We start from the raw sequence: 171,770 nt of genomic DNA, 5'->3' as shown, positions 1-171,770 counted from the left end.
GGATGGATCGTGAGCTGATCTCCGAGCACCACGAGGGGATCATCGCCACGACGGGGTGCCCGTCGGGTGAGGTGCAGACGCGGTTGCGGCTGGGGCAGAAGGCCGAGGCGATCCAGGCGGCTTCGGATTACCGGGACATCTTCGGGCCGGAGAACTTCTTCCTGGAGTTGATGGATCACGGGTTGCCGATCGAGCGGTCGGTGCGTGAGGGGTTGCTGGAGATCGGCAGGCAGCTGGGGATCCGGCCGCTGGCGACGAATGATTCGCATTATGTGACGCGGGATCAGGCGGATACGCACAGTGCGTTGTTGTGTGTGCAGGCGGGTAAGACGCTCAATGACCCGAACCGGTTCAAGTTCGATGGTGATGGTTACTACCTGAAGTCCGCGGTGGAGATGCGGGAGTACTGGGACACCGAGGTTCCGGGGGCGGCGGACTCCACGCTGCTGATCGCCGAACGCGTCCAGTCCTACGAGGACGTTTACGCCCACCGCGATCGGATGCCGCGCATCGAGGTGCCGGAGGGGCACGACGAGGCGAGCTGGCTGCACCAGCAGGTGATGGACGGGTTGAAGTGGCGGCTTCCCGGCGGGGTTCCGGCGCCCTACGCCGAACGCGCCGAGTTCGAGATCGGCGTGATCACGCAGAAGGGCTTCCCGGCGTACTTCCTGATCACCGCGGACCTGATGAACCACGCCCGCGAGGTGGGCATCCGCGTCGGGCCGGGTCGTGGTTCCGCGGCCGGGTCGCTGGTGGCCTACGCGCTGGGCATCACGAACCTGGACCCGATCGAGCTGGGGTTGCTGTTCGAGCGGTTCCTCAACCCCGAGCGGGTGTCGATGCCCGACATCGACATGGACTTCGACGACCGCCGCCGCGGGGAGATGATCCGCTACGCCACCGAGAAGTACGGTGCCGACCGGGTGGCCCAGGTGATCACCTTCGGCACCATCAAAACGAAGGCGGCGATCAAGGACGCCGCCCGGGTCCACTTCGGACAAGCCGGTTACGGGATCGCCGACCGGATCTCGAAGGCGCTGCCGCCGCCGGTGGCCGCCAAGGACATCCCGCTCGGCGGCATCGTCGATCCGAAGCACGAGCGCTACGCCGAGGCCGCCGAGGTGCGCGCGCTGGTCGAGACCGACTCCGAGGTCTCCACCATCTTCGAGACCGCCCGCGGCCTCGAAGGGCTGATCCGCAACGCCGGGGTGCACGCCTGCGCGGTGATCATGTCGGCGGAACCGCTGGTCGACACCATTCCGCTCTGGCGGCGCGACGACGGCTCGATCATCACCGGCTGGGACTACCCGTCCTGCGAGGCCATCGGCCTGCTCAAGATGGACTTCCTCGGCCTGCGCAACCTGACCGTCATCGGCGACGCCATCGACAACATCAAGGCCAACCGCGGCGAGGAGATCGATCTCGACACGCTCGCGGTCGACGACCCCGCCACCTACGAACTGCTCGCCCGCGGTGACAGCCTCGGGGTGTTCCAGCTCGACGGCGGTGCCATGCGGGACCTGCTGCGCCGCATGCTGCCCACCGGGTTCGACGACATCATCGCGGTGAACGCGTTGTACCGCCCCGGTCCGATGGCGATGAACACGCACAACAACTACGCCGACCGCAAGAACGCGCGCCAGCGGATCGAGCCGATCCACCCGGAACTGGCCGAACCGCTGCGGGACATCCTCGCCGAAACCCACGGCCTGGTGGTGTACCAGGAGCAGATCATGCAGATCGCCCAGCGGGTGGCCGGGTTCTCCATGGGCCGCGCCGACGTGCTGCGGCGGGCGATGGGCAAGAAGAAAAAAGAGGTGCTGGAGAAGGAGTTCGAGGGTTTCCAGGCCGGAATGCGGGCCAACGGGTTCTCGGATGAAGCGGTTCAGGCGTTGTGGGACACCATTCTGCCGTTCGCCGGATACGCGTTCAACAAGTCACACGCCGCCGGATACGCACTGGTGGGGTATTGGACGGCGTACCTCAAGGCGAACTACCCCGCGGAGTACATGGCCGCGCTGCTCACCTCGGTCGGGGACAACAAGGACAAGTCGGCGGTCTACCTGTCCGAGTGCCGCCGGCTCGGGATCAAGGTGCTGCCGCCGGACGTCAACGAGTCGGCCCAGCGGTTCGCGGCCGTCGGGGACGACATCCGCTTCGGCATGGGCGCGGTCCGCAACGTGGGCGCGAACGTGGTCGAGTCGATCATCAAAACCCGCGAGGAGAAGGGCAAGTACTCCTCCTTCGTCGATTTCCTCGACCGTGCCGAACTGGTGGTGTGCAACAAGCGCGTGCTCGAATCGCTGATCAAGGCGGGTGCGTTCGACTCGCTCGGCTCGACGCGGTTGTCCCTGGTGCAGGTGCACGAGGAGGCCGTGGAAGCGGTGGTGCCGCTCAAACGGCGGGAGGCGATGGGGCAGTTCGACCTGTTCGGCGCGGAAGCCGGGCCGTCGTCGTCACCCTTGGCCCATCTGCGGTTCGGCGAGGAGGAATACCCGCGCAAGCAACTGCTCGCGTACGAACGGGAGATGCTGGGGTTGTACGTTTCGGCCCATCCGCTGGACGGCGCGGAGGGATTGCTGCGCAAGCACGCGAAGAAGCCGATTGGCGCGGTCCTGGCCGACCCGCCGCGTGAAGGCGAGTTGGTCGTGGCCGGGCTGATCACCTCGTTGGAACGGCGGGTCAACAAGAAGGGTGAGCCGTGGGCGATCTGCACGATCGAGGACATCGACGGATCATTGGAAGTGTTGTTCTTCCCCAAGGCGTATGCGTTGTTCTCCGGGGAATTGACCGAGGACGACCCGGTGGTGGTGAGCGGCCGGGTCAACTGGCGGGAGGGGAAGATGTCCGTGTTCGGTTCGGGGGTGCGGTCGCTGGACATTTCGAACCTGGCCGAGGGCACGTCGCTCGTGTTGCGGGCGAGCGCCGAGAAGCTCGACCGCGAGGTGATCGGCGAGTTGAAATCGGCTCTGCTCGCGCACGCGGGTGACACCCCGGTGCGGGTGGAACTGGTGTCCGGGCCACGGGTGCGGCGGTACGCGCTGGACGACTACCCGGTCCGGGTCAGTTCGATGCTGCTCGGGGAACTGAAGGGGATTCCGGGGATTTCCGTCGCGTGAACACCGTGGCGACCACGGCCAGCGCGACGCACAGCCAGCCGAACCAGTCGCCGAATCGCGTGTAGACGGTCGCACCCGGGCCGAGCGGCACGTCGGCGACCACGGTGGTGAAGCCGCCGGGGGCGCCGGTCGGCGCGCTGGCGAGCACGCGGCCGTAACCGTCGTTGAGCAGCTGGGTGGTCTGCCGCCCGCCCCAGGCGATGGCCTGGCCGTTCTCCACGCCGCGCAGCAGTGCGGTCCGGCTGTGCTGCCAGCCGTTCTCGTCCTCGTCGGAAGCGGGAACGGCGAGCAGGCGGGTGCCCGCCTCGGCGTAGTCCTGTGCGGGGTCGCGGAAGTTGACGTCGAGGCAGATCAGCACGCCCGCGCCGGTCGGGGTGGTGACGAGGTCCTGGCCGGCCGGGCTCACGGCGTCGTAGTGCTTGAGGTAGGACCGCGGTTCACCGCCGGACGCCGGGAAGACCAGCGCGTAGTTGTACTTGGTGGTGCCGGACCAGTGTGCGTAGCCGACGACGATCTCGGAACCGCGCCTGGCCGCGAGCGCACGCATGGGCTCGAAGAGACTGGCGGGGCGTGCTTCATCGGAACCGAAGGCGGCCTCCGGGAGGACGATCGTCTTCACGCCGTCCGGCAGGGCTTCGAGCTGGCTGAGGTAGTCGGTGAGCAGGGTCCGGTCCTCGCGCAGGTCGGCGGCCCAGCCCTTCTGGTTGCTCGCCACGAGTGCGATGCGTTGCGTGCTGTGCTCGGGCGCGGCGGCGAGGCGCAGCGCACCGCCGCCGATGGTCACCGCGAGCACCACGGCCGCGAACACGCCCACGCGCACCCTGCCCGCGCCGGTCACCACGGCGGCGAGCGCCGCGGGAACGAGCACCATCACGAATTCGACACCCCAGGCCCCGGTGACCGAGGCGAGTTGCAGCACCACCGGGAAGTCGGCCTGCGTGGTGGCGAGCGTGCCGGTGATGCCCTTGGGATTGCTGATCGACACCACGTGCAGCGCACCCGCCCAGAACGCGGCCGCGCCGGCGACGGCGAGCAGGGGCCGGTGGTGCAGGGCGCGGTAGAGCGCGGTCGACGCCGCGAAGACCAGCCCCAAGCCGAAGGTGACCACCAAACCCCACGGGAGCAGCGGCAGGTCGTGCGAGCCGGCGGACCAGGGCCAGATCGTGGTCCAGCCGAGGAAGCAGGCGGTGAACCCGGCGGCGGCCGCGCCCCAGCCGGAGAGCGCGGGGGCGATCAGGAAGACCGGCAGCGGGGCCAGCCAGGCCAGGAAGGGGACGGGGTCGAGGCCGGTGCCGAAGAAGAAGAGGAGGGCGGAGGCCGCGACGGCGGCGGCCCCGGTCACCCGGCCTCTAGTCGCGGAGTCCATCGAGCACCCTTCTGGTGGTCCGGGCGCACAGCGCGCGGAAGCCGGTTTCGGAGAGGTTCATCCGGCCGCCCAGGTAGAGCTGGACCAGGCCGACGGCGGGCATGGTGAGCGCGAGGGTCACTTCGAGCGGGTCGTCCTGGTCGAGTTCGCCCTCGCTGATGCCCTGCTCGACGGCGGTGAGCACGGCACCGAAGGCGGGCGAAAGGCCGTCGCGGAAGTCCTCCGGGAAGCGCCGGACCGGTTCGCGGCGGTCGGTGATCAGGAACTTGTACAGGTTCGGCTGGCCGAGCGCGAAGTCGAGGAAGTCGTTGAGCAGCAGGTCGATGCGCTGCTCGAAGTCGACGGTCTCGGCGTGCGGGCGCCAGTGCTTGCCCAGGTCCTCGAAGGCCGCGTCGGCCACCGCGCGCAACAGCGCCTCGCGGTTCGGGAAGTGGCGGTAGGTGGCCATCGGGGTCACACCCGCGTCGGCGGCCACCCGGCGCATGGACACCGCCTCGGCTCCCTCGGCCAGGAGGATCGCCAGTGCGGCGGCGGCGATGCGGTCGGCTGCGTTGGGCATGTCTACACCGTACACGGGTCATGTCTACGGTGTATACCTCCGATTCCTTTCCGGCTGTGGTTGGGTCGGAGGGGTATGAACGATGCTGGGTTCGCCCGGGACACCGAGGGGTACCGGCGAGAGCTGCTGGCGCACTGCTACCGCATGCTGGGCTCGGTCGCCGACGCCGAGGACCTGGTGCAGGAGACGTACCTGCGGGCGTGGCGGGCGTACGGCGGGTTCGAGGGCCGCTCGTCGGTGCGGTCGTGGTTGTACCGGATCGCCACCAACGCCTGCCTGTCCGCGCTCGAGCACCGGAGCCGCCGGGTGCTGCCGTCCGGGCTCGGCGCGCCCGCCGGGGACCCGTCGCTGCCGGAGGAGTTCGCACCGGAGGTGACGTGGCTGCAGCCGCTGCCCGACCCGGCCGACGTGGTGTCCTCGCGCGAGGACACCCGGCTGGCGTTGGTGGCCGGGCTGCAGTACCTGCCGCCGCGGCAACGGGCGGTGCTGTTGCTGCGGGACGTGCTGGCGTTCTCGGCGGCGGAAGTGGCCGAATTGCTCGATACGACGGTCGCCGCGGTGAAGAGCGCGTTGCAGCGTGCGCGGGCGACGATGGGCGAGGTGGTGCCGGAGGACGTGGTCGAACCCGCGGAGCCGGCGGTCCGTGCGCTGCTGGAGCGGTACATCCACGCCTTCGAGAACTCGGACGCGGCGGCGTTGGAGGAAATCCTGCGCGCCGACGCGATGCTGGAGGCGACGCCTTCCCGGACCTGGTACTCCGGCAAGGTGAACTGCCTGCCGGTGTTGGTGGGGCGGGTGTTCGGGGAGTGGCGGATGTTCCCGGTGCGGGCGAACGGCCAACCGGCGGCGGTGTCGTACCTGCGGGTGGACGGGGAGTGGCGCCCCTGGGGCGTGGTGGTGCTGGGGGTGGCGGAGGACGGGGTGCACCGGATCAGCGCGTTCGGGGACGCTTCGCTGGTGACGCGGTTCCACGCCGAAGCTCCGGACTGACCGCCGGGCGGTCCCCGGCCGCCCGGGTTACCTTGGCGGTCGGCGAACGGAGGCGGAGATGGTGGACTCCCGCACACCGGCTGACGTGGAACCGATGCTGGCTCAGCCCGGGGAGTTGCCCGACGACTCCCGGTACACCTACGAGTTCAAGTGGGACGGGTACCGCGCCTGCCTCCGGGTGGGGGCCTCGGGGGAGGTCCGGATCGGCAGTCGCAACGGGATCGACGTGACGGCCGAGTACCCCGAACTGGCCGCGGCCATCGGCGACATGCTCGGCGGGCGGGCCGCGGTGCTCGACGGGGAGGTGGTGGCGCTGGACGCCGGGGGCGCGCCCGACTTCACCCTGCTGCAGCACCGGCGGACGCGGCGGCAGCCGATCAGCTTCTTCGTCTTCGACCTGCTGCGGCTGGGTGCCGACGAGCTGCTCGAACGCCCGTACCGCGAACGCCGTGACCTGCTGGAGCAGCTCGAGCCGGGAAATCCCAACGTGATCGCCGTGCCGCCCGCCTACAGCCACGCCGACCTCTCCGCCACCGGGCTCGGTCCACAGGGGTTGCTCGAAGTCGCCCGTCGGTCCCGGTTGGAGGGACTGGTCGCCAAGGTGAGCGAGAGCCGGTACCACCCCGGGCGGCGCAGTCCGGAGTGGATCAAGCACGCGTTGGTCAACACCCAGGAAGTGGTGCTCTGCGGCTGGCGGCCGGGGGCGGGCCGTCGTGCGGGGACGGTGGGGGCGCTGCTGCTCGGGGCGTACGACGACCGGGGTGAGCTCCGGTACCTCGGTGACGTGGGGACCGGGTTCACCCGGCAGGCCCTCGACGAACTCCTCGCCGAACTGCGCGAGCACGAACGCCGCACGAGCCCGTTCGCCGAGCAGGTGCCGCGGGACCGGGCGAAGGGGGCCCGCTGGGTGGAGCCCCGGCTGGTGGGCGAGGTGGTCTACCGGCGCTTCACCGTGGACGGGCGGTTGCGCCACACCGCCTGGCGGGGCCTCCGCCCCGACCGGGAACCGGCCGAGGCGAAGGTACCGGGATCCTCATGACCGGGCGCTGAGCGCGTCGGCGATGGCGGACTGCACCGGGTCCACCGCGGTTTTGCCGTCTTCGACGTCCCACAGCGCGTTCTGCAAGATCCGCGCCATCGACCAGGCGCAGGCTCGCCGCCGGTCCAGGGCCAACGCCTCGGTCAGCTGGTCGAACCGCCGCAGCACCGCACCCGGCACGTCGCCGGTGGCGACCACGTCCTGCCACCGGTTGTCCAGTGCGGGCAGCAGGTCGAAACCGGGGTCGCCGGCCAGCGGTTCCGGGTCGATGGCGAGCCACTCCGCCCGGTCACCGGCGAGCACGTTGTCGTAGTGCAGGTCCCAGTGCAGGAGCTGGTTGCCCGGCTCGCCGAGCACTTCGGCGGTCACGGCGGCGCAGCGCCGGATGAGCTGCTGGTCGGCGGGGTCGTGCAGGGCGGGAAGGGCGGCGGGGGTGTCGTCGAGCATGGCGGCGGCGACGTCGGCCAGCTGCCGCATACCGGGTGGGGCGGGGACGGCGACCAGTTCGGCGAGCAGGCCCGCGAGGATTTCGATGGCGGCGGTGTCGTCGGCGACGGTGGACAGCGGCCGGGTTTCGTCCAAGCGTTCCAGCAGTTGGGTGCTGGTGGCCGGGTCGTACTCCAGCAGGTGCACGATGCCGTGGCCGTTCCACGTCCGCAACGCGAGCGCGGTGCCGGCGTTCTCCTCGGTGGGCGGCTGCAGCTTGAGCGCGGCGCGCGTGCCGTCCGCGCGCACCACCGGCAGCACCAGCGAACCGCAGCCGTGCCAGGTGGGGCCGTCGTGGCGCAGCGACCAGCGGTCCAGGAACTGCGTGACCAGCCGGGGCAGCGCGGCCAGCCAGGCCGGGTGCTCGGTGCCGTGCGACCGGACGAGCTGGGTGGGTACGTCGATCAAGGGGGACTCCTTCGTCGGATCTTCGGGTGCGGTGACGAAGGAGGTGCTGGGGGTGCCCGGCAGCCGGGCGAGCGTCAAAGCATGCTGCCACGCTACCGGAAAACGATCAACTGCCGGGCTCGACCCGGCTGATCAGGCGAACCGCTCGTCGTAGGTGGTTCCGCCGAGGCGCGGGTTCCCGCCCGGCCGGAGCGAGTTGTCGTCGATCACCGCGCCGGAGTAGGGCACGGTTGTCGTCGGCGACCACCTCACGCGGATCTCCCCTGCGCGCCAGGTGTTCCCGTACGAGGTCGGCCATGCCGCGGGATTCGGCCCCACCCAGTTCGACGATCTCGCCGACCGGATCGGCGAGCGCGACGTCGGCCAGCGTGGCCGCCACGTCGTCGGCGGCGACCGGCTGGAACAGCGCCGGGGTCAGCCGGACCTTCGCCCGCAGGTAACCGCTGTCCGGCAGGCGTTCCGCGCCGACCACCGAAAGCGCCACGTGGTGCCGCACGCCCGCGGCGAGCGGGTTGTTGTTGCTCCTGGTGAAGAACTCCAGCACCGCGTGGTCCTCGAACGACGGCGAGTTCGTCACGTCGACGACCACGATCCGCGGAGTCGAACGGGCGCTGCACTGCTGCGTGGTGCTGACCGCCGTCGACCGCCCGGTGCCCGCCGCGCAACCGGCCGAACTGCACGACGTGTCCGCCAGCTACCTGGCCGAACAGTTGCAGGGGCTCTCGCGGGCGGGGCTGCACCGGAAGCCTGCACCAGGCCGTGCGCGAGCAACCGCGCGATGTCCGCCGCCGACCGCGCCTGGCGGGCGGCGCTGCGGGAAGTGACCATCGCCGACCTGGCCGAGCAGGTCGGCGAAGACTACGAATTCGACGCCCTCGGCGGCATCCGCGAGTGGTTGTCCGCGGGTTGGAGCAGGCTGTCCAGTTCGGCGAGCAGCCGCGCCTTCGGCTTCGCGCCGACCATCGACCGCACCGGGACGCCGTCGCGGAACAGGATCAGCGTGGGCAGCGACATCACCTGGTAGTTCCGCATGGCCAGCGGGTTCTCGTCGGTGTTGAGCTTGCGGACGGTGAGCGAACCGGCGCGTTCGGCGGCGATCTCGGCGAGCACCGGCGCGATCATGTGGCACGGCGGGCACCACTGCGCCCAGAAGTCCACCAGCACCGGCCCGTCGTGCTTGAGCACGGCTTCTTCGAAGGTGCCGTCGGTGATCGTCTCGATCATGGTCTTGCCTCCACTCGGCAGGGATCGGGCTGCCGGGCCACCGCCGCGGTCAGCTTGGCCAGCAGGTCCGCCCGCACCGCGTTGAGGCGGTCGAGGCAGGCGTCCACTTCGGCCAGTTTTCGTTCGTAGACCTCGATGGAATCGGCGCACGAGTCGCCGGCCGCGTGCCCGGAACGCAGGCAGTCGACGAACGGCCGGGTGTCGTCCAGGGTGAGCCCGGCCGCCTGCAGCGTCCGGATCTCGCTGACCAGCCGGACGTGTTCCTCGCCGTACTCGCGGTAGCCGTTGGCCGTGCGCGGCGCGTCCAGCAGGCCCTGCGCTTCGTAGAACCGCAGTGCGCGCGTCGTCGTTCCGGCTCGTTTGGCCAGTTCGCCGATTCTCATGCTCCGACGGTAAACGTTGACGCGCACGTCAAGGCAAGATGAGCCGTTCGGTCAGCGTCGCGCCGATGCCGGCGAATTCGGCGACCAGTTCGTCCTCGGTCAGCTCGACCGCGCCGGTCAGCCACCCGTGCAGCACCTCGTGGATGCCGCCGATGAGCAGCAGCGCGGTCGCCTCCACCCGGGCGCGGGCGGGGTTGCCGCTGAGCGCGAGCACCTGGTCGGTGATCACCGCGGCGAAGGTCCGCACCACCTTGGCGCGGTGCTCGCGGAGCAGGTCGGAGGCGAAGCACTCGACGTAGGCGCGGGCCTGCCGGGGGTCGGCGACCATCGCGCCGATCATCGGGCGCAACGCGGTGGCGTACCGGGTGGTCAGGTCGGCGTCTTCGGGCGGCTGGGCCTGGAGCACCTGCTCGCCCACCTGCCCGGCGAGCTGGTCGAACAACGCGATGAGCAGTTCGTCGCGGTTGGCGAAGCTCTCGTAGAAGTACCGCTCGGTCAGCTTGGCGCGGCGGCAGACCGCGGTCATGGTGAACCCGTCGCGCCCGTGCTCGCCGAGCACGTCGAGCGCGGCTTCGAGCAGCTGGCCGCGACGGGTGGCACGCCGGTCCTCGGCGCTGACCCCGCGGAACGGGCGGACGACAGGAGCCATGCCGTCCATCTTGACAGAGCTGCCGGTCAGGTGTGAGCCTCTGTTGACAGGATGCCCTGTCAGCTATGCGGTCGGGAGTGACGATGACGCACCACGAGGTGATGGTCGTCGGCGCCGGGTTCTCCGGCATCGGCGCGGCCATCAAGCTCCGCGAGGCGGGGTTCGAGGACTTCCTGATCGTCGAGGACGGGAACGGGGTCGGCGGGGCCTGGCACTGGAACACCTATCCCGGCGTGGCCGTCGACATCCCGTCGTTCAGCTACCAGTTCTCCTTCTACAAGCGCGACGACTGGTCCCGCGTGTACGCGCCGGGCGACGAGCTGAAGAACTACGCCGAGGCGTGCGTCGACCGCTACGGCCTGCGTGACCGGCTCCGGCTGAACACCCGGATCACCTCCGCCGCCTTCGACGAGGCCGGCGACCGGTGGGAACTCGGCACCTCCGGCGGCGACCGGTTCACCGCGCGGCACGTGGTGGTGGCGACCGGTGTGCTGACCCAGCCGAAATCACCGGACATCGACGGGCTCGGCGACTTCGGCGGCACGCTCGTGCACACCGCGCGCTGGGACCACGACGTGGACCTGCGTGGCAAACGGGTGGCGATCATCGGCACCGGGGCGTCGGCGGTGCAGGTGATCCCGTCGATCGCGGAATCGGTGGCGCACCTGACCGTCTTCCAGCGCACACCGATCTGGTGCCTGCCCAAACCGGACGCCCGGCTGGCCCGCCCGCTGCGGGAAGCGCTGCGCCGGGTGCCCGGCGCGAAACGGCTCACCCGGGTGCTGAGCCAGGCGTACGTGGAGGCCAACTTCCCGGTGGCGGCGCACTTCACCGGGGCGGTCCCGGTGGCGAGCCTCGGCGAGAAGCTGGCGCGGTGGTTCCTGCGCAAGGAGGTCCGCGACCCGGCCGTCCGCGACAAGCTCACCCCGCGGTACGCGCTCGGCTGCAAGCGCCCCAGTTTCTCCAACGAGTACCTGCGCACCTTCAACCGCGACAACGTGCTGCTGGAGACCTCGGGCATCGAACGCGTGACGCCCAAGGGGATCCGCACGGCCGACGGGGTGGAGCACGAGGTCGACGTGCTCATCCTCGCCACCGGGTTCAAGGTGTTCGAATCGGGCAACATGCCGCCGTTCACCACCACCGGGGTCGGCGGCACCGATCTGGAGGAGTGGTGGGACGCCAACCGGTTCCAGGCGTACCAGGGCGTCAGCGTGCCGGGATTCCCGAACCTGTTCATGGTCCTCGGGCCGTACGGCTACAACGGCGCCTCGTACTTCAACCTGATCGAGACGCAGAGCAGGCACATCGTGCGCTGCCTGACCGAGGCGCGGCGGACCGGGGCGACCAGGGTCGAGGTCACGCCGGAGGCGAACCGGGCCTACTTCGAGCGCATGCTCAGCCGGCGCCCGCAGCAGGTGTTCTTCCAGGGCGGGTGCGGGGACGCCAACAGCTACTACTTCGACAAGCACGGCGACGTCCCGTTCCGGCCGTCGCTCACCCTGGAAACCATGTGGACCAGCGCGCGGTTCGACCTCGGGCACTACCGGTTCGCCGGAAAACCGGTGGACGCCACCGCCCGGCGGTCCTAACCTCGCGGCGACCGCTTCCGCCGCGAGGACGAGGAACCCCGTTTTGCCGGAGTTGCCGAGGCAGTTCACCATCCGCGAGAGCCGTCACCGCATCCACAACCCGTTCACCGAGGAGAAGCTGGCCACGCTGGGCCGGGCGCTGCACCTGGCGCCGGGCACGGAGGTGCTCGACCTCGGGTGCGGTTCGGGGGAAATGCTCTGCACGTGGGCGCGTGACCACGGCATCACCGGCACCGGGGTCGACATCAGCTCGGTGTTCATCGCCTCCGCGCGGGCCAGGGCGGTCGAGTTGGCCGTCGCGGACCGGGTGGAGTTCGTGCACGCCGATGCCACCGGGCACGTCGCCCCGGCACCCGTGGACGCCGCGGCCTGCCTCGGTGCCACGTGGATCGGCGGTGACCTGGCCGGCACCGTGGACCTGCTCCGGCGCAGCCTGCGACCGGGTGGTCTGCTCCTGGTCGGTGAGCCGTACTGGCGGCGGGAGCCACCGGACCAATCCACTGTGGAGGCTTGTCACGCACGACGGCGGGAGGATTTCCTGGCGTTGCCGGAACTGCTCGAACGGCTCGGGTCGTTCGGTTGTGACGTGGTGGAAATGGTGCTCGCCGACCAGGACGGCTGGGATCGGTACGTCGCCGCGCAATGGCTGAACACACGGCTCTGGCTGGACGAGAACCCGGATGACGAACTGGCGCCGGAAATGCGTGCGGAACTGATGGACGCACCCGCCGAGCACGTGCGGTACCAACGCGAATTCCTCGGCTGGGGGGTTTTCGCGTTGATGGACCGGTCAACGGCCGCCGAGTGAATTCGCCAGTGCCCTGGCGTCGTCCTGGGTGAAATCGCCGGAGATCTGGATTTCCCCGCCGTGGATCGGGGACTGGATCACCGGTGCCGACAGCACGCCGCCGTTGGCCACCATCGCCACCTGCTGACCGAGCTGCTCCTCGGACAGCTTCCCGAACTCCCCGGCCAGGTCCGGCGGCAGGGACAGGCTGACCACCCAGCCGCCCGCGTTGGTCTCGAACACCGGTTCCACCTTGGTGAACCGGTCGAGCACCAGCACCACCGGGCCCAGTTCGTAGGCCGTGCCCGCCTTGTCGCTCAGCGTGGTGCCGCCGCCGGCGGTGACCACGCGCAGTTCCACCGGGGTGCCCGCGGTGAACACCGGCTCCGGGGCGGCGTCCCCGGAAACCTCGGTGGCGCAGGCGGACAGCACGAGGGCGAGCAGCAGCAGCGGCAGCAGGCGCATGGCTCCGACCCTAGCGGGGCGGTTGCCACCGCGGCGGGCGTTGTTCTAAAGTCGTGCTCGTGACTGCCGGGTCGGCCTTGGGCCACTCACCGATTGGGTTCCCGGCCGAGGCGTGAGCCCTCGGCGGGCGAGAGCCCCGCCTTCTGCGTTCCTCTCTCATTTGTGCTCCGCCCTCCCCGGGCGGCGCTTCGTCCTGCCCGAAAACCCGAGAGGAACTGCATGCCCAACGATTTCAACCTGCCCGTCATCGAGGAGTTCCGCGCCAACGGCGGCCGCGTCGGCGGTTACTTCGAAGGTGCCAGGTTGATCCTGCTGACCACCACCGGTGCGCGGTCCGGCCGCCCGCACACCGTGCCGCTGGCCTACCTGCCCGACGGGGGCAGGCTGCTGGTCATCGGCAGCGCCGGTGGCTCCGACCGGCACCCGGCCTGGTACCACAACCTGCTCGCCGACCCACTGGCCACAGTGGAGGATGGCGTGTTCACCTACCAGGCCGAAGCCACCGTGCTGCAAGGGGAAGAGCGCGACCGGATCTTCGCCCGCGCCGTCGAGGCCGACGAAGGGTGGCGCAACTACCAGTCCATGACCAGCCGCGAGCTGCCCGTGGTCGCGCTGGCGCAAGTGGCCGGCGGACCGCCCAACGCGTCCTCACCGGCCGAGGCGCTGAAACTGGTGCACGACGCGTTCCGGCGCGAGCTTTCGTTGATCCGCAAGGAATTCGCCGATTCCGGAGCTTCGCTGGGGGTGCAGCTCCGGATGAACTGCCTGACCCTGTGCCAGGGGCTGCACAACCACCACACCGGTGAGGACACCGTGTTGTTCCCGCACCTGGCCGGCCGCTACCCGGAACTGGGGCCCACGATCGAGCGGCTGACCGCCGAGCACGAGAAGATCGCGGACCTGGTGGCCCAGCTGCAGGCGGTCATCTCGACCGACGGGGCCGACGCGGTGACCGTGCTGCCGGAAGTCGAACGCCTCACCGGCGAACTGGAACAACACCTGGACTACGAAGAAGCGCAGCTGATCCCCTTGCTCGAGTAGGCGGCTGAGTGAGCACCGTCGATGGGAGCAGGGCGCCGTGGCAGTTGAGACTTGGTTTCCCCGGTTTTGCTCGTCCGGTGTGATGGGTGCTCTCCCACTTCGCCGTTCTTCCGGTGGGATTCCCTGCTCGACTAGGGCGTGTCCGAGGCGCGCCCGGTCGACCCGCGCACCACCAGTTCCGTTTCCAGCACCACCGGCTGCTTCACCGGGCGTCCGGCCAGCAGGTCCAAGGCCATGCGCCCGGCCGCCCGGCCCTTGCCGACCAGGTCCTGGCGCACGGTGGTCAGCGCGGGTGTGGTCCAGCCCGCCTCGGCGGTGTCGTCGAAGCCGACCACCGACAGGTCCTCCGGCACCCGCAGGCCCAGCTCGGCCGCCGCGGTGAGGGTGGCGATGGCCAGTTCGTCGGACATGCAGAGCACGGCCGTCGGGCCGGTTTCGAGCACGGCTCGCGCGCTGACCTGGGCTTCGGCCCGCGAGAGGCCGGAGGTTTCCCAGATCGGCACCGAGCCGGGCTCGATGCCCGCCGCTTCGAGCGTGTCCAGGTAGCCGATCATCCGCTCGCGGTTGTCCCGGAACCGGCTGGTCCGCGCGTCCGCCAGGGACAGCGGCCCGCCCCGCGGCGTGGACAGGCACTGCGCGGACAGGATGCCGAAGCGCCGGTGCCCCAGGTCGAGCAGGTGCCGGGCGGCGGCCGCGGCCCCACCGCGGTCGTCGATGCCCGCCACCGCCGCGCCCGGCACCAGCGGCTGGTCGATCACCACCAGCGGCAGCCGCCGCTGCTTGACCGCCCGCAACGCCGGCGCGCCGTCGGCCAGCGAGTACGCCACCGCGAGATCGGCCTGCGCGCCGAGCACCCGGTCGGCTCGCGGGCCGCCGTCGTCCCCGCCGGGCAGGAGCAGCAGCGCGTAGCCCTCGGTGTCCACTTCGGTGGACAACGCGTCCAGCGTGATCGACAGCGCCGGATCGGAGAAGGCCGCGCGCAACGGGGTGTCCAGCATGAACGCGATCGCCCCGGTCCGGCTGGTGGCCAGGCTGCGGGCCACCGGGTTCGGTCCCGGGTAACCGAGGCGCCGGGCCGTCCGCAACACCTCTTCACGCAGCTCGGCGGAGAGCTGGTCGGGCCGGTTGAACGCGTTGGACACCGTGGCCCTGGACACCCCGACGGCTTCGGCCACGCTGTCGAGCGTCGGTTTCCGGTTCCGGTGGGCAGGCACTCCGGTAGCTTACGGTGACGGCACGGGCGCCGGGTCGCGGTCGAGTTCCGTGTTGATGATGGCCTCCACCAGCACCTCGCCGTCCGGGGTCAGCTCGACGCGCCCGGCCTGCTCGTCCATCCGCAGCAGTCCGCGCTCGGCCAGCGAGGTGAACCGGGCTCGCCACGGCTCGGTGAACAGCGAACTCCCGGGGAAGCGGCGCCGGTGCAGCTCGTCGTCCAGCGGTTGCAAAGTGGACAGTGCCATCTTGATCGCCCGTGCCTCCTGCGCGGCGGGCGAGAAGCCGGTCGCCGAGCCGAGCGGGATGCGGCCCGCCTCCACCGCCTCGGAGTACCGCTTCCAGTGCACGTCGGTGATCGCCTCGGAGGCCCGGCAGCTGGAACTGCCACCCAGCCCGATCGCCACCTCGGCCTCCTGCCGGTCCTGGTCGACCATGATCGACTTCCACTTCTCCGGCCCGAGCCCGTCCCTGGCGAAGTACATCGTCGGGTGCTCGGTGTACCCACCGGCCCGCAGTCCTTCGGTGAGCACCTCGCGCATCTGGTACTGCTCCCCGAGCGGCGGCCACCGGTGCCCGTCGCGGACCAGCCGGTCCCGGAAGTCCGGCAGCTGCCAGGCCGCCGGCTGCACCCCGGCGACCCCGGTGCGGGTGTCGGTGTAGGACTTCAGGTGCAGTTTGGTGCACACCACCGCGGTCGGCTGCTCGGCGAGCACGATGTCGAGGTCCCGCCGCACGCTGTCCACCGTCTGGTCCAGCAGGCCGTACATCAGGTCGATGCTGACCCAGTCGAACCCGGCGCGCTGGGCGTTGCGGATGAACTCCACGCACATCTCGGCGCTGTGCTCGCGGCCGGACTGCCGCAGCACCGGGTCGTCGAACGACTGCACCCCGCTGGAGAGCTTGGTGCACCCCAGTTCGGCGAGCAGTTCGAGCTTGTTCGGGGTGAACGTGCTCGGGTCGCCCTCGAACCGGATGGTGGTGTCCGGGCCGAAGCCGAAGTTCTCCCGGTAGAAGTCGAGCAGCCGCCGGATCGCGTGCTTCGGCAGCAGCGACGGGGTGCCGCCGAAGACGTTGAACTCGCCGACCGGGGCCGTGGCCAGCGACGGCACCTGGTCGAGCCAGAGTTCCGCCTCGCGGATGTTCCAGTCGACCCACTGGCTCGCCTTGGCGTCGGTCACCTCGGGACTGCCCTTGACCAGCACCACCGGGTACTGGCAGAACCGGCAGCGGTAGGCGCAGGTCGGGAGGTAGGACCACAGGTGGATGGGTGCCGAACCCGCGGCCAGCTGCGCCTCCAGGTCGACCAGGAAGGCTTCGGGGGAGTAGTCCGGTTCGTTGCCGGGGAAGACGTGCGCGCCGAACGGGTCCTCGACGACGTACTCCAGCAGGTGCCGGTTCTCCGGGGCGGACAGCGCGCCGAGCACCGACGGGACCGGGGCCGTGGGATCGGTTTCCTCCAGGGACGCCAATGCCTGCTCGTAGTCCATTCAGAACACCCCTCCGTTGCCGAAGTAGTTGTGCGCCTCACCCGATTCGCGGTCCTCGCAGTAGTACTTGACGAACTCGGCGAACCTCGCCGGTGGCACGTCGTCGAAGCACGGCGGCAGTGGTGGCGGGTGACCGATGTCCTCGCCGACGGTGGCGCGCAGGCGGGCGAAGAGCTCGTCGGCGAACTCGAAGTACAGGCGGTAGCACGGGGTCTTGTAGGAGTGGATGGGGGTGAAGTCGGTCACCCGCATCTCCTCCTTGATCTCGGCGATCCGCCTGCCCAGCCGTTCGGCCAGGCCGGGGCCGAAGAACTCGATCACCGCGTCGTCGTCGAGCAGGGACGGGGTGAGCAGCACCGGCAGGATGGTGTTCTTCGGGGTGAAGTCCTTGATGGAGAACTCCCACGCCTGTTGAGCTTCCGCCTCGGTCAGATCGGTTTCCCCGGTCGGCCGCGGGTCCTCGACGCGGATGTCACGCATCACGATGATGCCGTCCGACCCGTAGGCGCGGCCGGTGATCACCTCGTCGATGGCGTGGTCGACCCGGCGCGGGTTGATCTCCACCCGCGACTTCGGCGCGTAGGTGATTTCGTCGCCGGAGCCGCGGACCCTGATGCCGAAGTCCCAGTCGTCGGAGAGGTGGTTGACGAACCGGCCGTGTTGCAGCTGGTAGAAGATCTCGATGCCGCCGACGCGGTCGTAGGCGTCGCGGTCCACGGCGAAGCCCTTGCCGTCCGGGAAGCCGCCGAACAACGCGAAGGTGACCGCGCGGCAGCGCAGCGTCCGGGCGATCGCGTCCCACAGCCGCGGCCGCCCGGCGAAGTGCTCGGGTGCGTAGTAGTAGTCGCAGACGCCGATGGCGGCCTTGCTCTCGTCCATCGCGGCGGCCAGTTCCGCCAGCCAGTCCGGGTCGACGCGGCAGTCGGCGTCCGCGGAGACCAGCAGGAACCGTTCGTCCGAGCCACGGGCTTTGCTGCGCGCGCTGGCGAAGTCCATCCCGGTGCGGCGGGCGCACGACACGCCCTGCTCCGGCTCGGGCACCACGTGCACGGCCAGGTCCGGGTGGGCTTCGGCGAACCGCTGCGCCACGGCCACCGTGTCGTCGGTGGAGTTGTTGTCCACCAGCACGACCTCGTAGGCCGCCCGGTCGATGCCGCGCTGGTGGTAGAGCGAATCCAGCACGGCGGGCAGGTTCGCCGCCTCGTTGAACACCGGTAGCACCACGCTGATCCGGGTGCGCTCGTCCATCGGCGCCAGGAACAGCCGGTCCAGCAGGCGTTCGGCCTGCCCTTCCCCGAAGTGCCGCTGCCCCAGCGCGTAGTTGTGCTCCGCCATCGCCGCCCGTTTCGTCTCGTCGGTGAGCAGTTCCGCCACCTCGTCCACAAAGGACGGGGTGGGCAGGTCGTGCCGGCGCACGTCCAGCACCGGTGCGCGGAAGCCCTTGTCGCCGTACACCGTGTCGTACAGTTCGTACCGGCTGGTCAGGTACGGCACCCCGGAGGCGATGGCCTCGCCGATCGGGTTGCCGTAGCTCTCGTAGTCGTAGGAGGTCAGGAACGAGACCAGCTGGGCGTGGGCCAGCAGGTCGCGCACGGAGTAACCGGGGCGGCCGACTTCGGCGTCGTGCGGGGCGAGCCCGCCGCCGAACACGACGCGGTCGCGCACACCCAGTGCCGTGGCCAGTTCGGTGAGCCTGGTGAATTCCCCGGGGTCTTCGCCCGGCTCACCCGCGACGAACAGGTAGGTGCCCGGCAGCGCGGCGATCAGGTGCAGGTCGCGGTCGATCCGCTTCTGCGGCACGATCCTGGTGAACCGGGCGATCAGCGGCGCCCGCTCGGGAATCCCGTGGTCGGCGCGGAAACCGGCGTTGTGCGGCTCGACCACGGCCCGCCGGTGGGTGAAGGTGTTCGGCAGCACGCTGAGCTGGCGCAGGTGCGGGGCCCAGGCCAGGGTCCGGCGGCGGGCCTGCTCGTGCAGCGCCGCGTAGTGGATGAACGGGCTGTTCACCGGGACCGGCGTGTGCGGATAGGGGAATCGGCCGTACTTGCCGCTGCTCGGCTCACTCTGCCACATCAGATCGTGGTCGCGCCAGAGCACGAAACAACCCAGCCGATGGCGGTTGCCGTATTCCTCGATCGCCTGGTAGAGCGCGCGCGTGTAGATAACGTTCTCCGGCAGCGTGCCATTCTCCACGAGCACGAAAGAAATGCCGAGTTCGGTCCACTTGGCGAGAATTCGGTCACGCAGGGTGGCGGTCACCGAATTCATCACCGACCGTAGCCGCGAGTCGTCGCCGCGGCCGATCACCTCGGTCAGCACCGCGCTGACCAGCTCCGGGGTGTAACCGTCGATCCCTTGCACGGCTTCGATCCGGTCCAGCTGGATCCACTCGGGAAGGAGGTCCGCCTCGTCGGTGTAGGGCCGGAAGAAGGCGTTCTTGTCCGCTTTGATGTCGTAGCCGAGGTCGAGGTGCACCCGAATGCCGCGTTCGTGGAACAATCGCGCGGTCTTGACGAACTCGACGATCAGTCCGGAGATCGGTGCGCCGTCGAACGAAATTCCCCAGAGGGTCGACATGGGATCGCACTCACTCCCTCTGCCAGTGTCGGATTGCGTTAATGTTACGGGCGGATCCGCCGTTCCGCACTAGTGGGAGAGCCCGACTTTGACTTCACCGCGCACCGCGGTCGCCGTGGCCTTCGTGGTCAATGGAGCGCTCTACGGGTCGTGGGCGGCCCGGGTGCCCGCGCTCGCCGACCGGGCCGGGGTGGGCACCGGCGGCCTCGGGCTCGCCCTGCTCGGCCCCAGCGTGGCGATGATCCTGACCGCCTCACCGGCGGCGAAGGCGTGTGCCCGCTGGGGTGCGCGGCCGGTGCTCGCGATCTGCCTGCCGCTGGCCTGCCTGCTGCTGCCGGTGCTCGGCCTCGCCGGTTCGGTGTGGACACTCGGGCTGGCGCTGGCCCTGCTCGGCGGGCTGATGGGCGCGGTGGACGTGGCGATGAACATCGGCGCGGTGGCCGTGATGCGCCGGCTCGACCGGCCGCTGATGCCGGTGTTCCACGCGGGGTTCAGCTTCGGCGGGCTGGCCGGTTCGCTCGGCGCGGCGGGGGCGGCGGCGCTGGCGGTGGTGCCCGGGGTGCAGTTCGGCGTGGTCGGTGCCGTGGGGCTGGTGGCGGTTCTGCTGACTGTGCGTGCGGTCCCCGACGATCGTCCGGCGGCGGGGGAACGGCCGTCCGGTGGTTACCGTCAGGTGATGGCGCGCCCGCGGTTGTGGTTGCTGGCCGGGGTGGCGGTGTGCGCGGCGGTCGCGGAGGGTGCCTGCGCGGAGTGGTCGGCGTTGCTCCTGGTGGACGACCGCGGTTTCGGCGAGGCGGGCGCGGCGGCGGCCTACTCGGTGTTCGCGGTGGCGATCGCGGTGACCCGGCTGACCGGCGAACGGGTGCAGCGGCGCTTCGGCGCGTACCGGCTGCTGGCGGGCAGCGGCTCGCTGGCCGCCGCCGGGGTGTTCCTGGCCGCGGTGGTACCCGCCGACGCGGCTGCCTACCTCGGGTTCGCGCTGGCCGGGGTCGGGCTGGCGTTCTGCTTCCCGCTGGCGATGGACCTGGCGGGCGCGGCGGGGCGGGAGCCGGGGGGTACGGGTGGTGAGCGGGAGCTGGGCTTCGTCACCACGGTCGCCTACGCCGGCCTGCTCGGCGGGCCACCGGTGATCGGCGGGGTGGCGGCGCTGACGCAGCTGACCGCGGCGATGGCGGTGGCGGGGGTGGTCGCGTTGTTGATCGTGCCGACGGCCTGGTGGGCACGTCGTTTGAGCAGTTGACCGGTTTGTGGTGGCCCCCCCGGTTTCGGTCCGGCGGCTTGGGGGCTCGTCGGCGGAGTCCGCGTGAGTGGCCACCCCGGCTTTTCAGTGTGACTACGGCGAGGATGGCTTTGTCAAGGCGGGAAAGATGCCTTGACGAAGCCATCCTCGCCGTGTTTTTGGCTGTGGACCGGGGATGGGGTGGGGCTGGGTGGCTGGGTTCGGGTCCCGGCTTCCTGTTCCGTGCCGATGGGTGGGGGTAGTCGGCTCTGTTCTGTGCTCGTGGGTGGTTGGGTGGCGCGGCTCTGCCTCGTGCTGGCGGTGGGTGGCTGGTTTGTGCTGTGCCCGTGGCTGGTTGGTCGCCGCTCCTGCCCCATGTTGGCGGGTGGGTGCGGCTTCCTGTTCCGCACCGGTGGGTGGTGGTCAGGTGGCCCGGCTCAGGTGGCCCGGCTGCTGTCCCGTGCGGTGGTCAGGAAGGAGTGGCCAGGTGGTCGGCCAGTTGGGTCAGGCCGGTTCCCGACGCACTGCCGCTACGCCGGTTCCTCACTGGTGTTCCAGGGCTCCTCGATCATCGCCGGTGCCCCGGCACCGCTGATCGCCGTCGCGCTGGTCGACGGCCCGGGTGCCGGGGCGGTGGTCGCCTACCTGGTGCTGACCACGCTGATCACCGGGATCGCGGTGCTCAGCAGCCGGGAGACCAAGGGCGTGGAGCTCTAGTTCGTCACCCGCACGTAGTCGACGACGAGTTGTTGCGGGAACTGCGTGTTGCCGTCCGGGGCCCCCGGCCAGTCACCGCCGACGGCGAGGTTCAGGATCATGAAGAACGGGTGGTCGAACACCCAGCGGTTGCCGTTCAGATCGGCGGGCGTGCGGGTCTGGTACACGTTGCCGTCGACGGACCAGGTGATCTTGTCCGGCGCCCAGTCCACGGTGAAGGTGTGGAAGTCGTCGGAGAAGTTGGGGCCGGTGTACACCGCGCCGATGCCGCCCGAGCCCGAGTAACCGGGGCCGTGCAGGGTGCCGTGCACGCTGTTCGGTTCGAAACCGACGTTCTCCATGAAGTCGATCTCCCCGCAGTTCGGCCAGCCGCTGGAACCGATGTCCTCGCCCAGCGCCCAGAACGCCGGCCACATGCCCTGCCCGCGCGGCAGCTTCATGCGGGCTTCGTAACGGCCGTAGGTCTGGGTGAACTTGCCCGCGGTGTTCAACCGCGCGGAGGTGTACTCGCACCGGCCGTACCAGCAGTCGTAGTCGGCCGGGTTCTCCTTCTTGGCGGTGATCACCAGGTTCCCGTTGCCGTCGAGCGCGGCGTTGCCCGTACCGCTGGTGTAGTACTGCAGCTCGTGGTTGTTCCCGCCGTTGTCGCCGGTTTCCAGCTGCCACTTCCCGCCGTCGACGGCGCTTCCGGCCGCCCCGTCGAAATCGTCTTCGAACGTCACGGCGGGCGCGGCGTGGCTCACCGGTACGGCGAGCACGCTCGCGGTGGCCAGCGCGGCGAGTGGGACCAGGAGCCGTCGGACGGCTTTCGACATCTTCGTTGACATCAGCTCTCACCTCGGGTGGGGACGCGGGTGGGGGCCCCGTTTGTTGCTAGCCACAACAAATTAGCTCGCGAGGTCGGTGGAGACAAGGCTTGCGGGTGGAAAATTTCTGTCCTGATTTCGGACAACGTCCTCAGGGCGCGCTCGACCGCATTTCTGCTGGAAACGGCCACGGCTCGGGCCCGCTGCTGTGGATCAGGGTGCCCGGTGACTCCGACCGCGGGATCGGGGGCGGATCAGCTCGGCCGGATTCGACCGACGGCGTCTAACGCAAGTCCGCGGCATCCCAGCCGCGGTCGGTGAGGTCGAGTTCCGCGGTGGCGAGCGCCCGGAAGTAGGCGCTGGGGCCGGGTGCGAGGACCCGGCGCTCGTCCTCGTCCGGTCCCATGATGATGAGCTGGCCGGGGGTGCCGCCGCTGGGCGGCGCGGTGTCCACGGCGATCGCGTTGCCGCCGCCGTCGGCGCCGATCGGCAGCCAGGTCGGGATCCAGTACTCCCCGGCCACCTTCGCCGGTTCCGGCACGGTGACCGCCTCGGCGTGGTCGGCCATGCCGTCCGGGCCTTCCTGCTCGGCCAGTTCGTGCCAGATCCGCCACTGTTCGACGGCCAGTTCGAGCGGGAGGAAGCGGTACCGCGGCAGGACGTAGGCGTGGGTGGAATGCAGCCGTTCGTCCACCTGGCCGTCGGACAACCGGTAGAGCGCCGCCACTTCGTCGGGCAGGACGATCCCGGTTTCCCCGGTCAGCGCGGCGAAGTCCGCTTCGGACGCGCCGGGGCGGAGGGTGGCCCGCACCGCGAACCCGTGTGCCTCCAGCACGTCCAGCCAGCGATGCCAGTCCTCGGTCAGGCTCATCGATTCCCCCGTTTGCGCGTCGGTTCACCCGCACGATACCGTCTTGCTCAGTTGAGCAAGAACTAGCTTAAGTGAGCAAACGATGGCATCCGTGACGGAACGGGCGCGGCGCAGGCAGATCGTCGACGCCGCCGTGGTGGTGATCGCGACCGAGGGCTACGCCAAGGCTTCCTTCGGCCGCATCGCCAAGCAGGCCGGGTTGAGCAGCACCGGCCTGATCTCCTACCACTTCGCGAGCAAACGCGAGTTGATGGACGAAGTGGTGGGCACGGTGCTGGCCGACTTCACCGAGTTCGTGGTGGAACGGATGGCGGACGCCGGCGGGCCCGCCGCCCAGTTGCGCGCGTTCATCGCGGCGAACGCGGAGTTCGCCGGCGAGCGGCGCACGCACCTGGCGGCCATGCTCGAAGTCGCCCGCGCCGAACCGGGTGAGGGCCCGGATCCCGTGCTGGCAGCCGATCTCCGCGCCCTCGCCGACCTGTTGCGCACCGGCCAGCGCCTCGGCGAGTTCCGCGACTTCGACCCGGAGGTGATGGCCATGGCCATCCGTTCGGCCCGCGACGGCCTGCTCCTCAAGCTGCGCACCGACCCCGGCCTGGACCTGGCGGGCTACACCGAGGAGCTGGTCACGTTGTTCGAGCTGGCGACGAGGAAAACGCCATGAGGGCGGCCATCGCGCTCGTCGCGCTGCTCCTGCTGGGCACCGCGTGCGCACCCGAGCCTGCGGACGTCGCGCGCCCGCAGGCGGGTCCGGTGCGCGGGGTGGTCACCGAGCACCAGCGCCAGTTCCTCGGCATCCCCTACGCGGCGAAACCGGTGCGCTGGCAGGCACCGCAGCCCGCCGCGCCGTGGACCGGGACGCGGGACGCCACCGAACCCGGCAGCCTCTGCCCGCAGGAAGGCACCGAATACGCCAGGACCTCCAGCACCGACGAGGACTGCCTGTTCCTCAACGTCACCGCGCCGAGAACCGGGGACGGGAAACCGGTGCTGGTGTGGCTCCACGGAGACGGCGTGGTCGGCGGCGGCAGCCTGTTCGACCCGGCCGCCCTCGTGCGCACCGGCGACGTCGTGGTGGTCACGGTCAACTACCGGCTCGGGGTGTTCGGTGCGTTCGGTTACCCGGGGCTGGCCGGTTCCGGCACCTTCGGCCTGCAGGACCAGCAGGCGGCGTTGCGCTGGGTGCGGGACAACATCGCGGCGTTCGGCGGTGATCCCGGCAACGTCACGCTGTTCGGCGAGTCCTACGGTGCCCAGTCGGTGAGCGCGCACCTGCTGGCGCCCGCGTCGGCCGGGTTGTTCCACAAAGCCGTGTTGCAGAGCCCGATGACGTTGCTGGACATGCCCGCCGGGGCGCTGATGCCCGGCCTGCCCGCCAGTCCGTGGCTGGCCTGGCGCAGCACGGAGGAGGTGACCGGGCTCGGCACCGCGATGGCCGCGCAGCTCGGCTGCCCCGATCCGGCCACCGCCCTGGACTGCCTGCGGGCGTTGCCGGTCGAGCGGTTGTTCCCGTTGATGCGGGTGTTCCAGGCCGTCGCGTACGGCAACGAGGTGCTGCCCGACGCCCCGGACACCGGGTACGAACGGGGAAGGTTCCACCGGGTACCGGTGTTGCTCGGCACCACGCGCGACGAGCACCGCGGCTTCGTCGGCCTGTTCTACGACCTCGCCGGGCAACCGGTGACGGCGGAGCAGTACCCGCGGCTGCTCCGGGAAGCGTTCGGGGACGACGCCGAGCGGATCGCCGCCGAATACCCGTTGAGCGCCCACCCGTCGCCGAGCGTGGCGTGGGCCGACGTGCTCACCGACCGGATGTGGGCCCGCGGCACCAGCCGCCTCGCCGACCTGGTCGCCGCCAGGAATCCGCTGTACACCTATGAATTCGCCGATCGCGGGGCACCGTCGTACCTGCCGTTCCCGGACACCTTCCCGACCGGGGCCTACCACGCGGCCGAAGTGCCGTACCTGTTCCGCGACGCCGGTTTCGACCGGGACGCGAACCCCGCGCAGCGGAACCTGTCCGAGGCGATGATCCGCTATTGGACCGGGTTCGCGAGGACCGGCGCACCCACCGCGGACGGCCTGCCGCCGTGGCCCCGGCGCGAAGTGCTGTCGCTGGCGCCGGACGCCATCCGCCCGGTCGACTTCGCCGCCGAGCACCGGCTGGACTTCTGGGCTTCGCTCGGCTGACTCCCTCACCCGGGCGGGTCCTGCACGCACCGGGCGGCTCCAGCGGTTAGTAATGGACCGTGCAGAATCTTCCCGCGCGACTCCGAGCCCGCCACCGGTGGATCGACCACCTCTTCCGGGCCGTCGACCGGTACATCGGTTACCACGGGTACCACTACGTGGCCTCGATCACCTACTTCAGCGTGCTGTCGGTGGTGCCCATGCTGATGGTGGCGTTCTCGGTGGCCGGGTACGTGCTGGCCGGGCAGCCGCAACTGCTGCAGGAACTGTCCGACGGCATCCTGCGCGCGGTGCCCGGCCCGCTCGGGCAGGGCGTCGGCGACCTGCTCGGCAAGCTGATCGAGCAGCGCACCTCGGTCGGCGTGTTCGGCCTGCTGATCGGGTTGTACTCCGGCTGGAACTGGATCAACTCGCTGCGGGACGCGCTGACCGCGATGTGGGACCAGGACCGCACCGACCCGCCGCTGCTCCAGATGATCGTCAAGGACTTCCTGGCGTTGCTGAGCCTGGTCGCGGCGTTGGTCGTCTCGTTCGCGCTGACCGTCTCCGGTGGGGCGTTCGGCGACTGGCTGCTGCGGCTGACCGGGCTGGACCACACCGGCTGGGCCGCGCCCCTGCTCGGCATCGGCTCGGTGGTGCTGGCGCTGGTCGCCGACGCGCTGGTGTTCCTCTGGGTGCTGGTGCGGTTGCCGCGGCAGCCGGTCGGCACGCGCAGCGCCGTCCGGGGCGCGGTGGCCGCGGCCGTCGGATTCGAGGTGCTCAAGCAGGCCGGTGGCATCTACCTGCGCCTGGTCAGCAGCTCGCCGACCGGTGCCGCGTTCGGCTCGGTCATCGGCGTGCTGGTGTTCATCTCGCTGGTGTCGCGGCTGCTGGTGTTCATCACCGCGTGGACGGCCACCGCCCGGGACGCCCCGGTCACCGTGCGGCCGCCGGAGCCGGTGGTCGTCCGGCCGGTGCTGCCGCCGCGCCGCTCCGCTTCGGCGCTGCCCGCGGCGGCGGGCGTGCTCACCGGGGTGATCGCCACCCTGGGGGTGCAGCGGCACCGGCAGCGCCGTCGTCACCGGCGGCACCTCGGTTAGTATCGCGTCGGTTCCGTTGAGACGCAGCGGCCGAATTTCGGATGGGGTTCCGGGGTTCGCACGTGTCGGCGGGCTCCTGGTGATGGCTGGGAACGGTTGACATGGAAACAGTGGAGCAGTCCTTGAGACACCTCGACGAGGTCACCGGGGCGCTGGAGGACTTGGCCGCCGCGCTGGGCAGCGCGGACGAGATGGGGCCGGTGCTCCAGGCCGTGTGCGAGCAGGTGATCCGGGTGGTGCCGGGGGCGGATGTGGCCAGCATTACCTTGCGCACGCGCAACGGTGGTTACGAAACCGCCGCCGCCACCGATCAGCGGGCCAACGACATCGACGGCAAGCAGTACGAGCAGAACGACGGCCCGTGCCTGCGGGCGATCAGGACCGGCAAGGTGGTCCGCATCGAGGTCGAGACGGCCGTCGAGCTGTGGCCGGAGTTCGCCGAGGTGGCGGAGCAGCTGGGGGTGCACAGCTATCTGGCCTCGCCGCTCACCGTGGACGAGGACTTCGTCGGCGCGATCAACCTCTTCGGCTTCGGCGGGCACGGCTTCCGCGAACTCGACGAGAAGTACCTGGAGCTGTACGCCGTGATGGCGGAGACCACGGTGCGCGGCACCCTCCGCTACCTGCGGGCCCGCGACCACATCACGCAGCTGCGCCGGGCGATGGAGTCGCGGGCGGTGATCGAGCAGGCCAAGGGCATCCTGATGGCGGCCAGGGGGATGACCGCCGAGCAGGCGTTCCAGGAGCTGGTGGACCGCTCCCAGCAGGAGAACGTCAAACTGCACGCCGTGGCGTCGAGGTTCGTCGCCGAGATGTCCTCCGGCTGATCAGGCCGGCGGCAGGTCCTTCGCCAGCCGCACGGTGGTGCCGGTGGGACCGCCCTCGATGCTGACCTTGTCCATCAGCTGCTCCATGATCAGGCGGCCGTGCCCGCGGCTGCCGCGGTCCGGCGGCGGGGGCCGCCAGGTGCCGTGGTCGGAGACCACGATCTCCAGGCGGCTGCCGTCGAGCACGGCCCGCAGGTGCACCCGGCCGTCGCCGGCGTCCCGGTAACCGTGCTCGATGGCGTTGGCGCACGCCTCACCGGCGGCGATCAGCGCGTCCTGCACGAGTTCCTCGGGCAGGCCGCCGCCGGTGAGCCAGGCCCGCAGGGCGTGCCTGGCCGGGGCCAGTGCCGCCGGGTCGGCGGGGAGGGCGTCGGTGTACGCCCGTTCTTCGTCCCGCACAACACCACCTCGGCAGGAAACAAACCACGCTTTTCGCGGTCTGGTAAGGAAATCACTCGAGCGGCCGGTTTCCTGCGAGGCTACGCGCCGGGTCTGTGACCCGCAATCCGAGCTCTTACGGGGTGGCGTTGAGCAGGTCGAGCACGCTGTGCTGGCGGGCGGCGTCGGCCACGTCGAACGGGCCCGCCCAGCGCAGGCCGTAGGTGTTCAGCGCGGTCCGGTTGTGCGCGTACGCCGAGTCGGCCTGCCGCCGCAGGTAGGTCGTGTATGGACGGTCGGGCAGGGCGTTGTTCAGCTTGCCCAGCCCGCGGGTGTAGGCGCCCTTGAAGCTCGGCCCGTCCGCGGCGCAGTTCGCCGGTTCACACGGGTCGCGCAGGATGCCGCCGGGGTTGAGCGTGCCGTCGGTGGTGGAGGCGTTGGCCAGTTGCCGGGCCCTGGCCAGCAGTCCGGGGTCCCCGGTGGCGCGGTTCAGCTCGGTCAACCCGGCCACCAGCACCCCCTGGTTGTAGGACCAGACCGGGTTGCCGTCGTTCACGCACGAGCTGGTCAGCCCGTCGTTGACCAGGTTCGCCGAGTTGATCATGCCGCTGGCGCTGAACCACGCCCAGCCGGCGCTCGCCCGCTGCCGGAACACCGTGTCGCCGGGGATCCGGTTGTGCAGGGCGGCGTTGAGCTGGATGTAGAGCGAGTTGGTGATGGCGTTCTTGACCGGCCGGTCGGTGCGCCACCACACCCCGCCACCGCACACGCCGTCCCAGTAGGCGGCCATGTGCTCGGCGTCGATCCGGGCGGTGTGCAGGTAACGGCTGTCGCCGGTCAGGTCGTAGGCGGCCACCCAGGCCAGGCCCCACCAGCCGGTGTCGTCGAGGTACTCGTTGCGGAACTCACCGTGGTGCGCGGAGCGGTTGCGGTCGTAGGTGTTGGCGATGGCGTACTGGTAGCTGTTCATACCGGAGACGCGGATGCCGTCGATGATGCCGTTCAGCGCGTTCGCCGCGTTCCACCAGCCGGTGGTGCGGAAGAGGCCGGTGCCCTGGTCGTAGAACTGCATCAGCCCGGTGGCCGCGGCGGTGCGGCGGTCCCAGGCGTTCCAGGTGGTGCGGGCCCAGGCGGTGCAGGCGATGGCGCTCTGCCCGGCCGGGCGGCCGCAGGCCCGCAACGCGCCGACGCCCCGGTTGGCCCAGTCGTCGACGTTGTACATCATCGTGCGCCAGCCGCCCGCACCGGCGGGCACGGTGGTGGCGCCGAGCTTGCTGCCCGGCGCCCAGGTGTGCCCGCCGTCGAAGGACCGGTCGAGCCAGACCTCGTCGCCGGTGCTCGCGCCCGAGACCGCGGCCCAGCCCATCGCCGCGCCGTCGTCGAAGAGCAGGGCGTACCGGCGGCCCGCGAGGTCCGCGGTGACCGCCTGCCGCGGTTGCGGGGCGAGTGCCGGGTCGCGTGGCTCGCAGTGCTTGTTGCAGATGGCCGCCGACGGCGCTGACGGTGCTGTCGGCGCGGCCTGCGCGGGGACGGGGATAAGGGTCAGCAGGGCGGCCGCGGACACGACGGCACCCAGCAGTGATCTCGTCATTGAGACCTCCGGGAGGGGGAAAGGGGAGCGATTCGGACGGTAAGTAGGCCGTTACGCCTGGTCAATGGGAATGTCCGGTACTGACCGGCGTTGGAATCGTGGTGACCGTTCCGGACCGTTTTTCGGTGCTCGACCGCTCGCCGCTGCCCCGTGGCTCGACGCACGCCGCGGCGCTGCGGGACACCGTGCGGTTCGCCGTCGAGCTGGAGCGGCTGGGGTACCACCGGTTCTGGGTGTCCGAGCACCACTCGGTGCCGGGGATCGCCGGCTCGGCGCCGACCGTGCTGGCCGCGGCGGTGGCGGCGGCCACCTCCCGCATCCGCGTCGGCACCGGCGGGGTGATGCTGCCGAACCACCAGCCGCTGGTGGTCGCCGAGCAGTTCGGCGTGCTGGAGGCGCTGCACCCCGGCCGGATCGACATGGGGCTCGGCCGTTCGGTGGGCTTCACCGGCGGCATCCGCCGCGCGCTCGGCCACGACAAGGCCGACGCCGACCGGTTCCCCGAGCAACTCGCCGAACTGCTCGGTTACTTCACCGGTGACCAGGAGGCGCACCCGTCGGTGCACGCGCGGCCCGCCGAGGGGTTGCGGGTGTCACCGTTCGTGCTCGCCACCGGCGCCGGCGCCGACCACGCCGCCGACTTCGGCCTGCCGCTGGTCGTCGCCGCGGTCGGCGGGGACGACCGGATGGTGGAGACGATCGCGCGCTACCGTTCGCGCTTCCGCCCGGGCGCCTGGGGATCGGCGCCGTACGTGGTGGTGAGCCGGGCGGTCGCGGTGGCCGAGACCACCGCGCGGGCCCGGGAGCTGCTCGTTTCGGAAGCGTGGTCCAGCGCCTACTCGCGCACGCGTGGTGAGTTCCCGCCGCTGCTGCCGCCCGCGGAGGTGCTCGGTCTCGAAATGACCGGCAGGCAACGCGAATACTTCGAGGAGTCACTGCGCGGCCAGATCTACGGCACCGCCGGCGAGGTGGCGCAGGCACTGGAGAAGCTCGCCCATGCCACCGCGGCGGACGAATTCCTGATCACCACCAGCGGTTTCGACCGCGAGCAGCTGCTGGCCTCCTACCGCGCGCTCGCCTCGCTCTGAGCTCGCCTCCAGCCCCAGCGCGGCAGTTGCGCGGTAGCGGCTGTGCTCGGCCGTCACGCCGTGGCTCGAGCAGCTTGGCCCCGGCCCGGCGAGTACGTACCTTGTGGGGCGTGGGCGTCCGGCGTACCCGGCAACGGCCGCGCCGGCGCCGGGGCAGCCGAATTTGTCCACAATGGACCTTGTGGAGGCGGTAGATGTTGCTCGCCGACGAGCGCGCGCAGGTGTGCGACCACGCGCGGCGGATGACCGCGGACGGACTGGTGGTCGGGACCTCGGGGAACATTTCGGTGCGGGTGGGTGAGCACGCCGCCGTGACCCCGACCGGGGTGGACTACGCCGTGCTGCGGCCGGAGGACGTGCCGGTGGTGGCGCTCGACGGTTCCCCCGTCGACGGCGAGCTGCGGCCGACCAGCGAACTGCCGATGCACCTGGCCGTCTACCGGCGGGCCGAAGACCCGGACGGGGCCCCGATCACCGCGGTCGTGCACACCCACTCGGTGTACGCGACGGCGGTGTCGACGCTGGTCGCCGAGGTGCCGCCGATCCACTACATGCTGGCCGCGATCGGCCCGACCGCGCGGGTGGCCGACTACGCCACCTACGGCACCGAAGCCCTCGCCGAAGCCGTGCTCACCGCCCTGGACGGCCGCCGCGGCTGCCTCCTCGCCAACCACGGCACCCTCACCTACGGTGACGGCCTCCCCGCGGCCTACCACCGGGCCCAGCAACTGGAGTGGTGCTGCCAGGTCTGGCTGCTCGCCCGCGCCGCCGGTTCCCCCTCGATCCTCCCCAAGATCGAAGTGGACCGCGTCCACGACAAGCTCCGGACCTACGGCCAGCGCTGATCAGACCACGCTGAGGCCGCCGTCAGCGGTGATGGTGGAGCCGGTGAGGTAGCTCGAGCGGGACGAAGCCAGGAACAGGACGACCTCGGCGATCTCCCGCGGATCGGCGGTCCGGCGCAGTGGGGCGGCGGCACCGAGGTCCGCGACGGCCTCCCCGTTCTGGGCGAGGACGGCGTCGGTGTGGGTGGGGCCGGGGGAGACGTTGTTCACCCGCACGCCCGAGCCCGAGAACTCGGCCGCCCACGTCCGGGTCAGCGACTCCAGCGCCGCCTTGCTGGCGCTGTACACCGAAGAATTCGGTAGGCCCAGGGTGCCGCCGATGCTGGTGACGTTGACGATGCTGCCGGAACCCTTCGCCAGCATCTTCGGTACCAGTGCGGCGGTGAGGAAGTACGGGGCGCGCACGTTGACGTCGAAGATCGCCTCGAAGTCCGGGAGCCCCTGCTCGACCGTCGGCGCGAAGGGGAAGATGCCGGCGTTGTTGACGAGGACGTCCACCTCGCCGATCTCGGCGGCCAAGCGCCGTACCGAGTCGAAGTCGGTCATGTCGGTGGCGACGAAGGCCGCCCGGCCGCCGTCGGATTCGATTTCGGCGACGGTTCGGGCACCCCGCTCGGGGTTCCGGCCGGTGACGATCACGGTGGCGCCTTCACGGGCGAGCAGCCGGGCGGCCGCCCGGCCGATTCCCGACGTGGCGCCGGTGACAAGAGCCCGCTGGTCCAGGAGTTCCATCTCAACATCCTTCGTTCGATGTTCGTCAACTATCGAATAAGTTAGCAGAACATTCGCCGATCATCGAACGAGTAGGCTGGAGGCATGCGGCACCAGCGTCATCCCGAGGTCGGCGAGCTGAAGCTCACCGAGGTGATGGCCGCGCTCGGTGACCCGCTGCGCGTCGGCCTGGTGCGGCTGCTGTCGGACGGTGCGGAACGCAACTTCGGCGAACTGCGGGCGCCGGTCGCCAAGTCGACGCTCAGCCACCACCTGAAGGTGCTCCGGGCGGCGGGCATCACCTGCAGCCGCGACGAGGGCACCCGCTGCTACGTCCGGCTCCGGCGGGACGACCTCGAAGCCCGGTTCCCGCACCTGCTCGACGCGGTGCTGGCCGCCGCCGCGGACGAGGGCGTCGGCGAGCACGTCGGCCTGAACAGCGCACCCGAGGCGGGCGGCTGCTCCTGAGTCAGGCCGGGAAGCGCCGCCGGTAGGCCGTCGGCGTCAGGCCGGTCCGGCGCCGGAGCTGGGTGCGCAGGTTCGACGCCGTGCCGAGGCCGCTCGCCCGCGCCACCAGTGCCAGCCGCTGTTCCCCGCGTTCGATCAGGCGGCAGGCCAGCGACACCCGTTCCGCGGTCAGCCACGCCAGCGGTGTGGTGCCGAGTTCGGCGCGGAACCACCGGTGCAGCGTCGCCGGGCTGACCGCGGCGAAGGCCGCCAGGTCGCCGATGGTCAGCGGCTGGTCCAGGTGTTCCTGCGCCCAGGCGAGCACCGGCGCCAGCGACGCGCCGGGCACCTCCGGCACCGGGCGTTCGATGAACTGCTGCTGCCCGCCGTCCCGGTGCGCGGCGAACACCAGCCGCCGGCTGACCGCGTTCGCCACCTCGGCGCCGTGGTCCTGCCGGATCACGTACAGGCCCAGGTCCAGCGCGGCGGCGCTCCCGGCCGCGGTGAGCACGTTGCCGTCGTGCACGAAGAGCACGTCCGGCGCGAGGTCGACGGCGGGGAAGCGCGCGGTGAACTCGGCTGCCCAGCGCCAGTGCGTCACCGCACGCCGTCCGTCGAGCACCCCGGCCGCGGCGAGGGTGAACGCGCCGGTGCAGAAGCTCACCAGCCGCGCGCCCCGGTCGTGGGCCCGCCGGATCGCGTCGAGCACGCGCGGGTCGGGCGCGGACTCCGGATCCGGGCGGTTCGGCACGATCACCGTGCCTGCCTCGTCCACGGCGTCGAGCCCGCGGACGCCGGACAGCGTGAAGAACCCCTCGTGCATGCGGATCGACGGCTCGGCCGCGCACAGGGCGAACTCGTACCACGGCCGGTCCAGCTCGGGGCGGCGCAGCCCGAACAGCTCCGTGGCCACCCCCAGCTCGAACGGGTTGGACCCGTGGTCGACGACGGCGACCACCCGATGCGAGGATTCACGCGACATGTGCGATTCCTAGCACTCACACCCGGCCCGCGCCAGCGCCCATGCTGAACGCATGAGCAAGCAAACGATCTCCCTCGACGACGTGCTCGCCGGTTTCGACCAGGCGTGGAGCCCGCGGATCATCGCCTTCGTCAACGACTACGACGTGCGCGTGGCCAAGTTCGCCGGTGAACACGTGTGGCACGTCCACGAGGACACCGACGAGTTCTTCCTGGTGCTCGACGGCGAAATCCGCATCGCCCTCCGGGACGGGGAGGAACGCGAAGTCGTGCTGCCGAAGGGGGCCGCCTTCGTGGTGCCGCGGGGGACCTTCCACAAACCGTCCTCAGTAGACGGTGCTTCGGTGCTGCTGTTCGAGCCGACCGGCACCCTGTCCGTCGGCGACCAGCACGACGCGATCCCCGAGCACGTCGACGAAACCACCGGTCACGTGGTGGCCACCTGAGCGGCGGAACAGGCGCACCGTCCGCGGTGCCACCGTCAGCCAGGCGGTCACCAGTGCCAGGTAACCGGCGACCGCGACCACGGCGAACAAGCCGGAGTGCACCCGGGCGTACAGGGCGCTGGCGCCGGTGACCACGGTGCCGACCGGGAAGGTGAAGCTCCACCAGGTCAACGCGAACGGCAGGCCGCGGCGGGCGGCGCGCAGGGTGACCGCCGCGGCGATGGCCGACCACAGCAGGGCGAAACCGAGCGCCGGCACACCGTAGAGCAGGGCGAAGGCGGTGGCGGCCTGGCCGTACGGGGCGGGCAGCACCGTCGAAGCGGGGTCGGCGAGCAGGTTCGCGGCGGTGATCGACTGGCCCAGCGGGCCCAGCACGATCCACACCGTCGGCACGTTGTCCGACCGCCCCAGCACCAGTTGCTGCCAGATCTGCGGCAGCAGGCACAGGGTGGCGAACAGGCTCACGCCGAACATGGCGTAGCACGCCAGCACCATGGCGAGCCGCAAACCCGGTGGCAGGTGCGGCACCAGCAGCGCGCCACCGGAGGCGGAGACCATCGGCGGCACCACCGGCATCAGCCAGCCGGCGAAGGTCTGCGACGGCCGCACCTGCTGCGTGGTCATCATCTTCACCGGCACCCAGATCGCCGTGCCGAGGCCGAACACCGTGCCGGCCGTCCACAGTGTCCAGTCGACGGCGAGGGCGGCGTCCAGGCCGAGCCAGTCCCTGCCCAGCAGCAGCGCGCCCGAGCCGACGGTGCACAGCGCCATCGGCGGCGCACCCCAGAACTGCGCCATCACCGGGTCGTCGGCGTGGGACCGGCGCAGCCGCACCGCCGCCGTCGCGCTGACCACCACCAGCAGGACCGCGGCCACCGCCCAGACCAGGGTGGCGGCGGTGCGGAAGCCGGGGAACTGCAGGGGCAGGGTGGCCGCGGCGGTGGCCACGATGCCGGTGCCCATGATCGAGGCGAACAGGTTGGGAGCGATTTCGGGAGTGCGGGTCACCGCCCCACCCTCCGGGGTGAACGGGGGTCGGCAGTAGACCCCAAAGCGCTATGGATGCATAAACTCCGCCTATGCCCCTGCCGCCGCGTGTGCGTGATCTGACCAGCTTCGACCTGCTGCTCAGCGTGGCCGAGCTGGGCAGCATCGGCCGGGCCGCGCGGGCGCACGGCATGTCGCAGCCCGCGGCCAGCGTGCGGCTGCGGCAGCTGGAGGCGCACGCCGGTGCGCCGTTGCTGGACCGCGGTGCCCGGGGTGCCCGGTTGACCACCGAGGGGCAGCTGGTCGCCGGCTGGGCCCAGCCGGTGCTCGACGCGGCAGCCGATCTGGCGGCCGGGATCGCCGCGTTGCGCGCCGATCGCGACAGCCACGTCCGGATCGCCGCCAGCCTCACCGTCGCCGAGTACCTGTTGCCGCGCTGGCTGATCGCGCTCAAGGTGGTCGATCCGGGCACCGTGGTCGCGCTGACCTCCGGCAACTCCGCCGACGTCGCCGCGCAGGTGCTCGCGGGCACCGTCGAACTGGGCTTCGTGGAGGGCCCGGGCCTCCCGGAAGGCTTGCAGCACAAGGAAGTCGCGCGTGACGAACTGGTGCTCGTGGTGGCCCCGGGGCATCCGTGGGCGGCCCGGCGCCGCCGCCCGCGGGCGGCCGAGCTGGCGGCGACCCCGCTGGTCAGCCGCGAGCCGGGGTCCGGGACTCGCCAGGCGCTGGAACGGGCTCTGCGGGCACACGCCGTCGGTGCGCTCGCCGAGCCCGTGCTGGAGGTGTCGTCGACCACGGCGATCAAGGCCGCCGCGGTCGGCGGCATCGGGCCCGCCGTGCTCAGCGCGCACGCCGTCGCGCCGGAGCTGGCGGCGGGCACGCTGGTCCGGGTCGCCGTGCCCGGCCTGGACCTCGGCCGGCGCCTGCGGGCTATCTGGCCGACCGGCCGGACCCCGCGAGGCCCGGCTCGCGAGCTGCTCGCGATCGCCCTGCAACCGAGCGGATGACCAGCCAGGCCAGCGCGCCGACCGGGGCGAGCAGGATGGTCAGCACCAGCAGCGGCGCCATCAGCAGCGGGTGCACGCCGACCTCGCGGTTCTCCAGGTACACCCACCGCCCGACGAACAGGTCGAAGGCGATGATGTGCGCCCACACCAGCGTCGCCGCACCCGGCTCGGCCACCAGCTCCTGCAAGCCGGCCAGCGACGGCTGGGCCACCGCGGGCAGCACCTCGGCCAGCCGCGGCACCGCGACCAGCAGGTAGAGCAGGGCCGGTGGGGCGAACACCAGCGGTGAGGCGAGGAGCTTCCGCGTCCAGGTCCAGCCGGGGGCCAGGATCATCAGCGCCCAGAACGGCGCGACCAGGACGAAGGTCAGGTCGAACAAGGTGGGCATCATCGCTGGTGCTCCAGAACTCGCTGGGGGACAAGGGCTTTGCCAGTGGCGAGCGCGGTGGCGAGCACCAGTGCGGCGAACGCGCCGAGGGTGAGCGCGTCCGGTTCGACCAGCGGCTGGCCACGCAGGGCCTGCCAGGTGACCAGGGCGAGCAGGCCGGCGTAGGCACCGGAAGCCACCCAGACCAGCCGCCTGCGGACGTCGGGATCACGCAGCACCGGCACCCGGTTGGCCGCGGCGGTCAGCGCGATCAGCAGCAGCGGCAGCACCTGCAGCGCGTGCATGCCGACGAAGTGCGGGATGCGCAGGTCGCCGCCGGTGGTGCTCCACCCGGTGACCGCCATGCCCGGCCCGCCGTCGGGCACCCCGACCGCGTGCGCGCCGATGGTGTCGGTGATGCCACCGGCCAGCTGGTCCGCCGTCGGCAGCACCATCAGCACACCCAGCGCCAGGCCGATGCCCGAAAGCAGCATGCCGAGCCGGATCGCGGTGGCCGACGCGCGATCGGCGTACTTGCCGGCCAGCAGCACCGCGCCGAGCACGAAGTGCGCCACCAGCAGCACCGAGATGGTGCCGCCCATCAGCTTGAACACCAGCGCGTCGAACTCGGTGGACTGGTTGAAGTGGCTGCGCGTGCCGCGGACGACCTGCCCGACGATCGCCACCATTTCGACCGAGCCCGCCACCACGATCACCGTGCCGGTCCACCAGCCCAGCCGCGGCCAGCGGGTCTGGAAGGTCAGCATCCAGGCCCAGGTCAGCGCGTAGGCGCCGAGCGACACGGCGAACTTGAACGGCTTCAGCCAGATCGGCGCGCCCAGCAGGACGCGGTCGTCGAGCACCAGCCCGGCGGCGGCGAGCACCGCGGTGCCCGCCATGGCCGCGGTGAACAGCACCAGCGGCCGGTGCCACGTCCGCATCGAGCCCACGTCCATCGTTCCTCCCAGTATGGATAGTGGCGCTTTCTACTATCGGATACTGACACTATCCACTCAGTCGAGTGAAAGGCAAGCGGAAATGGATAGCGGTGGTGTCCGTAGGCTGAGACCCGGAACCAGGAGGCGTGAGGCATGCGGGTAGCGGAACTGAGCAGGCGGACCGGGGTCGCCGTGCCGACGATCAAGTACTACCTCCGCGAAGGGCTGCTGCCGCCCGGTGAGCTGACCAGCCCGAACCAGGCCCGGTACGGCGAGGAGCACGTGCGGCGGCTGAAGCTGGTGCGGGCGTTGCTCGAGGTCGGCGGGCTGTCCATCGCCGCGGTTCGCGACGTGCTGGAAACCATGGGCAATCCGGACAAGTCGATGTACAAGGTGCTCGGCACGGTGCAGCGCAACCTGGCCGCCCACCTGCCGTCGGCGGGCGGCCCGGCGCAGGAGGCCGCCTGCCGGATCGCGCACGAGCTGATCGAACGGCGCGACTGGCAGGTCAAACCGGACGCGCCGCCGATGCAGGCGCTGTCCGCGGCGCTGGCCACCCTGCTCGAACTGCACGGCGAGGACCTGTTGCAGCTGCTCGACGCCTACGCCGAGGCTTCCGAGCGCATCGCCGAGGTCGACATCGACTACACCCGGCGCGGCGCCGATCGCGGGGAGGCGGTGGAGCGGATGGTGATCGGCACCGTGGTCGGCGACGCCATCCTGAGCGCCCTGCGGCGGCTGGCGCACGAGAACGAAGCCGCCCGGCGCCTCGGCAGCGGTTAACGTTGGGTACTCGAACGAGTGATGGGGGTGAGCGGCATGGGGCGGCGGAGCAGGGCGGGCGCGCCGGTGGCCGGGCGGTACCCGGTGCGGTTCGGCACCGCGGAGCTGATCCGCGACCTCGACCGCGCGAACGGCTGGCAGCTCAGCGTGGACGGCGTCCCGCAGTCCTATGTGGATCTTGATCGGCCGTCGCACCTGGAGTTCGAGTACGTGCGCCGGATCGGCGACGTGGTCGACTGCCTGCCGGGGCTGGCGCTCGACGTGCTGCACGTCGGCGGCGGCGCGTGCACGCTGCCCCGGTACATCGCCGCCACCCGGCCGGGTTCGCGGCAACTGGTGTTCGAAGCGGACGGTCCGCTGATCGAACTGGTGCGTGCGCAGCTGGACCTGCGGGCGGTGCCGGGGTTGCGGGTGCGCGAGTCCGACGGCCGCGAGGGCCTGGCCACCCGCCGCGAGCGGTCGGCCGACCTGGTGGTGCTGGACGCCTTCGAACGCGCGTCGCTGCCCAGCCGCCTGGCCACCCTCGAGTGCACCGGGGACATCGCGCGGGTGCTGCGGCCGACCGGCACCTACCTGGTCAACATCTCCGACGGCCCGGGGCTGGAGTTCGCGCGGCGGGTGCTCGCGACGGTCACCTCGGTGTTCGAGCACGTCCTGCTGCTGGCCGAACCGGCGATCCTGCGGGGCAGGCGGTTCGGCAACCTGGTGCTGGCGGCGTCGGCGGTGGAACTGCCGTCCGCCGAGGTCGCCCGCCGCGCCGCCGCGGCCGCCTTCCCGGCGCGCTGCCTGACCGGCCACGAGCTGAAATCCCTGCGCGGCAAGGCGGAACCGCTCACCGACGCGGCACCGGTGACCGGTCCGGTGCCGCCCGGCGACGCCTTCGGCCTGGCCGGGCGGCGGTGAACCCGCGATGGGCTCCTACGCCGCGGTGTTCCGGGTCCCCTCCTTCACCGCGATGTGGTTGTCCCAGGTGGTCTCGGTGGCCGGCGACCAGCTCGCCAGGGTGGCGCTCGCGGTGCTGGTCTTCGAGCGCACGCAGTCGGCGGCCTGGACCGCGCTGGCCTGGGCGCTGACCTTCCTGGCGGACCTGCTCGGCGGGCTGTTCCTGGCCGGGCTGGCCGACCGCTACCCGGCCCGCGCGGTGCTGATCGCCGCCGACCTGGTCCGGGCCGCGCTGGTCGCGGTGATGCTGGTGCCCGGCCTGTCGATCTGGGCGCTGTGCGCGGCGGTGTTCGCCGTGCAGCTGCTGTCCGCGCCGTTCTCCGCGGCCAGGGCCTCGCTGCTGGTGCGGTGGTTGCGCCCGCTGGGGCTGCACGACCTCGGGGTGAGCGTGGTGAGCACCACCTTCCAGGTGGCGCTGCTGGTGGGGCTGCCACTGGGCGGTGGCCTGGTGGCGCTGCTCGGGGTGCCCGCGGTGCTGCTGGCCGACGTGGTGACCTTCCTGGTGTCCGCGTTGGTCATCGCCGTCGGGGTGCGGGCCGAGGTGCGGATGGGGCCGGTCGCCGGGATGACCCCGTGGCGGCGGGCGCGGGCGGGCGCGCGGCTGATCGCGCGGCGGCCGAAGCTGCGGACGTTGCTGCTGCTGGCCTGTGTGGCGGGGTTCTACACCGCGCCGGAGGGGCTGGCGATCCCGTACGCCGAGCAGATCGGCGCGGGGGCGGCGGGCGCGGGCTGGCTGCTGGTGGCCAATCCGGCGGGGACCGTGCTGGGCAACCTGGTGCTCGCGCGCTGGGTGCCGGAGCGCTGGCGGCTGCGGTTGCTGGGTCCACTCGCGATCGTCAGCTGCGCGGTGCTGCTGCCCTGCTTCACCGCACCGTCGTTGTGGGTGTCGGTGGCACTGTGGACGCTGTGCGGGGTGGCGTCGGCGCACGACATGGTCACGCAGGCGGCCTTCGTCCGGGAAACCCCGGAGGAACTGCTGGGCCAGGCGTTCGGCCTGGCGGGCGCGGCGCTGCGGGTGGCGCAGGGGCTGGGCATCGTCGCGACCGGTGCGCTGGCCGGGCTGGCCGGTCCGGCCGGGGCCATCGGCCTGACCGCGGCCGTGGGCACGCTGGCCGCCGTGGTGGCGGCGGGGGCGTGGCGCCGGGCCTCGGCATCCCCGTCCGCGGCGGCTGGCTGACCGTCGCGGACGGGGGGCGGCCGTTGCTCGATCACCAGTTGTTCTCCTGCTCGCGCATGGGGAATGTCACCTCTTCTCGTACTGAGCCACGGGTAGGACCGGTTGCTGGGCGGGTCACCAGTTGTTCTCGCGCACGGCTGCTCACCTCCCCGTCGGGCGGATCCCGGCGCCACTCGGCTGTCCGGGTGGTTTCAGCATCCGGTATGAGCGGGCCTGTACACAAACCGTGATCGGTTGGTTACGGTGAAGATATGGGTTCGTTCCGCCGTCCCGCCGGGTGGGCCCTCTGGGCGGCACCACGCCAGGTCGTGGTGTGGGTGCTCGCCGTCGAGGTGGTGGCGCTCGCCGCCACGGCGGGCACCGTAGCGCTGGCCCCGGTGGACGCCGGTGGACTGGCCCGCTTCGCGCTGCTCGCCGCCTGCCTGGTCGGGCACGTCGAGCTGTCCAGGACGATCGAGCGCAAGCGGGAGATCGCCGCCGGCACCGGGCCCTACCTGAGCACCACGAGCGTGTGGAACTTCGCCGGGGTGATCGTGCTGCCCCCCGCGCTGGCGAGCGCGATGGTGCTGCTCGGCTACGGCTACATGTGGTTCCGGGTCTGGTACCGGCGCGGCACCATGCCCCCGCACCGCTGGTGGTACTCGGCGTGCACGGTGCTGCTGGCGAACCAGGCCGCGGTGGTGGTGCTGGCGGTCTCGCCGGGGGCGCCCGAGTCGGCGTGGGCGGTGGCCCTGGTGGTGGTCGCGGGTGCCGTGCGGTGGTTCGTCAACTACGCGTTGATCTGCGTGGTCAAACTGCTGTCCGAGCCGCGGACGCGGGTGCGCGACGTGGTCGGCGGCTTCGGTGAGCAGGTGCTGGAGGTCGGCGCCATGGGCCTCGGCCTGCTGGCCGCGTGCGTGGTGACCACCCCGGCGGTGCTGCTGGTCGGGGTGCCGGCCGTGCTGGTGGTGCTGGGGCGGTCGGCGCAGGTGGCGCGGTTCCGCAAGGCCGCCGAGACCGACGGCAAGACCCAACTGCTGAACGCGACGACGTGGACCGAGTTCGCCACGCACGCCCTGGAGCGCACCGGGCGGCGGCTGGGCACGTTCGGGGTGCTGATGATCGACCTGGACCACTTCAAGCGGATCAACGACGAACACGGCCACGGCGCCGGTGATGTGGTGCTGAAGGCGGTCGCGAAGGCGATCTCGGCGGGTGTGCGCTCGGGTGACCTGGTGGGCCGGTTCGGCGGGGAGGAGTTCGTGGTCGCCCTGCCGGACATCTCCGCACGTGAACTGCTGGCGGTCGGGGAACGGCTGCGGCAGGGCGTGGCGGCCCTCCCGATCCCGACGGGCCACGTCTCCATCTCGATCGGCGCGGCCCTGGCCCCGGACAACGGCCGGACGGTGCAGGACCTGCTGGCCACCGCCGATTCCGCCATGTACGCCGCCAAACACCGAGGCCGGAACCGGGTGCAGCCCGCCGCCGGCCTGCTGCCGTAGTCGCGGGCCCGGCTCCGCTCACGCTCGCGCGCCCCTTTGCTGCCCGCTTGGTCGGCGAAACGCAGGATGGGCGGAATCCAGGTGATCGCTCGCTCGGGCAGGGAAACGTAAGGCGGGGCGGAGACCAAGACGGGGGCAGGACCCCAAGCAGCCCCAGACCTCCCGCGCGCACCTCGAAGCACCCCGCTCGGGCAAACGAACGCAAGACGGGAACAAAGCCCCAGCAGCACCCACACCCCCGCCCCACCCCGGTCTTCGCCGTAGTCACAATGAAGAACCGGGGTGGTGGCCCCCCAACGAATTCACACCAGCCGATACCCCATCCCCCGAACCGTCGCGATCCGGTCCTGCCCCACCTTCCGCCGCACCGTTCGAACGTACACATCCACCACATTGGACCCCGGATCGAAGTCGTACCCCCACACGTGTGACAGGATCTGCTCCCGCGAGAGCACCTGCCCCGGGTGCCGCAGGAACAATTCCAGCAGGGCGAACTCCCGCGCCGTCAAGTCCGTTGTGGACTCCCGGGTCTGCGCCCGCCGCGTTCGCAGGTCCAGCGACAAACCGTTGTGCCGCAACACGGTCAATTCCGGCGCCCCGCCCGCCGGCTTCAACCGCAGCCGGATCCGCGCCAGCAGTTCCTCGAAGCGGAACGGTTTTGCCATGTAGTCATCCGCACCGCCTTCGAGGCCGGCGACGGTGTCCCCGAGCGAACCCCGGGCCGTCAGGATGATCACCGGCGTGTGCGCACCGGCCGCCCGCATGGCCCGCAGCACGTCGAAACCGTCCCGTTTCGGCAGGCCCAGGTCGAGCACCACCAGGTCGAAGTCCTCCGAGACCGCGCTGGTCAGGGCGGCGTCGCCGTCGGTCACCACGGTGGTGGTGAAACCGTTGGCCCGCAGGCCCTTCTCCACGAACGAGGCGATGCGCTGCTCGTCCTCGGCGATCAGGATGCGGCTCACCGCGAACCTCCAGGTAGCTCCAGGCCGAAGGTGGCGCCCTCACCCGGTGGCGAATGCACCAGCACCCGGCCGTGGTGGGCGTCGGCGATGGCTTTCACGATGGCGAGCCCCAGCCCGGCTCCGGTCGGGTCCCGGCTACCCGAGGCACCCCGCGAGAAACGCTCGAAGATCTTCGACGCCTCTTCCGGGGGCACCCCGGCACCGCTGTCGGTCACCCAGAAGGCCACCGTGTCACCGGTCAGCGAGGACCCCAGCCGGATCGCGTCACCGGCCGCGGTGTGCTGCACCGCGTTCTGCGCCAGCTGCAGCACGGCCTGCGTGATCCGCTGCCCGTCCAGCCACGCCTCACCCTCGCCGATCGCCTCCAGCGACCACGCCCGCGGGGCGATCGCACGCACCTTGGCGTCCAGGTCGCTGGTCAGCTCCGGCACCGAGGTCCACGCCGGGCGCAGGAAGTCCGGCTGACCGGCTTTTGCCAGCAGAAGCAGGTCGTCGACGATGCGGGCCATGCGGTCCAGCTCGTCGGTGCACAGGCGGACCACCTCGGCGCGTTCCGCCGGGTCGTCGCCGAGCAGCTCCAGGTGACCGCGCACGATGGTGATCGGCGTGCGCAGCTCGTGCCCGGCGTCGTCGAGGAATTCGCGCCGGGTGCGGAACGCCTGGTCGAGGCGGTCGAGCATGGCGTTGAACTGCTCGGCGAGCGCGGCGATGTCGTCGCGGCCGTCGACCGGGATGCGGTGGGTCAGGTCGTGCTCGGTCAGCCGCGCCGCCGCCAGCCGCACGGTCCGGATCGGCGCCAGGATCTGCCCGGCGGCGAACCACGAGATGCCCGCCCCGAGCACCAGCGCGATGGCGCAGACCCCGATCAGCGACCGCACCGTCGACGCCGCCTCCGGCCGTTCGGCGTCGGTGAAGAACCCGCTGATGAACCAGCCCGCCGGCTGGTCGCCCCGCTCCGGCGGCAGCATCTCCACCCGCGACCAGCGCAGTTCCCCGGCCGACGTGTGCACCGCGCCGGTCGAGTGCTCGGCGGTGATGATCTGGCGCACCACGGTCGGGTCGATGCCCTTGCCGCCGGTGCGCCCCTGCCCGATCAGGTTCGGCAGCTCCGGGGAGCCGACCGCGCCGATCAGCACCTCGGCCGGATCGGTGTACTGGGTCTGCAGGTGCAACCGCAGGATCTGCTCGGGATCGCGCAGCGGCCTGCCGTCGGCGGTGACCGCGTTCGCGGCGAAGGTCCGGAACTCCTCGGAGTCCTGGTCCAGGCTGCGGTTCACCCGGTCGTCGATGGCGTCGTACTCGAACTCGGAGACCAGCAGCACCACCGCGGCCAGCCCGGCCGCCATCACCACCACGAACCAGCCCATGATCCGGACCCGCGCGGGAATGCGGCGCGGATCAGTCGTCGTCATCGTCGGTGTCGTCCAGGTCGCTGTTCAGATCGCTGTTCAGGTCGCTGTTCAGGTCATCGTCGTCCACGGGCGGTGGCGGGGGCAGCCAGGTGTCCGAAGGCGCCGTGCTCGACGGCGGTGCGGACGACGGCGGTGGCGGCGTGAACGTGGCCGACTCGCCGATCCGCACGGTCGCCGGTTCGCGTGGCGGCTCGGGATCGGCGAGCAGCAGCAACGCCACCGCCGCTCCCACCGGCAGGGCGAGCGCGGCGATCAGCGCGAGCAGGCGCGACGCCTTCGTCATGCCTCCACCTTCCGCCTGCCGGGACAACGCCCGATGAAGCGATGATGAGGAACTCTTCATGATCGCGCCAGCCGGGCCAACACCGCAGTCGAGAGGAATCCCGGCCCGCCACCGGGGGCAATGATGCAAGGACCACCACCCCCTGGGAGTAGGCGATGAGAACCGCGCACCGGACCTGTTCCATCTGCGACGCCGTCTGCGGCCTCCGGCTCACGCTGGACGACGACAACCGGGTCACCTCGGTGAAGGGCGATCCGGACGACCCGTTCTCGCAGGGGTACGTCTGCCCCAAGGGGGCCAGCTTCGGCCAGCTCGACGAGGACCCGGACCGCCTGCGCCACCCGATGGTCCGGCGCGGTGACACCTGGCACGAGGTCAGCTGGGACGAGGCGTTCGCCGAGGTGGAGCGCGGGCTGACCGCGGTGGTCGAGCAGCACGGGCGTGAGGCGCTGTCGGTCTACTTCGGCAACCCGACCTTCCACACCATGGCCGGGTTCATGTACCGGGTGCCGCTGACCCAGTCGCTGGGCAGCCGCAACGTCTACTCGGCGGGCACCATCGACCAGATGCCCAAGCACGTGGCCAGCGGGTACCTCTTCGGCGACCCGATGGCGATCGCGGTGCCCGACGTGGACCGCACCGACCACCTGCTGGTGATCGGCGCCAACCCGCTGGAGTCCCACGGTTCGCTCTGCGCCGCCCCCGACTTCCCCCGGCGGCTCAAGGCGCTGCGCCGCCGCGGCGGCAAGATCACCGTGGTCGACCCGCGCCGCACGCGCACCGCGAAGTTCGCCGACGAGCACCTGTTCATCCGTCCCAGCACCGACGCCTTCTTCCTGCTCGGCATCGTCCACACCCTGCTCGCCGAGCAACTGGACACGGTCACCCTGGACGTCAACGGCCTCGACGAGCTGCGCGAGCTGACCGCCGAGTTCACCCCGGCCGCCGTTTCCCCGATCTGCGGCATCCCGGCCGGCGACATCGCGCGGACCGCCCGTGAGCTGGCCGCCGCGCCGACCGCCGCCGTCTACACCCGGATCGGTACCTGCACCTCGGAGTTCGGCACGCTCACCCAGTGGCTCGTCGACGTGGTCAACATCCTGACCGGCAACTTCGACCGCCCCGGCGGGGTGATGTTCACCCGCACCGCCGCGCTGGAGGTCTTCCGCACCGGCCAGGCGTTCCGCACCGGCAACTTCCACAGCCGCGTGCGGAACCTGCCCGAAGCGCTCGGTGAACTGCCGGTGGCCACGCTCGCCGACGAGATCGAGACCCCGGGGGAGGGGCAGGTCAAGGCGCTCATCTCGATCGCGGGCAACCTGGTGCTGTCCGCGCCGAACGGCCCGCGCCTGGACGAGGTGCTGCCGCAGCTGGACTTCATGGTCTGCGTGGACCCGTACCTGAACGAGACCACCAGGCACGCCAACGTGATCCTGCCGCCGCCGCGGATGCTGCAGATGCCGCACTACGACTTCCTGCTGCTCACGGTGACCGTCCGGAACTACACCCGGTTCTCCCCGGCGATCCTGCCGCTGGAGGACGACCAGCTCTCCGAAGCCGAGATCCTGGCGAAGCTGACGCTGATCGTGTCCGGGCAGCCCGCGAGCACACCGGCGTCGGTGCTCGACGAGATGATCGTCGGCCAGCTGACCGGCGGGTCGGAGGAGATGCGGGCGGGGCTCACCGGGGACAGCGGGCCCGAGTTGATGCTGGACGCGATGCTGCAACTCGGGCCGTACGACCTGTCGCTGCGGAAGCTGCGGGAGAACCCGCACGGCATCGACCTCGGGCCGCTGGAGCCGCGGGTCAAGGAGCTGATCTGCACGCCGTCCGGCCGGGTGGAGCTGAGCCCGCCGCCGATCACCGGCGACCTGGCCCGCCTGCGGGCGCGGCTGGCCGAGCCCGCGCCGGAGTTCCTGCTGATCGGCCGCCGCCAGCTGCGGTCGAACAACAGCTGGCTGCACAACGTGCCCGGCCTGCGGGGCGGCAGCAACCAGTGCACGCTGCACGTCAACCCGGCCGACGCCGAGCGGCTCGGCCTCGGCGCGCGGGCGGTGGTCCGCTCGTCCGCCGGTGAACTGGTGGTGCCGGTCGAGCCGAACGACGGGATCATGCCGGGGGTGGTCAGCCTGCCGCACGGCTGGGGGCACACCGGCCGCGGCCAGCGCGTCGCGACCACCGATCCCGGCGTGAACGCGAACGCGCTGACCGACGAGCGGGTGGTGGACGTGCTCTCCGGGAACGCCGTGTTCAACGGCGTCCCGGTGAGCGTCGCCCCGGCGGGTCAGTAGCGGTAGTGGTCGGCCTTGTACGGGCCGGCCACGTCCACGCCGATGTACTCGGCCTGCTTCTTGGTCAGCTCGGTCAGCCGCACGCCGAGCGCGTCGAGGTGCAGGCGGGCGACCTTTTCGTCGAGGTGCTTGGGCAGCCGGTAGACGTCGGTCCGGTACTCACCCGGCTTGGTGAACAGCTCGATCTGCGCGATGGCCTGGTTGCTGAACGAGTTCGACATCACGAAGCTCGGGTGCCCGGTGGCGTTGCCGAGGTTCATCAGGCGGCCCTCGGACAGCACGATGATCGCGTGGCCGTCGGGGAAGATCCACTCGTGCACCTGGGGCTTGATCTCCACCTTGCGGATGCCCGGCACCCTGGCCAGCCCGGCCATGTCGATCTCGTTGTCGAAGTGGCCGACGTTGCCGACGATGGCGTTGTGCTTCATCCGCGCCATGTCGGCGGCCATGATGATGTCGAGGTTGCCGGTGGTGGTGATGAACAGGTCGCCCTTTTCGACCACGTCCTCCAGGCGCACCACCTCCAGCCCCTCCATCGACGCCTGCAGCGCGCAGATCGGGTCGACCTCGGTGACCACCACGCGGGCGCCCTGGCCGCGCAGCGATTCGGCGGCGCCCTTGCCGACGTCGCCGTAACCGCAGATCACCGCGAGCTTGCCGCCGAGCATCACGTCGGTGGCGCGGTTGATGCCGTCGGCCAGCGAATGCCGGATGCCGTACTTGTTGTCGAACTTCGACTTGGTCACCGAATCGTTGACGTTGATCGCCGGGAAGAGCAGTTTGCCCTCTTCGGCGAGCTTGTAGAGCCGCTTCACGCCGTTGGTGGTCTCTTCGGTGACGCCCTTGATCCCATCCGCGATCCGGGTGAACCGCTTCGGGTCGGCGGCCAGGCTTTCACGCAGGGTGCGCAGGATGATCCGGTATTCCTCCGGGTCCTCTTCGGTGGCCTCGGGCACCGCGCCCGCCGCTTCGAACTCCACGCCCTTGTGCACCAGCAGCGTGGCGTCGCCGCCGTCGTCGAGCAGCATGTTCGGCGCGTGGCCGCCGGGGAAGGTGAACAGCTGCTCGGTGCACCACCAGTACTCGTCCAGCGTCTCGCCCTTCCAGGCGAACACCGAGGTGCCGGTGGGCCGCTCCGGTGTGCCGTCCCGGCCGACCACCACCGCGGCGGCGGCCTCGTCCTGGGTGGAGAAGATGTTGCAGGACACCCAGCGGACCTCGGCACCGAGCTCGACCAGCGTCTCGATCAGCACGGCGGTCTGCACGGTCATGTGCAGCGACCCGGCGATCCGGGCGCCCTTCAGCGGCTTCGACTCGGCGTATTCGGCGCGGATCGCCATCAGGCCGGGCATTTCGTGCTCGGCGAGGCGGAGCTGGTGGCGGCCGGATTCGGCCAGCGCCAGGTCCGCCACCGCGAAGTCGAGCCCGTTCACCTGCTGCAGTTTCGCGTTCACGAAAAAAGGCACCTCCTGATTTCGGAGGCGCCCTTGTTCGTCGTCGCGTGGAGCCGAGCGTGGCGGATCCGTGTCGCACGGTCCGTCGCAGCGCCTCTCGGCTCCCGCAGACCAGGGTGGCAGTCCGGCCCGCCGGCTGTCAACGGCGCCGGTAGGCTGGGGTGATGCGCAGGCAGATCCCCGTCGTGCTGGTCGCCGGTTTCCTCGGGGCAGGGAAGACCACCCTGCTCAACCACTTGCTGCACAACAGTTCCGGGGCCCGCATCGGCGTGGTGGTGAACGACTTCGGCAGCATCGGCATCGACGCCATGGCCGTGGCCGGGCAGGTCGATTCGATGGTCTCGCTGAACAACGGCTGCCTGTGCTGCGCGGTGGACGCCAGCGGGCTCGACGGCATGCTGGCCCGGCTGAGCGGGGCCGAGCTGGACGTGATCGTGATCGAGGCGAGCGGGCTGGCCGAGCCGCGCGGGCTGATCCGGCTGCTGCTCTCGAGTGAGCACGAACACATCGAGTACGGCGGGCTGGTCGAAGTGGTGGACGGCGCCGAATTCACCGCCGTGCGCGAGCGCCACCCCGAGCTGGCCGAGCACGTCCGGCTGGCGGACCTGGTGGTGCTCAACAAGGTCGACCGCGCCGCCGAGGGCGTGCGCGAGGTGGTCGGAGAACTGGCGCAGGGCGTTCCGGTGCTGCCGGTGGAACACGGCCGGATCGATCCGGCGCTGTTGTTCGAACTGCCCGAGCGGCGCGAGGAACACGCGCGGCAGCTTTCCTTCCTCGACCTGTCCGAAGAGGACCATTCGCAGCACGCGCACGCCGCATACGACAGCGTCGAATTCGAAACCGAGGTGCCGCTGCACCCGCGCCGGTTCATGGATTTCATGGAGAACCGGCCGGTCGGGATCTACCGCATCAAGGGTGACGTGAACCTCGGCGTTCCCGGCCACGACAAGAAGTACACGCTGCACACCGTGGGCGCGTACCTGCGCCTGCGGCGGTCGGGCTGGGCGGGCGAACAGCCGGTCACCCGGCTGGTGCTGATCGGCGCCGGAATCGACGGGGAACTGATCCGGAAGCAGTTGCGCAATTGCGAAGAACCCGATCCGGCGCAGGTGGATTCGCAGGCCATGCTCACCGTGTTGCGTTTCCTGCCGGAGGAATAGCGGCTTCAGCCGGGCTCGACACGAGATCGAGCGGTTCACGCGATCTTTGTGATCGACGTGCCGCTTGTGAGGCTGGAGAACGAAAGCCCATGTGCCGAATCTACGGTTTTTTCAACGCGAAGGCGACGCCGCACGAGTTGCGCACGGTCGCCGCACTGCAACACCACGGTGGCCCGGACGGGCGCGGCAGCGCGCAGGCCGGTGGCTGGGGCATCGGGAACAACCGCCTGGCCATCGTCGACCTCGACGGGGGCGCGCAGCCGTACGAACTGGACGCGATCAAGGTGGTGTTCAACGGCGAGATCTACAACCACGTGCGGCTGCGGGCCGAACTGACCGCGAAGGGCTACCGGTTCGCCGACCACTGCGACGGCAACGTGCTCCCCGCGCTCTACCACGCCTACGGTGAGGCGTTCGTCGACCACCTCGACGGCATGTACGCGATCGCCGTGATCGACCAGCGCGGTGCGGAACCGCGGCTGCTGCTGGCCACCGACCACATCGGCATGAAACCGCTGTACTACCGGTGGAACGCGGCCGCGCGCTCGCTGCACTTCTCCTCGGAGCTGCCCGCGCTGCTGGGCTTCGGCGAGGTCGCGCCGAGCGAGTGGGACGCCGGGCTGGACGCCTACCTGGCCACCAAGACCCCGTTCGGCGAGCAGACCATGTTCGACGGGGTGAAGGTGGTGCCGCCGTCGACCACGATGGTGTGCACCGAGTACTCCGGGCTCCGGGCGTACCACCGGCAAGCGCCGGTCGCCGAGGTGCTGCCGCCGGACGACGCGGCGGTGGCCGGTGACCTGCAGGAGCGCCTGCGGTACGAGGTCGGGCAGCTGCTCGTCGCGGACGTGCCGGTGGCCACCATCACCTCCGGCGGGCTCGACTCCAGCCTGGTCACCGCGCTGGCCGCCGAGACGGAGGCCGAGCTGCACACCTTCAACATCGCCTACACCGGCGACTGGCCCGCCGACGAGCGGCGGTTCGCCCGCCAGGTGTCCGACCGCTCGGGCACCCGCTACCACCAGGTCGAAATCGATCCGGCGACCTTCCCGGACCTGCTGTCCGAAGTGGTCTGGCACCTCGGCCAGCCCAACGCCGACCCGATCACGCTGAGCACCTACGCGTTGTTCAACGCGGTGCGGGACCACGGGTTCAAGGTGGCGCTGACCGGGGACGCGGCCGACGAGGTGTTCGGCGGGTACTCGCGGATGACCGCGGCGACCCGGGCCTCGCTGGACGGGAAGCCCTGGTACGACCGGTACCTCGACGCGCTGGGTGTGCTCCCGGCGACCGCCCGGCACGAGCTGTACACCGACGACTACCGGGCGCTGCTGGCTTCGGCCGGTCCGGCCATTCCCGCCGGCGCCACGGCGAAGCTGGCCACCGGTGGGGGTTCGGTGCTGTCCCGGATCACCGAGTTCGAGCTGGGGCACCGGCTGCCGGCGTACCACCTGCGACGGGTGGACCACCTGAGCATGTCCGGTTCGGTCGAGGTCCGGCTGCCGTTCTGCCAGCGTTCGGTGCTCTCGCTCGGGCGGGCGTTGTCGGACCGGCAGCGCATCGACGACACCGGTGTCAAGCGGACCCTGTACGCCGCGGCCGCCGGACTCCTGCCGGACGAGGTGCTGAACCGGCCGAAGCAGCCGTTCACCCTGCCGATCACCGCGATGCTCTCACCGGGGTGGCCGTTGTGGGAGTGCGCCAGGGACCTGCTGGCGGCCTCGCGGCTGAAGGCGGCGGGCCAGGTCGACGCGAGCGCGGTCGACCGGCTGTTCGCGCGGCAGGCCACCGAGCCGGAGGACACCACGGCGCTGACCATCTGGGCGCTGGCGGTGCACGAAATCTGGCGGGAGCAGTTCTTCGGCGCGAAGCGGGGCCGCTGATGGCGGGGCTGATCGGGCGGCTGCGCCGGGCGGCGGCGGCCGGCGTGGAGGTGCTGGACGTGATCATCGACCGCGACCCGTCGATCCGGTCGCGGAGCGAGGCGCTGCTGCACCCGACGGTGCTCGCGCTGGCCGGGTACCGGGTGGGGAACCGGCTGTACCGCCGCGAACGGTTCAAGTCGGCGCGCGCGGTGTGCATGCTCACGCGCGTGCTGACCGGCGGCATCGAGATCCACCCCGGCGCACGCATCGGGCGGCGGTTCTTCATCGACCACGGTTGCGGCGTGGTGATCGGGGAAACCGCCGTCATCGGCGACGACGTGTCGTTGTTCCACCAGGTGACGCTGGGTTCGTACGGCTGGTGGCAGGACCGCGAACGGGCGGACGGGCGGCGGCACCCGCGGCTGGGGAACGGCGTCACCGTCGGGGCCAACGCGAGCCTGCTGGGGCCGATCACGGTGGGGGACAACGCGTTGATCGGGGCGCAGTCGCTGGTGCTGCACGACGTCCCCGCCGACGCCCACGTGCGCGCCCCGGCCGGCGACGTCGTCCAGCGCACGGCGAACGTGGTGCGGTTGCCGCGGGCCTCCTGAAACGGTGAAGTGGGGCCTTCCTCGCGTGGGGTGCGAGGAAGGCCCCACTTCGTTGTGCCCGGGGGTGGAGGAGCCGGGGGCCGGCGGAGGTGGTCTCGCCGGCCCCCGGCCCGGGTTCAGCGGACGGCCAGGCCCTCGACCTTGCGCGGGGCGGCCGGGATGTGGAACAGGTCGGCGAACAGCTCCAGCAGGGCCGGGTCCCCGGAGATGCTCAGGATGCCCTGGTCCAGGGCTTCCTGCGGGCTGATCTCCTTGGAGAACACCGGCTTGATCGAGCCGTAGCAGGTGAGGGTGAGGTCCGCGTCGGGGTACGGGCCCTCGCCGACCTTCAGGTCCTCGCCGTCGACCAGCGCGTGCAGCGTCATGTGCGGGCCGTAGTGCAGTTCGTAGCTGACCCGCACGTTCGAGGCCACCTCCGGCCGGAACGTGGTGTACAGCGACAGGATCGCCGAGTCCGTGGTGAACACGTCCTCCTCACCCATGGTGCCGAGGGAACGGGCGCCCCACAGGCCCAGCTGCAGCACGACCGCCTCCAGCTCGGCGCCGTACTCGGTGAGTTCGTAGACCACCGAGGCGTCCAGCTGCGGCAGCACCCGCCGCCGGACCACACCGGCTTCCTCCAGCTCGTTCAGCCGGGCGGAGAGGATGCTGGACGGGATGCGCGGCAACCCGGCGCGCAGGTCGGTGAACCGCTTCGGGCCGAGCAGCAGATCGCGGACCACGAGCATGCCCCAGCGCTCGCCCACCATCTCCATGGCGCGTGCCAAGCCGCAGAACTGTCCGTACTTTCGACTCATCGTAAATCCCCACTCTTCGTCAGGTTGAGACTTCGGTTGGACGGAGATGATCGGGCGGTCGTCACAGCTGCGGTCCAGAGTCTGTCGCCAGGCTCGAATCCCGCTCGACACCCGAACGAACACCTGCACACGGTGCTCGTGGCCGAGTTGACACGGTGCGAAAAAGCTTCACCCGCAACGAAATCTTCTCGGTCAGCGGGTAACCGCGACGCATCAGGAGGGGTCTCCGGCCGAAAGCAGTTCGTGGTGGAGCAACTGCAGTTCGTCACACGGCTCCACGCCCAGTTCGGTGGTCAGCCGGGTGCGCAGCTGCCGGTAGGTGGCCATCGCGTCGGACCGCCTGCCGCTGCGCCCCAGCACCCGCATCAGCTGCCCGTGCAGCCCTTCGTCGAGCGGGTTCGCGGTGACCAGCGACCGCAGCTCACCGACCAGTTCGCGGTGCATGCCCGCCTCGATCTCGGCCTCGATCCGCAGGTGCTGCGCCGCCCGGCGCTGCTCCTGCAGGTCGACCGCGTAGGCGGCGAGCACCGAACCGCAGTTGACGTTGGCCAGCGGTGGTCCGGACCACAGGCCCAGCGCGCTGCGGAACGAGCGGGCGGCGTCGCCGAAGCGCCGCGCGTCCATCTCGTCCCGGCCGCGCCGGCACAGCTGCTGGAACTCGTAGACGTCCACCTGCGCCGGGTCGATGCGGAAGACGTAACCCGGCGGTTTGGTGGCCAGCATGGCTTCGGCGTCCGGCGCCAGCTTGTTCTGCTCGATGCAGCGGCGCACCTGGTAGACGTAGGTCTGCATGGTGGTGCGCACGCTGCGCGGTGGCTTGTTCGCCCAGAGTTCGGCGATGATGGACTCGATCTGCACGACCTTGCCCGGCCGCATCAGCAGCATCGCCATCAGCTGCAGGATCTTCGGCGCCGTCGGCGCGTGGTCGATCCCGTCCTTGAGCACTTCGAGCGGGCCGAGAAGGGTGAACGTCACCGCGCTTTCGGCCGTGCCGCCGGGGCTGCCACTCCCGGCTGGAACTTCGGAAACCAACACGTTCCCTCCCAGTCACTACTCCGACCGACTGCGCGCCAGCGCCTGGTCCTCCGGCGACAGTCGTGCGTTTCTCGAAGATTGACAGAAATGCCCTGGTCAGCGGCAGTGAGGGGGGCACCGATCGTGACGTGAATATGACTGGGGGCCATGTGAAAAACACATGTCGGACCCATGTGGGCGGCACTGGAAGTGCGACCGGCGCACGGCGGAGGATTCTCCCAGCACCCCGGAAACCCTGCAAATCGGAGGAAACCATGGACAAGCAGAACGTGGTCGAGCTGCCCCGCGAGGACAACCTGGTGCTGGTGATCGACCGGTTCGACCAGTGGCACAACCCGGCGGGCATGCCGCGCCGCGGCAGCAACGGCTGCACCTACAGCGTGTCCGTGGCCGACGAGCTGCCGGAAGCCGCCTGACATGGACAGCGGTGCCGCGGCGACGAGAATCCCCGAATTCAAACGCCACCTGCGTGCCGAGGTGAACGAGGGCGAGGGCGCCTACCTGTTCTCCGAGCACGGGGTCACCGCCCTCCGCGGGGCGGCGATCGCCTCGCTCGCGGCACTGCTGGACGGCAAGCGCGACCTGGCCTGCCTGCTCGAAGCCCGCCCCGGCGGGATGAGCTCGGCGCAGGTCGCCAGCCTGATCGAGCAACTGGTCGACGTGGGCCTCGTCCGCCTGCGCGACACCGAAGCGTCCGCTGTGGACGCGGGGGAAGTGGCCTACTGGGACGCGTGCGGCGTGGACTTGGCCGACGCCGCGCGCGCTTCGGTGGCCACCGTGGCACTGGTCGGCACCAAGTCCACTCTGGACCTCGGCCCGGCGCGGCGGGCGCTGGCCGAGACCGGGGTGGAGGTCCACACCGGCCCCAGTGCCGCGGCCGAACTGACCGTGGTGGTCTGCGACGACTACCTCGACCCCGCCCTGGCCGCCGTCGACGCCGCCCAGCGCGCCGCCGGGAAGCCGTGGTTGCTGAGCAAACCGGTCGGCACTCGAGTCTGGCTCGGGCCGTTCTTCAGTCCCGCTGAACCCGGCTGCTGGCACTGCCTGGCGCACCGGCTCTGGGGGCACCGCCACGCCGAAGCGTGCGTGCAGGCCACGCTCGGCAAGCAGGGGCCCGCCGACCGCCCCGCCGCCTCGGTGCGGCCGCTGGCCTCGGCCGCCGCCCACCTGGTGGCGCTGGAGGTGACCAAGTGGCTGGCCGGGCACCGCTACCCCGGGCAGGGTTCGGTGTGGACGTTCGACACCCACGACCTCGAAGGCACCCGCCACGAACTGCGGGCGCGGCCCCAGTGCGCGAACTGCGGGGACGCGGCGCTGGTCACCGCCCGCGCCTGCAAGCCGGTGCGGCTGAACCCGGCGCGCAAGGCGGCCTCGGCCGGCGGCGGGCACCGCACGCTGCTGCCCGCGCAGGTGCTCGACCGCTACCGGCACCTGGTCAGCCCGGTCACCGGGATCATCAAGGAGATCAAGCGGGACCCGGACGCCCCCTCGTTCGTCAACGCCTACCGCTCCGGCGCCAACGTCTTCCGCGGCTCGACCGGGCTCAACACGCTGCGCGCCAACCTGCGCGCGGAGAACGGTGGCAAGGGGCTCACCCCGCTGGACGCCGAGGTGGGCGCGTTGTGCGAGGCCGTCGAGCGGTTCTCCGGCACCTTCCAGGGCGACGAGTTCCGCCTGCGGGCCAGCCTGCGCGCGCTCGGTGAGGTGGCGCTGCACCCCAACGACTGCACGCTGTTCGACGAGCGCCAGTACGCCGCCCGCGAGAGCTGGAACCCGCGGCACTCCCCGTTCAACTACGTCAGCGAGCCGTTCGACGAGGACGCGGTCACCGACTGGACCCCGCTGTGGTCGATCACCGGGCGCAGGCACCGGCTGCTGCCCACGGCGATGCTGTACTACGGCGGCCCGGCGCACCGCTCGCTCGGCGCCGACTCCAACGGCAACGCCGCGGGCAGCAGCCTGGAGGACGCCGTGCTCCAGGGCACGCTGGAACTGGTGGAACGCGACGCGGTGGCGATCTGGTGGTACAACCGCCTGCGCCTGCCCGCGGTCGACCTCGACGCGTTCGGCGAATCGTGGCTCGACGAACTGCGGGGCCAGTACGCGCGCCTCGGCCGCGAGGTGTGGGTGCTGGACGCGACCGCCGACCTCGGCGTGCCGGTGATGGTGGCGGTGTCCCGCCGGGTCGACCGCCCCGGTGAGCGCATCATGCTCGGCCTCGGCGCGCACCTGGACCCGCGGCTGGCGCTGCGGCGGGCGCTGACCGAGCTGAACCAGTTCCTGCCGACGGTGCTCGACGAGCAGATGGGCGAGGGCGACCCGGACGCGGCGGCCTGGGTCAACGAGGCGACCGTGGTCAACCAGCCGTACCTGCTGCCGGACCCGGCGGTCCCGGCCCGCGGCCCGGCCGACTTCGGCTACGTGGCCCGCGACGACGTGCGCGAGGACGTCGACGCCCTGGCCGCGTTGTTCGCCGAGCGGGGCATGGAGATGCTGGTGCTCGACCAGACCCGCCCCGACATCGGGCTGCCGGTGGTGAAGGTGGTGGTCCCGGGCCTGCGGCACTTCTGGGCGCGGTTCGCCCCCGGCCGGCTGTTCGACGTACCGGTTCAGCTGGGCAAGCTTTCCCGCCCGACGCCTTACCACGAGCTCAATCCCATGCCACTCTTCCTCTAGTCGGGGCACACGCACACGCAGGGAGCGGCAGGTGACATCGACATCGGACGAGGTGGGCACGACGATCCGGCTCTGGTCGCTGAGCGAAGACGCCATGGTGGAAGAGGACGGCGACCACGGTTCGGTCAACGTGGTCACCCGCTGGGGCGAACTGAACGTCGAGCACGCGAGCGCCTTCGCCATCGAGTCGCTGCGGCGGATGGAACTGGGGCCGGTCTCACTGCAGAACGTGGTGGCCGCGCGCAAGGCGAGCCCGGTCAGCAGGCTGCACGACCTGGCCGGGCTGGAACGGGTGCTGCACCAGGTCAGCGGCTCGGTGGTGCATTCGCTCGGGCTGCCGGACGGGCGGCGGCCGCTGCTCTCGGCGGTGCCGGTGGTGGCCGCGCCGGAGTTCCACCCGGCGGCCGTGCCCGCGTCGCTGGCGATCCGGCTCTCGCGCTTCGCCGTGCTCCGGCCGCAGGGCGGTGACCTGGTGCTGGAGTCCCCGCGGGCGGACTTCCGGGTGGTGCTGAGCCAGCCGCAGGCGGTGCGGATCGCCTCCGCGCTGGCCGGGCCGGGCACCATCGCCGGACTGGCCGTGGAGACCGGCATCCCCGAGGCGGTGGTCGCCGACGCGGTGGCCTTCCTGGTCGCCGCCGGCGTGGTGCTGGCCGGGGACGAGAAGGACGAGTTCGCCGAGGACGTCGATCCGGACCTGCGTCACTGGTCGCACCACGAGCTGCACTTCCACACGCACAGCCGGACCCGGCAGGCCGGGGACGCCGACGCGCCCGATTCGGTGTACCGGCAGGCCACCGAATCGCAGCCGCCGCTGACCAGGGCGCTGCCCGAGGGCAAGCGGTTCCCGTTGCACCGGCCCGAGCCGGAGGTGCTGGCCGGCACCGATCCGCCGTTGACCGAGCTGCTGGAGACCGACCACGAGTGCCCGCGGTTCTCCGGGACCGCGCTCACCGCGGAGGAACTCGGCGAGCTGCTGTTCCGCAGCGCGCGGGTGCGCGGGGTCGGCCCGGCCCACCCGCCGATGCCCGCCGGGCACGAAGCCTCGCAGCGTCCCTACTTCTCCGTGGCCTGCCTGTACGAACTCGAGCTGTACTTGAGCATCGGCCACTGCACCGGCCTGCCGAGCGGGCTCTACCACTACGACCCCGCCGGCCACGCGCTCACCCAGCTGGGCGACGACGTCGCCGACGTGGGCACCGTGCTCGACCTCGGCAAGGTCGCCGCGGGCAGCCTGCGCCGCCCGGCGGTGATGATCACGCTGACCGCCCGGATGGAGCGGACCTCGTGGGTGCTCGGCGGCGCGGCCTACGCGACCACGCTGATGCACGCCGGTGCCCTGCAGCAGACGCTCTACCTGTGCGCCAAGGCGATGGGCCTGTCCGCGCACGCGGTCCCGGTGGACGCCAGCGACACCGTGGACCGGTTGTTCGGCCTCGACTGGCCAGCCGAGATCGGAGTAGGGGAATGCGTGCTGGACTCCGGTCGCTGACACCACCCCGACCCCTACGTGGTTGCCCGCCGGAAACGCCGCTGGGTAGCCTCGGCAGCGCCTTTCGGCGTCCTGGCCGGCGGTCGTGAGGGGAGTTCCGGTGAGCACTGCGATTGCGGACAGACGACCCGACTTCGACGCGGAACCGCCCGAGGCCACCGGGAGGACCAACTGGGTGCCGGACATCCCGCCCCGGCTGGCCTTCGGCATCCTGGCGCTGGTGATGGCCGGGTTCTCGGTCAACGCCACGCTCGGGGTGATCTTCCGGATCGGCACCTTCTGGGACGTCTTCTTCTGCGTCTTCTGCGTGCTGGCGATGACCGGCCTGCAACTCGGTTACGTTTCCCGGCCCAATGCGGGGAAAACCCGGCGGCGCACCACGCTGGCCCTGCTCGGCCAGGCGTGCCTGGTGGGCGTGCCGATCGTGGAGTTCGGCCCGCGCTGGCACGGGTTCACCGGGGTGTTCCTCGGCAGCGTGCTGTTGCTGCTGCCCGCCGTGGTGGCCTGGCCGCTGCTGGGCACGGTGGTGGCGCTGATGGGCTTCCTCGAGTGGACCCGCGGCGCCGGGCTGGTGGTGGCGCCGTGGGCGGTGACCAACGCGATGGTCGCCACCCTGCTCACCGCGATGATCACCTACGGCCTGTCGCGGCTGGTGCGGCTGGTCAGCGAGCTGCACGCGGCCCGGCACGACCTGAGCCGGATGGCCGTGGCGAGCGAGCGGCTGCGGTTCTCGCGGGACGTGCACGACCTGCTGGGGTTGAGCCTGTCGGCGATCACGTTGAAGACGGAGCTGACGAACCGCCTGCTGACGGAGTACCCGGAGCGGGCGCGCAAGGAGCTCGAGGACATGCTGGTGATGTCCCGCCGCGCGCTGGCGGACGTCCGGATGGTGGCCAGCGGACGCCGCCGGCTCTCGTTCGACGAGGAGTGCAGGCAGGCCCAGTCCGCCTTGTCGGCGGCCGAGGTGAACGTGCGGATCTCACGGGACGACCGCGAACTCGACGGGCGGGCGGGCACGGTGCTGGCCACGGTGCTGCGCGAGGGCGTGACCAACGTGCTGCGGCACAGCGACGCCAGCTGGTGCGAGATCTCCGTGCACGAGGTCGGCGACGTGATCCGCCTGGTGATCGCCAACGACGGGGTCACCGGGGAAGCCGCCGATTCCGCGCCGGGAGCGGGCAACGGCATCCGGAACCTGTCCTACCGGGTGTCGCAGCTGAACGGCGAGCTGAGCGTGTCCGCCGAGGGCGGCCGCTACCGGCTGCAGGTGGACGTGCCGGTGTCGGCGCTGGTGGTGCGCGGGGACGAGGGCGAGGAAGCCGAGGAGCGCGCCAGCACCAAACCGCTGTGGACGCCCGGCATCGCGCCGAAGATGGCCAACGCCATCCTGGCCACGGTGCTCGGTGCCATCGCGGTGAACACCAGCATCGGCATCGCGGTCAGCTACGGCGACTTCTGGCAGGGCCTGCTCAGCGCGACCTTCGTCGGCCTGCTGGCCGGGCTGCAGTTCGGCTACGTCTCCCGGCCGGAGGCGCTGCGGACCCCGCTGCGCACCGCGCTGGTGCTGGTGGCGCAGGCGTCGCTGGTGTTCCTGCCGATCCTGCACTTCGGGCCGCTCTGGCACGGCGCGGTCGGCCTGTTCGCCGGCAGCGCGCTGGTGCTGCTGCCTTCCCTGGCGGCGGTGCCGGTGGCGGCGCTGGCGCTGGTCGCGATCGGCAGCCTGGAGCTGTTCGCCGGGCTGGGCAACATCACGCCGTGGTACTCGGTGCCGTCGGTGGTGGTCGGGAACCTGATCACCACGCTGGTGGTGTTCGGCCTGTCGCGGCTGGTGCAGCTGGTCAGCGAGCTGCACGCGGCCCGCGACGAGTTGAGCCGGATGGCGGTCGCGGAGGAGCGGCTGCGGTTCTCGCGGGACGTGCACGACCTGCTGGGGTTGAGCCTGTCGGCGATCACGTTGAAGACGGAGCTGACGAACCGCCTGCTGACGGAGTACCCGGAGCGGGCGCGCAAGGAGCTCGAGGACATGCTGGTGATGTCCCGCCGCGCGCTGGCGGACGTCCGGATGGTGGCCAGCGGGAAGCGAGAGCTTTCGCTGGACGAGGAGTGCCGCCAGGCGAAGTCGGCGTTGTCCGCCGCCGAGGTGGACGTCCGGATCTCGCGGGACGACCGGGAGCTGGACGGCCCGGTGGGCACGGTGCTGGCCACGGTGCTGCGCGAGGGCGTGACGAACGTGCTGCGGCACAGCGAGGCCGAATGGTGCGAGATCTCGGTGCGGGACCTGGACGGCAGCGTGCGGCTGGTGATCACCAACGACGGGGTCACCGTGAACGACGCGGCCCCGGCCCCGAACGCCGGCAACGGCATCCGGAACCTGTCCCACCGCCTGTCCCGGCTGGGCGGCGAACTCACCGTCGAAACCGACCCGGACGGCCGCTACCGCCTCCGCGCCGACGTCCCGGTGGCCACCGGCTGATCCCCACCGCTCGTTTCCCGCCAGTGGTGGACCCGCGGTCGAGCGGGCCGGGTTCCGCGTCGCGGGCAGGCAACTTTCCAAGCCCCCCAAGGAGTTTCCATTCCGGTTGGTACGTTCGGGGGTAAACCCGGCGCCTATTCAACCGATGCGGCTGATAACACCGTTGCCGAGGATGATTGTCATCTCCGGCGAGGCGGCTTTGCCGGTATTTGTGACGCCGCCATTCGAGCAAATGGTCACAGCCAGTCGTTTTCCTTCGCGATCCGGATGGCGTCGACGCGATTGCGGGCATTGAGCTTGGTGACCACCGTGGTCAGGTAGTTACGCACGGTTCCGGGAGAAAGAAACAGCTGTGCCGCGATGTCCGCCACGTTCTGACCGGCGGCGGCCAGGCGCAGGATCTCGATCTCCCTGGTGGCCAGCGGGCAGTCCTCGGTGTCCCAGGCCGCCAGCGCCAGCTCGCTGTCGATCACCCGCCTGCCCACGGCCACCTGCCGCACCGCGTTGGCCAGCTTCTTCGACGGCGCGTCCTTGAGCATGAAGCCGTTGACCCTGGCGTCCAGCGCCCGGCGCACCGTGCCCGGCCTGCCGAGGCTGGTCAGGATCAGCGTCCGGCAGTCCGGCAGGCTGGCGTGCAGCTCGGTCGCGGCGGTCAGGCCGTCCTTGCCGGGCAGGTCGATGTCGATGATGGCCACGTCGGGCTGGTGCTTCTGCGCGGCGGGCAGGATCTCGTCGCCGGATGCCACTTCGGCGACCACGGTGATGTCGGCCTCGAGGTTCAGCAGGGCGACCAGCGCGCCGCGCAGCATGTGCATGTCCTCGGCCAGTAGAACATTGATCACTTCGCGCCTTTCGCTCGACGTAATCGCCTCCTCAGAATAATCGCTCATCAGTGTTCTCCGTGTCCTTCGATCGAGAAAAAAGTCCGGCGAACGTTATACCGAGGGTGCACCATTTCCCGCCCGATCTGACTATGTGCAACCCCAATGGGTCTCGGCTTCGTTTCGACCTCGGTTCGAGTCGCCGAATGCATGCTTACTCCCAGCAGTTGAGTCGGGTCGGGACGCTGGGGGAGGGACAATGACAACGAACCTCTGCGCATCGGCGTCCTGCCGGACCGGTCGTGGAACCGGCTCCGTCACCTCGATCATCCCAGGTCCGCGTTTGTGCGCGCAGTGCCGGGCCCGGCTGGACCAGACCTTTCGGGCGGTCCCCGGCTGGTACGCCCGGTGCGCCAGGGTGCTGGCGGACGGCCGCGCCGATTCCGCCGGACAGCCCGGGGCGACTAGCCCGTCCGGCCGCCGGGCCGCCACCGCCGCGGCCGAACTGTGCGCCTCGCTGCAGGACTTCCTGCGCGCCTGGTGCGAACGCACGGTGACGAACTCGCCCGTCCAGGGCTCCCTGGCGATGGCCGCCTTCCTGCACACCCGGCTCGACGAGCTGGTGCGGCACCCGCGGGCGGGTGAGCTGCTGGACGGCCTGGAGGCGCTGGTCGCCGAGGCCCGGCGGATCGCCCACCCCAACCCGTTGCTGCACACCGAACTGGGACCCTGCCGCCACCCCGGCTGCGACCGGGTGGTCCGGATCTCGGTCCGCGTGAACTCCGAACTTCCGCCGCCGCGGCTGAGCTGCGACGCGGGACACCCGTGGCTGCCCGCACCGGGGGCAGCCGCACGGTACCGGCCGGAGCGTGCCGCATGAACCACCGCGGTCAGCTCGCCAACTCGTCCACCCAGGGAGTGCCCATCATGCAACCGGCCGTCCGCCAAGCCATCGCCGCGATGCACGAGCGCTACTTCGAGCCCATCACGCTGAACGACCTCGCCGCCGAGGTCTTCGTCAGCCCGTTCCACTTCTCCCGGATCTTCTCCAGGGCCACCGGGGTCACCCCCGGTCGCTACCTCACCGCGGTCCGGTTGTTCGAGGCCAAGCGGCTGCTGCTGACCACCTCCCTGACCGTCTCCGACATCGTCTGCAGCGTGGGCTACAGCAGCGTCGGCACCTTCACCAGCCGGTTCACCAGGGCCGTCGGCATGAGCCCCACCCAGTACCGCGACCCGATGGTCAGCGAACTGCTGATCGCGATGGCCCCGCACTTCCAGCGGCTGCCGTCGCTGAAGACGCTGCGCGACGCCGGGCAGAGCTGCGCCGTGCCGCAGAACGCGGGCGGCTCGGTGGTCGGGCGGCTGGACATGCCGCCGGGCAAGACCACCGGCAACGTGCTGGTCGGCGTGTTCGCCGAGGCCATCCCGCAGTGCGGCCCGGTGGCCTTCAAGGGCATGGCCGACAGCGGGTCCACCGAGCTGATCCTGAACAACGTGCCCCCGGGCCGCTGGCACGTGATCGCGGTGGCCGAGCACCCCGGTGCGCTGGGCGAGGGCCGGTCGTACTCGATCGCCACCACCGCCCCGATCACCATCTCCGGCGACGAGACCGCCGCGGTGAACCTGCGGCTGCGCCCGGTCCGCCCGACCGATCCGCCGATCGCCATCACGCTGGCCTCGCGGGTCACCACCGACGTCAACGCCGTCGCCCTGCCCCGGGTGCGCGAACTGCCCGCCGTCGCCTGAAAGGACCTCCCCGATGTCGACCCTGCTCGGCTCACTGCGACGGCGGGTGCTGGCGCCGTCGTTCCAGGCGGTCAGCTTCGCCGGCCGCGGCTTCGACGTGGTCCCGACCGCGGCCACCGCCCGGCTGGAGGCCATTCCGCAGGCCGTGGTCGCCGGTTTCGAATGGGGCATCGACAGCCCCGGCCAGTGGGACCTCGAACGGCGGCTGGACCTGGTCGAGGCCGAGTACCGCGGCTTCGCCTACGAGGGCGCGACGATGGCGTCGGCGGTGCTCGACGCGATGAGCTTCCGCCCGTCCAGCCGCACCAGGGACTTCCTGCTGGGGCCCGGCCAGCCGCACATCTTCCTCACCTACATCGGCATCGGGTTCGCCATGGCGCGCCTGCCCCGGCCGCTGTGGAAGAAGATCGTGCCGGACATCAGCGGCACGCCGTACCACCCGACGATGAGCTGGCTGGCCGTCGACGGCTACGGCTTCGACCGCGCGTACTTCGACACGAAGAAGATCGTCGGGCGGCAGCACGTGCTCAAGCCGTACCCGTGGGACGGCCACCCCGGCTACTTCGGCCGCGCGGTGGACCAGGGCATCGGCCGGGCGCTGTGGTTCATCAACGGCGGCCACCCCGGCGGCGTGGCGGCCGCGGTGGCCCGGTTCGCGCCCGAGCGGCGGGCCGACCTGTGGAGCGGTGTGGGCCTGGCGGCGACCTTCGCCGGCGGCTGCGACGCCGACGGCCTGGCCTCCCTGCGTGCCCCGGCCGGTGCGCACGCGCCGGAGCTGGCGCTGGGTGCGGTGTTCGCCACCAAGGCACGCACGTATTCCGGTTTTGTGCCACCGCACACCGAAACCGGTATCCGCGCACTCGGCGGGATCTCCGTTCCCGAAGCCGTGCGGATCGCCGACGAAACCGAAGTGCCGCACGACGCCGGTGATGCGCAAACACCGGCGTACGAACTCTGGCGTGATCGCATTCGCCGGGAATTCGCGCCCTCGAGATTGCGCTCAGTGGCCTGACCCAGCCCTTCGACCGCGGCCGCCGCTCTCTCCCGTGGAGCGGCGGCCGCTTCCGTTCGCAAGCCCCTGACCTGCGGTGCTTCGGCAAGGATGGAGTAGAACGCGCCGGTGGCCGCCTGGGAAAGTAAAGGCACGAGTGCTCCGGAATTCGATTCTACCCGTTAGGGGGAGAGCGAGTTGGGTAATGGCTGGCGTGCGCTGCGGCGCCGCATTCTGACTCCGAACGTGGTGGAAACCACTTTGGACAAACGAGGCTTCCACAAGAAGAACCCGGCCGCACAGGAACTGCTGGAGAAGGTCGGCCGGATCTTCCTCGACGGCTACGGGTACGCGGTCGAAGCCAGGACGACCGCCGACGCGATGGAGCGCTTGGACCAGATCCCGGAGCGGTTCCGCGGCTTCGCCTACGAAGGCGCGGGCATGGGCTGGGCGATGCTCGACGGCCTTCCGCTGCCCGGCAGGGGCCGCACCCAGGAGAGCCTGGTCAGCGGCGGCGACCCGCACAACTACCTGATCTACGTCGGGGTCGGCTGGGCGATGGCCCGCCTGCCGAAGTTCCGCTGGCCCGACCCGGCGGGGTTCGACCCGCTGCTGCGCTGGCTGGTGCTCGACGGCTACGGCTTCCACCAGGCGTACTTCCGCACCGCGAAGTACATCCACCAGCAGTACCAGGAGGAGCGGTTCGACTGGCCGGTGGCTTCGCCGTACACGAACCGCGCGATCGACCAGGGCATCGGCCGGGCGCTGTGGTTCATCGGCGGCACCGACGCGAAGCTGGTCACCTCGATGGTGCGTGACTTCCCCGAGTCGCGGCACTCCGACCTCTACGGCGGCATCGGCCTCGCCGCGACCTACGCCGGTGGCGCCGACCCGGGCGAGCTGCGGTACCTCCGCGACCACGCCGGCGCGCACCGCGGGATGCTCGCGCAGGGCTCCGCCTTCGCCGCCGAGGCCCGCGTGCGCGCCGGCCTGCTCGTGCCGCATTCCGAAGCCGCCGCGGAGATCCTCTGCGGCACCGACGCGGTGACCGCCGCGAAGGTCACCCGGGACGTCCGGCCCGCCGTTCCGATCGACGGTGCGGTCCCGGCTTTCGAGACTTGGCGTCAGCAGATCGCCAACGAGTTCGTTTCCATTGGAGGTGTTCACCTATGACCGCGACAGTCCACTGGCTGCGCAAGCAGCTGGCCGGGATCGTTGCCCTCGTCCTCGTGGCGGGCATGTTCCTGGTCAGCAGCCTGCCGGAGACGTCGGCGGCCGAGCAGGACGAGCTGGCCGCAGGCTACGGCTTCGAGCCGAAGTCGATCGCCATGCCGAGCGGCTTCCCGCAGCAGGAGATCCGGCAGGTCAACCAGGACTACAAGCACATCGACGCCTGGATCTCCTCGGTCGGCGCCGGTATCGCGATGAACGACGTCGACGGCGACGGGCTCGCGAACGACCTGTGCGTCACCGATCCGCGGATCGACCAGGTGGTGATCACCCCGACCCCGGGCAAGGGCGACCAGCGCTACGCGCCGTTCGCGCTGAAGACCGGGAACCTGCCGATGAACGACGTGATGGCGCCGATGGGCTGCGCTCCCGCGGACTTCAACGAGGACGGCCGCACCGATCTGCTGGTCTACTACTGGGGCCGCACGCCGATCGTGTTCCTCGGCAAGGCCGAGGCGAAGGGCATGCCGCTGGACGCCAACTGCTTCGTGCCGGTCGAGCTGGTCCCCGGCTCCACCGCGGCGAAGTACAACGGCCCCCAGTGGAACAGCAACACCGTCGCGATCGACGACTTCGACGGTGACGGGCACATCGACATCTACCTCGGGAACTACTTCCCGCACAGCCCGGTCCTCGACCCCTCGGTCAAGGGCGGCGTGGAGATGAACGACTCGCTGTCGAACGCCTCCAACGGCGGTGAGGACTACTTCTTCCGCTGGACCGGTGCGAACGCGACCGGCGTGCAGTACCAGCAGCTCGACAGCGTCATCCCGACCGACCTGTCGAAGGGCTGGGTGCTCGGTGCCGCGGCCAACGACGTCGACGGCGACCTGCTGCCCGAGCTGTACCTGGCGCAGGACCACGGCAAGGACGCGATGCTGCACAACCGGTCCACCCCGGGCAACATCCGGTTCGAGCCGATCGTGGACGGCAAGTCCCCGACCGTGCCGAAGTCCAAGCGCATCGGCGGCGACTCGTTCAAGGGCATGTCCGCGGAGTGGGCCGACCTCGACCGCAACGGGCTCTACGACCTGTTCGTCAGCAACATCACCACCTCGTTCGGCATCGAGGAGAGCAACTTCCAGTTCATGAACACCGCCGGCAGCCAGTCCGAGCTGCGGGCGCAGCTGCAGGCCGGGGAAGCGGCGTGGGAGGACCGGAGCACCGACCTCGGCACCGCGTGGTCCGGCTGGGCCTGGGACATCAAGTCCGAGGACTTCAACAACAGCGGCAAGCCCGCCATCGCCCAGGCGACCGGATTCGTCAAGGGTGAGGTCAACCGCTGGCCGCAGCTGCAGGAACTGGCCACCTCGAACGACCTGACCGTGCGGCACCCCGAGTGGTGGCCGAACATGGTCCAGGGCGACGACGTGGCGGGCAGCCAGAAGCTGGCGTTCTTCGTGCCGAAGGCCGACGGCGGTTTCGTCAACCTGTCCGAGCAGCTCGGCCTCGGGGTGCCGGTGCCGACCCGCGGCATCGCCACCGGGGACGCCGACGGTGACGGCCGGATCGACCTGGCCGTGGCCCGCCAGTGGGACCAGCCGGTCTTCTACCAGAACACCGCGCCCTCGGCGGGTGAGTTCCTCGGGCTGAAGCTGACCCACCCGGACGGTGCGCCGGTGGTCGGCGCCCAGGTCTGCGTGAAGACCGCGGACGGCCGCACCATCCTCGGCCGCGTCGACGGCGGCAGCGGGCACTCCGGCAAGCGCAGCAACGACGTCCACATCGGACTCGGTGACGTCACCGGCGCGCAGGACGTGAAGGTGTCGTGGCGCGACCGCACCGGTCAGGCGCACGAGCAGGAACTGAAGCTGAACCCGGGCTGGCACTCGCTCCAGCTCGGCACGCAGGCCAAGGAGAGGTGAGTCATGGCCGAGCAGAAACCCAGTGGCCCGCCGCAGCAATCCGCGGCCCCGAAGCAGAACTCCGGTGGTCCGCCGCGCGACCCCAAGGTGATCACGGCCCTGCGCCGGTTCGCGATCTCGATGACGGTGTTCAACATCCTCGGTTACACGGTGCTCGGCTTCGAGCAGCCATGGCTGTGGCCGTTCCTGGCCCTGGCCACCGGTTACACCGTGGAACTCGGCCTGGAAATGGTCAACGCCAGGGTCGAGGGCCGCGCCCCGCGCTTCCTCGGCAGCGGGTTCAAGGGCCTGGTCGAGTTCCTGTTCCCCGCGCACATCACCAGCCTCGCGGTGAACATGCTGACCTACCCGAACGACCAGCTCCTGGTGATGCTGTTCGGCATCGTGGTCGCGGTCGGCGCGAAGTGGGTGCTGCGGGCCCCGGTCCGCGGCAGGCTGCGCCACTACATGAACCCGTCGAACTTCGGCATCGCGGTGATCCTGCTGGTGTTCCCGTGGGCCAGCATCGCCCCGCCGTACCACTTCACCGAGAACGTCAGCGGTGTGATCGACTGGCTGATCCCGGTGCTGATCATCGTCGCGGGCACCATGCTGAACGCGAAGCTGACCGGCCGGATGTGGCTGATCTTCGGCTGGCTGAGCTTCTTCGCGCTGCAGTCGGTGGTGCGCGGCGTGCTGCTGGACACCGCGATCCTCGGTGCGCTGGGCACGATGACCGGGGTGGCGTTCGTGCTGTTCACCAACTACATGATCACCGACCCCGGCACCACGCCGTCGAAGCCGGCTTCGCAGTTCGCCTTCGGCGCCGGGGTGGCGACCCTGTACGGGCTGCTCACCGGGGCCGGGATCGCCTACGGGCTGTTCTTCGCCACGGCCGGGGTCTGCCTGATCCGCGGTGGTTTCCTCTGGGCGCTGCACTTCGTCAACAAGGCGCGGGTGCAGTTCGAGGCGCAGCAGAAGGAACTGGCGGAGAAGGCGAAGCTGGAAGCGGCCCCGCCCGCGGTCGAAGCGGTGCCCGCGCCGGTGTCCATCGCGGCGAAGGCGGTCGACCCGCCACCGGCCGAGAAGGCGGCGTGAGGCCGTTCAAGCGGACGCGGAACCCCGGCGGCACCCCTCGACGGGTGCCGCCGGGCCCGCCCCGGTCCGCTACCTTCCGGCTGCTCAAGCACCTGGCGGGCGACCGCCTCCGGCTGATGTCGGAAGCGGCGGACACCTACGGCGACGCGGTGCGGATGGCCATCGGCCCCAAGACGCTGTACTTCTTCAACCACCCGGACCCCGCCAAGCACGTGCTGGCCGACAACGCGGCCAACTACCACAAGGGCATCGGGCTGGTCCAGGCGAAGCGCGCGCTCGGCGACGGCCTGCTGACCAGCGAGGGCCAGCTGTGGCGCAAGCAGCGCAAGATCATCCAGCCCGCGTTCCAGCACAAGCGGATCGTGGCGCAGGCGGGCATCGTGGCCGAGGAGGGCGCGAAGCTGGTCGACCGGCTGCGGGCCCGCGCCGGTGGTGAGCCGCTCGACATCACGCAGGAGATGACCGGGCTGACCCTCGGTGTGCTCGGCCGCACCCTGCTGGGCGCCGACCTCGGTGCCTTCGACGCGGTGGGCCACTCGTTCGAAGCCGTGCAGGACCAGGCGATGTTCGAGATGGTCACGCTGTCGATGGTGCCGATGTGGGTGCCGCTGCCCAAGCAGCTGCGCTTCCGCGCGGCCCGGCGGGAACTGCAGCGGGTGGTCGACGCCCTGGTCGCCCACCGGGACGCCGCGGGCGGCGCCATCGGCGACGACGTCCTTTCGCGACTGATCGTGTCCACCAGGGAGGAGGCGGACCCGGCGGTCGGCGAGCAGCGCATGCGGGACGAGCTGGTCACCCTGCTGCTGGCCGGGCACGAAACCACGGCGAGCACGCTGAGCTGGTCGCTGCACCTGCTCGACCGGCACCCGGAGGTCGCCGAACGGCTGCGGGCCGAGGCGCTGGAGGTGCTCGGGGACCGGTTGCCGCAGCACGAGGACATCCGGAAACTGGTGTACACCAACCAGGTCATCTCCGAGGCGATGCGGTTGTACCCACCGGTGTGGATCCTGCCGAGGCTCGCGCTGGAGGACGACGAGGTCGCCGGCTACCACGTCCCGGCGGGTTCGGACGTGGTGGTCTGCCCGTACACCATGCACCGGCACCCGGCCTTCTGGGACCGCCCGGCGGCCTTCGACCCGGACCGCTTCGCCCCGGACGCCACCGCGGGCAGGCCGCGGTACGCCTACATCCCGTTCGGTGCCGGTCCGCGGTTCTGCGTCGGGAACAGCCTCGGCCTGATGGAGGCGGTCTTCGTGCTGGCGATGATCGCCAGGGAGCTGACGCTCACCGGTGTCCCGGGGCACCGGGTGGTCGCCGAACCCATGCTCTCCCTGCGCGCCAAGGGCGGCTTGCCCATGACGGTGCGGAAGGCCACCTGACCCGCCGGCGGATCCCCGCCTCCCACCCCCCGGGGATCCGCCGGCACCCTTCAGCCACCCCTTGGCCTTCGAACCGGTGCCCGACAAGTGGCCACCACACCGCACAACCGGGCAGCCGAAACCAGGTGACTCCAGAAACCAGAATCACCCCTCCCCACCAACCGGCGGCCGGGCACCAAACCCGAGCAGCCACCCACACCCCCCGGCCCCACCCCGGTCTTCGCCGTAGTCACACTAAAAAACCGGGGTGGCCCCCGACGAAGCACCCATTCGGCAACGCAGAAGACGTGTGCCCACCAGCAACCCTGATTCCATGGAACACAAGCTACGCAGCCAAAAAGAGGAGACGCCCGTGGACGCGCGTGCAGTCAAGGTGATGACGCTCGAAGCGTATGCCGACACGATCGTTCCCGGCGAGAAGCGCCACCCCGAGGACCACGCCATCGCCGGGGTCTCCGAGGGGCCGGGGTCGGTCGAGGCCGGTGCCATCGAGCTGCTGGAGACCGAGGCCACCGGGGTGACCGCCGGGCTCGACTTCCTCGTGCCGATGCTCAACGGGCACGCCAGGGCCTACGCCGAGGAGCACGGCACCACCCTCGACCCGGAGCTACCCGAGTTCGTCGCGCTGTCCTACGAGGACCGGGTCCAGCTCATCCTCCGGCTGACCAAGAACGGCCACCCCGAGAAGGACGGCTGGGTCAGCCTGGCCCTGTTCTGCAACATGGCCTTCGACAGCGCCCCGCACCTGAGCACCGCTCAGGCCATCGCCGACGGGCACCCCGGCCTGCTGGCGATGGGCATCTCCACGCCGGACGCGGACGGGCTGTGGCGGTTCCCGAACTACTCCTACGGACGGCAGCTCGCCGAACTCCACCCGGACACCACGCCTTCAGGGAGCCCCGCATGACCAGCGACAAAACCGAGGTCCTCATCGTCGGCAGCGGTTTCGGCGGTGCCATCGCGGCCTACCACCTGGCCGCCGGCGGCGCCAAGGTCACCGTGCTCGAACGCGGCCCGTGGCTGGAGAGCAAGGACTTCGACCACGACTTCCTGCTCGGTTCCTCCTACACCAGGGCGTTCGACTTCGTCGTCGGTGACGGGATGAGCGTGCTCGGCGGCAACTGCGTCGGCGGCGGCAGCGTGGTGTACTTCGCCGCGATGCCGCGCGCGCCGAAGTTCGTCTTCGAGCGGCACGGCAGCATCGGCCGCCGCATGTGGCCCGCCGAGATCAGCCGCGACACCCTCGAACCGTGGTACGACCGGGTTTCCGAGTCGATCCCGGTGTCCCAGCAGGACTGGAACGACGTCACCTACTCCGGTGGCCTGTGGGCCGCGGCCTGCCACCACTCCGGCCGCACCGCGAACCCGACCCCGGTCGCCATCGACAACGCCAAGTGCACCAACTGCAACTGGATGATGGGCGGCTGCCGGTTCGACGCGAAGCGCTCGCTGCTGACCAACTACCTGCCCGCGGCGCTCGCCCACGGCGCGACCATCCGCCCGCTGCACGAGGTGCAGAAGATCGAGCGCACGCCCGACGGCGGCTACCGCGTGCACTACAACGTCATCGACGACGTCGACTACCGCGTGCACACCGAAAGCGGCTCGATCGAGGCCAAGATCGTCATCCTGGCCGCCGGTGCCGGGGCCACCCCGGTCATCCTGCAGCGCTCGGCGGAGTCGCTCGGCAAGATGCCGCACGGCGTCGGCCGGTACTTCTCCGGCAACGGCGAGCGCCTGAACACCGCCATCCTCAACGAGGACAAGGTGCGCGAGGTGCTCGGACTGTCCCGTGAGGACGGTCTGGCGTACGAGGCGAACCAGATCGGCAAGGGCCCCACCGTGGCCTGCTGGGACCGGCTCGACGAGAAGCTGCCGGAGTACTCCCGCTACTCGATGGAGCAGCTGTACTTCCCGCCCGGCCTCGGCACCATCCTCGCCCAGGTCCCCGGCGGCGACGCGCCGACCTGGTTCGGCAAGGAGAAGAAGGAGATCCTCAAGCGCTGGAAGTCGTGGCTGACGATCTTCCTGATGACCGAGGACGACAACGAGGGCGTGTTCGGCCCGCCGCCGCCCACCGGCAACGCCTTCCGCGTCTCCCAGCAGATGCTCGGCCGCGGCGCGCTGAAGTACGACCCGACGCCGAACACGCTCAGCGGCTGGGCCAAGGCCGACGCCGAGGTCAAGGAGATCATGGAGAAGGACGGCCTGGCCACCATCGCGCCCTGGACCAACGACGTGGTCGGCGCGTACACCGTGCACCCGCTGGCCTCCTGCCGCATCGGGGACGACGCCGCCACCTCCGCGCTGCACCCGAACCACGAGCTGCGCGACCACCCCGGCATCTTCGTCACCGACGGGTCCGCGGTGCCGGGCGCGCTCACCGTCAACCCGGCGATGACCATCGCCGCGCTGGCCGAACGCGCTGTTCCCGGAATTGTCAAGGCCGCACAAAACCGCGGGATCGACGTAAAGTACGGCGCACCGTCCCCCGATGGCGCGACCAGCGGGCGGCGGGGGGTCACCAAGTTGGCACTGAGTCTGGCGGGAGACTGACGAATGGCGGGAACACGCACTTCCGGGGGCTGGAAAGCGTTCAGCGAGAAGCTGAACACCGATTGGCACAAGGCCGCGTTGCTGCTCTACAGCGTGGTCGTGGTGGCGCACTGGGCCGAACACCTCGCCCAGGCGTTCCAGATCTACGCGCTCGGCTGGCCGGTTCCGGAGGCCAGGGGTGTGCTCGGTATGCCGTTTCCCTGGTTGGTCACCTCCGAATGGATGCACTACGGTTACGCCATTCTGATGATGGTCAGCTTCATCATCCTCCGCCACGGTTTTGTCGGCCGGGCGAAGACGTGGTGGCGGGCGGCCATGTGGATCCAGGTGTGGCACCACTTCGAACACCTGCTCCTGCTGCTGCAGGCGCTCACCGGGGCCAACCTGATGGGCGCGGCGAAGCCGACCAGCATCGCGCAGCTGCTGATCCCGCGGGTGGAGCTGCACCTGTTCTACAACACCCTGGTGACCATCCCGATGATCGTCGCGATGGTCTACCACCTGCGCCCCAGCGCGGAGGAGCGGGCGATGATGCGCTGCGCCTGCGCGCTGCGGCACACCGCGTCCGAGCGGCCCAAGGCCGGGGTGGCCTGACGTGCCGGAGGTGACGCAGGGGCCGCACGACCACGTGATCACCTTCGGCGTCACCACCGGCACGCTCTGGCTGCAGGTGCTGCTGGTCGCCGCCGCGCTCACGGTCGCCGCCTGCGCGCTGGTCCGCCCGTTCTTCACCGAACAGGAGCGGCTCGCGCGGGAGGTGGTGGCCTGGGCGGCGGCGGTGGCCGGCGTGCTCACCCTGCTGCTCACCGAGGGCCTCGACCTGCCGCAGCAGTTCGCCGCGGTGTTCCTGGCCGGGCTCGGCGTGCCGCTGTTCCTGGCGCGCCGTCCCGGCCACGGCGCGGCGGAACCCCGGGTGCTGCGGGTGCTGCACCACCTGACCCCGTGGGTGCTGCTGGCCGCCGCGACCGGCGCCGGCGTCGAGTTCGCTCGAGCCTGGCTCGGGGCGGGGTCGGACCGGGCCGGAGTGCTGCTGCACACCGGGCTGGTGATCGCGCTGGTCGGGCTGTCCTGGTTCACCACCTGGCGACCCGCTCCCGGCCGGACGAAGGTGCTGGTCAACGGCGTGGGCTGGGTCCTGGCCAGTGTGGTGGTCGCGGGCACCGCGCACGTCGCCACCCTGACCGTGGCCGCCGGCTAGCGCTTCGGCCGCCGGTGGCCTGAGACGAAAGGCCACCGAATGACACCGACACCCATCCGGCTCGCGCTGCGCCGCACGCTCAAGCAGGTCCGCCACGTGCGGCCGGTCCACCCCCGCCGGGCGGACGGCCTGGTCCGCGCGGTGTACCGGCAGGTCGAGCGGGACTTCGGCATGCTGGCACCGCCGACCGCACTGCACTCGCCGTCCCCGGAGGTGCTCGCCGCGGCGTGGACGATGCTGCGGGAGTCGCTGATCACCGGCGGCACCGCGAGCCGTGCGGCGAAGGAGGCCGTGGCTTCGGCGGTCTCGGTCCGCAACGCCTGCCCGTACTGCGTCGAGGTGCACGGCGCCACGATGGCCGGGCTCATGCCCGCGGCGGACGCCGCGGCGATCACCGGTGACGACCTCGGCGCGGTCACCGATCCGGAGATCCGCGCTGCCGCGGCCTGGGCGCGCGGGGACTCCGTGGAGCTGCCCGCGGCCGAGCTGATCGCGGTGGCGTTCACCTTCGAATACCTCAACCGCATGGTGCACGTGTTCCTCGGGCCGTCCCCGCTGCCGCCGGAGGTGCCGGAGAACGCGGCGAGGTTCGTGCGCGGCCTGCTCGGGCGGTTCCTGCTCCCCGGCACGACCCCGGTTCCCGGCGCGGCCGTGGAACTGCTCCCGGCCGGGGGAAACGCGCCCGAATGGGCGAGCGGATTGCTCGCCGACGCATTCGGCCGAGCTTCCGCGGCTTTCGAAGCGGCGGGGTCGCGTTCGCTCTCGCCCGCCGTTCGAGAATTGGTCGAAAAACGGCTGGCCGAGTGGGCGGGCGAGTCGCTGGGGCTCAGCCGGGCCTGGGTGGAGCCGCTGGTGGCGGGCTTGGCCGCCGAAGATCGCGCCCCCGCGCGCCTCGCCCTGCTCACCGCCTTCTCCGCGTTCCAGGTCGATGAGTCCATTGTAGAATCAGTGCGCGGTGCTGACCGGACCGTTGTGGAAATCACCTCCTGGGCTGCGTTTTCCGCCGCCCGCCGCGCGGTGGAACTGCGGGTGGCGAAGGCGGAAAAGGAGAAGACCGCCCGCTGACGCCGAGCCCATACTCGAATGCGTCAGATCGCCCGCCCGGTCAAAGCGAGACCGCCACAACCCTGCGACGACGGTTCGGCTCCTGCGAAGGCGATCCGCGATCTGCGCCCCGGCGAACGCCGTGCACCTCCCCGGGTGCACGGCGAACGTCATGTTCACACGTGGAGAGGACGGACCGGTGAAGGACTTCCAGCAGGTGATCGCCGACCTGACCGCCGAAGCCGCGGAGTTCGACCGGCTGGTGGCTGACCTCGGCGAGGCGGCATGGGCCCAGGCCACCCCGGCCCCGGGCTGGAGCATCAAGCACCAGGTCGGGCACCTGGCGTTCATCTTCAAGATCGCCGGGCTGGCCGCCGCGGAACCCGCCGTGTTCAACGCCATCACCGCGAAGATCGGCCCCGGTGGCTTCGAGGCCGCGGTCAACGGCGCGCTCGAGGAGTACATCCACGACCCCGCCGAATCGGTGCTCACCCGCTGGCGGGCCGAGCGCGACACCGGCATCAAGGCGCTCGCCGCGGTGCCCGCCGACCAGGTGGTGCCGTGGCTGGTCAACCCGCTGCCGCCGGCCGTGCTGGCCTGCGCGGGCATGATGGAGCTGTTCGGCCACGGCCAGGACATCGCCGACGCGCTCGGGGTCACCCGTGAGAAGACCGACCGGATCGGCAACCTCGCCGGCTTCGCCGTGCGCACCTGGAACTTCGGTTACCAGGCGCGGAACCTGCCCGAGCCCGACGTCCAGTTCCGCTTCGAGCTGACCGCCCCGTCCGGCGCGTTGTGGGCGTTCGGCCCGGCCGAGTCCGAGGAGCGGATCACCGGTGACGCCTGGGACTTCTGCCTCCTGGTCACCCGCCGCCGTCACCGCGACGACCTGGACCTGACCGCCACCGGCGCCGAAGCCGACCGCTGGCTGGACCTGGCCCAGGCGTACCGCGGTCCGGCGGGGGCGGGCCGGCGGCCGGGCCAGTTCTCATGAGCATCTCCGAGGAGATCGGCAGGCACTACGACGAGCGCTCGCCGATCGGGGACGAGCTGCGCGACGGCCAGATCCACATGTGGTACTGGTTCGACCGCGACGACGAAGCCACCCTGCCCGAGGCCGTGCACCGGATGAGCCGCAAGGTCACCGACACCCTCGGCCTGCGTCCCGGCGAGCACCTGCTCGACGCGGGCTGCGGGCCGGGGGAGACGGCGGTCTACCTGGCGGGCGAGTTCGGCGTCCGGGTCACCGGGATCACGCTCAGCGCCTACGAGATCGCCCAGGGCGGCAAGCGCGCCGAGGCGGCCGGGGTGGCCGGCCGCGTGCACTTCGAATACGGCGACTTCACCGCTCTGTCCTACCCGGACAACTCGTTCGACGCCGTGCTGGCGCTGGAGTCCCTGCAGAACGCCCCGGACCTGGCGACCGTGCTCGCCGAGTTCCACCGGGTGCTGCGGCCGGGCGGGCGGCTGACCTTCTCCGACTTCAGCCTGGAGTCCGATCGCGACCCGGCCCGCGTGGCGAAGTTCGTCGAGACGCTCAAGCTCGGCGCGCTCCCGACGCTGCCCGAGTGGCTCGACCTGACGCGGGCCGCCGGGTTCGCGGTCGAGGAGTACACCCAGTGCGGGCCGCGGGCGTTCGGCATGAAAACGAAGTACCTGGAGACCGCGATGCGCAGCCGGGACGAGATCACCGCGAAGTTCGGTGAATCGGCGGTCGGCGAGTTCTCCCGCAACCACCTGGGTTTCTTCGCGCCGCGCAAGGACCAGATCGGTTACGTGATCGTCTCCGCCCGCAAGCACTGATCCCCTTGGAAAGGACGCGCAGAAATGACTGACGCCGCAACGGACTCGACCATCGCCGAACTGGTGAAGGCGTTCGCCAGCGCCCGGCCCGAGCAGGTCCAGGCCGAGTTCGAGAACCTGGCCGGTGCCGTGTGGCGCGAGGGCGTCCTGACCGAGCTGGCCCTGCCCGCCGCGCCGGTGCTGGTCGACGTGCTCGACCAGGTCAGCGAGGAGCACCAGGGCAGGCTGGTGATCCTGCTGGGGCTACTCGCCGAGGCCGAGTACCCCGAGCTCGGGCCGGTGAACCAGGCGGTGCGCGCGGGCCTGGACCAGTACCTGGCGCTGGTCACCCGCGAGTCGAACACGCAGGCGTTCACCCTGGCCCTGCTGTACCTGCTCTCGCACTTCCCCGCCGACCGCGAGCGCATCCTCGGCGCGGTGGCCGGCCTCGGGCTGGGGCCGGAGGAGCAGACGCGGCTGGAGCGCGCGCTGGCCTCGCTCGACCTGGCCAAGCCGGACCTCGGCCGGGTGTGGCCGGCGCCGTCGATCTGGGCGCTCAACGCCTCCGAGCAGGACTTCGACCAGAGCTGGATCAACGACCTGTCCACCGAGCAGATCACCACGAACTGGGAGAACGACACGAAGACCGTCTTCGGCTTCTCCGGTGCCAAGGCGTACTGGGCGGTGCTGAACGGGGACCCGGTGCAGGTGGCGCAGAACCCGCCGTCGCGGGCGGCGTCGGAGGAAGACCTCGATTCGAGCACCTCGGGGTTGTTCGGCCCGCACGTGGCCGCGTTCCGCTGCGCCAACTGCTCCGGCGCGCTGGAGATCCGCAACGAGACCGTTCGCTGCCCCGAATGCGCCACCGCGTACCCGGTCGCCAACGGCGTGCTCGACCTGACCGCGGGCATCGCCGAGACGATCAGCACCGGCAACGACGAGGAAACCGCCGACCTGCTGCAGAAGCTCGCCGAGATGCCGACCATGGGCCTGTACTACGAGTCCGTGCTGCGCCCGGCCTACCTGCAGATCGCCGGTTCGAACTGGGGCGGCGCGATCACCCCGTCGGACGAGGACGCCTACATCGCCACGCACATCGAGCCGGTCGACGGCCCGGTGCTCGACCTGGCGGCCGGGGCGGGCCGCTGGACCACGGTGGTCTCCGACACCGTCGGCCCGGACCGGCTGCTCGCGCTCGACATGGGCCTGCCGATGCTCAGCGTGCTGCGCAGCCGGTTGCCCGAGGTGCCCGCGGTGCAGGGGAGCGCGCTCGACCTGCCGTTCGCCGACGCCAGCTTCGGCGCGGTGAACATGTGGAACGCGCTGCAGGCCTTCCCCGACGACGCGGAGACCGCGATCCTGGAGGTCGGCCGGGTGCTGCGGCCGGGTGGCACGTTCACCTGCATGACCTTCCTGTTCGGGCAGGACCCGGTCTACCGGCACTTCCAGAAGTCGCACTTCTTCCCCAGCCGTCCCGCCGGGCACCTGCTGTTCGAGCTGGACGACATCAAGGCGTGGCTGGCGCGGGCCGGGCTGCGGATCGTCGAGCTGTCCGGGCCGGAGACCTTCGTCTTCTTCACCGCCGAGCGGATCTGATGGCCGTCCGGTTGCCGGGGCAGCCCGGTTACGAGGCGGCCACGTCGGTGTTCAACCTCACGGCCGCACCGGCGCCGGCGGCCGCGGCCGTGGTGTCCACCGTGGAGGAAGTGCGGGCGGCGCTGGAGTACGCGCGGTCGTTCCGGCTGGGCGTGCGGGTGCACACCACCGGGCACGCTTCGCCGACGCAGCGGCCGATGGAGTCCTGCCTGCTGCTGAAGGTGCGGCCTTCGGGCCCGGTCGAGGTCGACGCCGAACGCCGGGTGGCCCGGATCCCCGCGGGAACGCTGTGGGGGGCGGTCGCGGAGGCGGCCGCCCCGTACGGGCTCGCGGCACCACACGGTTCGTCGGGCACGGTCGGCGTGGTCGGCTACCTGCTTCGCGGTGGGATGAGCTACTACGGCCGTCAACTGGGCGTGGCGACGAACCTGGTGCGCGCGGTCGAGCTGGTGACGGCGGACGGTTCGCTGGTGCGGGCTTCGGCTGCGGAGAACCCGGAACTGTTCTGGGCGATCCGTGGTGGGGGCGGTGGGTTCGGTGTCGTGGTGGCTGTCGAGGTCGAACTGTTCCCGGCGGCGAAGGTGATCACCGGGTCGGCTTTCTGGGCGGGTGCTCATGCCGCTGAGTTGCTGGGCGAATGGTTGCGCTGGACGGTCGACGCACCGTGGGAGGCGACGACTTCGTTGCAGCTGATGAACCTGCCCGAGCTGCCGGAGATCCCGGAGGTGCTGCGTTCGGGTCCGGTGCTCAGCGTGGACGGGGCGGTGCTGGCGGTTTCGGAGGACGGGGTCGCCGTTGCGGAGGCGCAGGCCGCGGAGTTGCTGGGGCGGTTGCGTTCCGTGGCACCGCCTTTGCTGGACAGCTGGGCCCTGACGAAGCCCTCGGCGGTGCTCTCGGCGCACATGGACCCGGAAGACCCGGTGCCGATCGCGGGGGATCACCTGCTGCTGAGCGATCTGGATGCGGCGGGGGCCGCGGAGTTCCTGCGGGTGGTGGGGCCTGCTTCGGGTTCGCCGTTCATCAGCGCTGGGATGCGGCAGCTGGGCGGGGCCTATTCGGTGGCTGATCCGGCTGGTGGGGCGCTGTCCTCTTTGGCTGGGCGGTTCGCTTACTCGGGTGCCGGGCTGGTGGTGGACGAGGCTTCCGCGGCTGCGGTTTCGGCGCACTGCGAGCTGGTGCGCTCGGCTTTGTCCCCGTGGGATTCGGGGTGGACGGTGCCGAGTTTCGTGGAGAACTGGCAGCAGCCGCAGCGTCACTTGCCGGATGCTTCGGTTGAGCGGGTGAATGCGGTGCGTTCCTCGGTGGATCCGGATGGGGTTTTCGAGGGGGATGTTTCGCCGGGGGCCAGTTGAGCCACCCCGCTTTTTTGGTGTGACCACGGCGAAGACCTCGTTGTCAAGGCTGGGAAGCCTGACAACGAGGTCTTCGCCGTGTTTCGGCTGGGTGCTTGGACTCTTGAAGGCACGAATAGGAGCAGTCAGGGGAAGAACCGGGTGGGTGTGGCACGAATGGTGCCACACCCACCCGGGGGAACGTCAGCCGAAGGTGACGGGAGTGTTGGCGCCGGCGCTGCCGTCGGCGTTGTAGACGCCGATCACGCAGGTGACCGCCCCGCAGTCCACAGTGGTGCTACCGCCGCCGCCGATGGTGCCGGTGAAGGTTTTCCGGACGGTCAGCGGGACGGTGGCGGCACCGGCGCCGTCGGTGGTGACCGGCACGACACCGGCGGCGTCGCAGGCGAAATCGCCGTTCACGGTGCCGCAGAGGCCGGCGAAGTGCTCGACGTTCGCGGCCAGCCCGGTCGCCGAGACGGTCACCTCGGCACCGTCGGCCAGGCCCGTCGCCGGGGTCACCGAAACGGTGGCCGCGGCCGAGGCGCCCGCCTGCGAAGCCAGGGTGATCCCGGCGGCGAGGGCGATGGCGGCGATCAGCTTGGTCCCGTTCTGCACAGTATGACTCCATTCGACATGAATTGCGGGGAATTGGTTCGTCATCCACCAACGAAGTTACCGACTCCCGTGCAAAACGGTCAACAAAAGGAGCAAGGCAGAAGAACCGGAAACAAAAGCGACCCCCGGCCAGGCCCGGACTGCCTGGACGGGGGTCGCTTCGGGTGAAGCGAATGCTCAGCCTGCCGGAACGGCGGCTTCTTCCTTGGTCTCGCCCTCGGCCGGAGCCTCGTCGCCCGCGCCGGAGCCGTCGCCCGTGGCGGGGGCGTGGCGCAGCACGGTGGCGGCGACGATCGCCAGCAGGACCGCCAGCGAGGCGCTGACCGTCACGGTGACGCTGAGGCTGGTGCTGAACGCGGTGCGGGCCACCTCGAGCAGGCCCTCACCGGCCGCACCGGGCAGGGACTGCGCCGCCGCGGCCGCACCGGCGATGCTCTCGCGAGCCGCCTCGGCCGCCTCGGCGGGCACCCCGGCGGGAACGGCGATGTCGTCCATCTCGCCGCGGTACACCGCGGTGCCGATGACACCCATCGTCGCCACGCCCATCGCGATGCCGAACTCACCGCCGGTCTCCGACAGCGAGGACGCCGAACCCATCTTCTCCATCGGGACCGAAGAGAACACCAGCCCGGTGCTGAGCGAACCCATCGGGCCCGCACCGGCCGCGGAAACCACCAGCCCGGCCACCACGATCGCCAGGCCACCGGGGCCGTCGACGAAGGTGAGCAGCACGTAACCGGCGGCGACCGCCACCAGCCCGGTGGCGATGGCGTAACCCGGCCGCACCTTGCGGGCGATCACCGGTGCCACCATGACGCTGACGACGGTGGTCGCCGCCGAGGGCAGCAGCCACAGCGCCGCCTGCAGCGGCGACAGCCCTTCGACCACCTGCAGGTACAGGTTGATCAGCAGGTAGCTACCGCTCATGATGCCGCCGGCGGTGGTGATCGCGATGGCCGCGGTGAACGTCTTGTTGCTGAACAAGCGCATGTCCAGCAACGGGTTCTCCAGCGAACGCTGGCGCTTGACGAACACCACACCGAAGGCCAGGCCGACCACGATGGCCCCGATGCTGACCACGCCGATATCGAGCTTGGCCAGCTCCTTGAGGCCGTAGATGACCGGCAGGATGGTGGCCAGCGACAGGGCGACGCTGGCCAGGTCGAGCTTGCCGGCGTTCTCGTCGCGGTACTCCGGCAGCAGCGCCGGGCCGAAGACGACCAGCGCGAGCATCACCGGCACCGCGAGCAGGAACACCGAGCCCCACCAGAAGGCCTCCAGCAGCGCCCCGCCGATGACCGGGCCGAGCGCCATCCCGCCCATGAAGCAGGCCATCCAGACACCGATCGCGGTGCCCTGCTGCTTCGGGTCGGTGAACATGTTGCTGATCAGAGCCAGCGTGGACGGCATCAGGGTGGCGCCGGCGACACCCATCAGCGCCCGGCTGGCGATGAGCATCTCCGGGTTGGCCGAGAAGGCGGCCAGCACCGAAGCGACGGCGAAGGCCACCCCGCCGATCAGCAGCAGCCGCTTGCGACCGACCCGGTCACCCAGCGTCCCCATGGTCACCAGGAAACCGGCGATCAGGAAACCGTAGATGTCGGTGATCCACAGCTGTTCCGTACCGGTGGCACCCAGGTCCGCGCTGAGGTGGGGCAGCGCGAGGTACAGCACGCTGAGGTCCAGCGCCAGCAGCAGGGTGGGCAGTGCGAGCACCGCCAGTCCCAGCCATTCTCGCCGCCCGGCCCGCGCACCGGACCCGGCGTCGGCGGTCGTGTCCATAGAAATTCCCTCCGTAATGGTTTTGTCCGGGTCGTCGGGACAAATCGGTCACCTAACAGGATCGGTGGCGGCCGTAACGCTTCGCCAGTGTCCCGTTACCCAACTCGGCGTGCGTTTTTCACGTGCCGGAGATGACCGCCGCCCGGCAGGCGGGAAGACGTGTTATGGGCGGTGGAGCGGAATCTGGGCCCACGGGAATTCCCGGAAGATCGCGGTGGGGCGGGAACCGGATTCGCTCGAGAGCCGCTCGAGCCGGGTGGACCAGCGCAGTGACGGAGAAGATCCACCGCGCGCGCGTCAACAGAATGGGCAAGGTCCACAAGCCCGATGGAGGTGCGGCATGATCGGACATCTCGCCTATGCCGTTGGCAGTCCCTGTCCGACCCTGGTGCTGGACGCGCGGCACCTGCCGCGGGACCGCGACGCGCTGCTGGCCGCGCTCGGCGACGCCCGGCGGTGGATGTCCGACGCCGGCGGTGACCACGTGCTCAAGGTGGCGCTGATCGAACCGTCCAAGCACCCGCTGTGCGACCTGGACTACCGGTTCATCCAGGCGCTGCCCGAGGACCACGGCAAGTTCGACCTGCTCGGCTCGTGCGGGCACTCGGTGCTCTCGGCGATCACCTCGGCCGCCGAGAGCGGCATGGTGCCGCGGCTGGTGCCCGGCCAGCGGGTGCGGGTGAACGTGCTGAACAACGGTGACTACCTCGCCTGCGAGGTGGACGAGGTCACCAAGGAGAGCACCCGGTTCACCATGCACTTCCTGCAGACCCCGCCGCGGCCGGTGTCGGCCATGCTGCTCGACGGTTCCGCGGTGACCACGCTCGAAGTGGACGGCACGCACGTCGACGTTTCGCTGGTCTCGGCGGGCAACCCGTACGTCTTCGTCGGCGCCAAGGGAGCCGGGGTGGAGACGTCGGAGGAGCTGTTCGCCGACGACGCCGTGTTGTTCGACCGGCTCAGCCGCATCCGGGTGGCCGCCGCCGAGCACCTCGGGATGCCGGCGGACAGCGTGTTCCCCAAGGTCGCGGTGACCATTCCCGGGCCGGACGGCAACCTGGTGGTCCGGGCGATCTCGGTGCCGTCGTGGCACCCGACGCTGGCCATGACCGGCACCGCCTGCCTCGGCGTGGCGGCCGGGATCGAGGGCTCCATCCCGTGGCAGGCCGCGCAGGAGGCCGGTTGCGGGAACGACGTGATCAGCGTGGTCACCCCCGGCGGGGTGGTCGAGGTCTTCGCCGCCATGAGCATCCAGGACGACCAGCGGCACGTCGCCTGGATCACCGTCGGCGACAAGCGGGTCGACTTCCACGGCTCGTTCTTCATCGAACCGCTCGCCCACTTCCAATTCAAGGAGACGTCCGAATGCCTGTCGGAGTCAGCAGCATGACTGACCTCGCTTCGACGCTGGAGATCTTCCGCGAGGCCGCGGCGCGGTCCGACGACACCAACGTGCCCGACGACCAGGCGCTGATCGAACTGCGCAAGTCGGGTCTGCTCGCCACCGCGGTGCCCGCCGAGTACGGCGGCAACGGGGCGGACACCGTCGAACTGAACGAGCTCGTCTCGACCGTCGCCGAGGTGAACCCCTCGATGGCGATCATCATGTTCCAGCACTTCGCCGTCTGCGCCCGGATCAACGAGTGGGGCACGCCCGAGCAGAAGGAGCAGTGGCTGCCGTCGATGGCCGCCGGGGACACGCTCGGCGCGTCGGCGTGGAGCGAAACCGGGGCGGGTGCGGCGAAGAAGAACCTGAACACCTCGGCCGAGCGGATCGAGGACGGCCGCTGGCTGCTCAACGGCGCCAAGTCCTTCACCACCGGCGCCGGGGTGGCCGACATCTACCTGGTGCTGGTCGGCACCTCCGCGGGCAGCGAGCAGGCGCAGGACACGAAGAACGTCTACGGCTCCGCCGGGCAGACGTTCTTCCTGGTGCGCAAGGAGAACGAGGGGCTGGTGGCGAACCTGGGCCTGGAGCTGGCCGGGATGCGCGGTTCGGCAACGGGCTTCGTTTCGCTGAAGGACTGCGTGGTCGCCGACGACGACCGGCTCGGCCCGGTCGGGCACGCGCCCGCCATCATCGCCGGGGTCCGGCAGTCGGGCGCCACGCTCGGCGCGGTCTCGGTCGGGGTGGCGAAGGCGGCGCTGGACGTGGCGCTCGCGCACTTCACCAAAACCGGGGCGCTGGAGGCGCCGACCGTGCGGCACCGGGTGACCGAGCTGAGCGTGCAGGTGGAGGCGGCGCGCGCGATCGTCGCCTTCGCCGGCACCCGCCGCGGGGAGGACCCCGGCGCGGTCACCCTGCGCAGCAAGCTGTTCGCCTCGGTCACCGCCGAGCACGTGTGCTTCGAGGTGGCCCGCATGCTCGGGTCGGCCGCGTACCTGGTCAACCACCAGCTGAACCGGCTGATCTCCGACGCCAGGGCGGTGGCGCTGATGGGTCCGACGAACGAACTCTGCCGAGAGCTGGTGTCCGCGTCATGGGTGAACTGAAGTCCGACCTGGTGGTGACCGGCGGCCGGGTGGTCACCCCGGACGGGGTGCGCGCGGCCAACGTGGTGGTCGACGGCGGCAGGATCACCGCGATCACCGAGGACCTCCCGGCCGCGGAGTCCACTGTGGACGCGGAGGGGGCCTACGTGCTGCCCGGCCTGATCGACACCCACGTGCACTTCCGCACGCCCGGCCTGCTGCACAAGGAGGACTGGGCGCACGGCAGCCGCGCGGCCGTCGCCGGTGGGGTGACCACGGTGATGGACATGCCGAACACCATCCCGCCCACGCTCGACCCGGAAGCCGTGGTGGCCAAGGCGGAGCTGGTGCGCGGCAACTCGCTGGTGGACTTCCGCTTCCACATCGGTGCCGACCCGGAGCGGCCGGAGGTGCTGGCCGGGCTGGACCCGGAGATCGCGGTCAGCGCCAAGGTGTTCATGGCCGGGCACCACACCGCGCCGACCGTGGTCCGCGACCCGGCCGCGCTGGAGAAGATCTTCGCCACCGCCGCGGGCAGCGACCTGCAGCTGGTGCTGCACGCCGAGGACGACTCGCTGTTCGAACTGCTCGACCAGTGGCAGGGTCCGCCGGTCACCTACGCCGAGTACGAGCAGCGGCGCCCGCGCAGCGGGGGCATCGCCGCGGTGGCCAGGGTGCTGGAGCTGGTCCGCCGCTACGGCACCAAGGCGCACATCCTGCACCTGTCCAGCCGCGAAGAGGCCGACCTGGTGTGCGCGGCCAAGGCCGCCGGACTGCCGGTGAGCTTCGAGGTGACCGGGCACCACCTGTCCTTCACCGACTCCGACACCTGCCGCGGTGGCGCGCGCACGCGGCTGTCGCCGTCGATCCGCGCCAAGGCCGACCAGGACCGGCTGTGGGCGGCCGTGCGCGCGGGTGAGGTCGCCAGCATCGGCAGCGACCACGCCCCGCACACCGTCGAGGAGAAGACCCGTTCGGTCGCCGACTCGCCGCCCGGCCTGCCGGGGGTCCAGGAGCTGGGCACCGCGGTGTGGACCGGGATGCGCCGCCGGTTCGACGAGCCGGAGGACGTCTCGGCGGCCCGGCTCGCCGAGGTGCTCTCGGCGAAGCCCGCCGAGCTGTTCCGGTTGGCGGGCAAGGGCCGCGTCGAGCCCGGTGCCGACGCCGACCTGGCCATCTTCGACCCGGGCGAAACCTGGATGCTCTCGGCCCACCACGTCTTCGCCAAGTGCGGCTGGTCGGCCTACGAGGGCTGGACCATGTCGGGCCGGGTGCGCCGGACGATCCGGGCCGGGCAGGTGGTCTGGGACGCGGCCACCGGCACCTTCGGCGACTACAGCGGGCGCTGGCTCACCGGGAGGGAAGCCTGATGTTCGAAGGCATGAACCGCAACATCAAGATCCGCATCGGCGTCGGCTTCGTCCAGCGGTTCCTGGACGTCATGCTGATCCCGCTGATGGTGATCTACTTCTCCCAGCTCTACGGCGCCGCCACGGCCGGCGTGCTCACCATGGTCGCCGCCGCGGTGGCGATCGGCTGCACCTTCCTCGGCGGGCACCTCTCCGACGTCCGCGGCCGCCGGAGCACCCTGCTCGTCGGTGAGGTGGGCAGCCTGGTCGCGTTCGTCGGCATGGCGCTGGCCAACTCGGTGTGGGAGTCCGGCATCGCGGTCTACCTGTTCTACCTGGCCAACACCGGACTGATCGCGATCGTGCGGCCGGCCAGCGACGCGATGGTCATCGACGCGTCCGAGCCGGAGATCCGCAAGGCGGTCTACGCGGTCATCTACTGGTCCACCAACGTGGCCTTCGTGGTCGGCGCGCTGGTCGGCGCCTTCCTCTACAGCAACCTCAACGAACTGCTCTGGGCGTCGGCCGCGGCCACCGCGGTGGTCGCGCTGGTCACCTGGCTGTGGGTGTCGGAGACCAAGCCGGAGGGTTCGGGCGAGCCGGCGCCGCAGCGGAACTGGCTGGTCGCGATGCTGCTCGGCTACGTCGACGTGCTCAAGGACCGGGTGTTCGCCAAGCTGTTCTGGGGCATCCTGCTGTTCACCTGCGTGCAGGTGCAGCTCTCGTCCTACATCGCGGTCCGGCTGGCCGAGGAGTTCACCCCGCAGCGGCTGTTCGACCTCGGGTTCTGGCAGCTCGACGTGGACGGCGTGAACATGTTCGGCATCCTGCGCTCGATCAGCTGCTTCCTGGTGGTGTGCCTGGCGCTCTACGCCCGCAAGATGCTGGCGCGGACCAGCGACGGCAAGCAGCAGACCATGGGCACGGTGATGTTCACCGCCGGGTACATGGTGGTCGCGGTGTCCAACGACCCGTGGTTGCTGATCGCCGCGGCGGCGGTGTTCGCGCTGGGGGAGATCGTCTGCTCGCCGTCCCGGCAGGCGCTGCTCGCCGACGTGGTGCACCCCGACGCGCGCAGCAAGTACATGGCCGTCTACCAGCTGCAGTTCCGCATCGCGCTGGTGGTGGGCCCGCTGTTCATCACGCTGGGCACGCAGGTCTCGTCCGTGGTGATCAGCCTCTGCTACGGGGTGTTCGGGGCGGCTTCGCTCTTCCTCGTCCAGTTGACCATCCGTGACCGGGACGCGGGCCGGGCGGCCGGCGCCCCGGCCCCGCTCGCCACCGCGGGCAAGAGTTGAGGAGCGCAACGGTGACCCCCGAGAGAACGGTGCTGCTGATCGGCGCCACGGTGCAGGTGGTGCGGGCGGCCAAGGACCACGGGCTGTCGGTGATCCTGATCCAGCACCAGAACAAGTTCACCCAGCAGCAGGCCGACCTGGCCGACATCACGCTGATCGCCGACTTCACCGACTGGGCCGCGGTGCGCCCGCTCGCCGAGTCCGCCTACGAGCGCTGGGGCTTCGCCACCGCGCTCGGCCTGACCGACCCGGCGCTCGACGCGGCCGCCCGGATCAACGACCTGTTCGGCCTGCCCGGCACCAGCTACGAGGTGTCCCGGCTGCTGCAGGACAAGTACCGGATGCGGCAGCGGCTGGCCGAGGCGGGCTCGGACACCGCGATCGGTGCCCGGCTGCTGTCGGACCGCCAGAGCCTGCTCGAGTTCGGCGCGGAGTTCGGTTACCCGTTCGTCGCCAAGCCGACCGACGCCGCCGCCAGCCTCGGCGTGTTCCTGGTGCCCCGGCCGTCCGATGTGGACGACGTGTGGCGGGAGCTGGAGGCGCTGCGCGGTGGTGGCCCGGCGCGCGGCTGCGGCGGGCTGTTCACCGTGACCGACGTGATCATGGAGGAGTACGTCGACGGGCCGGAGTTCAGCGTCGAGTCGTTCAGCTTCGGCGGGCGGCACGTGGTGGTCTCGGTGACCGAGAAGTCCACCGCCGACGGGCACTTCGCCGAACTGGGGCACACCGTGCCCGCCCGGATCGACCGGTTCCGCGAGCACCGGATCGTCGAGGCCACCCGCGAGTTCCTCGACGCGGTCGGGCTGACCGACGGGCCGAGCCACACCGAGATCAGGTTCAGCCGCCGCGGGCCGGTGGTGATCGAGTCGCACAACCGGATCGGCGGCGACCGCATCCACGACCTGGTCGAGGCGGTCTACGGCATCGACCTGACCCACTACGCGGTCGGCTGGCCGTTCGGCCTGGTCGCCGAACTGCCCGACCGGCCGAAGGCGGACGGCGGCGCGGCGGTCCGGTTCGTCGAGGGCACGGCGGGCACCGTCGCCTCGATCGACGGTCTCGACGAACTGCGGGCGCGCCCCGAGGTGATCGCCGCCGCCGCGCTGGTCTCGGTGGGCGACCGGGTGGGTCCGGTGCGCGACAACCACGACCGGCTGGCGCTGGTCGCGGCGACCGGGCCGAACAGCGACGCCGCGGTGAAGCTGTGCGAGGAACTGATCGAGAACACCCTGCGGATCCAGGTGGTGCCGGAATGACGATCGTGATCCTGGACGGAACGCCCGGCCCGCTGCCGCCGTACGCGGACTGGCTGCGGGACAGCGGCAAGGAACTGCTGCTGGTGACCGGGCGCACCCGAGAAGAAGTCGGCGAGGGGTACCACCGCGTGGAGGTGGTCGACGGGTACGCGAACTCCCCGGCGGTGGACCGGTTCCTGCTGAACCTGGGGCAGCGCACCGAGTTGTCCGCGATCGTCGCCACCGAGACACCGGACCTGGTGCGCAGCGGCGCGTTGCGCGACTACTTCGGCATCGCCGGGCAGAGCCGGGAGGACGCCGTGGTGCTCGCCGACCCGATCGCCGTGCGGCAGCGGCTGGCCTCGGCCGGGGTGCCGGTGGTCGGCGCCGCGCCGGTGCTGCGGATCGCCGACGTCTACGCGGCGGCGGCGGAGTTCGGTTACCCGGTGCGGATCCGCGAACGCAAGATCCCCGGTCACCCGACCGCCGCGGTGCTCAACGACGAGGCGGAGGTGCGCATCTACACCCAGGGCGGGCTCACCCCGGACCTGATCTCGGTGCCCAGCCTGTTCGCCGAGCCGTGGGTGGTCGGGGAACGCCACCGCGTCGTCGCCCCGATCGCCGCCGGTTCGGGCGAACACCCGGAGTTGGTGTCCATCGCGGAAGCCGCGCTGGCCGCCCTCCCGGTGGTGCCCGGCCAGCCGTACGCGGTCGAGGTGGTGCACACCACCGACGGGCGGCGGCTGGTGGACGGGATCGCCACCGAGACCGCCGACGAGGACGAGCACCGGACGGCCGTGCGGGTGCAGGCCGGACTCGAGACAGGAGTGACGCGATGACCGTCCTGGTACTGCACCACCGCAGCTCCCTGGCGGCCTGCCCGTACCCGCAGTGGCTGGCGGGGTACGACGGCGACGTGGTGCTGATCGCTTCGCGGGAGCACCTCGGCTGGGTGGGGGAGGACCTGCCCACCGGCGACGACCACGGCTACCGGCACCTGGAGGCCATCGACGACTACGAGGTCGGCGGCGTGCTGGAGGAACGCGTGCTCGAACTGGCGCGCAAGTACGACGTCAAGCACATCTTCACCTTCCAGGAGCACGACCTGGAACGCGCCGCCCAGCTGCGTGAGCTGCTCGGCCTGCCGGGCCAGACGCTGGAGAGCGCGGTCCCGTTCCGGAACAAGCTGGTGATGAAGGAGATCGTCTCGGCGGCCGGCATCGAGGTCGCGCCGCACGCGCCCATCGAGTGCGCCGCGGACCTGCTGGTCTTCGCCGAGCGGCACGGGTTCCCGGTGGTGGTCAAGCCGCGTGACGGTGCCGGTTCGATCGGCGTCAAGGTGCTCGACGACTCCGCCGAGCTGAACGCCTTCCTCGACGAGGACCTGGACATCTACGGCCCGCTGCAGTCGAACCTGATGGTGGAGGCGTTCGTCCCCGGTTCGATGGCGCACGTCGACGGGCTGGTGGTCGGCGGCGAGGTGGTCTTCTCCTGGCCGTCGCAGTACCTGTTCCAGCTGGCCTCGTTCAAGGAGGAGCGCGGGGGCAGGCACGACGTCACCATGGACCGCGACGACCCGCTGGCCCAGCGCATGATCGACTTCGTCGACCGGGTGATCGAGGCGCTGCCCGCCCCGCCGAACTTCGTCTTCCACTGCGAGGTGTTCCGCACCCCGGACGACCGGCTGGTGCTGTGCGAGATCGCCGGGCGCACCGGTGGCGCGCAGACCCGCGCGGTGATCCAGACGCTGTTCGGCGTCGAGCTGAACGAGTGCTGGCTGCGGGCCGACGTCGGCCTGCCGCTGCCGATCGAGACCGGGGGCGGGCGGCTGCAACCGGCCAAGATGACCGGTCAGCTGGTGCTCGGCAAGCGGCCGGGCAAGGTGCTCGCGGTGCGGGGCGAACCGCCGTTCGACTGGGTGGAGCGGCAGAAGGTCTTCGTCGAGGTCGGCGAGGTGATGCCGGTGCCGCGGTACTCGGCCGACTTCATGGCCGCCTACCTGGTCTCCGGGCCGGACCGCGCGACCGTGCAGCACCGGCTGAACGAGCTGGAGACCTGGTTCTTCGACGGCTTGGTGCTCGGTGATGAGTGAGCGCGTCCTGGTCGCCGGTGGGGGCATCGGCGGCCTGGCACTGAGCATCGGCCTGGCGCGGGCCGGGCTGGCGGTGACGGTGCTCGAGCGGGCCGACCGGATCGCCGACGTCGGCGCCGGGCTGGTGCTCTACCCCAACGGCATCCGGGCGCTGGACGCGCTGAGCGCACCGCTCGGCAAGGCCGTGCGGGCGGCCGGTCACGTGGCCGTGCCCGGGGACGTGCGCCCGCACCTGCGGTCCGACGGGGTGGTGCTGGCTTCGGACCCGATCGGTGAGCTGGAGAACCGCTGGGGCACGCCGCACGTGATGCTGCTGCGCTCGGCGTTGCAGAACGCCCTGCTGGACGAGGCGCTCGCGGTGGACGTAGACCTGCGCATCGGCCACGAGGTGGTCGGCCACACCGCGGACGGGTCCGGGGTGCGGGTGTCCCTTTCGGACGGGTCGGCGGTCACCGGGGACCTCCTGGTGGGTACCGACGGCCTGCGGTCCGGCGTGCGGGCACGGCTGCTCGGGGACACGCCGATCCGGTACCGGGGCTATTCGTCGGTGCGCGGCCGGACCGCGGTTTCGCACCGCTTCCCGGTCGGGGTGACCGCGGCCGGGCCGGGCATCGACCTGTTCGTCGGCGCGGTCGGGGGCGGGCTGCTCTACTGGACCGCCAAGATCATCGCGCCGCCGGGCGTGTGGCCGTCGAAGACCCCCGAAGCGGCCCTGCGCGACCTGCTGGCCGAGATGGCGGACTGGCACCCGTCGCTGCGGGAACTGGTGGAGACCACCGACACCGCGGCCGGTGTGGTGATGACCGACATCGTCGACCGCGACCCCATTCCACAGTGGACACACGGCCGGGTGACCCTGCTCGGCGACGCCGCCCACCCGATGGCCCCGACGCTGGGCCAGGGCGCGGGCATGGCACTGGAGGACGCGGCCGTGCTGACCGCCTGCCTGGTGCGCGGCTCGCTGGCCGACTACGAGCGCCTCCGGGTGCCCCGGACCCGCGAGATCGTGTTGCTCTCCCGGCGCACGGGCGGCGTCGACCGCGAACGCGCCGTCGAGTTCTCCACCTCGGACGCCCAATTCGCCCAGATTTTCGGCTGGCAGATCGAAGGAGTGCAGTGATGACCGATTCCAAGCTCGGGCCTGGCATCATCTCCGGGCTGGAGGACCTCGTCGGCGGCACGCCGATGGTGCGGCTGCGGCTGCCCGGCGTGCCGGAGGACGTGCGGCTGCTGGCCAAGGTGGAGATGCTCAACCCGCTGGCGAGCGTGAAGGACCGCGCCGCGCTGTGGATGCTCAGGGACGCCGAACGCACCGGCAAGCTGCCGCTGGAAGGCGGCGGCACGGTGGTGGAGGCGTCCTCGGGCAACACCGCGATCTCACTGGCCGCACTGGCCGCGATGCGCGGGCACCGGTGCGTGATCGTGCTGCCGGACAACGCCACCGAGGAGCGCAAGGCGATCCTGCGGGCGTACGGCGCGGAACTGGTGCTCGCCGACCACACCCAGGGCCTGCCGGCGGCCATCGCCAAGGCGGCGGGCATCGCGCAGTCCATCCCCGGTTCGTGGTTGTGCGGTCAGGAGGCCAACCCGGTCAACGTGGAGGCCCACTACCGCACCACCGGCCCGGAGATCTGGGAGGCCACCGGCGGTGAGGTCGACGTGGTGGTGTGCGGGGTCGGCACCGGCGGCACGCTCACCGGCATCACCAAGTACTTCAAGGAGCGCCGCAGCATCCACACCGTGGCGGTGGAGCCGACCGGTTCGCCCGTGCTCTCCGGCGGGGAACGCGGCCCGCACAAGATCCCCGGCATGGGCGGCGGCTTCATCAACCCGGTCACCGACGTCGACTGCATCGACCAGGTGATCACCGTGGCCGACGAGGACGCCGCGGACTCGGCGAAGGAGCTGACCCGGTCGCTGGGCCTGTTCGTCGGGGTTTCGTCCGGGGCCGCGGTGCACGCGGCCCGTGTGCTCGCCGCCAGCGAACGCTGGGCCGGGGCCACCATCGTCACCGTGCTGCCGGACAGCGGTGAGCGGTACCTGTCCATCTGGGAGTCGCTGGGCACGCAGGAGCAGCAGGCGCGCGCCGCCTGAGACCTTTCGAGGAGAAGCATGAGTGAATCGACCACGCACTGGAACGACGTCGGCATCGACTACGACAAGGTGCTGAACACCGACGAGTCGAACGTGAAGCTGCTGGCCGCGGCCGTCGGGCTGCTGCCACCGGACACGAAGGACCTGCTCGACATCGGCGCCGGCACCGGGCGGCTCACGTCGCTGGTCCGGAAGGCGCTGCCGGAGGCCACCATCCTCGGCGTCGACCCGGCACCGACGATGGTGGAGGCCGCGGAGCTCAAGTTCGCCGACGACCCGAAGGTCTCGTTCGCCGGTGGCCTGGTGGAGGACCTGTCGTTCCTCCCGGACAACAGCTTCGACGCGGTGATCTCCAGCTTCGCCCTGCACCACCTGGAGCTGGACACCTACAAGCTGGCCGCGGCCGAGCTGTTCCGCGTGCTGCGCCCGGGCGGCCGGTTCGTCAACGCGGACCAGTTCTGCCGGGTGATGGGCCCGGCGGGCAGCCCCGACCGGGCGAAGGACGTGCTCGACCTGCTCACCGCCAAGGCGAAGCACTACCTGGAGCACGCCAGCTTCGAACGGATGCTGCTGCAGATCGACCTGCTCCCGCGCTTCATGCGGGAGGACGGCGAAATCCTGACCACGCCGGAGTTCTGGACGGAGAAGCTGCTGAGCGCGGGCTTCGCCGAGGCGCACATCGTGGAGACGCCGCCGGCGGAGTTGTACAACCGGGTGATTTGGGCGGTCAAGCCTTCCTGAGGCCGTTCTGCTGGCGCACGGTCGGGAACCACCCCGGTTTCCATTGTGACTACGGCGAAGACCCCGATGTCAAGGCGGGAAAGATGCCTTGACATCGGGGTCTTCGCCGTGTTTTTGGCGGTGGACCGGGGTGGGGCGGGGGTGTGGGTGGGTTCCTGGGAGCGGGTGCCCGGCTGGCGGTTGGTATCCGCCGGTGGGTGGGTTCCTGGGGTTGGGTGCCCCGGCTGGTCGTTGGTATCCGCCGGTGGGTGGGTTCCTGGGGTTGGGTGCCCCGGCTGGTCGTTGGTATCCACCGGTGGGTGGGTTCCTGGGGTTGGGTGCCCCGGCTGGCGGTTGGCATCCGCCGGTGGGCGGGTTGCTTGGGGTTGGTGGTCCGGCTGGTTGCCGGCACCCCGGCCGAGCAGCAGGGGTGATCACGGGTGAGGTCGGCCAGCCGGTGTGCTCTTCACCCGCCTCGGCCGGCAGGGGTCCGTTCTGAGCGACGGGAAAGCGGCGATGGCCTCTTCGCCAGGGCAGCCCTGGCGAAGAGGCCATCGCGTTGTGACCGGAACCGCGGTCAGCGCACCGGGGTCAGGTGGTCCGACCGGTCGAAGGTGGCCACGCTGGCCTCCTTCGGGGCCTTGCCCAGCTTCTCCCGCAACCGCATCGCGGGGCTCTCGATGAGGTAGTAGCTCAGCGTCGCCGCGACCAGGCTGCCGAAGAAGCAGATGCCCAGCAGCTTCCAGAAGCCGTCCGCGCCGAACACGCCCTCGTTCCAGAAGTAGATGATCGCGATGTGCCACAGGTACAACCCGTACGAGACCTTGCCGAGGTACAGCATCACCGGGTTGGTCAGCACCGCGTCGATCAGGCGGGACCGGGCGTTCGGCAGGGTCAGCGGGGCCACCGCCAGCAGGCCGAACGACAGGTACAGCACGTGCTCGATCAGGCCCTGCGCCATGTCCGGGTAGTTCGCGCTGCCGGCGTCACCGAACGGCTGGAAGCAGGCGATGAGGTAGACCACCAGCGCCGCCGCCCAGGCCGAAGCCGGTTTGCGGGAGAGGAACCGGTAGATCCGCGGGGACTTCTCCGGGGCGATCTCGGCCGCGGCCGACAGCGTGGCCAGCGCCATGCCGGCGGCGATGAAGCCCATCCACTTCAGCGGCCACTTGTCCTCGATCGGCCAGCCGCCCATCGAGTCGGTGAAGGTGTAGGCGGCGAAGGCGAACCCGGCCACCGCGACCACGCCGAGCACGATCAGGATCCGGCGCGCCTTGGCGGCCACGTCGGCGCCCCCGCGGGCCACCCGGTGCAGTGCCCAGGCCAGCACCGGCAGCAGCGCGTAGAAGGCGATCTCGGTCGACAGGCTCCAGCTCTGCTCCAGCCCGAACACCCACGCCTCGTTCTCGTACACGTGCAACAGCAGGAACGGCCGCACCACGTGCCACAGGTTCTGGATGCCCTCGCTGTTGAACGCGATCAGCACCACCGCCAGGGCCACCCAGAACGCCGGCAGCGTGCGCAGCGCCCGGCGCCACAGGTACGGCTTGACCCCCGGCTTCTTCGTGCCCCCGAGCGCCGCCAGCACCCACGGGCGGTACAGCAGCACCCCGGACAACACGAAGAAGATCGGCAGGCTCACGTGCAACTGCTGCAGCAGCACGCCGGCGAACCCGTTCCCCGGCTGCTCCATACCAGGGAACTCGGTCAGGGCGACCTGCGCGGAGTACAGGCCGACGTGGGTGAGGAGCACCCCCAGCGCGGCGAGCCCGCGCATACCCTCCAACTGCGGGAAATATCGGCGCTTGGTCGTGCGGACCCGAGGACGTGGGTCCACCGCGCTCTTTGTCACCATAACGGCTCCCTCACGGATTAATCAGACTCGGACAGCTTCGGCCACCGCGGCCACCCGGGTCATCTCTCCGATTGCGGCGGAGATCCACCGCAACAACGGAGAACGGCCCGGTACCGGCGAGAACGCCGATACCGGGCCGTGCGCGGGAAAGCCCCGTCAGCGGTTGAGCTTGACCACGTTCTCCAGGTCGGCCGCGGAGTAGTCGCGACCGGCCATCACCGTGGTGAAGTACTCCACCTTGTGACTGCTGTTCGGGCCGTCCGGGTCGCGCGGCCAGTCGCTGAGCGCGTAGGCGTTGTAGGTGTCCAGCAACGCCTGCGCCTCCTCGGTGGCCTGGGTGAACCGGGTGATCGGGTCGGCACCGCCGAGCACGTCGCGCATCGCCCTGGTCATCACGTCCTGGTTGCCGGCGAAGTCGCCGAACACCGCGCCCTGCTGGGCGGGCACCGCGTCGGCAGGCACGCCGTCCGGGCGCACCGCCTTGGCCGGGAAGCGGGTGACGTGGTCGCTGGCCACCCGGTGGTACGGGTGCTGCTCGAACCAGCCCTCCCGCTCCAGCAGCTCGAACGAGGCGTGGGTGACCGGCGCGAAGCTGTTCGCCTTGTGCCGGTCGGCGGCGTTGCGCGCGTTGTGCATGTACTGCAGGAAGGTCAGTGCACCGTCCTGAGTGGACTCGTCCAGCCCGCTGGTCAGCCACATCGAGGTGCCGGCGATGGCGTTGCCGACGTAGGGCAGCTGGTCGCTGAACGGGAACAGGCCGACCTCGATGCCGAACCCGCCGTCCTTGGCCGCCTGCACCATGTAGTTGACGTCGTTGGACGAGGAGATCCGGATCGCCACGTCCTGCTCGGCGAAGGCGCGCAGGGTCTGCGCCCAGTCGGGGATGCCGCCGGTGTGCAGGTAGTGGCCGTCGCGGTGCAGCTCGCGCCAGATCTCCGCCCACGCCAGCATTTCCTTCGACGCCAGCTCGGCCTCGGTGGCGCGGCCGGACCGGCCGTTGTCGTTGTTCACCAGCAGCCCGCCCTGGGTGGCGACGGCCTGCTGGTAGAAGGTGCCGTGGTTGGACCAGGTGATGGCGTGCTCCGGCCCGCCCTGGCTGCGCGCCACCTGCTCGCACACCGCGGTGACCTCGGCCCAGGTCTGCGGCAGCTCGGTGACGCCCGCCTTCTCCAGCAGGTTCGTGTTGGCGTAGAGCAGGCTGGTGGTGCACACCGACGGCATGGACATCAGGTCGCCGCCGACGGTGTAGTACTCGCGGAACGGCTTCATCAGGTCGCCGAGCACCACCGGCTCGCCGTTGATCTCCGACCGGCCGGCCACCGCCTGCTCCACCGAGGTGAACAGCGGGCTGCCGTCGGCGTGACGCAGGTCGCGGGCCACCTGGCCCATGTAGAAGTACAGTTCGGCGAGGGTGGGCGGGGTGCCCGCCGCGGCGGCGCGCGCCACCTCCTGCGGGAAGGTCCAGAAGTCCTTGCCCTGCACCCGCACCTCGTACTGCGGGTAGACCCGCTCGAAGTCCCGGCCGAGCTGGAACCAGCGGTCCATCCAGCCGGGGAAGGTCAGATCGGGGACCCAGACGTCGATGACCACTTTACCCATTCGATCTCTCCTCCTGGAATTCCTGTCGAGCGCACAGCTCCCCGATCGTTTCTCCGTCCACGATTTCGCACCGCCGTGCCCGTCCGCGTCTTCCCGATTGCTGGGGCGGGAAACGCGAAAACGGGGGTGGCGGAGGACGGGTGTTCCCGTTCTCCGCCACCCCCGTGGGTGGCGTCGCACCGCGGTCCGAGCGAACCGTGGGTACTACGTCAGGACTTCTTGGTCAGGTACTCTTCCAGGGCGTCGAACCAGGAAACCCAGCCTTCCTTGGCCTGGGGCAGCTCCTCCTCGGGGAGGTAGCCGGTCTGGCGGAAGCCCAGCTTGGTCTTGCCGTTGGCCTCGGTGAAGGTCAGCGTGACGGCTTCCTCGTTCTCGCCGCGGGACTTCTTCTCCTCGAACTCCGGGTCGTTCGGGTCGATCAGCGAAAAGACCAGGCGGGAGTTCTCTTCGACCTCGCTGTAGACGCCGTAGAAGGGGATCTCGGTGCCCTCGTAGTCGAGGGTCGCCTTCCAGCTGCCGCCGGGACGGACGTCCATCGAGATCGTCGGCAGCGGCGCCCCGAACCAGTGGGTGAAGTGCTCCGGTTCGGTCCAGGCCTTGAACACCTGCTCGGGCTTGGCGTCGATGGTGCGGGTGATCTTGATCTCGCGGATCGTGCGCTCTTCGGTCATGGGGGTTCCTCTCTGGGTGCGGTCCGGGCGGTGAACGCGGTGCTGGCACGCCGGTCGGTGCGGATTCGGTGAGCATCGGTACGTCATCGATCCGTTACCGAATTCTGTCAGCGGTGCGGGCGACGCGGCCAGTGCCGTGGTCACCACCTCTCCATGTATTCCTCACATCCGGCGCGGGAATTGTTCATCCTTGCTGTTCGGGGCGCCGGGCGCGGGCAGAGCGCAATCCGGGAGACGTGGCCGGGCACGCCGGGTGTGAGGGTAAAGCCAGCCAGGCCGCCGGAGAAAAGGATTCGTGCAGCGATGACAGCCACGGTGCAAATTCCCGAACCGGAACTGACCCCGGACCAGGTCGTCGCGCGGGCTGAGGCGATCGCACCCTCGCTCGTCGAACGCCAGGCGGAGACCGAGAAGCGCGGCTACTACGCCGAGGACACCCACGAGGCGTTCCGGGCGGCCGGCTTCTACCGGATCCTGGTGCCCCGCCGCTACGGCGGTTACGAATTCGGCCTGGACACGTTCATGCGCGTGGTGCAGGCGCTGACCAGGGGCTGCCCGTCCACCGGCTGGATGTACTGCCTCGGCGCCGCGCACGCCCACGCCGCCGCGTCGATCTTCGACCAGCGCGTGCAGGACGAGATCTTCGCCGTCGGGGACTTCATCTGCCCCGCCACGGTCGCGCCCGGCGGCACCGCCGAACAGCTGGAGAACGGCGACTGGCGGCTCAGCGGCACCTGGAACTACTGCTCCGGTTCGCCGTACGCCACCCACTTCATCGGGCACACGCTGGTCTTCGGCGAGGACGGCACGCCGTCACCGATGATGTTCGTGGTGCCGCGGTCGCAGTGGACCCGGCTCGACGACTGGAACACCACGCTCGGCCTGCGCGGCAGCGGTTCGCACAGCATTTCCATGGACAACGCGCACATCCCGGCGCACCACGTGTTCGAGATGCACCTGAGCCAGGTCGACGTCTCCGGCGGCACGCCGGGTGCGGTGCTGCACCAGAACCCGTTCTACGGCGGGGGCCTGCTGAGCTTCATGGTGCTGGAGGACGCCGTGCTCGCGGTCGGCATGGCGCAGAGCGCGCTGGACGCGTGCGAGGAGCTGATGAAGACCAGGAAGACGATCTTCCCGCCGATCCAGGGCCGGGCCGAGGACCCCGACTACCAGTTCCGGTTCGGCCAGGCCACCGGCATGATCGCCACCGCGGAAGCGGCCTTCCACAACGCCATCCACCAGTGGGAGGTGGCGTCCGCGGAGGGCTCGGCGGCGTTCACCCCGGAGCGCGAGCTGCGGATCGCGTTGATCTGCCGGGAAGTGGTGCGGCTGAGCTTCGACGCGGTGCAGGCGCACCTGGTGCCCACCGCCGGGTCCAGCGCGGTCCGCAACGGCGCCAGGGTCGAGCGGGTGTGGCGTGACCTGTCGATGCAGCACAGCCACGCCGGCATCTCGGTGTTCCTCTCCGCCATCGCGCAGCGCGAGTACAGCCAGGCGCGGCTGGGGGCGGCATGAGGGTGCAGCCCAGCTATTCCTCCGGCGCCTCGGCCACCTCGCTGCTCGGTGAGACGATCGGTGCCCGGTTCGACCGCGCGGTGGAGGAGTTCGGCGAGCGCGACGCGCTGGTGGACCGGCCGACCGGGCGCCGGTGGACCTACGCCGAACTCGGCGCCGAGGTCGACGTGCTCGCGCTCGGCCTGCTCGACCACGGCATCCAGCCGGGCGACCGGGTGGGCATCTGGGCGCCGAACGGTGCGGAATGGGTGATCGTGCAGTACGCCTGCGCGAAGGTCGGGGCGATCCTGGTCAACCTCAACCCGGGGTACGGCAGGCACGAGATCGAGTACGTGCTGAACCTGGCCGGGGTGCGGATGCTGGTCTCCGCGGACCGGTTCAAGACCTCGGACTACGCCACGATGATCGCCGAGAGCGACTGCCCGGCGCTGGAACACGTGGTGCTGCTCGGTGGTGAGACCTGGGCCGAGCTGCTGGACCGCGGCCGTCGCGGGGACCCGGCGCTGCTGGCCAAGGTCGGCGCCTCGCTGCACGCCGACGAGCCGATCAACATCCAGTTCACCTCGGGCACGACGGGTTTTCCCAAGGGTGCCACGCTTTCGCACCACAACATCCTGAACAACGGGTTCTCCGTCGGGGAGCTGTGCGGGTACGGGCCCGAGGACCGGGTGTGCGTGCCGGTGCCGTTCTTCCACTGCTTCGGCATGGTGATGGGCAACCTGGCGGCGATGACGCACGGTTCGTGCGTGGTGATCCCGGCGCCGGTGTTCAACGCCCGCGCCACCCTGGAGGCGGTCGAGGCCGAGCGGTGCACGTCGCTCTACGGCGTGCCGACGATGTTCATCGCCGAGCTGGCCGACCCGGACTTCGCCTCGTTCGAGCTGTCGTCGCTGCGGACCGGCATCATGTCCGGCTCGCCCTGCCCGATCGACGTGATGCGCCAGGTGGTCGAGCTGATGGGGATGACCGAGGTGACCATCTGCTACGGCATGACCGAGACCTCGCCGGTCGCCACGCAGACCCGGGCCGACGACTCGCTGGAGCGCCGCGTGTCCACCGTCGGCCGGGCCGGGCCGCACGTGGAGATCAAGGTGGTCGACCCGCGCACCGGCCTCACCGTGCCCCGCGGCGAGGCGGGTGAGGTGTGCATGCGCGGTTATTCGGTGATGACGGGTTACTGGGACCAGCCGGACAAGACCGCCGACGCCATCGACACCGCCGGCTGGATGCACAGCGGCGATCTCGGTGTGATGGACGAGCACGGTTACCTCAACATCACCGGGCGGATCAAGGACATGGTGATCCGGGGCGGGGAGAACCTCTATCCCCGGGAGATCGAGGAGTTCCTGCACACCCACCCGGACATCGTCGACGTGCAGGTGATCGGCGTCCCGGACGCGAAGTACGGCGAGGAACTGATGGCGTGGGTCCGGCTCCGCCCGGGGGCGCCCGCTCTGGATGCCGAGGGCCTGCGTGCTTTCTGCCACGGGGAACTGGATCGGCACAAGATCCCGCGTTACGTGCACCTGGTGGACGAGTTCCCGATGACGGTTTCCGGGAAGGTGCGGAAGGTGGAGATGCGGGAGCGGGCGATCGAAATCCTTGGTCTGGAGGATTTGCTGGCTACGAAGCACGCTTGAGAACGGGGACCCCGCCCCGGCGCCCCATCGTGACTACGGCGAGGACGGCTTCGGACCGCGGTGGGGAAGGGGGAGTCTGGCTGCTGCCCGACTTCTGCCCCCGGCTTGCGGTTCACCGCCCGCCCTTCTGGCGGAGGCAGGCCGCCCTCTTGGCTTCCGGCCAGGTGCCCAGCGGTGAGCCGGAAAGCCGGGTGAGGCACCAGCTGCGACGCCCGGCCTCTGCTGGGACGGGAAGCCGGGGGCAGAAGGCGGGCACCGGCCACACCCCCTTCCCCATCCCGATCCGGAGCCAGAACACGGCGAAGACCTCGTGGTCAAGGTAAGCACCCCAGCCTTGATCACGAGGTCTTCGCCGTGGTCACGATGGGCGAGCGGGGTGGGGAGCTACCGGTTGAACAATTCCCGGGAAATCAGCATCCGCTGCACCTCGCTCGTCCCTTCCCCGATCTCCAGGATCTTCGCGTCCCGGTAGAAGCGGGCCACCGGGTAATCGTTCATGAAACCGTAGCCACCGAAGATCTGGGTGGCGTCGCGCGAGTTGTCCATGGCGGCGTTGGAGGAGACCAGCTTGGCGATGGCCGCCTCCCGCTTGAACGGCTCGCCCGCCACCAGGCGCGACGCGGCGTGGTACCAGGCCAGGCGTGCGGTGTGGGCTCGGGCCTCCATGTCGGCGATCTTGAAGGCGATCGCCTGGTGCCCGCCGAGCGGCTTGCCGAAGGCCTCGCGGTCCCGCGCGTACCGCACGCATTCGTCCACGCAGCCCTGGGCGAGACCGGTGCCGACCGCCGCCAGGGCGATCCGGCTCTCGTCCAGCACCGACAGGAACTGCGCGAAACCGCGGCCCTCGGCACCGACCAGGTTCGGCACCGGCACCCGGCAGTCCGAAAAGGACAGTTCATGGGTGTCCGAGGCGCACCAGCCGACCTTCGAGTACGAGGGGGCCACCGAGAAGCCCGGCGTGCCCGACGGGACGATGATCGCCGAGATCTCCTTGCGGCCGTCGGCGGTCACCCCGGTCACCGCGGTGACGGTGACCAGCGCGGTGATGTCGGTGCCCGAGTTGGTGATGAACGACTTGCTGCCGTTGATCACCCATTCGTCACCGTCCCGCACCGCGGTGGTGCGGGTGGCACCCGCGTCGGTACCGCCGCCGGGCTCGGTCAGCCCGAACCCGGCGAGCGCCTCGCCCGCGCACAACGCGGGCAGCCACCGCTGCTTCTGCGCCGGCGTGCCGAACTTGTGGATCGGCATCGCCCCGAGGGACACCCCGGCCGACACCGCGATCGCCACCGACGAGTCCACCCGCGCCAGTTCCTCCAGCGCCAGCCCGAGCGCGAAGAAGTCGCCGCCCATGCCGCCGTGCTCCTCCGGGAACGGCAGCCCGAACAACCCCATCCGGCCCATCTTCGCGACCAGCTCGTACGGGAACTCCCCGCGCTGGTAGATCGGCCCGATCACCGGGGCCACCTCGGTGGCGGCGAACTCCTCGACGGTCTTGCGCAGGGTCTCGTGCTCCTCCGGCAACCGGAAGTCGATCACGGCGCGACCCCCCCCCGATCAGGCGGCGACGGCGGTCACCAGGCCGCCGTCGACGACGAACTCCTGCCCGGTGACGTAAGCCGACTTGGCCGAGAGCAGGAAGGCGACCGTCTCCGCGACGTCACCGGGCTGCCCGAGCTTGCCGAGCACCACCTGGCTGCGGAAGAACTCGCGGACCTGCTCGTTCGGCGCGACCTGGTCGAACATCTCGGTCTCGGTGTGGCCGGGGGTGACCGTGTTCACCCGGATGCCCTGCGGGCCCAGGTTCGCGGCCAGCGAGCGGCCCAGGTTCAGCACGGCGGCCTTGCTCGCCGCGTACAGCGCGCCGGGCGCCATGCCGCGGTGCACCAGCCAGGAACCGTTGAGCACCACCGAAGCGCCCTCGTTGAGGAACGGCACAGCCTTGGCCACGGTGAAGTAGGTGCCCTTGAAGTTGGTGCCGACGACCCGGTCGAACTCCTCCTCGGAGACGTCGCCGAGCAGACCCGCCGAGGCGGTGCCCGCGTTGGCGAACACGCCGTCGAGCTTGCCGACGGTCGCACCCACCTCGGCGAACAGGGCGTCGAGGTCGGCGGTGCTGGACACGTCGGCCTGCACGGCGAGCACGCGCTCACCGGCGTCGAGTTCCTTGACCGCGGTGTTCAGCCGTTCGCGGCTGCGCCCGGCGAGCACCACGCGCCCGCCGGCGGCCACCAGCCGCTGCGCGGTGGCGAGGCCGATACCGCTGCCACCACCGGAAATCAGTACGGACTTGCCTTCGAACTCAGTCATGCGTCCAGCCTCTCCCATCGCCTTCGACCTGCGCGTCTTCCTGATTGCCGAGGCCCGCTCGAGCGATCTCGGCGGCCACTGCCCCCACGTGCGGTTCGTCCAGCAGGTAGAAGTGCCCGCCGTCGAACATCCGCGTCCGCAGCCCCGCCCCGGCCCGTGCCCGCCACGCGGGCAGCTCGGCCGGGGGCACCAGCTGGTCGTCGTGCGCGCCGAGCACGGTCAGCGGCACCGCCACCGGGCCGAGGAAGCTCACCTGGGCCAGCCGCAGCCCCAGCGTCAGGTCCGAGCGCAGCAACGCCATCACGTGCTCGCGCCAGAACGGGCTGGCCAGGATCTCCTCCGGGGTGCCGCCACCGGCGCGCATGATCTTGACCAGGTCGTCGTCGCTCCACCGGCCTGCCCGCTCGGCGGCCGAGCCCCCGGACGGGTAGGCGCTGAGCACCAGCCCGGCGAACGGCTCCGGCTTGGCCAGCGCGATCGCGGCGGCCAGCGCGGCCCCCATGCTGTGCCCGAACAGCACGGTCGGCAGCGCGGGCAGCGCGACGAGTTCGCCGAGCACCCCCGCCACCACCGCGTGCGGATCCGACGGCGTCTCCTTGAAGCTCTCGGAGAACCGGCGTTCCCGGCCGGGCAGCGTCACCCCGAGCACCTCGAAGCCCGCCGGCAGGCGTTCGGCCAGCGGCATCAGCACGTTCGGCCCGGCACCGGCGTGCGGGACCAGCACCACGCGTGCCCCGGGCACCCCCTCGGCGGCACGCAGCACCGCCGTCCACGATCCGGCCATCATCGCTCCCTTCAACCGGCGATCCGGAGCGGGGCCACCGCCCGGTACAACTCCTCCGCGCAGGCGGTGGCCAGCGCGTCCAAACTGGACACCGCCGACCCCGGCGGCAGACCGGCCGCGGTGTAGGCGATCGGCAGCTCCGTGCACGCCGTGACCACCGGGCGCCGGTCCCGCCGCCACAGCTCGGCGACCACCGCCGCGAACACCTCGGCGCCCTCCTCGGTGCGGTTGGCCTTGACCAGCGAGGCGGCCCGGTGGATCCGCTGCTGCCACGCCGCCGAGGGCACCAGCAGCGGATAGCCGAGCGCGGCGGCCCGCTGCTGGTACAGCCCGCTGGTCACGGTGCCGGTGGTGGCGGTCAGCCAGGCCCCGGACGGGCTCACCCGCCGGGCCACCCGCAGCGTGGCGTCCACGATGTGCACCACCGGCACCGGCAACCGCAGCCGGTCGATGAACACGTGCGCGGTGTTGCACGGCACCGCCAGCAGGTCCGCGCCCCAGCCGGCCAGCGTCCGCAGCCCGTCGCGGATCGGTTGCAACGGGGTGTCCTGCCCGGCGAGCAGGGCGTCGGTGCGGTCGGGCACCGACGGTTCGGACAGCAGCACGATCCGCGGGTGCTCCTGGTCGGTCCTGGCCGGGACCCGCAACGCCAGCAGCCGGAGGAACTCGGCCGTGGCCGCGGGTCCCATGCCGCCGAGCACCCCCAGCGTGGCGGGCACCGCTAACCCAGCCGATCGGCGACCCGCTGCGGCACGCCGTCGGGCGCCCCGTGCCAGGTCAGCCGCAGCTCCCCGCCCCGGACGGCGCCGGTGACCGAGATCCGGTGCGGCCCGCTGCCCGGCAGCTCGGTGAAGTCGACGTCGGGCACGTCCGCCACCTTGACCGGGGCCGCGGCGGGCAGCAGCGTGGTCACGTCGCCGAAGTGGTCGTAGCGGACCTCGCCGGGCCCGTCCGCGGGTTCGAGCAGCCCCGGCCCGACCCGCCAGGTGTCCACGTCGGACAGGCGGCCGACGATGCGGCCGGCCCGGCGGTGCGGGGCGGTGTGGTCGGCCACGTCGACGGTCACCGACTCCCGGCCGAGCGCCGCGGGCAGCACCGCCCCCAGCGCGGTCAGCACGGCTCGCGCGGGGCCGGGATCGGCGGGGGCGTCGTCGAGCACGGGGGCGGTGCCGGGAAAGGGTTCCGAGCGGGCCAGTTCCACCGGTTCCCCGGCGCCGATCTGACGGCAGGCGATGACCACGTCCTCCAGGACCAGCCGCCACGACGCGGTGTCGGCGGCCAGTTCGTGCAGCACCAGCAGCAGCCCGGACGGCCGCTGCCCGCGTTCGAGCACGGCCACCTGCAACACCCGTCCCGCCGCCAGGTCGAGCCGGGCCCGCAGCTTGGCCACCGCCCGCCGCAGCAGCGGGCCCTCCGCTTCGGGGGTGACCGCGGTCAGGTCCAGCCGGACCACCGGCAGCGTGCCGCCCGCCCCGGCGGGCTGCTGCCGCCAGCCGTGCTCGTCCCTGGTGAACCGCATCCGCATGGCGTCGTGCTGCATCAGCAGCTGGAGCACGATCTTCTTCACCTTCGCGGTGTCCACCGCACCCGGCAGCGTGACCAGCAGCGCCCTGGCCTGCTCGGCCAGCGGGGTCCGCTCGGTCACCCGCTGCTGCGACGCGGTCAGCGGGTACGAGGAGTCCTCGTTGCCCCGGCCGAAGCGGGTGGACACCGGGGCCTTCAGCGCCGACCGGTCCACCACCCCCGCCCGCCGCGGGATCTCGTCGACCGCCACCCAGCGCTCGGGCACCAGCCCGTCCGGCAGCACCGCCGCCACGGCCGCGCGCACGGCTTCTTCCGAACCGCCTCTCGGTACGTAGTACGCCGTCATACGGGCACCCAGGTGGGCGTGTTCGGCGGGATCGGGATAACCGATCTTGGCCAGCATCCGCTTGACCCGGGTGGAGTTCACCGGCCCCTGGAGCTCCTCGTCGGCCTCGGCGACCGCGAGGTGCCCCAGCCGGACCTCCCAGCGCGTCGGGGCCTCGTAGTTGTGGAACCCGCGCTCGGCGTTGTGCACGTACACGCCGACGTCGTTGATCAGGCAGTTCGAGCTGCAGAACCCGGTGTCGTCCGGGTTCTGCCAGATCTTCGACCGCGACTTCAGCAGCGCGCGGATCTCGTCCTTGGTCACCTCGGAGTAGCGGTAGAAGTCGACCACCTCCACCGAGTCCACCGCGGCGGCCTCCGCGCCGGTGCCGCTGGACTGGTGGTAGACGCGGCGGCCGAGGGCCAGCTTCTCCTCGATCTCGTCGCGGTCGAAGATGCCCTGCTGGTGGAACCACGACAGCCGCTCGTCCATGATCTGCCCGCGCGAGAGCCCGGTGACGATGCTGGGGATGCCGCGGTGGTGCGCCAGCTCGGTGCTCAGGTCCAGCAGCGAGCGGAAGCAGCCGTTGCACACGCTCTTGTGCTCCTGCAGGCTGAGCAGGAAGATCTTGTTCTGGTCGGCGCGGGTCTTGGTGACGTGCTCGATGCCGAGCTCCCCGGTCACCTCTTCGACGTTGCGCAGCGCGGTGGTGGAGATGAAGCCGTTGTCGAAGGTGAAGGTCATCACCCGCAGGCCGAGGTCGACCAGCCGGTAGAGCACGTAGGTGCTGTCCTTGCCACCGCTGAACAGCAGCAGGCAGTCGTACTCGGACCCGGCGGCCTCGGCCTTGGCCCGCAGTTTCGGGGCCAGCTCGGACAGCTCGCCCCAGTAGGCGTCGATCTGCGCCTTGTTCTCCTCGTACAGCGTGCACAGCGAGCAGACCCCGGCGGGGTCGAAGGTCAGGCCGGGGTACTTGCCGGTGATGCCGCAGCGCACGCAGTTCCGCCTGGCCGACTCGCCGACGCCGGCGAAGACCACCACGCAGTCGGCGACGCCCTCGTGCCGTCGCAGCGCGGCTTCGACCTCCTGCTCGATCACCGCTGCCCGGGCCGGATCGGTGGTGAGCAGCTTCGGTTCGGTCATCGTGGTGCCTCCAGTGGGCTCAGGTCGGCGCGTCACAGACCGAGGTCGTCGGTGTCGTCGGCGATCAGGGCGCCCTCGATCAGCTCGGCGACGGCGGCCACGGTCGGCGCGGAGAGGAACTCGTGCAGCGGCACGGAAACCCCGAACTCGGCGGACAGCCGGGCGAGCAGTTCGATGACCAGCAGCGAACTGCCGCCCGCGTCGAAGAAGTCCTGCCGGACGTCCACCGCGCCCGGCAGCACCCCCGCCCAGATCCGGGCGATGGCCTGCTCGGCAGGCGTCCGCGGGGCGAGCACCTCGACGGTGGTGGCCGGCGGGGTGGCGGGCAGGGCGCGGCGGTCGATCTTGCCGCTGATGGTGCGGGGCAGCTCGGCGGTCGGCACAAAAACCGCGGGCACGGCGGCCTCGGGCAGGCGCTCGCGCAGGTGGGCGCGCAGCAGTGCGGGTTCGACCTCGGTGCCCAGTTCGACGTGGGCACACAGGAACGGTGTGCCGTCGGCGGATTCACCCGCCACCACGGCGGCTTCGGCGACCGCGGGGTGCTCGCGCAGCAGGCTCTCCACCCCGCCGAGTTCGACGCGGACCCCGCCGACCTTGACCTGGTGGTCCTTGCGCCCCAGGTACTCCAGCAGGCCGTCGGCGGTGAGGCGGCCGAAGTCGCCGGTGCGGTAGAGCGGTTCGCCGCCGGTGCCGGTGACGAACGCCTTGGCGGTGGCGTCGGGCTGCCGGTGGTAACCGAGCGAGCGGTGCGCGGTGCGCAGGTGGATTTCGCCGACCTCACCCGGCGCGGCGGGCGCACCGCGGTCGTCGAGCAGCAGCACCTCGGTCTCCGGCATCGGCAGGCCGATCGGGATCGAGTCGCGTTCGGTGTCGGCTCGCGTGACGAAGTGGTACGTCTTGGTCATCGTGGTTTCCGACGGCCCGTACAGGTTCAGCAGCCTGGTGCGCTCGCCGAACCGGTCGAACCAGCCGGCGGCGTCGCGCGGGGCCAGCTTCTCCCCGGACAGCGCGATGCACCGCAGCGCGGCGAACCCGTGGGCACCGGGCGCGGTGGCGAACCGGCGGAACACCGACGGTACGCAGTGGACCAGCGAGATCTCCGCCGCGTTCAGCCACCGGCTCAGCGCGGCGGCGTCGAGCAGGGTGTCCTTCGGCGGCACGCAGATCGTCGCACCGGTGGTCAGCGGAACGAAGAGGTCGCGCAGCACGGCGTCGAAGGCCGGGCTGATCAGCTGGCTGACCCGCCACCCCTCGTCCACGCCGAGCAGTCCGGTCTCCCAGCGGATGTAGTGGTCGACCGAACCGAGCCTGCCGACGATGCCCTTGGGGCGGCCGGTGGAGCCGGAGGTGAAGAAGACGTAGCAGGGGTCGTCCGGCTTCGGCTCGTGCGGCACCACGGCCCGGCGTGCGCTGGTACCGGCGGTGTCGGCGATGTCGATCCGGGTGGTTTCGGTGGCCCCGGCCGCGGCGAGCACCTTGGCGGGCAGGCCGCCGAGGTCGGAACCGGTGACCACCCACGAGGCGTCGGTGTCGTTGAGCGCCTGCTCCAGCCGCCGCTGCTGCGCGGTGGCGTCCAGCGGCACGACCACCCCGCCGATGCGCAGCACCCCGAGCACCGCGGCGACCAGTTCACGGCGGTCTTCGGCCAGCACCGGCACCAGTGCGCCGGGGGCCGCGCCCGCTTCCTGCAGCGCGGCGGCGATGTCGTCCGCGCGCCGGTCGAATTCGGCGTAGGTGAGCTTGCCGTCGGCGGACTCGACCGCGACGTGGTCGGGGAAGCGCCGGATCGCCTTCGCCACCAGCGCCTGGACCGCTTCGAAACCCATCGTTTCTCCTCTTAACCGTTACCGGGCAGCCCGAACTCGTCGAGCAGGATGCCGAACGTCAGCACGACGAGCAGCAGGTCGTCGTCGAAGTGCGGGTGGACCTCGAAACCGTCACGCAGGTAGCGGGCCTTGAGGTGGTCGACCACGTGCGGGTCGAAGTAGCCCTGGCGCTTGATCCGGTCGTGGGAGAGCAGGTCGCCGACCCACTCGAGGTTCCGGCGCAGCAGGCCGGGGCTGCCCGGCGCGCGGAAGCCGTACTTCTCCCGGCCGATGATCTCCGGCGGCACCAGGCCCTGCGCGGCCTGCTTCACCACGAACTTCTCGCCGAGCCGGTGCACCTTCAGGTGGGCGGGCACGGTGCGGGCGAACTCGACCACGTCGCGGTCCAGGAAGGGGTAGCGCGCCTCGATCGAGTTGGCCAGCGCCATCCGGTCGCCGTGGTCGGAGAGCAGGTGGTCCGACATGCGCAGCTTGAAGTCCAGGTAGGACCGCTGGCTCAGCCGCGGCCGCCCGGCCAGCATGGCGGTGTCCACCACCGGGCCAGCCAGGCAGTCGAACTCGGCGAAGCAGGCTTGCAGGTCCTCGCTGAAGATGTCCATCTTGGACCGCCGCCAGGCGTGGTACTGGCGCTCGTAGAACAGGTCCGCCGCACCCCAGAGCCGTTGGCGGAGGCCGTCTTCGAGGGCGTCCTCCAGCGGGTCGCCGGTGCGGCCGGTGCCGCGGCGGCCGTCGAAGCGGTAGCCGACGTAACCGCCGAACAACTCGTCCGCGCCCTCCCCGGTGAGGATGACCTTGACGCCGTGTTCGCGGGCCAGCGCGGAAAGCACCATCGAGCAGGTGTTGTAGCTCTCCTTCACCGGGGTTTCCGCGTGCACCACCATGCGCCGCAGTTCGGCGGCGATGTCGTCGTCGGAGAACGGGGCCTCGTGGTGCACCGAGCCGATCTTGGCCGCCATCAGCCGCTGGTGCCCGGATTCGTCGATGTCCGCTTCCGGGAAGGTGATGGAGAACGAATGCGGGTCGCGCACGGATTCGCCGACGAGCGCGCCGATCAACGAGGAGTCGAGGCCACCGCTGAGGTAGAAGCCGACGCCGACGTCGGCCTGCAGCCGGCGGCGCACGGAGGTGGTCAGCAGTTCCCGCAGCTTCTCCACGTAGTACTCGTCCGGCTGCGGTTGGCCTTCCTCGACCGGGAAATCGAGGTCCCAGTACCGGGTTTCCCGCACTTCGCCGTGCTGCACCAGCAGGTAGTGCCCACCCGGCAGGCTGGACACGCCGCGGAACATGGTGCGCGGGCTGACCAGGCCGGGGAAGGTGAGCACCTGGTCCAGCCCGGTCAGGTCGACCGCGCGGGGCACCCCGGGGTGCTGGAGGATCGCCTTGATCTCCGAACCGAACACGAAGTGGTCGGCCGTTCTGGTGTAGAACAACGGCGCGATCCCGGCGTGGTCGCGGGCCAGGAAAAGGCGGTCCATCGGCCGGTCGTAGAGGGCGAAGGCGAACTGGCCGTTGAGCCGGTTCAGCAGTTCCGGACCCTCTTCCTCGTACAGGTGGACGACCACTTCCACATCGCAGTCGGTGCGGAAGCGGTGGCCCTTGGCCTCCAGTTCCGCCCGCAGTTCGCGGTGGTTGAAGATTTCGCCGTTGCAGACGAGCGCGACTTCGCCGTCCTCGCTGAACATCGGCTGGCTGCCGCCGCCGAGGTCGATGATGCTCAGCCTGCGGAACCCCAGCGCCACCGGGCCGTCGAGGTGGAAACCGTCCTCGTCCGGGCCGCGGTGCAGCAGCTCGGCGGTCATCCGGCCCAGTTCGGCGGCCGCGATCGGCCGGGCGTGGGGCAGGGCGACCGATCCCGCGATTCCGCACATGCGCCCGCGCTCCTCGCTCGTCTCGAAAAACCGGATCCCACCGACGAAAATCAGCCTACGACAACGGAACTCGTTTGGGAGCGCGCCGAACGCGGTCCCGCAATGACGGAGAAGAACGGCCAGGCCCGCAGTCCAGGAGATGCTTCGCGCCACCGCGGGGCGTGACGATGTCGTGGTGAAGATCGATGGTTCGCCGGAATTCGTCGGCACCTGATCACTATCTGCGGATTTCGAGGAGACAACCGTTATGGCCGACGTGACCAAAACACGCGCGGTGGTGCTCGGCGGGAGCATCGCGGGGCTGTTCGCCGCCCGGGTGCTCGCCGATGCCTACGACGAGGTGCTCATCGTGGACCGCGACGCGCTCATCGGCGTCGACGGGCCGCGGCGGTCCTGCCCGCAGGGCAAGCACATCAACGGCCTGCTCGCCCGTGGTCAGCTGGCGATGGAGGAGATGTTCCCCGGCATCACCGAGGAGATCTTCGCCGACGGCGTGCCCACCGGTGACCTGGCCGGCGACGTGCGCTGGTACTTCAAGGGCAAGCCGATCAAGCAGCAGGACGCCGGGCTGACCTGCGTCGCGGCCAGCCGCCCGATGCTGGAGAAGCACATCCGCCGCCGGACCCAGGCGCTGGAGAACGTCAGCTTCGTGGAGAAGCACGACATCCTCGGCCTGGTCACCAGCGAGGACAAGCGCCGCGTGACCGGGGTCAAGGTGCAGCGCCTCGGCACCAAGTCCGCGGAGAAGGTGCTCAACGCCGACCTGGTGGTCGACGCCACCGGCCGCGGCTCGCGCACGCCGATCTGGCTGGAGGAACTGGGTTACGGCCGGGTCGAGGAGGAGCGCAAGAAGATCGGCCTCGGGTACGTCACCCAGCACTACCGGCTCACCGAGGACGTCTACCACGGCGACCTGTCGATCAACCCGGTCGCCTCGGCGGCCCTGCCCCGCGGTGCGATCTTCACCAAGACCGACGGCGGCCGGGTCGAGCTGACCACCTACGGCCTGCTCGGCGACCACCCGCCCACCGACCAGGAGGGCCTGTTCGAGTGGCTGAAGACGCTGTCCACCCAGGACATCTACCACGCGGTCAAGACCGCCGAGATCCTGGACGAGCCGGTCGCCTTCCGCTTCCCGACCACGCTGCGCCGTCGGTACGAGAAGATGGACCGCTTCCCGGACGGCCTGCTCGTCGTCGGTGACGCGGTGACCTGCTTCAACCCGGTGTACGCCCAGGGCATGACGGTGTCCGCGCTGTCCGCGCTGACCATCCGCGGGCACCTGCACAGCGGTGCCACCCCGGACCCGAAGATGTACTTCGCCGACCTGGCGCGCGACGTGATCGACCCGCCGTGGGAGATGACGAACACCGTCGACCTGAGCTTCCCCGGCGTCGAGGGCAACCGCACGTTCGCGTTGAAGGTGCAGCAGTTCTTCCTGTCGCTGACCCAGACCGCGGCTTCGCGTGACGGTGATGTCGCCGCCGCGTACATGAAGACCGCCGGCATGGTCGCGAAGCCGGAAACGCTGATGCAGCCGAAGATCCTGTTCAAGATCCTCAAGGCGGTGCTGTTCGGCCGGAAGAACCAGGCGGTGCCGCGCAGCGCGGCGGCGCCGAAGGTGACCGCGCTGCCCAAGGGGAACACCGCCGCCGAGGCGCAGAAGGCGGCGTAGTCCCGTCCTCGTCGACCCACCGGAACGGAGGAACTGCAGTGTCGGAGCACAACCGCGGCCCCGCCGTCACCTCCGTCCGGCAGGACGAGGTGTGGTTCGCCGACCGGCTCGACCCGGGTTCCCCGACCGCCGTGCGCAGCCGGGCCTACCGGGTCACCGGTGAGCTGGACGTCGAGCTGCTGGGCCGGGCCTGGCAGGAGGTGGTGCGCAGGCACCGGGTCCTGCGCACGAGCCTCACCGAGGTCGGCGGGCGGCCGGTGCCGCGCACCGCCGCCGCCGACCAGGTCGGCAAGTCCTTCGTGGACCTGGGCCTGGTGCCGGACGCGGAGGACGCCGAAGACGAGCTGTGCGCCGACATCATCGGTGAACCGCTGTGGCTCGCCGAAGGCCCGCTCGCCCGGCTGACCGTGGCCGGTACCGCACCCGGCGCGTACGTGGTGGTGCTGGTGGCGCACCGGGCGGTGGCCGACGAGTCGTCCGTGGTGATCCTGCTCGACGAGCTGTCCCGGCTCTACACCGCCGGGATCACCGGCCGCCCCTTGCGCGAGGCGTTGCGCGACCCGCTGCTCCAGTACGAGGAATTCGCGCGGTGGCAACGGGAACGCGAGGGCTCGGCCGAGCACGAGCGGTTGCTGGACTTCTGGCGTGCCCAGCTCGCCGCCACCCCGGCGCTGACCCTGCCGCTGCACCGCGACCGGCCGGCCGGGCCGTCGGTCACCGGCGGCACCGTGCGGTTCAACTGGGGTGCGGAGCTTTCGGGCGAGCTGGTCGCCTTCGCCCGTGAGCAGGGCGTCGACCCGGCGACGGTGTTGTTCACCGCGTTCACCTGCCTGCTGCACCGGTTCGGGGCGGCGGAGCGGGTCGCGGTGGGCCTGCCGGTGCGGGCCCGGCCGTGGTCGGCCTTCGACCGCGCGGTCGGCCCGTTCGACTCGCCGCTGGTGCTCACCACCGGGTTCGGCGGGCGGCCGAGCTTCCGCGAGGTGCTCAACCGGGTGCGGATCCAGGTGCGGGAAGCGGCCGCGCACGGCGGGCCGACCGAGGGGCAGCTGGCCCGCGCGGTGAACCCGGCCCGCGACCCGCGGCACGGCCCGTTCTTCGACGCCGGTTTCGTCCACCGCGAGCACGAGTCCATCGTGGAGTCCGACGGCCTGCTGCGCGGGGTCGACGTGAAGGACCCGGCGCTGCGGTTGCGCGGCTGCACCGTGCGACGCGAGCGGATCGACCCGCAGTGGGCCGACACCGACTTCACCCTGGCCGTCGACGAGGTGAAACCGGAGATCACCGGCGGTTTCCGGTACCGCACGGCGATGATCGACGCGCGGATCGCCCGGTTCGTCGCCGTGCAGCTGCGCACGCTGGTCGAAGCGGCACTGGCGCACCCCGACCTGCCGGTGGCGAACCTGCCGCTGGACACCCCGGCCCGGATCAAGACCGCGATCGTCGCGGCCGACCGGATCGAGGCCACCGCACCGGTCACCACCACGGTGGCCGCGCAGGTCCGCGCGCAGTCCGGCGAAGCGCTGCCCGGGGTCTCCTACGACGAACTGCTCGCCCGCGCCGACGCGATCGCGGCCGTGCTGCCGCCGGGACCGGTCGCCATCCGGATGGGCACCGGCGCCACCCAGGCCGCCGCCGTGCTCGGCGCGTTCACCGCCGGGGCGCACGTGGTCTGCCTGGCCGCCGGCGACTCGGGGGAGCGGGCGCGGTCGGTGCTCGCCGACCTCAAGCCCGCGGTGCTGCTCACGAACGGCACGGGGGAGCACAAGGAGGACGGGATCGCCGCCTGGTACGCCGGCGAACTCGACGGCACGGTGCTCGACGTGAACGCGATCGAGCCGGCCACCCCGCGGCCGGTGGCCGTCGCGCTCACCGACCCCGCCTACGTCGCCTACACCTCCGGCTCGACCGGCAAGCCCAAGGGCATCACGCAGAACCACGCCACGCTCGCGCAGTTCGTCAACTGGTTCGCCGCCGAATTCCGCCTCGGCCCCGGCGCGCGGCTCGCGCAGTGGGCGGCACCGGGCTACGACGCGAGCCTGTGCGAGATGTTCGCCGCGCTGACCAGTGGCGCCACCCTGCACCCCGTGCCCGACCGCATCCGGGCCAATCCCGAGAAGCTGACCGCGTGGCTGGCGGCCGAGGGCATCACGCACTTCCAGACGGTGCCCAGCTTCGCCCGTGAGGTGCTCGCCGTGCTGACCCGCACCGGCGAGCGGCTGCCCGCGCTGAACCACCTGCTGCTGGCCGGGGAAGCGCTGCCCGCCGCCCTGGCCAACGGCCTGCGCGCGGCGCTGCCCTCGGCGCGGCTGGTCAACCTGTACGGGCCCACCGAAGCCATCCTGGCCACCTGGTACGACGTGACGGTCAACCTGAACGGGGTGGCGCCGATCGGCAGGCCGATCCCGGGGCGCCAGGTGCTGGTGGTCGACGACGAGGACCGCCCGTGCCCGGCCGGGGTGACCGGCCACCTGGTGCTGCGCAGCCCGTACCTGACCCCGGGATACCTCGGCGACGTCACCACGAACGCCTTCGAACCCCTGCGCCCGCGGCCGGAACTGGGTGTGGCGGGCGGGGCCTGCTACCGCACCGGCGACCTCGGCCGCCTGCGCCACGACGGCGTGCTGGAGTTCCGCGGCCGCCGCGACGCCCAGGTGAAGGTGCTGGGCATGCGGGTCGAACTCGGCGAGGTGGAGGCCGCGCTGGCCGCGCACCCGTCGATCGCCGACTGCGCCGTGGTCGGCGTCCCCGGGGCGCACGGGCTGGTGTCCCGCCTGCTCGCCTACGTGGTGCTCGCCGAGCCGGTGGCGGCGGCGGACCTGCGGCGGCACCTGATGAGCCGCTTCGGCAAGACGCTGCTGCCGCTGACCCACCAGGTCGTCGAAGCGCTGCCGCGCAACGTCGGCGGCAAGATCGACCGGCGGCGGCTGCCGGTCCCCGAACCGGAGGCGGCGGTGGTCCGGGACCAGCCGGACTCCCCGGCGTGCCTGGCCGTCGCGGCGATCTTCGCGGAGCTGACCGGCTCCGCCGCGGTCGCGGCGGACGACACGTTCTTCGCCGTGGGCGGGCACTCGGTCCTGCTGCCCCGGTTGCTGCACCTGATCCGCGAACGGCTGGGCGCCGAACTGTCCCTCTGGGACGTCTTCGCCGATCCGACCCCGGCCGGGTTGTCCGTGCTGTGCACCACTTGTGAAGAAGAGGAGTGAGGAACGTGACTGATTCTGTGGTCGACGCCGAGATGCCGGTTACCTTCGACGGCGAAAGCCTCGACATCGCCGGTGTCCGCCGGGTCGCCGCGCGCGAGGTGAAGTGCACGGTGTCCCCGGAGTCCATGGCCAAGGCCGCGGCCAGTCGCAAGATCTTCGAGGAGACGGTCAACCAGGGCGCGCCCGTCTACGGGGTGACCACCGGCTACGGCGAGATGATCTACATGCAGGTGGACGTCTCCAAGGAGGTGGAGCTGCAGACCAACCTGGTGCGCAGCCACAGCGCCGGCGTCGGCCCGCTGTTCTCCGAGGAGGAGTCCCGCGCGATGCTCGCGGCGCGGCTCAACGCGCTGGCCAAGGGCTACTCCGCGGTGCGCCCCGAACTGCTCGACCGGCTGGCGCTGTACCTGAACCTCGGCATCACCCCGGCCATCCCGGAGGTCGGCTCGCTGGGCGCCAGCGGTGACCTCGCGCCGCTCTCGCACATCGCGATCACCCTGATCGGCGAGGGCTACCTGCTCAAGGACGGCAAGCGGGTGGAGACCGGGCCGGTGCTCAAGGCCCACGGCATCAAGCCGCTGGAGCTGCGGTTCAAAGAGGGCCTGGCGATGATCAACGGCACCTCGGCGATGACCGGGCTCGGCTCGCTGGTGGCCGGCCGCGCGCTGGACCAGGTGCGGCAGGCGGAGATCGTCACCGCGCTGGTGCTGGAGACCCTGCAGGCCTCCACCAGCCCGTTCCTGGCCGAGGGCCACGACATCGCCCGCCCGCACCGCGGTCAGATCGACACCGCGTTCAACATGCGCGCGCTGATGGAGGGCACCGCACTGGCCCTGGAGCACGCCGAGCTGCGCCGCCAGGCCGAAGCCGCCCGCGACGACACCGGTGTCACCAAGACCGAGGTGTACCTGCAGAAGGCGTACACGCTGCGGGCCATCCCGCAGGTGGTCGGCGCGGTCCGCGACACCGTCTACCACGCCCAGGAGAAGCTGACCACGGAGCTGAACTCCAGCAACGACAACCCGCTGTTCTTCGAGGGCCAGGAGATCTTCCACGGCGCCAACTTCCACGGCCAGCCGATCGCCTTCGCGATGGACTTCCTCAACCTCGGCCTGACCCAGCTGGGCGTGTTCTCCGAGCGGCGCACCAACCGGCTGCTCAACCGCTACCTCAGCGAGGGCCTGCCGGAGTTCCTGGTGGCCGGGGACCCGGGGCTGAACAGCGGGTTCGCCGGGGCGCAGTACCCGGCCACCGCGCTGGTCGCGGAGAACCGGACGATCGGGCCGGCCAGCATCCAGAGCGTGCCGTCCAACGGCGACAACCAGGACGTGGTCAGCATGGGCCTGATCGCCGCCCGCAACGCGCGCAAGGTGCTCGGCAACGTCAACTACATCCTGGCCGTGGAGTTCCTCGCCGCGGCGCAGGCGGTCGACCTGTCCGGCCGGTACGCGGGCCTGAGCCCGGTGTCCAAGGCCACCTACGAAATGGTGCGCTCGCTGGTGCCCACGGTGGACCGCGACCGATTCATGAGCGACGACATCGAAGCGGTGGCCGCGGCGATCTCACGCGGCGAGTTCGTCGACGCCGCCCGCCAGTGCGGTGTCGAACTGCGCTGAGAAACCCACGAGGGAGAGTCCGATGACGGACGAGCAGAACGGGGTGCGGAAGACACGCCCGTTCACCGGTGACGAATACATCGAAAGCCTGCGGGACGACCGGGAGATCTACCTCTACGGCGAGCGGGTCAAGGACGTGACCACGCACCCGGCGTTCCGCAACCCGATCCGGATGACCGCCCGGCTCTACGACGCGCTGCACGACCCCGCCCAGCGGGACGTGCTGACCGCGCCGACGGACACCGGCTCCGACGGGTACACCCACCGGTTCTTCACCACCCCGCACAGCGCCGAGGACCTGGTCGCCGACCAGCGGGCGATCGCGGCGTGGTCGAGGCTGAGCTACGGCTGGATGGGCCGCAGCCCCGACTACAAGGCGGCGTTCCTCGGCACGCTCGGCGCGAACGCCGAGTTCTACGCGCCGTTCGAGGACAACGCGCGGCGGTGGTACCGGGAGTCGCAGGAGAAGGTGCTGTACTGGAACCACGCGATCGTGCACCCGCCGGTGGACCGCAACCGCCCGCCGGACGAGGTCGAGGACGTCTTCATCCACGTGGAGAAGGAGACCGACGCCGGCCTGGTGGTCAGCGGTGCGAAGGTGGTCGCCACCGGTTCGGCGCTGACCCACTACAACTTCATCGCCCACTACGGCCTGCCGATCAAGAAGAAGGAGTTCGCGCTGGTCGCCACGGTGCCGATGGGTGCGCCGGGCATGAAGCTGATCTGCCGCCCCTCCTACACCGCGACGGCCGCGGTGATGGGCAGCCCGTTCGACCACCCGCTCTCGTCGAGGCTGGACGAGAACGACACCATCCTGGTGCTGGACAAGGTGCTGATCCCGTGGGAGAACGTGTTCATCTACGGGCACATCGGCAAGGTGCAGCTGTTCACCGGCCGGTCCGGTTTCCCGGAGCGGTTCACCTTCCACGGCTGCACCCGGCTGGCGGTGAAGCTGGAGTTCATCGCCGGCCTGCTGGCCAAGGCGCTGGAGATCACCGGCACCAAGGACTTCCGCGGGGTGCAGAGCAGGCTCGGTGAGGTGCTCGCCTGGCGCAACCTGTTCTGGGGCCTGTCCGACGCCTCGGCGCGCAACCCGGTGGCGTGGAAGAACGGCGCCGTGCTGCCGAACCCGGCGTACGGCCAGGCGTACCGGTGGTTCATGCAGATCGGTTACCCGCGGGTGCGGGAGATCGTGATGCAGGACGTGGCCAGCGGGCTGATCTACTCGAATTCGAGCGTCGAGGACTTCGCGAACCCGGAGATCCGGCCGTACCTGGACAAGTACGTCCGCGGTTCGGACGGGGTCGACTCGGTGGAGCGGATGAAGGTGATGAAGCTGCTCTGGGACGCCGTCGGCACCGAGTTCGGCGGGCGCCACGAGCTGTACGAGCGCAACTACGCGGGGAACCACGAGAACACCCGGGTGGAGCTGCTCAACGCGCAACTGGCCAGCGGCGAGGTCGACGGCTACAAGGCCTTCGTCGACCAGTGCATGTCGGAGTACGACCTGAACGGCTGGACCGTGCCCGACCTGTCGAACTTCGACGAGCTGCGCCAGTTCCGAGGCAACATCCTGAACGGCTGACGCCGGACGAACGAAGGGCTCCCGAGGCCAGCCGCCTCGGGAGCCCTTCCGCACGCCCACCACCAAACCGACAGACGCCCCCTGCCCACCCCCCGCCTCCCGGTCCAAAGCCAAAACACGGAGGAGGGCCCTTAGCCAAGGCATCTTTCCCGCCTTGACCAAAGGCCCTCCTCCGTAGTCACAACCAAGACCCGGGGTGGGACCCGCCCCGGATCACCCCCGGGGGCTGTTCTGGTAAGCCGCCAGCTTCCACTGGCCGTCTTCCTTCACCACGACCCACGAAGCGCGCACCGCGCGCTCGTCGGCGGGCTCGGTCTCCTCACCGTGGAGCACGCCGCCCTGGGTGATCAGCACACCCGCCTCGGCGCTGAAGAACTCGATGCTGATCGGCTGGCCGGTGACCCGGGTGCCCTGGTACGGCCCGGCGAAGGCGCCGGCCATGAACGCGCGGATCTCGTCCCTGCCCTTGCGGAACAAACCGGGCAGGATCATCGTGCCGTTGGCGGTGAACACCTCGGCGAAGGCGTCGGCGTCGTGCGCGGCCCAGGCGGCGATGATGCGCTGCGGGATGTGCGCGACGGCGGCCTGGTCCCCGGCGGACGGGGTGGTCCGGACTGCGGCGGTGGTCATCTCCGGTGTCTCCCTCGGCTCAGATGTACAGGGTGTTCGGCTCGAGCCCGCACAGGACCCGCCCGTACAGCTCGTTGTTGGTGTTGGGGTGCATCAGGGCGTGCAGGTTGACCGCCTGGATGTCCCGTGAGATCCGCTGGATCGGCACGTCGCTGTAGATCGACGAACCGCCGCTGGCGGTGGCGAAGATGTCGACCGCCTCCTTGGCCAGCTTGACCACGGCACCCATGTCGGCGCGGGCCTGGGCGCGCTCCTCGAGCTTCCACTCGGCGCCCTGCTCGCCCTTGCCGTCCACCAGGGAGGTCAGCCGCTGGGCGTGGAAGCCGATCTGGTCCACCTTCAGCGTGCCCTCGGCCGCCTGGAAGTGGGTGATCGGCGCCTCGGCCTGGTTCTCGTAGGCGGTGTAGGTGATCTTGCGCTTGCCGACGCGCTCGAAGAACGCCTCCTTCGCCGCCTGCGCCACGCCGACCACGGTGCCGATCGACGACGCGGACGCCACCGGCAGCAGCGCGTTGCGGTAGATCGGCGAGTTCGCGTTCAGCTGCGACGCGTACTGGCCCTGCAGCACCAGCGGCAGCGGGATGACCCGCGCCGAGGGCACGAAAAGGTCCTGCGCGACGGTGCTGACGCTGCCGGTGCCCTTGAGGCCCGAGGTGTGCCAGTCGTCGACGATGGTCAGCTCGGACATCGGCACCAGCGCCATCACCGGCACCGGCTGCTGGTCGGGCGCCACCAGCACGGCGATGATCTCCTGCCAGTGCGCGTGGTGCGCGCCGCTGATGAAGCTCCACTTGCCGTTGACCACGATGCCGCCGTCGACCGGCGCGGCCATCGCCGACGGGCTGAGCGTGCCGCAGATGCGCACGTCCGGCGTCGAGAACACCTCGTCCTGGACCTCGTCCGGGAAGGTGCAGGCCATCCAGGTGGGGATCCAGTAGACGGACGCGGTCCACGAGGTGGAGGCGTCGGCGCGGCCGAGTTCGGTGGCCACGTCGACCAGGGTGCGCGTGTCGGCTTCGTAGCCGCCGTAGCGCTTCGGCACGCGGAGCTTGAACACGCCGGCGTCGGCCAGCGCCTCGATCGACTCGTCGTGGATGCGCCGGTTCTCCTCGGCCCAGGCCGCGTGCTGCTTGATCAGCGGCGAAAGCTCGGACGCGCGACGAACAAGTTGCTCCCGCGTCGGAAGATCGATCGTCGTCATCAGTATTTCCTCCTAGAAAAAATCAGCCGAGAATCACCCGACAATCCTCCCGATGGTCGCATTCGCGCGACTACGCGGAGTCTTCTCGATTGCCGCACCGGCCAGGCAATTCGGGAGAAGCGCGGCGTGTTCGGCGCTGGCTACGATCCGCTTGTCGCCGGTGGAACGACCAGAAGGGTTCGGAAGAAAAATGAGTACTGCAGAGGACCGGATCCCGCTGTCGCTCAACCAGGAGTTCCTGTGCATGTGGGACCAGGGCGACGAGGCGGGCCCGTTCGGCCCGAAGTACAACATCATCTTCGGCGTCCGGGTCACCGGTGCGGTCGACGAGGCCGTGCTGCAGTCCGCTCTGGACGATGTGGTGGTGCGGCACGAGGCGTTGCGCACGCTGGTGATCCGCGACGAGAAGTACCAGAAGGTGCTGCCGCCGAGCCCGGTCCCGCTGGCCGTGCGCGACCTCGGTGAGGTCGCGCCCGGCGACCGCCAGCTGCGGGCCGAGCAGTTCATCGGCGAGATCGAGTCCGGTTCGTACAGCGCGGTGGAACTGCCGCTGATCCGGGCCTTCCTCGGCCGGTTCGACGCCGGCGACGCGGTGCTCGTGCTGATCGTGCACCACACCGCGGCCGACGAGTGGTCGATGCCGCTGATCATGCGCGACCTCGCCGCGCTCTACGCCGGTCGGCTGGAGAACCGCCCGCACGGCCTGGCCGAGGCCCGGCAGTACCCCGAGTACTCGGTGTGGGAGAAGCAGAAGCTGACCTCCGAGTCGGCCGCGAAGTCGCGCGAGTTCTGGGCCAAGGAGCTCGAAGGCGCGCAGATCCTGCCGCTGAAGACGCACTTCCCGCGGTCGGAAGGCCGGGACAAGACCACCGCCTGGCACCGGTTCTCCATCGCCGAGGACCTCGGGGCGGCGCTGCTGAGCACCGCGAAGACCACGCGCAGCTCGCCGTTCATGGTGCTGCTGGCCGCGTACAACGCCTTCCTGCACAAGCTGACCGGCGAAACCGACGTGGTGGTGATGACCTTCACCTCCGGTCGTGGTGAGGCCTCCTTCCACGACACCGTCGGCGCCTTCTTCAACTACCTGCCGCTGCGCACCGACCTCAGCGGCTGCGAGACCTTCGCCGACGTCGTGAGCCGCACCCGGCGCACCTGCCTGCGGGCCTACGCGCAGGACATCCCGTTCGGGGAGATCGCCGCGCAGGCCCCGCAGCTGATGGGCCCCGGCATGGCCGACGACGGCGCACCGTGCGCCTTCCAGGTGTTCCGCTCGCCGTTCGCGGCGACCGGGGACGCCGGTGGGTTCACCTATCAGGAGATTCGCCGGCGCCTGCTGCCGCAGGCCGCCGGTGGGGACATCCCGGACGGCTCGATGTGGCACATCGACATGGAGTTCGACGGTGAGATGGCGGGCACCCTCGGCTTCAACACCAACCTGTACGACGCGGACGGCATGCGTGAGCTGGCCGCGAACTTCCTCGGCACGCTGAAGAACACCGTCGGTGCGCCGGACACCCCGCTGGACCAGATCTAGCCGACGAACAACCGGAGGATGGGCGAGATGACGAGCAACCTGGACCTCGAGCAGGCGGTCGGGAAGATCTGGAAGGAGGTGCTGAGCGTGCCGGACGGCAAGGGCGAGGCCACCTTCTTCGACCTCAACGGCGACTCGATCACCGCGGTGCGCCTGGTGTCCCGGATCGAGGACGAGATCGGGGTGGAGATCGAGGTCGGTGACATCTTCGAGGAGGACCCCTCGCTGGCGGTGCTGGTGAAGGACGTGGCAGCCAAGGCGGCGGCCCGGTGAGCGGTCTGGTCCGCGTCCGGTCCGGCCACGGCCTCGACGAGGTCGAAGAGATCCTGGAACGCGATGGCGCGATCATCGTCGAGGACTTCGCCGACGACATCACGCGCGAGGCCCTGCTGGCCGACTTCCGCCCGGCGCTGGACGCGCAGGCGTACGGGGACGACTGGTACAACGGCACGCGCACGCGCCGGGTGTCCTCGTTGTTCGGGCGGACGAAGGAGCTGACGCCGATCGTGACGCACCCGCTGTACCTGGGGGCGGCGCGGCGGATCATGCAGAAGCCGGTGCCGATCTGGCTGGGCCGGTCGCGGGTCGAGATGACGCCGACCATCCAGATCAGCGGTACCCAGCTGATCGACATCCACCCCGGGCAGGGCAAGCAGCCGCTGCACCGCGACGACGCGCTCCACCTGCGCCGTCACCCGGGGCCGACCAGCCGGGTGCAGATCATGGTGGCGCTGAGCGAGTTCACCGCGGAGAACGGCGGCACGCTGGTGATCCCGGGCAGCCACCACTGGGACGACGAGCGGCCGCCGCTGGCGAGCGAGGCCATCCCGACGGAGCTGCCGCCGGGCGGGGCGCTGATCTGGCTGGGCGGGGTCTACCACGGTGGCGGGAAGAACGTCTCCACGTCGCCGCGGACCGGCATGACCATCGCGCTGGACCTGGGGAACCTGCGGCAGGAGGAGAACCAGTACCTGGCGGTGCCCAGGGAGATGGTGCTGGCCTACCCGGAGGAGGTCCGGCGGCTGCTGGGGTACGACCGGTGCCCGCCGGGGCTGGGCTGGTACGAGATGGAGGACCCGTACGACCTGCTCACCGCGGAAGACTGAGCACGACGCGAAAGGGCCCCCGCGCACGGGATGCGCGGGGGCCCTTCATGGTGCCGTCACCACGAAACGAATGCCGTGGAGGTGGGGGGGGGGGGGGGGGGGGGGGGGGGGGGGAGAGGGGGCGAGGGGGGGGGGGGGGGGGGGGGGGGGGGGGGGGGAGGGGGGGGGGGGGGGGGGGGGTTGGGGGGGGGGGGGGGGGGGGGGGGGGGGGTGTGTTCTTTTCCCCCCCCCCCCCCCCCCGCAACCGGCTCGCGATCAGCTCGAACGCCTCGTCCCAGCCGATCGGCTCGTAGTGCGTGGCGCCCTCGCGCAGCACCATCGGCTCGGTCAGCCTGCCCTGCTGCCCGAGCCAGTACTCGGTGCGCCCGGCCAGCTCGTCGACGGAGTGGGCGGCGAAGAACTCCGCGCCGACCCGGCGCCGGGTCGCCTCCTCCGCGACGGCCTTCGCGCCGTTCTCGCAGAATTCGGCGAGCTTGCGGTGCTCCCCGTCGTCCTCGCGCGGCTCCGGCCAGGCGCACCCGGGGCAGTCGAACCCGTCGCGCTGGTTGAGCACGCGCAGCGACCGGACGGTGCGCCCGGCGCCCATCTGCTCCTGGCCCCGCTTGAGCGAGACCAGCACGCCGGGCAGGCCGGCCGCCCAGCTCTTCGGCTTGCCGACGGCCAGTTTGGTCTCGTCGATGTCCTGCTGTGGTGCCTTCTCCGTCACCCCACCATCGTGCGCCCCGCCCCGCAGCCCCGCGACCCCGGCCGGTTCGTAGACTTGACAGGTGACCGAGAACGCCTTGAACCAGCCCGACCTGCCCAACGCGTGGAACCCGGCCGACGAAGAGGCCGCGATGTACCAGCGCTGGGTAGACGCGGGTTACTTCAAGGCGGACGCGAGCTCGGACAAGCCGCCGTTCACCATCGTGCTGCCGCCGCCGAACGTCACCGGCAGCCTGCACATGGGCCACGCGCTCAACCACACGGTGATGGACGCGCTCACCCGCCGCCGCCGCATGCAGGGCTACGAGGTGCTCTGGCTGCCCGGCATGGACCACGCCGGCATCGCCACGCAGAACGTGGTGGAGCGCGAGCTGGCCGGGCAGGGCGTCTCCCGTCACGACCTGGGCCGCGAGAAGTTCGTCGAGCGCGTCTGGGAGTGGAAGGAGGAGTACGGCGGCAAGATCCTCGGCCAGATGCGCCGCCTCGGTGACGGCGTGGACTGGAGCCGGGAGCGGTTCACCATGGACACCGGGCTGTCCCGCGCGGTGCAGACGGTGTTCAAGCGCCTGTTCGAGGACGGGCTGATCTACCGCGCCGAGCGCATCATCAACTGGTGCCCGCGCTGCCGCACCGCGCTGTCCGACATCGAGGTGGAGCACTCGGAGGACGAGGGCGAGCTGGTCTCGATCCGCTACGGCGACGGTGGCGGTGGTGGTACTGCCATCGTCGTGGCCACCACCCGGGCGGAGACCATGCTCGGTGACACCGCGGTCGCGGTGCACCCCGAGGACGAGCGCTACCGGCACCTGATCGGCACCGAGGTCGAGCTGCCGCTGACCGGGCGGATGATCCCGATCGTGGCCGACGAGCACGTCGACCCGGAGTTCGGCACCGGCGCGGTCAAGGTGACCCCGGCGCACGACCCGAACGACTTCGAGATCGGCCGCCGCCACGACCTGCCGATGCTGACGATCATGGACGAGCGCGCGGCGATCACCGTGCCCGGTCCGTTCGAGGGCCTCGACCGCTTCGAGGCGCGGCCCGCGGTGGTCGCGGCCCTGCGCGAGCAGGGCCGGATCGTCGCGGAGAAGCGGCCGTACCTGCACTCGGTCGGGCACTGCTCGCGCTGCGGCACGGTGGTCGAGCCGCGCCTGTCGCTGCAGTGGTGGGTCAAGGTCGAGCCGCTGGCCAAGGCCGCCGCCGAGGCGGTGCGCGACGGCCGCACCAAGATCCACCCGCCGGAGCTGGCCAAGCGCTACTTCGACTGGGTCGACAACATGCACGACTGGACGATCTCGCGCCAGTTGTGGTGGGGGCACCGGATCCCGGTCTGGTACGGCCCCAACGACAAGGTGGTCTGCGTCGGCCCGGACGAGGAACCGCCGTCGGGCGAGGGCTGGACCCAGGACACCGACGTGCTGGACACCTGGTTCTCCTCGGGACTGTGGCCGATCTCCACGCTCGGCTGGCCGGACCAGACGGCCGACCTGCGCAAGTTCTACCCGACCAGCGTGCTGTCCACCGGCTACGACATCCTGTTCTTCTGGGTGGTCCGGATGATGATGTTCGGGCTGTACGCGATGGACGGCAAGCAGCCGTTCGACCACGTGTACCTGCACGGGCTGATCCGCGACGCGCAGGGCAAGAAGATGTCGAAGTCACGCGGCAACGTGATCGACCCGCTGGACTGGCTGGACGAGTTCGGCGCGGACGCCACCCGGTTCACCCTGGCCCGCGGCGCCAACCCGGGCAACGACATGGCCATCGCCGAGGAGTGGGCGGCCGGTTCGCGCAGCTTCGGCACGAAGCTGTGGAACGCCACCAGGTTCGCGTTGATGAACGGCGCCAACGTCTCGGCGCCGCTGCCGCCGGCGGCGGAGCTGACCGAGGCCGACCGCTGGATCCTCGGCAGGCTCACCGCCGTGGTGTCCGAAGTGGACGAACTGTTCGACGGGTTCCAGTTCGCCAAGCTGTCCGGGGTGCTCTACCAGTTCGTCTGGAACGAGCTGTGCGACTGGTACGTGGAACTGGCGAAGGTGCAGTTCGCCGGTGAAGCGGCGGAGCGCACGCGGCTGGTGCTCGGGCACGTGCTGGACGCGGTGCTGCGGTTGCTGCACCCGCTGATGCCGTTCATCACCGAGCGGCTGTGGCAGGCGCTGACCGGCGGGGAGTCGCTGGTGATCGCCGCCTGGCCGGCCCCGCCGGAGGGTTACCGCGACGAAGTGGCCGACCAGCGGATCGCCGACGTGCAGAAACTGGTCACCGAGGTGCGGCGGTTCCGATCGGAGCAGGGGCTCAAGCCGGGGCAGAAGGTGGCCGCGCGGCTGTCGGGCCCGGGCTTCACCGCGCTGTCCGCCCAGGACGCCGCGGTTCGCTCCCTGGTCCGCCTCACCGCTCCCGGTGAGGAGTTCACCGCGAGCGTGTCGCTGGAAGTCGCGCTCTCGTCCGGCGTCGCCGAAGTGGAACTGGACCTCTCCGGCGCCGTCGACGTGGTGGCCGAGCGCAAGCGCCTGGAAAAGGACCTCGGCCTCGCGCAGAAGGAGCTGAAGCAGACGGAAGGGAAGCTGGGGAACCAGGCTTTCCTGGAGAAGGCGCCGGACGCCGTCGTCGACAAGATCAAGCAACGCCGGGAAACCGCCGTCGCCGACATCGAGCGCATCAACGCCCGCCTGGCCGCCTTGCCCACCGCTTGATCGGGGTCTCACGCTCGCGGCTTGTGCCGCGAGCGTGAGCCCGGATCTCGATCGCATTCGGGGCGTGACACCTTGAGTGCGGGCCCGGGTTCCGGGCCATGGGTTGGCGGCGCGGGCCAGGAGTGAGCCGGAATCCCCGAGCTATGGGTTTGCCAGTTCGGGTCTGTGCCTTCCGCGTTCGCGAGTCTTGGGTCCGTGGCTTTCGAGTCGTGGCGCGATTCCGTGAGCGCGGGCCCGGGGTCGGGCCTTGGGTGTGCGGGTCTGAGGTCTGTGGCTTCCATATTCACGGCGCGATCCGGTGAGCGTGGGTCCGAAAGCCAGCTCGCGCGTTCGCGAGCGGCGGCTGGCTTCCGCGTCGGGGCGCGAACCCGTGAGCGGGTGCCTTCGGAAGCCGGCGTGGCAGGATGAGCGGGTGCTGAGGCTTGGGTTCCCCGTGGTCGGCGTCTCGGACGTGCCGCGGGCGGTGGCGTTCTGGACGGCGGCGCTCGGGCTGGTCGAGAGTGCCGAATGGGCCCGTGACGACTGGCGGACGCTGGAGCACCCCGACGGGTCCCGCGCGCTCGGGCTGATGTACAGCGAATCGCCGGTGGAGCCGTATCCGCGCCTGCACCTGGACCTGGTGGTCGACACCGAGGCCGAGCAGGAGGCCGAGGTGCGCCGGTTGATCGGGCTCGGGGCGAGCGAGGTGGACTGGGACCGCTACCCGGCGAACCCGGACTTCGTGGTGCTCGCCGATCCGGACGGCAACCGGTTCTGCGTGGTCGACCTCAGCCGGGCCCCGTCCGGCTGAGTCGGTGCGCACCCCCGCAGCGGTGAGCTGACCCTGCGCCCCCGCCCGCACCGGGTGGAAGCGGGAGGCATCGTGGCCCGGTGACGGGCCGTATACGTCCACACAGGACGAATCAGTGCGCGCTCACGCACCTGGCACGGCGTCCGGATCTGCGCCTGGGTCAGGTGGGTGGTGTCCGTGGCCGAGCGCGCCACGACTGGCGGCCCCTCACGGCAGGTAATCACTTCGGCGCAGCGCCTTGGTTGCGTTCGGTTGCCCGGAGCGCTGTCAAGTCTGCCAACTGGTGGACATCTGGACACCGGTGCCCAAATTGAGATCAATAGGGACATACTTCTGCTTGCCATGAACGTAAGTTCTCCGTAGTGTCCCGAAACATGGCTGTGACCGACCTCTCCGCAGAGGCCCCGTCGATGACCCCCTCCGCTGTTCCCCGGCCCCGGGTGGCCGTCGTGGGCAACGGGTTCATGGGCCGTGTGCACGCCGAAGCGGCCCGTCGCGCGGGTGCCGAGATCGTCGGTGCGGTGGGCTCCAGCGCGGACCGTGCGGCCGCCGCCGCGGAGGCCGTCGGCGCAGCTCAGGGTTACTCCGACCTCCGGGCGATGCTGACCGACGCGGCCCCGGACGTGGTGCACGTGTGCACCCCCAACGCGATGCACGCGACGGCCGCCGAAGCGGCGCTGTCCGCCGGCGCGCACGTGATCTGCGAGAAGCCGCTGGCCACTTCGGCGGCGGACGCGGACCGGCTGGCGGCCGCCGCCGCCGAGCACGGGCGGGTGGCGACCGTTCCGTTCGTGTACCGCTTTCACCCGATGGCGCGGGAAATGCGGGCGCGGATCGCGGCGGGGGAGCCGGGCGCGGTGTCCGTGGTCCACGGCGGATACCTGCAGGACTGGCTCTCCCGCCCCGAAGACGACAACTGGCGGGTCGACTCCGCGGTCGGCGGGCTCTCGCGGGCCTTCGCCGACATCGGCTCCCACTGGTGCGACTTCCTGGAGTTCGTGCTCGGGGAGCGCATCCTGGCGCTGTCCGCGCAGAGCGCGACCGTGCGCGCGCACCGGGGCACCGCGCCGGTGTCCACTGAGGACCTGGTGACGCTGCACTTCCGCACCACCAGCGGGATCCTCGGCACCGGGGTGGTCTGCCAGGTCGCCGCGGGCCGCAAGAACCGGCTGCACCTGGAGGTTTCCGGGACCGACGCCAGCCTCGGCTTCGACCAGGAACTGCCCGAGCAGCTGTGGGTGGGCCGCCGCGACGGCAGCACTCTGCTGGTCCGCGACCCCGAAACGCTCTCCCCGGCCGCCCTGCCCTATTCGCGGCTGCCCGCCGGTCACGCGCAGGGTTACCAGGACTGCTTCGACGCCTTCGTCGCCGACACCTACACCGCGGTCCGCGGGGAACCGGTCGCCGACGGCCTGCCCACCTTCGCCGACGGCCTCCGCGCCGCCCGCCTCACCGAAGCCGTGCTGACCTCGGCCGCTTCGGGCGGGCAGTGGACGGAGGTCCCGCTGTGAGCAAGGTCAAGCTGACCGGCATCACCAAGCGGTTCTTCGGCGTGCCCGTGCTCAAGGGCGTCGACCTGGAACTGCACGAGGGTGAGGTGCACGCGCTCGTCGGCGAGAACGGGGCGGGCAAGTCGACGCTGATGAAGGTGCTGGCCGGGGTGCACCGCCCCGACGAGGGCACGGTCGAGGTCGACGGCACCGAGGTGCACTTCGGCTCGCCGCGCGACGCGCAGGCCGCCGGGGTGTCGATCGTGCACCAGGAGTTCAACCTGCTCGGTGACCGCACGGTGGCCGAGAACGTCTTCCTCGGCCGCGAACCGGTCCGCCGCGGGCAGGTCGACCGCCGGAAGATGGAAGCCGACACCGCCGAGCTGCTCGACGGCGTCGGCGTGAAGAACATCTCGCCGCGCACCGCCGTGCGCCGCCTGCCGGTGGCGCTGCAGCAGGTGGTCGAGATCGTGAAGGTGCTCTCCACCGACGCTCGGGTGATCGCGATGGACGAGCCGACCGCCGCGCTCGCCGGGCACGAGGTGGAACTGCTCTACGACCTGATCGCGCGGCTGCGTGAACGCGGGATCGCGGTGCTCTACGTCTCGCACCGGATGCGTGAGGTGTTCGACCTGAGCCAGCGCATCACCGTGCTCAAGGACGGCGCGCTGGTCACCTCGGCGCGCACCGCGGACCTGACCAGCGACCAGCTGGTGCGGCACATGGTCGGCCGCCCGCTCGACGCGTTGTTCCCCGACCGGGCGGCCGAGGCCGACCTCGGCGCGGTGCGGCTGGCGGTGAAGGGCGCGGGCAACGACCGCCTCGGCGGCATCGACTTCGAGGTGCGCGCCGGTGAGATCGTCGGCCTGGCCGGATTGCAGGGCGCCGGGCGCTCGGCGGTGGCCAGGGCGGTCTGCGGCATCGACCCGTTCACCAGCGGCGCGGTCGAGGTGGACGGCGAGGCCGTGCGCCTGCGCTCACCACGGGAATCGGTGCGGCGCGGCATCGCGCACGTGACCGAGGACCGCAAGGGCGAAGGGCTCGCGCTGCGCCAGTCGGTCAAGGACAACGCGCTGCTGGTCCGCCGCTCCGCCTTCGGCCGGAAGCTGGGCGGGCTCGACCTGCCCGCGCTGCTGAAGTCGGTGACCGTGGTCGCGCGGAACGAGGACCAGGAGGTCCGGTTCCTCTCCGGCGGCAACCAGCAGAAGGTCGTGCTGGCGAAGTGGCTGGCCGTGGAGCCGAAGGTGCTCGTGGTCGACGAGCCCACGCGGGGCATCGACGTGGGCGCTAAGAGGGCCGTCTACGACCTGCTCCGCGAACTGGCCGGCCGCGGGGTCGCCATCCTGATGATCTCCTCCGAACTGCCGGAGCTCATCGGGATGAGCGACCGCGTGCTGGTCATGCACGAAGGCCGCCTGGCCGGGGAACTGCCCGCCGGGCCCACCGAGGAAGCCGTGATGTCACTGGCCACCGGACACGAACTGGCGGGAACCGCATGACCCTGCTCGCCCAACGCCCGGCGGCGGCCCGGCCGCCGGCCCGCAAGCGTCCGCAGTGGACGAGCAAGCTGACCCCGGTGGTCTCGGTCTACCTGGCGCTGGTGGTGCTGCTCGTGGTGGGCAGCGTGCTGGTCGCGGTGGACGGCGGGGTGCTGCTCGACCAGGGCGGCATCCTGAACATCCTGACCCGCAGCACCACGCTCGGCCTGGTCGCGATCGGGCAGACGCTGGTCATCCTGACCGGCAAGCTGGACCTGTCGGTGGCCTACCTGATCGGGCTGTGCTCGCTGGTCGCCGCCGAGACGATGGCGGGCGACCCGGGCAACATCGTGCTCGCGGTGGCGCTGACCCTGGCCGTGGCCGCGGTGGTCGGCCTGGTCAACGGCCTGGTGATCACCCGGCTCAAGGTCAACGCCTTCATCGCCACGCTCGGCACCGCGCTGATCATCCGGGGTTACCTGGAGAACGGCTACGAGGGCCCGGCCGGTGAGGTGCCGCGGGCGTTCCAGCACCTGGGTTACGACCGGATCGGCCCGATCCCGATCTCCACCCTGCTGATGCTCGCGCTGGCCGGGCTGGCGTGGTGGTACCTCGGCCGCACCCGCGGTGGGTACCACATCTACGCCGTCGGCGGCGACGAGGAAGTGGCACGGCTGTCCGGGGTGCGCACCAACCGCACCATCGTCAAGGCGCACGTGCTGTGCTCGGTCGCCGCCGGGCTCGCCGGGATCTTCCTGGCCAGCAGGCTCGGCTCCGGCGCGCCGTACGTGGGCACCGACGCCGGGTACGACCTCGAGTCGATCGCGGCCGTGGTGCTCGGCGGCACGCTGCTCGCCGGTGGCCGCGGCGGGGTCGCCGGAACCATCGGCGGTGTGCTGATCCTGGCCACCCTGGACACCGTCTTCGACGACCTCGGTGTCACGCCGTTCTTCAAGGACGTGGTCCGCGGCGTGGTGCTCATCGTGGCCGTGGCGCTCTACGCCCGCCGCCAGCTTTCCAGGAGGGGCAAGTGACGCGCCGGTTCAAGCTCACCGAGGGCACCCTGCCGGTGCTCGTGGTGCTCGCCGTCCTGCTGGTGGCGCTGGCTTTCGCGGGGCCCGCCTACAGCGAGCCCGCCGGGTACCTGGCGCTGCTCAAGCGGGCCGCGCCGCTGATGATCCTGGCCATCGGGCAGTACTTCGTCATCGTCAGCGGCGGGTTCGACCTCTCGGTCGGCTCGCTGGTCACCGCCGAGGTGGTGATCGCCGCGCGGCTGATCGACGGCGACGAGGGCGCCACCGCCTGGGTGCTGCTGTTCCTGCTCGGCTTCGGCGCGCTGGTCGGCCTGGTCAACGGGCTGATCACCACCCGGCTGCTGGTGCCGTCGTTCATCGTCACCCTCGGCATGCTGCTGGTGCTCGATGGCGCGGTGTTCCTCTGGACCGGTGGCGCGCCGCGGGGGGCGCTGTCCGAGAGCTTCCGCACGGTCGGCCGCGCCGGGTTCGAGGTGCCGCTGCTGGGCCAGGTGCCCTGGTCGGTGGTGCTGCTCGCGGTGATCGTGGTGGCGGCGGTGTTCTTCGTGCGCGGTGGCACCGGCCGCACCCTGGTCGCGGTCGGTGACAACGAAACGGCCGTGCGCCTGGCCGGTGGCCGGGTGGAGCGGCTGCGCACCCTCGCGTTCGTCCTCTCCGGCCTGTCCGCGGCGGTGGCCGCGGTGCTGCTCGGCGGGTTCGCCGGCGTGTCCGCCCAGGTCGGTGACGGCCTGGAGTTCCGGGTGATCACCGCGGTGGTGCTCGGCGGGGTGGTGCTCGGCGGCGGCCGCGGCTCGGTGGTCGCGGCGATGGCGGGTGCGCTCACCCTGGAATCCCTGTTCTCCCTGCTCAACCTGCTCGGTGTCTCCGGTGGCCTGGAGTCCGCGGTGCAGGGCGTGATCATCATCGCCGCCGTGGCCTACGCCTCGGTGGGCAGCAACCTTTTCCGGCACAAGGCTCAGGAGAAAAAGAATGTCAAGGAAACTGCTGCGCAGCAGTAGCTTCGCCCTCGCGGCCGCGGGGGTGCTCGCGTTGTCCGCGTGTTCGAGCGACCTGCCCGCCGACACCGGCGGGTCCGCCGCCGCCACCCCGGCGGCCGGTGCCCCGGCCAACTCGGAGTTCTTCGACCAGGCGGAGTACGACCGCCAGCTGGCCCTGCGGTCCGCCACTCCGCAGGGGCCCGCGGACAAGCCGTGGGAGCAGGCCCTCGAACCGGTGATGACGGACACCGCCGAGTTCAAGAAGGACGGCCCGTACAACATCTGCTTCTCCAACGCCTCGGTGGACAACCCGTGGCGCCAGGTCGGCTGGAAGACCATGCAGGCCGAGGCCGAACTCCACCCGGAGATCGCCAAGTTCACCACGCTGGACGCCGAAGCCAAGGACGACAAGCAGATCAGCGACATCCAGTCGCTGACCTCGCAGGGCTGCCACGCGCTGATCGTCTCGCCGAACACCACCGCCACGCTGACCCCGGCGGTGGAGCAGGCCTGCGCCACCGGCATCCCGGTGATCACCTTCGACCGCGGCGTGAACACCGAGTGCCCGGTGACCGCGATCCACCCGATCGGCGGCTACGCCTTCGGCGCCAGCGCCGCGGAGTTCCTGGCCAAGTCGATCCCGGCCGGTGGCAAGGTGCTCGGCCTGCGCGTGCTGCCCGGGGTGGACGTGCTGGAGCACCGCTGGGCCGCCGCGGAGAAGATCTTCCAGGCCAGCGGCGTGCAGGTGGTCGGGGCCGAGTTCACCGGCAACGACAGCGCCAAGGCCAAGAGCATCGTCTCGGACTACCTCCAGCGCGAGGGCAAGATCGACGGCATCTGGATGGACGACGGCACCGCCGCGGTGCCGGTGCTGGAGGCGTTCGAGGACGCCGGTGCCGAGGCCCCCGCGATCTCCGGTGAGGACCAGCAGCAGTTCCTGGAGAAGTGGAAGCAGGAGAACCTCAAGGCCTTCGCCCCCACCTACCCGACCTACCAGTGGCGCACCCCGGTGATCGCCGCGCTGAAGGTGCTCAGGGGCGAGCAGGTGCCGAAGGAGTGGATCCTGCCGCAGCCGGTGATCGAGACCGCCACCCTGGACCAGTACCTGACCGCGGGCATGCCGCCGCTGCACTACGGCCTCTGCGGCTGCAAGGAGATGCCCGGCTTCCCGGACAAGTGGAAGTAGTCCCGGTGCACGCCATCGGAGTCAACACCTGGGTCTGGACGTCGCCGCTGGACGACGCCGCCCTCGCCGAGCTGGCGCCGAAGGTGGCCGCGGCCGGGTTCGACTGCATCGAGCTGCCCGTCGAGAACCTCGGCGACTGGCAGCCCGGTGCGGCGGCCCGGCTGCTGGCCGGCCTCGGCCTGTCCGCCTCGGTGGCGCTGGTCATGCCACCGGGGCGGGAGCTGGTGGCCGCCGACGACCGCACGGTCAAGTCCACTCAGGACTACCTGCGGGCGGTGGCCGACATCGCGGCCGAGGTGGGCTCGCCGGTGATCGCCGGGCCCGCCTACGCCTCGGTCGGGCGCACCTGGAAGATGACCGGTGCCGAGCGGGCGGCCGCCATCGAACAGCTGCGGGACAACCTTTCCCCGGTCGCCGAGCACGCCGGGGCCGCGGGGGTCGCGGTGGCCGTCGAACCGCTCAACAGATACGAGACCAGTCTGCTGAACACGGTCGCGCAAACCCTGGAAGCGCTTACCGATCTCGACGGCTGCGGCGTGGCGATCGACGTCTACCACCAGAACATCGAGGAGACCGACATCCCGGCGGCGATCCGGGCGGCCACCGGCCGGATCGCCCACGTGCAGGTCTGCGCGAACGACCGCGGCACACCGGGCACCGACCACCTGGACTGGCCGGGCATCCTGGCCGCGCTCGCGGACGCGGGATACACCGGCCCGCTCTGCATCGAATCGTTCACCGCGCACAACGCGAGCATCGCCACCGCGGCGTCGATCTGGCGCCCGCTCGCGGACAGCCAGGACGCACTGGCCTCGGACGGCCTGGCGTTCCTGCGGAAGATCCAGAAAGGGGGCTAGTCCCAAGCGGCGCCGGCACGCCGAAGCACGTTTTCCTCTCCCAACACCCCGAACCGTGAGGAATCCATGAGTATTCGACGAAGAATACTGCCGAAGCTGGGCGCGTCCCTGCTGGCCGGCCTGCTCGGGGTGGCCCTGGTGCCCACCGCCGTGCAGGCGCACCCCGGCCACGAGCAGGACCCCGAGTTCCGTGCCCTGCTGTTCACCAAGACCGCGGGTTACCGGCACGACTCCATCCCGGCCGGTGTGGCGATGTTCGAGCAGCTCGCCGCGGAGCACCACTTCGAGCTGGACCACACCGAGGACTCGGCCGTCTTCAACGAAGCCGCGCTCGCCACCTACGACGTGGTGATCATGTTCCAGACCTCGGGCATGGTGTGGCAGAACGACTTCGAGCGCAACGCCATCCAGTCCTACGTCCAGGACGGCGGCGGCATCGCGGCCATCCACAACGCCACGGACATGGGGATCGAGAACGAGTTCCCGTGGTGGGACGACCTGGTCAACGCCGGCACGCACATGCCGTCGCACTCGCCGGGCGTGCTCCAGGGCACGGCGAAGGTGGTGGACAAGCAGCACCCGTCCACCGCGGGCCTGCCGGAGCGCTGGAACCGCGCCGAGGAGTGGTACAACTTCGACCAGAGCATCCGCGGCAAGGCCCACGTGCTGGTCTCCGCGGACGAGACGACCTACAACCCCGGCCAGGACGCGATGGGGTCCGACCACCCGATCTCCTGGTGCCGCGACGTGGGCACCTCGCGGGTGTGGTCCACGGCGATGGGGCACCCGATCGGCGCCTACAGCGAGCCGGAGTTCGTCCAGCACCTGCTCGGCGGCGTGCGCACCGCGGCGAAGGTGGTGCCCGCCGACTGCGCGGCCACCGTGGACACCGCGTTCGAGAAGGTGCCGCTGGACACCAACACCAAGGCGCCGACGGCGATGGACATCGCGCCGGACGGGCGGGTGTTCTACACCGAGATCCTCGGCCAGGTGAAGCTGTTCAGCCCGGCCACCGGGGGCACCACCACCGCGCTCGACCTGCCGGTCTACTCCGGTGGCGAGGACGGGCTGGTCGGCCTGGCGCTGGACCCGCACTTCGCCCACAACGGCTGGGTCTACCTGTACTACTCACCGCCGGGCACCGAGGAGATCAACCGGATCTCGCGGTTCACCGTCGAAGGTGACGTGATCAACCCGGGTTCGGAGAGCAAGCTGCTCGACGTGCCCGCCTCGCGGCGCGAGGAGCCGGGGCACACCGGTGGTTACCTGACCTTCGGGCCGACCGGCGACCTCTACATCGGCGTCGGCGACGACACCAACCCGTTCGCATCGAGCGGTTACTCGCCGATCGACGAGCGCCCGGGCCGCGACCTGTTCGACGCGCAGAAGACCTCGGCGAACACGAACGACTACCGCGGCAAGATCCTGCGGGTCACGCCGAAGGCCGAGGGCGGCTACACCGTGCCGGAGGGCAACATGTTCGCCCCCGGCACGGAGAAGACGCTGCCGGAGATCTACGCCATGGGCTTCCGGAACTCGTTCCGGTTCACCGTGGACACCGACGGCACCATCTACGCCGCCGACTACGGTCCCGACGCCCGCACCGCCGACCCCAACCGCGGGCCGGACGGGCAGGTCGAGTGGAACGTGATCAAGGAGCCGGGCTTCTACGGCTGGCCGTACTGCACCGGCAACAACATCCCGTACAACGACTTCGACTTCGCGACGAACACCCCGGGGCCGAAGTTCGACTGCGCCAGCCCGGTCAACACCTCGCCGAACAACACCGGCCTGACCCAGCTGCCGCCGTCGAAGGTGGCCGAGGTCTGGTACGGCTACGGCCCGTCGGCCGAGTTCCCGGAACTGGGTGAGGGCGGTTCCGCGCCGATGGCGGGCCCGGTCTACCGGTTCGACCCGAACCTGGCTTCGGACAAGAAGTTCCCGCAGTACTACGACGGGAAGGCGTTCTTCTACGAGTGGGCGCGGAACAAGATCTACACGTTCTCGTCCGACAGCGAGGGCAAGATCCTCGAAATCGATCCGTGGTTCTCCAGCCAGACCACGCTGGCGCCGATGGACATGCGCTTCGGCCCGGACGGGGCGATGTACCTGCTCGAATGGGGTGGCGGTTACGGCCGCGACAACCCCGACTCGGGCCTGTACCGGATCGAGCACACGCAGGGCAACCGCTCCCCGCTGGCCAAGGCGACGGCGGCGCCGACCTCGGGCCAGACGCCGCTGGAGGTTTCCTTCTCCAGCGCGGGTTCCGCGGACCCGGAGGGCACCGAGATCACCTTCTCGTGGAACTTCGGTGACGGGGCCACCTCGACCGACCCGAACCCGACGCACACCTACGCGACCAAGGGTTCGTACAACGCGCAGCTGACGGTCACCGACGAGACCGGCAAGACCGGCGTTGCCAACATCACCGTGACGGTGGGCAACACCGCGCCGACGGTGGACGTGGCGTGGCCGGTCGAAGGCGGCATGTTCGACTTCGGGGACACCGTGGCGTTCGACGTGAACGTGACCGACCCCGAAGACGTCGAGATCGACTGCTCCACCGTGGTGGTGCAGCCCGCGCTCGGGCACGACTCGCACGCGCACCCGCTGGACCCGATCAACGCCTGCGAGGGTCAGTTCCAGACCATCGTGGACGACGGGCACGCGGACGCGAACATCCTGTACTCGCTGGACGCGAGCTACACCGACAAGGGCGCCGACGGCGTCCCGGCGCTGAACGGCCGGGACACCGCGATCCTGCAGCCGAAGCACAAGCAGGCGGAGTTCTTCACCGGCTCGTCCGGCATCCGGATCGTTTCGCAGGCGGGCGCCGAATCCGGGCGCCGCATCGGCGACATCAACGGTGGTGACTGGATCTCGTTCAAGCCGGTCAACTTCACCGGGATCGACCAGGTGTCGCTGCGGGCCTCGGCACCGGACGGCGCCGGCGGCTCGGTCGAGCTGCGGGCCGGTGCGGTCGACGGCACGCTGCTGGCGGACGTGCCGGTGCCGAGCACCGGCGGCTGGGACAACTACGTCCAGCTGCCCGCGGTGGACCTCGCCGAGTTCGAGGGCACCACGGAGCTGTTCCTGGTCTTCCGCGGCGGGGTCGGCCCGTTCGACCTGGACTCGATGAAGTTCATCGGCGACGGGGTGGCGGTGGTCGACGCGCAGGCGCCGAAGACCACGGCGGCGATCACCGCGGCCGACGGCGCCAACGGCTGGTACCGCACCGCGCCGACGGTCACCCTGACCGCCGACGACGGCACCGGTTCCGGGGTGGCCGGCACGGAGTACCGCATCGGTGCCGGGGCGTGGACCCCGTACACCGCGCCGTTCACCGTGCCGGGTGAAGGCGAGCAGGTCGTCGCGTACCGGTCCACCGACAAGAAGGGCAACGTCGAGGCCGAAGGCAGCTCGGTGCTGAAGATCGACGCGGGGGCGCCCGCGCTGACCGTCGGCGGCGTGACGGCCGGTGGCAGCTACGGCGACTCGGAGGTGCTCGGCTTCAGCTGGGAGGCCGGTGACCCGGTGTCCGGGCTGGACACCGCGGTGGCGCTGCTCGACGGCAAGCCGGTGGCCAACGGCACGCCGGTCGCGCTGCACGGGCTGAGCCTGGGTGCGCACGAGCTGGTGGTGACCGCCAAGGACAAGGCGGGCAACGCGGTGGAGCAGAAGTTCGCCTTCACCGTGACCACCTCGCTGGCCGACGTGCGGGCACTGGTGGACGAGTTCACCGCGGCGGGCGCGATCGACCCGTTCACCTCGGCGCAGCTCAAGCTCACCCTGACCACGGCGAAGTTCCTGCAGGAGAAGAACGTGCCGCAGGGGGCCGCGGCGGTGCTGTCGCTGTTCAAGCACACGGTGGAGCGGAAGGTGGGCGACCCGGCGGTGAAGTCGGTGCTCACCCGCGACGCGCAGGTCCTGATCGACGGGCTGCGCGGCTGATGGGTTCCCCCAAGACGCGGGGGCGATTGCCGGATCGCTCCCCGCGCCGGCCCCACACCTCTCCGGGGGTGTGGGGTTCCGGCGGGGTCCTCATCGGACTGGTGCTCGGGGTGCTGGGCGCGCTGGTCGTGCCCGGCTGGTTCGACTCGCCCTCGCGGGTCGAGCAGCTGGAGCAGGAGTTCGCGGCCAGGGACACCGCGCTGACCCGCGACCTGGTGTCGCTGGCCGAGCAGGCGCGGACCGACGTCACGGAGGTGGTGTCGGCCACCGGGGTGCCCACCCCGGAGCAGCTGGCCTCGTGGCGCACCGCGACCGACCAGGCCGCGACGCGCTTCGCCGACCGTCCCTCCGGCGGGACGGAGGTGAACCTGGCGCGCTCGGGGTTCGCCGGCGCGGTCGCCCTGCTCCAGCGCTCGGTGGCGGCCTACCCGGTGTCGGCCGAGCTGGGGGAGCAGTTGCGCAAGGACGCCGTGGTCGCCTGGTCGGTCGCGGCGAACCAGCTGGACCTGGCCGGCATCAAGGCCGGACTGGGTCACGTGCACGTGTTCCTGCCCACCCAGGGCCTGCCGGGTGAGCTCCCGGAGCACGGGCACTCCGAAGGCGACCACGGTCACCCTTGATCCCCGTGCTCCAGCCCGTTACCGGCCCCGGTCGTAGACTCGCCGGGGTCGGTAACGGGCAACAGCACGAGTGGGGAGCACGGGTGCCGCAGGGCGAACAGGAGCCGGAGAAGCGGCCTGAGCTGGGAGATCTCGACAGCTTCGCGGGGATCGACGAGCTGGGTGCGCTCGACGACCCGGACAACACCGATCCGGACAACCCGGACGGCACCTTCCACACCACCGACCACGCCTTCGAGGCCGGTGGCGGGGCCGGAGCGGGGGTCGGCGGCGTCGGCCAGCTGGGGGACAACCTCGCCCTCGGCCCGGTGCCCGACCTGCCGTCCACCGACGAGACCCACGAGCTGGACGACCAGGGCACCGACGAACTCCCCGAGGAGAACGGCCCGGAAGCCCGCTACGAGCTGCGTGCGGTCGAAGCCGAGCTGAACGAGCGCTGGCCGGAGACCAAGATCGAGCCGTCGCTCGATCGCATCCGGACCCTGCTCAACCTGCTCGGCGACCCGCAGCGGACCTATCCGGTGCTGCACGTGGCCGGTACCAACGGCAAGGGGTCCACCGCCAGGATGATCGACGCCCTGCTCACCCGCATGGGCGTGCGCGTCGGCCGGTACACCAGCCCCCACCTGCAGCTGGTCACCGAGCGCATCAGCATCGACGGCGCGCCCATCTCGGCCGCCAAGTACGTCGACACCTACCGCGACATCGCGCCGTTCATCACCATGGTGGACAACGCGAGCGAGGTCCGGATGAGCAAGTTCGAGGTGCTCACCGGCATGGCCTTCGCCGCCTTCGCCGACGCGCCCGCCGAAGCCGTGGTGCTGGAGGTCGGCATGGGCGGCACCTGGGACGCCACCAACGTGGCCGACGCCCAGGTCGCGGCCATCGCGCCGATCTCCATCGACCACACCGACTACCTCGGCACCGACATCCGCGACATCGCCCGCGAGAAGGCCGGGGTGATCAAGCCCGGCAGCGTGGTGGTGCTCGCCGAGCAGGACCCCGAGGTGCAGCGCGTGCTGCTGGAGCGCGCCATCGAGGTGGACGCCACGGTGGCTCGCGCGGGCAGCGAGTTCGCCGTGCTCGAACGCGAGGTCGCGGTCGGCGGGCAAGTGCTCAAGCTGCAGGGCCTCGGCGGGGTCTACGACCAGATCTTCCTGCCGCTGCACGGCAGGCACCAGGCCGGCAACGCGGTGCTCGCGCTGGCCGCGGTCGAGGCGTTCTTCGGCGCGGGCAAGGACCGCCAGCTGGTGGTCGAAGCCGTGCGCGAGGCGTTCGCCGAGGTGGAGAACCCCGGCAGGCTGGAGCGCGTGCGCGCCGCCCCGGCGGTGCTGCTCGACGCCGCGCACAACCCGCACGGCGCCCGTGCCCTGGCCGCGACGGTGGCCGAGGAGTTCGCCTTCCGCCGCCTGGTCGCGGTGGTCGGGGTGATGGCGGACAAGGACGCGCTCGGCATCCTCGAAGCACTCGAACCGGTGGTCTCCGACGTGGTCGTCACGCAGAACGGCTCGCCGCGCGCGATGCCGCTGGAGGAGCTGGACGAGCTGGCGAAGTCGGTGTTCGGCGAGGACCGGGTGTACGCGGCCCCGCGGCTGGACGGCGCGGTGGAGACCGCGGTCGCGCTGGCCGAGGAGTCCGACGACCCGGAGGAGCCGCTGGCCGGCGGTGGCGTGCTGATCACCGGCTCGGTGTTCACCGCGGGCGCGGCCCGCACGCTGTTCGGGAAGGAGCCGGCATGACCGAGCCGAAGCCGCCGGTCAAGGACCCGCTGAAGTCCTTCCGCGGGGTGATGGCGGGCACGCTGGTCATGGAGGCGATCGTGGTGGCGCTCGCGCTGCCGGTGGTCGCCCAGCTCGGCGGCGGGCTGACCAGCGGCACCGGCTGGGCGGTGATCGCCATCGCGGTGCTGATGGGCCTGCTGTGCGGTTTCCTGTCGAAGCCGTGGGCGGTGCCCGCGATCCTGGTGCTCCAGGTGGCGTTGATCGCGTTCTTCTTCGCGCTGCCCGCGGTCGCCGTGATCGGGTTCGTCTTCCTGGCGTTGTGGTTGTGGCTGCTCTGGTTGCGCCGGGACGTGGCGCGCCGGATGGCCGAGGGCCGGTTGCCCAGCCAGCAGGAGCGGTGATGCGTGAACTGACCTACTACGTCGGTGCCAGCCTGGACGGCTTCATCGCCGGTCCGGCCGGGCAGGCCGACTTCTACCTCTACGAAGGCGATCACGTCCAGGGGATCAACGAGGTCTACCCGGAGACCGTGCCGACGGCCTGGCGCGAAGCCGCCGGGATCTCCGGCCCGCCCAAGCGGTTCGACACGGTGCTGATGGGCCGCGGCACCTACGAAGCCGGGGTGGCCACCGGGGCGCCCAGCCCGTATTCGCACCTGCGGCAGTTCGTCGTCTCCCGCGGCATGGACGCCTCGCCCCACGAGGACGTCGAGCTGATCCGGGAGCACGCGCTGGAGCGGGTGCGCGAACTCAAGGCGGAGGACGGGCTCGGCATCTGGCTGTGCGGTGGCGGCGGGCTCGCCGAGGAACTGCTGCCCGAGATCGACCAGCTGGTGGTCAAGATCCACCCGGTCATCGCCCGCGCGGGGGTGCCGCTGTTCACCGGCGGGTTCGCGCCCACGCGGCTGCACCTGGCGGACAGCCGGGTGTTCGGCAGCGGGGTGGCGCTGATGGCCTACCGCACGCGGGCCTGATCAGCGCAGGACCACCACCTCCAGCGCCGGTGAGCTGAGGATGTCGCCTTCGCAGAACCGGCCGCGCACCCATTCGCTGCGCGAGTACAGCTCCGTCTGGTCGGCGAAGTGCGGTGAGGCCGGATCGGCCGACTGCGAGTAGGTCAGCAGCGTCGAGGTGTCGGGGCACGCCTTCCCGCTCAGCCCGACCACCTGGATGAAGCTGGACCCGAAGACGAAGTCGACGTTGCCCGCCTTCGGCTCCCACACCGGCGACACCGCGTTGAGGATGCCGTGCGCGCCCGGCCCGCTGTGCATCGGGATGCGCTTCCCGTTGCGGGTGACCGACTGGTACTCGCCCAGCTGCGAGTCCAGCGGGATGCCCGCCGCGGTCAGTTCGGCCACCGCGTCGTCGAAGGCTTTGCGCACCAGCGGGTTCTGCACGTCGAGCGTGTTCGGGGTGTGCACCGGGTCCGCCGAGGTGTTCTTCGGTGCTGATCAACGCTTCCCGGGTGCGGAGCGAACGCTCGGTCCCGGTGTCGCCGATGATCCACGGGTAACCGGTGATCGGGGCGTTCGCGTTCGCCAGCCACGGGCTGTCGTTGGTGTTCAGCTCGTAGTCGTCCCGGACCTGCCGGGGCAGCCGGGCCGGGCCGAGCAGGCCGGGTTCCACGGCGTCGGCGTCGCTGCCCCAGGCGCAGGCGGTTTTCGAACCGTCCAGGACGGACACCTGCGCGGCTTTGAACAGCTGGCGGCCCAGCGGGGTCGAGCAGCGGTCCGCCAGTTCGTCGGTGACGTGCGGCACCACCTGCACGTCCGAGAACAACGCCTGGCCCCGCCGGTCGGTGGCGATCGTGTTCACCCACGGCACGCCGAGGGTGGATTCCAGCGCCTTCGTGATGTCGCCGACGCTCTGCGCCTGGTTCAGCCCGAACCACGAGTTCAGCGCCCGCAGATTGGTCGCGTTGGCGTCCCGGAGCGCGTAGGCCGACGTGGTGGTCCACGGCAGCGGGATGTTGTCGATACCGGTGATCACCGGGCCGTAGCGGGTCGAGTACAGCGTCCTGGTGTCCGTGGCCAGGGAGCCGTCCGGCTGCTTCACCTCGACGGAAACCCGTTGCGCGGTCATCTTCTCCGGCTGTCCATCGACCACATAGGACAGTGGATCGCCGGGGACCAGCGGCACCTCGAACAGGCCGAACGTGCGCGGGGTGGAGAAGGTGTGCGTCCAGGCCGCGTCGCGGGTGTGGCCGATCTGGATCAGCGGCACCCCGAGCAGGCTGGCGCCGGAGACGTTGAACCGCCCGGGAATGGTCAGCTGCGACTGCCAGAACCGGCGCCCGCCCTGCCACGGGAAGTGCGGGTTGCCGAGCAGCACCCCGCCCTGACCGGCCGCGGTGCCCGCCGCGCCGATCGCGATCCCGTTGCTGGCGGGGGTGTGCTCGGGTGCCAGCGCCCTGCTCAGCCGCTCGGCGGTGTCGGCGGCCAGCGTGCCGCCAGAGGGCTGCGCACTGACCAGCCCGTCCACCAGTTCGCCCTGCCCGGAGATGCCGGTGATGGCGTAGAGGTGGCGGTAGACGTCGATGGTGGTGATCGGCCGCAGCCAGGCCGCGTCGCGGCAGGCGGGGTCCGTCGTGCCGTGTTCGGCCAGGTAATCGTTGTAACCGTCGACGTAGCCCCCGACGATCTCCTTGACCTCGGGCCGCGGCTGGCCGAGCAGCCGTTCCACCGCGCCGGAGTCGTTGATCCGCTGGAAGTGCACGTCGCTGGCCAGGTTCGAACCCGCCCCGCTGAGCGCGGGGTTGGCGGTGCCGTCCGGCCCGAGGTGCTTCGACCGCTCCGCCGACACGGTCAGGTAGCCGTTGGCCAGTTCGCAGAGGTTGTCCTTCGCGGCGGCGAAACCGTACCCGAACCCCAGCCCGTCGAACGACTTCGCCGAGATGTGCGGCACGCCGTGCTCGGTGTAGCGGAGCACCGCACGGGCGCCGTGCGTGTCCGCCAGCGCCGGGGTGGTCAGCGCCGGGGTGGTCAGCACAGTCAGCACCGCCCCGGCCACGGCCACCGTGAGCACCCGCCCGAACCTGCCGCGTCCCCCCATGAGACCGCCTTCCGTGTGCGACCGGTGATCCTCTGTCAACCTAGGCCGTCGTTCACCCGGCGGAAAGGTCCAGTTGGCTTCACCGTCCGCGATGCCGGATAGAACACCGGAATGACCGAAAACCACCACGACCGGCGGTCGCTGCTGCGCGCCGGGGTGCTCGGGGCCGGCGCGCTCGCCGCCGGTTCACTGGGTGCCGCCCCCGCCTTCGCCCGCGGCAAGAGCCGCCCGGTGCTCACCCACGGCGTGCAGTCCGGCGACGTCACGTCGAACTCGGCGGTCGTCTGGACCAGGGCGGACCGGCCGTCGCGCATGCTCGTCGAGGTGGCGCGCGACCCGTCGTTCCGGCACGCCCGCCGGATCACCGGGCCGGTGCTCAGCCCGGAAACCGGCGGCACCGGGAAGGTGCGCGTGGCCGGTCTCGCGCCCGGTACCGAACTGCACTACCGCGTGCGTGCCGAGGACCTCGACGGCCGCGCCGCCGGTGAGCCGCTGACCGGGCGCTTCGCCACCGCGCCGATCGGCCGCGAGGACGTGCGCTTCGTCTGGTCCGGCGACACCGCCGGGCAGGGCTGGGGCAGCAACCCCGACCACGGCGGCATGCCGATCTACCGGGCGATGGCCGCTCGGCGGCCGGACTTCTTCCTGCACAGCGGCGACACCGTCTACGCCGACAACCCGCTGGAGGCGCAGGTCACCCTGCCCGACGGGCGGATCTGGCGCAACGTGGTCACCCCGGAGAAGTCGAAGGTGGCCGAGACGCTGGACGAGTACCGCGGCCAGTTCGCCTACAACCTGCTCGACGAGCAGCTGAGGGCCTTCGCCGCCCAGGTGCCCGGGTACTACCAGTGGGACGACCACGAGGTGGTCAACAACTGGTACCCCGGCGAGATCCTGGACCTGCCGCAGTACACCGAAAAGCGGGTGGACGTGCTGGCCCAGCGCGCTTTCCGGGCGTTCCACGAGTGGCTGCCGATCGACGCGCGCCAAGCGGTGGACGGCCGGGTGTACCGCAGCTTCCGCTACGGCGGGCACGTCGAGGTCTTCGTGCTGGACATGCGCACCTACAAGGACGCGAACAACGCCGATCCGAACGGTGCCGGGCACGTCCTCGGCCAGAAGCAGGCGCAGTGGCTGGTGCGCGGGCTCGACCGCAGCACGGCGACGTGGAAGATCGTCGCCGCGGACCTGCCGATCGGGTTGACCGTGCCGGACGGCAACGCCATCGAGGGCGTGGCCAACGGCCTGCCCGGCGCCCCCGGCGGCCGCGAGCACGAACTGGCCTGGGTGCTGCGGGAGATTTCCCGGCGGCGGGTGCGCAACGTGGTCTGGCTGACCGCCGACGTGCACTACACCGCGGCGCACCACTACTCCCCGGACCGCGCGGCCGTCGGTGACTTCGACCCGTTCTGGGAGTTCGTCTCCGGCCCGCTGCACGCCGGTGGGTTCGGGCCGAACGCGCTGGACCCGACCTTCGGCCCGGAGGCGGTGTTCGTGCACGCGCCCCCGGCGGCGAACAGCTCGCCGCTCGACGGGTTCCAGCACTTCGGTGAGGTCAACGTGCACGGCGGGAGCGGCGAACTGACCGTCGACCTGCGGGACGCGGCTGGTGCCTCGCTGTGGTCGAAGACCCTGCGCCCCGAGCGGCGCTGAGCCGGTCGCTACAGTTCGCGTCAAGCAACACGCCATCAAAAGGAGAAGCACCCGTGACTGAGCGCACCCTTGTTCTGGTCAAGCCCGACGGTGTCAAGCGCGGACTGGTCGGCGAGGTCATCTCCCGCATCGAGCGCAAGGGCCTGACCCTGGCTCAGCTGGAGCTGCGCACCGTCGAGCGTTCGGTGGCCGAGGAGCACTACGCCGAGCACAAGGAGAAGCCGTTCTTCGGCGAGCTGGTCGACTTCATCACCTCCGGCCCGCTGGTCGCCATCGCGGTGGAGGGCACCCGCGCGATCTCGGCGTTCCGCCAGCTCGCCGGTGGCACCGACCCGGTGGAGAAGGCCACCCCGGGCACCATCCGCGGCGACTTCGCCCTGGAGGTCCAGTTCAACCTGGTGCACGGCTCGGACTCGGCCGAGTCCGCCGAGCGCGAGCTGAAGCTCTGGTTCCCGAACTGACTCCGCGCACCGAGCGGGACCTCACTTCCCTCGGGTGAGGTCCCGTTCCCCGCGTTCGAGCCGGGCAGGCACGCCGAACCCGATCAACGCGGCGACCACCAGGGTGAGCACCACGGCCAGCAGCGTCAGCGCACCGCCGAGCCCCGCCCGTTCCGCGATCGCCGTCCCGGCCAGTGGCGCCACCGCACCGCCCAGCGCGCCGACGTTGTAGGAGAAGCCGAGCCCCGCCGCCCGCGTCCGGGTGGGGAAGTGGTCGGCGATGTACTTCGGCAGCAGCCCCGAGATGCCCTGGCTGGTCGCCTGCATGCCGAACAGCAGCACCCACAGCAGCACCACGTTCCCCGGCGGCAGCGCGAACACCGGGAAGACGAACGCCAGCGACGCGAACAGCCCCAGCACGTACGCGCGCCGGGTGCCGAGCCGGTCGCCGAGCCACCCGGCCAGGCAGGACCCCGCCGCATACCCGAGCCCCGCCCAGGTCAGCGCGGTGGCCACGGCACCGGCGTCGTGGTGCAGCTCGGTCTTGAGGTACGTCGGCAGCAGCGACTGGATCGGCCACGAGTACAGGAACGCGCAGAACACCGTGACGACCACGCCCAGCACCACCGGCCACCGGCGGCCCGCCAGCTGCACGGTCAGCACCAGCAGTCCGGCGGCGATCAGCACGAGCAGCGGCCAGCCGGTCGCGGTCCGGCTGAACACCAGCACCAGCGCCGTGGTCAGCACCGCGGCGAGCAGGGTGTTCGCCAGCCGCCGCCCCGGCGCGAACAACACCGACGTCCCGCCGCCCTCCCGGGCCCATTCGACCGCCTCGGGCAGCGATCGCCGCAGGTAGAGGGTCAGCGCGATGGGCACGAGACCGGCGTAGAACAGCCATCGCCAGCCGGCCACCGGCACGATCAGCTCGTACGCGACCGCGGCCAGCACCGTGCCGATCGGATAGGCCGAGAGCAGGAACCCGGTGGCGCGGTTGCGCAGGTGCACCGGCCACGACTCCAGCACGTAGGTGGCGCTGGAGCCGTACTCCCCGGCCATGCCGATGCCGACGACGGCGCGGAAGGCGAACAGCGACCAGTAGTCCCAGGCGAACCCGCACAGTCCGCTGCCGACCGAAAAGGCCAGGATGGCCAGGATCATCGCGGGCTTGCGGCCGTACCGGTCGGCGATCGCGCCGAGCACCAGCCCGCCCAGCCAGCGCGAGACGAACGCGGCCGAGACCAGCGTCGCGGCCTGGGGCAGCTCCAGCCCGAACTCGGCGGCGACCTCGGTGAGCACCAGCGTGATCAGGATGAAGTCGAAGCCGTCGAGCAGGTAGCCGAGCCAGGCGGCGAAGAACGCCCGGCGCGGCGCGCGGGTGACCGCCATGTCGACCTCCGGCTGGACATAGGATGTCCGATCTCTGCGGTAAGGTAGTGGCGCGGTGAAGGGAGGGCAAATGTCGGCGAACCAGCGGGCGTTGCGCGAGGCGGTCAAACGGCTGATCGTCGAACGCGGCCTGCCACCCGGCGCGCTGCTGCCCACCGAACTGGAGCTGATGCGGGAGCTGGAGGTCGGCCGCAACCCGTTGCGGGAGGCGATGAAGGCGCTGGAGGCGCAGGGCATCGTGGACATCCGGCACGGCTACGGCACCTACGTCGGCGGGGTTTCGCTGTCCGGGCTGGAAGCGGGGCTGGCCTTCCGCGGGGCGCTGTCGGTCCGCGGGGACCTCACCGACATCCGTGAACTGCTGGAAGTCCGCGAGGTGCTCGAAGCCGGGCTGATCGGCCGGGTGCTGGCCGCCGGGGACGCGGTCGACCTGGCGGTGCTGGACTCGGCGGTCCGGACCATGGAGGAGCGCGCCGGGGCCGGGGAGTTCGCCCCCGAGGCCGACTGGCTGTTCCACGAAACGCTCTACCGCCCGCTCGGCAACGACCTGGTACTGGAACTGCTGCGGGTGTTCTGGCGGGTCTTCCGCTCGCTCGACGACGACCTGCCGCGTGGCGCGGAGGAGACACCGGCGGTGATCGCGCGGTGGCACCGCGACATCCTGGAGGCGTTGCGCGCCAGGGACGAACCCGCGTTGCACGCCGCCGTGGAGGCGCACTTCCGCGGCATCCGGGCCAGGGTGTCCGGTTCGGTTGCGCGGTTCGGCTGACGTTCACCCCGGTGTCTTCCGCAGGCGGTTTTCATGCGCTGAGCTGAGGTCTGGACCTCTTAGTGGACTGGGAGCTGCGCGTGGGGAACTTGCGTACGGGTGCGGTGCTGGTGCTCACCGGGCTGCTGGCGGTGCCGCCGGTGGTGGCGGCGGCCGATCCACTGGCCGCGCCACTGGGCCCGGTGCCGGTCGAAGCGGCACCGGCGGCCTCGTCGTCCGGGGAAGCCACCGCCCGCGTCGCCACCGCGGCGCCGGACGACGGCCTGGTCACCGGTTCGGCCACCAGCGAGGTGGCGCCGGGGCTCAGCCTCACCGAGTTCGACCGCTTCGACCCGCTCGGCTGGATCCGGGGTGACACCCTGGAAGTCGACCTCACCACGGGTTCGCTCGAGCCCGCCTACCTCAACCCCGGTTCGGTGAGCGCCCGCGCGCCGCTGTCCGAGCAACTCGCGGAGGCGGGCGCGGTGGCCGGGGTGAACGGCGACTTCTTCGACATCAACGCCACCGGTGCGCCGCTCGGGGTCGGGATCGGCGACGGGCAGCTGCACACCGCTCCCGCGCGGGGCCACAACTTCACCGCGGCGATCACCAGCGAAGGCAAGGCGCGGCTGGCCTCGGTGTTCCTCGACGCCACGATCACCCTGCCCGGCGGTCCGGTGAAGGCCACCAACTTAAACGGCGCGGTGCTGCCGTCGAACGGCATCGGCGTCTACACCCCGTTGTGGGGCAGCGCCTCGCGCCGGACCTCGGTCGCCGGGGCGGCGAAGGTGCTCGAAGTCGAACTGCGGGACGGCGAGGTCGCCCAGCTGCGCCCGCAGCCGGTGGACGGCCCGATCGCCGCGGGCAGCACGATCCTGCTCGCCCGCGACGCCGGGGTCGACGCGCTGGCCGGGCTCGCCGTGGGTGACGCCGTGTCGGTCGCGTACGCACCCCGCAGTGACGCCGGGGAAATCGCGGTCGCGGTCGGCGGGAACAAGGTGCTGCTCGCCGACGGGCAGCTCCAGCCGGTCGACGCGGTGGCCATGCACCCGCGCACGGCGGTCGGCTTCTCCGCCGACGGCAGCCGGATGTGGTTGTCCACAGTGGATGGACGGCAGGCGGACAGCCGCGGCATGACCGAACTGGAACTGGCCAGGCACCTGCGCTCGCTCGGCGCGGACGACGCGATCAACCTCGACGGCGGCGGCTCGTCCACGTTGCTCGCCCGCGAGGAAGGCGACACGGTGGCGTCCGTGCGGAACTCGCCGTCCGACGGCGGTGAGCGCACCGTGCCGAACGGCATCGGTTTCGCCACCGCACCCGGCAGCGGCAGGCTGACCGGGTTCGCGCCGCACCCCGAACAGGAGACCGAAGACGCCGATCGCGTGCTGCCCGGCCTGTCACGCCGCCTGGTCGCGGGTGCGCACGACGAATCCGGTGCCGCGGTGCCGGTGAAGCCGATCTGGCGGAGTTCACGCGGCATCGTGCGGGACGGTGTTTTCCGGGCCACCCCGGGCGAACGCACCACGGTCGAGGTGGAGGCGAGCCACCGCGGCACCCGCGGCAGCACCGAGCTGACCGTGCTCGGCGCCCCGGTCCGGCTGGGCACCAGCACCGAGCAGGTGGCCCTTTCCGGCGCCGGTGCGTCCGGGGAGTTCCAGGTCTACGGCTACGACGCCGACGGCTACGGCACCTGGCTCGAACCCGCCGACGTGCAGCTGGAGTTCGACCCCGCGGTGGTCGAGGTGGCACCGGCCGGCGACCGGTTCGCGGTGACCGCCCTGGTGCCCGCCGGGGCCACCGTGGTGACCGCGAAGGCGGCCGGGCTGGTCACGCACTTCGCCGTCTCGGTGGGCAGCGAGCCGCGTGCACTGTCGCCTTTGGACGGTCCGGCCGGCTGGACGGCCTCGGTGCACCCGGCCGTGGCCGGCGCGGCGCTGGGCGAGGCCGGGGGCCGCGACGGCGGCCGGGGCCTGGCGCTGGACTACCGCCTCACCGGCACCACCGCGACGCGTGCCGCCTACGTCAACGCGAGCACGCCGTTCTCCCTGCCCGCGGGCACGCAGAAGGTCGGCCTGTGGGTCAACGGTGACGGCAAGGGCGCCTGGCTGCGCGCCGAACTGCGGGACGCGTCGAACGTGGCGTCCATCGTGGACCTGACGCTGGCGGTGGACTGGACCGGCTGGCGCTACGTCGAGGGCAGCCTGCCCGCCGGGCTGCCCGCCGGCCAGCGGCTGACCCGGTTCTACGCCGTGGAGAACGTGCCGGACCAGCAGTACGAGGGCAGGCTGGTGTTCGACGACCTGACGCTCGAGGTGGCGCCGTCCGCCGAGGTGCCCGGCGACCCGGCCGACCGCGATCCCGCCGTGCTCACCGACGGCTCGATCGGGAACGGCGGGCTGAAGGTGGCCGTGGTCAGCGACGCGCAGTTCACCGCCGACGCACCGGCCGGGCCGCTGGTCGCGCAGGCCCGCCGCACGCTGCGGGAGGCGGTGGCGGCGAAGCCGGACGTGGTGGTGATCAACGGCGACTTCGTCGACCGCGGCCTGGCCGCCGACTTCGACCTGGCCAGGACGATCATCACCGAGGAACTGGACGGGCGGGTGCCCTGGTACTACGTGCCGGGCAACCACGAGGCCGACGGCGGCAAGGGCCTGACCGAGTTCCAGGCCGAATTCGGGGCCCCGCACCGGGTCGCGGACCTGAACGGGGTGCGGCTGGTGCTGCTCGACTCCTCCCGCGGCAGCCTGCGCGCCGGGGGCTTCGACCAGGTGCGGATGCTGCGGGAAGCGCTCGACGGCGCGGAAACCGACGCCGCGGTCCGCGGGGTCGTGGTGGCCATGCACCACCCGACGCGGGACCCGAGCCCGACCGGCAACTCCCAGCTCGCCGACGGCAAGGAAGCCGACCTGCTGCGCACCTGGCTGACCGCCTTCGAAGAGCGTTCCGGCAAGCCCGCCGCGGCGATCGCCTCGCACGCGGGGGTGTTCGGCGTGTCCCGGGTGGACGGTGTGCCGTTCCTGATCAACGGCAACGCGGGCAAGGCACCCGCCGCGGCCCCCGGCGACGGCGGCTTCACCGGCTGGACCCTGCTGCGCCTCGGAGCCGACGACGTGGAGATCCAGACCCGGCCGCACGTCGACGCGCTGGAGCTGACCGCGCCCGCGTCGCTGGGGGTCGGCAGCCAGGCGGCCGTTTTCGGTACGGTGGACCAGGGTGGCCGGGCCGTTCCGGTGGCCTACCCGGTGAGCGCCGACTGGATCGGCGGCACCGGCACCCACGTCGGCAGCGGGCCCGCCGGCGCCGCGGTCGCGTCGTTCGACCCGGCCACGGGCCTGCTCACCGGGCTGCGCCCGGGGTCGGCGGAACTGACGCTGGAGGTCAACGGGGTGCGCCGCACGGTGACCGTCCCGGTGACCCGGTGACCCGGTGACCTTTGGGGGGCGCATGGCCGTCGAACTCGTGCCGATGACCGAGGAGGAGTTCGCGGCCTACCGCGCGCACGTGATCCTGGCCTTCGCCGAGGCGAAGGTGAAGGCCGGGAACTGGCCGGCGGACGGCGCGCGGCAGCGGTCCGAAGAGCTGCACGAGGAGCTGCTGCCCGCCGGCCTGGCGAACTCGGCCAACCACGTCTGCACCGCGCGGGACGGCGGGCGCGTGGTCGGCACGCTGTGGTTCGCCGAGCGCGACGGGGAAAGCGGGCGCGTGGCCTACCTCTACAACATCGAGGTCGCCGGTGACCAGCGCGGGAAGGGGTACGGCAAGGCGATGATGGCCGCGCTCGAAGCCGAGGTGGCCGGACTGGGGCTGGACACCGTCCAGCTCCACGTCTTCGGCGACAACGGCACCGCGCGGGCGCTCTACCGCGGCGCCGGGTACACCGAGACCAACGTGGTGATGAGCAAGCACCTGCGATAAGCGCTCGAAAACTGTCGGTGCCGCGTGGCACAGTGCGTGGGTGGGAGAAAGCACTTTCGACGGGCCGATGGTCCAAGCCAAGGCGCTGGTCAAGCGCTTCGGCGAGTTCGAGGCCGTCCGGGGGATCGACGTCGAGGTCCGGCGCGGGGAGGCGTTCGGCTTCCTCGGGCCGAACGGGGCGGGCAAGTCCTCCACCATGCGGATGATCGCGAGCGTCTCCCCGCGCTCGGACGGTGAGCTGAAGGTGCTCGGCCTCGACCCGGACGCCGAGGGCCCGCGCATCCGCGCGCGGATCGGCGTGGTGCCGCAACTGGACAATCTGGACGTCGAGCTCACCGTCCGGCAGAACCTGCAGGTCTACGGCCGCTACTTCGGGCTCTCCCGCGCGCACGTGCGGAAGAAGGCGGTCGAGCTGATGGAGTTCGCGCAGCTGACCGAAAAGGCCGACGGTGAGGTCGAAGCGCTCTCCGGCGGCATGAAGCGGCGGCTGACCATCGCCCGCTCGCTGGTCAACGACCCCGAACTGCTGCTGCTCGACGAGCCGACCACCGGGCTCGACCCGCAGGCCAGGCACCTGCTGTGGGATCGGCTGTTCCGGCTGAAGTCGCAGGGCGTCACGCTGATCATCACCACCCACTACATGGACGAAGCCGAGCAGCTGTGCGATCGGCTGGTGGTGATGGACGGCGGCCGGATCGCCGCCGAGGGCTCACCCGCCGAGCTGATCGCCCGCCACTCCACCCGTGAGGTGCTCGAGCTGCGGTTCGCGCCGGGGGAGCAGTCGGCCGCGGTGCCCGAGGTCTCCTCGCTCGCCGAGCGGATCGAGGTGCTGCCGGACCGGCTGCTGCTCTACACCTCCGCCGGGGAGGCCGCGCTGGAGCAGGCGCACGCCCGCGGGGTGCGGCCGCTGTCCAGCCTGGTCCGCCGCAGCACCCTGGAGGACGTGTTCCTCCGGCTCACCGGCCGGACGCTGGTGGACTGATGAACCAGGTGGTGTCCACCGGGCGCGTGGTGGGTCCGTGGCGCGGGGCGGCGCTGCGCGTGGAGGGCTATTGGCTGTGGTACCGCCGGTACTGGCGGTCCAATCTGTACTCCACCGGGTTGCAGCCGCTGTTCTTCCTGGCCGCGATGGGGCTGGGCTTCGGCTCGCAGGTGCAGCCGGGCGCGGCCACCGGCGGCCTGTCCTACCTGCACTACGTGGCGCCGGCGCTGCTGGTGTCGGCGTCGATGATGCTCGGCGTCGGCGAGTCGACCTACCCGGTGCTGTCCGGGTTCAAGTGGCAGAAGGACTACCTCGCGGTCACCGCCACGCCGATCTCGCCGGGTCAGGTGCTCGGCGGGCACCTGCTCTGGGTGGCGCTGCGGCTGACGCTGGCCGGGGTGGTCTACGCGGTGATGGCGCTGCTGCTGGACGGCTGGCTGAACGCCGGGGCGGTGCTGGTCGTGGTGGTCGGCGTGGCCACCGGGCTGGCCTGCGCGGCGCCGGTGGCCGCGTTCGCCGCCAGCACCCACGACGAGGGCACCCGGTTCGCCGCGTTGTTCCGCTTCGTGGTGATGCCGATGACCCTGTTCGCCGGCACGTTCTTCCCGATCGACCAGATCCCGCTGGCGCTGCGGTGGCTGGCGTGGATCTCGCCGCTGTGGCACGGCACCGAACTGGCGCGCGGGGTCACCCTCGGCACGCTGGGCCCGGTGGCCTTCGTGGCGCACGCGGCCTTCCTGGTCGTCCTGTTCGGCGCCGGGTTCGCGGTGGCGCGGCGGGCCTTCTACCGACGGCTGGTGGTGTGAGTGCACGAGTCCGCTGCTCCCAAGGGCCTGCTGCTGCGGGTGCTGCCGCCGTCGCTGTACGCGGGCCGGGCGCGGTTCCTGCTCGAACGCTCGGTGCTGGTGTACTCGCGGGCGTGGCTGGTGTTCGCCTCCGGGGCGCTGGAGCCGCTGTTCTACCTGCTGGCCTTCCAGGTCGGCTTCGGCAAGCTGGTCGGGGAGGTGACCGGGCCGGGCGGGCAGACGCTGAGCTACCTCGCCTTCGTCGCCCCGGGCCTGCTCGCCGCGTCGGCGATGAACGGCGCCGTGTTCGACTCCACCTACAACGTCTTCTTCCGCTTCCGGTACGGCAAGCTGTACGACGCCATGCTGGCCACCCCGGTCGGCCCGGTGGACATCGCGCTGGGTGAGATCGGCTTCGCCGTGGTGCGCGGTGCCCTGTACTCCACCGCCTTCGTCGGCGTGATGGGCGCCATGGGGCTGCTCACCTCGCCGTGGGCCGTGCTGCTGCTACCGGCGGCCGTGCTGGTCTCCCTCGCCTTCGCCGCCGTCGGCATGGGCTGCGCCACGTTCCTGCGCTCCACCAGCCAGTTCGACTACATACAGCTGGTGCTGATGCCGATGTTCCTGTTCTCCACCACGTTCTACCCGCTGACCGTGTACCCGGAGGCCCTGCAGTTCGTCGTCAGCTGCCTACCGCTCTACCACGGCATCGAACTCATGCGCGCCCTCGCCACCGGCTTCGTCGACTGGTCCCTGCTGGGCCACCTGGCCTACCTGCTCACCATGGCGTGCGGTGGCCTCTACCTGGCCACACGCCGCCTCCACACCCTCCTCCTGAGCTGACGCCCGCGTCCTCGCACCACACATCGGCGCACCCGGACGGCCAAGCGGCCGGCCTCACCCAGGACTCAGCCCGTCACCGCAGCCTCAGCACTCACCAAGCCGTGCCCGTAGAACCCGTTGAACGCCCCATACCCAGCGCAATAGGCGTCCTGCGTCCCATCGCCGGTCAAGTCGTAGTCAGCCGGGCAGTCCTTCGAGACCGCCTGCGACTCCAGCGCCCGGCGCAGTTGCCGCGGCCCCCACCCCGGATGCTCCGAAGCCAGCAAAGCCGCCACCCCCGCCACGTGCGGAGCCGCCATCGAGGTGCCGCACAGCGGGGCGTAACCACCGGGGACCGTCGACAGCACGCACTTCCCCGTCTCGCCCCCGGGCGCCGCCAGGTCGATCACGCCCAGCCCGTACGAGCTGTACCCCGCCTTGACCCCGTCCGCCCCCACCGACGAAACCGCCACCACGTCCCGCAACCCGGCGGGCAGGGCCACGCAACCCCCGCGCCCCGGCTTCCCGCTGCGCGGTGACGGCACCAGGTTGACCGCCTCGTTCGTCGCCGCCGCCACGTTCAGGGTGCCCCGGCTGTCCACGTACTCGACCGTCCTGGCCAGCGCCTCCTGCAGCACCCGGTCACCCGGCGTGCACGAAAGCGACCACGGGTTCACGAAAAAGCTGCTGTTCGTCACGGCGATGTCGTGGTCCGCCGCCCACAGCAGCCCGCACACCGCGGCCTCCGGGTCGACGTACCCGCGGTCGTCGATGACCTTGATCGAGGCGATCCGCACCCCGGGCGCCACCCCGGTGATCCCGTGGCCGTCGTCCGCCGCGGCGATCGTGCCCGCCACGTGCGTGCCGTGGGTGGACGTGGTCGGCAGCCAGGCCCGCTCGTCCAGGTCCGGGGCGCCGGCCAGGCAGCTCACCGACTTCTCCGGGGCCACCGCCGCCGCCAGGTCGGGGTGCGCGGCGTCGATCCCGCTGTCCAGCACGCCGACGACCACCTCCGGACTGCCCGGCTGCACCCGGTTCGCCCGGTCGGCGCCGATCGCGCGCATGTCCCACTGCTCGGCGGTCCGGTCCGCACGCGGTACCGCCGCCGGATCGGTGGGGGTCACCTCGGTCCTCGTCCCGGTGGAGCGGGGAGCCTTGGCGCTCCGCTCGCGCTGGGCGCTGAACGCCCGGCCCGGGCCCAGCCGGTCGGCGAACCCGGGGTCGGCGGAGGTGGCCACCCCGATCGCGACCTGGGGGTAGAACACCGTGCTGCGCCCGCAGGCGCCTTCGACCTCGGCCGCGGCTTCGCCGGCCGAGGTGCCGCGGTCGAACAACACGACGTAGCGCAGGGTGCGGGCACCCGGGGAGCAGTCCGGCTCGGCCATCGCCGGAACCGGGAGCAGTGCCTGGCCGGACAGCACGAGCACCGCCCCCGCGAGCACCGTGCTCGCACGCAACCGCACGAGAACCTCCATCTCGGTGCGAAACGATCAGCTACAGCGGACCCCGAGCCGCACGTTAACCACCGCTCCCACCCCGGACAAGCGGAGCGCCGAAGTTCGCCCGGCTGGTGGGCCCGAAAGTGGTAGTGGCCGTTTTCACACTACCTGGTGTGTCGCGGGTCCCGGCGCTCTTCAGCGGGCTGTAACCCGATGAGCCGGTACCGAGTACGCGGTATCCGCCCCGGTGTGTGGGATACTCGGGGCGGCTGCTGGGCCGGAGCCACCACGCGTCGCGCGGAGGTCACCGGCGCGGTGGCCCGGTGACCTGCTGAACGAACCAAGTCGTCGCCGCCTCCACCGGCGGCTAGACGAGCTGGGAAGAGGGCGCGAGCTCGCCCGGTCGGCGCGTCGCCGAGCAGACTGCCGAGGACGGGCGGCCGGGCGGGTCCGGCGCCGTCGGAGACAGCAAGGATTCCCGCCGTCGGTGCCCACCACGGCGGAACAGCACAGGAAGGGGCCCCTGCGCGGCCGCGTCCTTCCAGCCGTTCGAGGCTGGCAGACGCGCCCGGGGGCGGAGGAGATATATGTCGAACGCGGACACACCCGCCGAGCACACCGGCGGGAATCCCGCCACACCTGCGACCGCATCGGAGAACGGCCCGCTGGCCGGCCTGCCCGCCCGGATCCGGGTGCACGCACTGGCCAAGCTGCTCGGCTCGAGCAGCCGCGAAGTGCTCAAGCAGCTGGCCGAGCTGGGGGTGAGCGCCCGCAGCGCCCAGTCCAGCGTGCCCAAGGAGGTCGCGCTCCAGGTCGCCGAGTCGCTCGGGGTCACCGGCGAGGAGGGCGAGGAGGCCGCCACCGAGCCGGTGGCCGAAGCACCCACCACGGTCGACGCCGCGCCCGCGCCGGAACCCGAGGCCGCGCCGGAGCCGGAGGCCGAACCCGAACCGGCCCGCCCGGCCGTGCACGTGCCGCTGTTCGCCGCGCCGTCGCCGGTGTTCCTGCCGCCGGAGCCCGCCGCGGCCCCGGTCAAGCGCGCCCCGGAACCCGAGCCCGAGCAGGCCGAGACCGAAGAGGACGCCGCCGACGCCGCCCTCGGCGAGGACGACGACGAGGCCGGTGGCCGCCGTCGCCGCCGCCGGGGTCGCCGCGGCCGTGGTCGTGGCAAGGGCGACCTCGGTGAGGCCAGGGACGAGAACGACACCGACGAGCCGGACACCAAGCCGCAGAAGGCCAAGGCGGAGGACGCCCCGGCCGAGCAGGCCGCCGAGCCCAAGGACGCCGAAGGCGACGAAGCCGCAGGCACTGACGAGACCGACGCCGACAGCGCCGACGAGAGCAGCCGTTCGCGGCGCCGTCGCCGCCGTCGCCGCAAGGCCAGCGGCGAAGAGGACGGCGAGAACGCCGCCAGCGCCGACGACCCGCCCAACACCGTCGTGCACGTCCGCCAGAGCAAGGCGGACAAGGACAAGGACCGGGGCGACTCCGGCGACAAGCCCGCCAAGGACGAGGTGCGCAGCGTGCGCGGCTCGACCCGGCTGGAGGCCAAGCGCCAGCGCCGCCGCGACGGCCGTGAAGCGGGCCGCCGCCGGGCGCCGATCCTGTCCGAGGCGGAGTTCCTCGCCCGCCGCGAAGCCGTCGAGCGCACCATGGTGGTGGCCGAGAAGGGCGACGCCACGCAGATCGGCGTGCTGGAGGACGGCGTGCTGGTCGAGCACTTCGTCACCTCGTCCGGCAGCGGCTCCATCGTCGGCAACGTCTACCTGGGCCGCGTGCAGAACGTGCTGCCGAGCATGGAGGCCGCGTTCATCGACATCGGCCGCGGCCGCAACGCCGTGCTCTACGCCGGTGAGGTCGACTGGGACGCCGCCGGGCTGGAGGGCAAGGCCCGCAAGATCGAGCAGGCGCTGTCCACCGGTGACAGCGTGCTGGTGCAGGTCACCAAGGACCCGGTCGGGCACAAGGGCGCCCGGCTGACCACGCAGATCTCGCTGCCCGGCCGCTTCCTGGTCTACGTGCCGGCCGGTGGCGCCACCGGCATCTCGCGCAAGCTGCCGGAGAACGAGCGCCGCCGCCTCAAGGACATCCTCAAGCGGATCGTGCCGGAGGACGCCGGCGTGATCATCCGCACCGCCTCGGAGGGCATCGCCGAGGAGGAGCTGGACCGCGACGTGCGCCGCCTGAAGGCGCAGTGGGACGTGATCAAGGAGAAGGCCGACGCGGGCAAGGGCAAGAAGTCCGGCGCGCCGACCCTGCTCTACGAAGAGCCGGACCTGCTGGTCAAGGTGGTCCGCGACCTGTTCACCGAGGACTTCGCGAAGCTGGAGGTCCAGGGCGCCACGGCGTGGGAGACCATCCAGGGCTACGTCGGGCACGTCGCGCCCGACCTGGCCGACCGGCTCAAGCGCTACACCGGCAACGGCGACGTGTTCGCCGAGTACCGGATCGACGAGCAGATCACCAAGGCGCTCGACCGCAAGGTGTGGCTGCCGTCGGGTGGTTACCTGGTGATCGACCGCACCGAGGCGATGACCGTCATCGACGTCAACACCGGCAAGTTCACCGGCTCCGGCGGCAACCTCGAGGAGACGGTGACCAGGAACAACCTGGAGTCGGCCGAGGAGATCGTGCGCCAGCTGCGGCTGCGCGACATCGGCGGCATCATCGTCATCGACTTCATCGACATGGTGCTGGAGTCCAACCGCGAGCTGGTGCTGCGGCGGCTGACCGAATGCCTCGGCCGCGACCGCACCCGGCACCAGGTCGCCGAGGTGACCTCGCTGGGCCTGGTGCAGATGACCAGGAAGAAGGTCGGGACCGGGCTGCTGGAGGCGTTCTCCACCACCTGTGAGCACTGCAAGGGCCGGGGTGTGCTGGTCTCCACCGACCAGCCGAAGAACGGTTCCGGCAACGGCGGCCACAGCCACAGCCACGGCGGTGGTGGTGGCGGCAACGGCGGCGGGCACGGTTCGTCGCGGCGCTCGCGCGGGCGGAACAAGACCGAAGAACCGCCGGTGGAGGCCCCGCCGAAGGCCGCCGAAGCCCCGGCGCCGACGCCGGAGCAGCGGGAGTCGGTGGTCAGCGCGGTGCAGGCGATGGCGAACGCCTCGAAGTCGGCGAAGACCGGCGAGGGTGAAGACGCCGAGGGCGCGGAAGCCGCTCCCGCGCTGAACGGCCGCACCCCGGAAGCGAAGGCCGACGAGCCGGAGAAGGCGGGCGCACAGGCGGAGAAGGCCGAGCCGGTGAAGGCCGGTACGGCCGGTCAGCCGGAGGGCGCCCAGAAACCCACGCGGAGGGAACGCCGCGAGGCCCAGCAGGCGGAGAAGGCCGCCCAGGCGGAGAAGTCGGAGCCGGTCAAGGCCGGAACCGCCGGGCAGCCCGAAGCGGCCCAGAAGCCCTCGCACGCTGAGCAGCCGGACCAGCAGCGTCCCGCGCAGGCCGAGCAGGAGCCCACGGGGCAGGCCGGGCGGCAGCTTGAGCAGGCCGAGTCGCCCGCTCAGCAGCAGCCCGCGCAGCGGCAGGCCGAATCGCCCGCGCAGGCTGAGCAGCCCGTTCAGCCGAAGGCCGAGCGACCCGTGCAGGCCGAGCAGCCCGCGCAGCAGCGGCCCGAGCAGGCGGGCAAGGCGCAGCAGGGCGAAGAGGCCCAGGAAGTGCCCGCCGAATCGCCCGCCGCGGCGGCTCAGCAGGCCGAGTCCGTCAAGCAGGCTGAGCCCGCCCAGCAGGCCGAGCCAGCCCAGCAGGCGGAGGACGTGCCCGAAGTGGACGTGCCCGCCCCCGCGGCCAAGACGACCCGGCGGCGCGCCCGCCGGGTGGCCTCCCGGCCGGCGGGTCCGCCGGTCACGGCCAACGAGAACAGCTAGAGACAGGGTTAGGCCACCCCGGTTGCCCCCGGCTCCGGGGTGGCACGTAACCTGTAAGACGGCCCGCTCGTAGCGGCAGGCCAGCATTGTGCGCCCACCAGCACGCGGTAGCCCGCGGGCGGCGCGCACAGCCCCCACCCTATTGTCGAGTTTGCAGGAGACATCCGTGTCGGCGTACGCGATCGTCAAGACCGGCGGCAAGCAGTACAAGGTGGCCGTCGGCGACGTCGTCGAGGTCGAGAAGCTCGAGGGCGAGCCGGGCACCGAACTCACCTTCCCCGCCGTGCTGTACGTGGACGGCGGCGAAATCACCACGGACGCCGATGCGCTCGCGAAGGTCTCGGTCACCGGCAAGGTCGTCGAGCAGACCAAGGGTCCCAAGATCCGCATCCACAAGTTCAAGAACAAGACCGGCTACCACAAGCGGCAGGGTCACCGGCAGAAGCTGACCCGCCTCGAAGTCACCGGCATCACCAAGTAAGGGGTTCAGGCAGCCATGGCACACAAGAAGGGCGCGTCCAGCTCCCGCAACGGTCGTGACTCGAACCCGCAGTACCTCGGCGTCAAGCGGTTCGGTGGCCAGGTCGTCAAGGCGGGCGAGATCCTGATCCGCCAGCGCGGCACCAAGTTCCACCCGGGCGTGAACGTCGGCCGCGGCGGGGACGACACCCTGTTCGCGCTGGAGGCCGGCTCGGTCGAGTTCGGTTCCAAGCGCGGCCGCAAGACGGTCAACATCGTGCCGGCCGAGGTCTAGGCCCCGGCTCGAGCGAAACACCACCGGGCGGTGTGGTCTGCGGAACACGCGGACCACACCGCCCGTTCGCATGTAGCAGTTCTTCCTGGAGAGGCAATCCATGGCGTCCCGGTTCGTCGACCGCGCGGTGATCCACCTGGCCGCGGGCAACGGAGGGAACGGCTGCGCCTCGGTGCACCGTGAGAAGTTCAAGCCACTCGGCGGTCCCGACGGCGGCAACGGCGGCAACGGCGGCGACGTGCTGCTGATCGTCGACCCCAACGTGCACACCCTGCTCGACTTCCACTTCCGCCCGCACGCGCGGGCGGGCAACGGCAAGATCGGGCAGGGCGGCAACCGGTCCGGCGCCGCCGGCGAGACGCTGGAGCTGCGCGTGCCGGACGGCACCGTGGTGCTGACCGAGAAGGGCGAGGTGCTCGCCGACCTGATCGGCCCCGGCACCACCTTCGTCGCGGCGCAGGGCGGCCGGGGCGGGCTCGGCAACGCCGCGCTGGCGTCCAAGGCCCGCAAGGCACCGGGGTTCGCCTTGCTCGGCGAGCCGGGTGAGGCCCGCGACCTGGTGCTGGAGCTGCGCTCGGTGGCCGACGTCGGCCTGCTCGGCTTCCCCTCGGCAGGCAAGTCCTCGCTGATCTCGGTGCTCTCGGCGGCCAAGCCGAAGATCGCCGACTACCCGTTCACCACGCTGGTGCCGAACCTCGGCGTGGTCACCGCGGGCGAAACCGTGTTCACCATGGCCGACGTGCCGGGCCTGATCCCCGGCGCCAGCCAGGGCAAGGGCCTCGGCCTGGACTTCCTGCGGCACATCGAGCGCTGCGCGGTGCTGGTGCACGTGGTCGACTGCGCCACCTACGAACCCGGCCGCGACCCGGTGTCCGATGTGGACGCCCTGGAGGCCGAACTGGCCCGCTACACCCCGAGCCTCGGCGGCGACCTCGCCGACCGGCCGCGCGTGGTGGTGCTGAACAAGGTGGACGTGCCGGATGCGGCCGACATCGCCGAACTGGTGCGCCCCGAGTTCGAAAAGCGCGGGCTGGAGGTCTTCGAGATCTCCACGGTGTCGCGCAAGGGCCTGCGGGAGCTGACCTACGCGCTCGGCGCGGTGGTCGAGCGCTACCGCGCCGAGCAGCCGGCGCCGGAGGCGGAGAAGGTGGTGCTCAAACCGCTGGCGGTGGACGACAGCGGGTTCACCGTCGAGCCCGATCCCGAGGAAGAGGGCGCGTTCGTGGTGCGCGGCACCCGCCCGGAGCGCTGGATCCGGCAGACGAACTTCAGCAACGACGAAGCCGTCGGTTATCTCGCCGACCGGCTGAACCGCCTCGGCGTCGAAGAGGAACTGGCTCGCAAGGGCGCGGTTCCGGGCAGCCAGGTCACCATCGGCGACATCTCCTTCGAGTGGCAGCCGTCCACGCCGGGGGTGGCCGTGCACCTGTCCGGCCGCGGCACCGACGTGCGGCTCGAAGCCACGGACCGGGTCAGCGCCGCCGAGCGCAAGGAAGCCCGGCGCATCCGGCGTGACGGCCCGGACGAGGAGTCCGACGGTGAGTGAGACGCGGCGGGCGGTTTCGAACGCCCGGCGGCTGGTGGTCAAGGTCGGTTCCTCGGCGTTGACCACCGCGGGTGACGGCCTCGACGTACGCAGGCTGGACGCGCTGGTCGACGCGATCGCCGCGCGCATCGGCGCGGGCAGCCAGATCGTGCTGGTGTCCTCCGGCGCGATCGGCGCCGGGCTCGCCCCGCTGTCGCTGGCCAAGCGCCCCCGTGACCTCGCCTCGCAGCAGGCCGCGGCGAGCGTGGGCCAGCTGGCGCTCGCGCACGCGTACGGCGAGTCGTTCGGCCGGTACCGGCTGACCGTCGGCCAGGTGCTGCTCACCTCCGACGACGTGGTCCGCCGCGCGCACTACCGCAACGCGCAGCGCACCTTTTCCCGGCTGCTCGCGCTCGGTGCCGTTCCGGTGGTCAACGAGAACGACACGGTGGCCACCGAGGAGATCAAGTTCGGCGACAACGACCGGCTGGCGGCGCTGGTGGCGCACCTGGTCGCCGCCGACGCGCTGGTGCTGCTGTCCGATGTGGATGGACTGTACGACGGTGATCCGCGGTCCGGCGCGACCCGGCGGATCGAGGAGGTGACCGGGGAGGCCGACGTCGAAGGCATCTCGGTCGGCATGTCGAGCTCGGGGCTGGGCACCGGCGGCATGGTTTCGAAACTGGCTGCCGCGCGGACCGCTGCCGCGGCGGGCATCCCGGTGCTGCTCGCGGGGGCCGCGCAGGCCGCCGACGCGCTGAGCGAGGCGAAGGTGGGCACGGCGTTCGCCGCCGCGGACAGCCGCCTGTCCGCCCGGCGCTTCTGGCTCGGTTACGCCACCGACGCCCGCGGGCGCCTGCACCTCGACGACGGCGCGGTGGCCGCGGTGGTGCGGCGGCGCCGGTCGCTGCTCGCCGCGGGCATCACCGGGGTCGACGGTGACTTCGACGCCGGGGACGTGGTGGACCTGGTCGATCCGGCGCAGCGCGTGGTCGCGCGCGGGGTGGTCGCCTTCGACGCGGCGGAACTGCCGGAGCTGATCGGCCGGTCGAGCCACGACCTGCCCGCCGAGCAGCGGCGCGAGGTCGTGCACGCCGACGACCTGGTGCCGTTCGGCCGCTGACCGCCTCAGGCGAGACGGGCGATCGCGGCGGCCAGCAGCGCGGCCAGGATCGGCGGCTCGGTGCTGCGCGCCAGGTAGGCGGCCAGGCTCGGTTGCACGCCGACGGCCGGTTGCTCGGCGGAGATCCGGGAGTACTCGCCGACGAGCCGGTCGAGTTCGTCTTCGAGCAGCCCGGCCGCGGCCTTCAGCTCACGCTCGGTGGGTGGGTCGCTGGGGTGGTTCACGGCTGCCTCTCGCCAGTTGGTCGTACTACCTCAGACGTGTACCAGGCCGGGGCGTTCCCCGGTGCGGGTCGTTTTGTCCACAGTGAAAACGGGATCACCGCCGGAGGTAGGCGAGCACGGCCAGGACCCGGCGGTTGGTGTCCTCGGCGGGCGGCAGGTCCAGTTTGGTGAGGATGTTGCCGACGTGCTTGGCGACGGCCGCCTCCGAAACGACCAGGCGCCGCGCGATCTCGGTGTTGGAGTGGCCTTCGGCGACCAGTGCCAGCACCTCGGTTTCGCGGGCGGACAGCCGGTCCAGCGGGTCGCGCCGCCGGCTGAGCAGCTGCCGCACCACCTGCGGGTCCACCACCGTGCCGCCGTCCACCACCTGCCGCAGCGCGGTGGCGAACTCCTCGACGTCGACGACGCGGTCCTTGAGCAGGTAACCCACCCCGCGGCCGTCGCCGGAGTCGAGCAGTTCGGCGGCGCCGCTGCGCTCGACGTACTGGCTCAGCGCGAGCACCGCCAGCCCGGGGTGCGCGCGGCGCAGTTCCACCGCGGCCCGCAGGCCCTCGTCGGTGAAGTCCGGCGGCATGCGGATGTCGGTGACCACCAGGTCGGGCCGGTGCTCGTCGACCGCCCGCGCCAGTGCGGCGGCGTCGCCGACGGCCGCCACCACGTCGAAGCCGAACCGGGCGAGCAGCCCGGCGAGCCCCTCCCGCAGCAGGACGCCGTCTTCGGCCAGCACTACCCGGACAGCGGACAAGGCAACTCCACGCGCACGACGGTCGGCCCACCGGCCGGACTGGACAGCACCATTCTGCCGTCCAGCACCGCGACCCGGTCGGCCAAGCCGGTCAGCCCGGTGCCGCGGCCCGGGTCGGCCCCGCCGTGCCCGTCGTCGGTGATCTCCAGCAGCAGCGTGCCGCGGTCGAGGCGCAGGTCGATCGCCACCGCGGTGGCCCCGCTGTGCTTGGCGGCGTTGGCCAGCGCCTCGGAGGCGACGAAGTAGGCGGTGCCCTCCACCGCGCCGGGCAACCGGCCGGTCAGTGCACTGTGGACGGTGACGGGGACGGCCGAGCGGTCGGCGAGTTCACCCAGCGCGGCGGGCAGACCGCGTTCGGTGAGCACCTGCGGGCGGATGCCGTGGATGAACTCGCGCAACTCGGCCATCAGCGCCTTGGCTTCGCTGTGCGCTTCGGCGAGCTGGGCCGCGGCGGGGGAGTCCGGCGGCAGGTCGAGGCGAGCCAGGCCGAGCCGCAGGGTCAGCCCGACCAGCCGCTGCTGGGCGCCGTCGTGCAGGTCGCGCTCGATGCGCCGCCGTTCGGCCTCGAAGGCGTCGACCAGCCGGGCCCGCGACCGCGACACCTCGACCAGCTGGTCCCCCTGGAGCAGGGTCCTGGCCAGCACGCCGTGCAGTCCGGCGACCAGCGTGCCCAGGTAGCAGAGCGCGACCAGCAGCACGAGCCCGGCGAGCGAGCCCCAGACCGCCTCCGCGGTGGTGCTGATGGTCAGGAAACCGACCGACACCGCGCCGCCGCCGAGCAGCAGCGGGCTCGCCAGCAGCGAGCCCGCCAGCACGGCGAACACCAGCACCGCCACACCGGCCGCGGGCACCACCGTGGCCAGCAGCAGCGCGTAACCGAGTTCCCGCCAGGTCGCCGCTTCGGTGTACCGCGTGCGCACCCACGGCGCGAGGCCGGGAGCCGGCGGCCGCCGGTGTCCCGAGGTGACCGGGCGCGGGTCGACCAGCCGCAGGCGCCGCCGTTCCCACTCCGCGAGCGGCAGCGCGACCAGCGGGCCGCCGAGGCCGAAACCGAGGGCGCCGAGCGCCAGCAGGGCCGCCGACCCCGGTGAGTCCGAACTGGACTCCAGCGCCAGCACCAGCCAGGGCAGGCAGAGCAGGCTGAACGCCCCGGCGGCGACGGCGGCCGTGGCCAGCGAGCTGAGCAGGTGCGCCGCCGCGCGCCACGGCCAGCGGCTGAGCAGGAAGCCGCGTGCGCTGAGGGCGTCGAGCGCGGTCATGGTTCCCGACCCTAGCCGGTAGACCTGGCTATACCCCCGGTTCGGGCGCTGGCGGTAGTGCCGGGACCGGGCTCACCCGGGTTTGCTGACCGGGTGGGTGCGGAAGCCGGGATACGCGTGTTGCCAGCGATCGAGCTGTGGGAGGTGACCAGGGAGTACGGCGAGCGGCAGGCCCGCGTGCGGGCGCTCGACCGGGTCAGCATCGGCTTCCCGCCGGGCACCTGGACCGCGGTGATGGGGCCGTCCGGCTCGGGCAAGTCCACCCTGCTGCACTGCGCGGCCGGGCTGGACCGGGTCGACGGCGGGCGGGTGCTGCTGCTGGGCAACGACATCACGCTCGCCCCGGACAGCGCGCTCACCGCGTTGCGCCGCAGTTCCATCGGCTTCGTCTTCCAGAGCTTCAACCTGCTCGGCGCGCTGACCGCCGAGCAGAACGTCGCGCTGCCGTTGCGCCTGGCCGGGGCCAGGGTGCCGAAGGAGGAGGTGCGTGCGGTGCTGGCGTCGGTCGGCCTCGGTGACCGGGCCAGGCACCGGCCGCGGGAGCTGTCGGGCGGGCAGCAGCAGCGGGTGGCGATCGCCCGCGCGATGGTGACCCGGCCGGCGGTGCTCTTCGCCGACGAGCCGACCGGGGCACTGGACTCGAAGTCGGCGCGCGGGGTGCTGCACCTGATCCGCGGCATGGTCGACCGGTCGCGGCAGACCGTGGTGATGGTCACCCACGACCCGGTGGCCGCCGCGGCCGCCGACACGGTGGTGTTCCTGTCCGACGGCCGGATCGTCGACCAGTTGCCGCGGCCCACCGCGCGGCAGGTGGCCGACCGGCTCGCGAGCCTGGAGGCGTGATGCTGCGGCTTTCGGTGCGCACGGCCGGGGACAAGCGCGCACTGCTCGGGGGTGCGCTGGTCACCGTGGCGCTCGGGGTGGCGCTGGTGCAGTCGTCGCTGCTGGTGATGGGGTCGACGGCCGGGGGGCGGATCCCGGAGGGGCTCGACGCGGCCACCGCGGATCGCGTGCGGGCCGGGTTCGAGGGCGCGGCCACGTTGATGGGCATGACCGTGCTGATGGCGGGGTTCCTCGGGTTCTTCATCATCGGCTCGGCGTTCTCGTTCACCGTGGCGCAGCGGCGGCGGGAACTGGCGTTGCTGCGGCTGGTCGGCGGTGGTCGCGGGCAGCTGTACCGGCTGCTGGTCGCCGAAGCGCTGGTGCTGGGGGTGGCGGGCACCGGGCTCGGGGTGCCGCTCGGGGTGGTGGCGACCTGGCCGCAGTCGTGGTTGCTGGAGGCGCTCGGCCTGGTGCCGGCCGGGTTCGAGGCGGGGTGGGATCCGCGGGTGCTGTGGGTGTCGGGGTTCGTCGGCATCGGGGTGTCACTGCTCGGCGTGCTCGGCGCCGCCCGCCGCGCGGCCCGGGTCCGGCCACTGGAAGCGTTGCGGGACAGCGGTTCCGTGCACCGGGTGATGACCGTCGGCCGCTGGCTGACCGGGTTGTCCATGGTGGCCTTCTGCGCCGGGCTGGTGGTGCTCGCGCAGCGCGTCGACCTGGCCGGGGCGCTGGCGATGTCCATGCTGGTGGCGATCGTCGGCGCGGCCGGGCTGAGCGTGCTGAGCCCGCTGGTGGTGCCCCTGGCCGGGCGGGTGCTCGGGGTGCTGCTGCGTTCGACGGTGCTGGGGACGATCGCCGAGGCGAACCTGCGGGACGGGGTGCGCCGCAGCGCATCGACCGCGGCACCGCTGATCGTGCTGACGGGGCTGGTGCTCGGCCTGTCGGGCACGGTGGCGTCGCTGACCGAGCTGAGCGAGCAGGAGCAGCAGCGCACCACGGTGGGTGATCTGGTGGTCGAGTCGACCGGCGCCGAAGCCGATCGGATCGCCGCGATCCCCGGTGTGGCCGGGGTTTCGGTGGAGGTGTCGGTGCCCGTCCGCATCCAGGCCGAGCTGCGGGAGGTGGGCTGGTCGCGCACCGAGAACTACTACGACGGGCTGACCGTGATCGACCCGGCCGCCTACCGCGAGGCGCACCTGATCCAGCCGCGCGCGGGGGACCTGGCCGAGTTGCACGGCGACACCATCGCGGTCGGGCCCGCGCTGGTCGGCGAGGGCATCCGGCTCGGGGACACGGTGCGCGCGGTGTTCCCGGAGGGGGAGCGGCAGTTGCGCGTGGTGGCGGTGATGCCGGAAACCGTCGCGGAGGGCGCCACCTTCCTGCTGCCGCGGGACGCCGTGCCCGCCGGGATCGTTGCCGAGTCACCCGCGATCTCCGTGGTGCGGCTGGCGCCGGGAGCCGGTCCGGCCACGGTGGACGTCGGCCGGGTGTCCACGATGGCCGATTGGATCGCGGCGGACGTGGCGAAGCAGAACGAGGACAACACCGCCTTCCTCGCCGCGCTGATGGGTCTTTCCGGGCTGTACGCGGCGGTCGCCGTGGTCAACGCGGTGGTGATGGCCGGGGCCGAGCGCGGGGTCGAGTTCGCCGCGGCCAGGGTGACCGGGCTGACCCGCCGCCAGGTGGTGTGGATGGCGCTGGCCGAGGCGTGGACGGTCACCGCGATCGGGCTCGCCCTCGGCTGCGTCAGCCTGGCCGGCGTGCTGGCCGGCCTGCCGGTGGCCGCGGTGCCGTGGCGGTTGCTGGGCCTGCTCGCCGCCGGGGCGTTCACCGCGGTCGGCGTGACCTGCGTGTGCACCACGCTGCTGGCGACGCGGCCGTCACCGGTTTCGCTGGTGGCCGCGCGCGAGTGACCCGTTGCGCCGCGCCGGCTCAGCGCAGTTCGCTGCCCTTGGTCTCGGGCAGCCGCAGGATCACCAGGAAGGCGACCGCGGCGCCGGCGGCCACGTAGATGAAGAACAGGTTCGGCTGCCCGATCGTGGCCAGCCAGCTGATCAGCAGCGGCGCGGTGCCGCCGAAGACCGCGACGGTCAGGTTGTACCAGGCCCCGATGCCCAGCGCCCGCAACTCGGTCGGGAACAGCTCGGACATGATCGCCGGCGCGATCGAGGTCATCGCGGTGTAGAGCCCGAGGCCGACGCAGAACACCACCAGCAGGTTGCCGAAACCCGGTCGCACCAGCGAGGACAACGGGATGATCAGCACCGCGGTGGCCGCCGACCACACCAGCAGCTGCGGTTTGCGGCCGTAGCGGTCGGCCAGCGCCCCCATCGGGTACTGCAGCACGACGAACAACGCGGTGGCGATCGACAGCGCCAGGAACACCTCGGTGTCGTCGGCCTTGCGGGTCTTCACCGCGAACGGGGTCAGGGCGCTGAAGAAGGTGTAGTAGCAGAGCGTGGAGAGCATGGTGAAGCCGATCAGCCTGCCCACCGACTTCGGGTGCTCGCGCAGGGTGGTGCGCAGCGGGTGCGCCACCCGGCGCGCGGTCGACTTGTTCTCCTCGAACTGCTCGGTCTCGGCGAGGCTGCGCCGCAGCCACAGCCCGATCAGCCCCAGCACCCCGCCGAGCAGGAACGGGATCCGCCAGCCCCAGGAGTTGAGGTCCTCCTTGGTCAGCGTCTCGGCGAGCAGGTAACCGAGCACCGAGGCGAGCAGCACCGCGGTGCCGGTGGAGATGTAGAAGAACGAGGAGTACCGGCCGCGGCGCGGAGCCGGGGCGATCTCGCCGAGGTAGGCCGAGGCGTTGGAGACCTCACCGCCGAGGGAGAGGCCCTGCGCCACCCTGGCCGCCAGCAGCAGGATCGGCGCGAGCCAGCCGACCTGCTCGTAGGTGGGCAGCACGCCGATCACCACCGAACCACCCGCCATCAGCACGATGGTCAGGATCATCGCCGGTTTGCGGCCCCGGAGGTCGGCGAACCGGCCGAGCAGGTAACCGCCCAGCGGCCGGAAGAAGAACGCCAGCGCGTAGGTGGCGAAGGTGTTCACCTGCGACAGTTCGCCGGGGAAGAAGGCGGTGGCGAAGTAGATGCTGAAGGTGGCGTAGATGGTCCAGTCGAACCATTCGAGCGCGTTGCCCACGCTCGCCGCGAACAGCTTCCTGACCGGGAGGCGGTGCTGCACCTGCGGGCTCGACTCGACCATGGGTGACCTCCGTGCTCGGTCCGGTTGAAGTGGGACCCTGCCACACGGATGGGTGAGTTGGAAGGTCTCCGTTCCGGCGTGGACTCAGTTCCTGTGCTTCTGGTAGTACCGCGCCACCCGCGCCCGGTTGCCGCAGAGCGCCGGTGAGCACCACCGGCGGCGGGGGTGCGCCGGCACGAACAGCAGGCGGCAGTCGGCTGCTTCGCACTGCGTGACCCGGGTGATCGACTCCCCGGCGAGCAACTCGGCGGCGGCTTCGGCGAGTTCGGCGGCGAGCCGGGCGGTGCCACCGCCGGTCCGCCGCACGCGGGCCACCACCCGGTCGCCCGCCCACTCCGGTTCCCGGTATGCGGGAGCCGCTCGCTGCGCCTCGGTGATCGCGCGCAAGGCGGCGGCCGGTGGGCGCCTGCCGTGACGCGCCTCCTCGATGGCCGTGGTGATCGGGGCGCGGATCGCCTTGATCGCCGCGAGCGCGGATTCGGTGGCGGGGAGCGCGGTCAGCCTGCCGTCCTGGGCTTCGAGCCAGGACGCGAGCGCGTCGGTGGTCGGCAGCAGGTCACCGGCTTCGACCTGGGTGTTGACCAGGTCCAGCGCCAAGGGCTCGCCCAGCAGGGGAAACATGTCCTAATGCTACACCACTGGGTTGACCCATTAGTTCGACATGGGTTATACCTAATGCCTCTTCGAGCTTTGGAGGCATGTGAAATGGAGATCGTCCAGCTGCGGCACGAGTTCGCCGACGTCGACGGGGTCCGGGTGTTCTACCGGTCGGCGGGGCCGGCGGACGCGCCCGTGCTGCTCCTGCTGCACGGCTTCCCGTCGGCGTCGCACCAGTACCGGCGGCTGATGGAGGTGCTCGGCACGCGGTACCGGCTGATCGCGCCGGACCTGCCCGGCTTCGGGCACACCGAGGTGCCCGCCGGCTTCACCCACACCTTCGACCGGCTCGCCGAAATCGTCGAAGGCTTCTGCGAAGCGCTGGGGCTGAACCGGTTCGCGATGTACGTGTTCGACTACGGCGCACCGGTCGGCTTCCGGATGGCCGTCCGGCACCCGGACTGGATCACCGGGCTCGTGGTGCAGAACGGCAACGCCTACGAGGAAGGGCTCACCGAACTGGCGCGCGGGTTCATCGGCACCCGCCGAGAAGACGTGAGCCCCATCCGGGAAGTGCTCACCCCGGCGGCGACGCGCGGGCAGTACGAGGGCGGCACCGGCGACCCGTCGGTCGTCGCGCCCGACGGCTGGGTCCTCGACCAGTACTTCCTCGACCTACCGGGCCGCCAGGAGGTCCAGATCGATCTGGCACTGGACTATCGGTCCAATGTGGAGCGTTATCCCGAGTGGCAGGCGTACCTGCGGCAGCACCGGCCGCCGGCGCTGGTCGTCTGGGGCGCGAACGACCCCTTCTTCGGACCGGACGGCGCGAAGGCGTACCTGCGTGACCTGCCGGACGCGCGGCTGCACCTGTTCGACACGGGGCACTTCGCCCTGGAGGAGAAGCTGCCCGAGATCGCCCCGCTGATCGACGAGTTCCTGTCGGCTCAGGAGGTGCTCGCCAGCGCGAAGGGCAGCACGGCGGGCGCACCCGCCTGACGCAGCAGCCGGGCGGCGATCGCCATCGTCCAGCCGGTGTCGGCCACGTCGTCGACCAGCAGCACCGGCCCGGGCAACCCGGCCACCGCCTCGGCCAGCTCCGGCGGCAGCGACAACCGGCGCCACAGGTCGGCCACCCGCTGGGCGCTGTTCGCCCGGCGCGGCCGCTCGCCGTCGGCGGCGAGCGCGCCGAGGTGGTCGAGCCTGCCGATGCGCGCGATGCGCTGGGCGAAGTCACGCACGAGCACCGGACGGCTGCTCGACGGCAGCGACACCACCGCGACCGGGCGCTCGGCCCAGTCCCAGGCGGCCAGCACCTGCACGCACGCCTGGAACACCGACTCCGGCACCTCACCGTCGGCACCGTCGGCACCGTCGTCGGCCGAGTCGCCGACCAGCTCACGCAAGCGATTGCCCCAGCCGATGTCGGTCAGCCTGCCGAGCGCGCGGCCGGGTTCGGCCTGCTCACCGGCGGCGATCCGGCCGGACACCTTGACGCCCAGCCCGGCCATCCCGGTCGGCCACTGCTTCCGCGGCGCCAGCTCCACCCCGGGCCGCCGCAGGTCCCGCGCGGTCCGGTCCACCACGGCCGCCGACACCTCGGTGGAGGGGTGCTCGCCGGTGCAGTTGTCGCAGCGGCCGCACGGCGCGGCGTGCGGGTCGTCGAGCTGGGCGAGCAGGAACTCCATCCGGCAGCCGGTGGTGTTCTGGTAGTCGAGCATCGCCTGCTGCTCGGCGTCGCGCGCCTCGCTGACCCGCTCGTAGCGCCGGGCGTCGTACTCCCACGGCTGCCCGGTGCTCTCCCAGCCACCGCGCACCCGGCGGACCGCGCCGTCGACGTCGAGCACCTTGAGCACCATCTCCAGCCGGGTGCGCGACAGCTCCACCTTCGGCTCCAGCGCGGCGGTCGACAGTGGACGGCCGGCGGCGGCCAGCGCGTCGAGCAACTCGTCGACCACCCGCTTGCCGGGAAAGGCCAGCGAGCCGAAGTAGCGCCAGATCGCCATGTCCTCGTGGCCGGGCAGCAGCACCACCTCGGCCCGGCGCACCCCGCGCCCGGCGCGGCCGACCTGCTGGTAGTAGGCGATCGGCGAGGACGGCGCGCCGACGTGCACGACGAACCCGAGGTCCGGCTTGTCGAAGCCCATGCCCAGCGCCGACGTGGCCACCAGCGCCTTGACCCGGTTGGCCAGCAGGTCGTCCTCGGCGGCCTGGCGCTCGGCCGGATCGGTCTTGCCGGTGTAGGCGGCGACCGGGAAGCCGTGCTCACCGAGCAGCCTGGCCACGTCGTGCGCCCCGGCCACGGTGAGCGCGTAGATGATGCCGGAACCGGGCAGCTCACCGAGCCGCTCGGCCAGCCAGGCCAGCCGGGCCTCGGCGGTCGGCAGGCGGACCACGGACAGGTGCAGGCTCTCGCGGTCGAGCGGGCCGCGCAGCACCAGCGCGTCCCCGGAGCCGACGCCGAGCTGCTCGGCCACGTCGGTGACCACCCGGTCGTTCGCCGTCGCCGTGGTCGCCAGCACGGGCACGCCGTCGGGCAGTTCGCCGAGCAGGGTCCGCAGGCGGCGGTAGTCGGGGCGGAAGTCGTGGCCCCAGTCGGAGATGCAGTGCGCCTCGTCGACCACCAGCAACCCGGCGGTGGCGGTCAGCTTGGGCAGCACGTTGTCGCGGAAGTCCGGGTTGTTCAGCCGTTCGGGGCTGACCAGCAGCACGTCGGTGCGCCCGGCGGCGATGTCGGCCTGCACCTGGTCCCAGTCCTGCTGGTTGGCCGAGTTCATGGTGGCCGCGTGGATGCCCGCCCTGGCGGCCGCGGCGATCTGGTTGCGCATCAGCGCCAGCAGCGGCGAGACGATCACCGTCGGGCCCGCGCCCTGCGCCCGGAGCAGGGCGGTGGCCAGGAAGTACACCGCCGACTTGCCCCACCCCGTGCGCTGCACGACGAGCGCGCGCCGCCGCTGGGCGACCAGCGCCTCGATGGCCGTCCACTGGTCTTCGCGCAGCACGGCGTGCTCGCCGGCGAGCGCGCGGAGCAGCTCGTCGGCGCGGGAGCGCAGGGTCGTGGCGTTCACGCCCCCACCTCTACCCCATGGCACCGACAAGTTCACCGGCGGCACCCCCCGGGTCGCCGGAGCGGGGGGGGGGGGGGGGGGGGGGGGGGGGGGGGGGGGGAGGGGGCGGGGGGGGGGGGGGGGGGGGGGGGGGGGTAGGGGGGGGGGGGGGGGGGGGTGGGGGGGGGGGGGGGGGGGGGGAAGCGCACACAAAAAACAC

At 71.1% G+C, this 171,770-nt stretch carries 142 protein-coding genes and 3 pseudogenes; 93 read left to right on the top strand and 52 right to left on the bottom strand.

Annotated features, from left to right (window positions below):
* Positions 1–3,119 (top strand): DNA polymerase III subunit alpha (gene dnaE, locus AC07EG_RS25560; protein WP_478255704.1); only part of this gene is annotated, 3,119 nt, incomplete at its 5' end.
* On the opposite strand, the gene AC07EG_RS25555 is transcribed toward dnaE, so the two are convergent.
* On the bottom strand, positions 3,064–4,485 hold the full coding sequence (locus AC07EG_RS25555; protein WP_478255703.1) for a nitrilase-related carbon-nitrogen hydrolase: 1,422 nt from the start codon (positions 4,483–4,485) through the stop codon (positions 3,064–3,066). The genes dnaE and AC07EG_RS25555 overlap by 56 nt on opposite strands.
* Complete coding sequence (locus AC07EG_RS25550; protein WP_478255702.1) at positions 4,469–5,044, bottom strand: TetR/AcrR family transcriptional regulator; 576 nt, start codon at positions 5,042–5,044, stop codon at positions 4,469–4,471. Before AC07EG_RS25550 ends, AC07EG_RS25555 begins: the two co-directional genes overlap by 17 nt.
* 75 nt (positions 5,045–5,119) lie before the next feature.
* On the opposite strand from AC07EG_RS25550, the gene AC07EG_RS25545 reads away from it, so the two are divergent.
* The gene (locus AC07EG_RS25545) at positions 5,120–6,034 is read left to right on the top strand and encodes a sigma-70 family RNA polymerase sigma factor (RefSeq protein WP_478255701.1); all 915 of its coding nucleotides are present in this window, start codon (positions 5,120–5,122) and stop codon (positions 6,032–6,034) included.
* Between the two features lie 58 nt (positions 6,035–6,092).
* Complete coding sequence (gene ligD, locus AC07EG_RS25540; protein ID WP_478255700.1) at positions 6,093–7,073, top strand: non-homologous end-joining DNA ligase; 981 nt, start codon at positions 6,093–6,095, stop codon at positions 7,071–7,073.
* On the opposite strand, the gene AC07EG_RS25535 is transcribed toward ligD, so the two are convergent.
* The 5 genes from AC07EG_RS25535 to AC07EG_RS25515 form a co-directional block, all read right to left on the bottom strand.
* On the bottom strand, positions 7,068–7,967 hold the full coding sequence (locus tag AC07EG_RS25535; RefSeq protein ID WP_478255699.1) for an aminoglycoside phosphotransferase family protein: 900 nt from the start codon (positions 7,965–7,967) through the stop codon (positions 7,068–7,070). The genes ligD and AC07EG_RS25535 overlap by 6 nt on opposite strands.
* 106 nt (positions 7,968–8,073) lie before the next feature.
* Positions 8,074–8,556 carry a hypothetical protein gene (locus AC07EG_RS25530; protein ID WP_478255698.1) on the bottom strand — a complete coding sequence of 161 codons (483 nt, stop codon included), beginning with the start codon at positions 8,554–8,556 and terminating at the stop codon, positions 8,074–8,076.
* 269 nt (positions 8,557–8,825) lie between these two features.
* Entirely contained in the window at positions 8,826–9,191 is a 366-nt protein-coding gene (gene trxA / locus AC07EG_RS25525; RefSeq protein WP_478255697.1) for a thioredoxin, read from the bottom strand.
* A complete protein-coding gene (locus tag AC07EG_RS25520) occupies positions 9,188–9,574 on the bottom strand; it encodes a MerR family transcriptional regulator (protein WP_478255696.1) in 387 nt (128 codons plus the stop codon). The genes trxA and AC07EG_RS25520 overlap by 4 nt, the downstream gene beginning before the upstream one ends.
* 28 nt (positions 9,575–9,602) lie before the next feature.
* A complete protein-coding gene (locus tag AC07EG_RS25515; RefSeq protein WP_478255695.1) occupies positions 9,603–10,223 on the bottom strand; it encodes a TetR/AcrR family transcriptional regulator in 621 nt (206 codons plus the stop codon).
* 83 nt (positions 10,224–10,306) lie between these two features.
* Here AC07EG_RS25515 and AC07EG_RS25510 point away from each other — a divergent pair, with 83 nt between their 5' ends.
* Positions 10,307–11,815, top strand: coding sequence for a flavin-containing monooxygenase (locus AC07EG_RS25510; RefSeq protein WP_478255694.1), 1,509 nt, complete (start codon positions 10,307–10,309; stop codon positions 11,813–11,815).
* Between the two features lie 43 nt (positions 11,816–11,858).
* Positions 11,859–12,623, top strand: coding sequence for an SAM-dependent methyltransferase (locus tag AC07EG_RS25505; RefSeq protein WP_478255693.1), 765 nt, complete (start codon positions 11,859–11,861; stop codon positions 12,621–12,623).
* Here the strand turns inward: AC07EG_RS25505 and AC07EG_RS25500 are convergent.
* Positions 12,606–13,067, bottom strand: coding sequence for a SecDF P1 head subdomain-containing protein (locus AC07EG_RS25500; RefSeq protein WP_478255692.1), 462 nt, complete (start codon positions 13,065–13,067; stop codon positions 12,606–12,608). The two genes, AC07EG_RS25505 and AC07EG_RS25500, sit on opposite strands and share 18 nt — an antisense overlap.
* Before the next feature lie 219 nt (positions 13,068–13,286).
* Between AC07EG_RS25500 and AC07EG_RS25495 the strand changes: the two genes are divergently transcribed.
* Positions 13,287–14,108 carry a nitroreductase/quinone reductase family protein gene (locus AC07EG_RS25495; RefSeq protein WP_478255691.1) on the top strand — a complete coding sequence of 274 codons (822 nt, stop codon included), beginning with the start codon at positions 13,287–13,289 and terminating at the stop codon, positions 14,106–14,108.
* 131 nt (positions 14,109–14,239) lie between these two features.
* Here the strand turns inward: AC07EG_RS25495 and AC07EG_RS25490 are convergent, their stop codons facing one another.
* Genes AC07EG_RS25490 through AC07EG_RS25480 form a run of 3 tightly spaced genes read right to left on the bottom strand, consistent with a single transcriptional unit; the run spans position 14,240 to position 19,387 of the window.
* The gene (locus AC07EG_RS25490) at positions 14,240–15,322 is read right to left on the bottom strand and encodes a LacI family DNA-binding transcriptional regulator (protein WP_478255690.1); all 1,083 of its coding nucleotides are present in this window, start codon (positions 15,320–15,322) and stop codon (positions 14,240–14,242) included.
* 9 nt (positions 15,323–15,331) lie between these two features.
* The gene (locus AC07EG_RS25485; protein ID WP_478255689.1) at positions 15,332–16,810 is read right to left on the bottom strand and encodes a radical SAM protein; all 1,479 of its coding nucleotides are present in this window, start codon (positions 16,808–16,810) and stop codon (positions 15,332–15,334) included.
* Positions 16,811–19,387 (bottom strand): glycosyltransferase, encoded by a 2,577-nt coding sequence (locus tag AC07EG_RS25480; protein WP_478255688.1) that lies wholly within the window; start codon positions 19,385–19,387, stop codon positions 16,811–16,813. It abuts the gene before it with no gap.
* Positions 19,388–19,475: 88 nt separating this feature from the next.
* Between AC07EG_RS25480 and AC07EG_RS25475 the strand changes: the two genes are divergently transcribed.
* Positions 19,476–20,627, top strand: coding sequence for an MFS transporter (locus tag AC07EG_RS25475; RefSeq protein WP_478255687.1), 1,152 nt, complete (start codon positions 19,476–19,478; stop codon positions 20,625–20,627).
* 528 nt (positions 20,628–21,155) lie between these two features.
* Complete coding sequence (locus tag AC07EG_RS25470) at positions 21,156–21,323, top strand: hypothetical protein (RefSeq protein WP_478255686.1); 168 nt, start codon at positions 21,156–21,158, stop codon at positions 21,321–21,323.
* On the opposite strand, the pseudogene AC07EG_RS25465 reads toward AC07EG_RS25470, so the two are convergent.
* Together AC07EG_RS25465 and AC07EG_RS25460 are read right to left on the bottom strand one after the other, a co-directional pair.
* Positions 21,323–22,138 (bottom strand): annotated as a pseudogene (locus AC07EG_RS25465) (glycoside hydrolase family 16 protein); the annotation flags it as partial. The gene AC07EG_RS25470 and the pseudogene AC07EG_RS25465 sit on opposite strands and share 1 nt — an antisense overlap.
* 274 nt (positions 22,139–22,412) lie before the next feature.
* The gene (locus AC07EG_RS25460) at positions 22,413–23,000 is read right to left on the bottom strand and encodes an SMI1/KNR4 family protein (protein WP_478255685.1); all 588 of its coding nucleotides are present in this window, start codon (positions 22,998–23,000) and stop codon (positions 22,413–22,415) included.
* 82 nt (positions 23,001–23,082) lie between these two features.
* Here AC07EG_RS25460 and AC07EG_RS25455 point away from each other — a divergent pair, with 82 nt between their 5' ends.
* From AC07EG_RS25455 to AC07EG_RS25440, 4 genes are all read left to right on the top strand, one after another.
* Positions 23,083–23,664 carry a TetR/AcrR family transcriptional regulator gene (locus AC07EG_RS25455; RefSeq protein ID WP_478255684.1) on the top strand — a complete coding sequence of 194 codons (582 nt, stop codon included), beginning with the start codon at positions 23,083–23,085 and terminating at the stop codon, positions 23,662–23,664.
* A complete protein-coding gene (locus tag AC07EG_RS25450; RefSeq protein ID WP_478255683.1) occupies positions 23,661–25,190 on the top strand; it encodes a carboxylesterase/lipase family protein in 1,530 nt (509 codons plus the stop codon). Before AC07EG_RS25455 ends, AC07EG_RS25450 begins: the two co-directional genes overlap by 4 nt.
* A 59-nt stretch (positions 25,191–25,249) precedes the next feature.
* Entirely contained in the window at positions 25,250–26,269 is a 1,020-nt protein-coding gene (locus tag AC07EG_RS25445; protein WP_478255682.1) for a YhjD/YihY/BrkB family envelope integrity protein, read from the top strand.
* A 101-nt stretch (positions 26,270–26,370) separates the two neighbouring features.
* Positions 26,371–27,096, top strand: coding sequence for an ANTAR domain-containing protein (locus AC07EG_RS25440; RefSeq protein ID WP_478255681.1), 726 nt, complete (start codon positions 26,371–26,373; stop codon positions 27,094–27,096).
* On the opposite strand, the gene AC07EG_RS25435 is transcribed toward AC07EG_RS25440, so the two are convergent.
* A complete protein-coding gene (locus AC07EG_RS25435) occupies positions 27,097–27,495 on the bottom strand; it encodes an ATP-binding protein (protein WP_478255680.1) in 399 nt (132 codons plus the stop codon).
* A 115-nt stretch (positions 27,496–27,610) separates the two neighbouring features.
* A complete protein-coding gene (locus AC07EG_RS25430; protein ID WP_478255679.1) occupies positions 27,611–29,065 on the bottom strand; it encodes a glycoside hydrolase family 76 protein in 1,455 nt (484 codons plus the stop codon).
* A 101-nt stretch (positions 29,066–29,166) separates the two neighbouring features.
* Between AC07EG_RS25430 and AC07EG_RS25425 the strand changes: the two genes are divergently transcribed.
* A complete protein-coding gene (locus AC07EG_RS25425; RefSeq protein ID WP_478255678.1) occupies positions 29,167–30,153 on the top strand; it encodes an MsnO8 family LLM class oxidoreductase in 987 nt (328 codons plus the stop codon).
* Between the two features lie 194 nt (positions 30,154–30,347).
* On the top strand, positions 30,348–30,998 hold the full coding sequence (locus AC07EG_RS25420; RefSeq protein WP_478255677.1) for a class II aldolase/adducin family protein: 651 nt from the start codon (positions 30,348–30,350) through the stop codon (positions 30,996–30,998).
* Here the strand turns inward: AC07EG_RS25420 and AC07EG_RS25415 are convergent, their stop codons facing one another.
* A complete protein-coding gene (locus AC07EG_RS25415) occupies positions 30,999–31,730 on the bottom strand; it encodes an SDR family NAD(P)-dependent oxidoreductase (protein WP_478255676.1) in 732 nt (243 codons plus the stop codon).
* An 84-nt stretch (positions 31,731–31,814) separates the two neighbouring features.
* Between AC07EG_RS25415 and AC07EG_RS25410 the strand changes: the two genes are divergently transcribed.
* The gene (locus AC07EG_RS25410; protein ID WP_478255675.1) at positions 31,815–32,177 is read left to right on the top strand and encodes an ArsR/SmtB family transcription factor; all 363 of its coding nucleotides are present in this window, start codon (positions 31,815–31,817) and stop codon (positions 32,175–32,177) included.
* 1 nt (position 32,178) lies between these two features.
* Here AC07EG_RS25410 and AC07EG_RS25405 read toward each other — a convergent pair whose 3' ends face one another.
* Positions 32,179–33,138, bottom strand: coding sequence for a helix-turn-helix domain-containing protein (locus tag AC07EG_RS25405; RefSeq protein ID WP_478255674.1), 960 nt, complete (start codon positions 33,136–33,138; stop codon positions 32,179–32,181).
* A 52-nt stretch (positions 33,139–33,190) separates the two neighbouring features.
* Between AC07EG_RS25405 and AC07EG_RS25400 the strand changes: the two genes are divergently transcribed.
* The gene (locus tag AC07EG_RS25400) at positions 33,191–33,583 is read left to right on the top strand and encodes a cupin domain-containing protein (protein WP_478255673.1); all 393 of its coding nucleotides are present in this window, start codon (positions 33,191–33,193) and stop codon (positions 33,581–33,583) included.
* Here AC07EG_RS25400 and AC07EG_RS25395 read toward each other — a convergent pair.
* Positions 33,464–34,591, bottom strand: a complete 1,128-nt coding sequence (locus tag AC07EG_RS25395) for a TDT family transporter (protein ID WP_478255672.1) — start codon at positions 34,589–34,591, stop codon at positions 33,464–33,466. The two genes, AC07EG_RS25400 and AC07EG_RS25395, sit on opposite strands and share 120 nt — an antisense overlap.
* A 71-nt stretch (positions 34,592–34,662) precedes the next feature.
* Here AC07EG_RS25395 and AC07EG_RS25390 point away from each other — a divergent pair, with 71 nt between their 5' ends.
* On the top strand, positions 34,663–35,577 hold the full coding sequence (locus AC07EG_RS25390) for a LysR family transcriptional regulator (protein WP_478255671.1): 915 nt from the start codon (positions 34,663–34,665) through the stop codon (positions 35,575–35,577).
* Here AC07EG_RS25390 and AC07EG_RS25385 read toward each other — a convergent pair.
* Both AC07EG_RS25385 and AC07EG_RS25380 read right to left on the bottom strand, forming a co-directional pair.
* Positions 35,501–35,968 carry an ABA4-like family protein gene (locus AC07EG_RS25385; RefSeq protein ID WP_478255670.1) on the bottom strand — a complete coding sequence of 156 codons (468 nt, stop codon included), beginning with the start codon at positions 35,966–35,968 and terminating at the stop codon, positions 35,501–35,503. The genes AC07EG_RS25390 and AC07EG_RS25385 overlap by 77 nt on opposite strands.
* The gene (locus AC07EG_RS25380) at positions 35,965–36,900 is read right to left on the bottom strand and encodes a hypothetical protein (RefSeq protein ID WP_478255669.1); all 936 of its coding nucleotides are present in this window, start codon (positions 36,898–36,900) and stop codon (positions 35,965–35,967) included. The genes AC07EG_RS25385 and AC07EG_RS25380 overlap by 4 nt, the downstream gene beginning before the upstream one ends.
* Positions 36,901–37,035: 135 nt before the next feature.
* Here AC07EG_RS25380 and AC07EG_RS25375 point away from each other — a divergent pair, with 135 nt between their 5' ends.
* The 4 genes from AC07EG_RS25375 to AC07EG_RS25360 all read left to right on the top strand — a co-directional run bounded on the left by AC07EG_RS25375 (position 37,036) and on the right by AC07EG_RS25360 (position 41,265).
* Positions 37,036–37,665, top strand: coding sequence for a MerR family transcriptional regulator (locus tag AC07EG_RS25375; protein ID WP_478255668.1), 630 nt, complete (start codon positions 37,036–37,038; stop codon positions 37,663–37,665).
* A gap of 36 nt (positions 37,666–37,701) precedes the next feature.
* Positions 37,702–38,568, top strand: a complete 867-nt coding sequence (locus AC07EG_RS25370) for a spermidine synthase (protein WP_478255667.1) — start codon at positions 37,702–37,704, stop codon at positions 38,566–38,568.
* A gap of 7 nt (positions 38,569–38,575) precedes the next feature.
* Positions 38,576–39,784, top strand: coding sequence for an MFS transporter (locus AC07EG_RS25365; RefSeq protein WP_478255666.1), 1,209 nt, complete (start codon positions 38,576–38,578; stop codon positions 39,782–39,784).
* A gap of 251 nt (positions 39,785–40,035) precedes the next feature.
* Entirely contained in the window at positions 40,036–41,265 is a 1,230-nt protein-coding gene (locus AC07EG_RS25360) for a GGDEF domain-containing protein (RefSeq protein ID WP_478255665.1), read from the top strand.
* Between the two features lie 302 nt (positions 41,266–41,567).
* Here the strand turns inward: AC07EG_RS25360 and AC07EG_RS25355 are convergent, their stop codons facing one another.
* Genes AC07EG_RS25355 through AC07EG_RS25345 form a run of 3 tightly spaced genes read right to left on the bottom strand, consistent with a single transcriptional unit; the run spans position 41,568 to position 43,922 of the window.
* Positions 41,568–42,227: a response regulator transcription factor gene (locus AC07EG_RS25355; RefSeq protein ID WP_478255664.1), complete on the bottom strand. Its 660-nt coding sequence runs from the start codon at positions 42,225–42,227 to the stop codon at positions 41,568–41,570.
* A complete protein-coding gene (locus AC07EG_RS25350; protein ID WP_478255663.1) occupies positions 42,224–43,639 on the bottom strand; it encodes a sensor histidine kinase in 1,416 nt (471 codons plus the stop codon). The genes AC07EG_RS25355 and AC07EG_RS25350 overlap by 4 nt, the downstream gene beginning before the upstream one ends.
* Positions 43,626–43,922, bottom strand: coding sequence for a hypothetical protein (locus AC07EG_RS25345; RefSeq protein ID WP_478255662.1), 297 nt, complete (start codon positions 43,920–43,922; stop codon positions 43,626–43,628). Before AC07EG_RS25345 ends, AC07EG_RS25350 begins: the two co-directional genes overlap by 14 nt.
* Before the next feature lie 155 nt (positions 43,923–44,077).
* On the opposite strand from AC07EG_RS25345, the gene AC07EG_RS25340 reads away from it, so the two are divergent.
* Positions 44,078–46,213, top strand: a complete 2,136-nt coding sequence (locus AC07EG_RS25340; RefSeq protein WP_478255661.1) for a molybdopterin oxidoreductase family protein — start codon at positions 44,078–44,080, stop codon at positions 46,211–46,213.
* Here the strand turns inward: AC07EG_RS25340 and ahcY are convergent.
* A complete protein-coding gene (gene ahcY, locus AC07EG_RS25335) occupies positions 46,207–47,667 on the bottom strand; it encodes an adenosylhomocysteinase (protein ID WP_478255660.1) in 1,461 nt (486 codons plus the stop codon). The genes AC07EG_RS25340 and ahcY overlap by 7 nt on opposite strands.
* A gap of 161 nt (positions 47,668–47,828) precedes the next feature.
* On the opposite strand from ahcY, the gene AC07EG_RS25330 reads away from it, so the two are divergent.
* The 3 genes from AC07EG_RS25330 to epsC all read left to right on the top strand — a co-directional run bounded on the left by AC07EG_RS25330 (position 47,829) and on the right by epsC (position 51,303).
* On the top strand, positions 47,829–48,827 hold the full coding sequence (locus tag AC07EG_RS25330; protein WP_478255659.1) for a CobW family GTP-binding protein: 999 nt from the start codon (positions 47,829–47,831) through the stop codon (positions 48,825–48,827).
* 89 nt (positions 48,828–48,916) lie between these two features.
* A complete protein-coding gene (asnB, locus tag AC07EG_RS25325) occupies positions 48,917–50,710 on the top strand; it encodes an asparagine synthase (glutamine-hydrolyzing) (RefSeq protein ID WP_478255658.1) in 1,794 nt (597 codons plus the stop codon).
* Positions 50,710–51,303 carry a serine O-acetyltransferase EpsC gene (gene epsC, locus AC07EG_RS25320; RefSeq protein ID WP_478255657.1) on the top strand — a complete coding sequence of 198 codons (594 nt, stop codon included), beginning with the start codon at positions 50,710–50,712 and terminating at the stop codon, positions 51,301–51,303. The genes asnB (AC07EG_RS25325) and epsC overlap by 1 nt, the downstream gene beginning before the upstream one ends.
* A 116-nt stretch (positions 51,304–51,419) precedes the next feature.
* Here epsC and AC07EG_RS25315 read toward each other — a convergent pair whose 3' ends face one another.
* On the bottom strand, positions 51,420–52,100 hold the full coding sequence (locus AC07EG_RS25315) for a winged helix-turn-helix transcriptional regulator (RefSeq protein WP_478255656.1): 681 nt from the start codon (positions 52,098–52,100) through the stop codon (positions 51,420–51,422).
* A gap of 213 nt (positions 52,101–52,313) precedes the next feature.
* Positions 52,314–53,075, bottom strand: a complete 762-nt coding sequence (locus AC07EG_RS25310; RefSeq protein WP_478255655.1) for an AfsR/SARP family transcriptional regulator — start codon at positions 53,073–53,075, stop codon at positions 52,314–52,316.
* A 314-nt stretch (positions 53,076–53,389) separates the two neighbouring features.
* Between AC07EG_RS25310 and AC07EG_RS25305 the strand changes: the two genes are divergently transcribed.
* The 4 genes from AC07EG_RS25305 (at position 53,390) to AC07EG_RS25290 (ending at position 59,773) form a co-directional block, all read left to right on the top strand.
* Positions 53,390–53,551: a hypothetical protein gene (locus AC07EG_RS25305; protein WP_478255654.1), complete on the top strand. Its 162-nt coding sequence runs from the start codon at positions 53,390–53,392 to the stop codon at positions 53,549–53,551.
* Between the two features lies 1 nt (position 53,552).
* On the top strand, positions 53,553–55,811 hold the full coding sequence (locus AC07EG_RS25300; protein WP_478255653.1) for a TOMM precursor leader peptide-binding protein: 2,259 nt from the start codon (positions 53,553–53,555) through the stop codon (positions 55,809–55,811).
* Between the two features lie 31 nt (positions 55,812–55,842).
* On the top strand, positions 55,843–57,300 hold the full coding sequence (locus tag AC07EG_RS25295; RefSeq protein WP_478255652.1) for a SagB/ThcOx family dehydrogenase: 1,458 nt from the start codon (positions 55,843–55,845) through the stop codon (positions 57,298–57,300).
* Between the two features lie 100 nt (positions 57,301–57,400).
* Complete coding sequence (locus AC07EG_RS25290) at positions 57,401–59,773, top strand: sensor histidine kinase (RefSeq protein WP_478255651.1); 2,373 nt, start codon at positions 57,401–57,403, stop codon at positions 59,771–59,773.
* Positions 59,774–60,009: 236 nt separating this feature from the next.
* Here AC07EG_RS25290 and AC07EG_RS25285 read toward each other — a convergent pair whose 3' ends face one another.
* Complete coding sequence (locus AC07EG_RS25285; protein ID WP_478255650.1) at positions 60,010–60,615, bottom strand: response regulator transcription factor; 606 nt, start codon at positions 60,613–60,615, stop codon at positions 60,010–60,012.
* Positions 60,616–60,937: 322 nt separating this feature from the next.
* Here AC07EG_RS25285 and AC07EG_RS25280 point away from each other — a divergent pair, with 322 nt between their 5' ends.
* The 16 genes from AC07EG_RS25280 (at position 60,938) to AC07EG_RS25205 (ending at position 78,413) form a co-directional block, all read left to right on the top strand.
* Entirely contained in the window at positions 60,938–61,474 is a 537-nt protein-coding gene (locus tag AC07EG_RS25280; protein ID WP_478255649.1) for a hypothetical protein, read from the top strand.
* 47 nt (positions 61,475–61,521) lie between these two features.
* On the top strand, positions 61,522–62,343 hold the full coding sequence (locus AC07EG_RS25275; protein ID WP_478255648.1) for a helix-turn-helix transcriptional regulator: 822 nt from the start codon (positions 61,522–61,524) through the stop codon (positions 62,341–62,343).
* 13 nt (positions 62,344–62,356) lie between these two features.
* Positions 62,357–63,355, top strand: coding sequence for a DUF1702 family protein (locus AC07EG_RS25270; RefSeq protein WP_478255647.1), 999 nt, complete (start codon positions 62,357–62,359; stop codon positions 63,353–63,355).
* Positions 63,356–63,532: 177 nt separating this feature from the next.
* Positions 63,533–64,507, top strand: coding sequence for a DUF1702 family protein (locus tag AC07EG_RS25265; RefSeq protein WP_478255646.1), 975 nt, complete (start codon positions 63,533–63,535; stop codon positions 64,505–64,507).
* A complete protein-coding gene (locus AC07EG_RS25260) occupies positions 64,504–66,429 on the top strand; it encodes a CRTAC1 family protein (protein WP_478255645.1) in 1,926 nt (641 codons plus the stop codon). Before AC07EG_RS25265 ends, AC07EG_RS25260 begins: the two co-directional genes overlap by 4 nt.
* A gap of 3 nt (positions 66,430–66,432) precedes the next feature.
* A complete protein-coding gene (locus AC07EG_RS25255; RefSeq protein WP_478255644.1) occupies positions 66,433–67,506 on the top strand; it encodes an enediyne biosynthesis protein in 1,074 nt (357 codons plus the stop codon).
* A complete protein-coding gene (locus AC07EG_RS25250) occupies positions 67,503–68,885 on the top strand; it encodes a cytochrome P450 (RefSeq protein ID WP_478255643.1) in 1,383 nt (460 codons plus the stop codon). The genes AC07EG_RS25255 and AC07EG_RS25250 overlap by 4 nt, the downstream gene beginning before the upstream one ends.
* A 376-nt stretch (positions 68,886–69,261) precedes the next feature.
* Positions 69,262–69,792 (top strand): DUF5987 family protein, encoded by a 531-nt coding sequence (locus AC07EG_RS25245; RefSeq protein WP_478255710.1) that lies wholly within the window; start codon positions 69,262–69,264, stop codon positions 69,790–69,792.
* A complete protein-coding gene (locus AC07EG_RS25240) occupies positions 69,789–71,441 on the top strand; it encodes an FAD-dependent oxidoreductase (protein ID WP_478255642.1) in 1,653 nt (550 codons plus the stop codon). The genes AC07EG_RS25245 and AC07EG_RS25240 overlap by 4 nt, the downstream gene beginning before the upstream one ends.
* A 3-nt stretch (positions 71,442–71,444) precedes the next feature.
* Positions 71,445–72,035 (top strand): hypothetical protein, encoded by a 591-nt coding sequence (locus AC07EG_RS25235; RefSeq protein ID WP_478255641.1) that lies wholly within the window; start codon positions 71,445–71,447, stop codon positions 72,033–72,035.
* 1 nt (position 72,036) lies between these two features.
* The gene (locus AC07EG_RS25230) at positions 72,037–72,639 is read left to right on the top strand and encodes a DUF6239 family natural product biosynthesis protein (RefSeq protein ID WP_478255640.1); all 603 of its coding nucleotides are present in this window, start codon (positions 72,037–72,039) and stop codon (positions 72,637–72,639) included.
* Between the two features lie 39 nt (positions 72,640–72,678).
* Complete coding sequence (locus AC07EG_RS25225) at positions 72,679–73,704, top strand: carboxymuconolactone decarboxylase family protein (RefSeq protein ID WP_478255639.1); 1,026 nt, start codon at positions 72,679–72,681, stop codon at positions 73,702–73,704.
* 151 nt (positions 73,705–73,855) lie between these two features.
* The gene (locus tag AC07EG_RS25220; RefSeq protein ID WP_478255638.1) at positions 73,856–74,677 is read left to right on the top strand and encodes a TIGR03084 family metal-binding protein; all 822 of its coding nucleotides are present in this window, start codon (positions 73,856–73,858) and stop codon (positions 74,675–74,677) included.
* Positions 74,674–75,486, top strand: a complete 813-nt coding sequence (locus tag AC07EG_RS25215; protein ID WP_478255637.1) for an SAM-dependent methyltransferase — start codon at positions 74,674–74,676, stop codon at positions 75,484–75,486. Before AC07EG_RS25220 ends, AC07EG_RS25215 begins: the two co-directional genes overlap by 4 nt.
* A gap of 24 nt (positions 75,487–75,510) precedes the next feature.
* Entirely contained in the window at positions 75,511–77,061 is a 1,551-nt protein-coding gene (locus AC07EG_RS25210; protein WP_478255636.1) for a class I SAM-dependent methyltransferase, read from the top strand.
* Positions 77,061–78,413, top strand: coding sequence for an FAD-binding oxidoreductase (locus tag AC07EG_RS25205; RefSeq protein WP_478255635.1), 1,353 nt, complete (start codon positions 77,061–77,063; stop codon positions 78,411–78,413). Before AC07EG_RS25210 ends, AC07EG_RS25205 begins: the two co-directional genes overlap by 1 nt.
* Positions 78,414–78,596: 183 nt before the next feature.
* Here the strand turns inward: AC07EG_RS25205 and AC07EG_RS25200 are convergent, their stop codons facing one another.
* Both AC07EG_RS25200 and AC07EG_RS25195 read right to left on the bottom strand, forming a co-directional pair.
* Complete coding sequence (locus tag AC07EG_RS25200; protein WP_478255634.1) at positions 78,597–79,010, bottom strand: enediyne antibiotic chromoprotein; 414 nt, start codon at positions 79,008–79,010, stop codon at positions 78,597–78,599.
* 177 nt (positions 79,011–79,187) lie between these two features.
* Complete coding sequence (locus AC07EG_RS25195; protein ID WP_478255633.1) at positions 79,188–80,792, bottom strand: MFS transporter; 1,605 nt, start codon at positions 80,790–80,792, stop codon at positions 79,188–79,190.
* A 340-nt stretch (positions 80,793–81,132) separates the two neighbouring features.
* On the opposite strand from AC07EG_RS25195, the gene AC07EG_RS25190 reads away from it, so the two are divergent.
* Genes AC07EG_RS25190 through AC07EG_RS25145 form a run of 10 tightly spaced genes read left to right on the top strand, consistent with a single transcriptional unit; the run spans position 81,133 to position 92,073 of the window.
* Positions 81,133–82,182 (top strand): PrpF domain-containing protein, encoded by a 1,050-nt coding sequence (locus tag AC07EG_RS25190; RefSeq protein WP_478255632.1) that lies wholly within the window; start codon positions 81,133–81,135, stop codon positions 82,180–82,182.
* Positions 82,179–83,285, top strand: a complete 1,107-nt coding sequence (locus AC07EG_RS25185) for an acyl-CoA dehydrogenase family protein (protein WP_478255631.1) — start codon at positions 82,179–82,181, stop codon at positions 83,283–83,285. The genes AC07EG_RS25190 and AC07EG_RS25185 overlap by 4 nt, the downstream gene beginning before the upstream one ends.
* A complete protein-coding gene (locus tag AC07EG_RS25180; protein WP_478255630.1) occupies positions 83,273–84,634 on the top strand; it encodes a dihydroorotase in 1,362 nt (453 codons plus the stop codon). The genes AC07EG_RS25185 and AC07EG_RS25180 overlap by 13 nt, the downstream gene beginning before the upstream one ends.
* A complete protein-coding gene (locus tag AC07EG_RS25175; protein ID WP_478255629.1) occupies positions 84,634–85,911 on the top strand; it encodes an MFS transporter in 1,278 nt (425 codons plus the stop codon). Before AC07EG_RS25180 ends, AC07EG_RS25175 begins: the two co-directional genes overlap by 1 nt.
* A gap of 11 nt (positions 85,912–85,922) precedes the next feature.
* On the top strand, positions 85,923–87,167 hold the full coding sequence (locus AC07EG_RS25170) for an ATP-grasp domain-containing protein (RefSeq protein WP_478255628.1): 1,245 nt from the start codon (positions 85,923–85,925) through the stop codon (positions 87,165–87,167).
* Entirely contained in the window at positions 87,164–87,985 is an 822-nt protein-coding gene (locus AC07EG_RS25165; protein WP_478255627.1) for an ATP-grasp domain-containing protein, read from the top strand. The genes AC07EG_RS25170 and AC07EG_RS25165 overlap by 4 nt, the downstream gene beginning before the upstream one ends.
* Positions 87,982–89,238 carry an ATP-grasp domain-containing protein gene (locus AC07EG_RS25160; protein ID WP_478255626.1) on the top strand — a complete coding sequence of 419 codons (1,257 nt, stop codon included), beginning with the start codon at positions 87,982–87,984 and terminating at the stop codon, positions 89,236–89,238. The genes AC07EG_RS25165 and AC07EG_RS25160 overlap by 4 nt, the downstream gene beginning before the upstream one ends.
* Entirely contained in the window at positions 89,231–90,358 is a 1,128-nt protein-coding gene (locus tag AC07EG_RS25155; RefSeq protein ID WP_478255625.1) for an FAD-dependent monooxygenase, read from the top strand. Before AC07EG_RS25160 ends, AC07EG_RS25155 begins: the two co-directional genes overlap by 8 nt.
* Positions 90,358–91,332, top strand: coding sequence for a PLP-dependent cysteine synthase family protein (locus AC07EG_RS25150; protein WP_478255624.1), 975 nt, complete (start codon positions 90,358–90,360; stop codon positions 91,330–91,332). Before AC07EG_RS25155 ends, AC07EG_RS25150 begins: the two co-directional genes overlap by 1 nt.
* 18 nt (positions 91,333–91,350) lie before the next feature.
* On the top strand, positions 91,351–92,073 hold the full coding sequence (locus tag AC07EG_RS25145; RefSeq protein ID WP_478255623.1) for a class I SAM-dependent methyltransferase: 723 nt from the start codon (positions 91,351–91,353) through the stop codon (positions 92,071–92,073).
* A 556-nt stretch (positions 92,074–92,629) separates the two neighbouring features.
* Here AC07EG_RS25145 and AC07EG_RS25140 read toward each other — a convergent pair.
* From AC07EG_RS25140 to AC07EG_RS25130, 3 genes are all read right to left on the bottom strand, one after another.
* Positions 92,630–93,829: an acyltransferase family protein gene (locus AC07EG_RS25140; RefSeq protein ID WP_478255622.1), complete on the bottom strand. Its 1,200-nt coding sequence runs from the start codon at positions 93,827–93,829 to the stop codon at positions 92,630–92,632.
* A gap of 234 nt (positions 93,830–94,063) precedes the next feature.
* Positions 94,064–95,506, bottom strand: a complete 1,443-nt coding sequence (locus tag AC07EG_RS25135) for an extracellular solute-binding protein (protein WP_478255621.1) — start codon at positions 95,504–95,506, stop codon at positions 94,064–94,066.
* A gap of 209 nt (positions 95,507–95,715) precedes the next feature.
* Complete coding sequence (locus AC07EG_RS25130; protein WP_478255620.1) at positions 95,716–96,177, bottom strand: SRPBCC family protein; 462 nt, start codon at positions 96,175–96,177, stop codon at positions 95,716–95,718.
* Positions 96,178–96,480: 303 nt separating this feature from the next.
* Between AC07EG_RS25130 and AC07EG_RS25125 the strand changes: the two genes are divergently transcribed.
* Both AC07EG_RS25125 and AC07EG_RS25120 read left to right on the top strand, forming a co-directional pair.
* Positions 96,481–97,692, top strand: coding sequence for an acyl-CoA dehydrogenase family protein (locus tag AC07EG_RS25125; protein ID WP_478255619.1), 1,212 nt, complete (start codon positions 96,481–96,483; stop codon positions 97,690–97,692).
* Positions 97,689–99,332 (top strand): AMP-binding protein, encoded by a 1,644-nt coding sequence (locus tag AC07EG_RS25120; RefSeq protein WP_478255618.1) that lies wholly within the window; start codon positions 97,689–97,691, stop codon positions 99,330–99,332. Before AC07EG_RS25125 ends, AC07EG_RS25120 begins: the two co-directional genes overlap by 4 nt.
* A 384-nt stretch (positions 99,333–99,716) precedes the next feature.
* Here the strand turns inward: AC07EG_RS25120 and AC07EG_RS25115 are convergent, their stop codons facing one another.
* From AC07EG_RS25115 to asnB (AC07EG_RS25085), 7 genes are read right to left on the bottom strand one after another with little or no spacing between them, the layout of a single operon-like run.
* Positions 99,717–100,871 carry an acyl-CoA dehydrogenase family protein gene (locus AC07EG_RS25115; protein ID WP_478255617.1) on the bottom strand — a complete coding sequence of 385 codons (1,155 nt, stop codon included), beginning with the start codon at positions 100,869–100,871 and terminating at the stop codon, positions 99,717–99,719.
* An 18-nt stretch (positions 100,872–100,889) separates the two neighbouring features.
* The gene (locus AC07EG_RS25110) at positions 100,890–101,642 is read right to left on the bottom strand and encodes an SDR family NAD(P)-dependent oxidoreductase (protein WP_478255616.1); all 753 of its coding nucleotides are present in this window, start codon (positions 101,640–101,642) and stop codon (positions 100,890–100,892) included.
* Positions 101,635–102,426, bottom strand: a complete 792-nt coding sequence (locus AC07EG_RS25105) for a thioesterase II family protein (protein WP_478255615.1) — start codon at positions 102,424–102,426, stop codon at positions 101,635–101,637. Before AC07EG_RS25105 ends, AC07EG_RS25110 begins: the two co-directional genes overlap by 8 nt.
* Before the next feature lie 11 nt (positions 102,427–102,437).
* The gene (locus AC07EG_RS25100) at positions 102,438–103,145 is read right to left on the bottom strand and encodes an aspartate/glutamate racemase family protein (RefSeq protein ID WP_478255614.1); all 708 of its coding nucleotides are present in this window, start codon (positions 103,143–103,145) and stop codon (positions 102,438–102,440) included.
* A gap of 2 nt (positions 103,146–103,147) precedes the next feature.
* Entirely contained in the window at positions 103,148–105,418 is a 2,271-nt protein-coding gene (locus AC07EG_RS25095) for a condensation domain-containing protein (protein WP_478255613.1), read from the bottom strand.
* Positions 105,419–105,450: 32 nt separating this feature from the next.
* The gene (locus tag AC07EG_RS25090; protein WP_478255612.1) at positions 105,451–107,244 is read right to left on the bottom strand and encodes a non-ribosomal peptide synthetase; all 1,794 of its coding nucleotides are present in this window, start codon (positions 107,242–107,244) and stop codon (positions 105,451–105,453) included.
* A gap of 11 nt (positions 107,245–107,255) precedes the next feature.
* A complete protein-coding gene (asnB, locus tag AC07EG_RS25085) occupies positions 107,256–109,112 on the bottom strand; it encodes an asparagine synthase (glutamine-hydrolyzing) (RefSeq protein ID WP_478255611.1) in 1,857 nt (618 codons plus the stop codon).
* Between the two features lie 247 nt (positions 109,113–109,359).
* Between asnB (AC07EG_RS25085) and AC07EG_RS25080 the strand changes: the two genes are divergently transcribed.
* Genes AC07EG_RS25080 through AC07EG_RS25065 form a run of 4 tightly spaced genes read left to right on the top strand, consistent with a single transcriptional unit; the run spans position 109,360 to position 117,191 of the window.
* Positions 109,360–110,787, top strand: coding sequence for an FAD-dependent oxidoreductase (locus AC07EG_RS25080; RefSeq protein ID WP_478255610.1), 1,428 nt, complete (start codon positions 109,360–109,362; stop codon positions 110,785–110,787).
* 38 nt (positions 110,788–110,825) lie between these two features.
* A complete protein-coding gene (locus tag AC07EG_RS25075) occupies positions 110,826–113,990 on the top strand; it encodes a non-ribosomal peptide synthetase (RefSeq protein WP_478255609.1) in 3,165 nt (1,054 codons plus the stop codon).
* A 5-nt stretch (positions 113,991–113,995) separates the two neighbouring features.
* The gene (cmdF, locus tag AC07EG_RS25070) at positions 113,996–115,606 is read left to right on the top strand and encodes a tyrosine 2,3-aminomutase (protein WP_478255608.1); all 1,611 of its coding nucleotides are present in this window, start codon (positions 113,996–113,998) and stop codon (positions 115,604–115,606) included.
* A gap of 22 nt (positions 115,607–115,628) precedes the next feature.
* A complete protein-coding gene (locus tag AC07EG_RS25065; protein WP_478255607.1) occupies positions 115,629–117,191 on the top strand; it encodes a 4-hydroxyphenylacetate 3-hydroxylase N-terminal domain-containing protein in 1,563 nt (520 codons plus the stop codon).
* Positions 117,192–117,404: 213 nt separating this feature from the next.
* Here AC07EG_RS25065 and AC07EG_RS25060 read toward each other — a convergent pair whose 3' ends face one another.
* Both AC07EG_RS25060 and AC07EG_RS25055 read right to left on the bottom strand, forming a co-directional pair.
* Positions 117,405–117,821, bottom strand: a complete 417-nt coding sequence (locus AC07EG_RS25060; RefSeq protein WP_478255606.1) for an SgcJ/EcaC family oxidoreductase — start codon at positions 117,819–117,821, stop codon at positions 117,405–117,407.
* 19 nt (positions 117,822–117,840) lie between these two features.
* Positions 117,841–119,022, bottom strand: a complete 1,182-nt coding sequence (locus AC07EG_RS25055; protein WP_478255605.1) for an acyl-CoA dehydrogenase family protein — start codon at positions 119,020–119,022, stop codon at positions 117,841–117,843.
* A gap of 190 nt (positions 119,023–119,212) precedes the next feature.
* On the opposite strand from AC07EG_RS25055, the gene AC07EG_RS25050 reads away from it, so the two are divergent.
* Genes AC07EG_RS25050 through AC07EG_RS25040 form a run of 3 tightly spaced genes read left to right on the top strand, consistent with a single transcriptional unit; the run spans position 119,213 to position 121,662 of the window.
* Positions 119,213–120,556, top strand: a complete 1,344-nt coding sequence (locus tag AC07EG_RS25050; protein WP_478255604.1) for a condensation domain-containing protein — start codon at positions 119,213–119,215, stop codon at positions 120,554–120,556.
* Between the two features lie 27 nt (positions 120,557–120,583).
* Positions 120,584–120,829, top strand: a complete 246-nt coding sequence (locus AC07EG_RS25045; protein WP_206803320.1) for a phosphopantetheine-binding protein — start codon at positions 120,584–120,586, stop codon at positions 120,827–120,829.
* Positions 120,826–121,662, top strand: a complete 837-nt coding sequence (locus AC07EG_RS25040) for a phytanoyl-CoA dioxygenase family protein (protein WP_478255603.1) — start codon at positions 120,826–120,828, stop codon at positions 121,660–121,662. Before AC07EG_RS25045 ends, AC07EG_RS25040 begins: the two co-directional genes overlap by 4 nt.
* A 238-nt stretch (positions 121,663–121,900) precedes the next feature.
* Here the strand turns inward: AC07EG_RS25040 and AC07EG_RS25035 are convergent.
* Positions 121,901–122,368: pseudogene (locus AC07EG_RS25035) on the bottom strand (hypothetical protein); the annotation flags it as partial.
* A 61-nt stretch (positions 122,369–122,429) separates the two neighbouring features.
* On the opposite strand from AC07EG_RS25035, the gene AC07EG_RS25030 reads away from it, so the two are divergent.
* From AC07EG_RS25030 to AC07EG_RS24970, 13 genes are all read left to right on the top strand, one after another.
* Positions 122,430–125,060: a valine--tRNA ligase gene (locus AC07EG_RS25030; protein ID WP_478255602.1), complete on the top strand. Its 2,631-nt coding sequence runs from the start codon at positions 122,430–122,432 to the stop codon at positions 125,058–125,060.
* A gap of 412 nt (positions 125,061–125,472) precedes the next feature.
* Positions 125,473–125,850, top strand: a complete 378-nt coding sequence (locus tag AC07EG_RS25025; RefSeq protein ID WP_478255601.1) for a VOC family protein — start codon at positions 125,473–125,475, stop codon at positions 125,848–125,850.
* Between the two features lie 374 nt (positions 125,851–126,224).
* On the top strand, positions 126,225–127,361 hold the full coding sequence (locus AC07EG_RS25020) for a Gfo/Idh/MocA family protein (protein ID WP_478255600.1): 1,137 nt from the start codon (positions 126,225–126,227) through the stop codon (positions 127,359–127,361).
* Entirely contained in the window at positions 127,358–128,839 is a 1,482-nt protein-coding gene (locus AC07EG_RS25015) for a sugar ABC transporter ATP-binding protein (RefSeq protein WP_478255599.1), read from the top strand. The genes AC07EG_RS25020 and AC07EG_RS25015 overlap by 4 nt, the downstream gene beginning before the upstream one ends.
* A complete protein-coding gene (locus AC07EG_RS25010; RefSeq protein WP_478255598.1) occupies positions 128,836–129,852 on the top strand; it encodes an ABC transporter permease in 1,017 nt (338 codons plus the stop codon). The genes AC07EG_RS25015 and AC07EG_RS25010 overlap by 4 nt, the downstream gene beginning before the upstream one ends.
* Positions 129,849–130,850, top strand: a complete 1,002-nt coding sequence (locus AC07EG_RS25005; RefSeq protein WP_478255597.1) for an ABC transporter permease — start codon at positions 129,849–129,851, stop codon at positions 130,848–130,850. The genes AC07EG_RS25010 and AC07EG_RS25005 overlap by 4 nt, the downstream gene beginning before the upstream one ends.
* Entirely contained in the window at positions 130,822–132,015 is a 1,194-nt protein-coding gene (locus AC07EG_RS25000) for a substrate-binding domain-containing protein (RefSeq protein WP_478255596.1), read from the top strand. The genes AC07EG_RS25005 and AC07EG_RS25000 overlap by 29 nt, the downstream gene beginning before the upstream one ends.
* Before the next feature lie 5 nt (positions 132,016–132,020).
* On the top strand, positions 132,021–132,872 hold the full coding sequence (locus AC07EG_RS24995; RefSeq protein ID WP_478255595.1) for a sugar phosphate isomerase/epimerase family protein: 852 nt from the start codon (positions 132,021–132,023) through the stop codon (positions 132,870–132,872).
* Positions 132,873–132,938: 66 nt separating this feature from the next.
* Positions 132,939–136,823, top strand: coding sequence for a ThuA domain-containing protein (locus tag AC07EG_RS24990; protein ID WP_478255594.1), 3,885 nt, complete (start codon positions 132,939–132,941; stop codon positions 136,821–136,823).
* Between the two features lie 101 nt (positions 136,824–136,924).
* Positions 136,925–137,443, top strand: a complete 519-nt coding sequence (locus AC07EG_RS24985; protein ID WP_478255593.1) for a hypothetical protein — start codon at positions 136,925–136,927, stop codon at positions 137,441–137,443.
* Between the two features lie 83 nt (positions 137,444–137,526).
* Complete coding sequence (gene folC, locus AC07EG_RS24980; protein WP_478255592.1) at positions 137,527–139,182, top strand: bifunctional tetrahydrofolate synthase/dihydrofolate synthase; 1,656 nt, start codon at positions 137,527–137,529, stop codon at positions 139,180–139,182.
* The gene (locus AC07EG_RS24975; RefSeq protein ID WP_478255591.1) at positions 139,179–139,565 is read left to right on the top strand and encodes a DUF4233 domain-containing protein; all 387 of its coding nucleotides are present in this window, start codon (positions 139,179–139,181) and stop codon (positions 139,563–139,565) included. Before folC ends, AC07EG_RS24975 begins: the two co-directional genes overlap by 4 nt.
* Positions 139,565–140,137, top strand: coding sequence for a dihydrofolate reductase family protein (locus AC07EG_RS24970; RefSeq protein WP_478255590.1), 573 nt, complete (start codon positions 139,565–139,567; stop codon positions 140,135–140,137). Before AC07EG_RS24975 ends, AC07EG_RS24970 begins: the two co-directional genes overlap by 1 nt.
* Here AC07EG_RS24970 and AC07EG_RS24965 read toward each other — a convergent pair whose 3' ends face one another.
* Positions 140,138–140,545 (bottom strand): penicillin acylase family protein, encoded by a 408-nt coding sequence (locus AC07EG_RS24965; protein WP_478255709.1) that lies wholly within the window; start codon positions 140,543–140,545, stop codon positions 140,138–140,140.
* Positions 140,546–140,675: 130 nt separating this feature from the next.
* Positions 140,676–142,214 (bottom strand): annotated as a pseudogene (locus AC07EG_RS24960) (penicillin acylase family protein); the annotation flags it as partial.
* A gap of 111 nt (positions 142,215–142,325) precedes the next feature.
* Here AC07EG_RS24960 and AC07EG_RS24955 point away from each other — a divergent pair.
* Complete coding sequence (locus AC07EG_RS24955; protein ID WP_478255589.1) at positions 142,326–143,867, top strand: alkaline phosphatase D family protein; 1,542 nt, start codon at positions 142,326–142,328, stop codon at positions 143,865–143,867.
* 53 nt (positions 143,868–143,920) lie between these two features.
* A complete protein-coding gene (gene ndk / locus AC07EG_RS24950; RefSeq protein WP_478255588.1) occupies positions 143,921–144,328 on the top strand; it encodes a nucleoside-diphosphate kinase in 408 nt (135 codons plus the stop codon).
* Between the two features lie 21 nt (positions 144,329–144,349).
* Here the strand turns inward: ndk and AC07EG_RS24945 are convergent, their stop codons facing one another.
* Positions 144,350–145,693, bottom strand: a complete 1,344-nt coding sequence (locus tag AC07EG_RS24945; RefSeq protein WP_478255587.1) for a sialate:H+ symport family MFS transporter — start codon at positions 145,691–145,693, stop codon at positions 144,350–144,352.
* Between the two features lie 70 nt (positions 145,694–145,763).
* Here AC07EG_RS24945 and AC07EG_RS24940 point away from each other — a divergent pair, with 70 nt between their 5' ends.
* From AC07EG_RS24940 to AC07EG_RS24915, 6 genes are all read left to right on the top strand, one after another.
* The gene (locus tag AC07EG_RS24940) at positions 145,764–146,462 is read left to right on the top strand and encodes a FadR/GntR family transcriptional regulator (RefSeq protein ID WP_478255586.1); all 699 of its coding nucleotides are present in this window, start codon (positions 145,764–145,766) and stop codon (positions 146,460–146,462) included.
* A gap of 89 nt (positions 146,463–146,551) precedes the next feature.
* Complete coding sequence (locus AC07EG_RS24935; RefSeq protein WP_478255708.1) at positions 146,552–149,866, top strand: phosphodiester glycosidase family protein; 3,315 nt, start codon at positions 146,552–146,554, stop codon at positions 149,864–149,866.
* A gap of 22 nt (positions 149,867–149,888) precedes the next feature.
* Positions 149,889–150,359 (top strand): N-acetyltransferase family protein, encoded by a 471-nt coding sequence (locus tag AC07EG_RS24930; RefSeq protein WP_478255585.1) that lies wholly within the window; start codon positions 149,889–149,891, stop codon positions 150,357–150,359.
* Positions 150,360–150,426: 67 nt separating this feature from the next.
* Positions 150,427–151,341 (top strand): ABC transporter ATP-binding protein, encoded by a 915-nt coding sequence (locus AC07EG_RS24925; RefSeq protein WP_478255707.1) that lies wholly within the window; start codon positions 150,427–150,429, stop codon positions 151,339–151,341.
* Positions 151,341–152,147, top strand: coding sequence for an ABC transporter permease (locus tag AC07EG_RS24920; protein ID WP_478255584.1), 807 nt, complete (start codon positions 151,341–151,343; stop codon positions 152,145–152,147). Before AC07EG_RS24925 ends, AC07EG_RS24920 begins: the two co-directional genes overlap by 1 nt.
* Positions 152,148–152,969, top strand: coding sequence for an ABC transporter permease (locus AC07EG_RS24915; RefSeq protein ID WP_478255583.1), 822 nt, complete (start codon positions 152,148–152,150; stop codon positions 152,967–152,969).
* Positions 152,970–153,034: 65 nt separating this feature from the next.
* On the opposite strand, the gene AC07EG_RS24910 is transcribed toward AC07EG_RS24915, so the two are convergent.
* Positions 153,035–154,423, bottom strand: coding sequence for a S8 family peptidase (locus AC07EG_RS24910; protein WP_478255582.1), 1,389 nt, complete (start codon positions 154,421–154,423; stop codon positions 153,035–153,037).
* Between the two features lie 551 nt (positions 154,424–154,974).
* Here AC07EG_RS24910 and AC07EG_RS24905 point away from each other — a divergent pair.
* The 5 genes from AC07EG_RS24905 (at position 154,975) to proB (ending at position 161,652) form a co-directional block, all read left to right on the top strand.
* Positions 154,975–158,250, top strand: a complete 3,276-nt coding sequence (locus AC07EG_RS24905) for a translation initiation factor IF-2 N-terminal domain-containing protein (RefSeq protein ID WP_478255581.1) — start codon at positions 154,975–154,977, stop codon at positions 158,248–158,250.
* 166 nt (positions 158,251–158,416) lie between these two features.
* On the top strand, positions 158,417–158,731 hold the full coding sequence (rplU, locus tag AC07EG_RS24900; protein ID WP_478255580.1) for a 50S ribosomal protein L21: 315 nt from the start codon (positions 158,417–158,419) through the stop codon (positions 158,729–158,731).
* 15 nt (positions 158,732–158,746) lie between these two features.
* Positions 158,747–159,004, top strand: a complete 258-nt coding sequence (gene rpmA, locus AC07EG_RS24895; protein ID WP_478255579.1) for a 50S ribosomal protein L27 — start codon at positions 158,747–158,749, stop codon at positions 159,002–159,004.
* A 100-nt stretch (positions 159,005–159,104) separates the two neighbouring features.
* The gene (gene obgE, locus AC07EG_RS24890; protein WP_478255578.1) at positions 159,105–160,550 is read left to right on the top strand and encodes a GTPase ObgE; all 1,446 of its coding nucleotides are present in this window, start codon (positions 159,105–159,107) and stop codon (positions 160,548–160,550) included.
* Positions 160,543–161,652 (top strand): glutamate 5-kinase, encoded by a 1,110-nt coding sequence (gene proB, locus AC07EG_RS24885; protein ID WP_478255577.1) that lies wholly within the window; start codon positions 160,543–160,545, stop codon positions 161,650–161,652. The genes obgE and proB overlap by 8 nt, the downstream gene beginning before the upstream one ends.
* 5 nt (positions 161,653–161,657) lie before the next feature.
* Here proB and AC07EG_RS24880 read toward each other — a convergent pair whose 3' ends face one another.
* The 3 genes from AC07EG_RS24880 to AC07EG_RS24870 form a co-directional block, all read right to left on the bottom strand.
* The gene (locus tag AC07EG_RS24880; protein ID WP_478255576.1) at positions 161,658–161,876 is read right to left on the bottom strand and encodes a hypothetical protein; all 219 of its coding nucleotides are present in this window, start codon (positions 161,874–161,876) and stop codon (positions 161,658–161,660) included.
* A 94-nt stretch (positions 161,877–161,970) separates the two neighbouring features.
* Positions 161,971–162,621: a response regulator gene (locus AC07EG_RS24875; protein WP_478255575.1), complete on the bottom strand. Its 651-nt coding sequence runs from the start codon at positions 162,619–162,621 to the stop codon at positions 161,971–161,973.
* Positions 162,603–163,880: a sensor histidine kinase gene (locus AC07EG_RS24870; protein WP_478255574.1), complete on the bottom strand. Its 1,278-nt coding sequence runs from the start codon at positions 163,878–163,880 to the stop codon at positions 162,603–162,605. Before AC07EG_RS24870 ends, AC07EG_RS24875 begins: the two co-directional genes overlap by 19 nt.
* Positions 163,881–163,991: 111 nt before the next feature.
* Here AC07EG_RS24870 and AC07EG_RS24865 point away from each other — a divergent pair, with 111 nt between their 5' ends.
* Positions 163,992–164,723: an ABC transporter ATP-binding protein gene (locus AC07EG_RS24865; RefSeq protein WP_478255706.1), complete on the top strand. Its 732-nt coding sequence runs from the start codon at positions 163,992–163,994 to the stop codon at positions 164,721–164,723.
* Positions 164,723–166,612: an FtsX-like permease family protein gene (locus AC07EG_RS24860; RefSeq protein WP_478255573.1), complete on the top strand. Its 1,890-nt coding sequence runs from the start codon at positions 164,723–164,725 to the stop codon at positions 166,610–166,612. Before AC07EG_RS24865 ends, AC07EG_RS24860 begins: the two co-directional genes overlap by 1 nt.
* A gap of 19 nt (positions 166,613–166,631) precedes the next feature.
* Here AC07EG_RS24860 and AC07EG_RS24855 read toward each other — a convergent pair whose 3' ends face one another.
* Entirely contained in the window at positions 166,632–167,906 is a 1,275-nt protein-coding gene (locus AC07EG_RS24855; protein WP_478255572.1) for an MFS transporter, read from the bottom strand.
* A gap of 84 nt (positions 167,907–167,990) precedes the next feature.
* Positions 167,991–168,527, bottom strand: coding sequence for a CGNR zinc finger domain-containing protein (locus tag AC07EG_RS24850; RefSeq protein ID WP_478255571.1), 537 nt, complete (start codon positions 168,525–168,527; stop codon positions 167,991–167,993).
* An 84-nt stretch (positions 168,528–168,611) separates the two neighbouring features.
* On the opposite strand from AC07EG_RS24850, the gene AC07EG_RS24845 reads away from it, so the two are divergent.
* Positions 168,612–169,502, top strand: a complete 891-nt coding sequence (locus tag AC07EG_RS24845) for an alpha/beta fold hydrolase (protein ID WP_478255570.1) — start codon at positions 168,612–168,614, stop codon at positions 169,500–169,502.
* On the opposite strand, the gene AC07EG_RS24840 is transcribed toward AC07EG_RS24845, so the two are convergent.
* Positions 169,451–171,571: a RecQ family ATP-dependent DNA helicase gene (locus AC07EG_RS24840; RefSeq protein WP_478255569.1), complete on the bottom strand. Its 2,121-nt coding sequence runs from the start codon at positions 171,569–171,571 to the stop codon at positions 169,451–169,453. The genes AC07EG_RS24845 and AC07EG_RS24840 overlap by 52 nt on opposite strands.
* Positions 171,572–171,770 lie beyond the last annotated feature (199 nt).

Source organism: Amycolatopsis sp. NPDC045836 (assembly GCF_056431745.1).
This window is presented reverse-complemented; position numbering and strand designations above follow the sequence as displayed.

What these genes read in the sequence shown, in the direction of transcription:
- AC07EG_RS25415 (WP_478255676.1), bottom strand. Translation starts at nt 31,730, where the DNA reads ATGGAACTCCTGGACCAGCGGGCTCTTGTCACCGGCGCCACGTCGGGA.
- AC07EG_RS25350 (WP_478255663.1), bottom strand. Translation starts at nt 43,639, where the DNA reads ATGACGACGACTGATCCGCGCCGCATTCCCGCGCGGGTCCGGATCATG.
- AC07EG_RS24855 (WP_478255572.1), bottom strand. Translation starts at nt 167,906, where the DNA reads ATGGTCGAGTCGAGCCCGCAGGTGCAGCACCGCCTCCCGGTCAGGAAG.
- AC07EG_RS25110 (WP_478255616.1), bottom strand. Translation starts at nt 101,642, where the DNA reads ATGACTGAGTTCGAAGGCAAGTCCGTACTGATTTCCGGTGGTGGCAGC.
- AC07EG_RS25195 (WP_478255633.1), bottom strand. Translation starts at nt 80,792, where the DNA reads ATGGACACGACCGCCGACGCCGGGTCCGGTGCGCGGGCCGGGCGGCGA.
- AC07EG_RS25370 (WP_478255667.1), top strand. Translation starts at nt 37,702, where the DNA reads ATGGGGCGGCGGAGCAGGGCGGGCGCGCCGGTGGCCGGGCGGTACCCG.
- AC07EG_RS24945 (WP_478255587.1), bottom strand. Translation starts at nt 145,693, where the DNA reads ATGGCGGTCACCCGCGCGCCGCGCCGGGCGTTCTTCGCCGCCTGGCTC.
- AC07EG_RS25480 (WP_478255688.1), bottom strand. Translation starts at nt 19,387, where the DNA reads ATGTCGACCCTCTGGGGAATTTCGTTCGACGGCGCACCGATCTCCGGA.
- AC07EG_RS25055 (WP_478255605.1), bottom strand. Translation starts at nt 119,022, where the DNA reads ATGACGACGATCGATCTTCCGACGCGGGAGCAACTTGTTCGTCGCGCG.
- AC07EG_RS25410 (WP_478255675.1), top strand. Translation starts at nt 31,815, where the DNA reads ATGCGGCACCAGCGTCATCCCGAGGTCGGCGAGCTGAAGCTCACCGAG.
- AC07EG_RS25510 (WP_478255694.1), top strand. Translation starts at nt 10,307, where the DNA reads ATGACGCACCACGAGGTGATGGTCGTCGGCGCCGGGTTCTCCGGCATC.
- AC07EG_RS25390 (WP_478255671.1), top strand. Translation starts at nt 34,663, where the DNA reads ATGCCCCTGCCGCCGCGTGTGCGTGATCTGACCAGCTTCGACCTGCTG.
- AC07EG_RS25065 (WP_478255607.1), top strand. Translation starts at nt 115,629, where the DNA reads ATGACGGACGAGCAGAACGGGGTGCGGAAGACACGCCCGTTCACCGGT.
- AC07EG_RS25555 (WP_478255703.1), bottom strand. Translation starts at nt 4,485, where the DNA reads ATGGACTCCGCGACTAGAGGCCGGGTGACCGGGGCCGCCGCCGTCGCG.
- AC07EG_RS25130 (WP_478255620.1), bottom strand. Translation starts at nt 96,177, where the DNA reads ATGACCGAAGAGCGCACGATCCGCGAGATCAAGATCACCCGCACCATC.
- AC07EG_RS25090 (WP_478255612.1), bottom strand. Translation starts at nt 107,244, where the DNA reads ATGGGTTTCGAAGCGGTCCAGGCGCTGGTGGCGAAGGCGATCCGGCGC.
- AC07EG_RS25495 (WP_478255691.1), top strand. Translation starts at nt 13,287, where the DNA reads ATGCCCAACGATTTCAACCTGCCCGTCATCGAGGAGTTCCGCGCCAAC.
- AC07EG_RS25500 (WP_478255692.1), bottom strand. Translation starts at nt 13,067, where the DNA reads ATGCGCCTGCTGCCGCTGCTGCTGCTCGCCCTCGTGCTGTCCGCCTGC.
- AC07EG_RS25225 (WP_478255639.1), top strand. Translation starts at nt 72,679, where the DNA reads ATGACACCGACACCCATCCGGCTCGCGCTGCGCCGCACGCTCAAGCAG.
- AC07EG_RS25315 (WP_478255656.1), bottom strand. Translation starts at nt 52,100, where the DNA reads ATGAGTCGAAAGTACGGACAGTTCTGCGGCTTGGCACGCGCCATGGAG.
- AC07EG_RS25135 (WP_478255621.1), bottom strand. Translation starts at nt 95,506, where the DNA reads ATGGGTAAAGTGGTCATCGACGTCTGGGTCCCCGATCTGACCTTCCCC.
- AC07EG_RS25360 (WP_478255665.1), top strand. Translation starts at nt 40,036, where the DNA reads ATGGGTTCGTTCCGCCGTCCCGCCGGGTGGGCCCTCTGGGCGGCACCA.
- AC07EG_RS25430 (WP_478255679.1), bottom strand. Translation starts at nt 29,065, where the DNA reads ATGACGAGATCACTGCTGGGTGCCGTCGTGTCCGCGGCCGCCCTGCTG.
- AC07EG_RS24920 (WP_478255584.1), top strand. Translation starts at nt 151,341, where the DNA reads ATGAACCAGGTGGTGTCCACCGGGCGCGTGGTGGGTCCGTGGCGCGGG.
- AC07EG_RS25240 (WP_478255642.1), top strand. Translation starts at nt 69,789, where the DNA reads ATGACCAGCGACAAAACCGAGGTCCTCATCGTCGGCAGCGGTTTCGGC.
- AC07EG_RS25305 (WP_478255654.1), top strand. Translation starts at nt 53,390, where the DNA reads ATGGACAAGCAGAACGTGGTCGAGCTGCCCCGCGAGGACAACCTGGTG.
- AC07EG_RS25365 (WP_478255666.1), top strand. Translation starts at nt 38,576, where the DNA reads ATGGGCTCCTACGCCGCGGTGTTCCGGGTCCCCTCCTTCACCGCGATG.
- AC07EG_RS24845 (WP_478255570.1), top strand. Translation starts at nt 168,612, where the DNA reads ATGGAGATCGTCCAGCTGCGGCACGAGTTCGCCGACGTCGACGGGGTC.
- AC07EG_RS25105 (WP_478255615.1), bottom strand. Translation starts at nt 102,426, where the DNA reads ATGGCCGGATCGTGGACGGCGGTGCTGCGTGCCGCCGAGGGGGTGCCC.
- asnB (WP_478255658.1), top strand. Translation starts at nt 48,917, where the DNA reads ATGTGCCGAATCTACGGTTTTTTCAACGCGAAGGCGACGCCGCACGAG.
- AC07EG_RS25515 (WP_478255695.1), bottom strand. Translation starts at nt 10,223, where the DNA reads ATGGCTCCTGTCGTCCGCCCGTTCCGCGGGGTCAGCGCCGAGGACCGG.
- AC07EG_RS25000 (WP_478255596.1), top strand. Translation starts at nt 130,822, where the DNA reads ATGTCAAGGAAACTGCTGCGCAGCAGTAGCTTCGCCCTCGCGGCCGCG.
- asnB (WP_478255611.1), bottom strand. Translation starts at nt 109,112, where the DNA reads ATGTGCGGAATCGCGGGATCGGTCGCCCTGCCCCACGCCCGGCCGATC.
- AC07EG_RS25545 (WP_478255701.1), top strand. Translation starts at nt 5,120, where the DNA reads ATGAACGATGCTGGGTTCGCCCGGGACACCGAGGGGTACCGGCGAGAG.
- AC07EG_RS25190 (WP_478255632.1), top strand. Translation starts at nt 81,133, where the DNA reads ATGATCGGACATCTCGCCTATGCCGTTGGCAGTCCCTGTCCGACCCTG.
- AC07EG_RS25095 (WP_478255613.1), bottom strand. Translation starts at nt 105,418, where the DNA reads ATGACCGAACCGAAGCTGCTCACCACCGATCCGGCCCGGGCAGCGGTG.
- AC07EG_RS25255 (WP_478255644.1), top strand. Translation starts at nt 66,433, where the DNA reads ATGGCCGAGCAGAAACCCAGTGGCCCGCCGCAGCAATCCGCGGCCCCG.
- AC07EG_RS25345 (WP_478255662.1), bottom strand. Translation starts at nt 43,922, where the DNA reads ATGACGAAGGCGTCGCGCCTGCTCGCGCTGATCGCCGCGCTCGCCCTG.
- AC07EG_RS25215 (WP_478255637.1), top strand. Translation starts at nt 74,674, where the DNA reads ATGAGCATCTCCGAGGAGATCGGCAGGCACTACGACGAGCGCTCGCCG.
- AC07EG_RS25385 (WP_478255670.1), bottom strand. Translation starts at nt 35,968, where the DNA reads ATGATGCCCACCTTGTTCGACCTGACCTTCGTCCTGGTCGCGCCGTTC.
- AC07EG_RS25375 (WP_478255668.1), top strand. Translation starts at nt 37,036, where the DNA reads ATGCGGGTAGCGGAACTGAGCAGGCGGACCGGGGTCGCCGTGCCGACG.
- AC07EG_RS25020 (WP_478255600.1), top strand. Translation starts at nt 126,225, where the DNA reads ATGGCTGTGACCGACCTCTCCGCAGAGGCCCCGTCGATGACCCCCTCC.
- AC07EG_RS25340 (WP_478255661.1), top strand. Translation starts at nt 44,078, where the DNA reads ATGAGAACCGCGCACCGGACCTGTTCCATCTGCGACGCCGTCTGCGGC.
- AC07EG_RS25300 (WP_478255653.1), top strand. Translation starts at nt 53,553, where the DNA reads ATGGACAGCGGTGCCGCGGCGACGAGAATCCCCGAATTCAAACGCCAC.
- AC07EG_RS25520 (WP_478255696.1), bottom strand. Translation starts at nt 9,574, where the DNA reads ATGAGAATCGGCGAACTGGCCAAACGAGCCGGAACGACGACGCGCGCA.
- AC07EG_RS25420 (WP_478255677.1), top strand. Translation starts at nt 30,348, where the DNA reads ATGTTGCTCGCCGACGAGCGCGCGCAGGTGTGCGACCACGCGCGGCGG.
- AC07EG_RS24990 (WP_478255594.1), top strand. Translation starts at nt 132,939, where the DNA reads ATGAGTATTCGACGAAGAATACTGCCGAAGCTGGGCGCGTCCCTGCTG.
- AC07EG_RS24905 (WP_478255581.1), top strand. Translation starts at nt 154,975, where the DNA reads ATGTCGAACGCGGACACACCCGCCGAGCACACCGGCGGGAATCCCGCC.
- AC07EG_RS25180 (WP_478255630.1), top strand. Translation starts at nt 83,273, where the DNA reads ATGGGTGAACTGAAGTCCGACCTGGTGGTGACCGGCGGCCGGGTGGTC.
- AC07EG_RS25120 (WP_478255618.1), top strand. Translation starts at nt 97,689, where the DNA reads ATGAGGGTGCAGCCCAGCTATTCCTCCGGCGCCTCGGCCACCTCGCTG.
- AC07EG_RS25550 (WP_478255702.1), bottom strand. Translation starts at nt 5,044, where the DNA reads ATGCCCAACGCAGCCGACCGCATCGCCGCCGCCGCACTGGCGATCCTC.
- AC07EG_RS25485 (WP_478255689.1), bottom strand. Translation starts at nt 16,810, where the DNA reads ATGGACTACGAGCAGGCATTGGCGTCCCTGGAGGAAACCGATCCCACG.
- AC07EG_RS25175 (WP_478255629.1), top strand. Translation starts at nt 84,634, where the DNA reads ATGTTCGAAGGCATGAACCGCAACATCAAGATCCGCATCGGCGTCGGC.
- AC07EG_RS25400 (WP_478255673.1), top strand. Translation starts at nt 33,191, where the DNA reads ATGAGCAAGCAAACGATCTCCCTCGACGACGTGCTCGCCGGTTTCGAC.
- rpmA (WP_478255579.1), top strand. Translation starts at nt 158,747, where the DNA reads ATGGCACACAAGAAGGGCGCGTCCAGCTCCCGCAACGGTCGTGACTCG.
- AC07EG_RS24850 (WP_478255571.1), bottom strand. Translation starts at nt 168,527, where the DNA reads ATGTTTCCCCTGCTGGGCGAGCCCTTGGCGCTGGACCTGGTCAACACC.
- AC07EG_RS24930 (WP_478255585.1), top strand. Translation starts at nt 149,889, where the DNA reads ATGGCCGTCGAACTCGTGCCGATGACCGAGGAGGAGTTCGCGGCCTAC.
- AC07EG_RS25440 (WP_478255681.1), top strand. Translation starts at nt 26,371, where the DNA reads ATGGAAACAGTGGAGCAGTCCTTGAGACACCTCGACGAGGTCACCGGG.
- AC07EG_RS25140 (WP_478255622.1), bottom strand. Translation starts at nt 93,829, where the DNA reads ATGCGCGGGCTCGCCGCGCTGGGGGTGCTCCTCACCCACGTCGGCCTG.
- AC07EG_RS24970 (WP_478255590.1), top strand. Translation starts at nt 139,565, where the DNA reads ATGCGTGAACTGACCTACTACGTCGGTGCCAGCCTGGACGGCTTCATC.
- AC07EG_RS25060 (WP_478255606.1), bottom strand. Translation starts at nt 117,821, where the DNA reads ATGACCACCGCCGCAGTCCGGACCACCCCGTCCGCCGGGGACCAGGCC.
- AC07EG_RS25270 (WP_478255647.1), top strand. Translation starts at nt 62,357, where the DNA reads ATGTCGACCCTGCTCGGCTCACTGCGACGGCGGGTGCTGGCGCCGTCG.
- AC07EG_RS25220 (WP_478255638.1), top strand. Translation starts at nt 73,856, where the DNA reads ATGTTCACACGTGGAGAGGACGGACCGGTGAAGGACTTCCAGCAGGTG.
- epsC (WP_478255657.1), top strand. Translation starts at nt 50,710, where the DNA reads ATGGCGGGGCTGATCGGGCGGCTGCGCCGGGCGGCGGCGGCCGGCGTG.
- AC07EG_RS25380 (WP_478255669.1), bottom strand. Translation starts at nt 36,900, where the DNA reads ATGGACGTGGGCTCGATGCGGACGTGGCACCGGCCGCTGGTGCTGTTC.
- AC07EG_RS24860 (WP_478255573.1), top strand. Translation starts at nt 164,723, where the DNA reads ATGCTGCGGCTTTCGGTGCGCACGGCCGGGGACAAGCGCGCACTGCTC.
- AC07EG_RS25210 (WP_478255636.1), top strand. Translation starts at nt 75,511, where the DNA reads ATGACTGACGCCGCAACGGACTCGACCATCGCCGAACTGGTGAAGGCG.
- AC07EG_RS25145 (WP_478255623.1), top strand. Translation starts at nt 91,351, where the DNA reads ATGAGTGAATCGACCACGCACTGGAACGACGTCGGCATCGACTACGAC.
- AC07EG_RS25165 (WP_478255627.1), top strand. Translation starts at nt 87,164, where the DNA reads ATGACGATCGTGATCCTGGACGGAACGCCCGGCCCGCTGCCGCCGTAC.
- AC07EG_RS25245 (WP_478255710.1), top strand. Translation starts at nt 69,262, where the DNA reads ATGACGCTCGAAGCGTATGCCGACACGATCGTTCCCGGCGAGAAGCGC.
- AC07EG_RS25275 (WP_478255648.1), top strand. Translation starts at nt 61,522, where the DNA reads ATGCAACCGGCCGTCCGCCAAGCCATCGCCGCGATGCACGAGCGCTAC.
- AC07EG_RS24975 (WP_478255591.1), top strand. Translation starts at nt 139,179, where the DNA reads ATGACCGAGCCGAAGCCGCCGGTCAAGGACCCGCTGAAGTCCTTCCGC.
- obgE (WP_478255578.1), top strand. Translation starts at nt 159,105, where the DNA reads ATGGCGTCCCGGTTCGTCGACCGCGCGGTGATCCACCTGGCCGCGGGC.
- AC07EG_RS25460 (WP_478255685.1), bottom strand. Translation starts at nt 23,000, where the DNA reads ATGAGCCTGACCGAGGACTGGCATCGCTGGCTGGACGTGCTGGAGGCA.
- AC07EG_RS25010 (WP_478255598.1), top strand. Translation starts at nt 128,836, where the DNA reads ATGACCCTGCTCGCCCAACGCCCGGCGGCGGCCCGGCCGCCGGCCCGC.
- ligD (WP_478255700.1), top strand. Translation starts at nt 6,093, where the DNA reads ATGGTGGACTCCCGCACACCGGCTGACGTGGAACCGATGCTGGCTCAG.
- AC07EG_RS25235 (WP_478255641.1), top strand. Translation starts at nt 71,445, where the DNA reads ATGGCGGGAACACGCACTTCCGGGGGCTGGAAAGCGTTCAGCGAGAAG.
- AC07EG_RS24925 (WP_478255707.1), top strand. Translation starts at nt 150,427, where the DNA reads ATGGTCCAAGCCAAGGCGCTGGTCAAGCGCTTCGGCGAGTTCGAGGCC.
- AC07EG_RS24910 (WP_478255582.1), bottom strand. Translation starts at nt 154,423, where the DNA reads ATGGAGGTTCTCGTGCGGTTGCGTGCGAGCACGGTGCTCGCGGGGGCG.
- AC07EG_RS25205 (WP_478255635.1), top strand. Translation starts at nt 77,061, where the DNA reads ATGGCCGTCCGGTTGCCGGGGCAGCCCGGTTACGAGGCGGCCACGTCG.
- AC07EG_RS25455 (WP_478255684.1), top strand. Translation starts at nt 23,083, where the DNA reads ATGGCATCCGTGACGGAACGGGCGCGGCGCAGGCAGATCGTCGACGCC.
- trxA (WP_478255697.1), bottom strand. Translation starts at nt 9,191, where the DNA reads ATGATCGAGACGATCACCGACGGCACCTTCGAAGAAGCCGTGCTCAAG.
- AC07EG_RS24940 (WP_478255586.1), top strand. Translation starts at nt 145,764, where the DNA reads ATGTCGGCGAACCAGCGGGCGTTGCGCGAGGCGGTCAAACGGCTGATC.
- AC07EG_RS25450 (WP_478255683.1), top strand. Translation starts at nt 23,661, where the DNA reads ATGAGGGCGGCCATCGCGCTCGTCGCGCTGCTCCTGCTGGGCACCGCG.
- AC07EG_RS25405 (WP_478255674.1), bottom strand. Translation starts at nt 33,138, where the DNA reads ATGTCGCGTGAATCCTCGCATCGGGTGGTCGCCGTCGTCGACCACGGG.
- AC07EG_RS25150 (WP_478255624.1), top strand. Translation starts at nt 90,358, where the DNA reads ATGACCGATTCCAAGCTCGGGCCTGGCATCATCTCCGGGCTGGAGGAC.
- AC07EG_RS25045 (WP_206803320.1), top strand. Translation starts at nt 120,584, where the DNA reads ATGACGAGCAACCTGGACCTCGAGCAGGCGGTCGGGAAGATCTGGAAG.
- AC07EG_RS25080 (WP_478255610.1), top strand. Translation starts at nt 109,360, where the DNA reads ATGGCCGACGTGACCAAAACACGCGCGGTGGTGCTCGGCGGGAGCATC.
- AC07EG_RS25260 (WP_478255645.1), top strand. Translation starts at nt 64,504, where the DNA reads ATGACCGCGACAGTCCACTGGCTGCGCAAGCAGCTGGCCGGGATCGTT.
- AC07EG_RS24870 (WP_478255574.1), bottom strand. Translation starts at nt 163,880, where the DNA reads ATGACCGCGCTCGACGCCCTCAGCGCACGCGGCTTCCTGCTCAGCCGC.
- AC07EG_RS25160 (WP_478255626.1), top strand. Translation starts at nt 87,982, where the DNA reads ATGACCGTCCTGGTACTGCACCACCGCAGCTCCCTGGCGGCCTGCCCG.
- AC07EG_RS25155 (WP_478255625.1), top strand. Translation starts at nt 89,231, where the DNA reads ATGAGTGAGCGCGTCCTGGTCGCCGGTGGGGGCATCGGCGGCCTGGCA.
- AC07EG_RS25050 (WP_478255604.1), top strand. Translation starts at nt 119,213, where the DNA reads ATGAGTACTGCAGAGGACCGGATCCCGCTGTCGCTCAACCAGGAGTTC.
- AC07EG_RS25125 (WP_478255619.1), top strand. Translation starts at nt 96,481, where the DNA reads ATGACAGCCACGGTGCAAATTCCCGAACCGGAACTGACCCCGGACCAG.
- AC07EG_RS25185 (WP_478255631.1), top strand. Translation starts at nt 82,179, where the DNA reads ATGACTGACCTCGCTTCGACGCTGGAGATCTTCCGCGAGGCCGCGGCG.
- AC07EG_RS24955 (WP_478255589.1), top strand. Translation starts at nt 142,326, where the DNA reads ATGACCGAAAACCACCACGACCGGCGGTCGCTGCTGCGCGCCGGGGTG.